The organism is Curtobacterium sp. Leaf154, assembly GCF_001424595.1.
Classification (GTDB): domain Bacteria; phylum Actinomycetota; class Actinomycetes; order Actinomycetales; family Microbacteriaceae; genus Curtobacterium; species Curtobacterium poinsettiae.
The window spans coordinates 171,177-343,155 of the sequence record NZ_LMOS01000005.1 but is presented as its reverse complement, the minus strand read 5'-3'; the positions used below and the strand labels follow the sequence as shown (position 1 = coordinate 343,155).

Below are 171,979 nucleotides of genomic sequence, written 5' to 3'. Positions count from 1 at the left end.
CGATCGGCAAGCGAGACGAACGACGGTGGTTGGCGATCGCACCAGCGAGAGGAGCTAGTGGCCGATACGCTCCGACCATGAGCCTCATGACTTCCTGGGCTGTGTGACGGTGAGCATCCAGTCTTTCGACGTTGAACCGATCGACCATCGCAGATTGGTTCGATGGCTGCTCGGACTGGTGGCCGCCGTCACTGGTGCTCTTGCGATCATCGGGTGGCCGCTCCCGGTGCTCCCGGGAAGATACGTGCGGACCGACGCGTGGGAACGGACGACCGCCCTCATCGAAGCATGGTGGTCCCACGACGGTTGGCGAATGTCTGGGGYGTCATGGTTCTGGGGTGGGGTCGCGATAGGCGCGACAACTTGCGCGATCATGATCCGGGCGGGGACGGAACGACCATGGCGCAGAACATGRCTCCYGACCGTGTTACCGGGCGCTATCATCGCAGCGCTGGGCCCGTTGGTTCAGGTCCTGTTGGGAATCCGGTGGTCGAACTACTCCAATAACCACGACAGCGGGTCCGCGATCATCGTSTACGCAATCGGTTTGGCCGTGGCGGTGGGCCTACCGTTTCTGCGCGCATGGGTTAGGCGCGGCCGCGAGCAGAGCGACAGCGACGGCGCACTTCGACGTTGACACACCGAAATCACAGGCCCTAGGCGAGTNCCGTTTCTGCGCGCATGGGTTAGGCGCGGCCGCGAGCAGAGCGACAGCGACGGCGCACTTCGACGTTGACACACCGAAATCACAGGCCCTAGGCGAGTYGCCTAGGCAAACCGTTGTTGTCGGATGACCGGCGCAAGACCACTCGCCCGTCCACTAGCTCTCGCCGCGGGTACGTCCGCTAGACCATCGCCAACCGGGCAGTCGCTCCCCTGATCAGGGCCACATGGTCGACTCCAGAGGAACCATGCAACCGAACTCCACCAGGGCAGACGCTAACTGTTCTCTTCCCACAGCTCGAGCGGCAGTCCCTCTGGATCGTGCACACGGACGAAGCGCCCGTACTCTGTCTCCCACTCGGCGCGGCGCTCGACCGCGATGCCGTCCGCTTCGAGACGGCGGATCAGTTCGTCGAGTGCCGTCACCCTGATGTTGAGCATGAAGGGCTGGTCGGCGGCGAAGTAGTCGCTGTCAGCAGGGAACGGTGCGAAGACCGTCACACCGGCTGCTTGGCGCCAGAAGGTGTCCGCGCCGGCGTCGATGCCGAGGTGCTTCCGGTACCACGCGGCGCGGGCTTCCGGATCTCGACTCCGGAAGAAGAGCCCGCCGATGCCCGTCGCAGTCATGTGGAGCACGGTATCGGTGTCAAAGCCCGAGCGCCAGAGAACTCACGCCATCGAGCGTCCGATGATCGATCGGCTACCGGGCGGCTGTGTCCTCGCCTGCTCGACTACATCAAGAACTCGGTCGCTGCTTCGACCCCTTCAGTCATCAGGCTCCAGCTCGGCCGAGGGAAGTCCTCCCGCCTCAAGCGCACCCTGACCTCGTCAACGACCTCATCGGCGCGAGTCTGGGCACGCGTGACACCGTTGACCTCGTACCCGAGCTTCGCGGACACCCGAAGGGATGGCTCGTTCCAAGCGGCTGCGCTTGACTCCGCCCACTCAGCTCCCAAATGGTCGAACGAGAACAGCAGCAGCGCCGCCCGCATCTCGGTCCCAAGCCCTCGGCCCTGATGCGCGAGGGCAAGCCATGATCCGCTCTCGACGGTCTTGCGGGCGGCAAAGCGGCGAGCATGCAGTTCCTGAACCCCGACCGGCGTCCCCCGGTGGAACACGGTGAAGCTCACACCCCACGAGTCACGGCTCACCCCGGACCGGAGCTTCCAGTGGTACTGCGCCAGAGAACGAGCCAACGTTGTCGGTTCTGCGTCCGTCCACGGGACACCGAACGGCATCCGAGCGGGATCGTGAACACCTGACACGGCCGAGTCGACGAGCCCAGGAAGATCCTCGTCTCGCAGGGGCCGCAGTTCCAGCCGAGGAGTCATGAGGCGCAGCCCGAACAAGGGCCAAACTTGATCGAGATCCATCGCCCAACGATACGAGCGCGGCTTCGAACGTTACGGGCTCGCGATGTCCCGCTGGCCGATCCCTCCTTGGGGACCGGTTGTGTGGGTAGCGTCGAGACATGCTCGACGGATGGTCTGATACTGCGACTGCTTACGACAGGTCTTTCGCGCGACTCTGCGCAGGGGCCATCGACGGGTTGCTTGGGAACCACGTGAGCGTCGGCGACGGGCCCGCTCTCGACGTCGGAACAGGGACGGGATCCGTCGTGGGCGCCCTCATCCGACGCGGATTCGCGGTCACCGCATGCGACAAGGAACCATCCATGGTGCGGTTCGCTGCAAGACGCTACCCGGCGGTTGACATCGGAACTGCGGCGCTGCCCTCACTGCCCTACGACGACGCCTCGTTCGCGGTCACGACCGCGAACTTCGTCCTCAACCACGTACCAACCCCGCTCACATCGGCTCGTGAGCTCCTTCGAGTCACCCGTCCTGGTGGAACCGTCGCCGCGACGATTTGGCCGTCCGAACCGGTCGGAGCGCTCAACCAGTTCTGGAACATGATCATCAGGGCAGCGGACGTCGCGGTGCCGGCCGGACACCGATTGCCTGCAAAGGACGACTTTCCGAGAAACGTCGGCGGCTTCCGCGAGCTGTTTTGCAACGCCGGCGCAACCACCGTCGACTGCAGCCTGTTCTCGTACACCTTCCGTATCCGTCCCGACGACCTCTGGGCAGCGGTGACGGCAGGGATCGCAACGATCGGTCAGACGTACATGAGCCAGACCGACGAAGGCCGTCAACGGATGCAGGCTGTCTTCACGGACGCAGCGGCGCGGGAGGCCCCTTCCAATGTTCTTTCGTTTGAGAGCACAGCTGTGGTCGCCCACTCCGTCGTCCGGTAGCCGATCGCCGAGCGGACAGCATTATGCCACCGATCGAGGAAGATGCAGAAGACCTCGTCGGTCGTGCAGACGTGCTGCTCGGGCTCCCGTGCTGGTGTTGATTCCCGGCGCGACACTGCCCGATACGGGCTCTCTCCCCTCTAATGTGAACACATGTCAACGAGTTCCGCGCGTAGCCGGGCGATACGGACATCGGCGACGCTCCTGAACGGGCCTGTCGAACTGCTCGACTTCCTCGTCCCGCTGTGGGCAGGCGCAGTGCTCGGACTCGGCGCCCCGGCGATCGGATGGCTTGTAGCGGCCGAGCTTGTGGTGTCGGTACTCGTGCGACCTCTTGCCGGTCATCTGGCCGATACGCGACCGCGGTCTCGAGTTGCCGCGGTCGGAGCCTTCGCCTTCGGCCTGAGTTGCCTGATCTACGCCGGAGCGAACACACCCGCGATCGCTTTCATTGCGGTAGTTGTCGGCGGGGCTGCGGGCCCCTTGTTCTGGATCTCGCTGCGCGCGATCGCCGCCGAGTACCTCGCCGACGATTCCGGATCGTTCGCGGGGCTCATGTCTGCAGAAGCTCTTGGATCATGGGTCTTCTGGGGGCCAGCGATGGTCCTTCTCGGGGCCTTCGGTTACTCGGCAGTCTTCATCGGACTTGCCGTTGCGGCGGTTGCCGCTGGCGCGCGCTTGATGCTCACCCCTCAAGAACCGCTCATCGTGCGAGCTGAGGTGCCCGGCGGGATGGGTGGCCATGCTCGCCGGCTCGCGCCGTTGATGACGCTTGGTGGCTTCGCCACTGCAGCTGAGGCAGGTGTCGGGTTGGCGCTCCTGTTGCAGTTGCAAGGTGCTGGCCTCGAAGTCTGGCAGATCGCCCTGGTCTACCTGCCGGGCGGCATCGCACTCACCATTCTTCCGCGGCTCCTTCACGGCGTAGTCCAGCGATGGGGCCGGAAACCTGCCTATCTCGCCGCTTCTCTCGCGACTGCTGTGAGCACGGCCGCGCTGGCTCTTTCGCCGCCGGTGATCCTCGTAGCCGCACTGTGGATCGTCGTGTCCGCCTCTCTTGCACTCCTGTACCCGCTGCAGAAGACCCTCGTTACGGAGGCGAGCGGTCGTCGAGTAGCGCGCGGGATGAGCCTGCAGGCAAACGCAGACACGATCGGCGCGGCAGTCGGAGTGGTCGTGGTCGGCGCCATCGTCGATGACGGCCGGTGGATCCCCGCGTTCCTTGCCTGTGCCGTCATCATGCTGGGCGGCGCGGCCCTGGTGCCCTGGGTCATCGATCGCACCGGCCAGGAACGCCGAGCGGCGTGACGAGGGCGGACAGCCCTTGACAGCGAGGGTCGGATCAGCGAGTCGTACGTTTGTCCGAGGTCGCGTCGAGGCCACCCCGCTCCCCATCATGGGGTGACGGGCGCAAGAGCCGGCGCGGTCAGGACCACGCCACGAAGCGTTGAGGTCCACACGGCCCAGTTCTGAGCGCTGCGCATCGTCCGATGGGCGATCGGCTACCGGGACGCGATCACGACACAGAGCGAAGCGAGAAGGACGACACAGAGCGAAGCTGCTCACACCGATCGGCAGGCGGCGGGGCCTGCGGACTCGTCTCGATAGCCGATCCCTCTGTGAGACATGGCAGGGGTTTCTGTGGCACGCGCCCCTGGTCAGGAAGGAACCAACGAAGCGTCCTCGGTGAGCAGCTATGCCAGGGTGGAGGGAATCTACGAGCGAAAGGCGACCTCCCATGGCGCAGAAAGTCACCACGCACCTCGTCGACGACCTCACCGGCGACACCATCGAAGACGGCAAGGGCCGCACCGTGTCCTTCTCTTTCGATGGCGGCCACTACGAAATCGATCTGACCGACGACAACACCGACGCGCTCCGCGAAACGTTCTCCGACTACATCGCCGCAGCACGCAAGGTCACCAGCCGCGCTGGCCGCACCAGCGCCGGCAGCGCGCCGAAGCGTGGCAACTCGGAAGAGCTCGCGAAGATCCGCGAATGGGCGAACGCGAACGGCCACGAGGTCTCCTCCCGCGGCCGCATCAGCCAGGCCGTCCGCGACGCCTACAACGCCGCGCACTGACGCCACTCTGCCAGCGGTACAGTCGGCCACCTCGAGGGGTGGCCGGCTGTTCGCGTTCGCCCCGACATGACGTTCACAGGTCGGCACGCCGCACGAATAGTTCACTTTCGTAAAATGTCCTGTTCATACGCGTCCTTCCTGTCGCGCTTACCCTCCGCGCTCAGACCGAGAGATGGTCTCTTGAAGGAAGGTGATCCGGCGACCCTGCAGGCTCAACGGCTACTCCTGAACGTGATCTAAGATTCAGGTTCACCAACTGCCAAATCCCTCCCACTGCCGAGGCGTTGCGGTTCCGCGCCTTGGCTTGTCAAAACCTCCCACCCATGCTTGTGCGAGGAGCGCTGCGGACGTCAGCCTCCCGGGGAGAAGACTATGAACATCACCAAGAGGTCGCGCCGGTTGACTTCGCTCGGGGTAGCACTCGGGCTCGCCGTCGCAATCGCGGTTCCCACAATGGCTTCTGCGTCGACTGGACTCGAAGCCACACCAACGGTGAGCAACGCACCAAACACCGCCCAGTATGACGCCCAGCTCCAGGCGTTGGCCGGCACGCAGACGGAAGCGGAGATCCACCAGGTCGAGTGGTCTGGCGGCCAGGTATACCTGCTGGTCGACGGCGCAACGGGCAAGGTCACAGCGGCGTACAAGCCCAATTCACGAGTACACACCGATGCTTTGTCGTTCTCGTCACCCGGCTGCACTTCAACCAGCCTCTGCATGACAACAACCTCATCGGTGCCTTATGGCTACACCGGCACCGGGTCGCTGTCCGGCCGCTGGGGCCCATTGAAGCGCTTCGCGGCGGGCGACCGCGAGGCATACATCAACTACGGGGGACATCAGTACAGCTTTCCGCCGGACGGCTTCATCGTCTTCGGAAGCCACCCGGTGACCATCACGCGAATTCAACGCCTCTAAGTTCTCTTAGGATGGGCGCGACACCGGCTGCCCGGTCACGCGCCCATCTGTTCTGCTTGGTGAGACCATGACACGCAATGCACCGCCTCAGCTGGGCGAATCACGATGGAGTAGCGGCCAATGATTCGACGCCTACGCAACCTGTCGCTGCGCGCGCGCCTGACGCTCGGGAGCGTAGGGGTCGCCGCGCTGGTCATCGCCGCGCTGGTCATGGTGATGCGCGTTCAGGTGGACAACGTTGTCGCGAACGCAACCCGCACATTGCTTCGCGCGGACGCGAGCCCGTACGTGACGGAAGTGGAACGCTCAGCGGACCCGAGTTTCCGTGCGCCAGGAAACGGGCAGCTTGTCGCCGTCCTCGATCCGAGCGGCAAGCGTGTTCTTTCATCAATCGAACAGCATTCGCTGCTGCGGAAGCTACCCGAGATCGCGCGATTTGACGACGGCTCCTCAACGGCGATCCAGGCTGGCTCGTCGTACCGGGTCGTCGTCGATCATCCGCAAAGCGCCTCGGGGCGTTGGACCGTAATCGCCGCAAGTGACGCCCAGGGAGAGGCGCTCGTCATCGACTCGCTGACCGGCGGCGTCGTCGTCGCCGGCGTGCTGGTTCTGGCCTGTTTCGGCGGCGCGACATGGCTGTTGTCCTGCGCCGCGCTCAGGCCCGTCTCGAGGATGCGTCGCGAAGCAGAACGACTCAGCGCCGGAGAAGCCGACGCCGACCTTCCCGTTGGAGACGCCCGGGACGAACTCCAAGCTCTTGCACGCACCTTGAACGAGTTCTTGAGCAGGACGCGCGACGCTGCCGCACGCGAGCGCCAGATGGTATCCGACGCGAGCCACGAACTCCGCACCCCCCTCGCCATACTCACCACGCAACTGGAACTCGCTTCACTCGACAGGGGCGACGCCGCCGCACTCCAAGTTCACGTCAAGCAAGCGCAGCACAACGTCGCGCGACTCGCGCGACTCGCGAACGACCTCCTTACCCTCTCCCGAGCGGACGAAGCCGAACGCGTGGACTCGACGTCGCGAACGCTCACCAGTTGGGAAGAGCTCAGCGATGAAGTACTGGTAGCAGTAGACCGCCTACGAATGATCGCAGCCGCAAAAAACATCACGATCGAATTCGACATCGATCCGCAAGACGGATCCGACTCGGAAGAAAATGCAACGCAGGAACCCCACGTGTTCCGACTGGATCGCCGCGGAATGAGTCAACTCATCACCAACACTGCCAGCAACGCGATCGACGCACTCCCGGAATCTGGGACGATCACAGTCGCCTGGTCGCTGGAAGACAGCTCCGCCCGGCTGACGGTCACTGATGACGGCCCCGGTGTGCCTCCGGACTTCATCGCCGTGGCGTTCGACCGATTTACCAGGCCGGACAAGGCGCGTACAGCGCGACCGACTGACGGCCAGCCGAAACTCGGAGGATCCGGACTCGGCCTCGCGATCGTCCAAGCCACAGCCCAGCTCGCCGGAGGCACTGCTTCAATGCGTAATCTCGACCCGCGCGGACTGGAAGTCACCGTCGTGATTCCACGGATAAGCCCCGAAAAGCCCAAGATAACCAAACGAGAGCGGCGTTTTGGGCACGCAAACACCGGGAAAGCCGGCTGAAACCGTCGGCCGCACGCCACGCACCGGCGTCCTCCGCATGCCCCCCCCCGGGGGGGGGGCATGCCGGCGCCTCGCCCGTGCTGTGGTTGGAGCGCGAGGGCAGATGGCGCCTATTACGAGATCGACCTCACCGACGACAACGTCGACGCGCTCCGCGAAACGTTCTCCGACTACATCGCCGCCGCACGCAAGGCCAACGGCCGCTCCGTCCGCACTACTGCTGGCAGTGCGCCGAAGCGTGGGAACTCGGAAGAGCTCGCCAAGATCCGCGACTGGGCCAACGCGAACGGCCACGAGGTCTCCTCCCGCGGCCGCATCAGCCAAGCCGTCCGCGACGCGTACGACGCCGCACACTGACACCCCCGCGACACGGCACACGGGCACGTGCCGGCTAGGTAGGCACCTCAGCCGTGCGGTTTCCGCATCGTTCTGCGGGCGGGACGCGCTGACGACAACGCCTCCACGTGCGCTGGCTGACGAGCAGGGGTCGCGCGACCGGTGACGGCGCCCGACCCCTGCTGTGGTTGTTGCCTGTCGTTCAGTCGCAGATCCGGTGGTAAATGTACGCCGTGCAGATCTGCCGCTTCTTGTCGCAGTTCTTCGCGTGGACCGTCTCGGTCCACGTGTGACAGACGACTGGTCCAGCATGTGCCGGAGCTGCAGCAGCGGGCAGAACGACACCCACTCCCGCCAGCGCCACGACCATCCCCATGCCGGCCAGTGCCTGCTTGATCTTGCTCATCGCATGTCCCCCGTTTGTTCGGAGCCGTTCGGCACCTCATCGTAAACGGGCGGCCATGCCCTCGCACGCGCCATTGATGGCGGGTTGTATAGGGGGGGTGACCCGTCCGTCAGGACGCTGGTTCGACGCCGTAGGCTGAAGGGTTCCGGTTAATGGCGTGCAGCAGCCCACGAATCTTCCCGGCCCCGGCTCCGACCTCGATCGCGTACTCCCCGGGCGCATCGATGCGGCGGGCGATCGCCTGGTGATTTGTCATCGTTACACCCTTCGAGACGGTAGCCGATCGGCTATCGGGCACCGAGACCAGCGCTCCTGAGTCCGTCGACGACGCCGTCCACCCCGCAGTCGGCCCTGTCTTGTAACCGACCTGGAGTGAACGGCATCAGGTCCTCGGGAGCGTGGGGCGGCGAGTTCGCTTGACGACGGTCACCTGATCGACAGATCGATCGCGACGACGCCGAGCACGAAGGTCAGGACGATGACCACGAGGCCGATCGCTGGCGTCACTACCCGTCGCCGCACCGTGGGAACACCGGACGCTCCGATGACCCAGGTCGTGATCGTGACGATGAGTGCGACCAGCGGTACGAGGAACTGCGCGGTCTCCCCGACGGCGTACGAACACTGCAACGTCGCGTCGGAAGCGCAGGGCGTGTACTGCTCCAGTTGCGCGGCGACCATCCCCGGCAGCGAGCCGATCGTCGCGAACACCTCGAGGAACACGAGGGAACAGAGCGCGAGCCCCAGTCCCCACGAACCACGCGGACGGCGCTGCCCCTCGTCGTGCACGGATGACCGCTTCATGTGGCCTGACCGTAGCGCAGGGGTGACACGGAGCACGGACTCGTAGGGTCGAGTCGTACCGACCGCACACCCGGGTGGGTCCTTGCCCCACAGCGGACCTGACGACGGGAACAGATCGTCCCTGTTGCCGGTTGCACCACACGGTGTCGCAGCCAGTGACACGAGAGCCCAGGAGGCCACCATGACCACCACCGAGACCGCCATCCTCGCCGGCGGATGCTTCTGGGGAGCGCAGCAGCTCCTCCGTCGTCGTCCCGGCATCGTCAGCACCCGCGTCGGCTACTCCGGCGGCGACGTGCCGAACGCGACGTACCGCAACCACGGCGACCACGCCGAGTCGGTCGAGATCGTCTTCGACCCGTCCCAGATCTCGTACCGGGACCTGCTGGAGTTCTTCTTCCAGATCCACGACCCGTCGACGAAGGACCGCCAGGGCAACGACATCGGTCGCAGCTACCGTTCGGCCGTCTTCTACACGACCGACGAGCAAAAGCAGGTCGCGCTCGACACCATCGCGGACGTCGACGCGTCGGGCATCTGGCCCGGCAAGGTCGTCACCGAGGTCACCGCGGCCGGCCCGTTCTGGGAGGCCGAGGACGAGCACCAGGACTACCTCGAGAAGAACCCGCACGGCTACACCTGCCACTTCGTGCGTCCGGGCTGGAAGCTCCCGCACCGCGATGAGGCGACCGCGGCCGTCTGACCTGACGAACGCGGCGGATCAGCGTGATCCGCCGAGCAGTTCCAACCAGTCCCCGGGACGGCGATCCGCCGACCCGGGGACTGTCTGCATCACGGGGTGACCGGCCGGCCATGGCTCCGCCATGCCTGTGAAGGACCACATGCGGACGGGAGGCACGGGGCGGGCCCGCACCGCGCCTCCAGGCCGTCGTCGGGTCGCGTCCAGGGCGAGGCGTGGGGCGGTCGTGCGGGTGGCCGGGCCAGGATGGCCCTTGGGGCCGACAGCCGATCGGCTCGCAGAGGGAGGACACCGTGGACACAGCGCCGTACTCGCAGCCGTTGCGGGAGTACATCGAACAGCTGCGGACCGAGGGGTACAGCGTCGCGGGCGGCCAGACGGCCGACCCGGACCTGATCGACCCGCACGGCAACCCGGTGCTGACCTGGCAGGACGACTACCCGTACTCGGAACGCCTGCCGCGGGACGAGTACGAGTACCAGAAGTACCTGCTGCAGATCGAGCTGCTGAAGTGCCAGTACTGGCTCGAGGACACCGGGCAGAAGGTCGTCGTGCTGTTCGAGGGGCGTGACGCCGCGGGCAAGGGCGGCACGATCAAGCGGTTCACGGAGCACCTCAACCCCCGGACCTCGCGGGTGGTCGCGCTGAGCAAGCCGACCGAGCGCGAACGCGGTGAGTGGTACTTCCAGCGGTACGTGCAGCACCTGCCGGCCGCCGGTGAGATGGTCCTGTTCGACCGCTCCTGGTACAACCGTGCCGGCGTCGAACGGGTGATGGGGTTCTGCGACGACGACGAGTACGAGTCCTTCATGACCCAGGTGCCGCAGTTCGAGCGGATGCTCGTCGACTCCGGCATCCACCTGACGAAGTTCTGGTTCTCGGTGACCCGGCGCGAGCAGCGGACCCGGTTCGCGATGCGGCAGCTCGACCCGGTGCGGCGGTGGAAGCTGTCCGACATCGACCTGCTGTCGCTCGACCGGTGGGAGGACTACACCGAGGCGAAGATGGCGATGTTCACCCGGACGAGCAAGCGGTACGCGCCGTGGACGATCGTGCGGTCGAACGACAAGAAGCGCGCACGGCTCAACGCGATGCGGTACTTCCTGACGCAGTTCGACTACCCGGACAAGGACGCCGACGTGATCGGCAAGCCGGACCCGCTCATCGTCCGCCGGGGCAAGCGGGACGTCGACATCGAGTGATCCCCCGCGGCGGCTGAACCGCCCGCCGACTCGGAACGTTTACACGCCGCCGCTTCCCGTCACGCACTCGAAACAGACGGGCAACGGCGCCGACACAGGGCCGCAAGACACTTGTCGCACTACCTGTCACCCGACAGGTACTCCGCGAAAGGTCTGCAGTCATGCGTTCTCCGCAAGCACCGCTCCACGCACCGCGCGCCACGTCCGACGTCGACACGCAGGGGCTCGCCCGCCTCGGCTACGAGCAGGAGCTCCACCGCGGGGTCGGCTCGTTCTCCTCCTTCGCGGCGGGCTTCTCCTTCGTCTCGATCCTCACCACGGTCTTCCAGCTGTTCGGCCTCGGCTTCGGGCTGGGCGGTGCTGCGTTCTTCTGGGCGTGGCCGCTCGTCTTCGGCGGCCAGCTGCTCGTGGCGCTGAACTTCGCGCAGCTCGCGGCCCGCTGGCCGATCTCGGGCGCGATCTTCCAGTGGTCGAGCCGTCTGGCCGGAGCCCGGTTCGGTTGGTTCACCGGCTGGACGATGATCATCGGCCAGATCCTCACCGTCGCGGTGGCGGCCATCGCCGTGCAGGCCGTGCTCCCCGCGATCTGGGACGGGTTCCAGATCGTCGGCGGTCCGGGCGCCGACCCGTCCGTCGCGTCGCCGACCGGTGCGGCGAACGCGGTGGTCCTCGGGCTGGTGATGCTCACCGTGACCACGATCGTGAACATCACGAGCGTCCGGCTGATGGCCCGCGTGACGAGCTTCGGCGTGCTCATCGAGATCGTCGGCGTGGTCGTGCTCATCGGCGCCCTGTTCCTGCTGCCGCACCGCAGTGCCTCCGTGGTGTTCACGACCGCCGGCTCGACGAGCACCGAGCCGTACGTGTGGGCGTTCCTGGCGTCCTCGCTGATGGCCGCGTACGTGATGGTCGGCTTCGACTCGGCCGGTGAGCTCGCGGAAGAGACCCACAACCCGCGCCGGACCACCCCGAAGACGATCGTCCGGGCGCTGACGGTCTCCGGCCTCGGCGGCGGGCTGCTCATCATCGGCGCCCTGGTCGCCGCGCCGAGCCTGACCGACGGCAAGCTCGCCTCGCAGGGCCTGGCGTGGGTGATCACCTCGACCCTCGGCGACGTCTTCGGTCGGCTGCTGCTCTGCACCGTCGCCGTCGCGGTCTTCGCCTGCACCCTGGCCGTGCAGACCGCCGGCGCCCGAATGGTCTACTCGATGGCCCGCGAGAAGGCGCTGCCCTTCCACCGCACCCTCGCCCGGGTCTCGCCCCGCACCGGCACCCCGATCGCCGCGTCGATCGTCGTCGGGGTCGGCGCCGGGCTGGCCCTCGCCGTCAACATCGGGCAGTCCGCGATCTTCACCGCCCTGTCGAGCCTGTGCATCGCGATGCTCTACCTGGCCTACCTCGGGGTCACCGGGCCGCTGCTGGTCCAGCGCATCACGCTCCGTCGCACGGGCCTGCCGACCGGGGTGGACGAGGACGGCAAGCCGCTGTTCACCCTCGGCCGCTGGGGCATCCCGCTCAACGCCCTGGCCGTGGCGTTCCAGATCGGCATGGCGATCAACCTCATCTGGCCCCGGCCGGAGATCTACGACCTGACCGGCACGTCGTGGTGGCTGCAGTACAGCGCCCTGCTGTTCATCGGCGGCGTGCTGCTGGTCGGCTGGGCGTGGTCGAGCTGGCGGCACCGCACGCACGGGCCGATCACCCTGGCCGAGGTCCCCACCACCGCGGCGGTGCCCGTCCCCGCCGCCGCGACTGCGGCGAGCCCGACCGCCGCCTCCGTCGAAGCCTGATCCGGAAGGAACCCCATGCGCGACCTCCACCAGACCGACAGCGTGCTCGCCTCCCGGTCCGACGCACGTGCCCAGGCCGGCTCGCAGTCCGAGTACATGCCGTACCTGCCGGCGTCGTCGTCGCCGTTCGCCCCCGCGGGCGTCGACCCCGCGCAGCTCGTGTGGGCGGAGACGGTGGCACCCGGCGGGTACACGCACAAGGTGCTGGCCCGCGGGTCACGGCTGCGGTTCGACGACCCGACGGGTGACGCCTGCGCCAACGTCCTGGTGTGCAACGCGCTCGAACCGTGGGAGCGGCTCAACGTCGCCGACACCCAGAAGATCCCGTGGCAGGCGTACCTGGGCCAGGGGTCGCCGCTGCTGAGCGGGGACGGCCGGGCACTGGCGACCGTGCTCGAGGACACCTCCGGGCACCACGACGCCTTCTGCGGCACCTCGACCGACGCGTGGAACGAACGGAAGTACGGCGACGCCGCACCCGAGGGACGCTCCCCGAGCGGTCGGTCGCTCTTCGCGAAGGCCGCCGCCAAGCACGGGCTCACCAAGCGTGACCTGCCACCGAGCGTCTCGTTCTTCCAGGGCGTGCGGATCGACGGCGAGGGGGCGATGACCTTCACCGGTTCGGCCGGAGCAGGCACCCACGTCACGCTCGTCGCCGAGCTGCCGCTGCTCGTGCTGGTCGCCGACGTCGCGCACCCGATCGACCCGCGACCGGACTACGTCGTCGGACCGCTCCGGGTGCACGCCTGGCGCGGGACCCCGACGACCGCGGCCGACGAACGGTTCACCGCGACACCGGAGCTCACCCGCGCCTACCTGAACTCGATCGACTACGCGGAAGCCCGAGGCCTGTGATGACCGGTACGACGACCCACACCCGCACCTCCACCGTCCCCGTCGGGGCCGTCCACGACCCGGACGTCGCCCTCGACTGGAGCGAGTCCCTGGTGCCCGGCACGGTGGTCCGCGACGACCGGGTCGCCCCGCTCGCACCGTGGTCCGCCGTGGTCCGTGCCGGCCAGGTGCTCACCATCGTCGACGTCGGCGGCAACCAGAGCGCCGACTGCCTGCTCTACGACGCCCACGACCCCGACGAGCGGTACAGCGTGCCGGACACCCTCGCCGCCCAGGGCAACGCGTACGTCCGCACCGGCACCGTCCTGATGTCGAACGAGGGCCGTCCGCTGATGACCGTCGTCGCGAACGAGATCGACCGGCAGGACACCATCGGCGGCGCGTGCTCGAAGGAGTCGAACACCCTGCGGTACGGGCACCACACCCAGTACCAGCACGGCTGCCGCGAGAACTTCCTGGCCGAGGCCGGCCGCCACGGACTCGGTGCCCGCGACATCGTGTCGAACCTCAACTGGTTCATGAACGTGCCGGTCGAGGCCGACGGCGCCCTGGGCATCGTCGACGGCATGAGCGCCCCGGGCAAGCGTGTCGCGATCCGGGCCGAGCGGGACGTGCTCGTCGTCGTCTCGAACTGCCCGCAGATGAACAACCCCTGCAACGACTTCTCCTGCACGCCGCTGCGCATGATCGTGGTCCAGCCGTGACCGCCGCGCCCGACCCCACCGGGACCGCCACCGTGAACCAGACCCCCGCGCTCAGCACCGACACCGTCCTCGTCGCGAACCGCGGTGAGATCGCCCGCCGCATCATCCGCTCCGCCAAGGCACTCGGCATGCGCACCGTCGCCGTCTACTCCGACGCCGACCGCGCGGCACCCCACGTCCGCGAGGCCGACACCGCCGTCCGGCTCGGTCCCGCACCCGCCCGCGACTCGTACCTGCGCATCGACGCCGTGGTGCAGGCGGCGAAGGACACCGGCGCCGGGCTCGTGCACCCCGGCTACGGGTTCCTGTCCGAGAACACCGAGTTCGCCCGCGCCTGCGAGGACGCCGGCATCCGGTTCGTCGGACCGACCGCCGACCAGATCGTCCGGTTCGGCGCGAAGCACACCGCCCGCGAGCTCGCCGCAGCCGCCGGGGTCCCGATGCTCGCCGGCACCGGGCTGCTCGCCAGCGTCGACGACGCCGTGACCGAGGCCGAGCGCATCGGGCTGCCCGTCATGCTCAAGGCCACCGGGGGTGGCGGCGGGATCGGCATGCAGGCCTGCTCGACGCTCGACGAGGTCCGCGAGGCCTACACGAGCGTCGTCCGGCTGGCGACCGCGAACTTCGGGTCGGCCGGCATCTTCCTCGAACGGCTCGTGCGGCCGGCCCGGCACGTCGAGGTCCAGCTCTTCGGCGACGGCGAGGGCCGCGTCGCGGTGATCGGCGACCGCGACTGCTCCCTGCAGCGCCGCAACCAGAAGGTCATCGAGGAGGCCCCGGCACCGGCGCTGCCCGAGCACGTCCGCGCCGAGCTGCACGCGTCCGCCCGCCGCCTGGCCGAGAGCGTCGGGTACCGCAGCGCCGGCACCGTCGAGTTCGTCTACGACCCGGTGCGGGAAGAGGCGTCGTTCCTCGAGGTGAACACCCGCCTGCAGGTCGAGCACCCGGTCACCGAGGAAGTGTTCGGCGTCGACCTCGTCGAGCTCATGCTCCGCCTGGCCCGCGACGGTGCCGCCGGCATCGACCCCGACGTGTTCGACCGCACCTGGACCCCGAACGGCCACGCCGTCGAGGCCCGCGTCTACGCCGAGGACCCCGCGAAGGGCTCGCTGCCCTCCAGCGGCCTCGTCACCCAGGCGGTGTTCCCGAGCGCGACCACCGCATCCGGCGAGCGCACCGGCATCCGCGTCGACGGCTGGGTCGAGACCGGCTCCGAGGTGTCCGCGTTCTACGACCCGATGCTCGCGAAGGTGATCGCGACCGGGGAGACCCGCGACGACGCCCTCGACCTGCTGCGCGACGGGCTCGCGACCACCCGCATCGACGGCATCGTCACGAACGCCGGGCTCCTCCGTGCGCTGACCGACGACCTCGAGCTCCGCACCGCCACGCACTCCACCTCGACGCTCGACGCAACGGAGGACCCGGACCCGCGCATCGACGTCGTCGCGCCGGGCACCATGACGATGATCCAGGACCTGCCCGGCCGGGTCGGGTACTGGCAGGTGGGTGTGCCGCCGAGCGGCCCGTTCGACGCGGCGTCCTTCGCCGAGGCGAACCGCGCGGTGGGCAACCCCGACGGCGCCCCCGCGCTCGAGGTCACCGCCACCGGCCCGACGCTCCGGTTCTCGGCCGCCTCGGTGGTCGCGCTCACGGGTGCACCGGCCCCGGTCACCCTCGACGGCGAACCCGTGGCGCTGTGGGAGCCGGTCGAGGTCGGCGCCGGCCAGACCCTGGCGATCGGCACGGCCCCCGGTCCGGGCCTCCGCACCTACCTGGCGGTCCGCGGCGGCTTCGACGTGCCGACGTACCTCGGGTCGACCGCGACCTTCACGCTCGGTGGCTTCGGTGGCCACGCCGGTCGGGCACTGCTCGCCGGCGACGTCCTGCGCCCGGGCTCCCCGGACTCGGACGCCCCGCACCCGGCGTTCCCGTCCGGTACCCGTCTGGGTCTGGTGGGCGGGCCGACCCCGGCCGACCGTCGCACCGCCCTGACCGACGCGTGGGAGATCGGCGTCACGGAAGGCCCGCACGCGGCCCCGGACTTCTTCACCCGCGCCGACCTCGACGTCTTCTACGCCACCGACTACGCCGTGCACCACAACTCGGCGCGCACCGGCATCCGGCTCATCGGCCCCCGACCCGAGTGGGCGCGGACCGACGGCGGCGAGGCCGGTCTGCACCCGTCGAACATCCACGACACCCCGTACGCGGTCGGTGCGATCGACTTCACCGGGGACACCCCGATCATCCTGGGGCCGGACGGGCCGTCGCTCGGCGGCTTCGTCTGCCCCGCCGTGGTGGCCAGCGGCGACCTGTGGAAGCTGGGCCAGCTCCGACCCGGTGACACGGTCCGGTTCGTCCCCGTCCGCGAAGCCGACGCCGCCGCGCTCGACGCACACCGGGCCTCCAGGACGGTGCCGCGCACCGGGAGCGACGGCAGCACCGGAGGTGACGGCGACGACGGCGTGATCGCCCGCCTGGATGCGACCGACGTGCGGCCGAGCGTCGCGTACCGACGCGACGGCGACGACAACGTGCTCGTCGAGTACGGCGACATGACCCTCGACATCGCGCTGCGGATGCGCGTGCACGCGCTCATGACGAAGCTGCAGGAGCACACGCCGAAGGGGATCCTCGACATCACGCCGGGCATCCGCTCGCTGCAGGTGCACACCGACGCGTCCGTGCTCAAGGCGCGCGACGTGGCGGGGCTGCTCCGCGAGCTCGAGGGCGAGATCCCGCCGACCGACCAGCTCGTCGTGCCGTCGCGCACCGTCAAGCTGCCGCTGTCGTGGGACGACCCGGCCACCCGCCTGGCGATCGAGCGGTACATGAACGGCGTCCGGAACGACGCCCCGTGGACGCCGTGGAACATCGAGTTCATCCGTCGGATCAACGGGCTCGAGAGCGTCGACGACGTCTTCCGCACCGTGTTCGACGCGAGCTACCTGGTGCTCGGACTCGGCGACGTGTACCTCGGCGCCCCGGTCGCGACCCCGCTCGACCCCCGGCACCGCCTGGTCACGACGAAGTACAACCCGGCCCGCACCTGGACCGCCGAGAACTCCGTCGGCATCGGCGGCGCGTACCTGTGCATCTACGGCATGGAGGGTCCTGGCGGCTACCAGTTCGTCGGCCGCACCGTGCAGATCTGGAACCGGTTCCGCCGGGGCGGGCTGTTCCAGGAGAACCCGTGGGCGCTGCGGTTCTTCGACCGGATCGAGTGGTACCCGGTCGGTGCCGACGAGCTGCTCGAGCTGCGGGCCGAGACGGACGCCGGGCGGGGCTCGTTCGAGACCGTCGAGGGCGAGTTCTCGATCGCGTCGTACAACCGGTTCCTCGCCGACAACGCCGGGTCCATCGCCGACTTCCGGGCGCAGCAGGCGCAGGCGTTCGGCGAGGAGAAGGAGCGGTGGAGGGCGTCGGGCGAGTTCGACGTCCGTGACGAGCCGGCCGCCGTGGTGGCCGACGCCGTGACCGTGCCCGAGGGGTCGACCGCCGTGTACGCCCCGTTCACCTCGACCGTGTGGCAGGTGGACGTCCGCCCGGGTGACCGCGTGGACGAGGGGCAGAAGCTGCTGGCCGTGGAGGCGATGAAGATGGAGTCGATGGTGCACGCACCCGTTCCGGGCCACGTGCTCGAGGTGTACATCAAGCCGGGCGACCAGGTCGCGCCGGGCCAGGTCCTCGCCGCGATCGGAGCGGCAGCGTGAGCGGGACCGCCGCCGCGGCCGCCACGACGTCCGCCGCGGCCCGCGTCCGCGACGCCTTCGCCCGCATCGACGCCGTCGCCCACCCCGAGGTCTGGATCACCCTGCGTGACCGCACCGACGTCCTGGCCGAGGCCCTCGCCGTCGACCCGTCCCTGCCCCTGGCGGGCCTGCTGTTCGCCGTGAAGGACAACATCGACGTCGCCGGCCTGCCCACGACCGCCGCCGCCCGCTCCTACGCCCACGACCCCGCCGCCGACGCGACCGCCGTCGCCCGGCTCCGCGCCGCCGGCGCCGTCGTCGTCGGCAAGACGAACCTCGACCAGTTCGCCACCGGCCTGGTCGGCACCCGCTCGCCCTTCGGCGCGGTCCGGAACGCCTGGGACCCGACGCGGATCTCCGGCGGCTCGTCGAGCGGTTCCGCCACGGCGGTCGCCCTGGGCATCGTCGACTTCGCGCTCGGCACCGACACCGCCGGGTCCGGCCGGGTGCCCGCCGCGCTCGGCAACCTGGTCGGGGTGAAGCCGACGAAGGGGCTCGTGCCGAACACCGGGGTCGTCCCCGCCTGCCGCTCGCAGGACTGCGTCACGGTGTTCGCCCGGTCGCTCGACCTGGCGCGGACGGCGGCCGAGCTGATGGCCGGTCCGGACGGCGTCGACCCGCTCGCACGGCCCGACCTGGCCCTCGCCGACCTGCCCGCCGTCCCGCGCATCGCGGTACCGCTGCCGTCGCAGCTCGAGGGGCTCGCACCCGGCTGGGCCGAGGCGTTCGCCGCCGCCGTCGAACGGTTCCGCACGCTCGGACACCAGGTGGTCGAGGTCGACATCGCACCCCTGCTCGACGCCGCGTCGCTGCTCTACGACGGCGCGTTCGTCGCCGAGCGGTACGCGGCCGTCGGCGCCCACATCGAGGCCCACCGCGACGAGGTCGGTGCCGACCTCGACCCGTCCGTCGCCGCGATCGTGCTCGGCGGTGCACGACCGACCGCCGCGGAGCTCTTCGCCGACCAAGAACGACTCGACGCGTTCGGGGCAGCGGGTCGCGCCGCCCTCGAGGGCACGACCGCCCTGCTCACCCCGACGACGACATGGCACCCGACGATCGAGCAGGTCGCGGCCGATCCGATCGGCGCGAACAGCCGGATGGGTCGGTACACGAACTTCGCGAACCTGCTCGACATGGCCTCGCTCGCCGTGCCTGCCGGCTTCGTCGACGGGCTGCCGTTCGGCGTGATGCTCACCGGTCCGGCGTTCAGCGACCGCCGCCTGGCGGCGTTGGCGGCCGCGTTCGCCGCCCCGACCCTCGACCTGCTGGTCGTCGGGGCGCACCTGCGCGATCAGCCGCTGAACGGACAGCTGGTCGCATCCGGCGGATCGTTCGTCCGGGAGGCCCGCACCGCGTCCGACTACCGGCTGTACGCCCTCGACACGGTGCCGCCCAAGCCCGGGCTGGCCCGCGTGGGTCCGGTCGCGTCCGGCGCTGCTGCGCCGGGCTCCGGCATCGTCGGGGAGGTCTGGCGCCTGCCCGCCGCCGGCTTCGGCACCTTCGTCGCGGGCCTGCCGGCACCGATGGCGATCGGCACCGTGGCGCTCGACGACGGCACCGAGGTCACCGGGTTCCTGGTCGAGCCGTTCGCGGTCGAGGGCGCCGAGGACATCACCCACCACGGTGGCTGGCGCGCGTACCGGGAGCAGTCGTGACGGACGCCGGCTGCCAGGATGGGAGCATGACCCCCGACGACCGGCCTGTACGCCCCGGCCGGCCTCGGGCCGTGCCGAACGCCGACTCCGCGATGAGCCCCCGCGACCAGATCCTCGACGCCGCCGCCGCGCTGTTCGTCGAGAACGGCATCAGCGCGACCTCGACCCGGGCGATCGCCGAACGGGTCGGGATCCGGCAGGCCTCGCTGTACTACCACTTCGCCGGCAAGGACGACATGCTCGTCGAGCTGCTCACGACCTCGGTGCGTCCGAGCCTCGAGCTGGTCCGCGGCCTCGAGCAGCTCGTGCCGGAGTCGGCCTCGGCCGCCGGTGCCCTGGCCGCGCTGGTCGTCGCCGACGTGGACACCCTCGCCCGCACGCCGCACAACATCGGCACGCTGTACCTGCTGCCCGAGGTGCAGGGCGAGCGCTACGACGGCTTCCGGGCCGAGCGCGTGGAGCTGCAGGAGGCCTACGGGCGCCTCGGCTCGCGCGCCGCCACCGCAGAGGTCGCATCCGGCGTCTCCCCGTCGCGCCTCGGTGCCGTGCTCATCCAGATCGCCGAGACCGTCATCCAGCTCCGCCGGTCCGGGCCCGTGCAGGACGCCGACCGCGACGCCCTCGTCGCGACCTGCCTGCGCGCCTGCGGCCTCGACGCCGCCGCGGTGGCCGAGGCCCGACGCGACGCCGAGTCCCTGCTGGCCGCCGTCGCGGTCTGACCCCTTCTCCCCCGACCTCCTTCTTCCCCCAGCGAGGAACACCATGACCACGATCACCCCCGCCGCACACCGTCCGCTCGCCGACGCACTGCTCCCCCGCACCGCGGTCGTCAGCACCGCCCTGGTCCTCGGTGGCGCACTGCTGACCGCCGGAGCCGCGCAGGTGTCCGTCCCGATCTGGCCCGTCCCGATCACCGGGCAGACCCTGGCCGTGCTGCTCGTCGGCAGTGCCCTCGGTGCTCGCCGCGGTGCCATGTCGATGCTCGTCTACGCGCTGCTCGGCGTCGTCGGGCTGCCGGTCTTCGCGGACGGTTCGGCCGGGGTCGGCGTGCTCGTCGGTCCCTCGGGCGGGTACATCGTCGGCTTCGTCGCCGCCGCGGCCCTGGTCGGATGGGTCGCCGAGCGCTTCGGCGACCGCCCGCTGCGGAACGGGCTGCTGTCCTTCGCCCTGGGCACCGTCGTCACCTTCGCCGCCGGGATGGCCTGGCTCGCGGTGGCACTCGGCCTCGACCTGCAGCAGACCCTGCAGTACGGGCTGTACCCGTTCGTCCTCGGTGGCGTGGTGAAGACCCTGATCGGTGCCGGCGTGATCTCCCTCGGGTGGACCGCAGCGCTGCGCTCGGCCACCCGCCGGTGAGCACTCCGTCAGGACTCCGCCGCCGACCGTAGGGGTTCCGTCAGGAGCCCTTCCGCGCCGTTCGAGCGCGCGAGAGCGTGTGGTCGTGACACTGACTGCGATCATGCCGACGCTCCGCGCGTCGCTCCCCGATCCGATGGACCCGTCCCTCTGGCCGGCCCACACCGTCGCGACCACCGACGACCTGCTCGTCTCGGCCATCTCGATGGTCCGGCTCGCCGACCTCACCGGCACCCCGACGGTGCACACCGCCGAGCAGTCCCCGCCGCGGTACCGGCCGCGCGGCTGGGTGGCCCGCGACGTGAGCGTCGCCGTGGCGTCGGTCACCCGCGTGCGGCGACCGCGCCCCGGCGTGGTGCTCCTGGAACTGGACGCGGTCCTGCCGACCTGCGCCGTGCTCGATCAGGTGCGCCTGATCGGACGCCGGAGCACCGCTCCCCTCTCCCCGATGTACGTCGTCACCCGCTGTGACGGTCAGGCCGACGGTCCGTTCCACCGCCTCCCGGCTCCGTTGCCCGCCGACGTCCGCGAAGGTGACCTGGTCTGCTTCCCGTGCCTGGCGACCGTCCGGCACCGCGACGTCGTCGAACCGGTCCGGGCGGAACTCGCGCCGGTGCGCGCGGAACTCGCGCCCGCCCGGACCGAACTCGCGCCGGTCGACCGATGACGACCGCGCTGCCGGTCCGCACCCGGCTGCTCGACGGCACCCACCTGTGGGGCCGGTACACGATCCGGCCCGTCGGCCGGACGCTGTGGAGCTCGCGGACCCTGGTCGTGTTCCCGCCCGGCACGAACACCGGCGAGCGCCTGCTGCTGCGCGCCTGGCACGTCTGGCCAGCCGTCGGGGCGCTCGTCGCCCTCGCCGCCCTGGTGCTCGCCGTCTCGGTCCCCGCCGTCGGCACGACCACCGCGCTGCTCGTCTACGGCGGTGGCTTCGCGGTCCTCGCCCGTGCCACCCGCGCGCTCCGCCCACGGGTGCGGTCCGTCACCGTGACGACGTTCCTGGGCGACGGCCGCCGCGAGGTCCACGGCGACGAACGCCTGCTCACCGGCTCCCTCGACGCCCTGTCGATCCTGGAGCAGGCGCTCCAGTCGGACCGCATCAGCGCCGTCGACTTCGAGCTCGTCTGGGCGGACGTGTGGAACGCCCTGGAGTCCCCGGACCCGGACCACCGCGCGCAGCGGTCATCCTGAAGCCGGTTCCCGCGCACCGCGTTTGTATGGGTCCGGGAAGGAGTACGCGATGAAGCACATCCACTACGACGCCACCACGATCCTGGTCGGTGACGACGTCGCCGACGCCGTGATCGAGTACGCCGCGGCCCTCGCCGGAGGCGACCGGGCCGACACCGTCGACGTGCCGGCCGTGGCCGACGACGGCACCATGACCACCACGAAGATCCTGATCGGGCCCGCGAGCGAGATCGTCGTCGCGGACGCGGAAGAGGACGAACTCGAGATGGACAACCGGGAGTTCGTCGGGCGACTGCGCGCCGCCGCGAAGACCTTCGGGCACAGCGAGCCGATCCACGCGAACACGCGGACGGACCTGGCGGACGCGGCGGAGGCTACTGAAGAGTCGTGACGCTTCCGCGCCGGCTCCACGCCCCGCACGGCGCTGCCGATCGCGGGCGACGACGAGCAGGCCAAGGCCCTGGTCGCCGAGCTCGTGCAGCTGCTCGGGTTCGACACCGTGGACGCCGGGACCCTGGCCGAGTCGTGGCGCTTCGAGCCGGAGTCCGGGGCGTACACGGGGATCTACGCGGCGAGTGCCGAGGGGTTCGCGGCGGACTACCGGGCCGATCAGGGAGCGCCGTTGCCCGCGGAGCGGCTGCGGGACGTCCTGGCGGTGTCGCACCGGGCGGATGTGGCGAACCGGCAGTTCTGACGGGCGGTCGCGCTCGCCCCGACACCTGCTCGGGGCGGAGCTGTTCCGGTCCCGCTCAGCCGGCCCAACGCCCGCTCCCCGGGACCCGCGGCGGTCCTCCGAGTCCACGCTGGCGGAGCGCCCAGTTGATCAACGCGTGGTCCAGCATGAACAGGCGGTTGCCCTCGTCCACACCACCCTCCGAGATCCGCCCGACCACCCACTCGACCGGGCTGGAACCGTCGTAGTGCGCGTCAGGCTCGAACATCCGGTGCACCTCCCCGATCTCGGCGAGCACGTTGAGCGCGTACGAGAACGGGTAGGGCCGGTTCGCGCGGCCAGCGGCGTCGCCCTCGAGTCCGGTGAACGCCTGCACCATGCGGGTGAGCATCTCGTCCGTGACGAGGTCGCGACGACCGGTGAAGTCGGCAGTCTGCACCAGGTACGAGTACGCGATCCCGGACAGGAAGTAGTCCGCGCCGGGGTCGATCGTCTGCCAGGACCCGACGAGGTCGGTGACGAAGCCGTCGAGGTCGGGGATGACCTGGTCGAGTCGGCGAGCGCCCTGCGCCGCGAGCAGGAGGTACAACCCCATGTGCGTCCGTTCGGCGGGTTGCAGAGCGTCGAACAACGCGAGCGCCTGCTCGAAGCGGCCCGCCGCGTGCCGATCGTGTCCGGAGACGGCGACCGTGTTGAGCATCGTGAGCAGCGGGTACACCCGCGGGAACGCCGGCGACATCGGGCTGGGGAACGACGGCTCGCTGCCGATCTCGTCCGCTCGGTCGAGGTACGCGAACACCCGCTCGATGTGCGGGTCGATCCGTTCTGCGTGCCCGAGCAGGGTGACCGCGGACAGCAAGACGGAGCCGCCGCGGCCTCGGAAGAACGGCGACGGGACACCTTCGACGAGCTGCAGCGCTTCCTCGATGTGGTCCCGGCTCGGCGAGACGAGCCGTTCGCCGATGCCGAGGTGCCAGAAGGCGAGGAACACCGCGGACGAAGCGGACAGGCGCTCGTAGTCGCCGTGTCTGCCGGCGTTCTCGTCGGCGATCCCGTCGGGCTCGACGTCGTCGATCATGGCCAACACCTCGTCCGCGACGTCGTCGAACCCCGGCCTGGGCCGGACCAGTGCGCGCGGCCCGAGCACCAGACGGGCGAGGCCACACTTGGCTGCTGCCTCGATGGTGATGCACCCGGCCATCAACCGGTAGTACGGGTTGCGTTCGCTCCGACCAGCGGCGAGCGCGCGCTGGAGACCGGCAGCGAGGGTCTGGTCATCGGCTGGGTCGCCCGGATCGGACGCGCGGAGCACCGTGTCAGCGAGGTGGTGGGCGAACGCGGTGTAGCCGGTACCCGCCGGGACTCGCTCCCGGAGCAGCGCGAAGACCCGGCGGATCCTCGCGGCGTCGGCGGGGTCGTAGTGCACGGGGCGCTGGCCGAGCCCGATGCCACGCACGATCCGACTCCACGGCGTTGCGATGGTGCGGCTCTCGACCGGGAGATCGATGATCGCAGTCCGCGGCGTGGACGTCGTCGACGTTTCGGTCATCGGTTGTCTCCGTTCGGGGTCGAGTACGGCAGTGCGGGCATCGGGATGCCGAGGAACTCGGTCCTCGAACCCTCGAGCATCTCGACTGCCCAGTTGAGCCACTTGAGTCCTTCGACGTAGATGGCGATGGGTCGACGCTGACTGAGCGGTGAGTCCACGAGCGTGCCGTCGACCTCGGAAAGGAAGTGGAACGGTGGCATCGCCGTGAAGTGCGTGCCCATCGTGAAGACGAACCGCACCAGCCAGTAGGGGTCGTCCGGCACCACGGGCATGCCGTGCGCGTCCGCCCCGTACACGGCGGCCATGACCGGCGCGAAACGCTTCGCCATCCCGGCGTAGGCGACCTGATACGGGTTGCCGTCGTGGAAGCGGACGTCCACGACCGGGCTGCCGTCGTCGGCAACGTCGACCGCGAGGTCGAACTGCTCGTAGTGCATCTCGTCGTAGTGCCCGATCGAGTTGTGCCACGGCTTGTTGTCGTACATCGGGTCGTCGCGCGTCTCACCCCCGTCGCTGCGGAAGCCGATGGCTCGCGGATCGAGGAACATCACCCCGATCGAGTCCGCGGTGATCGCGGCGAGTGCAGCATCGACCTCCGGCTGCGGAGCACCACGCTCGATGAGTTCCTGCGCGCGACGCAACGGTGTCGTGTCGGCGAGCTTGACGTTCTCCGTGTTGGTGTCGCCCATGACGAGCGCGTGCACACGCGGCTCCAGGACGTCGAGGTACTCGGGGTCGGAGCGGAGCGCGTTCAGCAGCGGGCCGATGTTCCGGAGGCGCTGCCCGTCGACGATCACGTGCTCGGTGTCCAGCAGCGCCGCACCGAACGTGTGCGGGGCCGTGCGCCGACAGAGCGCCAACCGTTCCTCGATCTTCCGGAAGTACTGCTCCTCGAGCGTCCCCCCGGGTGCCGGCGCTCGGTGAACCGAATGGACATCGCGGTGCAGAACGCCGATGACCGCCTCGTACACACGGCTGACGACTTCCACGGGAGGCTTCGTGCGCTCCACCCACCTGCTCACTTCCTCCCCCGGGACGTAGGTCATCTCGTAGATCACCTCGCGGAAGGCGTCCGTGTCCGCGACCACGTGCGCGGGAACAGGGAGCTCGCGTGAGGTGATGTTGCCGACCGTCGGGAAGACCCGTCGGAGCTCCAGCGGGAGTGCCTGGAGGTACTCGGCTTGCTTGCGGGCCTTCGCGAACGGCGGGAGCATCACTCCGGTTCCCGACGGGTCCCAGCTGACCGTGCTGAGCGCATCGCTCAACACCTTCCGGACGCGACGCCCGGGGGCGCCGTCACGCTCGACGAAGACCGTCATCGATTCGCTGCCACCCGCACCGAAGCCGACGACGGTCTCACCAGGTTCGAGGTAGGCGTTCACGGTGCTGCTGAGGATCTTGCGGTGCTGCGCGTACCGGAGGACGTGTTCGTGTTCCAGGGATCGGGTCAGCGCCGAACGTTCCTCGGCCTCGTCGAGGTCGATGTTGACTCCACGGTGCCAGATCTCTCCAGGGGACCGGACGGTGATGACGTCAGCGCGGTGCGGGACCGAACGAACACGGTGGTTCGGCAGCGTCGAACCGAGGGACACGACGAGGCAGACACCGTTCAGCTGGATCCGACGCTCGGGGACGTCGAGTGCCCCTTCTACGAGCACGGCTCGGGTCGCATCGATGAGCTCCCGCCGGGTGGTGAGCGGAACGCCCTCGGGCGAGAGCACCGAGATCGATGCGTCCCCGATCTTGTCGGCGAGTTCCGCCAGGTCGTGACGAACGTCCTCACGATCCGGGTTCCGCGCACCGCGGAGGGACCGAGCGACCAACGGCACCACGTCCTCTGGGTCCACCGCACCCGAAACGGCGAGCGCGACCAACCATCCGCACCTGTCGCTGCCGGCCAGGTGGTGATCGGTCTGCGCCAGGAGCGCTGGGCGGTACGTCCGCACGAGTTCGAACAGCGACGAGCGGTGGGCGACGAGGGCCGTGGCAGCGTTGCGCCAGACAGCGCCGATCGGCTCGGGCTCCGGGCCGGATCCGTCGCCCAGCACCTTGGGTCGTGCGACGGCGCCCACGAGACGCGCGTGGATCTGTTCGGCGAGTGGGTGCGCCCGGACCAGCCGCCGCACCGTTCGGCTGAGGTCTTCCGGCCCCGTGTCGACCTGGTGCTCGAAGTGGAACACGGTCGACTCGACGTGCGACGGCGCGGCGAGGTCCCGCACGGAGACGTTCCCGTCGGCGTCGAGCACCTCGAGCTCGGTTCGAGCGTGCCCGAGCTGCTCTGGGCTTCCCGTGAGGTACTTCTTGACGCGCGCACGGATGACGATCTCGCCGGCTGCCACGTCGACGTGTTCACGGTGGGCATGGGTGGTGCCGAACACCTCGAGGAACCGACGGATGCCGATCAGGTCGTCGCGTTGGGGCCGATCAGCGAGGCTGTCCATGGCCGTTCCGATGACCCGCCGGATCCACCGTTCGTGCAGCCTCGACCCGGCCGCGGTCCGGAAGGCCGTGCGGAGGAGGTCGAACTCCACGGGTCCGGGCGTCGCCCCCGTCGTCAGGAGATCACGGAGCGTTGCGCGAAGCCGTCCGGACAGATCGATCGCGTCGAACAAGCCTGCGTCGTCCGCGGTTCCGGTCCAGGGCGCCGAAGGAGTCTCGGCACCGTTCGCGACGAGCAGTTCGAGGGATTTCCCGCCCGGCCCGAGTTCCAACACCATGTCGGCATCGATGGCGCGGATGCGCGCCACGGTCGCTTCTGAGTTCATCGGGCGATCGGTCATCGCCAGGACGGCGTCGCGCACCTCGGCAGCGGTCTGCAGCAGTGCATCACGGTGGTTGGCCACCAGTGGCACCTGCGGATCCGTGAACACGATGCCCTGCTGAGTCATCCAGCTCGCCAGCGCATCGCGGACCACGTGCATGCGCGACGCGTGTGCCAGGAAGGTCGTCGGCTCCTTGAGTTCGACCGTCTCGATGAAGGGGAATCGTTCGAACATCTGCCGGAACCGTTCCATGTACCCGGTCCGCACGTACGCGTTCATCTGCCGCCACGAGTAGCGCTTGTGGATCTCGACGTCGGTGACGGGCACCGTCGCATCCAGGTGGTCGAGCAGATCGGCCAAGTGCTCGGGTTCGCCGTGCAGGGCGATCACGTGCGCGGGCTCTCGGACCGGACGCTCCCCGGGCGCGAACCGCGGGAGATGCTGCCGAAGGCCTGCGATGAAGGCATCGTCCTGTTCGATCGGCGGTGCGTCCTGTTCCGATGCGAGCAGCATCAGCGGTGTGAAGGCCTCCGAGATGCGGATGCCGTCCCGCACGGACAGGGCACCGGCCGCCACTGCGGCAGTGAGGATGCCGAAGCTCTCACCGGTGTACGCGGTGAACTCGATCTCGACGTGCGCGGCAGCGGCCCGCTCGCGGAGGTGACGCTCGAGACCGAGGCTGTGGGCCAGGAAAGCGGCACCGATGTGGCCCTGGCGCCGCAAGCGGTCGGTCGGCATCGAAACGCCGAAGCGGATGCCGTCAGCGTCACGCGGTTCATGGAGCGCCGCAGCAGCCTCCGAGAGCAGCGCTCGGACGGGAGCGCTCGAGGCCGCGAACTGGTCGGCGCCCCGGAACGCGGATCGGCTGCCGAGCCCCGGGAAGAAGCCGACGAGCCTCGCTGGCGGCGCCGTGAGCGGGACCGGTCGAATCGTGTTGGTACCTGATGCTGGCGGCAACGTGCTCTCGATGGTCATGTGCCTTCTCCCTCTTCGGCGATACGACAGCCCCCGGCTGCCGAGATGAACAAAACCGGCCAACCGGCTTGTTTGTCAAGAAAGGTCGGGAGAGTTCATCGCCGCGTTACGCCGATGAAACAAAGCCACGGTAGATCTCTGTGAACTCGTACAGTTGAAGTAGCGATTGGTGCTCAGATTGACAAAACCGGCCAATTGGCTTGTTTAATGCTGTTGCCACCCATCGGAAGGAAGCATCATGCCCATCGGACTCATCGCACTCGCCCTCGGCGGGTTCGGGATCGGCCTCACCGAGTTCGGCATCGTCGGACTCCTGCCGGAAGTCGCAGCTGACACCGGGGTCACCGAGCCCGTCGCTGGCTACCTCGTCTCCGGCTACGCTCTCGGCGTCGCAGTCGGAGCAATCGCGCTCACGGCGCTCGTCTACCGCCTCGAGCGCCGCAAGGTCTTGATCGGACTGATGGGGCTCTTCATCATCGGGAACCTGCTGTCCGCGATCGCACCCGACTACTCCGTGCTCCTCATCGGGCGGGTCATCGCCGCGCTGTGCCACGGAGCGTTCTTCGGCATCGGCGCCGTCGTCGCCGCGGACATGGTGCCGGCGAACAAGAAGGCCGGCGCGATCTCCCTGATGTTCGCTGGCCTCACGGCAGCGAACGTGCTCGGCGTGCCACTCGGTACGTTCCTCGGGCAGCAGCTCGGATGGCGGTCGACGTTCTGGGCGATCACGATCATCGGCGTCATCGCACTCGTCGGCATCCGCGCACTCGTCCCCATCACGCCGGGTGCGACCGGCTCCAGCCTCCGGACTGAGTTCGCCGTCTACCGACGCCCGCAGGTGTGGGTGTCAGCGGCAGCGAGTGTCTTCGCGTTCGGCGCCGTCATCGGCGCGTTCACCTACATCGCGTTCACCCTGACCGAGGTCACCGGCTTCTCCCAGAGCGCCGTCCCGTGGCTCCTGGTCCTGTTCGGCGTGGGAACCTTCATCGGCAACTTCGTGGGCGGGAAGCTCGCCGACCGGGCGCTCAACCCGTCGCTCATCGCGATCCTGGCCGTACTGACCGTCGTGCTCGTCGTCTTCGCGCTCACCGCGACGAATGCCATCGCGACCGTCGTGCTGCTGCTGCTCCTCGGCACCGTCGGACTGTCCACCGCTCCGGGCCTGCAAGTCCGCATGATGACCTTCGCGGGGGACGCTCCCACGGTCGCTTCCGGGACGAACATCGCCGGGTTCAACATCGGCAACGCGATCGGCGCATGGCTGGGCGGCGCGACCATCGGCGCTGGCCTCGGGTTCACCTCGCCCCTCTGGGCGGGTGCTGGTCTCGCCGTGGTCGGCGTCGCTGTGCTCGCCGTCGGATCGATCCGACGCACCCGGAACGTCCCGACGTCGACCGCCCCGGTCGTCGTCACGCAGTGATGGACCGACTCGATTCCCCCGGCTGACCTCGGCCGGTCGACGCCCGCGCCGTGGGACCCGGCGCGGGCGTCGTGCACTCGCACCCCGCATCCCGTGTCCGGAGCGCCACAGAAGAACGGAACGCCATCATGCCTGTCGGAGAAGCACCACTCCTCACCCACGCACAGCTCGTGCCAGGGCGCCTCGTCCATCGCCGGGCGCTGTCCGACGTCCTCGTCACCGAAGCGCACGCCCTGGGCGATGACACGTTCATCGCAGGAGCCCAGTGGCCCCGCAACCACCGCCTCTTCGGGAGATCTACGGACGTCGACGTCTCCCTCGTCGCGGAGACGGTCCGACAGGTCACGATCTTCCTCGCGCACACCGAGTACGAAGTCCCTGTCGGGGACGCCTTCCTGATGGGGGCCATGCAGGTCGCCACCGTGAACCGGGTGATGAACGAGGTGGGGCCGGATCTCGCCGTCACCATCCGAGCGACGGAACTCCGTCGCTCGGCGCGCGGGCTCGCGTCGTTCGTCGTCGAGGCCGTGATTCGCGACGCCGACGGTGAGGTCGCCCGGGGGAACGCCAGCGCGCGCATCCTCGATCAGCGGACCTACGCCAGGACACGTCGGGGCCGCACCGCACCGCTGGTCGTCAACGGTTCTGGTCCGGGGCGAGACACACTCGACGTGATCGCCCCGACTCCGCGACCCGGAGTCTCGATGCTCGTCGTCAACACCGCGGAGACGGCCTTCTTCGATCATCCGCTCGATCACGTTCCGGGGATGCTCCTCATCGAAGCGGCCCGTCAAGCGATCCGAGCTGACGGGGGTCCGGCGCTGGCCGGCCTCGATGCGGTGTTCGACGCCGTCGTGGAGTTGGACGAGCCGTGCGTGATCGTCGTCGAGCGGCATCGCGATGACTGGCTCGTGCGCTTCGAGCAAAGTGGGGAGATCCGGACGTCGATCATCGGGCGCCGCGCAGCATCGAGGGCAACATCGGAGGCGGCGCTCGTCGAGGTCAGCGCCGGATGAGCGAGAGCACTGCCGAGCACGAGTCCGATCGCTCGGGCACGACGATCCCGGGCAACAGGATCTCCCACATCTCACGAACGCGCTCGAACAGGTCCTGCCGATCGTGCAGGGTGTCGGACACCAACTGCACCCCTGTGTACGCCGGAACGACGAAACGGGCAAGCCGTACGGAATCGATGTCGGGCCGCAGATCGCCCTGCTCCACGGCCAAGGCGATCAGGTTCTCGAACGTCGCCATCCAGTCACGGTACGGCGCGACGTTGGAGAGCGAGCTCGCTGAGCCGTCGGTGGTGAGGCGGATACCAGCGCTGACGACCCCGTCGCTGACCAGTTGGCGGGCAAGACCGGTGCACATGCGGATCATGGCCTCGAAGGCCGAAGACGCCTTCGCGATGGCCACCTCTGCGTCGACTCGCGCGACCCGGTGCTGCTCCACGATGACCGCGTCTGCGATCTCTTCCTTGGAGCGGAAGTGGAAGTACATGGCGCCGCGGGTCACTCCGGCTTCGTCCGCGATCTGGTCGAGCGAAGCGCCCGCGTACCCTCGGCGCTCGAACACCTTGGCTGCACCGCGGACGACAGCGGCCCGCGTCTGCAGCGCCCGCTCCTGCGTCGGCTCGGTCCTGGTGCTCATCTGATGTCGATCGTAGCCGACGGCCGTCGGGAAGCGACCAGACCGACGGGCGCGAAACGGGTTGCCGTCACCGGCAGCACGGGATTCATCGGTCGGCACGTCGTCTCGGCGCTCAGGGCGCGCGGGATCGAGTCGATGGCATTGGATCATGCCACGTTCGATGACGAAGGTCGACGACGACGAGCGTTCGAGGGGGTCGATGCGGTCGTGCACTGCGTCTCGGCGGTTTCCGGCTCATCCGCGGCGATCCGTGCAGCGAACGTCGATGCGACCCGGGTTCTCGTACGGTCCTCACGCGCCGCCGGCGTGGACCGCGTCATCGCCGTGTCGACGGCTGCGGTCACCGGGATCGGACCGCATCGTGGAGCCTCGGGCACTGCTACACCGCACACGTCGTCGCCGGTCAGCCGCGCTCGCGCGAAGGGCGAACAGATCCTTGCCGAGGCCGGCGCGATCATCGTCCGCCCGAACATCGTCTGGGGCGCTGGCGATCGCTGGGCGGTGCCGACGATCGCACGCATCGCCGCAGGGTCGAACGACGAGACCTCGACCTGGCAGGCAGTCGTGTCCGCGGTCGGGGTGCGTGACCTCGCAGAAGGCCTTGTCGGCATCGCGGCGAGCGCCCACGCGACGCCGATCGGGCCCCTGGTCCTGCATGCGGACGCGCCGACGCCGATCCCGGTCAGCGCCATCGTGGAGTGGGTCCGGGAACACGTCCTGACCTCCGCCGAACCGCGCGGACCGCTGCCGCGCCTGAGCGATCACCAGCGCTCGATGCTCGAAGTCGACAACTGGTTCGACGGGTCGGCGTTCTGGCGAGCAGCGGGTGTCCCCGCGCCAGAGCCGTTCCAGCCGCTGCCGACCGACGCGGAGTGGTACCGCGATCACATCCTCACGACGTAGCCGTCGAGGTCGTCTTCCCCGGTCCCGGTGCTGCGACCTCGTGGCCGCCCGCTCTGCGGGCCCCGGCTCGGAAGCCCGAGCTGGCCGCCGAGAGAACCGAGGAGCGCGACGACGAAGCCGACGATCTGCAGCGGCGACAGCGCCTGGCCGAGGACGACCCACCCGAGCAACGCAGCGGTCAACGGACTGAGAACGCCCAACAACGCGATCCGGGCCGACGGCAGCGCCCGTGCGCCTCGGAACCAGACGCTGTAGGCCAGGGCCCCACCGACCAGCGTGAGCCAGGCGTACCCCGCGTACCCGGCGGCGGTCGGCTGCCACGGCCCGCTGTCGACGATCGGGATGAGCGGGGCGATCACCACGCCCCCGACGATGAGTTGCCATGCGGTCGAGGTCAGGGGGCGTGTGCCCTCCGGGGTGCCCCACCGACGAGTGAGCAGGAGCCCCAACGCCATGGACACCGTCCCGAGCGCCGCCGCCCCGAGCCCGAGCACGTCGAACACCGCATCTCCGCTGAGGGAGACGAGCGCGACGCCCACCAGGGCCACGACGCCCCACACCACGTGGGCGATCGCGGGCCGCCCCCACCGCAGCGCCACGGTCAGTGCCACGACGACGAGCGGCTGGAGCGCACCGACGATGGCCGCCAGGCCTCCCGGCAACCGGTCGGCCGCGACGAACAGCAGCGGGAAGAAGCACCCGATGTTGAGCATGCCGAGCACGAACGTCCGGAGGCGCCAGCCCCGCGGTGGGACTCCCGGCCGGATCGCGAGCAGCAGCAGGCCGGCGGGGAGTGCACGCAGGACGCTCGCAGTCATCGGGTGATCAGCGGGCAGGAGCTCCGTGGTGACCACGTAGGTGGATCCCCAGACGATCGGCGCCACGGCCGCGGTGAGCGTGATGCCGGCAGACGCGGACGTGGATCGGGAGCGGTCGGTCATCTGCACACCGCCTTTCCTTCAGGCTGAACTTCTCAACGTTGAGACATTATTGCCCCGATAGGCTCGCGTCAAACAGTTCAGCGTGAAGGAGTGCTCTGATGGAGGATGCCGTCGATCGAGTCCTGGCCCAGTGGGGCCGGGAACGACCAGACCTCGACGTCCGCGCGATGGCCGTCATCGGGCGCATCGGGCGCGCCGAAGCGATCCTCGACCGGAAGGTCGGTGCCGTCCTCGCCGAGCACGACCTGCTCCCGGGCGAGTTCGACCTCCTCGCGACCCTCCGACGTTCGGGATCGCCACATCGGCTGGCCGTCGGACAGATGCTCGCCTCGACGATGGTGACCTCCGGGGCCGTCACGAACCGCTTGAACCGGCTCGTCGCGAAGGGCTTCGTCACGCGGCAGACCGACCCCTCGAACCGACGCAGCGTGCTGGTCACGTTGACCGATCACGGGCTGACGGTGGTGGACGCAGCGTTGGCCCGGCACGTCGAGGACGAACGGGAGCTCCTCGGCACGCTGAGCAGCGACGAGGAGCAGCAGCTGGCCGGGCTCCTCCGGAAGCTGCTGCTCGGCCTCGGCGACGGGGCGGACTGAGCACAGCCCGCCGTGGCCACCGGCCCCGGAGAGTCGCCTGACGCGCTCCGTCTCAGGCGGCGCCGTGGCCCCGGCCGTGGCCGTGCTTCGTCGCGTTGGCGTTGACGAGGTGCAGTTCGTTGCCGTGGCGCTCCAACACGGGCTTGTACCCGGCGGGCAGGCCGGCGACGCGGACCCTGCTGAAGCTCGAGCCCTTCGCGATCCGGTCCGCCGTGATCAGGACCACGTCGTTGGACACGGCCGTGCCCTTGGCGACGTGCACCCGCAGCGTCCCGCCGAACGACGCCGTGCCGTCGACGCGCATGGCTGGACGGGGCCCGGAGACGCTCAGCGACAGTGCAGCGTGCGAGCGCTGCGTCAGGTTGCCGCCGATTCGGATCACCCTGGTGCTGGCATCGGCGAGCGTGCCGGAGACAGTGGCCACCGACCCCTTGCCCAGGGCAGCAGCGGAGTCCGCCGTTAGCGTCCCACCGCGGACGATGGTGCCGCCGGTGTAGCGGTTCGAGCCGGCGAGGGCGAGGCTGCCGGTACCCCGCTTGGTCAGTGACCCGTTCCCGCCGATGTTGTTGCGCCAGGTGTCGGCGGCGTCCAGGCCCTTCTCGGCGGCGTTCATCGACACCGACACCGCGCTGTCGAACGCTCCGTAGCCGGACGCTGCCGAGAAGAGGTCGAGGCGCCCCCACCCTTCCGCGTCGTCCAGCAGGGGGTAGCCCGACGGCAGCGCGGTCGTCCGGAGCACCTCTCGGATCTGGGCGTCGCTGAGGTACGGCAGGCGGGTCCGCAGGAGCGCTTCAGCACCCTTCGGCACCGTGGCCGGGATCGTCTTCGCGCCGGTGCGCGTGAACCCGTACGTCAGACGCCCGCGGTAGTCCTTCTTGTCCGCTGCGTAGTCCGCGTACCGATCGACCGCGCTCGGGCCGGCTGCGGCGAGGACCTTCTCCGCCTGCTGGTGCGCCTGCTGCTCGAGCTGCGTGTTGGCCGGGTCGTTCAGGACGGCCGCTGCCAGCGCAGTCGCCAGGACCCGTCCGCCCATGACGTCGAGCGGCGAGTGCATCCCCGCGACGATCCGACTGTTGCCGATCTCCGAGCCGTTGGTGAGGAGCTCGGTGTACTTCTCCGGGTACGCGTACGCGAAGGCCAGAGATGCCAGGTAGCCGGCGTTGGTGTGTCCGCTGGGGAAGCCGCCGTCCGTGGCGGGCGTCGGGGACTTCTCGGGGACGAGCTGCGGCAGCACCTTGACGTCCTGGCTCTGCCGGTACGGCCGCGGGTACTGGTAGTACTTCTTCGCGTTGCTGGCAGAGGAGTAGTCGCCCCGCAGCGTGTTCACCAGCTGGACGACGTCGCCGAGCTCCGAATCGGTGTCCGCCCACGCGCCCTTCGCGTTGCCCTGGTCGACGTACTGCTTCGTCGTGGCGTCCGCCGGGATCTCGTCGGGGATCGTCGTGCCCGCGTTCGTCGCGGTCCGCACCGCGTCGGACAGGTCACCGAAACCCGCGATGGCCGAGTAGCTCTGGTTCCGTCGGTCGATCAGGTACGCCTCGTGCCCCTGCGCATCCGTCCGGGTCTGCGTGGTCCGCGCTGCCTGCGCGATGTTCGAGTCCAGGATCCGCTGCGCTGCAGCGCTGGTGGCGACCCCGCTGTCCCAGGACGATCCCGGGCGCCACAGGGTGCCGAACTGCGACAGCACCCCGGTCGCGGCGTTCGTCTCCGGCGTCGTGGCGGCAGGGGTGTTCGTCTTGTAGGTGTCTACGAAGTACCCGTAGGCGCCTGGACGCGGCGCGGTCCGCGATGTCGCCGCAGATGCGCCCGCCGGAGCGATCAAGGACACGGCGCACGCCACCGCCAGGACCCCCATCACCGTGCGGGCCCGACGTCTCGGAACAGCGATCAGGAACCGGCGCATGGCGTTCTCTCCACTCGAAGCGTGGTCACACGATTCGGTGACACAGAGCAGAAGCGTGGCGCAGGCGCGTGAACCGGAAGTGGCACCTGCGTGAACCGCTGCCGTACTCGCTGCTGCTGGTCACAACGGAACCACGCCGGGTCCATCGCCGAACAGCAGAAGAGCCTCAGCTCCCCGTCTGACCGGGGATCTGAGGCTCTTCTGGATGGCGGTACCGGTGGGATTTGAACCCATAGGCCGAGCAGCGGAAGTAAGGGCGAAGCGGCGAGATCCCGGTCCTGACGCGGAGGTGGGACGCGGTTGCTCCCACCTTCACCCGCCTCCAAACCGGTGATCCGTTACTGCTCAGTTACCGCAGCGCCGACGGCGAGCCGAGGTCATCGGCGGAGCAATGGGCGCCGTGAAGCTCGATCACGGGCACGATCAGGCTTGCGTCATCTTCCGATACGACCCCGCGCAGTCTGACGTCGCGAAACCCGAAACGCGGATCTCCGACGAGGTCACGACCATCTGCGAGTCGGCCGACGCGAACGGCCACGAACTCTCGGGTCGCGGCAGTCTGAGTCAGGCGGTCCGTGACGCTCACTGATACTTTCCAAACGACGACGGCAGGCGCCCCACTCGAGGTGCTGGCCGTTGCTCTTACCGATGGTCAGCACTTGCGACACCCTGGGGTGCCTCTCCTTACGCGCTCACATCATCGATTCCCGATAGTGCATCCTCGAGAGCTCGCGGACTCGCGATCCCAGCCAGGCGTGCAGAGCGGCCTGGTCGCCGTTCAACTTCGCCCTGGAGTACGACAGTCGTGCCTTGACTCATCCACAGGTGGATCTGTTCCAGCCGCTCGCGCCGGACCACGGCCTCAACGCGTCCATGCCGCGAACTTGTCCCGGATGGAGCCTGGACAGCGATTTCTCCAAAGGGGTCACCAGGACTGTGCTCGATGCGGATGATTGGACCGGTGATGACGCGCACTGCGTCTCTCCTCGACGTCGACAGCAACTGCACTGCGCGAGAGATCAGGTGGCGTGCATCGGCGTCAGCCGGAATACTGATCCGGCTCGGCGGGTCAGCCGGGATGCCCTCAATGGGTGCCCATGCGAATCCGGTCTCGAGCCATCCAACGTCGGGCTCGGACACGGCACGGCTGAGGTTCGCGAACATTTCCTTCGTACCGCCGGCAATGATCACGGGTGCGAGATCTCGCATGCTCGGATCGGTGGCGGGCTGCACAACATGCTTTTCGAACGCTGCCATCGCCTGCGCGAGAGTGCGCGTTACACGACGCTCCGCAGACTCTGAAGGCGCGGACGAGAACACTTCATTATCAAGCTGTGTTTCGGGTTCGGGCTCCGGCGGATTGACTCTGAGCGCCACGGGGAAGGTGAACGATCCTTCCTCGGTGTGGGCGAGCCGAGCTTCCCGAACAATCTCATCGGCGAGCTTGGAGTAGTTGCTACCAATCGACTGGCGTGGACGACGAGCCGCTGTCGCCGCTGCACGCATCATGCCGAAGGCTGAGCTGATCACGGTGGCGCCGGTTTCTAGCGGAACGGTGTGGCGACCATCGATGCGAAACCGCGTGACGTCGAATCGCACCATCTCGAGAGCCCGCTCTAACTGCGCTCGCTGCTCTTCGTGAGCGGCGGCGACGCGCTCAAGTAAATCGGTCCAAAGGAAGGTGCCGAGCCTAACCTCGTGCGGAACGTACATCTCGGCTTGGTACGTGACGTTCTTTGCCGCGTCTGGGTGATCGTGCGCGACGTAGTCCGATGGCAACTGGATGGCACCAAACGCCCAAAGATCCGATCCACGCGGATTGTCCTCGATCTTCGACCATCCGCGGGATCGCAGCAACGCGACGAGGTCTTCGGCGACGTTTGCGCTCACGTCGCACCTCCCCGTCCGTTCTTGTGGAAGTCGTAGACCTCGTCCCGCCAGTCGTAAAGCGTTTCCGCCGTGATTCGATCCGCGCGCGTGAACTTCATCGACGTGGTGTGTACAGCCGGATCGAACCGCTTCCCGAAGGCCACGGTCCGATGCACCGTCGACGATGTCTTGCCATCAATCCAATCACTGACCACCGACGGCACCTTCACGAGCACCACGAAGACCGGCACCAGACTGTCCGTCCACTTGTCGACCCAGCCGGTCTCGAGCTGCAGGCTCGCAACACCCAGACCCACCTTGAACTTGCTCGTGCACTTGATCTGAACTTCGGCGCTCGCCCGCCCGAATTTCAATGTGACGTCGACGGCATCGATGTCCTCATCAGGGGACGTTTCCTGCAGCCCGACGCCCGCGTGGGCTGCGAGCGAGCGCAAATACGCCACACCGTAGCGGCCCTTGCGCCCGTTGTCCGTGAAATGGCTGCCTGCCGGGATCGCAAGACGCGACGACACAGAGGGGCTTTTCGGAGCCCCTGCGCCTGTCCTGATCGCCGCCATCAGGGTCAGCATAGCGAGGAGTTGTCATGCCTTGCTTGACATCGAGTTGCACTCGTACAGGGTGGAACGAGGTCGCGCGGAAGAGATGAGCGGGACGATCGAGGTGAGCGCCGTGATCGGCTCGCAGGAAGTTCGCGCAGGAACGTCCTTCGCCGCTAGGAGCGGGATGGTCGATCAAGCAAGCGGGCGTTTCGGGCGTTGTCCAATGCGACAGCCACGGTGTCCAGGTCGTCTTCAAACAAGTCCGCATACCGGTCAAGCGTCATCGCCGCAGACGAGTGGCCGAGCATGCGTTGCACGGCCTTCACGTTCGCGCCGGCGCTGATCGCCAGAGATGCGGCCGTGTGCCGGAGATCGTGCGGAGTCACGACAGGCATGACCGGCGGCACCTCATCGCCCCGCTCGCGCGCTTCGGCTGCGGCTTCTTGGTCTGCAGCACGGACGCGGCCAACTGCGCCGACAAACCAGCCCTTCCGAGAGTCACCGGGGCGCAGGTGTTCTAGCCCTGCGCCCCAGAGGAGATCATCAGCGGACTTCCTGTCGCACGCAGCCCCGAGCGCGCCGTCAAGGAACGCCGGGTAGACCACTGAGCGCCGTTCGTGTGTCTTCGGAGTTCCGACGATCACTGTTCCGTTGACGTTGACCGCGTTCTCCTCGACTCTGACTCGCCGCGCCGCCCGGTCAACGTGCCGAACGCGGAGCCCGGTCGCCTCGCCCCACCTAAGTCCCGTGTAGGCGAGGAAACGCACGAGGTCGGGGTACTTGGACGCGACGGCGAGACGCTCTACCTGCTCGTGAGTGAGGTAGGCACGCCGGCCCTTCGTCTTGCGAGGAAGCTTGATCTCGCGCGCCGGGTTCGAGGTCAGCCGCTTGTCCTTCACCGCCCCGTCGATGATCGCAGCGAGCACGCCATGAGCACGAGCGACAGTGGTCGCGCTTCGCGTCTCGGCGATCTCGCTGATCCACGCTTGGATCTCGGTGTGCCGGATTGAACCGAGCGCACGACCGCCCCACTTCGGCTCGACGTGTACTCGCCAAGCGGACTCGTCCGAGTGGAAGGTCGATGGCTTGACCCACGCTCGATGGGAGGCGATCCAGTCAGATCCGAGGGCCCCTAGGGTGAGGCGACTGTCGCTGGGGGCGATGTACGATCCATCGAGCTTCGCGGCCTCCAGAGTGGTGAGGTAGTTCTCCGCATCGCGCTTTAGCCTGAACCCGCCCTTCCGAGCGGGCTTGCCATCCGGTCGGCGGTAGCGAGCTTCGAAGCGCGAGCCCTGCTTCGTGTCGTACTTATAGACGCTGCCCATCAGTCCCTTGTCGTTTGTGAAGCTCCGCATCGAGAATCTTGGCGGATTCCGAATGCGCCCGCAAGAACGTGCACGAATGTGTATACTTGAGGCCGCGAATGACGAACGCGGCGAAGCAAGCACCGTTACCGATGTAAGTGACAGTCGGGGAAGTGAGCGCCGCAGGGAGAACGATCTCCCACCGACCGATCACCGTCGGACCACCCTCCTCGGGGATAGAGCTAGCGCGATCCGAGGGTCCTCTAGGACCCTCCATGCCCGTCATCTCTGCAGTTAGCACCCCGCTCCTCGACGCTCTGATCACCCCGGCGACCCTGTCCGAGCGTCTTGGCTTGTCGCAGCGCACTCTGAGCGAGAAGCGCATTACCGGCACCGGACCAGCCTTTATCCGCCTCGGGAAGTCCGTTCGCTATCGCCCCGAGGCGGTGGACGCTTGGCTTCTGTCCCAGGAGTTCGGCAGCACCTCTGAGGAGGGGCGCCGATGAGCTCTGGCGAGACTCCAACGAGTCCTTCCACGATGGGTCGGGGAGGCGGAAAGCGTACTCGCCGCTTCAGGGTCGTCTCGCAGACGCTGGCGCGAGATGCCGTCGCCCACGCGCTCGATCGGCCGAACGTCGAGCGCTACGCGGGCATCGTGCACGATAAGGACCGGGGTGTCCGCAAGCACGTTCACGTCATCTTCGCGCTCAGGGATGCCCGCAGCTACGAGACCGTAGCCAACATGCTGCAGGTCCCAGTCGAGCTTGTCCGACCGGTCGTTGGCCAGCGCGGGGATCCTCATTCCTTCGCGCGCGCTGTCCGCTACCTGACGCACGAGTCTCCGACCGAGCAGGCAAAGGGCAAGCACCTCTACGCCGACAGCGAGGTGTTCGCCTCCCCGAGTTACGACTGGCGAGCCGAAGTCGACGCCCTGCGGGCCCATGAGGGCCACATCCCCCCGCTTCTCGATCGACTCCGAGAGGCGGTGCTGAAAGGCGAACGGAGCGCGCGCAGCGTCTTCGACGAGTACCCGCAGATTTTCGTTCGCCACCTCATGGAGTTCGAGCGACTCGACGAATCAGCCCTGCGGGAGTACGCGACACCCGAGCTGCGCGCCGCTCGTCTGGCAGAACGGAAGCAGCGGGCGCGAGGCATGCTGTGACGGGCGCCATCGAGCCGCGCGATGTCGCGGCGTCGTCGGCAAATGATTGCAGAAATGATTGCAGAAATGATTCGCTGGCTCGCGGAACTGGGCGCCCTGCCCTCGAGGCAGACCGCCGCTCTGCCGAGCGAGTCGCGACTCTCGATTGCGGGTGCGACCCTACGGCGTCCGCCGAGGCCTCTCCGTGCGTCTGGGCCGCCGGGCAACAGCCGCCGGCGGTTGGGGAACTGCACTGGAAGGCGAGCCCGCTCGCGTGGAGTCCCCCGCCCCTCGACCTCGAGACGACGCTCATCGATGGCGTCGACGCTGCGCGCGGGGTGCGCCGCACCGGATGTGTACGCAGAGAAAGCGGCTCCGACACCGTTGCCGCGCGGTCACCTCGCGAGGTGCCAGGGTGCGCTCTCAGCGCTTGCGCTCTCCCGGCGAAGGCTGTGCCTTCGCGTGGCCGTCGAACAGCCGCGAAGCGTGCGACGGCTACGTGCCCGAGGAGCGACCAGCGAGCCGGGTCCGTAGCGCAGCCTCAGGGCTGCTCTCGACGCGCTCTGCGCGTCGGCGTCCCGCAGGGCCCCAAGGACTTTGGCGAGCGGAGCGACGCCAAAGTGTATGGGGCTACACCTTCTTCTGCCGCGAAGGAGACCGCCACCCTCCCGAAGGCGCACTGGGGTGGTGGTCGGAGTCGCGGCAGAAGAAGCCCCTCGGGAGAGTCGCCGAAGGCATCGAGGGGTGCGACGACGAAGTCGGTGCATCCCTCGATCAACGTCGAGGGTGGCGAAGCATGAGCTACACGATGACGTTCGACGCGTCCCACAAGGTGGGGCGCGGAGGGCACGCGCAGCGTTTCTTCCGCCACATTGCGCGAGAGGCTGATCAGCAGGCCGGCTTCCACTTTCCGCAGGCGAACAAGAACATCGTGCCGGAACGGACGCAGAACAACCGCACGCTCATCAACGACGGGGGTGGAGGATTCCGCCAGCTCGTGTCGATCGACGGTAGGCCGCCGTCTCACGAGTTCCACACCTACCTCGGCAGCCGTCTCGCAACCGTCAAGCGCCCGCTCCGAAAGGACGCCGTCCTCGTCCGCGGCCTTATCCTGCAGCTCGACCCGAAGTGGTTCGACGAGTTCAACCCGACGTGGCGCACGCATGGCCCCAACAAGGCGGCCGTCGACTACATGAGTGCCTCGTTCGACTGGGCGATTGACGAGTTCGGGCTGGAGAATGTGCTGGGGTTCTCGCTGCACCTGGACGAGTACAGCCCGCAACTGCAGGTACTCATCACGCCCGTCACGCCTGACGGGCGCCTGTCCCAGAAGGACTACTTCAGGGGCCCGAGCGACCTCCGCCGCCAGCACAAGGGCCTCCGCGAGCACATGGCGGCGGCCGGCTACGACGTGGAGGCGCGTATCACTGAGCGATCACGCGAGCACCTCAGTAGCAGCGAGTTCCAGGCAAAGGCCGACCGGTTGCGCGACGCAGCCGCAGACGCCGAAGCAGAGAAGGCCGCCTACGAGGCGATGCTCGTCGGGCTCAAGAACCGATCGAAGAACCTCGATCAGCGAGAAGCGAGCATCGGCACCCGTGAGACGGAACTCGCCGATGCCCTTCAGCAGGCTCATCTCGTCCGCGACCGTGCTGAAGCGGCCCGCCGCGCCGCTGCAGCGGTCCAGGTGGCCGCACAGCGTGCGCGAGAGGAAGCAGAACAGGAGCGCGAGCAACTGCGCGCCACCAACGAGCGGCTGCTGCACGTACCTCCGGAGTTCGAGACCTGGCTTGACAGGAGAACGAGCAATGGTGAGCCGCTGCGCGTCTTGTACCAGGCAGATATGGCTCGGAGGCGTGCCTCTCGCGCGGAGGTGCAGCGACTGATGGACGGCGACTCCAGGCAGCCGCGCGGCAGGAGTTCAGAGGCCACCTTTGACCAGTAGCCGGTCACGCTCTGGTCATTTGCCGGTCACCAATGAACGTTCCTGAGCAGGTGGGCGGCGAGAGGTCATCTGTTGCCCACTTTTGACCGGATCAAGGCCAGGATTTGGTCAGTTCTTAGTCACTCGACTCTCCACGCATCTGCGATGAAAAGTGAGGCCCAGCTGGCCAGCAAATGGTCCAACGTGACCGTACGCTGGCCATCCCAAGGTCACACTCGCGCTGATCGCACCTCCGCACTCAGAGGTCGCCCGCGCCACCGGACCTGATGTCCGCAGGGGCATTACACCCGGACGCGTTGTGCGGTGGAACTGGCGACGTCGAGACCAGAGGGCGCTGCTGAAGCTGTGGCCGGTGTGGAGCGGTTCCGGCCCATCCGGCGAGCGGACCCCGTGAAGGCGGCCTACACGCGTGAGACCCCTGCGCGTGACCGTAGCCCTGGAACACGACGGCGCCGGAAACAGTCCGCGATACGCCGCGCGCGGCCTCGGCGCCCGACGTCGGCGTTCAGATCTTCGCGAGCGCGCCAGTCGTTGCAGCTGCCGCGTCCCAGTCGATGTTCGCGTCAGGGGCGGGGGCGTGGAACTTCACCCGGCCACGCACCGCGGCCTCGGTCGCCGTGTAGAGCGTGTTGTCGAACCCGGCGATGAGCGCAGCGACAGCGTCCTGCAGCCCCCGGTACGCGTCGACGTCGTGCGCGTCGACGCCGGCAGTGACCTTGCTCGCAGCAGCGGCCGCGGTCTTCCGCGCATCAGCGGTCGCTTCGCCGGCGTGGTCGATCGCCCACGCGTGCAGCGCGGCGAGGAGCATGGCTGCTTGGTCGTGTGCCGGCCCGGAGAGGCTAGCGACCCGGGTGTACCGGTTCGCAGCCATCTCGACGAGACCTTCGGACTCGAGCCGGGCGATCGCTTCCCGCACCGGAGTTCGAGAGACACCGAGCCAGCTCGTGAGCTCCTCATCGTTCAACCGCTCCCCCGCCTCGAGCGTGCCATTCTCGATCGCCTCGAGCATCTGCTCGTAGACAACATCACGGAGAAGACGGCGAGGACCCTGGCTGGTCGGAGACTTCGGAACAGGCATGCCGGTACTGCATCCCGGATATCAGTCCGGCGTGGCTGGGAGCGGGAAACGAATGTCTAGCTGATGAACCCAGTCGCCCACGCGACGATCACACCAACGCTGGCGAACACCGCCACCAGGCCTCCGATGATCGCGGCGAGCTGCTGGTCCTTGTTCATCCCCATGCTCGGAGCATACGAGATCCGACCACTCGAGCTCCCGCTTCTACACGACTGGGGCTTGCGATTTCATGGCCGGTGATGCGATGCCGGCTTCTCCCGACCTGCACACCGTGCCGTCACGAAGAGTGAAGAATGACGCACATGGATGCGGGACTGTGGGGTCAGGTTGTCATCGCCGGCGTTGCTGTGGTCGGGTCGATCCTCGGGTACATGCTCTCGGGGTTCAACGATGCGCGGCGCGACCGTCGCACGACGCTCCGAGAGCGCGCAGCACGTCATGACGAACGGGACGCGGAAGACCGGCGAGAACGGCACGCGTTCCAGCGCGCAACGCTGCTCAAGCTACAAGACGCCATCCAGCTCATGGCAAGACTTACTGGCCGCACGATGCACTTCGATCACATGCAAGCTCGAGACGGCAAGTACACACAGCTACCCCATCAGTACGGCGAGGAGATGCATGCGAATGGAGTCGATGTCATCCGCCTCCGGAACCGGCTCCTTGACGAGGATCTCCGTCGATCGATCGTGTCGTTCGAATCGCAGTGCGACTATGTGTCGACACTTCCGCCGCGGCCCAAGACCAGACGCCCAGAGGAAGCGGATGCTGTTGCTTTCGAGCAGATGCGCACTTTCGGAGACCAGGTCTCCCTCGTGATGGACGCCGTCGGAGAAGCGCTGCGCGCCAACCTCCGCGCCTCACCTACGGCTGAGCCTGACACCGCGTCATAGACGCCAGCGAAACTAGCACTTCGAGCGCACCCTGAAGCTAAGTGGAGAGCTCAATTCCATATGCCGCGGCCGGCCCGATAGTCGATCTGCTGCCGATACGGTGCTGAGATGCTTCCCGCTCCCACCACGCGGCTCCGATTCCGCGAGATGAACCCGGCAGACCTCGACGACATGGCCGACCTGCTCGGAGACCCACAGGTCATGGAGTTCTACACCGAGCCGAAGAACCGTGACGATGCCGCGCGATGGATCGCGTGGAACCAGGACAACTACGCCACGCACGGCTTCGGGCTCTGGATCATCGAGACGCACGCTGGGCAGTTCGTGGGTGACTGCGGACTGACCTGGCAGAACGTCAACGGGGTCCCGATGCTCGAAGTCGGCTACCACGTGCGCGCCGCGCTCCACGGGCAGGGCTACGCGACCGAGGCAGCGGCTGCCTGTCGGGATTTCGCTCGTGCTGAGCTCGACGCGGCCGAACTCGTCGCGATCATCCACCCCGACAACACTGCCTCCGAGAGGGTCGCGCAGAAAATTGGGATGACCCGACGCGCGGATGATCACGGCGGCCCCATCGCCGTCCGTACGGTGCTCGGCATGACGCTGTGAACGTGTCTCGATAGCCGATCGGCTACCGGACACGGGCTTGTCTGGCTCACACCTCCCAGTCCGACCGGTAGATTCTGCCCCGGAGCAGACTCGCGAGCTCAGCGTGCACCGTCATGGTCTTGCTCAGGCGGGCTGCCCGCTCCTCACTGAGCGCGTCTGCTTCCCAGTCCCGCTCCGAGAAGTACGCCGTGTACGGGTTCACCACGCACTTGAAGTCCAACATCAGCGACTGCGCGAGGGCGCCGGTCGCCATGTAACTGTGCGGCAGCCCAGCAGCGCAAACGAAGGTAACGACCTTGTCAAACCAAGCCGCGCGACGTCTGCCGCCGGTCGCGCCTGTGGCCTCGATGAGCGATTTGACGGTGGACGACGGAGCCCAGTTGTAGACCGGGAACGCCAGCACCACCCCATCAGCCTCACGAATGAGATTGTGAAGCGCGCCGAACGCATCACTGTCGAACACCCGGTCATTGTCGAAAGCCGGCAACGCGAACGTTGCGAGATCAACGACATCGGACCGGTGTCCAATCGCGGTGAGGAGGGCTGCCGATTGCTCGGCGAGCCGGCGGCTGGAGCTGACGGGGTCGAGGCTGCATGAAATGACGGGCAGACGCAAGGAGACCATCCGGTCACGGTAGCGAGTGAGTCGTAGCCCGAACTGGCACGATCTCGCCCGCTTGATTGAGCTGAACGGGACGCGAAGCGCGTCTCGATAGCCGCTGGGTGACCAATGCGCACGAGGGCGCACCTCTTCCCCGGCTGAGTCCCCCTAGATACCGTGATCACATGGCGTTGCTCCCCCATCCATCCTCGCCCTGGCGCTGCAAGATCGTCGCGCCGATTCCCCGATAGAGACGGATGAGCTCTGTGCTCACGCGGCGCTGGGCCGTGAACCGGGCAACGCGCCCTTGCTGCTTCAGCTCAGCAAGAGCAGCGGCATACCCGGATGCGGCTGGCGAGGGTTCCGACATCATCGCCCATTCTGCCCGACTAGACGATCGGAAGAAGAAGAAACGCAGCGGTCTACGGGATCAGCTGTGCCAGGGTGGAGATGACCCTCGAGCGAAAGGCGACCTCCCATGGCGCAGAAAGTTACCACGCACCTCGTTGACGACCTCACCGGCGAGACCATCGAAGACGGCAAGGGCCGCACCATCACGTTCGGCTTCGACGGCGCGCATTACGAAATCGACCTCACCGATGACAACGCCGAAGCGCTCCGCGAAGCGTTCTCCGATTACATCGCCGCCGCACGTAAGGTCACCAGCCGCGCTGGCCGCAGCAGTGCCGGCAGCGCGCCGAAGCGCGGGAACTCGGAAGAGCTCGCCAAGATCCGCGAATGGGCAAACGCGAACGGCCACGAGGTCTCCTCCCGCGGCCGCATCAGCCAGACCGTCCGCGACGCGTACGACGCCGCACACTAACGCCCCTCCCCAGCAAAAGCAGCCGGCCACCCTTAAGGGTAGCCGGCTGCTTTCGCTGATGCCGATACGGCACTCTTACGTCAGATCGACAACCAAAGGCACCGACGGAATCAATCCCTCGCGTACCTGACGTTGCTAAGTGGAGGCGTTAATCGAGCAATGTTACCGAGACTGAGGCGCTGATTGACGCCCGCGCATGCTCGCAGCGGAAGCGAGAACGAGCGCAACGGCAGCCACCACGATACCAAGTCCACCAGCAACCAAACAAACGAACACGATTGCCGCAAGCCCAATATTGGCTCCCCCGTCGGTAGGGCCCCAATTCGTGACCCACACGAACACAGCAACTCCAAGGAAACCAAACGCTAGCAAGCTAGTACTTGCTACGTGCAGAATTTTGACGATCTCTCTCATGCCTTGCTTCCCTTCCCCTTATAGAAACTCTTGCCTAGGCGGCGCACTGCCTCGTAGTACAGCTGGGTTACGGCGATGCACGAAGCGCGTGATACGGTCTTCGGCTTGTACGCCTTCTGACAAGCCGCGATGAGGTTAGAACCGAAAGCCAGGTCGCACTGCTTGCGGGGGGTCTTCGATGTCGAGAAATAGCAGCGGTCGTGCGTGTTGCAAGCTGGCGTGAAGTTGGCCTTGAACCAGTGATCCGGTGACAGTGTACAGCCGTTGACGGTGTCCTTGGACGCAGAGAACACCCCTCCGTTCGGATCAGAAGCGGTCGACGAAGCGTCGGTAATGGCATCAGGGTCCGGGTTGACGTCTGCTTCTGAATCGGTGGGTGTTGACGTCGTAGCTTCACCTTCCGCGGCGACACGGAAGCGCCACGTCGGAGTGCTGATTTCAGTGCTTCCAGTCCACGAAGAAGCTGCTCGAATCGCAACGCTCCAGGCGTAATCATGTGCACGAAGCAGTGCCGATGTTTCCGGCGCGAATGACTCATCACTCCAATCACCTGAGCTCACCTCCAGACCAGTGGTGACATCGGTCAGAGTGAACTTGTATTGGCTGTCAGACGGAAAAAGTCCAAGGTCAACAGCGACCGGCGCAAGGACGACTTCCGGGTCTGTCACGGAACCATCGGGCACGGTCGGAGTGATCGACGCTTTAGTCCAGTCACCCAGGCCGAACGCGTACTCGGTGGAGCGGGACTCGCCTGCGTCACTGAACGCCGCAGCCCGAATAGTAACCGCGCCAGAGATCGGGGGGACTGGAACATTGAGGGTGGTGGGCCCAGCTTCGTAGAGCATGGCTTCGCCGATGGGCATTCCGTTGGCAGTCACACCGAGGGACTGGCCCGATTCTGTTGCTGCGGGAGCCGTAATTGTGCAGACAACGGGGTCCTCTGCAGAATGCTGAGCTGTTCCCCACGAACCTGCAGCAGCTCCGTTGTCACAGGTAACAGTCGGGCTCGCGGGGTCCGCGTACCAACCCTGCACATCAATGAGGTAATGCGTGGGGTTGGCGACATTGTTGAGGCTGATCTTGCCGTTGGCACCAAGGGGTACGGTCACGGTGTTGGTGCGAATCTCGTCATTGCGGAAATTGATGGATGTGATGTCCGGCTTCGCGGTTCCGTCCGCCCAGACCGTGGCTCGGCCTTCGCCGCCCCCGTGGTACGCAGTGAGAGTGAGGACGACCGCATTGATGCCGGATCCGACGATCGGAACGCCGGCCCTGCCTGCAATCTGAATGGAGCGGGTCTCGTTCTTCGCGAGGATTGTATTCCCGCTTGCGGTGGAGTTGTACACGCGGCCGATGCCGGGGGTGAAGATCGCACCGGCGGTGCCAGCGGCGGTGAAGTAGCCCTGCAGATCGACTGCGAGATTCGCACTGCCCGATGGGTTTGCGATCGTCATCTTCCCTGACGGGGAGAGCTGCACCTGGGCCTGGATCGACGTGTTCGCCATCGGGGTGTAATGAAGGGAGTTCTTCGGGATGGTGCCACCAGTGGGGTAGGCGGTCAGGTATCCGTCGGAAGTGGTGGTGCTGATGGGTAGCAGGTTAATGACCGCGGCGGACGCGTTTGCGGGCACGCCGTTGGTGCCGGCAACCTGCACGTCGATGCTGCTGCCAGGCTTCAGAATCGCCTTTGGCGCGCCAAGTCCGCTTCGTGTGTCGACGATTCGCTTCCCTGCAACCGGCACGAACCCGCCCGCAGCAGTTCCGTCCTCGTTACTGGTGTAGTAGCCCTGGACGTCAAGGACGAGCCGCGAGGCGGTCTCGGTCGCGACCTGGATCGTGCCGTCGGAGTTCACGGCGACGATCGCCGAGTTCGAGACGTACTCGCCAGCGTTGTCGTTGTAGACCAGCATCATCGTCCGCGACGTGTCCGCGTTCGGCCGACCAAACAGGGTGCCATTGTCAGCCGACCCGCTAACGGTGGCGTTCAGCGAGACCGCCCCGACGGAGCCATCATCCGGGATGCCGGCAAGTCCGGCGATCTTGATCGTCCGGTACTTGCTCGGTTCCATCGGCGTGCTGTAGCCGCCAATGCCGTTCTTCGTGTCCAAAACACGGGCAGTTGCTGGCACGAACACGCCGCCGGTTCCGGTGTCGCTGATCGCCTGCGCCGGTGTGGCGACGAGAAGTGATCCAACAAGTGCAAGCGCGCCGAGTGTGGCAGCAGCAAGGCTGCGGCCTCTCGTGCGCGGAGTGTGCAGCAAAGTGCGCACGAGACCCCCTGGTTAGGATGACAGCACCGTGCTGTCAACCCTCAAAGCTTAGGGGTCAGGGAATCCTAAGTATCAGCCCCCGGATGGGGTACACGGCCGTCATCGTTCTTCCTCTACGGCTCACCTCGTTATCTGGGCCGCATTAGTACGTCCTGCCGCGCACCGCGACCGGCTCGCTCTCACGTCGAAGCGCTCGGTATACCGTTGTCCGGCTGACACCGAGCACATCCCCAATCTGCGCCACCGTCATGTCCTGCTGCTCGTATAGCCGGCGAGCAGTCCGCACCTGATCCGTCGACAGCTTTAGAGGCCGTCCGCCAGTTCGCCCACGAGCCCGCGCGGCCACGAGCCCGGCATGGGTTCGCTCCTTGATGAGATCTCGTTCGAACTCGGCAAGCGCGGCAAAGACATGGAAGACGAGCCGCCCTCCGGAGGAGGTCGTGTCGATCGTCTCCTGCAGCGACCGGAACCCGACACCCCGCTCCCCCAGTGCATGTAGCTGGTCGATCAGATGCCGAATGGATCGACCAAGCCGATCAAGCCGCCACACTACGAGCGTGTCGCCGGGCCGCAACTGATCCAGAAGCTTCGCAAGCTCCGGCCGATGCTCGAGTGAACCGGACATGGTGTCGACCCACACGCGGTAGCAGCCGGCAGCCTTCAACGCGTCGAGTTGCAATGACGCATCCTGGTCGGTCGTCGACACTCGCGCGTACCCAAGAAGCTCACCCATGAGAAGAATGTAGCGGAACTCAACCGACCGCGTTGGAAACGCTACATAGATTCGGGCACTGTGTTTCTCTACAAGACACGCCGAAGTTCGAGGGCGCGAAGAGCACGGGTCACTCGGTGTGCCACAAACGAACCGTTAGTGAGATTCGAGCGTCATCGTCCTACTGGAGCGTCATCGTCCTACTGGTCGACCTGACCGCGCCCCTCGCCCATGGGAACCATGGCCGTAGCCAAGCTCGTTCGCGCCGCGCAGCGAACACGGGCCTTAACGGCATATCGGTGGACGCGCGTTGAGTGTGGTTGCGGCTCCCGAGGTTTCGAGGTAGACAGGTCGGTAGGGGCATCTCGATTATCCAAGGGGGCGGGCGAGACCCGGGCAAGGTAAAGATCAAGCCGGACCGGCGTCGAGAATGAGCCAAATGAGAAAGGCTGATTTTGCTATGCCTTGCGCTCCAAGCCTAGAAGCTGAGGAAATGGGTCTAGTCTTGACGCGGGTCAAGTCGCTCCGCTAGAAAGAGCCGTATGACAAACATGCAGATTTTCTCCACGGACACGGATGATGGCGTTGTTTCGGTGGTTTCGAAGACCGGTACCGGCGAGCACCGACTTATCGAGCAGATTCGCGTTGGAAACGCACCGCGAGGTGGCGTGAAGTTCACGAAGAATGGTCGGGGTTTCGTGTGCAACACAAGCCAGAACACGCTTTCGGAGATCGATGCGGTCGCGCTTCGGGAGGCGCGTCGAATCGAGGTCGGCTTCGGCCCGCGCGGGCTGGCGCTCTACCCTGGTGACCACCACGCACTGGTGAGCAACTCCGGGTCCGACACCCTTTCCATCGTCGACCTGGACCTCAACGTGCAGGTGGCTGAGATCCCGATGGGGCGCGACCCTCGACACATGGCAATCTCGCCCGACGGGCGTTTCGCGTACGTCTGCATCTGGGGCGGCGGATTCGTCAGCAAGCTTGATGTCAGCGGGCTCGCGAATGGGGACATCGCGTCCGTTCGTGAAATCGCGCGAATCGACATTGACAGGACGGCACACCCCTACAGCCTCAACTTCGATCCAGCAGGGAAGCAGGTGTTCGTCGCGAACACGCAGGCCACCTACGGCACCGTCATCGACGTTGAGACGGACACGTCCGACAAGATCGAATTCGGTGAGATCGGCGGACGCGCAGTTGCGTTCACCCCGGACGGTAAGCTTGCGCTGTTCACGCTTGAAGCGGTCAACCGTGTCTACGTCGTGGACGTGGCCACGCACGAGGTGCTTCGCTACATTGCGGTCGGACCCGGCCCGCGAGGCCTGACTGTTGACGCGAAGGACGAGACGATCTACGTCACGAATTTCAAGCGCGGCACGGTCATGGCAACCGGTGGACCCGACTTTGCTGCGAACAGCCTCACCGCCGTTGACCTCAAGTCCGCGCCGCTGACGCGCCAGGAGGGCGAGTTCGCCTACGAAGAGGTGATGGTCGGCTACGGCCCGTGCAGTGTCGTCACCTTCGACCTCGACACGCTTCCCGCAGAGGAGCGGTCGCGCCGCCTCGAGGACGTCCGCGCGTAGCACTAGTCCACCGTCCCGCCGCCCCGGGCTGATCGCCCGGGGCGGCACCACGAGATCAGAAGCGACACCGTTGGTCACCCTTAAGTTCGAACGACTGCACCCCTGGGCTCTGACGCCCGAAAAGCCGAGTCTCGACGTGCGCGCACTGCGAGAGGAGCGCGACCTGTATGCCGAGCATTTCAAGCACAAGCGCATTGCGAGGCTCGAAGCGGACTGTCCTCCCTACCGGATGGGCTTCGAACTCGGGTGGGAGGTGCGATCGCCGGTCTCCATCCGAATGCGGCCCCTCGATGATGCAGACCTCGGGCTCCAAGACGGAGAGGACATCGGCAGTGTCGGACGTCGGTATGGACGCACCGAAGCGTGGGACCGCGACGACGGGTGGGTGACCACGTCCGGCGGGTCATGGATGCAGATGTACGACTATCGGACGGCCAGTGGCTGGGAGGCCATGTTCCTTCCGAACGGCCAGGGAACGATCGAGTGGCACCTCGGCTGGACAGTCGATGTCCCGAAGGGCTATTTCCTCGCGACCCTGCCCATCGGGGCAACGGGCATCGACGTTCCCCTCGGCGTGATCAGCGATCGCGCCAACCAGAGCATGCTTCAGAACGGCTTCAGCCTCGCCTTCGCGCCCACCTCGGACGTTGTCATACGCCGAGGCACGCCGGTGGCGCGGATCGTCCTGCTCCACGCAGATTCCCTCCAAGCGTCGGCAGCCTAGCCATGCGATCCGATCTCCTAGTACGTGCTGTGCGTGCTCCCGGAGTGGCACCTCTACTCGGAGCTGCTGCGATGGCACGAATCGCGGCCGCCGCGACCCCGCTTGCGCTACTTGTGGCCCTCGCACAGCCATACGGGTTCGCGACGGCTGCGATTGTCGATGGTGTCTACACGATTCTCCTGGCGGTGCTCGGACCCTTCCGTGGCCGTCTCGTCGACCGATTCGGGGCGCGGCGCGCGCTCGTGCCGATGGCAGTGATCGCATCCGTGGCTCTGGGGCTCGTCGCCGTTTCGGTCACCGTCGTCCTTCCGTGGCAGCTCACGCTGGTGTTCGTGGTACTCGCCGGAGCGGCGGCACCCCCGATCAGCGCAGCGCTCCGCGTGGAGTGGTCAGAAGTGGTGGGCGGCGACGCCGATTTGACTCGTGTCGCGCACTCACTCGACTCGCTGCTCGAGGAGACTGCGTTCATCGTCGGACCCCTCTTGGCGGGCTTGGGCCTAGCGACGATGGGCGGGGCCGCGTCCTACTCGGTCGCGGCCGGCCTCACCATCGCGTCGACGATCTTGTACTTGTTGCTGTACGCCATCCGCTCTCGTCACGCTGCGCCTATGTCGACCGAGCAGGCTCCATCGACTGACGAGTCGCCGACCAGCGAACCCCGTGGTCCCATTCTTCGCATCTTCGGGGCCCTGTCGTCCGTGTCCGTCCTCCGGATCCTGGCACCGCTTGCCGCAATGGGATTCGTCTTCGGCGGTATCGATGTCTATGCGCCCGCATACGCGACACACCTCGGAGCCGTCGGACTGTCCGGCGTCATCCTCGCGATGGTCAGCGTTGGCGGCGTCATCGGAGGCGTCTGGTATTCGATGGCGGCGTGGGACAAACCGCTCTGGCAAAAGTACATCGCGCTCACGTTCGGCTTTGGAACGCCCATCCTCGGGCTCGTGCTCGCCAGCAACGTTTGGGTAATGTGCGTGCTCCTCGCACTGGCGGGCCTGGCCGTGACGCCCTTGTACATCAACGCCTACCTCCTCGTCGACTCCGACGTGCCACGACCATTACGGCACGAAGCGAACCTCTGGCTCGGTGCGAGCACGGATCTCGCCAACGGCGCATCAGCGATCCTCGTCGGGTTGTTGGTCAGCAGCGCGCTCTGGTTCGAAGCCCGCGCGTCCATCAGCGCGCTAACACTCGTGTGCCTGACGCTCCTCACCCTGCTGTTCGCGAAGAGTGGAAGGACGGTATCCCGAAGTCCCGACCAGCCCGCACCAGTAGCAGGTAGGTCCGATGCCTGAGTCACTCTCGACGGTCGAAGTTCGACGCCTAGCGATCGGAGCCGCCGGGCTCAATGACGCCACACGCTCCTTCGCTGCCGCCATCGCGAGGCTCCGGATCGTACAGCTCGACGCCATCAAGGTCACAGCGCGCGCTCACGAGATGGCGCTGTCTGTCCGAGTCCCCGGAACGACGGCGGACGACGTCGGTAGATGGCTCTGGAGTCAGGCGCTGCCAGTTGCTTTTGAGTACTGGGCGCATGCAGCATCGCTCGTCCCGATCGAGGACTGGCCGCTCTGGTCCTATCGACGAGACACGATCAAAGCCGCCAAGCTCGACTGGGCTCCCGTTCCAAAACTCCGAGCCCGCATCCTCGACCAACTGGAAGCGGAGGGCCCGCAAGGAACCCGCCAGCTTCGCAAGGGCGAGGCTCCTAGCGCCGGCTGGGGATGGGGACCACTCAAACAAGCGGTCGAGCACATGGTGTGGACCGGCGAAATCATCTGCGCCCGACGAGACGGCTGGGAACGGGTCTTCGACCTCCCCACGCGAGTTCTGCCGCAACGTCTCCTAGACCGGAAGCTAGACCCGGGAGAAGGGCGCCGGACGCTCGTCCGAAACGCACTATCCGCGCTCGGTGTAGCGACGACGAAAGACGTGGCTGACTACCTCAGGATGCCGGAGAACGAGGCGGCCTCCACGCTCTCGGAGCTTGCCACCGAGCGATGCGTCGTCGATGGATGGGCGGACGCCGCATGGATCGCGCCCGACGCGTTCGCTTCGGCAGCCCAACCCCTTACGCGCCCTATCGTCTTGAGTCCTTTCGATAATTTGATCTGGCACCGTCCGCGCGTGCAGCGCCTGTTCGGCTTCGCCCAGACCTTCGAGGCGTACAAGCCTGCCGCGGCCCGGAAATACGGCTACTACGCCTGCCCGATCCTGGCCAACGACCAATTGATCGCGCGTGTAGATGCGAAAGTCGAAGAGCGGAATTTGGTCGTCAAGAAGCTTGTAATCGAACCTGGCCGAGAATCCAGACACGCCGACGCGATCGAAGCAGCCATCGCATCGCTCGCCGAGTCCGTAGGAGCTGAAGGAGTCGCTCCTGCCGCTACCGTCGGGCGTCTTGTCGGAAGCCAAACCGAAACGACGCGGTCGACGTGACGGCGTTCGACAGCTATGTCTACGTTCCCTGCTCCATCCTCATGGGCCTACCGCTCCGGTTCGACGCGACCGAGTCCTTCATCGCCTCGCGTGAAGACGAAGCCATGGCGATTGCATCGGGCCTCCTAGTCGCGGGAAGGTCGCCGCTCCTGATGATGCAGAACTCCGGGTTTGCGAACGCCCTCAACACCCTTGGTTCCCTCGTCATCGCCTACGGCCTTCCCCTGCCGATACTCGTCACACTTCGAGGGGGCCCGGACGACCCCAATCCGACGCAGCAGCCCGTCGGTCAGGCGACCCCGAACATCTTCCGAGCGTTCGGACTCAGGGCGCACACGCTGAATCACGGCTCAGTCCTCGCGCAGGCCGAGGCCCTCAGTGCCAAACATCGCGACCAGCAGGCCCCGCTCGTCATGACGTACAGGCCGCCGCATGCTTGAGACAGGCGCGGTGCTCGCTGCCCTTCGAAGCGCTGAACCTCGTGCAGTCCTCGTCACGCAGCTCGGCAACACCTCTGGGCTCCTGGCGCGAATAAGTCCCGATCAACGCAACTTCTACCTCCTCGGAGCAATGGGGAATGTTATCCCCTTCGCACTCGGCATCGCCGCTGGCGTGGCAGCTCCCGTCATCGCCATCGAGGGCGACGGCGGCGCCTTGATGGGGCTGGGCTCCCTCGCCACCGCAGCACGATATGCGCCCGAGAACCTCAAAATCCTCATTCTCGACAACGAGGCGTACGACTCGACGGGCGGCCAGCCATCCGCTACCGCTAGCGGCGTCGATCTAGCCGGCGTTGCAGCTAGCTGCGGATCGATGCCTGTCGCATCGTTCGACGAAGGGCCTGCAGACGCCCTCGTCGAATTCACACTGACATCGGGGTTTCGGGTAGCTGTGGCAAAGACGACGCGATCTCGCTCCCTTTCCCCGTCCCCTTCGCTGGATCCGCACGAGATCGTCGTTCGTGTCAGAGCCTCGATCCAATCGGACGAGTCCGCGACGCACACCCCGAGGCTGCGAAGATGAACCCGTGGGTGGACTGCATCACGTCGAGCTCTGGACCGACGATCAAGAACTGGACGAGCGACGCTGGGATTGGCTTCTCACGACGCTCGGCTGGTCCCACGGAGACGTGTGGGAGCGGGGACGTTCGTGGGCGCTCGGCTCCACTTACCTGGTTCTGACTACCGCGCCCTTGGTGAAGCAAGGACATCACGATCGTCGCCGCGCTGGTTTAAATCACCTGGCCTTCCACGCGGGCACAGATGCGGAGTTGGAACGACTCGTCGTCGAAGCACCCAACAACGGTTGGCAGCTTCTATACGAAGACCGTTACCCCGGGCCCAACGACAACGGCTCGCTCGCTGCCTACCTCTCCACTGAAACTGGATGGAAGGTGGAGATAGTCGTCGGCGAGAGCACGGCAAGGAACGATCGAGACGAGAACGCCGGCCGGCAGCCAGTCGGTGGCAAGAATCATGCAAATTAGCGTGATTAGTCACAACCGAGACCTCTCCCACTCCCCCGCACGAAGACCACCACGAGCCGAACCGACGACCAACGCCCCCACCCGGCGCGTACGGAAACCCCAGCACGGGCGAGCAGGGAGTGGCCTCAGGCGGAGGTCAGGGCGCGCCGTTGCGCCCGGAGGACGAAAAGCTCTGGGCAACCCTGATCCACATCGGTGGGATCTTCTTCGGATTCGTACCAGCTCTCATCGGCTATCTCCTCCTCCGCGAGCGGGGAACCGTCATCAAGGAGAACACACGCGTCGTGCTGAACTTCCAGCTGACGATGGCGATCGGCTACGTCATAGGGGTCATCCTGTCAGTGGTCACCATCGGACTGCTCATCGGACTTGCCGTCTGGGTAGTCACCATCATTTTCTCGATCATGGCCGCCCTCAGCGCGAACCAGGGCGGCAGCTACAAGTACCCGCTCTCGATCGAGTTCGTGAAGCACTAGACATGGGGGCGGCTGCCAGATCACTCTTGATCTCCGATCTGGCAGCCGCCGATTCCCCCTGCCCGTCCCGATAGCCGATCGGCTACCGAGACGGGTCGAGCTCAAAAGTTGGGGTGCCGGACGATGAGCACACCGCCGGTGACAAGTACCGCGACACCCAACCAACCCAGAGTGGTCGCCGCCAGCCAAGTGCCGTCGTGGAGCGGCTCCATGTGCGCGGGGCAGACGGTGGTTGTCGCGTCGCCGTACAGGTGCGGCCGCTGGTAGCAGGGTCCGCCGCTGACTTGCTGCTGGTGGTGTGCGGCAGTGTTCACTCCGACGAGTACGAGGACAACGCCGGCGACGATCAGCAGCACACCAGTCATCGCTCCGTTGCGCCGACGAGTGTCCATCAACTGCCTCTGGGCTCGCTCAACCCTTCGTTTCCGCCGGTGCTGCCACTGGAGGTACTCACCCTGAAGCTCCGCGTCGTCACCGAGCAGCCTGTCTACCCGGCCCTGCCACGGGTCGCCCTCCCGGTACCCAAGACGTCGCCGGCCCGCGGCTGTGGCGAATTCGGAACGGAACGTCTCGTGTGTCATCTCCCCCACCGCTGCAGCGTAGCGGGACACCGCCAGTTGAAGAATCGGCAACCGACAAGGCGCGGCACACGGATTCACGCAGATGCAGAGCGTTCAGCGAAAGTCGTAGTCCTCGTCCATGCCGCTCGAGAGCCAGATGTCCTCCGCATCCGAGGGACTGAGCGCCTCGGACAAAGGCGTGTCATCGCCAACGAGATGATCGTTGCCGATCATGCATCGACACTGTTCAGACGTGTCGTCGTCCTCGTTGACCTTCTGATGTGCCGGTCCCGTGGGCATCGACCTACGTCCCCTCGGTTATGTTGACCACAAATTGAAGACTAGTCAGTTCGAGAGGGTCGCGCGACGAAACTTCTAAGCGGATACCGGCCCCGTGCTCGATCGCTGGGGTCATGTGAGAGTCCGGTAGCCGTTCGGCTGCCGCACGGCCCGGCGCCAGTGTCGATGACCTTGGAAGTCCGCGGACGCTGGTGTCGCAGCTGACCCGCCCGGTGAGGTGCCCGGCTGTGGAGCGCTACGCGAGACTCAGCGAGCATGGTCGACCAGGTCATCAGACACGGCAGCATCCTCAACCGCGCCCCGGACTTCGCTGCAGAGCCGAAGTAGCCCGTCGAGCTGGCGGCCAAGGGCCGAGCAGCGCCGCGTGGCCGCTCCTGGGATCATCGAAAAACCTGCAAGAGCCGAAGCGACCCACGTTCAAGCACGTCAGCCGTAGCGTGAACCCGTGGACGAGATCCAATCTGACAGCTACCCGTTACACCCAGCCTTCGACCCTGAACTCGCAGCGTGGCGCACATCGATTGAGGACCTCCCCTCTGCGGAGTTCACGATCCGGCGCGCGACAGCAGGTTCGTTGGACGCTCGCCGGCTGCAGTACATGCAGGTCGAATGCGAACCGATCATCCCCCAATCAGAGTCCGAAAACGACAAAACGATCGCCGGACAGTTGGTGTTCTTCGCGATGATCGGCGCGACACAGGTCGGGTTTTGCGAGTCGACGACCGGCACCGCGGCATCGGATCCGGTGTTCATCCAGGCCGTGGGGGTCGTGAGAGCCGCACGGGGCCGCGGCATCGGTCTTGCACTGATGCGCACCGTCGCGGAGCAGGCCCCGCACCGCAACATCGCCCTTGCCACACAGAATGACAATCTGGCAGCGCGACGCATGAACGCGCGCTTCGCAGCGTCGATCGGCGCTGAGCTTCGACGAGTGAATCTCGGCACGTTCAAGGACGCGAACCTCGGGATCAGACGAGGCCTCGGCTACCGATCCTGGACGATCGAGCGGCCTCATCCAACTGCCGACAGCACGACAACGCGCATGGAATAGGCGCACGGCCGAGCGACTCTGTCCGCGGCGCACCCGAACCAAACTTCGCCCTGAGTCTGCAAAGACGTGCGCCCGACGAGATATCTGACACAGTAGAGGCAACTCCCAATCGAAAGGTAAATTCCATGGCGCAGAAAGTCACCACTCAACTGGTCGATGACCTCACCGGCGACACCATTGAGGAAGGCAAGGGTCGCACCGTGTCCTTCTCCTTCGACGGCAGCCACTACGAAATCGATCTCACCGACGACAACGCAGACGCGGTCCGCGAAGCGTTCTCCGACTACGTCGCCGCTGCCCGCAAGGTCACGGGCCGATCCGGCCGCGCTACTGCCGGCAGCGCGCCGAAGCGGGGTAACTCGGAAGAGCTCGCGAAGATCCGCGAATGGGCCAGCGCGAACGGCCACGAGGTCTCTTCCCGTGGCCGCATCAGCCAGGCTGTCCGCGATGCGTACGACGCCGCGCACTGAAGCCACTCCCCCACGAAACAGCCGGCCACCCCACGGGGTGGCCGGCTGTTCTCATGTACGCCGATACGGCGCTCTTATGTCAGCCGCACAACTCAGATCCCTTGGCGTGAGACCGCGCACGTGGTCGCAGTAGCTCACTTCAGTTACGCGGCGAGGGAGTATGCCCGATGCACTGAACCCGGCGACACGTAGCGAGGCGCTAGTTCGCGCTGCGAAACCCCGCTGATGACCGAGATCCGCTCTCCCAGACCGAGAAGCGCTTCCAAATGAGGGACCTTCATGCTGTACTTGAGGAACCCGAACGGAGACGCAGATGCCCCGGAAGCCCGCTCAAGAGGCTCGCACCACTATCTACCGCACCACAGCCCTAACAACCTTGGATGAGGCAATTCAGGAGAAATATCGGGACAGTGGTGGTTTCGCAAGCACACCCGTTGCAGTTGGAGGACGCAACTGCCTGTTGGTCACCGGCTCCACACCCCGCAAAACAGCGAGCTGGGGTCCGCTTCTGAGCAATATCAGCGGGGTGGAGGTCGACCTCGACAATACGGTTGCTGGCGCCGTGCTCATCATCCCGACGGAAGATGGGTCCTCCGTCCCGGCTGCCACTGTGAAGTCCAAGACGGTGCGCTTTGAGGAGGAAACCGAAGACTATCAAGAGATAACGGACCAACAACTAACTCCCGGGGAAAACGCCGTCAGCATGATCGACGCATGGGTGCTTACTTATGGTTTAGGGTTCCAGCTCTTGGACCAAGCGCGGGTGGACCCCGGTTTCGGCCAGCGCGTCGCTATTCGTAGCGCGCGTCCAAACGACCTCAACTCCATCTCGAGAGTCACCTTAGACGCTCGCTCGCGCGTCGAAAGATTGTCGGTTCCCGCGGGCGTTCATCTCAGAGGCCTAGGCGGTGGAGATCTCGGTGAGATCGTTACGCGCCTGGTTGCGTCCGCTTCGATTCCTGGCTTGAGCGGACCCGAAGAGGTCAAAGTCCGCGGGGCAGATTCATTGAGTCTCCCTCTCGCGCGAGACCCAAAGCTTCTTGTGGCGGACTTGGATGCTGTCTCCGAAGTTCTGGAGCAAGATCCGGTGAATGCCGACTTGGCCCTCCTGGAGCAACTCGTGCGAGTCAAAGACGAAGAGCTGGTGTCACGTCTCGACGAACTGCTCATTGAGGCAGTCAGGGACGGCGACAGTCCATTGCTCGCTAGCGCTTGGCCTCACGAGCGCGTGGACGACGTCATCTCACCGAATGCCTACAAGATTTTGGGGGATGGTAGAACCGATGTCCAGGACGGAGTACCCGATCTCAACTCCCTTCTGGGTCCCGTTCGGTCTGAAGCCGAGCCTGATCAGCTAAGCAAGCTCGACAGGATGGGCGTGATTCTCTTCCGGGACGAGGCGGGGGAAGATGCCTGCTCGCCAAGAATTCCGCTGCGCAAGTGGCTATCTTTCCAGGTAGACGACACCGGTCGGAGATACTGCCTACACGATGGCCGTTGGTTCCTTATCGAGAAGACGTACGCAGACCATGTGCGCGAGCAGACCGAATCCATTTTTGCCCGCGATCACGGCCTTGCAGTCCTTCCTCCCTGGCCAGCGGGCAAAGCTGAGGATGAATACAATAAGATTCTTGCCGATCACCTTGACGGGATTGTGCTCGACAGGAAACTGTTGCGAAGCGACTTCCATCGCTATGGGATAGAGGCATGTGACGTCCTGCTGAAGGACAATACTTTCGTGCACGTCAAACTGATCGAAAGCTCTGCACCAGCAAGCCACCTCATCGCCCAGGCACTGGTGTCCGTCGAGACACTGACGTATGACCAAGAGGCTCAGGCTGCGTTCCGGGAACGTGTTGACGTTGCGGGCTGGGATGGGGAGATGTACTCAGGGAAGCCCAAGCGGGTGGTCCTAGTGCTGGCACGTGTGGGTAAAAGCATTGATGCGGCGTCTCTTTTCACATTCACTCAAGTGAATCTCTGGCGGCAAGTCAGCCAACTCGGGTCGCAAGGCGTGGAGGTATTTGTCGCATCGGTGGAGAAGGAAAAGGAGTAGCCATACTCCTCACGTGGAGGTACACGTTCGGGCATCCCATCAGCGACGTTGCTATGGGGTATACCCCACCGCCACATCGCATAGAGACTCTGGTCCCGTGGTTCTGGGGTGCCGTGTCCGCGATGTGCGACAGGTGTGCACGGAGGTCTAGAGGTGATGCCGCACATGACGCAGCCGGCTGCCTGCATCCGCACGGCCGCGAGCTCGACCAGGTCGAGGCCCGGGGCGATGACGCGCACGGAAGTACGGTAGGGCAACGATCCCGACGACCACGAAACTGATCTTCCCGATCACGGTTGTGATGCGCATACGCCTGGCCCTATCGGCCGGGCTAACGTCGCCTCGTTCGCCGGTCGTCCGGCGAGATGTCCTCGTCAAGCCTGGCCGTTCTGTTCGGGAAAGAACAGGTCCTCGATCGGCAGTCCGAACACCGACGCGAGACGAAACGCCAAGGGCAGCGAGGGGTCAAACCTGCCTCTCTCGATTGAGATGACCGTCTGCCGCGAGACACCGAGCTCGTCCGCGAGCCGCTGCTGCGACCATTCGAGAGACTTGCGCGTGTCCGCGATGATGTTCCGCACCTCACCCCTTCCGACGAAGGACCTGGTAGCGGAGTGAGAAGCTGAGGAATGACGCGGCGACCACCCCGAGGAGCGCCAGCCGTGCATCGATCACCTCACCTCCGGGGATCAGGGTGAGGACCAGAGCGCTAACGGAGGCGACGAAGATGACGTCGGTCTGCGCGCCCGCGGCAGCACGTGCGTACCAACGCGCTTCGATTGACTCCTCCGACCGTTCGGCCGCTCCCTGCAGCGTCGACCGGTCAACGACCAGGACCCACACGAGCATCACGACCGGCATCGCCAGGCAGACCGCCTACGCTGCGACACCCAGCAACGACACTGGCTCGGCCAGTCCGCTCCACACGCCGGCAACCCCCAGAGCGACGCCCGCCAGCAACCCGCTGGGGATGGCTACTGCCATCGCTGCCAATCGGCCCGACCCGAACTTCACACGCCCCCACTTGGTGCGTTCGGTGCTGTCGCTCATTCCCAACTCCCCTACGTACAGTCCGCTTTACATGTCAAGGAGACTGTACACCGACCGTTCGCGAGCGGATAGCATCCGGGGACTGCTTTGAACCATTCGCATCCCTGACGTCGGTCCAAGCCGACCGCGTCACAGGCCGCCGTGCGGCCAAGTAGCGCAACAGCCTGTTGCAGAATCCGCTCGTCCGGCCAGGCCGTCTGCCACGCCGCAGGCTGACGTCACTCACGACGAAATCAGCCGGCAACACTTCCTCGGCAACGCTTGATGTAGCCAGCACGATCTGCCAGGTTGAGTGCACGTTTCAAAGGAGATACGTATGCAGTACAAAATCGTCCTCGCGCTGAGCGCTTTGACTGTCGTCGGGTTTGCCGCCGTCTCAGGAGTCCAAGCTGCGCCAGCACAAGCGCTGACCACCATCAATCCAGCTTGTCTGTCTGTGCCGAAGACTTCGACAGAGACAGATGGCGTCCCGGGTCCGATCTTCTACAAGCGTCTGCAGTGCCTGGGCAGCATGGCTGGCTACTACGGCTACCACGGACCGATCGATGGGGTGATGGGGCCAAACTCCTGGCGAGGAGTTTCGGAGCAACTCGCCAAGGGCGGCTACTACCAGTCAGGCGACCTGGCAACTTCGGAGAGTCGCGAGGTCGTGAAGGCGTTGCAGCGCTGGGCTGCGGACCATCAGCAGTACGGCGGACTCATCGACGGCAAGTGGGGTCCGAACAGCTACCGCGGAGGGGCCTGGGCCCTGAACCGAGCCTTCTGACGCCGCTGCGCACAGGAGCTGAGGAACACGCCGCAGCAGTGAGCGGAGCCCCGAACAGCAAGGCGCAAGATCGGCCGCTCCGCTCACTGCTGTGGACTGCTCACTGACGCCGGGCGTCGGTAGGTGAGGATGCGACTCCGACAGCTCCGAACCAGTCTTGATCGCCGATACCCATCAAGGACGCCGCCGAAACACGTGGTAGTCGAGGCGGCTAATCAACCGACCGCGCCTCTCGGGATCTTCGAGGGTTCGGTTCTCGTAGGCTGCTGCTGTCGTCGGAGCTCAGCAATCAGCGGCTCCTGCTCCCCTCTGTGTGAAGGATGACCGCGAACATGTCTGCCCTGGTCATCATCCCGACCTACGACGAAGCCGAGAACGTCCGGCCCATCGTCGAACGCACGCTGGCCGCGACGGACGACACGGTGCACGTGCTCGTCGNCCCTGGTCATCATCCCGACCTACGACGAAGCCGAGAACGTCCGGCCCATCGTCGAACGCACGCTGGCCGCGACGGACGACACGGTGCACGTGCTCGTCGTCGACGACAACTCACCCGACGGCACCGGCGACATCGCGGACGYCATCGCGACCGAGACCGACCGTGTGCACGTGCTGCACCGCACCGTCAAGGACGGCCTGGGCGGGGCGTACCTGTCCGGCTTCGCGTGGGGCCTGGAACACGGCTACGCCAAGCTCGTCGAGATGGACGCCGACGGCTCCCACCACCCCGAGTACCTGCCGTGGATGCTCGAGCTCGCGGACTCCAACGACCTGGTGCTCGGCTCCCGCTGGGTCAAGGGCGGCAAGGTCGAGAACTGGCCCTGGTACCGGCTCCTGCTGTCCCGCGGCGGCAACCTGTACACCCGCCTCGCACTCGGCATCGCGGTGCGCGACGCSACCGGCGGCTTCCGGGTGTTCACCTCGAAGGCGTTCGAGCGGATCGACCTCGCCGGCGTCGCGTCGAAGGGGTACTGCTTCCAGGTGGACCTCTGYTGGCGCGCCCTCGAGGCAGGCCTGCGGGTCGTGGAGACCCCGATCACGTTCACCGAGCGGGAGTTCGGTGTCTCGAAGATGAGCGGCAACATCGTCCGCGAGAGCCTNCTCGAGGCAGGCCTGCGGGTCGTGGAGACCCCGATCACGTTCACCGAGCGGGAGTTCGGTGTCTCGAAGATGAGCGGCAACATCGTCCGCGAGAGCCTSGCGCTCGTGACGAAGTGGGGCATCGACCGTCGCATCCGCGAGACCCGCTCCCTGGTCAAGGACCACCGCAAGCTGCCCTCCGTGCGGAAGAACGCGCACGCGGTGGCCGACCACGCGGCCTGAGTCCACGAACACACGAACACACCAACGCACGAACGGCGACGGACCCAGGGGGTTCGTCGCCGTTCGTGTGTGCGGGGCTGCGGCTCGCGCAGCACGCGGACGCGTCCGGGCGGCTAGCGCAGCACGACCACGCCTCGGCCGCGGAACCGGACGACGCCGGCATCGACCTCGGTTGCCCCGAAGCCGTAGAGCTCCTCGCCCACGGCATCGGGCACGGGGACCTCGGCAGCGTCATCGGCGAAGTTCACGACGACGTGCACCGGCGTGACGTCGGGGCCGAGCAGTCCGCGTGTGAGCACGAGCCAGCGATGGTCCTCGCTGAAGCGGACGGCGTTCGCCTCGTACCGGTGGTCGACGAACGCCTGGTCGGTGCGACGCAGGGCGATCAGCACCCGGTACGCGCGCAGGATCGCCGCACCGCGCTCCGAGCTGACGTCGGCCCAGTCGAGCTTCGAGTTCGTGAACGTCGTCGGGTCCTGCGGGTCCGGCACGGCGGACTCGTCCCAGCCGTGCTCGGCGAACTCGGCGATGCGCCCCTCGGCGGTGGCCTTGCCGAGCTCGGGCTCCGGGTGCGAGGTGAAGAACTGCCACGGTGTCGAGGCCGCGAACTCCTCGCCCATGAACAGCATCGGTGTGAACGGCCCGAGGAGCGTCAGGGCTGCGGCGATCACGAGCCCCTCGTCGTCGAGGGTCGCGGCCAGCCGGTCGCCGGCGGCCCGGTTGCCGATCTGGTCGTGGTTCTGGTTCGCGACGACCAGGGCCGTCGCGGGGGAGGTCCCGCGGTCGATCGGTCGGCCGTGCCGCTTGCCGCGGAACGACGACCAGGTGCCGTCGTGGAAGAAGCCGTCCTGGAGTACCTTCGCCAGCGCCGAGAGCGGAGCGAAGTCGGCGTAGTAGCCGTTCGTCTCACCGGTGAGCGCCACGTGCACGGCGTGGTGGAAGTCGTCGGACCACTGTCCGGCGAGGCCGTACCCGGCGGCCTCGCGCGGCCGGAACATCACCGGGTCGTTGAGGTCGGACTCCGCGATGAGCGACAGCGGACGCCCGATGAACGACGAGTAGGCGTCGGTCTCGTCGGCCATCGACGCCAGCACGTGCGGGCGGGTGGTGTCGCGGATCGCGTGCACGGCGTCGAGCCGGAGCCCGTCGACGTGGTGGTCGCGGAACCACATGCGCACGTTGTCGAGGACGTACCGACGGACCTCGGGGTGCTCGACGTTCACCGAGTCGCCCCAGGTGTTGCCGAGCCCGGCGAGCAGGTAGGGGCCGTACAGCGGCAGGTAGTTCCCGCTCGGGCCGAGGTGGTTGTAGACGACGTCCTGGATGACACCGAGCCCCAGCGCGTGCGCCGTGTCGACGAACCGGTCGTAGGCGTCCGGGCCGCCGTACGGCGCGTGCACCGAGAACCAGCCGACCCCGTCGTAGCCCCAGTTCCACTCGCCGTTCACCGCGTTGACGGGGAGCAGTTCGACGAACTCGACCCCGAGCTCGACCAGGTGGTCCAGCTTCTGGGCGGCGGCGTCGAGGGTGCCCTCGGGCGTGTAGGTGCCGATGTGCATCTCGTAGATCACGGCGCCGCGGGCCGGGCGTCCGGTCCACGACTCGTCGGTCCACGCGAACCGAGCGGGGTCGACGACCTCGGACGGGCCGTGCACGCCCTCGGGCTGGTACCGGCTCCGGGGGTCCGGTCGGACCGCGTCGTCGTCGCCGATGCGGAACCCGTACCGGGCACCGACCACCGGCATCACGGAGTCGGTGGACCACCAGTCGTCGGTGCCCTTGGTGAGCGGGTACTCGACGTCGTCGACGACGAGCCGGACCCGTTCCGGCTCGGGCGCCCAGACGGCGTAACGGTCGGGTGCGGTCATGCGTGACCCTCCAAGATGTCGATCTCGGCCTGCGCGTCGGACTCGGTGGCGTCCGTCGTGCCGGCGGCGGGCCGGGAGGCACCGCTCGCGTCGGACACGGCGGTCACCGCGTCGGCGTGGCCGGCTGCACCGACCGCGTCGGCGGGCACGAGCAGCGCGATCGGGTAGGTGGTGAGCAGGTCGGCCAGCGCGATCCCGCGGTCAGCGGGGACGTGTCGGCCGGTGAGCAGGTCGATGCGCTCGACCGGGACGGCGTGCACCAGGGTGTCGCCCCAGCCGCCGACGCGGTCGAGGCCGATCGGCAGGCGCGTTGCGATCGTCACGGCGCCGCCGCGGTCGAACGCGATGACGTGGTCGGCCGCGCTGCCGGTGGCCTCGAGCTCCAGGTACCGGGTGAACAGCTCCGGGTGGTCCCGTCGGATGCGCAGTGCGCGGGTCGTGACCAGGAGCTTCGCGGCTCCGTCGATGCCGATGGCCGGCAGGTCCTCGGGGCCGTCGTCGTCGGGGCCGTCGAGCTCCGCGAGCACGTGACGCCGCTCGGCGTAGTCGACCGGGCGTCGGTTGTCGGGGTCGACCAGCGAGCGGTCCCAGAACTCGGTGCCCTGGTAGACGTCGGGGACGCCGGGGGCGGTGAGCTGGACGAGCTTCTGGGCGAGACCGTTCGACCACCCGGCAGCGTCGATCTGCTCGTCGAGGGCATCGAGCACGGCGACCACGTCCGGGTTGTCGAACGCGGCGTCGACGATCGCGTGCATCTGCTGCTCGAACGCCTCGTCGGGCTCGGTCCACGTGGTGCTGTCCCCGGCTTCGCGGGAGGCCTTCTCGGCGTAGGCGTGCAGACGTTCGCGGCTGGCGGGCCGCGCGCCGACGATCGCCTGCCAGAGCAGGTCGGCGAACACGCGGTCCCGCAGCGGCACGAGCGACTGCAGCCGTTCGAGCGTGGCGGCCCACTCGTCGCCGAGCTCTGCCAGCACGGCGATGCGGGCGCGGGTGTCCTCGCTGCGCTTCGTGTCGTGCGTGGTGAGCGTCGTCATGGTGTGCGGCCAGCTGCCCAGCCGTTCGCGCTGTGCCTGGTGGAAGTCCGCCACGGAGACCGCGAAGACGCTCGGGTCGCCGCCGACCTCGCTCAGGGACGACAGGCGCGAGGTGCGGTAGAACGCGGTGTCCTCGACGCCCTTCGCCATCACCATGCCGCTGGTCTGCTGCAGTCGGAGGGCCGCGGCGTTCGTCGGGTCGACGAGGGCCGGTGCGATCCGGTCGATGACGTCGTCGAGGTCCGGGCGGGCCGCGGCGGCGCGCTCGAGCGCGGTGATCAGGTGGTGGGCGCCCTCGGGCAGGTACGTGCGGTACACGTCGAACGAGGCAACGACCTCGGCGACCGCGTCGACGATCCGCTCGTGCGTAATCGTCTCCGTGACGGCACTCGGTGCGAGCAGACGAGCGAGCCGCTCGACCTCGCTGCCGAGGATGCCGTCCGCGATGCCCCGTCGGGTGTCGTGCGTGAGTCGCTGCCAGTCGGTCGGTTCGGCGCCCGACGCCGCGGTCAGGGACTGTTCGCCCGCCGGGTCGACGAACACGCGGTCGAGCACCCCGAGGGCGTCGTACCCGGTGGTGCCGTCGACCGGCCACGAGCTCGGCAGCTGCTCGCCGGGCTCGAGGATCTTCTCGACGAGGGTGTAGGCCCCGCCGGTCAGCTCCGCCAGGTCCTGTAGGTAGCCCGCCGGGTCGTACAGCCCGTCCGGGTGGTCGATGCGCAGGCCGTCGACGAGCCCGTCGCGGAACCAGCCGCCGATGACCGCGTGCGACGCCGCGAAGACCTCGGGCTCCTCGACGCGGATCGCCGCGAGGGTGTTCACCGCGAAGAACCGGCGGTAGTTCAAGTCGTGGTCGGCACGCTTCCAGTGCACGAACGCGTAGTGCTGGCGTTCGTGGACGGTCTCGACGGTGTCGCCGTCGTGCACCGTGCCCGGCGCCGTGGGGTAGGCGGTCTCGCCGACGCGGAGCACCGGACGCTCGGCGTCGGACGTGTCCAGCGTGATCGCGTCGAGCAGCCGGTCGTCCAGCACGGGGACCCGGAGCTTGCCGTCGCCGGCTTCCCAGTCCACGTCGAACGCCCAGGCCACGGGCGAGCCCTGGCCGAGTTCGAGCAGGGACCACCACCACGGGTTCGACTCGGGGGTCGCGACACCGACGTGGTTCGGCACCACGTCGACGATGACCCCGAGGCCGACGGCGTGCGCGGCCTCGGCCAGCGCCCGCATTGCCTGGTCGCCACCGCGGTCGGTGTCGACGCGGGTGTGGTCGACCACGTCGTAGCCGTGGTTCGACCCGGACTCGGCCTGCAGCACGGGCGACAGGTACAGCCAGTCGGCGCCGAGGTCGTGCACGTAGCCGACCAGGTCCCGCGCGGCGTCGAGGTCGAAGTCGGCGGAGACCTGCAGGCGGTACGTCGACGCGGGCACGCGGTTCGCGGCGCCGGGCGTTCCGGCGGTCATCGGGCGGTTCCGCTCGGTGCGGTGGACCCGGCCGGGTTGACCGGGGTGACGGCGTCCTGCGGTGCTGCCGGTTCGGTGGCACCGTCCTGTTCGGCGTCGACCGGGGTGCTCGTGACCTCGTGGTCGGGCTCGGCGCGGAGCACGATCATCGACCGTGCGGGGACGTCGAGCGGGGTGCCCGCGTCGAGCACCTCGTCACGGGCGCCGGGGTCCGCGGTGTCGATCCGGACGGTCCAGCCGGGGGAGTACTCCTCGGGCGGCAGCGTGAAGGTCACGACGTCGTCGTGGGCGTTGAAGTACGTGATGAAGCCGACGTCGGTGACGCGCTCACCGCGGGCATCGCGGCCGCGGATGCCCTCGCCGTTCAGGTACATGCCGACGCTCTTGCCGAAGCCGGAGTCCCAGTCCTCGGGGTCCATCGCGTCGCCCGAGGGGGTCAGCCACACCACGTCGGGCAGCGGCTCGCCCTCGCCACGACGGACCGGACGGCCGTTGAAGTACCGGGTCCGGCGGAACGTCGGGTGGTCGTGCCGCAGCTTCACCACGTCGGCGGTGAACTGGATGAGGTCTTCGTCCGCGCTGTCCCAGTCGATCCAGCTGAGCTCGGAGTCCTGCGCGTAGACGTTGTTGTTGCCCGACTGCGACCGACCGAGTTCGTCGCCGTGCGCGAGCATCGGCACACCCTGGCTCAGGAGCAGGGTCGCCAGGAAGTTCCGGCGGCGCTGCAGCCGCAGGGCGTTCACGGCCTCGTCGTCGGTCGGGCCCTCGGCGCCGGAGTTCCACGACCGGTTGTGGCTCTCGCCGTCGTTGTTGTCCTCGCCGTTGGCCTCGTTGTGCTTCTCGTTGTAGGCCACCAGGTCGTACAGCGTGAAGCCGTCGTGTGCGGTGATGAAGTTGATGCTCGCCTTGGGCGTGCGACCGTCGTGCTCGTACAGGTCGGCCGAGCCCGAGATCCGGGACGCGAACTCGCCGAGCGTCGACGACTCACCGCGCCAGAAGTCACGGACGGTGTCGCGGTACTTGCCGTTCCACTCGGACCACTGGGGCGGGAAGTTGCCGACCTGGTAGCCACCGGGGCCGACGTCCCACGGCTCGGCGATGAGCTTGACCTGCGACACGATCGGGTCCTGCTGGACCAGTTCGAAGAAGGCCGACAGGCGGTCGACCTCGTAGAACTCACGCGCCAGCGCCGACGCCAGGTCGAAGCGGAACCCGTCGACGTGCATCTCGGTCACCCAGTAGCGGAGCGAGTCGAGGATGAGCTGCAGCGAGTGCGGGTGCCCGACGTTGAGCGAGTTCCCCGTGCCCGTGTAGTCCATGTAGAACTTCTTGTCGTCGTCGACCAGGCGGTAGTAGGCCGCGTTGTCGATGCCGCGGAACGACAGCGTCGGGCCGAGGTGGTTGCCCTCGGCGGTGTGGTTGTAGACGACGTCGAGGACGACCTCGATGCCGGCGCGGTGCAGCTCGCGCACCATCGTCTTGAACTCCTGGACCTGCTGGCCCTGGTCGCCCGACGACGAGTACGCCGAGTGCGGCGCGAAGAAACCGATCGTGTTGTAGCCCCAGTAGTTCGACAGCCCCTTGTCCTGCAGGGTGGAGTCGTTCACGAACTGGTGCACCGGCATGAGCTCGAGCGTGGTGATGCCGAGGCGCTGCAGGTGCTCGATCACCGCAGGGTGGGCGACGCCGGCGTAGGTGCCGCGCTGCTCTTCCGGCACGTCCGGGTGGGTCTCGGTGAGGCCCTTGACGTGTGCTTCGTAGATGACGGTCTCGCCGTACGGCGTGCGTGGCGGACGGTCCCCCTGCCAGTCGAAGAAGGGGTTGATCACGACGCCCTTCATCATGTGCGACGCGGAGTCCTCGTCGTTGGTCGAGTCCGGGTCGCCGAACGTGTACGAGAAGAGCGACTGGTCCCAGTCGATCTCACCGCTGGTCGCCTTGGCGTACGGGTCGAGCAGGAGCTTCGACGGGTTGCAGCGCGCGCCGGAGTCCGGGTCGTACGGGCCGTGCACGCGGAAGCCGTACTCCTGCCCGGGACCGATGTTGGGGAGGTACGCGTGCCAGACGTAGGCGTCCACCTCGAGCAGGCGGACGCATTCTTCGTTGCCGTCGGAATCGAACAGACAGAGTTCGACGCGCTCGGCGACCTCGGAGAACAGCGCGAAGTTCGTGCCGCTCCCGTCGTAGGTCGCCCCGAGCGGGTACGGGTTTCCGGGCCAGGTGTGCAAACGGTCCTCCAGGTGTGGGTGCGGCCAACATATCGGCGGCACTCGTCCGCGTCCGCAGACAAGCCCCAGCTGTGGATGCGTGAGGCGCCCCGCGGCCTGTTGAGGAACGGACGAGTAGCGTCGCGCGCATGGCCAACATCGTCTCGAAGATCGCAGACCAGGTCCGCCCGCTCGGGGTCTCCACGAACTACGGAGAACCCGTCGAGGTCGGCGACCAGACCCTCATCCCCGTGTCCGTCAGCTGGTTCGGCTTCGGTGGCGGCGGGGACGACGAGAACGGTGGCGGCGGTGGCGGCGGCCTGTCGGCCCCCGTCGGCGCCTACGTCCGTCGCCCGGGCAAGGACCTGGTGTTCGAGCCGAACCCGATCTCACTGATCGTCGTGGGCATCCCCTTCGTGTGGGTGGCCGGGCGTGTCCTGCGCAAGCTGGTGCGCGCGCTCAAGAAGTGACCACCTGACGCAACTGGAGGCCCGTGGCGACGCCGCCACGGGCCTCCAGTCCTTCACGCGGTCGCGACCGCGTCTAGACTGCTGGCACACACACGGGAGTCCGGGACCGCCGGGCTGAGAGGGAGCGATCGGCGCTCCGACCGTCGAACCTGATCCGGATCATGCCGGCGCAGGGAGGAGTCAGCAGCATGCCTTCAGGCACGTCAACAACCGTCACCACCGCTCCGCGGCGATCGCTGCGCTGGCGGGTCGTCGACATCGTCGTCGCGAGTGTGCTCGCGGTGGCACTCGGAGTCGTCTTCCGGCTCTGGGAGTTCGGCTACGAACCCATCAGCGCCGTGATGGACCTCGTGCTCCCCGGCACGAAGGCCCTGTTCGGCGGGGTCTGGCTGCTCGCCGGCCCGATCGTCGCGATCGTCGTCCGGAAGCCCGGCGCCGCGCTCTACGGCGAGATGGTGGCCGCGTCGGTCGAGGCGTTGTTCGGCACGCAATGGGGATGGCTCACCCTCGAGGCCGGGCTGGTCCAGGGCCTCGGCGCCGAGATCGTCCTCGCGCTGTTCCTGTACCGCGTCTACCGCCTGCCGGTCGTCGTCCTCGCCGGTGCCGCTGCCGGGCTCGCGCTCGGCATCAACGACACCGTCCTCTGGTACCCGGGACTCGACGTCGCCTTCAAGGTCGTCTACGTGATCTGTGCCGTCGTCTCCGGTGCCGTGATCGCGGGAGCGGGCTCCTGGCTGATCGTGCGGGCACTCGCCCGCACGGGGGTGCTGTCGTCCTTCGCCGCCGGCCGTGAGCACAGCCGTCGCGAACCCCGCGCCCTGGTGTGACCGTGCCCGCTCCGTCCGTGACGCCCACCTCTGCCGGTGGCGATGCCGGTGTCGGCGTCCGCGGGGCGCGCATCGTGTTCCGTGGCTGGGGCTGGCGGTACGCGGAACGAGACGCCTGGGCCGTCCGCGGAGTCGACCTGGTCGTCGAGCCGGGGGAGCGCGTGGCCGTCGTCGGACCGTCCGGGGCCGGCAAGTCGACGCTCCTGCGAGCCGTCGCCGGCGTGCTGCCCGACGAACCCGACGCCACCGACGCCACCGCGGCGTCGGTGCAGGGGACACTCCTGGTCGACGAGTCCGACCCCCGCGCGGTCCGCGGGCGTGTCGGCCTCGTCATGCAGGACCCCGAGGCGCACACCGTGATGTCCCGCGTCGGCGACGACGTGGCCTTCGGCTGCGAGAACGCCGGCGTCCCCCGCGACGAGACCTGGGACCGGGTGCGGTCCGCGCTCGACGTCGTCGGCCTCGACCTGCCGCTCGACCGCTCCACCGCGCAGTTGTCCGGCGGGCAGCGGCAGCGGTTGGCGCTCGCCGGCGTGCTCGCGATGCGGCCCGGTGCGCTCGTGCTCGACGAGCCCTGCGCCAACCTCGACCCCGAGGGTGTGGCGCAGGTGCACGACGCCGTCCGGGCACTGCTCGACGACACCGGGGCGACGCTGCTCGTGGTGGAGCACCGGATCGGCACCTGGCTCGACCTGGTCGACCGGCTCGTGCTGCTCGAACCGGCGGGCGGCGTCGTCGCGGACGGTCCGCCGGCGCAGGTGCTGGCGACCCACGGCGAGGCGCTCACCGCGGCCGGGGTCTGGGTGCCCGGTGCCGAGCCGGAGCGCGGTTCTGCGCGGGGGCAGCGTGCGGCTGGACGAGCGGGCGAAATACCCGGGTCGTCCGGCGGGGTGACTGCGGCATTCCGCCCGCTCGGCGAAGGGGCGCTCGGCGCGGGCGAGGGGGCGCGCGGGGCGGGGACCACGGTGCTGCTCGAGACGCGGGGACTCGGCACGGCACGGGGGAAGCAGCCGGTCGGGAACGGCATCGACCTCGGGCTCCGAGCCGGGCAGGTCCTCGCGGTCACCGGACCGAACGGTGTCGGCAAGTCGACGCTCGGTCTGACCCTCGCGGGCTTGCTCCCACCGGCAGCCGGTGAGCTCCACGCCACGGACCTCCTGGCCGACGGCATCGGCACGACGCCCCACACCTGGACGAGCCGCGAACTCGCGGCCCGGATCGGCACGGTGTTCCAGGATCCGGAGCACCAGTTCGTCGCCCGTTCCGTGCGCGAAGAGGTCGAAGCCGGCCCCCGCGTACTCGGTGCGCCCGATGCCGCCGAACGAGCCTCCGCGCTGCTCGACGAGTTCGGGCTCGCACACCTGGCCGACGCCAACCCGTTCACCCTGTCTGGCGGCGAGCAGCGACGACTCGCGATCGCCTCGGCCATCGCGGCCCGTCCGCCGGTCGTCGTGCTCGACGAACCGACCTCCGGGCAGGACCGTGCCACGTGGCAGGCCGTCGTGGGGCGCCTCGGAGCACTCGCCGATGCCGGCACCGCGGTGGTGGCGGTCACCCACGACCGCGACCTCGTCCGGGCACTCGACGCCGACGAGGTCGTCCTCGGGCCGGACGGCGCGCGATCCGTCGGGCGCGACCAGGGGCCGTCGGACGGGGCCATCCCGGAGACGGGACCGACAGCCGGGAACCGCCCCGGGCCTCCAGACCGGACCGCCGGGACGCACCGGACCGCCGACACGGACCGGACCGCCGCGACCGACGCGTCGGACCCCACGCGACGACCGCTGGCCGCGCGCGCGACCGGCATCCCCGGCGTCCAGCCCGTCGCCTCCCTGATCGGCGTGCTCGCACTCGGTGTCTGCCTGGTGCTGAGCCTCGACGTCGTCTCGGCCGCCGTCGCCCTGGCGCTCGAACTCGCGCTCCTGCCGCTCCTGCGCCTGCCGGTCCGGACACTGCTCTTCCGACTCGCACCGGTGCTGGTCGCGGTGCCGCTGACGGCGGTGAGCATCGCGCTGTACGGCAGACCCTCGGGTCGGGAGTGGTTCGACCTCGGGTTCGCGCACGTCACCGACGGATCGCTGACGCTCGCGCTGGCGACTGCGCTCCGGGTCCTCGCGGTGGGGGTGCCAGCCATCGCGCTCTTCGTGCGGGTCGACCCGACCGACCTGGCGGACGGGCTCGCGCAGGTGCTGCGGCTGCCCGCGCGTTTCGTGCTCGGGGCCCTCGCCGCCGTCCGGATGATGACGCTGCTCGTCGACGACTGGCGACAGCTCGCGATGGCCCGGCGTGCCCGGGGACTGGCGGACTCCGGGAGGCTGCGCCGCGGAGCGACCATGGCGTTCGCGCTGCTCGTGCTCGCGCTGCGCCGGGCGACGACCCTGGCGGTGGCGATGGAGTCACGCGGGTTCGGCGCTCCCGGACGGCGGACCTGGGCGCGGGTCGCGCGGTTCGCCGGGCCGGAGTGGGCGACGGTGGCGGTGCTGGTCGGCATCGGCGTGGTGTCGATCGCCGTCGCGGTGAGCACGGGGACCTGGCGTGCCTGACGCGGAACGTGCCACGGGCACGACGGGCAGAGCCGGCACGACGGGCGGGGCCGGCACGACCGGCGGGACCGGCACGACCGGCGGGACCGGCACGACCGGCACGACCGCGGGGACCGGCACGACCGCGGGGGACCTCGCCCCGGGCCTCGCTGCTGCTGCCGCCGGTGTCGCCGCCGCCACGGGCCACCGTGCCATCGTGCTCATCGATGGCCGGTCCGGCACGGGCAAGACGACCCTCGGCGCGCAGGTCGCGGAACAGCTCGGAGCGCAGCTCGTGCACCTGGACGACCTCTACCCGGGCTGGGACGGCCTGCGAGCGGCTTCGGACGCCCTGGTGACCGACGTGCTCGGAGCGCCGAGCGGCTACCGACGATGGGACTGGGACGCCGACGGACCCGCGGAGTGGACGTCGGTGGACCCCGACCTGCCGATCGTGGTGGAGGGCTGCGGGGCGTTGTCGCGGGTGTCGGCACCGCTGGCGTCGCTGCGTGTGTGGCTCGAGGCCGACGACGCCGTGCGCTGGGACCGGGCGATCGGACGCGACGGCGAGGTCTTCGCACGCGAGTGGGACCGCTGGGCCGCGCAGGAGCAGGCCTTCATCGCCGCCGAGGACCCGGCCGCCCTGGCCGACGTGGTCCTGCGGACGTAGCGCCCTGCGGCGGCCGCGAGTCACGCGTCCTCGGACAGTTCTCGGGCTACGGAAGGCGAGAACTGTCCGTCAAGCCGAGACTCGGCCCGCGCCCGCGCCCCCGCCCGCGCCCGCGTCCGCGCCCGCGCCGCCCGCCCGCCGCGCCGCCGCGCGCGGATCCACCGCGAACACCGCCGCCACGATCGTCAGCACCGCGTACACCCCGAGGTACCCGCACAGGATCCACGGCGAGCCACCGCCCAACTGCACGAACACCGCGGCCAGCAGCGGCGTCAGCCCCACCGAGAAGATCGACCCGATCTGGTAGCCGAGCGACATCCCCGAGTACCGCCGCCCGGTCGGGAACTGCTCCGCGAACCACGCCGCCTGCGGGCCGTAGATGCTGTCGTGGAACACGCACATCCCGATCAGCGCCACGAGCGGCAGCAGCACGAGGGGCCCGGCGTCGAGGAACGCGAAGAACGGCCAGATGAGCACCGCGATGCCCACAGCCGACCAGATCGTGAGCACCCGCCGCCCGACCCGGTCGGACAGCCACCCCCAGAACGGCGTCGACACGAGCGACACCGCCGAGATCACGAGCACGGCCTGCAGCCCCGCGTCCGAGCCCGACGGCCCCCGCACGTTGCCGAGGTAGGTCAGTGCGTACGTCGTCAGGATCGAGTACAGCGCCGGTTGTACGAGTCGCAGGCCCGCCGTCACCAGGATCGACCGCGGGTGCTGCCGGATCGCCTGCCACACCGGGAACCGTTCGACCCCACCCGAGGCACGCAGCTCCTGGAACACCGGGGCGTCCTGCACGCCGAGCCGGATGACGAGCCCGACCGCGACGATCACGGCGGAGAACAGGAACGGCAGCCGCCAGCCCCAGGCCAGGAACGCCTCGGTGCCGAGCAGCGACCGCACGAGCGTGAAGACCCCGGTCGCCAGGAGCATCCCACCGGCCGAGCCCATCTGCGTGAACGCCCCGAACAGCCCGCGGTGCCGTTCGGGCGCGTGCTCGACGGACAGCAGCGCCGAGCCGCCCCACTCGGCTCCGGCAGCGACACCCTGCAGCAGCCGCAGGAACACGAGCGCCACGACGGCGCCGACCCCGATGGTCGCGGCGGACGGGATCACCCCGATCAGCGTGGACGCGATGCCCATCAGCACCAGCGATGCGACGAGCAGCTTCTTCCGCCCGATCCGGTCGCCCAGGTGCCCGGCGACCACCCCGCCGAGCGGCCGCGCCACGAACCCGACGCCGTAGGTCGCGAACGACGCGATCACCCCGACCGCGGGTGTGACGGACGGGAAGAACGTCGGTGCGAACACCAGCGCCGAGGCCGTCGCGTAGAGGTAGAAGTCGTAGTACTCGACGGTCGTCCCGATGAACGACGCGAGCGCGACCCGACGACGGGTCGCGCTGGTCGACGGTGCGGCGGGACGGCCGGGAGGCGCGGTGACGGTGGTCTGGCTCGGCATGCCTCAGGAGCATGGTCGCGTCCACTGCGCCGGGGAACACCACGCGTAACGTGAGGTCACGTCGCTGTCGGCGGGCGGTGCCCGCCGACCACGATGGGTCGCATGAGCGATGCACCGAACCGCCCGCTGCGCTTCGCGGCCTTCGTCATGAACACGACGTCGCACATCCAGCACGGCCTGTGGCGGCACCCCGACGCTCGGCAGGCCGACTTCGACGACGTGACGCTCTGGACCGACCTGGCGAGGACCCTCGAGCGCGGCAAGTTCGACGCGATGTTCTTCGCCGACGTCGTCGGCACCTACGGCCCCGGTCGCGGCGACTACTCGACCAACCTGCGCGAGGGGCTGCAGATCCCCTCGAACGACCCCTCGGTGCTGCTCTCCGCGCTCGCCGTGTCGACCGAGCACCTCGGGTTGGCGTTCACCTCGAGCGTCATCCAGGCGCACCCGTTCGACTTCGCCCGCAAGGTCTCCACGCTCGACCACATCACCCGGGGCCGGACCGGCTGGAACGTCGTCACGAGCGCCCTCGACAGCGCCGCCCGGAACTTCGGCGCCGACCGGCTCGAGGAGCACGACGAGCGCTACGTCTGGGCCGAGGAGTACCTCGAGGTCTGCGCAAAGCTCTGGGAGGGATCCTGGGACGACGGCGCCGTGCTGAAGGACCCCGTCCGCGGCTACGCCGACCCCGACAGGGTGCACCGCATCGACCACCACGGCAAGCGCTACGACGTGCAGGGCCCGCACCTGTCGGCACCGTCACCGCAGCGGACCCCGGTGCTGTTCCAGGCGGGGTCCTCGCCCGCCGGCCGAGCCTTCGCGGCCCGGAACGCCGAGGCCCAGTTCATCCTGACCTCGAACCGTGACGCCACCGAACAGCTCATCCGGGAGACCCGCGACCTGGCCGCGGCCGCCGGCCGGCGGCGCGACGACATCGCGTTCTTCCTCGGCCTGACCTTCGTCACCGGCTCGACCGAGGCCGAGGCGAAGGCCAAGGAAGCGGAGATCGACGAGTACCTGGCCGCCGACGGGTTCCTGGTGCACTCGAACCTCGGCTTCGACGCGGACACCGGCGAGCCCCTCGACCCCGACACCCCGCTGTCCGAGGTCCGCACCCACGCCGGGCAGTCGCACCTGCAGTGGCTCCGCGAGGCCGCCGGGGACCGCGAGCCGACCATCGCCGACCTGGCCCGCCTGTCCGCCAAGCTCCGCGCCCGGGTCGTCGGTACGCCGGAGCAGATCGCCGACGAGCTCGCCGACTGGCAGCGGGTGGGCGTCGACGGCGTGAACGTCATCAACTGGACGCTGCCCGGCTCCTACGAGGAGTTCGTCGACCACATCGCACCGACCCTGCAGGAGCGCGGGTTGATGCAGTCCGAGTACCGCGAGGGCACCCTGCGCGAGAAGCTCTTCGACCACGCGCAGCTACCGGACTCGCACCCGGCCCGGCAGTGGCGCGGGGCGTTCTCCGGTGGCGCGAGCGGCGTCGCGGACGCAGCCCGTGCGGTGGAGGTGCCCGCATGACGGACGCGACGACGACCGACGGGCGCACGCCGGGCCTCCCGGCCGACCGTCTGTCGACCCTGCGCGACCGCTTCGCTCCCGTGTTCGCGATGATCCGCGACGGCGCGGTCGAGCGTGAGCTGGCGTCCGGGAAGCCGGGCGACCGGCCGCTGCCGCACGCCGAGGTCCGGGCGCTCGCCGACGCGGGGTTCGGGCGGTTGCGCGTGCCGGAGGACCGCGGTGGCTTCGGCGTGACGCTGGTGGAACTCGCGCACCTGGTGGCGGACCTGGCGGCGGCGGACTCGAACATCGCGCACCTGTGGCGGGGACACTTCGGGTACACCGAACTGGTGCTGTTGCGGCCGCACTCCGCGTCGCGCGACGAGTGGCTCCAGCGCATCGTCGGCGGCGCGATCATCGGGAACGCGACCTCGGAGCGGACCGGGACGACGCTGGCCGACATCTCGACCACGGTGACGCCGGCTGGTGATCTCCTCCGCCTCGAAGGGCGGAAGTTCTACTCGACCGGCACGCTCTACGCGGACTGGATATACCTGGCGGCGGACCGCGACGGGGAGCGCGTGACGTTCGCCGTGGACGCCTCCGCGCCGGGCGTGAAGAGCATCGACGACTGGGACGGGTTCGGGCAGCGGCTGACAGCGTCCGGCACGACCGTGTTCGACGGGGTGTCGGTCGACCCGTCGGTGGTGTCGGCGTACCGGGACGCTCCGCTGTCGCACATCCAGGCCTTCTACCAGCTGTACCTGCTGGCGGTCCTCGCCGGGATCGGGCAGGCGGTGTCCGACGACGCCGTGGCCTTCGTGCGACCACGGACCCGCACGTACATCCACGCCAACGCGGCCGTGCCGGGCCAGGACCCGCAGGTGCTCGCGGTGCTCGGGCGACTGTCGGCCGGCGCGTTCACCGCCCGGTCGCTCGTCGCCGCCGCCGCCGGGCTGCTCGACGGGGTCGTCGCGACGAACGAACCCGGGGCCGGTGTCGACCGCGTGCTGCTCGACGCGGCCGAGAACGCCGTGTACCAGGCGCAGGTCGAGATCGGGCCGCGGGTGCTGCGGTCGGCGTCCGAGCTGTTCGAGGTCGGCGGGGCGTCGGCGGCCGACCGGACGCGTGCGCTCGACCGGCACTGGCGGAACGCGCGGGTGGTGGCGTCGCACAACCCGGCGGCCTACAAGGAGCGGATGGTGGGGGAGTACGCGTTGCACGGGCGGGGGCCGGTGGGGGCGTGGGAGAAGTACCACGAGGTGGGGCCGACGCGGTTCTGAGGCGCGGGTGCGGGTGCGGTGCGGGTGCGGTGCGCGGGCGCGTCGCTGGCCGCTACGCCCAGCCGAGCTCGTGCAGCCGCTCGTCGTCGATGCCGTAGAAGTGCCCGATCTCGTGCACGAGGGTGGTGTGCACCTCGTCCTTGAGCTCCTCGACGGTGTCGCACTCGGCCAGGTGCTGCTTCCGGAACACCACGATGCGGTCGGGCAGCTCGCCGAAGCCGTACTGCCCGCGCTCGGTGGCTGCGATGCCGTCGTAGACACCGAAGAGCTCTTCGCCGTTCTCCGGTTCGTCCTCGACGACGAACACCACGTTGTCGAGCCCGTCGACCATCTCGTCGGGGAGCAGGTCGAGTTCGTCGGTCACGAGTTGCTCGAAGGCCTCGGCGGACATCTCCATCACGGGGTCGATGGTCGCACACCCGGCAGGATGTCCTCCTTCCGGAGCAGGTCGAGCAGCGCCGGCGCCGATGCCTGTGAAGCCTCCGGTGTGACGTGGACCGGATCGAAGCGGGTGAGGACGTTCCCGATGAGCAGCGGGCAGGTACCGAACGAGCACCAGAGGGGGGTCGTGTCGAGCACCGTGGTCTCGTCGACGTCGTCGAGCAGGGTGGTCAGGGAACGCATCTGGGCGCGGGCTGTCGCATCGCCTTCTCGGCAGTCCTGTGGCCCCCGGGTGCCGGCGACACAGCCGGTCGGCGCGTACCCCGGCGGGGTGGCGGGTACGACGACGACGCGGCCGACGTGCGGTCGGGCGGCCTCGATGATCCCCTTGACGCCGGATTCGTAGGACTCTCGCGTGATCCCTTCGAGGCTCGGGTCTTCCTTGTCCCAGAACCGGTTCGTCACGACCAGGACGTCCGGGGTCGTCCGTTCGAGCTCGGCGAGCACCTCCGCGTTGTGGGCGGCGCAGGTGTCGACGTCCGAGGTGAGCGCCGTCGTGGAGAAGGGGCAGCCGATCTGTGCGCCGTTCCGGACCTGCACATCGGCGTCGGGGTCTTCTGCGAGCGCTCTCCACCCCGGCGCCGAGAACGCACCGGTGGAGTCGCCAGTGAGCATCACGGACGTCCCCGAAGCGGCGCCCCACGTGCACGAGTCCGCGCGCCAATCGGCACCGATCACCGAGCACCCGAGGGTGGGCGCCCAACTCGAGGTCTTCGTCAGGGAGTCTGCGTAGTCAGGGGCGCTGATCGCCTCGGCACTCGGCGTCAGGTCGTCCGGCCACGATCGCGCGCCCAGCCCTGCTGCGATGGCGTCGGCGCGGGCTTGCAGCGCGGGGAACGAGTCGTCGGCGGCGAGGTCGGTGTCGTCCCCGGCGGCGGGCGCGGCAGCGGGAACCGGTGGGAGCGGGCGGAGCCGCTCGGCGGTTCCCGAGACGGTGACGAGGGTGAGCACGGTCAGCGCGGCCAGCGCGCCGACCTGCAGCCGCAGACGGTGTTCCTGGAGCGTGGCGCGGAGGCCGCGGTGCCGGAAGGCGGTCTCCACCGTTGCGTAGCTCGCGATCGACGTCAGCAGTGCGAGGACGACCGCGATGCCGACGGGAAGCGAAGTGAAGAGGGGCAGCAGGACGATGAACGGCCAGTGCCAGAGGTAGAGCGAGTAGCTCACCGTCCCGAGTCCGACGAGGGGACGCCAGCGCAGCGGTGCCGCTGCCCAGGCCGTGCGGGTGGGTGCGGGTCCAGAGCTGGAGCGGGAGCTGGCGCCGGTTCCGGCTTCGGTTCCGGTTCCGGTTCCGGCTCCGGCTCCGGCGACCAGGATGAGCGCGGTGCCGAGCGTCGGGACGAGTGCGAGCGGTGCCGGCATGTCGAAGGTCTCCCGCCCGAGCAGGACGGACGCGGCGATCGCGCCGAGTCCGATGACGACCATGCACTCCGCGACCCACGGGCGGACCGACCGGGCACGGTGCACAGCGATCGCGGCGAGGACACCCACGCCGAGCTCCCATGCACGCGTCGCCGTCGAGAAGTACGCGGAGGCAGGGTCGACCGCAGCAGCGACGAAGGCCCAAGCGAGAGAGCACACCGTGAGGCCGCCGATCACGACGGTTGCACGTGCCGAGCGCCCGACGGTTCGATCGTCTCGGCGTGCGCGACGCCCGAGCAGGAGCAGCAGGAGGACCGGGAGCACCAGGTAGAACTGTTCCTCGACCGCGAGGGACCAGAAGTGCTGGAACGGTGAGGCGGCTGCCGTCGCCGCGAAGTAGTCGGTGCCCGCTGCTGCCAACCGCCAGTTCTGCACGGCGAGCACGGAGGCGACGGCATCGGCGGCGACCGAAGCGAACCTGCTCGTCGGCAGGAGGACCCAGGCCGCAGCCGTGGTCACGAGGATCACGAGGAGGGATGCCGGCGCGAGCCTGCGCACGCGGCGGGCGGCGAAGGCCCGGAGGCGGATCCGTCCGGTCCGCCCGTGTTCACGCAGCAGCCCTGCGGTGATGACGAACCCGGAGATCACGAAGAAGACGTCGACGCCGAGGAACCCACCGCTCGGCCAACGGAACGCATGGTCGAGGACGACCACGGCGACGGCGATCCCACGGAGGCCCTGGATGTCTGGTCGAAAGGATCGGGTCTGCACTGATCTACAATATACAGAAGTACATATTTTACACAAGACCAGAACATGTTCGCGAAACGACGAAGGCCCCGGTCCAACGGACCGGGGCCTTTGTCTGTTCTTCAGTACTGGGGTGAATAACGGGTCTCGAACCCGCGACCTCCTAGACCACAACCAGGCGCTCTACCAACTGAGCTATATCCACCATGTTCGAACCGGCGGACCGGCGCGACCACTCAATAGTAGTACATGCGGGACGGGGTGCGGACCACCCGTGTCGCTACTCGGCCGTGGGCTGCGCCAGCCGCGACTCCCACTTCGCCACGATGTCGGCCTGCACGGCGCGCACGTCGTCGGTGGTCGGGCCGGGCTCGGCGACGAAGCCGGCGCGGCGGTAGTACTCGAGCTCGCGGATCGACTCGAGGATGTCCGCGAGGGCACGGTGCCCACCGTGCTTCTCCGGCGCGTTGAAGTACACGCGCGGGAACCAGCGGCGGCAGAGTTCCTTGATGCTGGACACGTCGACGCTGCGGTAGTGCAGGTGTCCGTCGACGCGCGGCATGTACTTCGACAGGAACGCCCGGTCGGTGCCGATCGTGTTGCCGGCCAGGGGCGCGGAGCCCTCGGCGGGGACGTGCTCGAGGATGTACTCGAGCACCTGGTACTCGGCGTCCGCCAGGCTCACGCCGTTCGGGATCTCCTCGATGAGGCCCGAGGTGACGTGCATGTTCGTCACGAACTCGTTCATGTTGTCGAGCGCCGACTGGTCCGGCTTGATGACGATGTCGAACCCGGGGTGCACGGGCTCGAGGTCGAAGTCGGTGATGACCACGGCCACCTCGACGAGTTCGTCGACCTCGAGGTCGAGGCCGGTCATCTCGCAGTCGATCCAGACGAGGCGGTCATTCGCGGTTGCCATGGGGGGGGGGGGGGGGGGGGGGGGGGGGGGGGGGGGCGGCCGTGCGTGCCCGTGCCCGTGCCCGTGCCCGCGTCGGCGTCGGCCCGTCGGCCCGTTCCGTGGGTCCGATCCGCGAGCGGGCGAAATGCCCGGGTCGCCCTCCGAACGCACCCGGGTATTTCGCCCGCTCGTCCGGGACACGAAGCGCAGGCGGTACACGCGACCGGCTGGAGGGCCCTCACGACCCCGGCAGGCCGCCCCGCGCCTCCAGTCAGCTCGTTCCACCCCGCCTGCCGCGGCGCTCCCGCTCGGACTTGCGTCCCCACCACGAGCGGGCGAAATGCCGGGCCCGCTGGGCGGACGCACCCGGATGTTCCGCCCGCTCGGCCGTGAGGTGAGCCGACAGCACTGCCGGCGACCGCCTGGAGGCCCGTGGCGACCCCGGCGGGCTGCGTCGCGCCTCCAGGCGGTTCGTTCCACCCCGCCTGCCGCGGCGTTCCCGCCGGCCGCTCGAGTCCTCCCCGAGCGGGCGGAATGCCCGGGTCGCCCTGCGGACGAACCCGGGCATTTCACCCGCTCGGGGGAAGGAGAAGGAGGAACGGGTACGCGGGTGCACGGGCGAGCGGGCGCGCAGATGCACGAACGGGCGAAATGCCGGAGTGCCCACGGGGGACACTCGGGCATTTCGCCCGTTCGCGGGAGAAGCGGGGCAGGCGGGAGAATCGGGGCGAGCGGGGAGCGTCCGCGTGGCGGTGGACCCGCCCCGCCCCTAGACCATCTCGCCGGCGGTGATTGCCTCGGCCTCGACGCGCTCGGGCTCGGCACCGTCGTCGACGCGGCGCAGGACCTTGGTGGTGCAGAGGATCACGACGAAGGCGACCGCGACGGACGCACCCGCGAAGACGTACGCCGCCGAGGGGGAGTACTCGTCGGCGAGCAGGGTCGCGACGGGCGGGGCGATGGCGCCGCCGATGAAGCGGACGGCGGAGTAGGCGCTCGAGGCGACCGAGCGGGGGAGGTCGGTGGCCTCCATGACGCACTCGGTCAACACGGTGTTCAGGACACCGAGCACGAGGCCGCCGATGACGACGCAGATGATCAGGCCCACCTGCGACCGGACGACGAGCGCGGCGGCGAACAGGTCGAGTGCGAGCAGGGGCAGCGCGATCTTCAGCACGGTCGTCCTGCGGAGCCGGGCGGTGAGCATCGGGGCGACCCACACCGACGTGATGGCGAGGCCGACACCCCAGCCGAAGAACGTGAACCCGATGCCGAGCGCGCCGAAGCCGAGCGGGAACGGCGTGTACGCCAGCAGGACGAAGAAGCCGATGTTGTAGAACAGCGCGGTCGCGGCGAGTGCGGCGAGCGCGGGACGACCGAGAGCGCGGAACGGTGCGGAGAGCTTGGTGGGTGTGGGCTTCTCGAGACTGCCGGTCTTGAGCAGGGCGACGATGGCGATGAACGCGACGGCCATCAAGGTGGTCACGCCGAAGAACGGGCCGCGCCAGCTCACCGAGCCGAGCAGACCGCCGACGAGAGGGCCGACGGCGATGCCGAGGCCGAGCGCTGCCTCGTACAGGATGATCGCCGAGGCGGTGCCGCCCGACGCTGCCCCGACGATGGTCGCGAGCGCGGTGGAGATGAAGAGCGCGTTGCCGAGGCCCCACCCGGCGCGGAAGTCGATGATGCTCCACACGCTGTTCGACGTCGCGGCGAGGACCGAGAAGACCACGATCAGGGCGAGTCCGATGAGCAGGGTGCGCTTCGCGCCGATGCGGCTCGAGACCCAGCTCGTGAAGAACATCGCGACACCGGTGACGGCGAGGTAGCTCGTGAAGAGCAGCTCGGTCTGCGCCGGGGTCGCCTTCAGGGACGCGGCGATCGCGGGGAGGATCGGGTCGACGAGGCCGATGCCCATGAACGCGACGACGCAGGCGAAGGCGATCGCCCAGACCGCGGACGACTGCTTGAGGATGGAGCCGGACCGGCCGGCGGGTGCGTGGGCGTTCACGCGGGGATCTCCGTTCCGTTGGGGGTTGTCCGGGTGCGCTGGGCGATCAGGTCCGCCGCATGGTGCAGGACGTCCCAGTCGTCGTCGGTCAGGTCGGCGAACAACGGGCCGACCGTGCTGGTGAGGGTGGAACGCCAGGCCGCGAGCCGGTCGCGCCCGGCACCGGTGAGTTCGATGAGCTGCCCGCGGGAGTCGCCGGGGTCGACGCTGCGGCTGACCAGACCGTCGGCGAGCATGCCGGCGACGAGCCGGGTCATCGTGGGCTGCGCCACGCGCGACGCGGTGGCCAGCTCGCCGAGCCGCAGGGGCTCGTCGGTCTCGAGGATGCCGAGTGTGCGCCAGACGGCGGTGGAGGACGTGTTGCCCGTCGACTGGACGGCGCGGCGGATCAGGCGGTTGACGGAGACGAGGAGGGTCTCGATCGTCTGCTCGCGCGGTGTTTCCATAGCGGAACTATATAGTGATGCTATGCATTCCGCAACGGCGGCGACCGGAGCGCAACGGGCGAGGACCGCCGCGCAACGGGCGAGGACCACCGCGCAACCGGCGAGGCCCGCCGCGCAAGCACGGGCTGAACAGACTGCCCCAGCCGCCGCCTGGTAGAAGGGACGCATGAGCGACATCACCATCCACGAAGGCGACGAGTACACCGCGATCTTCCACGGCGGCCCCTTCGACGGCACGACCGACACCCGCACCGCCACGAGCGACGCGCTGGACAACGAGGTCACGGTGTTCGCCGACGTCGAGGGCCTGCAGACGGCCTTCACCTACCGCGCCACCAAGTCCCGCCAGGTGCTCGACCAGATCTCGGTCGAGTTCACCTACGAGCCGAGCGAGTCCGACCCCGTGGACGACCTGCAGGACCGCGGCGACCGCAGCGGTGAGTTCGACCGGGAGTAGAACCCCCACCCGCCGCGTTGCAAGACCACATGCAGCTCGATCTCTGGACGTCCGCCTTCTGTGCGCCGTGCGCCGCCGCCCGCAGGGTGTCGGCCGAGGCCTCGGCGCTCGTCCCCGGGCTCACCGTGACCGAACACGACGTGGCGGCGCACCCCGACGACGCGGAAGACCTCGGTGTCCGGTCCACGCCCACGATCATCGTGCGGCAGGACGACGGCACCGAGGTCTTCCGTTCACCCGGCGTCCCGACCCGGGACCAGCTCCTGCTCGCGGTGGCCAAGGCGCTCTGACCGAGCCGCTGCCGCGGCCGTCCCAGCGACGGCCCCCGACGCGGGCGCAGCGACGCGCCCTCCTGCGCGCTGCGACGTCGGCGCCGACACCACGACGGGCTCCGGCGGATCGATCAGTGCCCGTATGCGCCGCGCCAGGCGCTTCGCGCTCCGGATCGGCGCCCCGATGCCCAGAGCGACCAGCCCGAGCGGGCTTCGATCGGCCCCACCGAGGGCGTTCTTCCGCTCCCACGCACGTCGCAGCGCCCCACCACGGCTCCGCCGAGCCGGTGCCCGGTCCACCAGCGTCCCGGCGTCCCGTCGGGCCATCAGGTCCACCAGTCGGCGCTGCCAGTCGTCCTCGGCGGCCGGGTGGAAGTAGTTGTCCCGCATCCACTCCGGCCGGACGACCCCGAACCGGCCGTCGACCAGGTCGACGGCGTCCCCCTCGAGGCCACTCCCCACGAACACCTCGTTGATCAGGTGCCGCCCGATCCCGAAGTCGGTGAGCGTGAGTGCGGGGACACCCCGGGCCGCAGCCTCGAGGACGGCCGTCGAACTGATCGTCACGAGTGCCACCGCGCGGTCGAGGTGGTCGGCCATCGGGCCGCTCTCCACCACCAGGTTGGCCGGGGCGTCCGCCGGCACCAGGTCCGGGTACGGGTGCTCCTCGCGGTGCGTCTGGTGCTCGCCGGCCGCGGCGCGGGTCTTGATGACGACGCGCCACTCCGGGTGCGCGCGGGCCGTGTCGACGAGCCAGCGCACGACGAGGGCTCGGTCGGCCCGCTCGAGCGGCACACTCGGCTGCGCCGCGAAGACGACGGAGTCGCGGACGGGCGCGCCCGTCGCGCCGGTACCGCCGGTCGCGCCGGCACCCCGGGCGAACGGCAGTGTGGCGAGTGCGAAGTGCGGCTCGACCCCGCCCTCGCGCGCCAGTTCCTCGTACGCGCGCACCTCGCGGTGGCTGTGCAGCACGAACAGGTCGGCCCGGGCGCGGAAGAAGATGCCCTTCCACTTCGCGGGGAACGAGATCCCCGGCAGCCCGGACACCAGCACCGGCCGGTCCGGGATCCGCCGGTGCACCTCGTCGATCACGAGTTCGGCCACGGGCCCGATCAAGGACACCAGGACGGCGTCCGGCGGGTCCTGTCGGAGCTCCTCGACGGCGGCGTCGACGTCCTTCGGTGCGGGCGGTTCGCGGTGCAGGTGGGCGAGTCGTCGGTCCAACCTGCGGAACGCCGAGCGCAGCTGCTTCGGACTGGCCGACCGCGGGGTCGCCACGGTGCGCAGCTCCAGGTCCCAGTCGGCGGGCGCGGTCGCCAGCAGGTGGGCGCCCCACTTCGCGAAGGAGTCTGTGTCGACCAGGCCGACCACGCGTCGGACGCGTGGTGGCGCGTCGGACGGGAGGCGCGCCTCCCGTCCGCCGGTCGACCCACCGCCGTCAGCCGGCACGTCCAGGGCGCGGGTCCCGTCGACCGGGCCGGTCACGTGCGCGGTGCTCACGTGCGCTCCGCTCACGCGCCGACGCGACGCAGCTTCGCGAGCGGTGCCTGCTCGCCGGCGCCCGGATGGGGACTGCATGCGCTCACGCGCCGACGCGACGCAGCTTCGCGAGCGGTGCCTGCTCGCCGGCGCCCGGATGGCGACTGCATGCGCTCACGCGCCGACACGACGCAGCTTCGCGAGCGGTGCCTGCTCGCCGGGGAAGATGCGCTTGACGCCGTCGCCGAGGGCGGTCTCGATGATGCGGATGTCACGGGCGAGCGTCTTCAGACCGTGCGGCTCGAGGGACGCGGCGTGGTCGGAGCCCCACATCGTGCGGTCCAGCGTGATGTGCCGTTCGACGGCCGTGGCACCGAGGGCGACCGCGGCGATGGAGATCTGCAGGCCGGGCTCGTGGCCGGAGTAGCCGACGGGGACGCCCGCGTACCGGTGGGCGAGCGTGTCGATCATGCGGAGGTTCGCCTCCTCGGCCGGCAGCGGGTAGGTCGACGTCGCGTGCATGAGGACGAGGCGGTCGGTGCCGAGGGTCTCGACGGCGGCGTCGATCTGCTCGAGCGTGGACATGCCGGTCGACAGGATGACGGGCTTGCCGGTCGCGGCGACCGCGGCGAGCATCCCGAGGTCCGTCACCGACGCCGACGCGATCTTGTAGGCGACGACGTTGAGGTCCTCGAGGAAGTCCACCGACGGCTCGTCCCACGGCGACGCGAACCAGTCGAGACCGCGGAGGGTCGCGTGGTCACCGATCTCGATGTACTGGTCGCGGTCGAACTCGACGCGGTAGCGGTACTCCAGGTAGGTCATGTCGCCCCACGGGGTGCTGCGCGGGGTGTTCTTCATGTGCTCCGGCGTGGAGATCGCGGGGGTGCGCTTCTGGAACTTGACGGCCTGCAGGCCGGCGTCGGCAGCGACGTCGATGAGCTGCTTCGCGATGTCGACGTCGCCGTTGTGGTTGAGGCCGATCTCGCCGATGAGGTACGCGGGGTGGCCCGCGCCGATCGTGGACGTACCGATGGTGACGGTCATGGTGCTCCGTTCGGTGCGGGGGTGGCCCGCGTCGGGGATGGGTCTCGGGTCGTGGTGGGTGCGGGGGCAGGGGCGCCGACGCGTGCGTGGCCGTGGCCGGGGGCTTCGTTCCGCGCGCCGGCGAGGGCTTCGGCGAGGGCCAGGTCGGCCTCGTCGTCGATGTCGATCGCGCCGGCACCGTCGACGACGGCCAGCTCGACGCGGCCGTGGAACCGGTGCCGGTGCTCGAGGAACCCCGACGTCCGCATCACGTAGAACGCGCCGGTCTCGCGGAACTCCGGCTCACGGTCCTGGCGGCGCGGTCTGGTCGCAGCGTCGTGGTTGACCGCGACCGCGGTGCCGTCCGGCGCGGTCCGCCACAGGAACGCGTGCGACGGTGCGGCCGCGAACACCGCGTCGGCGTGCCCGTCGACCACGCGCGCGACGGCGGCGTCGAGGTCGGCCGGGTCGATGAACGGCGAGGTCGCCTGCAGGAAGACGAGGACCTCGGGCAGTGGCGTGCTGATCGCGTCGAGGACGTGCAGCAGCGCGGACTCGGACGATGCCTCGTCACCGGCGAGCTCGGCCGGACGGCGGACCACGGCGGCACCGGAGGCGACCGCCTCTGCGGCGATCGCGTCGCCGTCGGTCGTGACGACCACCTCGTCGATGCTCGCGGCCAGCCGAGCCGACTCGACCGCACGACCAACCAGCGAACGGCCCCCGACAGTTCGGAGGTTCTTGCCGGGGATCCCCTTCGACCCGGCACGCGCGGGCACGACGGCGAGGACGGAACCGGTGGTGCGCATGCTCCGGACGCTACGAAGCGCGGGTGTCCCGGAGGGGAACGGAGAGCAGACGGCGGCCGACCGTTGGGCAACCGCCGGATCTGGTCACGGCGCTACAATCGACGCTGCTTGCCTCCGTAGCTCAGTGGATAGAGCAGGTGGTTTCTACCCACCGTGCCGCGGGTTCGATTCCTGCCGGGGGCACCGAAGACGAACAGGGCCGCCATCCTGTGCGGATGGCGGCCCTGTTCTCGTCGCTGTGGCGTCGTGGCGGCTGTTACTCGTCGTCGTCCGCGGCGCGGCGCCGGAGTTCGGCGGCGCTGATCGGCTGCGTGTACGGCGCTTCCGATGTCTCGTTCGCGTCGGCCGGTTCGGCGGGGGCCTGGCCCAGACGCGTCGGGACGGACGTGGTGTTCGTCGTTCCGGGGGTCTCGACCCGGGGAGCCGACGCCGGCGGGACGTCGTTCGCCGGTGTGCGGTTGACGTGCGCCTCGGCTGCCGTGGGCGTCGCGACGGCGCGGTCGGCAGAGGACGGGCGGTCGTTCCGCGGTGCGCGGTCGGTGTCGCCGAACGCGCGGGTGGCGCTCGCGCCGCCGAAGGCACGGGTCGCGCTGGCGTCGTCCACGGCCTCGGTGTCGTCCGTGCTGCGAACCGGGGTGGAGCGTGCGGGTGAGGTCGGGGTGCCGAGCGCCGGGCGCACCGGCGGCGCAGCCTCGTCGTCGCCGTAGACACGGGTGGTGTTCTCGCCGAAGGAGCGTGTGGCGTTCGGGTCGGTGCTCCCGCGGTTCTGGTTCGTGCCGGCACCGCGGTTCACCGAGAACGACGGGGTCGTCCCACCGGTGGATCCGGCGGCTGCGGTTCCGGGCGCAGCCGCACCGGCAGTGGGCGAACCAGCAGCGGGTGCGGTGGCTGCCGGGACCGAAGGCGCTGATGCGGGGCGCTGCGCCGGACGCAGCGAGGTCGTCGTCGGGGTGGCGCGCTCGACCGGAGCAACCGGGGCCGGGGCCTGCGCCTGGGTGCGCGGGGCCTCGCCCTGGTCGGCGTTCCAGTCCTGCTGGCGCTTGATCAGGTCGGCGTCGGGGTCCGGAGACTCGAACTTCCAGCGCTCGAGGTCGGCCTTGAAGAGCTTGCGCGCACGGCTCGGACGTGCCTGCCAGTCGAGCAGGCGGTCACGGAACTCGGCGAGGGACTGGTCCGCCTGGAAGCTGAACGTCGACGAGTTCTTCTTGATGTCGGCGATCTCGTGCTGGGCCCAGTTGGCGGCCAGCGGCGCACCCTGCACGGCGAGCAGGCGCAGCCGGATGTCGGCGTCCTCGGCCAGGTGGTCGGAGTAGGCGCGCTCGTCGTGTCCGAGGGATCCCCACGCGGCAGCCTTGCGCGCAGCCGTCAGGATCGCGGCCACGGCCGCGTTCTTCGATTCCCGCTCCTGCAGCGCCACGACCCGCTTGGTCGCGCTGCGCCCGATGAGCGCCGCGATGACACCAGCCACGACGATCGCGACGAAGGGGATCACAGCGCCCGAGAGCACCCGCCACCCCGTGTCGGACGAAGTCCAGTCGGTCAGGTCGTTCCACCAGTCCATGTGCGCACCATACCCACGGGACGATCAGGCGTCGGGGAGGTCGGACGGCGTTCCGCGCATCCCAGCGCAGATGATTCCAATGTGGAACATCATGACCAGCGCAGGGTGTCCACGGCGTCGTCGGCGGACCAGACGCTCGGCAGCTCGACGAACCGGCGCTCGGTCGCGACGTACCGGCGCGCACGGTAGGCGGTGTCGCCGGCGACGTCGATGCGGTCGACGTAGCCGACGATCTCACCGTTGGCCCGGGTCACGCGGCTCAGGTCGTCGCGGACGTCGAGGATGCGGTAGTCGCCCCGGGCGCGGGCCAGCGGGACGGTGCGGATCCGCAGTGCGGGTTCGGTGATGGTCTGCATCGCTGGCCTCCTGGTCGGTGTGGTGCCGACGCTACGGGGGACCACCGACACGCCGAGGGGTGCCGTCCGATCTGGGGAACAGGGTCTCCGCGCACACTGTTGTGGAGGAACGAGTGGGCCGCACGCGTGGCCCGGAGAGAGGGTGTCGTCATGACCACGTTCGTGCTCGCAGGTGGATGTTTCTGGTGTCTCGACGCCGTGTACCGCACGCTCCAGGGTGTGCAGGACGTGGTGTCGGGCTACATCGGCGGACAGGTCGACGACCCGTCCTACGAACTGGTGTGCACCGGGACGACGGGGCACGCCGAGGCGGTCGCGGTGACGTTCGACGAGTCGGTGATCCCAGCCGAGGTGATCCTCGACGTCTTCTTCACGCTGCACGACCCCCGTCAGCTGAACCGGCAGGGCGCCGACGTCGGCACGCAGTACCGCTCGGCGCTGTTCCCGGCCGACGACGCGCAGCGCGAGCTGTTCGAGCGCGCGATCGAGCGGGCGTCGGACATCTGGGACGGCGGGGTCGTCACCACCATCGAGCCGCTCTCGACGTTCTTCACGGCAGAGGAGTACCACCAGGACTTCTTCGCGAAGAACCCCGGGCAGGGTTACTGCCTCGCGGTCGCGCTGCCCAAGGTGAACAAGGTCCGGAAGGCCTACAGTCAGTACATCCTGGCGTCCTGACCCCGGGGCGGCAGGGCCACGAGGAGGTGGTTCGAACATGACGGACAACACGGGAACCTGGGTCGCCATCGGTCCGGCCGGAGCAGTGGGAAGCATCCACCGCGCGGCGGACGGCTTCGAGGTCGAGCTCTACGGGCGCCGACGGGCGGGCGGGCCCTACCCGTCCCTCGAGTCCGCGAAGGGCGCGGTCCACGCCGCGCTCGGACCGTTGGCCGCCCGGCCCGAGTTCCGAGCGCACTGAGCGGGTCCGGACAGGAGGCCCGGGGGACTCGTCCTCCACAGGTCGCCTGATCGGGTCCACACGCCACAGATCCAGCCCGGGGCTGCTGAGGCAGCCCCGGGCTCCGTGACGATCGACCCATGAACGACATCATCACCGTCTGCGGAATCGTCGCCACCGAGCCCCGGCACCTCGTCACCGAGACCGGCATCGCCATCACGAGTCTCCGGCTCGCGTCACCCTCGCGTCGTTGGGACCGGGCCACCTCGGCCTGGGTCAACGGTGCGACCAACTGGTACACCGTCACCGCGTTCCGGTCGCTCGCGTCGAACGTGTTCAAGTCCCTGAAGAAGGGCGACCGGATCGTCGTCGCCGGCCGGGTTCGCATCCGCACGTGGGAACGCGACGGTCGTGGCGGGACCTCGGTCGAGATCGACGCCGACGGCATCGGCCACGACCTGGCGTGGGGGATCAGCAACTGGCTGCGGGTTCCGCGGCAGGTCGGCGACGCCGCATCGGGTCACGGTGGGCTGCGTGGGGTGGACCCCCGCACCGGCGAGGTCCGTGACCCCGCTGTGGGTCACGGCGCCGCGGACGGACCCGACCGCGGGGAGCACACCGCAGAGCCCCACGAACACGCACCGTCGACCGACCCGGGGTCGGACGACGACGCCGATGCGCTGCACGGCGCACCGACCCTCGGGGACGGCACCGAGCCAGCGGGGCCGTCCGAACACGTCCTCGAGCAGGACGCCGCGCCCTGGGACCCTGCGCCGCCCCTCGACGACCACGCCGACCACGCCGACCGCACCGACCACGACGAAGCGGCCTGACCCGGCAGCCGATCGGAGTCGGTGCGCCGGGTCAGGCCGCTTGTTCCGCGTGCGGTTCACCGCCTCGCGTCGGTCACCACTTCTGGGCGATCATCCCGATGCCGGAGACCTGGTCGGTGTCCCAGTTGCCGCCGCGGGGCAGCCCGGTCACACGGCCGTCGATCTTGAAGCTCGCACCCTGCACCCGCGGGCTGTTGGTCTGCGTGGCCTTCAGGCCGTGGAACGAGAAGCCCGTGTTCCACTTGCCGTTCAGCCCGGTGTTCGACTTGCGGTCGCCGACCGTGATGCGGGTGTTCTGCACCGTCGAGTGCACGACGTCACCGTTCAGACGGGCGTTGGCCTCGGCGTTGAAGAACAGCCGTCCGTCCAGGTTGAGCTTCAGGTTGGCGACGGTCTTGTGGTTCACGATCATCGTCGCGACGTCGTTCTTGTACCAGCGCATGCCGATCGGGGTGAGCTTGTTCGTCGCCGGGCCGAGGTAGCCGTACGTGAACTTGCCGTTCTGTACGCGCTCCCAGATGTACCGCGGCTTGCCCTTGCTCACGGTGGAGCCCTTGTCCGACTGGATCCCGAAGGCGTAGGCGTTGTTGTGGGCGTCGTGCACGTTGATGTACGACGAGTAGCCGGTCCCCGAGCCGTTCGCGCTGATGCTCGCGGTGTACAGCAGGTACGGGGCGCCCTTCGGCAGGGCCACGGCGGATGCCGGCGACACCGGTGCGATGAGTCCGACGGTGAGTGCGATCGCTCCGACGAAGGGGAGCGCGAGGCGGCGGAGCCGCGACGGGGTCGTTGTCGTGTGCGTGGTCATGGTCCTCGTCCTGTCCGTGGTCCTGATCCTGGTCCTCGTCGTGGTGGGCGACGGGCCCCAAGTTGCTGGGTGAGGCAAAGCTACGTCGTCCGTGACGCGAACAACAGGCCGGTTCGTACAGGTGCGGGAAGCGGCGATCCGGCGTCGGGCGAGCGCTGCTCCGACGGTGTCACTACACTTGGGGCCGATATGGCTGAGTACATCTACCAGATGGTCCGCGCCCGCAAGGCGGTCGGCGACAAGCTGATCCTCGACGACGTCACGATGTCGTTCCTCCCCGGTGCCAAGATCGGCGTCGTCGGACCGAACGGTGCTGGCAAGTCGACGATCCTGAAGATCATGGCGGGTCTCGACCAGCCGTCCAACGGTGAAGCGAAGCTCACGCCCGGCTTCACGGTCGGCATCCTCATGCAGGAGCCGGAGCTCGACGAGACGAAGACCGTGCTCGAGAACGTGCAGGAAGGCGTGGGCGAGATCCACGGCAAGCTCGCGCGCTTCAACGAGATCTCGGCGCTCATGGCCGAGCCGGACGCCGACTTCGACGCGCTCCTGGCCGAGATGGGCACGCTGCAGGAAGACATCGACGCCGCCGACGCGTGGGACCTCGACTCCCAGCTCGACCAGGCGATGGCCGCGCTGCAGTGCCCCCCGGGGGACGAGCTCGTCACGCACCTGTCCGGTGGTGAGAAGCGCCGCGTCGCGCTCTGCAAGCTCCTGCTCCAGAAGCCCGACCTGCTCCTGCTCGACGAGCCCACCAACCACCTCGACGCCGAGAGCGTGCTCTGGCTCGAGCAGCACCTGCAGCAGTACCACGGTGCCGTCCTCGCCGTGACCCACGACCGGTACTTCCTCGACCACGTCGCCGAGTGGATCGCCGAGGTCGACCGCGGTCGCCTGTACCCGTACGAGGGCAACTACTCGACCTACCTCGAGAAGAAGCGCGCCCGCCTCGAGGTCCAGGGCAAGAAGGACGCCAAGCTCGCGAAGCGCCTGTCCTCGGAACTCGACTGGGTCCGGAGCAACACCAAGGGCCGCCAGGCGAAGTCCAAGGCCCGTCTCGCTCGCTACGAAGAGATGGTCACCGAGGCCGAGCGCACCCGCAAGCTCGACTTCGAGGAGATCGTGATCCCGGTCGGCCCGCGTCTGGGCTCGCAGGTCATCGACGCCGAGCACCTGCGCAAGCAGTTCGGTGAACGCGTCATCATCGGCGACCTGTCGTTCACGCTGCCCCGCAACGGCATCGTCGGCGTCATCGGCCCGAACGGTGTCGGCAAGACCACGCTCTTCAAGACGATCGTCGGCCTCGAACCGCTCGACGGCGGCACGCTGAAGATCGGCGACACGGTCGACATCTCGTACGTCGACCAGAGCCGTGGCGGCATCGACCCGAACAAGAACCTGTGGGAGGTCGTGTCCGACGGACTCGACTACATCCAGGTCGGCAAGACCGAGATCCCGTCCCGCGCCTATGTGTCGCAGTTCGGCTTCAAGGGGCCGGACCAGCAGAAGCGCGCCGGCATCCTGTCCGGTGGTGAGCGCAACCGTCTGAACCTCGCGCTGACGCTCAAGCAGGGCGGCAACCTGCTTCTGCTCGACGAACCGACCAACGACCTGGACGTCGAGACGCTCGGCAGCCTCGAGAACGCCCTGCTCGAGTACCCCGGTTGCGCCGTGGTCATCACGCACGACCGGTGGTTCCTCGACCGCATCGCCACGCACATCCTGGCGTGGGAAGGCCTGAACGAGGACGGCACGCCGAACTGGTACTGGTTCGAAGGCAACTTCGAGGCGTACGAGGAGAACAAGATCGAGCGCCTCGGCGCCGATGCCGCGAAGCCCGGGCGCGCGACGTACCGCAAGCTCACCCGCGACTGACCCGCGTGGCGAGACTGCACGCTCCCATCCGCATGCGGTGGAGCGACATCGACGCCTACGGCCACGTCAACAACTCCGCGATGCTGCGCCTCCTCGAAGAGGCGCGCATCGTGGGGTTCTGGGGTGCCGACCCCGGTGAGGACCCCGACGGCGCCCTGCCCGAGCCGATCATCGACGGTCGGCCCGGTTCGGGCACCATGACGATCATCGCCGGGCAACGCCTCGAGTACCTGGCATCGATCCCGTACCTCCGTCAGCCGCTCGACATCCAGATGTGGATCGGGCGGGTGGGCGGTGCGAGCATCGACGTCTCGTACGAGGTCTGGTCGCCCGTGGGACAGGCCCCCGCGGTCCTGTACACCCGGGCCACGACCGCACTCGTGATGGTCGACGCGGCGACGAACCGTCCGCGTCGGCTGACCGACCCCGAGCGTGCCGCGTGTGAGCGCTACCTCGAAGACCCGGTGCAGTTCAGCCGCCCGTAGGCACCCGCATCATGCCCTCCTGGGCGACGGTGGCCAGCAGCTGACCGTCGCGGGAGAACATCCGCCCCAACGCGAGTCCCCGTCCGCCCTGCGCGCTCGGGGACTCCTGCGTGTACAGGATCCACTCGTCCGCGCGACCGTCGCGGTGCCACCACATCGCGTGGTCGAGGCTGGCGCTCTTCACACCGGGGGTGCCCCAGGCGACGCCGTGCCGCCGCATGATCGGCTCGAGGATGGACATGTCGCTGGCGTAGCCGAGCACCGCACGGTGCAGCGCCGGGTCCTCGGGCAGGTCGCCCTGCACCCGGAACCAGACCGCCTGGTGCGGCACGTGCTCGCCCTGCACGTCGATGAACACCGGACCCTCGACGTGCCGCAGGTCGATGGACCGTGCGGCCCACGCCCGTGCGACGGGGTGGTCGATGGCGGACAGGATCGACGCGGCCGACGGCAGGGACTCCGGGTCCGGGGTGTCCACCGGGTACGGGTCCTGGTGTTCGAGACCGGTGTCCGGCACCTGGAACGACGCGATCATCGAGAAGATCGGGACGCCGCGCTGGTACGCCTGCACGCGGCGGGTCGCGAACGAACGACCGTCGTGGATGCGCTCGACGGCGAAGGTGATCGGCACGTCGACGTCGCCCGGCCGCAGGAAGTACCCGTGCATCGAGTGGACGTCGCGACCGTCGATCGTGGTCTGCGCGGCGACGATGCACTGGGCCAGGACCTGCCCGCCGAACACCCGTCCGCCGGGGGACCAGTGGCTGGCACCGGTCAGGATCGTCTCGCCCGTGCTCGCGCCGGTGTCCTCGAGTCGCAGGGTCCGCAGGAAGTCGGGTTCGCCGTTCACGCTGTGCAGTCTACGAACGGCTGCCCGGCCTCGATGCAGGGTCACCACGCCCAGGCGGTGCGACGTCGACGGCCGGTAGGATCGTGGACGACATGGGCAACTCGTTCACGCTTCCCGACGCCGCCTCACTCGGTGACCTCCGCACGTACCTCGGACGTGCCGCTCGGATCGAGGACGGCTCGGTCCGGCTCATCGCCGACTCGGGCGTCCTGGCCGTGTACACGGCGATCCTCTACCCGCTCGGGTTGCTCGACGAACTGCCGACGGTGCTCGGTCTCCGCACGTTCTCGCTCACCGAGCCCGCCTCGATCGACACCGTGGTGCCGCTGCAGTCGCTGCTCGAGCGTCTCCGCCTGCTGGCAGAGACGCAGGACGCCGAGCACGCCGAGGGCGCGGACCCGACGCGGGCCACCCCGATCGAGGTCGAGCTGCCGCACGAGGTCCACACGGTCACGTGGGCGGCCATCTCGCCGCCCCGCGGTGGCTGGGTCCCGCTGCCGGACGTCTCGCCCGAACTCCTCCGCCGGGCCACCCGTGACGGCATCGCCGAGGTCGCGGACGCCGTGCCGTCCAACTCGGGTGAGGCCATCGTCCGGCGGATCCGTGCCGAGGTCTGGGGCAGACCGGTCCCCGGCGTCGAGCACCTGCCGGCTGGTGCGGGGTTCGCCGGCGAGAGCCTCGGCTTCCTCGGGCACGACCCGGTGCGCCTGTTCGAGACCGGTCCGTGGAGCCGTCTCACGACCTCGCGTGGCCACGTGCTCGTGAAGCGGCGCGCCTGGACCCTGAGCTCGTAACGACGACGACGACGAAGAAGACGGCGAGGACGGTGACCGCCCACGGACCACGCTGGCCGGCCGCCGTGGTTGGCTGGCCGCATGCACGTCTTCCTCACCGGTGCGTCCGGCTACATCGGCTCCTCCGTCCTCCGCTCCCTGGTCGCCCACGGCGACGAGGTCACCGCACTCGTCCGGTCCGACGAGAAGGCCCAGCACGTCCGTGACGCCGGTGGCCGAGCCCTGGTCGGTGACGTCACCGACACCGAGGTCGTCGAACGGCTGCTGCACGAGAGCGACGGCGTGGTCCACACGGCATCGGCCCCGGACGTCGACCCGGACTTCATCCGCACCGCGATCGCTGCACTGGCCGGCACCCCCAAGCCGTTCGTGCACACCGGCGGGATCTTCACCTTCGGCGACTCGACGGACATCTCGGAGCAGTCGCCGATCGACCCGCCGGCGCTGACCGCGTGGCGCGGTCCGAACGAGGCCCTGCTGCGCGCGAGCGACGTCCGGAGCACCATCGTCGCGCCCGGCATCGTGTACGGACGCGGCGCGGGCATCCCGGCGATGTTCGTCGGCGACGGCGAGCAGCCGGTGCGGCTGGTCGGGGACGGCTCCCAGCGGTGGACGACGGTGCACGTGGACGACCTCGGCGAGCTCTACGTCCTCGCGCTGCACCGCGGCGAGCTCGACGGGTACATCGTCGCGGCGACCGGGGACAACCCGACCGTGCGCGAGCTCGCCGAGGCCGGGGCCCACGGTGCACCGGTCGTCGCCGAGAGCGTCGATGCGAGCCGCGAACGGCTCGGGCAGGACTTCGCCGACGCGCTGCTGCTGCACCAGGAGGCGTCCGGCGCGCACGCCCGGTCGGCCCACGGCTGGCGGCCGTCACGGCCGTCGCTGGTCGACGACCTCGCCTCCGGCTCGTACGTCCGCTGACCGCGCTGAGACGCACTGCCCGAAGACGCCGGCGTCCCGCGGGCACGCCGCCGGTTCCGCGAGACGCCGCCGTATTCGGAGGCGCGGAACGCACATGGCGGCGTCGGACGGACACGCCGGCGTCTCGCCAGCACGAGAACGCGGGAACCGCCGGACGGGAGGCCCGTGGCGACGCCGCCACGGGCCTCCCGTCCGGCGCTCGTGACGATCACTGCACGCCGGCGTCCGCGGAAGACGCCGCGGGAGCGTCGAGACGCCGCCGGATCCGGCGGCGTCTCGACGACACGACGGCGTCCGCGCCGGACGCGCGTCAGTCGAAGGTGTTCGTCATCGCGTGGGCAGCGCGGTCGAGGTAGCCCCAGAGCTCGGCTTCGTCCAGGGGAGCGAGCTCGAGCGACTCGACCGCCTCGTGCATGTGGTGGAGCCAGCGCTCCCGCGCCTCGGACGTGATGCGGAACGGGTTGTGGCGCATCCGCAGACGGGGGTGCCCGCGCTGCTCGCTGTACGTGCCCGGCCCGCCCCAGTACTGCTGCAGGAAGGCGGACAGGCGCCAGATCGCGCCCTCGAGGTCGTCGGCCGGGTACATCGGCCAGATGACCTCGTCCTGCTGCACGCCCTCGTAGAAGCGCCGGACGAGCCGGTCGAAGGTGGGGGCACCGCCGATCCGCTCGTACAGCGACCCGGTGGCCGAGGTGCCGTGCTCACCGACGCGCAGGGTGATCGGCTGCGCGGGGACGCCGGGCATGCCGAGCGAACCGCGTGCTCCTGGCCCACCCGGGCCGGTCGGGGGTGTGAGGTCGGTCATCGGGGGTCCTTCCCGCTGTCGGGCTCGTCGTCCGTGCGGATCGGCTGCCCGAGGATGTTGCGCTTGGTGCGCCGCGGCTTCGTGGGCGCAGCCATCGGCTGGGTGCGGACGGTGCGCAGCCCGTTGATCGAGGTGGCGTTCTCCCAGCCCTCGGGCATGATCATCGCCATCGCGGGCAGGGTGATGCCGAGTTCGTCGACGGCGTGCTTCAGTCGGGTGCGGAGCTCCCGGCCGACGACGTCGAGCTCGGAGGCGCGGGTCTTCACGACCAGGCGGAAGACCATCCCGGCGTCGGTGATCGACTGCAGGCCCCAGATCTCCGGCTTCTCGACGATCCGCTGGCGCCAGCGCGGCTCCTGCGACATCGTCACGGCGGCCTTGAGCAGGGCGTCCTGCACGGCGTCGATGTCGGTGTCGTACGGCACGGTGATGTCGACGAGCACCCGTGACCAGCCCTGGGAAAGGTTGCCGACGCGCAGGATCTGCCCGTTCGGGACGAACCAGAGGATGCCGTTCACGTCGCGGATCTGCATGACGCGCAGCCCGACGTTCTCGACGACGCCGGTGGCCTGCCCGGTGTCGACGACGTCACCGACGCCGGCCTGGTCCTCGAGGATCATGAAGATGCCGGACAACAGGTCCTTCACGATGGACTGGGCGCCGACGGCGAGGCCGGCCGCGACGAGGGACGCACCGCCGACGATGCCGACCGCGGCACCCTTCCACAACGCCGTGGCGATGACCACGAGCGCGATCACGACGACGACCACGGTGGCCAGGTTCTCGAGGACACTGCCGAGCGTCCGGGTCCGTTGCACGACACGCGCGGTCTGCACGGGGGAGGCGATGAGGGCCTGGGTGTCGGCCGCCCCCTGACGCTTCTTGACGCCGTTCACGATCCGGTCGACGACCTGCTTGATCATGCGACGGAGGATCAGCCGGAGGACGATCGCCGCGAGGATCGTGATGACGATCGTGATCGGTGCTTGCCAGGCGTCGACGAACTGGAGGAACGCGTTGGACGCCCACTTCGGGACGTCGGTGGTGTCTGCTGCAGCCAGGTTCATATCCGGTCGATGCTAAGCGGCGGGGCCTCGGCGTCCCTGGAGGAACACCAAGACCCCGCCGGATCAGCGCAGGGTTCAGGCGTCCGCGGCCTGGACCCGGAGCGCCCGCTCGGTGCCCGCGAGGCTCTCGGACACGATGCGGCGCAGCGCCGGCGTCTCCGGGTGCTCCGCGAGCCACGCGGCGGCGGCGTCACGGAGCTCGGCCGACGCGAGCGGCGCCGGGTAGAGGCCCGAGACGATGGTGTCCGCCATGTGGTAGCTGCGTTCGGCCCAGATGCGCGTGAGCACCTCGAAGTACTTCGGCACGAGGCCCTCGAGCAGGACCGGGCTGTTCACGTGCTGGAACCCGACCGTGGTCTGCCGCACGATCGCGTTCGGCAGCTCGGACGAGTCGACCAGCGACGAGAACGCCGCCAGCTTGCCCTCGGCCGTCGGGATCGTCGCCCGGGCGCGGGCCGCGGCCTGCTCGCCGGACGCGGTCTTGTCCGCAGCGAGCTCGGCGTCGATCTCGGTGCTGCCCGCGGCGCCCGCGAGCACGAGGCCCTCGAGCAGCTCCCAGCGCAGGTCGGTGTCGATCTCGAGGCCCTGCAGCGTGACCGAACCGTCGCGCAGTCCCTGCAGGGTCGCGACGTGCTCGGGCGTGGACGGGATCTGCGCGAAGAACTTCACGAACTGGAACTGCGCGTCCGAACCGGCTTCGGCCGAGGACGCGAGCTGCCAGAGCGTGTCGCCGACGGTGCGGACCGTGGCCTCGACCGAGCCCGGCGCCACGTAGTTGCGTGCGGTGAGCAGCAGCTGCGAGAGCGTCGTGCGGATGGTGGTCGACTCGGTCTCGGTCGCGATGTTGCCGAGCACCAGGCGGACGTAGTCGCTGGCGGGGGACTCGGCGTCGCGCGTGGCGTCCCACACGGAACCCCAGACGATCGAGCGGGCGAGCGGGTTCGCGATGGACGCGAGGTGCTCGATCGCGGTGCGCCGGGAGTGCTCGTCGAGACGGATCTTGGCGTAGGCCAGGTCGTCGTCGTTCAGGAGCACGAGGTCGCCGCGGTGCACGCCGACGAGCTCGGGCACGTCGGTGCGGGCGCCGTCGACGTCGATCTCGACGCGCTGGACCCGCTCGAGCTTGCCGCCGGCGGATGCCGTGTCCGCGCCGAACGGTGCGGACTCGTCGTTCCGGAACGCGTAGACGCCGATGGCCAGACGGTGCGGACGCAGCGTCGGGTAGTCGGCGGGGGCTTCCTGCAGGACCGTGAACGACGTGATGACGCCGGACTCGTCGGTCTCGATCTCGGGGCGCAGGGTGTTGACGCCCGCGGTCTCGAGCCAGAGCTTCGACCACTCGGTGAGTTCACGGCCGCTCGTCGCCTCGAGCTCGACGAGCAGGTCGCGCAGCTCGGTGTTCGAGTGGTGGTGCTTCTTGAAGTAGGCGGAGACACCGGCGAAGAACGCGTCGATGCCGACCCACGCGACGAGCTGCTTGAGGACCGAGCCGCCCTTCGCGTAGGTGATGCCGTCGAAGTTGACCTGGACGTCTTCGAGGTCGTTGATCGTCGCGACGATCGGGTGCGTCGAGGGGAGCTGGTCCTGGCGGTAGGCCCAGGACTTCTCCATCGCCTGGAACGTGGTCCAGGCTTCGGTCCACTCGGTGGCCTCTGCCGTGGCGATCGTCGACGCCCACTCGGCGAAGGACTCGTTGAGCCACAGGTCGTTCCACCACTTCATGGTGACCAGGTCGCCGAACCACATGTGGGCGAGCTCGTGCAGGATCGTGACGACCCGGCGCTCCTTGATGGCGTCGGTGACCTTCGACCGGAACACGTAGGTCTCGGTGAAGGTGACGGCCCCGGCGTTCTCCATCGCGCCGGCGTTGAACTCCGGCACGAACAGCTGGTCGTACTTGTCGAAGGGGTAGGCGACGTCGAACTTCTCCTCGAAGTACGCGAAGCCCTTCTTCGTGGTCTCGAACACGTACTCGGGGTCGAGGTACGCGGCGAGCGACTTGCGCGCGAACACGCCGAGCGGGATCGTCCGGCCGTCGCGGCTGGTCAGCTCGTCGCGCACGACCTCGTACGGGCCGGCGACGAGCGCGGTGATGTAACTCGAGATGCGCGCGGTGGGCGGGAACGCCCACGTCGCGACGTCGCCGTCGACGTGCGGCTCCGGCGTGGGGGAGTTCGAGACGACCTGCCACCGTGACGGCGCCGTCACGGTGAAGGAGAACTCGGCCTTCAGGTCGGGCTGCTCGAACACCGCGAACATGCGGCGCGAGTCGGGGACCTCGAACTGGGAGTACAGGTACACCTCGTCGTCCACCGGGTCGACGAAGCGGTGCAGGCCTTCACCGGTGTTCGTGTACAGCGCGTCGCTGACGACCACGAGCTCGTTCTGCTCCTGCAGGTCGTCGAGCTGGATGCGGACGCCGTCGTTCACCGCGGCGACGTCGAGCGCCGTGCCGTTCAGCGTGATCGAGTGCACGGTCTTCGTGATGGCGTCGATGAAGGTCGATGCGCCGGCGGTGGCGGTGAAGCGCACCCGCGTGGTGCTGCCGAAGCTCTCTGCACCGCGGGTCAGGTCGAGCTCGACGTCGTACGTCTGCACGGCGACGACGGCCGCGCGCTCCTGGGCTTCGATTCGGGTGAGGTTCTCTCCGGGCACGCAACGCTCCATCTTCGCTGGGGACGCGGACGATCGGTGTCCGCGTACGGGGCCCCGGACGGCGTCGTGCGCCGGCGGGACGATGGGCTCCAGCCTAGCGACGCCGCGTACGCTCGGATCGTGACCGAGACGACTGTGGACAACCCGACCGACCCCACCACCGAGCGCACCGCCGTGGAGTTCTGGTTCGACCCGAACTGCCCCTGGGCCTGGATGACGAGCCGCTGGGTGGGTGAGGTCGCCGAGCACCGCGACCTCGACGTGACGTGGAAGGTGATGAGCCTGTTCGTCCTCAACGAGGACCAGGACGTGCCGGACAGCTACAAGGAGCGCCTGCACGCCGGCCAGGTCTACCCGCGCATCGTCGCGGCGGCGAAGCTCCGGCTCGGCCAGGACGTCGTGAAGCCGCTGTACGACGCCCTCGGCGAGCACATCCACCACCGCCAGGAGTCCGACCCCGAGCAGGTCGTCCCCGCCGTGCTCGCGGAGCTCGGCCTGGACGCCGACCTGCTCGAGTACGCCTGGACCGACGAGGTCGACGCCGCCGTGCGCGCCAGCCACCAGGACGGCATCGACCGTGTCGGGCAGGACGTCGGCACGCCGGTCATCGCCGTCGAGGGCACCGCGTTCTTCGGACCGGTCATCTCCCCGGCCCCCAAGGGCCAGGAGGCGCTCGACCTGTGGGACGGCGTCGTCGCCGTCGCGAAGGTCCCCGCGTTCTTCGAGCTCAAGCGCTCGCGCACCGTCGGCCCGATCTTCGACACCACCGACTGATCCGGCGCTGACCGGCGGGGGACGGGTGGCCGGGAGGCCCGTGGTGCGCCCGCCCCGCCCGTCGCGTCAGATGAGCGGCAGCCGCATGAGCGTCAGGTCGAGCCAGCGGTCGAACTTGCGTCCCACCTCGGGCACGACCGCGACCGTGGCGAAGCCCAGGCGTTCGTGCAGGGCGATCGACCCCGTGTTGGTGCTGCAGATCCCGGCCATCATCACGTGTCGGCCCTCGGCGGTGGCCCGCGCGACCAACTCGGCCATCAACGTCGTCGCGATGCCCCGGCCGCGGGACGCCTCGACCACGTAGACGCTGTGCTCGACGGTCTGCCGGTACCCGTCCGGCTGCCGCCACTGCGAGTACGTCGCGTAGCCAGCCACGACCCCGTCGACCTCGGCCACGACCACCGGGTACCCGCCGCCCTGCCGCTCGGCGAGCCACCCGTCGAAGTACGGACGCGGGTGCGGGACGTCCTGCCAGATGGCGGTGGAGTGCAGCACGGCATCGACGTGCAGGGCGTGCACGACGTCGAGGTCGGCCGGGGTGCAGTCGCGGATCACGACCCCGTTCGTCGCATATGCTGTCGTCATGTCTCACATCGTAGACGACGCGCATGCCGATCCCGCAACCGGCGCCGACGACACCTCGGTCGCCGAGCAGCGGGCGCTCGGCGAACGGCTCCAGCGCCTCCGCACCGAGCGCAGGTGGAGCCTCACCGAGCTCGCCGAGGAGTCCGGCGTCTCCCGGGCGATGATCAACCGCGTCGAGCGCGGGGTCTCCAGCCCCACCGCGACGATCCTCGGTCGCCTGTCCGGCGCCTTCGGCCTGACGATCTCGCAGCTCCTCGACGATGCCCTGGAGCACGAGGTGCCCAGGGCGACGGACCCCGACGAGGCGCGTGGGGTGCAACGCGGCGCGACCGCCGATTCCTGGACCGATCCCGACACCGGGTACCGCCGCCGCCCGGTCTCGAGCGCCGCGTTCCCCGCCGACGTCACCGAGGTGCGCCTCCCGGCCGGCCGCGAAGTGGCCTACCCGGCGTCCGCCTACGCGTTCCTGCGGCACTGCATCTGGGTCGTCGACGGCGTGCTCGAGGTCGTCGTCGGCGGCGAGCCGACGCGGCTGGCGTCGGGGGACCGGATCGAGCTCGGCGACCCCGCCGACGTCGTGTACCGCAACCCGGGCGAGGACCCCACCCGGTACCTCGTCGTGGTGGTCCGCGCACCGTAGTCCGTGGTGGTCCGGGCCCCGGAGCCGCAGGAATAGGATCGGTTCCATGCGCATCCACCTCGGAACGGACCACGCCGGCCTCGAGTTCAACAAGACCCTCGCAACCCACCTGACCGACGCCGGGCACGAGGTGGTGGACCACGGTCCGACCGAGTACGACGCGCTCGACGACTACCCCTCGTTCTGCATCAACGCCGCGCACGCCGTGGTGCAGGACCAGCGCGACGGTGTCCAGGCCCTCGGTGTCGTCTTCGGCGGTTCCGGCAACGGCGAGCAGATCGCCGCGAACAAGGTCGAGGGCATCCGGGCCGCGCTCGTCTGGAACGAGTCGACCGCGCTGCTCGCCCGTCAGCACAACGACGCCAACGTCATCTCCATCGGCGCGCGCCAGCACACCGAGGACGAGGCGATCCGGTTCGTCGACCTGTTCATCGCCGAGCCGTTCTCGGGCGAGGAGCGCCACGCCCGCCGCATCGCCCAGCTCGCCGAGTACGAGACCACCGGGCTGATCGCCGGTCGCCAGATCGACGCGTAGGGCTCGGACCCACGGTCCAGCAACACCGAGCAGCACCGAGTAGACAAGACCAATGCCCGAGGGTCACTCCGTCCACCGCATCGCCAACCAGTTCACCCGGCACTTCGTCGGCAAGCGCTGCGAGGTGTCGAGTCCCCAGGGCCGCTTCGCCGCCGGGGCCGCGCAGCTCGACGGCAAGCGCCTGATCGCCGCCCGGGCGGTCGCGAAGCAGATGTTCCTGGAGTTCGAGGACGACCTGTTCCTCCGCGTCCACCTCGGCCTGTACGGCGCGTGGGACTTCGCGGGCGTGATCTCCACCGCCGAGGCGCTGTCCGACGACGACGACCGCGAAGAGTCGCTCAGCTCGATCGGCGCACCGCGGCTCGCCCGCTACCGGATGGCCGAGCAGGAGAAGGCGGAGGACCCGATCGAGTCGTTCCCGCCGGACCCGGTCGGCCAGGTGCGCGTGCGGATCCTCACCGAGGACACCGTCGCCGACCTGCGCGGCCCGACCGCGTGCGTCGTGGAGACCCCGGCCGAGGTGCAGCGCGCGCTCGACAAGCTCGGCCCCGACCCGATGAACGACGACGGGCCCGAGGCCGAGAAGACCTTCGTCGACAACGTCCGGAAGCGCAACGTCGCGATCGGGCAGCTGCTCATGGACCAGTCCGTGGTGGCCGGCATCGGCAACATCTACCGCGCCGAACTGCTGTTCCGGCAGCGCATCGACCCGTACAAGCCGGGCAAGAAGATCACCGTCAAGCAGGCCAAGGCGCTCTGGGCGGACTGGTCGAAGCTGCTGCACGACGGCGTCCGCGACGGTCTGATGATGACGATGGACGACCTGTCCGAGGCCGACCACAAGAAGGCCCTGCGCTCCCGCAAGGACCGCCACTGGGTCTACCACCGTCAGGGCGAGCCCTGCCGGGTGTGCGGCACCGAGATCCGGATGGCCGACATGGCCGGCCGGAAGCTCTACTGGTGCCCGAAGGACCAGAAGTAGCCCACGGAACACGGACGCACCCGCCCGTCCTCCTGCTCACAGCTCCCGGTACGTGAACCGCCCGGCGACGGCCGTCCCGAGCACCCGCATGCCGCGCAGAGCGGCGGACGACGCCGCCAGCGGGTCGGACTCGACGAACACCAGGTCCGCCACGTCGCCGACGGACACCCCGACCCGCCCGTCGGTCGACCCCTGCCACGCGACGAGCGACGAGAGCCGTTCGGCCGGGTGCCACGGATCGCGGCCGTCGCGGTCCCGCCCGACGGCCGCCGCCATCGAGACCCACGGGTCGAGCGGCGCCACCGGGGCGTCCGACCCGAGCAGCAGGCGCGCTCCGGCCCGTGCGAGCGAGGCGAAGGCGAACGCCCGGTCGGTGTACCCGGCCCAGTGCCGGTCGGCGATGTCCCGGTCGTCCATGGCGTGTTCGGGCTGCACCGACGCGGCGACCCCGAGCCGGGCGAACCGGTCGACGTCGGTGTCGACGAGCAACTGCGCGTGCTCGATCGTGCCGCGGGTCCCGACGGTCTCGAAGACGTCGAGGGCCAGGGCGTTCGCACGGTCGCCGATCGCGTGGATCGCGGGGACGAGTCCGGCGTCGACGGCACGCCGGGTGATCGCGACGAGGTCCTCGAACGGCCAGGCGAGCACGCCGGAGCCGTCGGTCATCGCGGCGGTCCGCGTGCCGAGCGACCCGTCCGTGACCACCTTGAACGGTCCCATCGTGAGCAGCCCACGGGTGCCCTCGACCACGTCGCCGGTGCGCAGCCCCCGGGCGATGGCCTCGTCGAGCTCGGCCGGGTACACCCCGGACGCGACCCGGATCGCGTCGGTGCCGGCGTGGATCCGGCGGCGCCAGCGGTCGAGCCCGAAGCGCATCTCGAGGTCGACCACGCCCGTCACCCCGCGGGCCGCCGCTGCTTCGGCAGCGTCCGCCACGGACGCGTCGAGCGCATCGTCCGGCACCTGCGACAACGCACCGGTCACGTCGAACGCGTCCTGCTCGCGCAGGACCCCGTCCTCGCCCGCCTCGAGCGGGCGGCCGACAGCGGCGGAGAAGTGCGCGAGCGCGAGGGCGTTGCACCACACCGCGTGCAGGTCCGCGCTGATGACGACGGTCGGGAGGCTCGGTGCGGCACGGTCGAGCAGCTCGCGTCGCGCAGGGCGCGGCCACGTCCCGTCGCGGTAGCCGTGTCCGACCAGGACGCGGTCCGTCACGCCCGCCCGCGCGACGGCGGCGAGCAGGTCGGCGGTCGCCTCGGCGGAGTCGCAGCCGGTGACGTCGACACGGCGGCGGACGAGCGCCCACTGGTCGAAGTGCGTGTGGTGGTCGCGCAGGCCCGGACCGAGCCAGGCGCCGCCGGCCTCGACCACGTCGGTGTCGACGCTCGAGGGGTCGAGCGTGCCGGTCGGGGCGATCTCGGTGACGCGACCGTCGACGATGCGGACGTCGGCAGGGGCCCCGGAGGTGCCCACACGCCGGACGGCGCGCAGCAGGATCTCGCTCATCGAGCCTCCCGGTCGTCAGCGCGCGCAGCGTGCGCTCGTGCCATCTCGTCGGCGAGCGCCGGCGACGCGTAGGGGCCGTCGCCCCGCAGGCCGGCGACGATGCGGTCGATCACCTCGGGGGCCTTGTTCTGCGACAGCTTGGCGCGGGCGTCGAACCGGGTGACGCGGATCCGGATGCCGACGGTGCCCTTCGCGATCCGGCGGGCGGCGTCCTCGTCGACCTGCAACGACACGGGCGAGGGCATGACGTGCTCGAAGTGGTCGACGAGTTCGCCGAGCACCCGGAAGTTCTCGTCGTCGGACAGGACCTCGGGGGTGCCCCAGACGTGGGCGGTGACGTGGTTCCAGGTGGGCACGAACTGTTCCGGCGGGTACCAGGCGGGGGAGACGTAGCCGTGCGGGCCCTGGAACACGACGAGGACCTCGTGCTGTCCGAGTTCGTGCGCGACCTCGTCGGGTCGGCCGACGTGGGACACCAGGACGAGGGCGTCCGGGTCGTCGTCGGGGCCGGGGGTCTCGAGCAGCACCGGGTAGTGCGAGGCGACCAGTCCGTCCGCGGTGTGGGACACGATCGTCGCCCACGGGTTCCCGGTGATGAGGCGTCGGACCTCGTCGACGTCGGTCAGCAGGAAGTGCGGTGTGTGGCGCATCCTCCGAGCGTGGCACAACGAGCCGGGTCGCGCGACGGGCGTGGTTTCGCTGGTGTTTCTGCGCGGTAAAACTCTCAGAGCGCATTGAAAGAAGTCTTGTGGTCGGGATTCGAACCGTCCTAGCTTTCCCACCACGACGACCGGGCAGGGATCCGGCCGCACCCGATCGAGGAGAGATCATGCGACGCAGGACGATCGCCGCGCTGGCCGCGGCGGCAACCTTGGCCCTGGTGGCGACCGGCTGCTCGGCGGGCGGCACGGCCGACGACGACGCTCCCTCGAGCCTGGTGTACGCGACCGGCGAGCCCGACCACCTGACCCCGGGCCGGCAGACCGTGGCCTTCGACCAGGTGATGAGCGTCTTCGCACCGCTGACCCAGACCGACGCCGACGGCGACCTGCACGACGTCGCGGCGAAGAGCGTCGAGAGCGACGACGCCATCACGTGGACGATCACGCTGCGGGACGGCTGGACGTTCCAGAACGGCGAGCCCGTCACGCCGGAGAGCTACGTGAAGGCCTGGAACCACGTCGCCTACGGCCCGAACGCATGGGAGAACAGCGGCCAGCTCGCCGGGATCGTCGGGTACTCCGACCTCAACCCAGCGAAGGGCACCCCCAAGACCAAGGAGATGTCGGGGCTCAAGGTCACCGGCAAGGACACCTTCACGGTCACGCTCACCCACGCGGACAGCCAGTTCCCGCTGCAGCTCAGCCAGGCCCAGACCGCGTTCTACCCGATGCCCGAGGCCGCCTACGACGACCTGAAGGCGTACGACGAGAAGCCGATCGGCAACGGCCCGTACGAGATGACGACGGCGTGGAAGGCGGACCAGGAGTTCACCGTCACGGCCTGGAAGGACTACGAGGGCACGAAGCCCGCCGCCGACGAGGTGACCTTCCGCAGCTACTCCGACATGAACACCGCGTACACCGACGTCCTGGCCGGCAACGCCGACGTGCTGTTCCTGCCGACGGACAAGATGACGAGCGCGAAGGCCGACTTCGGCGACCGCCTGCACTCCTTCGACGCCCCCGGCATCGACTACCTCGGGTTCCCGCTGTGGGACGACCGGTACTCCGACCCCGACGTGCGCCGCGCGATCTCGATGTCGATCGACCGTGACCAGGTGAACGACGCCATCTACGGCGGTCTGTACGAACCGGCCACCGCACTGACCCCGCCGTCGATGTCCGGCACCGAGGAGGGCATCTGCGGCGACGCCTGCGAGTTCGACCCGGCGGCGGCGAAGAAGCTCCTCGCCGGTGCCGGCGGGTTCGACGGCACCATGACGCTCGTCTACCCGGGCGGTTCCGGCCTCGACTCCCTGTACGAGGCGTACGCCAACCAGATCCGGCAGAACCTGGGCGTCGACGCCGAGGCGAAGGCCACCACCGACTGGGCGTCGTACTACTCGGAGCTCACGGACAAGAAGGTCGCCGGCCCGCACTTCGGACACTGGGGCGCGCTCTACATCAGCCAGCAGAACACGCTCCGCGCCTTGTTCACCACGGCCGGCGGGTGCTCCCCGTGCACCGGGTACTACCAGTCCGACGACGTCGACTCGCTGCTCGCGAAGGCCGACTCCGCCGGGTCCCAGGACGAGGCGAACGGGTACTACACGAAGACGCAGCAGGCCGTCCTCGAGGACTTCCCGATCGTCCCGACCTTCTTCGACAAGTACTCGTACGTCACGAGCGACAAGATCGCGAAGCTGCCGGCGGTGGCGGGCAGCCCCGTGATCGCGCAGATCGCCGTGAAGTAGGGCGGAGCATGGAGCAGCACACCGTCCTCGACCTGGTCCGCGACGTCCCCGACCACGACGGCTTCCCGCTCGTCGACGACCTGCAGGCCCGGTTCGCCGCGCTCGCCGTGGCGCACCCCGACCGGGTCACGGTCACCCGGATCGGCACGAGCCGCCTCGGCGAACCCCTGCACAGCTACCGCATCGGCACCGGGTCGCACGCGGCCGTCGTGGTCGGCGGGGTGCACCCGAACGAGCCGATCGGTTCGTGGACGGCGCTGCACCTCGCCGAGACGGCCCTCGGTGACGAGCAGGTGCAGGCGCTCGACGTCACCTGGCACATCGTCCCGACGATCGACCCGGACGGCATGCGGCTCAACGAGGCGTGGTTCCACGACCCGCACGACCGGGTGTTCTACTCGCGCCACTTCTACCGGCCGGCCCCGGACAGCCAGGTCGAGTGGACGTTCCCGAACAGCTACAGGTCGGTGTACTTCGACCAGGTGCTGCCCGAGACGCTCGCGTTCATGCGGCTCATCGACGACACCGAGCCGGAGCTGCTCGTGAGCCTGCACAACGGCGAGATGGGCGGCGTCTACTACTACCTGTCCGAGGACCTGCCCGACGTCGTCGACACCCTGCACGCGGTGCCGGCCGCCCTCGGGCTGCCGCTCGACACCGGGGAGCCGGAGTCCCCGTACCTGCGGGAGCTCGCACCGGCGGTGTTCGCGATGGACGGCATCGAGACGGCGTACGCCTACCTCGAGGAGCTCGGTGTCGACCCGGGTGAGCACATCCACGGCGGGTCGAGCGCGGCGTGGGCGATGCGGCACGGGGCCCTCTGCATGGTGGCCGAGCTGCCGTACTGGAGCCACCCCGACGCCGACGACCAGACCGCGACCGACGAGTCGTACGCCGACCTGCTGCGCCGGTGCGCGGACGAGCTCGGCGCCTCGGGTGCGGAACTGCAGGCGTTCCTCGACGAGGCGTCGCCGATGCTCTCGATCCCGTCGCCGTTCGTCGAGGCCTCCCGGGCGTTCGTGCCGATGCTCGCCGGGATGGCGGACACCGACCGCCGCCGCGCCGAACGGGAACCGGCCGACCGGACGGCCACCGTCGCCGAGCGCTTCGGCTGCGAGGACCTGGTCCGCTGCTTCCGCCTGCGCTACGGCGGCATGCTCCTGCGCGCCGTCGAGGCGGAGACGACCGCCGGCACGGCGTCCGCGCCGCTCCGGCGGCTCCGCGACCGCCTGGCCGAGCGGTACGCGCACTGGCAGGCGGACGCGTCGACGGGTGCCGAGCCGATCCCGGTGGGGAAGCTCGTGGGCGTGCAGTACGGGGCGATCCTCGCCTGCGCGAGCCACGTGGCGGACCCGACCCGTGCCTCCCGTCCGGTGTCGGCGGCCGTGTCGGGAGGCGCGTGATGCGTCCGACGCTCGCCGTCGGTCGCCGGCTCGGCGGCCTGGTCATCGTGTTCCTCGGGGTGACCTTCCTGATCTACGCGATGACGTTCGCGCTGCCCGGCGACCCGATCAAGGCGCTCGGCGGCGAGCGCCCCCTCACCGACTCGGTCGTGCGGGCGCTGCGGGCGGAGTACCACCTGGACCAGCCGCTGTGGCTGCAGTACGTGCAGTACCTGGGCGGCCTGTTCCGGGGTGACTTCGGCACCGACTTCAACGGGCAGTCCGTCGGCGAGCAGATGGCCTCGCGCTGGCCGGTGACGATCACGCTGGCGCTCAGCGCGTGGGCGCTCGAGATCGTCCTGGGCATCGGACTCGGCGTGGTCTCGGCGCTCAAGCGCGGCACGGTGCTCGACAAGACGGTGCTCGTCGGCACCATCGTCGTCGGAGCCGTCCCCGTGTTCGTGCTCGGCGTGGCCCTGCAGCTGGTGTTCTCGGTGCGGCTGGACTGGTTCCCGGTCGCGGGCGTCACCGCCGGGTGGCCGACCGCGTACGTCCTGCCGGCGTTCGTGATCGCCCTGTTCGGCCTGGCCGCGGTGTCCCGGCTCACCCGGACGTCGATGATCGAGACGCTCGACGCCGACTACGTGCGGACGGCCCGAGCCAAGGGGCTCGCCCCGGGTCGGATCGTCGGCGTGCACGTCCTGCGGAACTCGCTCATCCCCACCGCCACCTACCTGGCGACCGACCTCGGGTACCTGATGGGCGGCACCGTCATCATCGAGGGCATCTTCAACCTGCCGGGCGTCGGGAACCTGCTGTTCCAGGGCATCCGCTCGCACGAGGGTGCCGTCGTCGTCGGCATCTCGACCGCCCTCATCCTGGTGTTCCTCGTCACGAGCGTGCTCGTCGACCTGCTGCACGCCGCCCTCGACCCGCGCGTCCGGACAGGAGCCTCCCGATGACCACCGAAGCCCTCGGCGCCACCGTCGAACCCCTCGTCGGGGTCCGGCGTCGGCCACTGCTCGCCGCCGCACGGACGCCGGGGTTCTGGGTGCCCGCGTCGGTGCTCGTGGTGGTCCTGCTCATCGCGGCGTTCCCGCAGCTCTTCGCCGGACTGTTCGGCCACGGCGACCCCCGGGTGTGCGACCTCGGCCGGAGCGGGGCGTCAGCGACCGCCGGGCACCCGTTCGGCTTCGACCTGCAGGGCTGCGACGTGTACGCGAACGTCATCTGGGGCACCCGGTCGTCGATCGCCGTCGCGGTGCTCACGACCCTGCTCGCCGGCATGGTCGCGGTCGTCGTCGGGACCGTCGCGGGCATGGTCGGCGGGTGGGTCGACGCGGTCCTCGCCCGGCTCACCGACGTGTTCCTCGGGTTCCCGTTCCTGCTCGGCGCGGTCGTCGTGCTGAACAGCGTGGGGGAGCGGTCGGTGCTCACCGTGTCGCTGGTGCTCGCCCTGTTCGGCTGGCCGACGATGGCCCGGCTCGTGCGGTCGAGCGTCCGCAGCGTCCGGGGTGCCGAGTTCGTGCTCGCTGCCCGGACGATGGGGCTGTCGACGTGGCGGATCACCACCCGGTACGTGCTGCCGTCGTCGATCTCGCCGCTGCTCGTGCTCGCCACCATCACCGTCGGCGGGGTCATCGTGTCCGAGTCGTCGCTGACCTACCTCGGCATCGGGCTGGAGCGTCCGGCGATCTCGTGGGGGCTGCAGCTGTCCGCGGCGACGTCGCAGTTCCTCCGTGCCCCACACATGCTCATCGCCCCGGCGGCGTTCCTCGCCGTGACCGTGCTCGCCGTCATCGCGCTCGGCGACACGCTGCGCGCCGCGCTCGACCCACGTCGGCGCTGACGTGCGTCGCGGCGGACGCCGCAGCGATCGACGCGCCAGACTCGAACCACCGCCCCTCGAAAGGACCACCGTGACCGACACCCTCTCCGCGTACCGGAAGACCCTGCCCTACATCCGTGATTGGGTGTCGTACAAGGTGTGGCAGCTGCGGGTGCCCGGCGTGCAGGTCGCCGTCGGCTTCGGCGGCGAGGTCCTGTTCGACGAGGCCTGGGGCTACGCCGACGTCGAGGCCGGGCGCCGCCTGACCACCACCGACCTGTTCCGCATCGCCTCGCACTCGAAGACCTTCACCGCGACGGCCCTGCTGCAGCTCGCCGAGCGCGGGTCGCTCCGGCTCGACGACACCGTCGGCACGTACGTCCCGGCACTGGTCGACGGTGGCTCCCCGCTCGCCGACGCCACCCTGCGCGAGCTGATGGAGATGGGGGCCGGCGTCATCCGCGACGGACACGACGGCGACTACTGGTCCCTGCTCCGCCCGTTCCCCGACGAGCAGGAACTCCTGGCGCTCGTGCTCGACCGGGGCCAGAAGGTACCGACCGGCTCGTCGTTCAACTACTCGAACCTCGGCTACTCCCTGCTCGGCCTCGTCATCGCCGCGGTGTCCGGGCAGTCGTACAACGACTTCGTGCGCGAGTCGATCACCGAACCCCTGGGCCTGCGGAACACCGGCCCCGACTGGGACCCCGCACGCGCCGACGACTTCGTGGTCGGGTACACCGGGTTCCACACCGCGCGGCACCGGCAGCGCATCGACCACGTCGACACCCGCGCGATGGCCGCCGCCACCGGGTTCCACGGCACCGCGTCCGACCTGGTCCGCTACTTCTCGCAGCACGTGATCGGGCAGGGCACCCTGCTCGACGACCACTCCAAGCGCCTCGCACAGCGGAAGGCCTGGAGCGCCACCGACGACCCCGCGGCCCGCGGCTACGGCGCCGGGTTCATCGTCGACCGGATCGGCGGACGCGAGATCCGCGGCCACTCCGGCGGGTTCCCCGGCCACATCACCCAGTCGATGTTCGACCCGGCGTCCGGGCTCGTCGTGTCCGTGCTGACCAGCGCCGCCGCCGGACCCGCGACGGTCATCGCCACCGCGGTCATCGCCATGCTCGACGCCGCGGCCGACACCGACGCCCCGGGGACCCCGGTGCCCGACGACGTCGACACCACCACGTTCACCGGACGCTTCGCGAACCCGTGGGGCGTCACCGACGTCGCCCGGATCGGTGACCGGCTCGTCGAGGTCGACCCGTCCGGCCCGGAGCCGATGGACACCCCCACCCGGCTCGAGGTCGTCGACGCCGACACCCTGCGGATGACCCACGGCAACCGCTTCGGCTCCGTCGACGAGGACATCACCTACACCCGCGACGACGACGGCACCGTGCGGGCGATCCGTGGCGGTGGCGGCATGTCCCAGGAGCCGTGGTCGATCCCGGACGAACGACCCGAGGTGGCCGCCGGACTGGCCTCGTGACCGACGACCGGGGCACCGACGGCACCGACGGTGTCGGCACCGACGCCGACGACGACCGGCTGCTCGGACCGGAGCGCCAGGCGTTCGTCGAGGAGTTCGCCCTGATGCTCAACGACGGTGCGGGCATGCCCCTCACCGACGCCCGGGTGCTCGGCTACCTGATGATGACCCGCGCACCGCACTCGTCGTCGTCCGACCTGCAGGCAGCGCTCGGTGCCAGCTCGGGGTCGGTGTCGATGGCCACCCGACGGCTCGTCGACTCCGGCTTCGTGAAGCGCCACATCGTCCCCGGCGAGCGCAGCCACTACTTCCGTGCCGAGGCCGACGTCTGGGGCTCCTGGCTCGCCAGCGAACGGAAGTACCTCGACCGGCAGCGCGACATCATCGGCCGCGGGCTCGCCGTCGTCGAGGGGGCCGGCCGCACCGGCACGGGCGACGTGGACGCCGAGGTCCGCGAACGTCTGCTCAACGGCCGCGACTACATGCAGTGGCTGCAGGGCTACCACCGCAAGATGCTCGAGGAGTGGGAGGCCTTCAAGGCCGCCCGCGACGACACCGACCCCCCGGAGACCCCATGAGCGGCACCACCGACGTCCTGACCGTCGAGCACCTCACCGTCACCTTCGACGTCGACGGCGAGGTCGTCCGTGCCGTCGACGACGCCTCGTTCACCGTCGCCCGGGGCGAGGTTGTCGCCGTCGTGGGGGAGTCCGGCTCCGGCAAGAGCATGACGGCGATGACCGCGATGGGCATCGCCCCCGACGGCGCCCGTGCCTCGGGGAGCATCCGGCTCGGCGACCTCGAGGTCATCGGCGCCGACGAGCGCACCCTCCGGTCGGTCCGGGGCCGCAGCGTGTCGATGGTCTTCCAGGACCCGTCCGCGGCCCTGAACCCGGTGTTCACCATCGGGTTCCAGCTCGCCGAGGCGGTCCGACGCACCGACGGCCCGCACGACCGCGCCGCCGTCCGGGAACGCTCGCTCGAGCTGCTCCGCGCCGTGGAGGTCCCCGAACCCGAACGCCGCCTGGGCCAGTACCCGCACGAACTCTCCGGCGGGCAGGCCCAGCGCGTGATGATCGCGATGGCGCTCGCCGCGGGCCCGGACCTGCTCATCGCGGACGAGCCGACGACCGCCCTCGACGTCACCGTGCAGGCCGAGGTGCTCGACGTCCTCCGCGCGCTGCGTGAACGCACCGGCACCGCGATCCTGCTCATCACCCACGACATGGGTGTCGTCGCGGACCTCGCCGACCGCGTGGTCGTGATGCGCCGCGGCCGCGTCGTCGAGACCGGCACCGCCGAGGCGGTCTTCGCCGCACCGTCCGCCGAGTACACGCGGGAACTCCTCGCTGCGGTCCCGCGCATGGGCACCGGGTCCGGTCTGGAGGCCCGGCTCGGCTCCGCCACGGAGCCCCCGGCCGCCGTCCTGGACGTCCGGCACCTCGTGGTCGAGTACGGCGGCGCCCTGCGGGGCCGGTTCCGTGCCGTCGACGACGTGTCGTTCACCGTCGGCCGTGGCGAGATCGTCGGCCTGGTGGGGGAGTCCGGCAGCGGCAAGACCACCATCGGCCGGGCCGCGGTCGGCCTCGCGCCGATCACCTCGGGCTCGGTGGTCATCGAGGGCACCGACGTCGCCGGCGCACGACGAGCCGCCCGACGGCAGATGCGCCAGCACGTCGGCGTGGTGTTCCAGAACCCGCTCCGGTCGCTCAACCCCCGGTACACCGTCGGGCAGACCGTCGCCGAGCCGCTCCGCCAGATCCTCCGGCTGCCGGCGGTGCAGGTCGAGGAACGGGTCGAGCGGCTCCTCGCCGACGTCGGTCTCGACGGCGTGTACGCCGAGCGCTACCCGCACGAACTCTCCGGCGGCCAACGGCAACGCGTCGCGATCGCCCGCGCGGTGGCGCTCGACCCCGCGCTCCTGATCGCCGACGAGCCGACGAGCGCACTCGACGTGTCGGTGCAGGCCCGCGTGCTCGACGTGTTCCGCGAGCTGCAGGAGCGCCTCGGGTTCGCGTGCCTGTTCGTCACCCACGACCTGGCCGTGGTCGACACGCTGTGCGACCGGGTCGTCGTGCTGCACGGGGGCCGGGTCGCCGAACAGGGAACGCGCGACGCCATCCTGCGCTCGCCGCAGGACCCGTACACACGACGGCTCATCCAGGCTGCCCCGGTGCCGGACCCCGGGGAGCAGGCACGACGGCGTTCCGAGCGTCTGGCTGCCCGCGTGGGCTGAGGCGAGCGGGAGTCCGGGTCAGCGCACCTCGGCCGAGGCCCACAGCACGCCGACGCCGCGGCCCACCGGGCGCAGCAGCGGCACGGCGACGAGCACCGCGGCGGCCAGGTACGCGACGGTCTGCAGCAGGCCCGGGACCGCGAAGGCCACGCCGAGGGACTCTTGCGGGAGTGCCGTGAGGAGCACGGTGTTCGACAGCAGCGCGGTGACGAACCACGCCGCGGCCGCCACCGTGACGATCCAGCCGAAGGCCCGCTGCGCACCCGGTTCGCTCCGGACCGTGACGACGCCGAAGGCCACGAGCGCCGCCTGCGCGACGACGAGGAACACGTCGATCAACAGTCCGGGAACCAGCGACACGAGCGCGAACGCGAGCACGGACACCGCGAACGTGAGCGCCCGGCGGTCCCGAGCACGCACCGCGGCGACGAGCACGACGACGCCGGCGATGCCCCCGACGACCGTGGCGCCGAGGAGCAGCCCGCGGGGCAGGTCCCAGGGCGCCAACCAGACCGTCCCGACCAGTCCGGCCGCTCCGAACACCAGCGCCGCCACCACCGCGGCCGCCAACACCACCCGTACCCCCGTGCTGCTCTGCATGCCCGCACCCTATGCCCCGGGGCGGCGCCAGCGGAACACGTTCCCCGCGGTTCGGCGCCCCTGGCGACACGCCCGTCGGGCACCGGGTCGTCGTCCAGACGGCGCGGTCGACTTGACGGCTGTTCGAACACACGTTCGAATACCGTCGTGGGACGGCGTCGCGAGAACCGGTGGCAGCCCCCGGAACACCCGGAGGTCGAGCGTCCGCGCGCCTACTCCCTGTCCGAGGACGCCCGCGGCGACGACGTCTGCCACGCCGTCACCCCGAAGCCGGTCTGGGCGTGGATCCAGTTCCCGACCTTCCACGTTCGGGTGAAGGCCTTCGCGAAGAGCTGGACCCGCGACGCCGTGCTCGTGGAGTGGGCGCAGTTCGGGCAGCAGGCCGAGGCGTGGGTGTGGCGTTCCGCGGTGAAGCACCGCACGCTCCGTGCCGACCGGGACAGCGCGAACCGGAGTCCGCAGAACGCACTGCGTTGACTTCCGCCCACACCCCGAGGATGGTTTAGCGAACACGGGTTCAGCAAGTAACTCACTGATCGAGGCATTCGGTCCGGACCCGTGCTCACGAAGGAGGCACCATGAAGAACGCAGCGGTGCCGTCCTGGGTCGCCCACGTGCTCACCCCGCCCGAGGTCATCAGCGCCTACGTCGAGCGTCGGATCAACGATCCGGCCCTGCTGTCGGGTGAGCAGTCGGAACCCACGTACGCAGACTTCCTGCGCGACGAGTAGACGGACTTCTCAGGAGGCCCGGATCACGCACCGCCGTCGGCGGACGTGATCCGGGCCTCCTCTTCGTTCACCCCACCGGTCCGCCACGTCGGCGACGCGCCGACAGCGTCACGCCGACGCTCGCAGCGGTGACGCACGCCAGGGCGACCGTCTCGAGCACCGACAGCCCCTCGGCCAGCACCACCAGGCCTGCCAGGGCGGCGATCGCCGGGCCGAGGCTCTGCAGCACCCCGAACACCCGTGTCGGCATCCGGCGGAGCGCGAGCATCTCGAGGGCGTACGGCAGCACGCTGGACAGCACGGCGACGGCACCGAAGACGAGCAGGAGCGCCGGTTCGCGCACGACACCGTCGACCGCGGACCGGAGCCCGAACGGCAACGACACGAGCATCGCGACCACCATCGACACGACGAGCCCGTCGACACCGGGGATCGCGGCGCCGACGTGCCGGTTCATCACGATGTAGCCCGCCCAGCACCCGGCCGCGAGGACCGCCCAGACGACCCCGCCCACCTCGGTCACGGCGGTCGGGCCGACGCCGAGCAGCACGACCCCCGCGAGCGCCAGCACCGCCCACAGGGCATCACGCCAGCGCCGGGTGTGCACGAGCGACAGGGCGAGCGGCCCGAGGAACTCGATCGTCACGGCGACACCGATCGGGATGCTCGCGAACGACAGGTAGATGAAGACGTTCATGCCGCCGAGCGCCAAGCCGAGCCCGATCGCACCGAGCCACTGCGCCCGCGTCCAGTGCCGGACGCGGGGACGGACCACCAGGGCGAGGACGACGGCACCGATGACGAGCCGGAGCGTTGCGGCCCCGACCGCACCGACGTCGTCGAAGTGGGTCTTCGCGATCGCGGCGCCGAGCTGGACGGACACCATCGCGGTGAGGGCCAGCAGGGGCGCGGGGACCCGGTTCATCACAGGGCTCGGCTCATCCGAGGTAGGCGAGGACGGCGAGGACACGGCGGTGGTCCTCTCCGGTGTCCTCGAGCGCGAGCTTGCCGAAGATGCTCGACACGTGCTTCTCGACGGCGCCGGTGCCGATCACCAGGGCGCGGGCGATCGCGGCGTTCGTGCGGCCCTCGGCCATCAGCCCGAGCACGTCACGCTCGCGCGGGGTGAGCGCGGCGAGCGGGTCGCGGCGGCGGCTCATCAGCTGCGTGACGACCTCGGGGTCGAGCACGGTGCCCCCGGCGGCGATGCGGCGGACGGCGTCGTCGATCTCCTCGAGCCGGGTGACACGGTCCTTGAGCAGGTAGCCGATGCCGGTCGCGCCGGCGGCCAGGACGTCCTCGGCGTAGGTGGCCTCGACGTACTGGGAGAGCAGGAGCACGCCCGTCCGTGGAGCGATCCGGCGGGTCTCGACGGCGGCGCGGACCCCTTCGTCGGTGAAGGTCGGCGGCATCCGCACGTCCATCACCACGACGTCCGGCGCACCCTCGGGCAGGGTCGCCAGGAAGGCCCGGGCGTCGGAGTACTGCCCGATGACGTCGATGCCGGCCTCGTCGAGCACGCGGGCCAGGCCCTCGCGCAGCAGGACGGCGTCGTCGACGACGACGGCCCGGATGCGTGCTGCATCCGGGCCGTCTGTCATGCCGACCAGCCTAGTGGGAGCGCGGGCGCCCCCGTGGGGTCACGACCGCTGGTTCGCCGCCGTCGGCACGCCGTTCAGGGCTCCGAGGGGGATCCGGGCGGTGGCCTCGGTCGGGCCGCCCTCGGGGCTCGAGACGACCAGGTCGCCGTCGAGGGCCCGCATGCGGCCGATCAGGCCCTCGATCCCGTGGCCCTGCTGCGGTCGTGCGCCACCCCGGCCGTCGTCGGTGACGCTGACCGTCAGGTACCAGAGACCCGAGGCGTCGACGACCAGGCCGAGGTACACCCCGGCGGTGGTGGCGCCGGCGTGCTTCATCGTGTTCGTCAGGAGTTCGCTCACCGTGAAGTACACGTTGCGCTGGATCTCCGTGGCGAGCTCCAGGCCCTCGGGCAGCCGGACGTCCAGGCCCACCGGGATCGGGGTGCGGGCGACCAGTGCCTCGAGCGCCGCGACGAGTCCGCGGTCGAGCAGGATCGGCGGGGCGAAGCCGCGGGACAGTGCGCGCAGTTCGTCGAGGGCGTCCTGGGCGTGCTCGGATGCCTCACCGATGAGCTGCTTGGCCTTCTCGGGGTCCTTCTCGAACGCGCGCTCGGCGGCGGACAGGTCCATGCGGAGTCGCACCAGCCGCTGCTGTGGGCCGTCGTGCAGGTCGCGCTCGATCTGGCGGAGCGCCTGCCCCTCGGCGGTGACGGCACCGGCACGGGAGGCCTGCAGGCCGGCGACGCGCTGCTCGAGCTGCTCGGCCCGGAAGCCACCCAGCAGGCCGAAGTCGACCCAGTAGTGCGCGAGGACGGACCCGCGGGCCCAGAGCGGGAAGAGCACGACCGAAGCGGTCATCGACAGCAGGCCGAGGGCACCGACGCCGGTCACGAACCCGACGCTGTCCGTGAAGTAGCCGACCCGGACGTTGTTCGCGAAGTACAGTCCGCCCACGACGATCGGCCAGGCGAAGCCGACGAGCAGCAGTGCACCGGTCCCGACGGTCGCGACCGCGACGAGCGGGTAGACGACCGCGGCGTGCAGCAGGTAGAGCCAGTAGTGCGGGTTGGCGACTGCCGAGCCGGTGCGGGTCCACCAGTTCTGCTGCCAGCGGGGCGTCCAGTCCACCGGGCGGATCGGGCGTCGGTCGGCCCAGCTCATGCGGAGCTTCTCGAACTGTCCGAGCCACCGCGCCACGAACAGCGCGATGAAGAACATGAGCAGGACGAACGGGTTGAACAGGTCGCGGAAGCCGCCGCCGAAGACCGCCGCCGGGAACGCGAAGTACAGCGTGCAGAGCAGTACGGCGGTGAGTGCCATGTAGCCGAAGTCCCGCGGCAGGCGCCTCCACGCGTCACGGTAGAACTGTCCAGCGGTCATGCCGGACCCACGACCCGAACCGGGGCCGCCGACCGGGCCGGACCCGACGCGCGGGGTGGCGCTCCACGACGCCGGCGGGGACTGCCGGGCACCCTGAGTGTCCCCGGTGTCGTGCTGGTGCTGGTGCTGGTGCTGGCGCGGGTACTGGGGCATCGGCTTGGTGGCTCCAGGGGGCACGGACTCGCCCAGTGGGACGGTCTGGGCCTGGTCGGGCGAAGGCGTGACGTCGTCCAGCGGGACGGTTCGCGCCTGGTCGAGGCGGTCGGTGTCGGTCATGCATCCAGCCTCGCGATCGCGGAGCCGTTCCCCCATCCTGCCCTCTCCCCACCCCGGGTGGGGTTATCCCCCCTCTTCCACAGGTCGCCCGCTCCACGCCCGCGCGTCCTGCCCGTGGATCACGCTCGTCGGATGGGTGATGCGCTCCGAGCACTGATCGACGCCGTCGGGCTCCAGGTCGGGCCGGGCGCCGAGGTCCGCTCCGACGACGAGGCATGGACGCTCGACGTCGAACCGACGGGCACGCACGTCTGGGTGGCGACGCGGTCCCGCTCCGTCTGGATCCGGCGCGGAGACGACATCGCGATCGTCGACGTCGGCACCGCCGCCCTCGTCGAAGGGCATGCGACGATCACGATCAGCACGGGCCCGGAGCGCTCCGGCCCGCCCCGCGTCGCGGAGACGTCCGCGTTCCCGCACGAGGCACTCTTCGCGCTGACCGGTGTCCTCGTCGGAGCCGCAACGCTCGGCCCGCTCGTCGACGAGGTCCTCGCGCTCCCGCCCATCGCGAGCACCGGCCCACCCGGTGCGCCCTCGCCCGACGTCGGCCTCGCGCTCCGCCACGTCGGGCACCTCGACGGCGGCAGGTGGCACGGCGCGCAGCAGCAGGCCCTCGCCCGGCTCGTCGTCACGACGGTGCTCCGCGACAACCCGCCCCCGATGCTCGGCGACAACGGTCTCGCGCGGATCCTCGACCGTCTGTTCGATCCGGCTGGTCCGTCGTCCCTGCAGGCCATCCTCGTCGGTGTCCGGATGTCGGAGCGCACCCTCCAGCGCCGGTGCGTCGCAGCGACGGGATGCTCGCCCGCGCAGCTCGGCCGCTGGTACCGCAGTCTCGCCGTCCGGAGCGCGCTCAGCCGTGGAGACCGCCCGTCCGACGTCGCGACCCGCTTCGGCTTCAGCACGACGTCGTCCATGCGGCGGGCCCTCGAGCGGGTCCGACCCCCGACGAACCGCCGGTGACCGTCGACCGCGGGGGAAGGAGGTTCCGCTCCGCGTCGATGACGGTTCTGGTTCGCGATCCTCGGGTTTCGTGAACCAGAACCGTCACGGCGCGGAGAAGACCACGTCGTCCCGCGTCGGCGCAGTGCGGTGCGTGCGCGCCAGGTGCAGGCAGCCGCGCCGCGCTTCGGAAGCTGCGGCGGGCGCGGCGGCAGCGGGAGCGGGTCAGGTGGGGGCGCGGCGGCGGCGGGAGCGAGTCGTCGGCGCCGACGTCCGGTGCGGGTCAGGCGGGGGCGCGGCCGGTGGACTCGCGGACGCTCAGGGTGAGCGAGGGACCCGGGCGTGAGGGGAGCGGGGTGCTCGCGTCGATCTGCGCGCGCAGCAGGGTCGCCGCACGCTGTCCGAGCTCGACGGTGTCGCGGGTGAGCGAGGTGATCGCGGGGCGGACGAGCCGGATCATCGCCGAGTCGTCGAAGGACACGATCGAGACGTCCCCGGGCACCGCGACGCCCATCTCGCTCGCCACGCCCAGCCCGGCGACGGCGAGCACGTCGTTGTCGTAGACGATCGCGGTCGGTCGGACGCTCCGGGACAGCAGGGTCCGGGTGGCGCTCGCGCCGGCCTCGGCGGAGTAGTCGGTCGGTACGGACACCGTGTCGTCGAGCCCTTCGTCTGCGGCGAAGGCGCGCAGCCGGTCCATGCGCATCGCGGTGTGCTCGAACTCGGGCCGCCCGGCGACGTGGGCGATGCGCCGGTGCCCGAGCGCGTGCAGGTACCGCAGGACGGTGTCGGTGGCGTCCGAGTCGTCGATCCAGACCGTGGGGGCGGCGCCGTCGGGGGAAGGGTGCGAGCCGACGACGACGGTGGGCATGCCGAGGTCGGCGAGCAGGGCGAGCCGGGCATCGTCGCGACGGGGGTCGATCACGATCACGCCGTCGACACGGTGGCCCCGCCACCAGTCCCGGTAGGTCTCGAGTTCCTCCTCGGCGTCGCGCGCGACGAGCAGGTTCATGCCGACGTGCGTGCCGGCGAGCCCGAGTTGGATGCCGGAGATCAGGTCGCCGAAGAACGACTCCGTGCCCAGGGTCCGGGCCGGACGGTTCAGCACGAACCCGATGGAACCGGCCTTCGCGCCGCCGAGCGCCCGGGCAGCGGTGTGCGGTTGCCAATCGAGCTCGCGGGCGATCTCGCGCACGCGGCGACGGGTCTCGTCGGAGACGCCGGGGCGGTCGTTCAACGCGAACGACACCGCGCTGATGGACACACCGGCCCGCGCGGCGATGTCGGCGATCGTCGTTCGACGCTTGGTGGCCACGGGGTTGACTATAGCGCTTTAGTCATCCACAGTGGCTGCCACACACGGGTTTGGTGACTGCTGCTGAACCGGTTCAGTTATGACGAGGGAGTCAGACGCCATGAGGACCACCACACGCATGACGAGGGGCCGCGCCACCGCGCTGCTCGCGACGGCCGCCGCCACGGCGCTCGTCCTGACCGGCTGCTCGAGCGGCGGGAACGCGGCCGACAACGGCGGCGGCGAGATCAGCGGCACCATCACCCTGCAGACCTGGGCACTCACGCCCACCTACACGGGGTACCTCAACGGGGTCATCAAGGACTTCGAGCAGGCTCACCCGGACGCGAAGGTCAAGCTGCAGGACCAGCCGGGCGACGGGTACGCCGACAAGGTGCTCAGCCAGGCCTCGTCGAACAGCCTGCCCGACGTGATCAACCTGCCGCCGGACATCGCCCTGCCGCTCGCGAAGCGCGGGTTCCTGCAGGACGTCGCGAAGGACGACTCGCAGCTCGCCAGCACGTACGTCGCCGGCGCGGTGGACTCGTACGAGTACAAGGGAGTGGACGGCACGTTCGGGTACCCCTGGTACCTCAACACCGACGTGAACTACTGGAACTCGACGATGTTCGCCAAGTGCGGCCTCGACGCGGAGAACCCGCCGAAGACCACCGACGAGCTGTTCACGCAGGCGAAGACCATGCACGACAACTGCCCGACCGACTACCTGATGAGCCGGAAGCCCGGCCTCGGCGACTTCACGCTCGCCGGCGTCAAGGTGCTCAACGCCGACGGCACGAAGTTCACCTTCGCCGATTCGTCGAAGGCCGCCGACCTGATCGACCGCTACAAGGACGCGTACCAGGACGGCTACATGCCCTCCAACGTGCTGAACAGCGACTACCTCGGCAACTCCACCCTGTTCACGCAGGCCAAGGTCGCCTGGACCACCGGTGGTGCCACCTCGCTCGCCGACTTCGAGAAGAACAACCCGTCGCTCAAGGGCAAGGTCACCGTCAGCCCCGCACTCGACACCCCGCCGCTCTACGTGCAGGGCCTGTCGGTCTCGAGCAAGTCGAAGCACCTCGCCACCGCCGAGGCCTTCGCGAAGTTCATGACGAACGCGAAGAACCAGGAGGCGTTCGCCCACAAGGTGAACATCTTCCCGTCCACCACGTCGTCGCAGTCCGACCCGTACTTCTCGAAGGACGACGGCACCGTGAACGGCGAGGCCCGGGTCCTGGCGAACGAGGCCCTGAAGTCGGCGAAGGTCATCAACCCGGTCGAGGCGAACTCCGCGATGACGGACTTCCTCGACCAGCAGATCGCGCTCGCGATGAAGGGGCAGGTGGCACCGAAGCAGGCGCTCGAGACCGCCCAGACCAAGATGAACAGCCTGCTGGCCAACGGCTGATCCGGCCCCGACGAAGGAAGAGGGAGGATCGCCATGCGCGCCAACCGCTGGTACACACCCTGGTTGCTCGTCCTGCCGGCACTGATCTGGCTCGTCGCGTTCAGCCTGTGGCCATCGATCAACACGGTGCGGCTGTCGTTCACGAACGCCAGCCCGCTCGGCGGCGTCAGCCAGTGGGTGGGGGTCAAGAACTTCGAGACCCTGCTCGCCGACCCGCAGGTGTGGGAGGCGCTGCTCAACAGCGTCATCTACATGGCGGTGTGCCTGCCGCTGCTGACGGTCCTCCCGCTCCTCATCGCGGTGCTCGTGCAGCAGAAGCTGCCCGGGATCGCGTTCTTCCGCACCGCGTTCTACACGCCGGTCATCGCGTCCGCGGTGGTCGTCGGGCTCATCTGGACGTGGATCCTCGACGACCGCGGTGTCATCAACGAGATGGCGCAGGCCCTCGGCGTCGTGCAGGGCAGCGTCCCGTTCCTGACCGACCGGTGGCTGCTGCTCCTCAGCGCCATCAGCCTGACGGTGTGGAAGGGGCTCGGCTACTACATGATCATCTTCCTGGCCGCCCTCGGGAACGTCGGCAAGGACCTGCACGAAGCCGCCGCCCTCGACGGCGCCGGCGCGGTCCGACGTTTCTGGTCGGTCACGATGCCCGGGGTCCGCGGCACCATGACGCTCGTCGGGATCCTGGTGTGCGTCTCCGCGCTCCGGGTGTTCAGCGAGCTCTACATCCTCACCAACGGCACCGGCGGACCCGGCGGGCAGGACAACTCGCTCGTCATGCTCATCCAGCAGTACGCCCGCGGCTTCACCGGCAACCTCGGCTACGCGTCCGCACTGAGCCTCCTGCTCTTCGTCGTGACCCTCGTGCCGATGCTCGCCCTCGCCCGGATGAACAGCAAGGCGGACAAGTGACGAACACGACCAGCACGACCGAACCCGTCATCGGCGGCGCGCAGGGCGCCGCCAGCCCGACGCCGGACGTGACCGGCGCGACGGGCGCTGGACGGGCCTCCAGGCGGAACGGACGGGGCGGACGCGTCGGACGCAAGCGGCGCCGCGCGGTCTGGGGCGTCATGTCCACCCGCGAGAAGGTCGTCCGCTACGTCCTGCTCATCGTGGTGCTCTTCATCACGATCGGCCCGTTCCTGTGGCAGCTGTCCACGTCGCTCAAGGGCGCCGGTGAGGACATCTACACGGCGAACCCGTCGTTCATCCCGTCCGAACCGACCATCGAGAACTACCTGAAGGTCGCAGCCGCGATCCCGGTGTGGCGGTACATCGGCAACTCGCTGCTCGTCGCCGCGATCGACGTGCTCGGCAACATCGTGTTCGCGACCCTGGCCGGCTTCGCCCTCGCCCGTCTGCAGTGGCGGCACCGGAAGCTCGTGCTCGGCCTGTTCCTCGGCACCCTGGTGCTGCCCGGCGAAGCGACGATCATCTCGCAGTTCGTCACCGTGAAGGACCTCGGCCTCGCCGACAACCTGGTCGGCGTCGCCCTGCCCGGCATGATCGCGGCGCTCAACGTCCTGCTGATGTTCAACGCGTTCCGGCAGATCCCCGAGGAGATCGACCAGGCCGCGGTGATGGACGGTGCGAACGCCCTGCAGCGGCTGCGCTACATCTCGCTGCCCGCCGTGCAGGGGACGATCGCCGTCATCGCGATCTTCTCGTTCATCGGGGCGTGGGACGACTTCCTGTGGCCGCTCATCGTGCTGCAGTCGCCCGAGAACCTCACCCTGACCGTCGGGTTGCAGTACCTGCAGGGCACGTTCGCCACCGACCAGCGGATGATCGCGGCCGGCACCATGATCGCGTTCATCCCGATCGCCGTGATCTTCGCCGTCCTGCAGCGCTTCTTCTTCAAGGGCGTCGAAGAGGGCGGTGTGAAGGGCTGATGCGGTTCGGGGTCAACTACACGCCCGCGGTCGGCTGGTTCCACTCGTGGCTGGACTTCTCGCCGTCGGACACCGCCAGGGACCTCGAGGCCATCGCGTCGCTCGGCGCCGACCACGTGCGGATCTTCCCGCTCTGGCCGGTCGTCCAGCCCAACCGGACCCTCATCCGGCAGCAGGCCCTCGACGACGTCGCGACGGTCGTCGACCTCGCCGGCTCGTTCGGGCTCGACGTCAACGTGGACGCCCTGCAGGGACACCTGTCGAGCTTCGACTTCGTGCCGTCCTGGCTGGACAGCTGGCACCGCCGCAACATGTTCACCGACCCGGACGTGGTCGCCTCGACCGCCGCGTACGTCCGGGCGCTCGCCGGAGCGGTCGCCGACAAGCCGAACCTGCTCGGCATCACCATCGGCAACGAGGTCAACCAGTTCGCGCACGCGCCGCACCCCGCGCCGCACGCCGTCTCGGCGGAGCAGGGGCACGCGTGGGCGGCGGCGATGGTCGCGGCGGCGCGAGCGGGGCTGGCATCTGGCCTGGAGGCGCGGCTCGGCGCCGCCTCGTCGGTCCCGTCCGCCACCGGGTCGCGCCCTGGGCCGCTGGTCACCGTCGCGCAGTACGACGCGGCCTGGTACGACGACGCCCAGCCCTTCGGCCCCGAGCACGCGGCGGACCACGGCGACGCCACGGTCACGCACTCGTGGGTGTTCAACGGCTCGGCGGCCCTGCACGGCGCCCTCGGGCCCGGGTCGGTGCGGCACGGGGAGTACCTGCTCCAGCTCGCCGCGGCCTGGAACCGCGACGCCGCCCGGCCGAACTGGCTGCAGGAGGTCGGCGCCCCCACCAACGTCGTCGACCCCGCCGACGCCGCCGCGTTCACCGAGCAGACCATCCGGCACGTCCTCGACGCGCAGCACGTGCTCGGGGTGACGTGGTGGTGCTCCCACGACGTCGCGCGGTCCCTCGCCGACTTCCCCGAGCTCGAGTACGACCTCGGGCTGTTCACGAACGACGGACGCCTGAAGCCCGTCGGCGAGGCGTTCGCCGCCCTCGCCCGTGCCGAGCACACCCGCGACGCCCCCGCAGCACCGCCGGCCACCGCACTCGTCCTCGACGACGTGCTGACCGACGGCACCGACCACCACGGCACCCGCGCCGACTGCGCCCCCGGCGGGCGGTTCGCCGCCGCCTGGCTCGCGCTGGCCGAGGCCGCGCCGGACGGCCGCGGCCCCCAGGTCGTCCTGCGCTCCCGACTGTCCGACACGGCACTGCTGGCCGACCGTGGCATCGACCGCTGCGTCGACGTGCCGTCTGACCTCGACACCACCACCGTCCGCGTCGCCCACCCCGCGACCACGCCCTGACCCCGGAAGGCCCCATGCACGACGACATCCCCCTCACCACCGGACGCGCCCGACGGGTGCTCGACGAGCGGATCACCCCCGCGGTGCACGCCACGGCGACGCCGCTCGACGTTGCCTGGCACGAGCTCCCCGGTGAGCCGATCGCCCCCGCCGAGGGACTCGCACTCACGTTCGAGCCCTACGAGGTCGGCACCCCGTGGGGCGCGGCCTGGGGCACGACGTGGTTCCGGCTGACCGGGACCGTGCCGACCGAGTGGGCCGGGCGCCGGGTGGAGGCCGTGATCGACCTCGGCTTCGACAAGAACATGCCCGGGTTCCAGTGCGAGGGGCTCGTGTACCTGGCCGACGGCACCCCCGTGAAGTCGATCAACCCGCGCAACCAGTGGGTCCTGGTCACCGAACGGGCCGAGGGTGGCGAGACCGTCGAACTGTTCGTCGAGGCCGCGTCGAACCCCGTCCTGCTCGACTACCACCCCTTCCTGCCGACGCAGGAGGGCGACGTGCAGACCTCGTCCTCGAAGCGCCTCTACGCCACCCGCCGGATCGAGCTCGCCGTCTTCGAGTCCGAGGTGCACGAACTCGCCCTCGACATCGACGTCCTGCTCGAACTGCAGGCCGAGCTGCCCGCCGGACCCCGACGCATGCGGATCCTGCAGGCCCTCGACGACGCCCTCGACGCGCTCGACCTGCAGCACATCCCGGAGACCGCGTCCGACGCCCGCGCGGCGCTCGCCGACGTGCTCGCCGCTCCCGCCGAGGCCTCGGCGCACACCATCTCCGCCGTCGGGCACGCCCACATCGACTCAGCCTGGCTCTGGCCCGTGCGCGAGACCATCCGCAAGGTCGCCCGCACCACGTCGACCATGACCGAGCTCATCGACCAGACCGACGACTTCCTGTACGGCATGTCGAGTGCGCAGCAGTACGCGTGGATCAAGGAGCACCGCCCCGAGGTCTACGCCCGGGTCAAGGCCGCGGTCGAGGCCGGCCGGTTCCTGCCGATCGGCGGCATGTGGGTCGAGTCCGACACCGTGATGCCGACCGGCGAGAGCATCGTCCGCCAGTTCTCGCAGGGCCAGCGGTTCTTCGAGCGCGAGTTCGGCATCCGGCCCAAGGGCGTCTGGCTGCCGGACAGCTTCGGGTACTCGCCGGCGCTGCCGCAGCTCATGCGCCGCGCGGGCTTCGAGTGGTTCTTCACGCAGAAGATCTCGTGGAACCAGGTGAACAAGTTCCCGCACCACACGTTCCTGTGGGAGGGCATCGACGGGTCGCGGGTGTTCTCGCACTTCCCGTCGATGGACACCTACAACTCGCGGTTGTCCGGCAGCGAGGTCGCCAAGGCTTCCCGCCAGTTCCGTGAGAACCGGCTCGCCACCGGCTCGATCGCCCCGGTGGGCTGGGGCGACGGCGGCGGTGGCACCACCCGCGAGATGACCGGCACCGCCGCACGGTTGGCCGACCTCGAGGGCAGCGCGAAGGTCCGCTGGGAGCATCCCGACACGTTCTTCGACCGGGCGAAGTCCGAGCTGACCGACCCGCCCGTGTGGGTGGGGGAGCTGTACCTCGAGCTGCACCGCGCCACACTGACCAGCCAGCACGGCACGAAGCAGGGCAACCGCCGGTGCGAGCAGCTGCTCATCGAGGCCGAGCTCTGGGCCGCGACCGCCGCCGCCCGCACCGACTTCGCCTACCCGTACGACGAACTCGACGCCCTGTGGCAGCAGGTCCTGCTCCAGCAGTTCCACGACATCCTGCCGGGCACCTCGATCGCATGGGTGCACCGCGAAGCGGTCGAGCGCTACGCCGAGACGGCCGCGGCGCTGACCGCGATCATCGACCGGGCGCTCTCGGCGCTCGCCGGCACCGGGGACGCGGCCGTCGTCGTGAACCCGGCCCCGTTCCTCCAGTCCGGTGCACCCGCGCAGGGTGCCGTCGTGGCGACCGACGTGACGGCGGCGACCGCCGTGTCCCTGACCGAGCAGGACGGCGGGTACGTGCTGGCGAACGAGCTGGTGCGGGTCGTCGTCGACGCGCAGGGGCTCGTGACGAGCGCCGTCGACCTGGCGAGCGGACGCGAGGCGATCGCGGCCGGCCAGGCGGCGAACCTGCTGCAGCTGCACCAGGACTTCCCGAACATGTGGGACGCATGGGACGTCGACCGGTACTACCGCAACCGCGTCGAGGACCTCGTGGCGACCACCGGGCTGACCGCGTCGGTCGACGAGTCCGGGGTCGCACGGGTCGTCGTGTCCCGGGCGTTCGGCGACTCGACGGTGACGCAGGAGATCGTCCTGGCGCCGGGGTCGCGCACCCTGGAGTTCGACCAGGTGACCGACTGGCACGAGACCGAGAAGTTCCTCAAGGTGGCGTTCCCGCTCGACGTCCGCGCCGAGCACACCGTCGCCGAGACGCAGTTCGGTGCGCAGAAGCGGGTGACGCACACGAACACCTCGTGGGAGGCCGCCAAGTTCGAGACCTCGATGCACCGCTACGTGCTCGTGTCCGAACCGGGCTTCGGGGTCGCGCTCGTGAACGACTCGATCCACGGCTTCGACACCACGCGCGACGCCGTCGACGGGCACGTCACCACCACCGTGCGGCTGTCGCTGCTGCGGGCACCCCGGTTCCCGGACCCCGAGACCGACCAGGGCGTGCAGACGCACCGCTACGGCATCGTCATCGGCACCGACCAGCTCGGCGCCACGTCGGCCGGCGTGCGGATGAACGCGGGCGCGCGGACGATCACCGGGGCGCACGGCTTCGACCCGCTGGTGCAGGTCTCCGGCGACGTCGTGCTGTCGAGCGTCAAGCTCGCCGACGACCGGTCCGGTGACCTGGTCGTGCGCGTCTACGAGCCGTCCGGGCAGCGGGGGACCGGGGGCATCGCGGTGTCCGTGGCCGACGGGGCTGCGTTCGGGCCGGCTGCCGAGGTGACGCTGCTCGAAGAGCCGCTGGCCTCGGGCGCGGCGGTCGACGCTTCCTCGTTCGCCGTCGACGCCTACGAGGTCCGCACCTTCCGGTTCCCGCGCACGCGCGCCTGAGACTCCGCCGCCGGGACTTCGGGTGTCCCGGCGGCGGCCCCCGGTCGGCGACCGCCGACCGGTTCGTCACTCGCTGAGGAGTGTCATGAAGCAGTCCACCAAGTTCAGCATCGCGACCGCACTGGTCGCCATGCTCGCGGCGCCACTGGTGCCCGCCGCAGCGTCCGCGGCGCCCTCCTCGTCCGGATCGAGCCACGGGCACGGCCACGGTGCGTCCCACGGCGGCGGCCACGGTCACGGGCACCACGCTGCGCCCACCAAGTCGGGGCCGACGAGCATCGCCTACGTCGAGGTGAACAACGACGAGCTCGCCAACGTCGGCCGGTACACGTTGGAGAACGGCGCGAACGCGTTCGACGTGGCGATCATCTTCGCCGCGAACATCAACTACGAGGACGGCAAGGCGGTCCTGTACAACAACGAGAACGTGCAGCGGACCCTCGACCAGGCCGCCACGCAGGTCCGCCCGCTGCAGGCCAAGGGCATCAAGGTGACGCTGTCGGTGCTCGGCAACCACCAGGGCGCCGGCCTGGCGAACTTCCCGACGAAGGCCGCGGCACGGGACTTCGCGGCGCAGGTCTCGGCGACGGTGAAGAAGTACGGACTCGACGGCGTCGACCTGGACGACGAGTACTCGGACTACGGCGTGAACGGCACCCCGCAGCCGAACCAGCAGTCGATCGGCTGGCTCATCAGCGCCCTGCGTGCGGACATGCCGGGCAAGATCATCTCGTTCTACGACATCGGCCCGTCGTCCGACGCCCTGACGACCGCGAGCCCGTCGATCGGCAAGCAGCTCGACTACGCCTGGAACCCGTACTACGGCACCTACACGGCGCCGACGATCCCGGGCCTGCCGAAGTCGAAGCTGTCCGCCGCCGCGGTCGACATCCAGAACACCCCGCAGGCCACCGCGGTGTCGCTCGCACAGCGCACGAAGGCCGACGGGTACGGCGTCTTCATGACGTACAACCTGCCGGGAGGCGACGAGTCCGCGTACGTCTCCTCCTTCACCAAGGTGCTGTACGGACAGGCCGCGTCGTACCGCTGACGCGTCCGTCCTGACGGCGGCTCGCGCCCCGTGCTCCCCGGCTCCGGCCTGGAGGCGCGGGGCGCGTCCGCCGTCCGGGTCCCGCTGGTCCGGGGGAGGCCCCAGTTCGTCCTCGCCCGTGACGGTTCCGGTTCGCTGACCTCGGGGATCGTGAACCGGAACCGTCATCCACCGAGAACGAACCCCGGCCCGGCGCGCTCGACGCCGCGGCCGTACGATGCTGTTCCCACGATGCCCACCCGCGTGATGATCGGTACCCGACGACGGGTACGTGGCGCGCGCTGGCTTGTGGTCTGGCGGGTTCTGGATGGTGGCGAGATGCACGGTGCGCACGTGTCCACACCGTGCGGAGTTGATCGCTCGGTGTGCCGGAACGACATCACACAGAACGACCCACCGCGCACGGGCCGAACAACACCGCACCGTGCGGCGACGGCAGGAAGGGACGAAGAGAGGGGATGACGGGAATCGAACCCGCGTAGCCAGTTTGGAAGACTGGGGCTCTACCATTGAGCTACATCCCCGCGCCTGCGCACCAGGCGCAGCCCGACCATCGTAGCGGACGAACGAGCACCGACATGCCGACGCGCGTCATCCCGAAGCCGGACGCCGGCGCCGAACGCACGATCCGCTGGTCGCGGGTGGTCTCGTACGTGCTGGTGCTCCTCGCCGCCGCGGTCCTGTCCCTGCGCCCCGACCTGTTCGGCGACCCGCAGTCGCAGCCCGCGCACGCACTGCTGCACGTCTGGCGGATCGTCGTCGGGCTGCTGCTCGCGGTGGCCGCCCTGGGGGTCCAGGTGGTCGTCGGGATCCGGTGGCGGCGGGGTCTCCGACGCGCCGCGGAGGACGACTGGGCAACCCCCGGGAACAGTGCGCCGTCGGACCGCTAGACTCACCGGGGTCGCATGCGCCCCTCGGTGTGTGCGGCTGATCCCTGGCACGAACCAACGGGGCGTAGCTCAGCTTGGTAGAGCGCCCGCTTTGGGAGCGGGAGGTCGCAGGTTCAAATCCTGTCGCCCCGACCAGGTCCTCCGAGCACCACCGACCACACGAACGTCAACCAACAGGAGAACATCCCTTGGCCACCAGCACCGTCGACAAGGTGAGCGACACCCGCGTCAAGCTCACCGTGAACGTGACGCCGGACGATCTCAAGCCGAGCATCGACCACGCCTACAAGCACATCGCCGAGCAGATCAACATCCCCGGCTTCCGCAAGGGCAAGGTCCCGCCCGCGATCGTCGACCAGCGTGTCGGCCGCGGCGAGGTCCTGAACCACGCCGTCGGTGACGCCATCGACAACTTCTACCGCCAGGCGGTCGAAGAGCAGGAGCTGCGCATCCTCGGCCGTGCCGAGGCCGACGTCGCCGAGCTGCCGAACGTCGCGGACTTCACCGGCGACCTCGTCCTCACCTTCGAGGTCGACGTCCGCCCCGAGTTCGACCTGCCGGACTACTCCTCGTACGAGCTCACCGTCGACGCCGTCGAGGTGTCGGACGACGAGATCGAAGAGGAGCTGCAGAACCTGCGCACCCGCTTCGGCACGCTCGTGACGGTGGACCGTCCGGCGAAGACCGGCGACTTCGCGCAGATCGACCTCACCGCCAGCATCGGCGACGACGAGGTCGACTCGGCCACCGGCGTCTCCTACGAGATCGGCTCCGGCGACCTGCTCGAGGGCATCGACGAGGCGCTCGAGTCCCTGACCGCCGGCGAGTCGACGAACTTCGAGTCGAAGCTCGTCGGTGGCGACCGCGAGGGCGAGACCGCCCAGATCGCCGTCACCGTCACCGCCGTCAAGGAGCGCGAGCTCCCCGAGGCCGACGACGAGTTCGCCCAGATCGCCAGCCAGTTCGACACCATCGACGAGCTCAAGGCGGACCTGAAGGAGCAGATCGCGAAGTCCAAGACCTTCGGTCAGGGCGCCGCGGCTCGCGACAAGCTCGTCGAGAAGCTCACCGAGGACGTCAACATCCCGATCTCGGAGCAGCTCATCGCCGACGAGGTGCACCGTCACCTCGAGCAGGAGAACCGCCTCGAGGACGAGGAGCACCGCAAGGAGGTCTCCGAGTCCAGCGAGACCGCCTTCCGCTCGCAGATCCTCCTCGACGCGATCGCCGAGAAGGAAGAGATCCAGGTCTCGCAGGAGGAACTGACCCAGTACCTCATCCAGGCCGCCGCGCAGTACGGCATGGAGCCGGCCGAGTTCATCAAGGTCATCGACCAGAACGGCCAGATCCCCGGCATGGTCGGCGAGGTCGCCCGCTCGAAGGCGGTCGCGACCGTCCTGTCCAAGGTGACCGTCAAGGACACCAACGGCGACGCCGTCGACCTGTCCGCCTTCACGGCGGGCGTCGCGCAGGAGCCGGCAGGGGACGCCGAGTAACGATCTCGACGCCACCAGTACGACAGACGGGAGGCGCGGTGCCAGCTGGCACCGCGCCTCCCGTCCGTATTTCCGCACCACCGCATTGCTGTCGGCGAACAGACGAGAACTGGTGCGTTGCACCCGATAAGTTCGACAACAAGCGACAACTGAACGGGAGCTTTTCCATGGCCGAAGCAACACTGAACCCCAGTGTTTTTGACCGCCTTCTGAGAGACCGGATCGTGTGGCTCGGCTCCGAGGTCCGCGACGACAACTCGAACGAGATCGCAGCCAAGCTGCTGCTGCTCGCCGCCGAGGACCCTGAGAAGGACATCTACCTCTACATCAACTCGCCCGGTGGTTCGATCACCGCCGGCATGGCGATCTACGACACGATGCAGTTCGTCCCGAACGACATCGTCACCGTGGGCATCGGCCTCGCCGCGTCGATGGGACAGTTCCTGCTGTCCTCCGGCACGCCCGGCAAGCGCTACATCACGCCGAACGCGCGCGTGCTGCTCCACCAGCCGTCCGGCGGCTTCGGCGGCACCGCTGCCGACATCCAGACGCAGGCCAAGGTCATCCTCGACATGAAGCAGCGCATGGCGGAGCTCACGGCCGAGCAGACCGGCAAGTCGGTCGAGCAGATCCTCAAGGACAACGACCGCGACAACTGGTTCACGGCCCAGGAGGCGCTCGAGTACGGCTTCGTCGACCACCTCCGCGCCTCGAGCGCCGAGGTCATCGGCGGTGGTGGCACCGTCGGCGACGGCGAGACGCCCACCAGCGCAGCCGAGCCCGACGCCCAGTCCTGATCACCACCGAAGAAAAGGAAACGAGAATGCATCTCCCCATGCTCGGTGGCGCGCAGAACGTCCCGGCTCCGTCCAATCGGTACATCCTGCCGAGCTTCGAAGAGCGCACGGCCTACGGCTACAAGCGCCAGGACCCGTACGCCAAGCTCTTCGAGGACCGCATCGTGTTCCTCGGCGTGCAGGTCGACGACGCGTCGGCTGACGACGTCATGGCCCAGCTGCTCGTGCTCGAGTCGATGGACCCCGACCGCGACATCGTGATGTACATCAACTCGCCCGGTGGCTCGTTCACCGCGATGACGGCGATCTACGACACGATGCAGTACATCCGTCCGCAGATCCAGACGGTCTGCCTCGGCCAGGCTGCCTCGGCCGCGTCGGTGCTGCTCGCCGGTGGCACCCCCGGCAAGCGCCTCGCGCTGCCGAACGCCCGTGTGCTGATCCACCAGCCCGCGACCCAGCAGGGTGGCGGTCAGGCGTCCGACATCGAGATCCAGGCGGCGGAGATCCTCCGCATGCGCACCTGGCTCGAGGAGACGCTGTCGAAGCACTCCAACAAGACGCCGGCGGAGATCAACCACGACATCGAGCGCGACAAGATCATGTCCGCGCAGGAAGCCGTGGAGTACGGCTTGATCGACCAGGTCCTCACCAGCCGCAAGAACCTGCCGGCGCTCGTCAAGTAGCTCCAGCAGGAACGACGAAGGCCCCGCACCGATCGGAGCGGGGCCTTCGTCGTGCGACGGGGCTGGTCGTTGCGTCGTGTCTAGTCGTCGGTGTCGTCGGACTCCGGGGCCGGCTTGCGGCGCAGGAGCAGCAACACCGCGACCACCACGCCGACGAGCACGATGCCACCGGCGCCGATCCAGATCGCGTCGGACGCCGCCGAGTCGCTCGACCCCGATGCCGTACCGGTCGTGGTGTCCGATCCGCCGTCGTCGTCACCCGCGGTGGCGCAGGTCGGGGGTTTCGCCGCGCCCGACGCCGGGGTGAAGCCCGACGGTGCCTTCCACGTGAAGGGGTACTCGTCGGACACGGTGTGGCCGTCGGCGGAGACGATCTGCCACTCGACGGTGTACTTGCCGGAGTCGCCGAGTGCGGCGGCCGTGGTCATCGACGGCCCCTCGACGTCGACGCAGCCGTCCTCGTAGTACCGGCCGTCGGGCCCGACGATGCGGAACGCGAAGCCCGACCCCGATCCGCCGATGTCGAGCAGCTTGTCATTCGTCGTGATGTCGAAGTCCTCGGGCAGCTCGGTGAGCGTGCCGCGGACCTCCGGGTCGGACGAGATCAGGTAGTTGTGCGCGCTGGCGGGACCGGCGAGCCCGAGGACCGCACCACCGGCGATCGCGACGGCCGCGGCGGTCCCGGCCACGAGCCTCCGGGCAGAGGACCGCTGGCGGGACCGACGCGGGCCGCGCTGCGTCACTTGGTGGAGCTCCGACGACGCGTGCCGGCGACGGCGACGACCAGGGCGACGGCGCCGAGCACCAGGCCGCCGAGGCCGAGGAAGCGACCGACCAGGTCGGGGTCGCTCGAGGCGGTCGTGCTGGCAGCCTCGGTCGTCGGGGTCGCGGCGATCGGGTCGCCGTCGTCGTCCGTCGGCTCGGCGGCGGTCAGGGTGATCGAGGGCGCCGGGTGCTCGGGCTCGGCTTCGCCGGCCTGCTGCTCCTGGTTCCACTCGACGCTGCCCTTCTCGCAGGTCTGGATCGCGGGGAACTCGACCAGGTCGCCGGCCTTGCCGTCCGGCAGCGAGAACGAGAGCGCGAAGGTGTCGCGCTCGTCGGCGGGCAGCGGGGTCTTCGCGGTGTACGTGACGCTCGTGACGCGCTCGGCGGCCGTCTCGGCGTGGTCCTCGTCGGAGGCCGAAGCCGAGGCCGACGGGTCGGTGTAGGGCTCGGTCGCCTTCGTGATCTTCCAGTTCGGGTTCACGGTGGGCGTGACCTCGATGACGGACTCCGGCACCTGGAACTCGATCTTCGTGGTGGGGGAGCCGTCGCAGCCGTGCGGGACCGAGAAGGTCGCCGTGGTGTATGAGTTCGCGGCGGTCGACGTGGCCGTCGCGGACACGTGCGCGCTGGCCGCCGTGGCACTGCCGAGGACGATGACGGCTGCGACGCCGAGGGTGACGGCGCCGCCGGCGGCGAGACGCTTCTGCATGGGGTTCCTTCCGGGGTGGTTCTGCACGTGCTGTTCTACAAGTTGTAGAGAAGTCCGGATCACCGTAGCAGGCTCGCACGCCCTGGGCGAACGCGCTGCGCGATTGCGGAGGGGCATCGCGGTCGGTGTCACCGGTTGCGGTTAGGCTCGTGTCCACGACGAGGTGCCCACCAGCAGCGGTGCACCAGCGGTGGTGCGACAGCGCGGCCGGCATGTCCAATCAGGGAGGCACGGGAATGGCACGCATCGGAGAGAGCGGCGATCTCCTCAAGTGCTCGTTCTGCGGCAAGAGCCAGAAGCAGGTCCAGCAGCTCATCGCCGGACCGGGCGTCTACATCTGCGACGAGTGCGTCGAGCTCTGCAACGAGATCATCGAGGAACGTCTGGCCGAAGCCGGCGAGGACACCTCGAGCGGGGACTTCGAACTGCCCAAGCCGCGGGAGATCTTCGACTTCCTGCAGGAGTACGTCATCGGACAGGACCCGGCGAAGCGCGCCCTCGCCGTGGCCGTCTACAACCACTACAAGCGCATCCGCGCGCAGGGACAGATCACCGCCGCCGAAGACCGCGACGACATCGAGATCGCCAAGTCGAACATCCTGCTCATCGGCCCGACCGGCTGTGGCAAGACGTACCTGGCGCAGACCCTGGCCAAGCGCCTCAACGTGCCGTTCGCCGTCGCCGACGCCACCGCCCTGACCGAGGCCGGCTACGTCGGTGAAGACGTCGAGAACATCCTCCTCAAGCTCATCCAGGCCGCCGACTACGACGTGAAGCGTGCCGAGACCGGCATCATCTACATCGACGAGGTCGACAAGATCGCCCGCAAGGCCGAGAACCCGTCGATCACCCGCGACGTCTCCGGCGAAGGCGTGCAGCAGGCGCTGCTCAAGATCCTCGAGGGCACGGTCGCCTCGGTCCCGCCGCAGGGCGGTCGCAAGCACCCGCACCAGGAGTTCATCCAGATCGACACGACGAACGTGCTGTTCATCGTGGCCGGTGCCTTCGCCGGGCTCGAGGACATCGTGTCCTCGCGCGTCGGCAAGCGCGGGATCGGCTTCGGGGCGCCTCTGCACAGTGCGACCGACCACCAGGACCTGTACTCCGAGGTCCTGCCGGAAGACCTGCACAAGTTCGGTCTGATCCCCGAGTTCATCGGTCGTCTGCCCGTCGTCACCACGGTGTCGCAGCTCGACCAGGCGGCGCTCATGCAGATCCTGACCGAGCCGAAGAACGCGCTGGTCAAGCAGTACCAGCGGATGTTCCAGATCGACGGCGTCGAGCTCGAGTTCGACCAGGGCGCGCTCGAGGCCATCGCGGACCTCGCGGTGCTGCGCCAGACGGGTGCTCGCGGGCTCCGCGCGATCCTCGAAGAGGTCCTCGGCCCGGTGATGTTCGACGTCCCGTCCGACGACGACGTCGCCCGCGTGGTCATCACCCGCGAGTCCGTGCTCGAGAACGCCGCCCCGACGATCGTGCCGCGGCCCCGGGCCAAGCGCGTCGAGAAGTCGGCGTAGCGCTCCGTTCGCAACGAAGCCCCGCACCGGATCGGTGCGGGGCTTCGTCGTGGTCTGCCGGTCGGCGCGGCCCCCGGATCGACGTCTGGTTCTTCCCATGACGGCTGCGATGGAAAGCGAGATCGGGCGTACCTGGTCGGAAGTTCCGACCGGGTACGCCCGATTCGTCGCGGTACGCCCGGAAGCGCTCGGTCCCGCAGCGCCCTACTCGAGCCCGCGGCGCCGCAGCAGCGGGCCGACCTCGGCGTCGCGGCCGCGGAAGTCCCGGTAGGCCTCGAGCGGGTCCTTCGCGCCGCCGACCCCGAGCAGCCGTTCCGCGAAGCGTCGACCGGCCGCACGGTCCAACCCGCCGTTGTCGCGGAACCACTCCACCGTGTCGGCGTCGAGCACCTCGGACCAGATGTACCCGTAGTAGCCGGCGTCGTACCCACCCGAGAACGTGTGGGCGAAGTACGTCGAGGAGTACCGCGGTGGCACGGCCTCGACGGCGATGCCGGCGGCTCGCAAGGCGTCCCGCTCGAACGCCTCGACGTCCGTCACCGCGGCCGCCTCGGAAGCCGACAGTCGGTGCCACGCCTGGTCGAGCAGTGCGGCGGCCAGGTACTCGGTCGTGCCGAATCCCTCGTTGAACCCCTCGGACTCGCTGAGCCCCAGGACCAGCTCGGGCGGCAGGGGAGCCCCGGTCTCGTGGTGCTTCGCGTAGTTCGCCAGCACCGACGGCCACGACACCCACATCTCGTTCACCTGGCTCGGGAACTCGACGAAGTCCCGCTCGACGTTGGTGCCGGAGAACCGCGGGTAGGTGGTGCGGGCGATGAGGCCGTGCAGGGCGTGCCCGAACTCGTGGAAGAGCGTCTGCACCTCGTCCTGGATGAGCAGCGTGGGGGAGCCGGCAGCGGGCTTCGCGACGTTGAGGTTGTTCACCACGACGGGCAGGGTGCCGAGGAGCTCGGACTGCTCGACGACCGGGTTCATCCACGCGCCGCCGCGCTTGCCGTCGCGTGTGTACAGGTCGAGCAGGTACAGGCCGACGGGCTCGTCGTCGTCGCCGGTGACCTCGAAGACCCGGACCTCGTCGTTGTAGCCGTGCAGGTCCGGGCGCTCCGTGAAGGTCAGGCCGTACAGGGCGCCGGCGGCGTGGAAGACCCCGTCGTGCAGGACCCGGTCCGCCTCGAAGTACGGGCGGAGTGCGGTGCTGTCCGCGGCGAACTGCTCCCCGCGCAGGATCTCGGTCGCGTACGCCCAGTCCCACGACTCGACGTCGAAGCCGACCGTGCGGGAACGGACGGCCCGTTCGTCGTCGGCGTTCCGGGCGGCGGCACCGACGAGCGAGGACAGCAGGCCGTCGACGGCCTCGGGGGTCTTGGCGGTCTCGTCGGCGGTGACGACGGCGGCGTGGTTCGGGAACCCGAGCAGTTCGGCGCGTTCGGCACGGAGCCGGACGATCCGGAGCAGCACGTCGCGGTTGTCGTACTGGTTGCCCCGACGACCGCGGGCGAGTGAGGCCCGCATGATCCGCTCGCGCAGGGCACGGTTCGCCAGCGACGACAGCCACGGGTGTCCGGTGTACAGCGGCAGCGTGATGAGCCAGCCGTCCAGGCCACGGTCGGCGGCGGCTCCGGCAGCGGCGGACTTCGCGCCGTCGTCGAGCCCCTCGAGCTCGTCCTCGCTCGTCACGTGCACGGCGGAGTCGTTGGTGTCCTCGAGCAGGTTCCGCTCGAAGGTCGTCGTGAGGGTCGAGAGTTCCTGGTTGATCGCGGTCAGACGCTCCTTGCCCGCGTCGTCGAGCCCGGCGCCCGCCAGGGTCATCTCGGCGTGGGTCCGCTCGACCAGGCGGAGCGCCTCGCCCTGCAGGCCCGCGGCGGAAGCGCCGTCGAGCACCTCCTGCACCCGGGCGTACAGGCGTGCGTCGAGCGTGATCGCGTCGCGGTGGGCGGCGAGGAGCGGTGAGATCTCGGCCTCGAGGTCGTGCAGCTCCGGGGTCGAGTCGGCTGACGACAGCGTGAAGAACACGTGGCTGACGCGGGCCAGCAGCTGCCCGGACCGCTCGAGTGCGATCAGGGTGTTCTCGACCGTCGGGGCGTGGGGGTCGGTGGCGATGGCCTCGACCTCGGCGCGCTGCTCGGCCATGCCGGCTTCGAACGCCGGTCGGTAGTGCTCGAGTCGCACGTCGCCGAAGGGCGGCAGGGCGTAGGGGAGGGTGCTCGGGACGTCGAACGGGGTTGCCATGGCAACCACCCTACGGACGTCGCGCCGCGACGGGGCGGACGGGAGGCCCGTGGCGGCGCCGCCACGGGCCTCCCGTCCGCATCGCGGTCGCGTGTCAGCGCATCGCGGCGTCGATCAGGGTCACCGCGGCGCGGCGCGCGTGCGCGGCGGGCACCGTGGTGCCCGCGATGGCGGCGGTGGTCTGCGCGCCCTCGGCGAGCAGCGCGAGCTGGGCGGCGAGTTCCTCGGCGTGCTCGGGGTCGGCGACGACCTCGGTGGTGAGCTGCTGCACGAACCGCTGGAACGAGTCCTTGTGCTCACGCGCGATCTCGGCGACCGCGGGCGAGGTCGCGCCGAGTTCACCGAAGGCGTTGATGAACCCGCAGCCGCGGAAGGTGTCGTCGCCGAACCACGACTCCAGGAAGTCGTAGACCGCGAGCAGCTTGTCGCGCGGGCTGGCGGCGGCCTCGACCGCACCGTGCACGCCCTGCTCCCACATGTCGTGCCGACCGGCGAGCACCGCGGCGATGAGCTGCTCCTTGCCGGGGAACGCCGCGTAGAGCTTCTTCAGCGAGACGCCTGCGCCCGTGCGGATCTCGTCCATCCCCACCGACTGGATCCCGCGCGTGTAGAACAGCTCGTCCGCGACCTCGACGATGTGCGCTCGGACGCCCGGTTCGACGGTGCTGGCGACCATGTGTGTACCCCGTTCCCTGAGTGTTCACCGTTCTCGAGTTGCGGCGGGAACGGGCGTTCTCTACTGTAGTCCACATCGGCAGAGAACGATCGTTCTCTGCGAAGTTCAGGGAAGGAACGACCATGGGTGCCATCACCGTCGGAACCGAGAACAGCGTCGACATCGAGCTCCACTACGAGGACAAGGGCCAGGGGCAGCCGATCGTGCTGATCCACGGGTTCCCCCTCGACGGCAACTCGTGGGAGGGGCAGGTCCCGATGCTCCTCGAGGCCGGCTACCGCGTCATCACGTACGACCGCCGTGGCTTCGGCCGGTCCTCGCAGCCGTCCACCGGCTACGACTACGACACCTTCGCCGACGACCTGCACACCGTCCTCGAGACCCTCGACCTGCGCGACGTGATCCTGGTCGGCTTCTCGATGGGCACCGGCGAGATCGCCCGCTACATCGGCCGACACGGTGAGGACCGGATCGCCAAGGTCGCGTTCCTCGCCTCGCTCGAGCCGTTCCTCGCCATCACCGACGACAACCCCGACGGCGCCGGCCCGATGTCGTTCTTCGAGGGCATCGCCGCCGACGTGGCGAAGGACCGCTACGCGTACTTCACGAACTTCTACCAGGACTTCTTCAACCTGTCGGAGAACCTCGGCACCCGCATCTCCGAGGAGCAGGTGCGCAACGCCTGGAACGTCGCGGCCGGTTCCGGTTCGATCGCGTCCGCGGCAGCACCCCTGACCTGGCCGACCGACTTCCGCCAGGACATCCCGAAGGTCACCGTCCCCGCCCTGATCGTGCACGGCACGTCGGACAACATCCTGCCCATCGACGCCACCGGCCGACGCTTCACGAAGGCCCTGCCCGCTGCGGAGTACGTCGAGATCGAGGGCGCCCCGCACGGCCTGCTCACCACGCACACCGCCGAGGTGAACGAGGTCCTCGCCACCTGGCTCGCCGAGTCCTGATCCCTCGGCGATCACGCGGGCGCTCCCCGGTGGGGGCGCCCGCATCGTGAGCAGAAATGGTCGGGTCCCCGGTGGGGACCCGACCATTCCTGCTCACCAAGCGAACCGCGGGCCGCGCAGCACGCGGCCGCGCTAGTCCTCTTCGCCCGCGTCGTCGGGGTTCGTGACCTGGGCGTGCCCGGCGTCGTCGAGGTGGATCGAGGTGCCGTCGTCGAGCTCGACGATCGGCTTGCCCTCCAGGAACGTCAGGGTCCACCCCCACGTCGCCGTGTCGACGGACTCCGCCGCCAGCTCGTCCTCGACGCCCCGCACGGCGACGACCATCGCCTCGGGCAGTCGCGCAGGCGGCTCCCCACCCACGTTCCAGCGTGTGCCCAACTGCATCCGTGCCTCCTGTCCGGTGGTGGACGGGCCGGGTCGCCGAGGCGACCCGACCCGGATGACCGACGTTACGCCTGCTGCTCCGCGAGCTCGATCTCGGTGACGGCGAGCTCGTCGCCGTCGACGAACGACAGGTTCTCGATGCGGCCGACGGCCGCCAGGTCGACCGCCGCGCGCTCGATGAGCACCCGCGTCTCGGCCGGTGCCGCGACGACGGCACGCGTCACGGGCGTCTTCTGGGACGCCTTCGCTGCCGTCTTCGCACCGCGGATCCCGATGAGCGCCTGTCCGACGGCCGCGAGCAGCCCGGTGGGGGCCGCGTCGGTGGGCAGGTCGGCAGCGGTCGGCCATGAGGCCCGGTGCACGCTGGTGTCGTGGGTCCAGGCCCACACCTCTTCCGTCGCGTACGGCAGGAACGGTGCCAGCAGTCGGAGCAGCACGTCGATGGCGCCGCGCAGCGCCAGCACCGCGCTCGCCTGCGTCTCGTGCGTCGCGTCGGACGCGGTGCCGTAGGCGCGCTCCTTCACGAGCTCGAGGTAGTCGTCGCAGAACGTCCAGAAGAAGCGCTCGGTGATCTCGAGGGCACGGGCGTGGTCGAACCCGTCGAACGCGGCGGTGGCCTGCTCGACGACCGCGCCGAGCTCGGCGAGCATGTCGACGTCGAGGGCCTCGGTGACGCTCGTGGCGCCCTCGGGCAGCGGGAAGCCGTAGACGAACTTCGCCGCGTTGAGCACCTTGATCGCCAGACGACGACCGACCTTGATCTGCTTCGGGTTCTGCGGGTCGAACGCCGCGTCGGTGCCGAGCTTGGACGAGGCCGCCCAGTAGCGGACCGCGTCGGCACCGTGCTGCTCGAGGATGGACAGCGGCGTGACGACGTTGCCCTTCGACTTCGACATCTTCTTGCGGTCGGGGTCGACGATGAAGCCGGAGATGCTGGCGTGCTTCCACGGCACCACGTCGGCCTCGAGCTGGCTGCGGAGCACGGTCGTGAACAGCCACGTCCGGATGATGTCCTGCGCCTGCGGGCGGACGTCGTACGGGTACACCAGGTCGTAGAGCGCCGGGTCGGTCTCCCACTTGCCCGCGAGCTGCGGGGTCAGCGACGAGGTCGCCCAGGTGTCCATGACGTCGAGCTCGCCCTGGAACCCGCCGGCGACGCCGCGCTGGTCCTCGGTGAAGCCGGGGGCGGGCTCGGAAGCCGGATCGACGGGCAGCTGCGCCTCGGTCGGCACGATCGGCTGGTCGAACACCGGGTTGCCGTCGGCGTCGAGCGGGTACCAGACCGGCAGCGGCACGCCGAAGAAGCGCTGGCGCGAGATGAGCCAGTCACCGGACAGGCCGCCGACCCAGTTGTCGTAGCGGACGCGCATGAAGTCCGGGTGGAACGCGATCTCCTCGCCGCGCTGACGGAGCGTGCTCTTCAGCTGCTCGTCGCGCGCACCGTTGACGATGTACCACTGGCGGGTCGACACGATCTCGAGGGGCTTGTCGCCCTTCTCGAAGAACTTCACCGGGTGCTGGATGGTCTTGACGTCGCCGATCAGCTCGCCCGACTCGGTGAGGGCGTCGACGACGACCTTCTTGGCCGAGAACACGGTCTTGCCGGCCATCTCGGCGTAGAGCTCCTGGCCCTTCGCGGACTCGATCCATGCGGGCTCGTCGGAGCGCACGCGGCCGTCGAAGCCGATGATCGCGCGGTTCGGCAGCTGCAGCTCGCGCCACCACACGACGTCGGTGGTGTCACCGAAGGTGCAGACCATCGCGATGCCGGCGCCCTTGTCCTTCTGCGCCAGGTGGTGTGCGAGCACCGGGACCTCGACGTCGAACAGGGGGGAGCGGACCGTGGTGCCGAAGAGGTCCTGGAACCGCTCGTCGTCCGGGTGTGCCACCAGGGCGACGCAGGCCGGCAGGAGCTCCGGGCGGGTGGTCTGGATGACGACGTCGTCCCCACCGTCGGTGCGGTGGAAGGCGATGCCGTGGTACGCGCCGGGCATCTCCTTGTCCTCGAGCTCGGCCTGCGCGACCGCGGTGCGGAACGTGACGTCCCACAGGGTCGGGGCGTCGGCCTGGTAGGCCTCGCCGCGCTCGAGGTTGCGCAGGAAGGCGCGCTGGGCGCTCGCCCGCGAGGTGTCGTCGATGGTGCGGTACGACTGGGTCCAGTCGACCGACAGGCCGAGCGTGCGGAAGAGCTCCTCGAACTGCTGCTCGTCCTGCACGGTCAGGCGCTCGCACAGCTCGATGAAGTTGCGGCGCGACACGGGCAGCTGGTCGGCGGCCTTCGAGGACTTGCCGTCACCGCCCTCGAACGGCGGCGTGAAGTCGGGGTCGTACGGCAGGGTCGGGTCGCAGCGGACGCCGTAGTAGTTCTGCACGCGACGCTCGGTCGGCAGGCCGTTGTCGTCCCAGCCCATCGGGTAGAAGACGTGCTTGCCGCGCATCCGCTCGAACCGGGCCTTGAGGTCGGTGTGCGTGTACGAGAACACGTGCCCGATGTGCAGCGAACCGGAGGCGGTCGGCGGCGGGGTGTCGATCGACCAGACGGCGTCGCGGTGACCGGCGGCGTCGCGGTCGAAGCGGTACGTGCCGTCCTGCTCCCAGACGGGCCCCCAGACCTGCTCCAGTCCGTCGACGCTGGGCTTCTCGGGCATGGGTTTGGTCATGGTGCGCCTTCCGTCCGTGTGTGCGGCACCGAGTCCGTGATGAGGTGCCTGAGTGTTGCGCGCCTGACGCGCGGTGCCCCAATCGTAGCGGCCGCGCACGCGTCCTGAGCCGAGCAGCGGGGCGTCCGCGGCCCGCTGCCGACCGGGACCTACCACACAGACCTGTCGGACACGCCAAGAGCCTGCTAGTCTGTCGGAGTTTGTCCGGCGAACGCAGGGTTCGCAGGAGCTGCAACGTCGCCGTCCGCCGGACGCCCGAAGGAAGCACCGCACCCCGGAGGAACGACTTGGCACCGAACAACGCACCCCAACCGCACGGCGATCGGCCGTTGCGCACGAAGGGCGCCGTGAAGCGCGCTCGTCGCGATCTCACGAAGGACGACGTCACCGTCGTCGAGGAGTCGCTGCTCAAGCGTGCCGTCGCGGCTGCCGCGCTCGGCAACGCCATGGAGTGGTTCGACTTCGGCATCTTCGCGTACCTGACGGTCACCATCTCGCAGGTGTTCCTGCCGCAGGGCGACCCGGCCGCGAACATCGTCGCCACGTTCGGCTTCTTCGCCGCCGCGTTCATCGTGCGCCCGATCGGCGGTGCCGTGTTCGGCCCGATCGGCGACAAGATCGGCCGACAGAAGGTCCTCGCGCTGACGATGATCCTGATGGCCGCCGGCACGCTCATGATCGGCCTGATCCCGTCGTACGACACGATCGGATTCTGGGCTCCCGTCCTGCTGCTCGTCGCCCGCTTCGTGCAGGGCTTCTCGACCGGTGGTGAGTACGGCGGCGCCGCGACCTTCATCGCCGAGTACTCGCCCGACAAGCGCCGCGGGTTCATGGGTTCGTGGCTCGAGTTCGGCACGCTCGCCGGCTACGTGCTCGGCGCCTCGATCGTCACCGGCCTGCAGTTCGGCCTGTCCGAGGACGCCCTGCTCAGCTGGGGCTGGCGCATCCCGTTCATCGTCGCGGGCCCGCTCGGCCTGATCGGTCTCTACCTGCGCCTCAAGCTGGAAGAGACCCCGGCGTTCCAGAAGCAGCAGGAGCAGGCCGCCGAGCGCGAGGGGCAGAAGACCCCGTTCCTCAAGCTCTTCGCCGAGAACTGGCGCTCGCTCATCATCTGCATCGGCCTGGTCCTGGTCTTCAACGTGACCGACTACATGCTGCTCTCGTACATGCCGACCTACCTCGAGCAGAACCTCGGCCAGAACGCCACGTTCGGCCTGATCCTCATCGTCATCGTCATGCTGCTCATGATGGTCGTCATCACCTTCGGCGGTCGCCTGTCCGACAAGTTCGGGCGCCGTCCGGTGCTCGCCGCCGGCTGCATCGGCTTCATCCTGCTGTCCTGGCCGGCCCTGAAACTCGTCCAGACCGGCACCGGCGTCGGCGTGTTCGCCGGCCTGCTGATCCTCGGCGTCGTGCTCGTCACGTTCACCTCGACCATGCCGTCGACGCTGCCCGCGCTGTTCCCGACGATCATCCGCTACGGCGCCCTGGCGATCGCGTTCAACGTGTCGGTGTCGCTCTTCGGTGGGACCACCCCGCTCGCCACCGCCGCGCTCATCAACGCCGCGAAGGACGCCGGGTACGGCTGGGCCGAGGACATCCCCGCGTTCTACCTGATGCTCGCCGCCGTCATCGGCCTGGTCGCGGTGTACTTCACCAAGGAGACCGCCGCGAGCCCGCTGATGGGCTCCGGTCCGACGGTCGGGTCCGAGGACGAGGTCGCCGGCGTGATCGAGGACTACAACGACCCGACGTCGGAGCTCGCGCAGTCCGACTGGGCGAAGGAGTTCTCGACGAGCGAGATCCCGATCATCTCGGCCGAGGCCGCATCGAAGGAGCCCTCCGGCTCCTGAGGACCCAGCCGCCCCGCGGCAACCCGGCCAGGAGGCCCGGCGCACGTTCCGTCTCGGAACGCGCGCCGGGCCTCCTGGCCGTTCCGAGCCGTTGGCGACGTCACGCGCGCAGTGACAGTCCGCGGGCGCGGCACCGTGTGGACCGTCGCTCAGCCCGTGGAGTCGGCCGCGGTCCCCGTGGCTGGATCCGCGGCGGGACCCGCTGCCAGCCGCTCCGCGGCGTGCAGCAGCCGCGCGGTCACCGGGTGGGCGGGGCGCGCGAAGACCTCGGCGGCGGGGCCGTGCTCGACGACCGCGCCGGCATGCACCACGAGCACGTCGTCCGCCATCCGCCGGACCGCCCGCAGGTCGTGCGACACGAACACCATCGCCACCCCGGTCTCGTCGCGGAGCCGTTCGAGCAACCGGAGCACGGCGTGCTGCACCGTGGCGTCGAGGGCGGTCACCGGCTCGTCGAGCACGATCACCTCGGGCTCGGTCGCCAGCGCGCGGGCGATCGCGAGCCGCTGCCGTTGCCCGCCGGACAGGGTGCGGGGGGAGCGGGACCGCAGCACGGGGTCGAGGTCGACCTGTCGCAGTGCCGCGTCGACCCGTTCGCCGAGCACTCCGCGCGCCCGCCGTTCGTCACCGCGTGAGAACGCGTCCGCGAGGACCCGTTCGACGTTCCACCGTTCGTCGAACGTCGCGCCGGGGTCCTGCACGACGGCCGCGAGCCGGTGCCGTCGGGGGCGTCGCTCGTGCTCGGGCAGCGGGACCCAGGGGTCGCCGTCGAGCGTGACCGCGCCGGCGTCGGGCGTCTCGAGTCCCAGGAGCATCCGTGCCAGCGTCGTCTTGCCCGAGCCCGAGGCGCCGATCACCCCGAGCACCCGGCCCCGCTCGAGCCCGAACGACACGTCGTCCACCGCGAGCAGCCCGCCGTACTCCCGCGAGAGCCCCTGCGCCGCGAGCACGTCCCTCGCACCGTGCGAGGATGCGCGCTCGGTGTCGCGGTTGCCGATCGGCGCACGGTACGGAGTCGTGCGGCCGGTGCGAGGTTGGCCGCTCGGTGCATCGTCAGAGGACTGCACGGAGCCATCGACCTCGCACCGCCCGGCAAGATCGGCACCGTGCGGTGGCGCCGGCTCCGCCGCGGCAGCACCGGCAGCACCGGCAGCGCGCACCAGCGCCCGTGTCGCGGGGTGCTGCGGCGCCGTGAAGACCCCGGTGACCGCACCCTGCTCGACGATCCGGCCCTCGTGCACGACGGCGACCCGGTCGGCCCACCCCGCGACGAGCCCCAGGTCGTGCGTGATGACGAGCAGTCCGGCGCCCCGCCTCTGCGCTGCCCGCAACTGCTCCATCACGGTGACGGCGACCCCGGCGTCGAGCGCCGTCGTCGGTTCGTCGGCGACCAGCAGCCCGGGGGACCCGACGGTGGCCGCGGCGATGAGGGCACGCTGTCGCATCCCACCGGACAGTGTCCCGGCGAGCCGGCCGTCGGTCGCGGTGTCCGGGTCGAGGCCCACCGCGGCCAGGGCAGCACGCACGGCGTCCACGCGCTCGGCCGCACGCATCTCGGTGTGCAGGCGGAGGCTGTCGGCGACCTCGCGCCCGACGGGACGCAGCGGGTCCAACGCGCCCAGCGCCTCCTGGCCGACGTAGCCGATGCGGGATCCCCGCAGCCGGCGCCACCGCCGGTCCGTGTACCCGCCGACGTCGACACCGTCGACCGTGAACGTTTCGGCGTGCACGGCGGCGCCGGGCGCGGACAGGCCGAGCACGGCGCGTGCGGTGACGGTCTTGCCCGAGCCGGACGCGCCGACCAGGGCGACGCACTCGCCGGCGTCGACGCGCAGGTCGACACCGTGCACGATCGGGGTCCCGCCGATGGCGACGGTGAGTCCGCGGACGTCGAGGACGGCGCTCACCGCGCGGCCCCGCTCCGTCGGATCGCCCGGCCGAGCACGGTGACGGCCGTCGCGAGCACGACGATCGCGAGTCCGGGGAAGGTGCTCATCCACGGCGCGGTCTGCAGGTAGGTCCGGCCGTCGGCGAGCATCGCGCCCCACTCCGGCGCGGGTGGGGGCGTGCCGACACCGAGGTAGCTCAGCGCCGATGCCCACACGACCGCCTGCCCGACCCCGAGCGTGGCGACGGCGACGACGGGCCAGAGCGCCGTCGGCAGCACGTGCCGGACGACGGTGCGGGCGGGGGAGCGGCCGAGCAGCACGGCGGTCTCGACCACCTGCGAACCGCGGGCCGTCCGGACCAGGCCCCGCACGATCCGGGCGTAGCCGGGAGCGGTCGCGAACCCGACGGCGAGCACAGCCGGCACCGGACCCGGACCGGTCACGGCGATGACGACCAGGGCGACGAGCAGCAGCGGCAGGGCGAACGCGACCTCGGTGACACGGCCGATGACGGCGTCGAGCAGGCGGCCGAGCCGTCCGGCCCCGGCGCCGAGCCCGGCGACGACACCGAGCAGGACGCCCGCTCCGCCGCCGATCAGGGTCGCGGCGACGCCGACGACGAGCGAGGCGCGGGTCCCCGCGACCACCCGTGCCAGGACGTCGCGGCCGGACTCGTCGGTGCCGAACGGGTGTGCGCCGCTCGGGGCGGTCAGTGCCTGGGTCGGGTGCACCGCGAGCGGATCGCCGCCGCCCAGCAGCGCTGGCCAGGCCGCCGCGACGACGGCGACCAGGACGACCACCGCCGCGGCGGTGCCGCCGACGCCGAGCGTCCCCCCACGGACGCGCTCGGTGCCGACGGCGGTCTGGTGGGCGGACGCACCGGTCTGGAGGCCCGGGTCGGCGATCCCGCTCACCGCGCGCCCGCCGGACGGCCGGGCCCACGGCGTCGCGCGGTGCCGGGGCGCGCGGTCGCGTTCCGTGCGGTGCTGCGCGGGTCGACCACACGCTCGACCAGATCGGCGACGGCCAGCACGACCACGTACGCGGCCGCCGAGACCATCGCGATGCCGGCGACGAGGGGCATGTCCCGCTGGGTGACGGCGGTGACCAGCGCGCGGCCGATGCCGGGCAGGGCGAACACGGACTCGACGACCACGGCCCCGGAGACGAGCGATCCGAAGGCCCACGCGGACAGTGCGATCCCGGGCAGGGCGGCGTGCCGGAGCAGATGCCGTCCGAACAGTCCGAGGCGGGTCTCGCCCCGGCCCCGGGCGGCGAGCGCGAAGGCCGAGCGCTGCGCGTCCACCACGCCGTCGCGCACGGTCTCGGCCAGGTACCCGGCGACCGGCACGGCCACGGTCAGCACCGGCAGCACCCAGCCGCGTGCGGTGCCGTCACTGACCGCCGGCACCCACCCAAGGGACGAGGCGAACACCACGATGAGCACGCTGCCGAGCCAGAAGTGCGGCATCACGCTCGCGGTGACGCTGAGGGCGCTGGTGAGCCCGGCGGCGATGCGGCCGCGCTGCGTCGAGGCCCACGCGGCGACGATCGCCAGCACCCAGGCGACGACGAGCCCGGCGACCGCGAGCGTCAGCGTGACGGGCAGCTGCTGGCCGAGGAGCGTCGCGACCGGGGTGCGGAACGCGTAGGAGTCACCGAGCTGCCCGATCGCCAGGCGGCCGAGGAACACCGCGTACTGCACCAGGACCGGCTGGTCGAGGCCGTACTCGTGGCGGACCTGGGTGACGGCCTCGGCCGAGGCCTGCGACCCCGGGCCACCGAGGATCGCGAGCGCCGGGTCACCGGGGATGAGCCGGATCGCGACGAAGACGATCGTCGCGACGGCCCAGAGCACGCCGATGCCCCCGGCGAGCCGCCGGACGGCCCACCAGACCCACCGCATCCGTGTCAGCGGTCGATCCAGGCGGTGCCGAACCAGGGCGTCGAGACCGGGGTGGTCCGGATGCCGTGCACGGCCGAGCGCACCAGGAAGTGGTTCTGCTGGTCGTACAGGGGGAGCACGGTGTCGCTCGCCAGGATCGCCTTCTGCGCCTGCTCGTACAGGTCGGCGCGCTCGTCGGCGTCCGAGGTACGGGCGGCCTGCTCGAGCAGCCGGTCGAGCGCGGGGTCGTCGAGCTGGGCCAGGTTCGCGAAGTAGCCGGACGGTGCCGGTTCGATGCTCGCGCTGTCGTACAGGATCCGCAGGACGTCGGGGCCGACCTTCGTGTACGGGGCGCTCACGACGTCGTACTCGTTCGCGGCCAGGGCGGCGTACCAGCTGGACAGGTCGAGCTCGTCGAGCACGACCTTGAACCCGACGGCCTTCTCGGACGCCTGGATCTGCTGGAACAGGCTGCGCTCGGCCGGCACCGACTGGTTCGTCGAGACGGGGAACGTCACGGTGAGCTGCTGGCCGTCCTTCTCGCGGACGCCGTCCGAGCCGACCTTCCACCCGGCGTCGTCGAGCAGCTGCTTCGCCTTCGACGGCGAGTAGTCGAACCGGCTCTTGTCGGAGTACGCGAGCGGCTCAGCGCTCGAGAGCACCGAGTACGAGCGCTTCGCGGTGCCGAGGAACAGCGACTGCAGGCCCGGGTCGATCTCGGCGCCGGCGATGAAGGCCTGGCGGACTGCCTGGTCGCGGAACACGCCGTGCCCGGAGTTCAGTTCGAGCCGGTTCGAGGCGCCGGGGCGGGGGGCGTCGAGGTCGCGGATCGCGCCCTTCGCCGACGCGGCCTTGAGCTGGTCGGGCTGGGCGTTGTCGATCACGTCGACCTGGCCGGACTGCAGCGCGGCGTAGCGCGAGGTCGAGTCCGGCAGGAACCGCCACGTGATGCCCGACAGGCGCGGCTTCGTCTTGCCCCAGTAGTCGGTGTTCTTCGTCAGGGTGACGCGGTCGCCGTGCTTCCAGCCGGTGACCCGGAACGGGCCGGTGCCGACGGGGGACTCACAGTTCGTCGCCTGCTTCCGTTCGAGCGCCTTCGGGGACTCCATACCGACCCAGGGCTGCGAGAGGGACTCGAGCAGCGCACTGTCCGGCCGGCTCAGCGAGAGCGTCACGGTGTGGTCGTCGGTGGCGGTCGCCTTCGTGATGGACTGCAGCGCCAGGTACCCGGTGCTCGAGGCGGTGGCCGGGTCCTGCACGTGCTCGATGTTCGCCACGACGGCGGCGGCGTCGAACGGGGTGCCGTCGGTGAAGGTGACGTCGTCGCGCAGGGTGAGCGTCAGGGTCTTCCCGTCGTCACCCGTGGTCCACTTCGTCGCGAGTTCCGGCGTCGGCTTGCCGTCCTCGAGCCCGACGAGCTCCTCGATGTACTGCGTCGCCAGGAGCGCCTGCGGGTAGTTGCCGCCGACGTGCGGGTCGAGGCAGGTCGGTTCGGCGTCACCGGAGGCGTAGGTGAGCGTGCCGCCCGCGACCGGGGTGCTGCTCCCGGTGCTCGTGCCCGGTCCGCTGCAGGCAGCCAGGACGAGCAGGACCGCCGAGGCGCCCGCGACGGCGGTGAGGGTTTTCTGTACTGAGTCCAAGATCATGGCTGACCGAGTCTAACGGTTTACTGGGGCCCATGGACGAACCGATCCGCCGCGGTGGCCGCCCCCGACGCTCGAGCGCCGAGGTCCTCGCGGACGCCGCTGCCGAGCTGTTCCTCGAGCAGGGGTACGGGCGCACCACGGTCGACCAGATCGCCGCCCGCGCCGGGGTCAGCCGCGCGACGTTCTTCAACTACTTCCCGGCGAAGGCCGACGTGATGTGGCTCGAACTCGACGCCGCCGTCGCCGGGCTGCCCGGGTACCTCGCAGCGTCCACCGAGTCGAGTGCCGTACGGGCCGTCGAACAGGCGCTCCTCGACGCCGCTCGCGCCCACGACCCCGAGCGGGTGCCGTGGGCGGTCGCGCAGGCCGAGGTCATGGGCATCGGGCCCGAGCTGGTGGCCGGCGTCGCGGTCCGGGTGACGGCGCAGCACGAGGCCGTCGCCGCCTTCGTCGCGGGACGCACGGGGGAGCAGCCGCGAGCGCTCTGGCCGCAGACGGTGTCCGGTGCGATGCTCGGGGCCGCCGCTGCCGCGTTCGGGGTGTGGGTCACCGACGGGGTCGGGCGCCGAGCGCTCGTCGAGTACGTCGCGGCGGCGCTCACACCGGTGGTCGCGGGCCTCGACGCTCGCTGACACGCCGGTGTCTTCCGCCCCCGGACACGCCGTCGTCCTCGTACGACGCCGCCTCGTCGCCGAGACGCCGCCGATTCCGGCGGCGTCTCGAGCACATGGCGGCGTCTTACTGACACACCGGCGTCTTCCTCCCGCGTGTGGGGCGGTGCACGTGGCGGGAAGACGGACTGGAGGCCCGTGGCGGCCCGGCACCGCGCCTCCCGTCCGCCGCGCGGTCGCTCACGGAACACGCCGTCGTCTTTCTACGACGCCGCCTCACCGGCGAGACGCCGCCGAATCCGGCGGCGTCTCGAGCACATGGCGGCGCCTTGCCGACACACCGGCGTCTCGCGACCCGAGCCCTGCCGCCACGCCGCCCCGCGACCCGGCCCGCGCTCACTCCGTGCGCAGGGTCCCCGCGCCACCGGCCGCCACGTCCGACGCGGTGCCGTCCCGAACGACCTCGGGGACAGCGCCGTCGGTCGGCACCAGGGACTCATCGCCCGGGTAGCTCAGGGTGAGGACGGCCTCCTCGATGTACTGGCTGTCCTCGAGTGACTGCTCGACGTCGCGCAACCGCACCGCGACGTGCTCCTCGGTCTCGTTGCCCGTCAGGTCGACGGCCGCGACGAGGTACACCCGCGACGGCCCCACGAACTCCAGGTGCAGGTAGGTGACGCGCTCGACCTGCGACCGGCCCAGCAGCTCGACGAGCACCGCGTTCTCGAGCTCCGGCGACGTGCTCTCGCCGAGCAGGAACCGGCGGTTGCGGTCGATCAGGACGATCGCTACGACACCGAGCAGCACACCGATCGCGATGGAGCCGAGTGCGTCGAAGACCGCCAGCCCGGTGACCTGGTGCAGGAACACCCCGAGGAACGCCACGACCAGGCCGATCAGCGCCGCCGCGTCCTCGGCGAACACCGCACGGAGCGTCGGGTTCGACGACTGCAGCACGTGCCGCAGCACCGGGACCTTCCGCTTCGTCGCGGCACCGTGCGCCTGTCGGTACGCCTGCAGGAAGCTCGTGCCCTCGAGCACGAACGCGAGCCCGAGCACGACGTAGTTGAGCACGACGTCCTCGGCCGGCCCGGTCTCCCCGAACTCCGAGATGCCGTGGTAGATCGAGACGATCGCACCGGCCGTGAACAGGCCGAACGCGGCGAACATCGACCAGATGTACGTCTCGCGTCCGTACCCGAGCGGGTGCGCGGCGTCCCGCTTCTTGCCGCCCCGGCGTTCGGCGACGAGCAGGAACACCTCGTTGCCGGTGTCCGCCCACGAGTGCGCCGCCTCGGCCACCATCGACGCCGAACCCGACACGAGCGAGGCGATCGTCTTCGCGATCGCGACGAGCAGGTTCGCCCCGAACGCGATCAGGACGGTGACGAGTGACTCGGGGCGATCTTCTGCGGGCATCGCTCAAGCATGCTCCCGTCCGGTAAAGTCGTGTTCCACGAGCATCGATCCGGCCATCACCGGGGAGCTTCCGGAAGAACACGGGGCGCACCAGCGCCTCCGTCAGTAGAACCGGGCGGGTTCGGGACCGTCACCATCCCCGACACAGAGTGGTCGCACAGCGGACGTTGGGCGGCAAACGAGGTGGTACCGCGGAGCCTGGCTCCGTCCTCGTGGAGATCGAGCGAACCCACAAGGAGTCCCGGTGCCGTACCCGTTGAACGCCGATGCCGATGGCGTCGTCCCCTCGCCGAGCTTCCCCGCCGTCGAGCGGGGCATCCTCGCCTTCTGGAAGCGCGACGACACGTTCCAGGCGTCCATCGACGCGCGCCAGGGCTGCCCGGAGTGGACCTTCTACGACGGCCCGCCCTTCGCCAACGGCCTGCCGCACTACGGGCACCTGCTGACCGGGTACGCCAAGGACGTCTTCCCGCGCTACCAGACCATGCGCGGCAAGCAGGTGCACCGCCGCTTCGGCTGGGACACCCACGGCCTGCCCGCCGAGCTCGAGGCGATGCGCCAGCTCGGCATCACCGAGAAGCACGAGATCGACGCCATGGGCATCGACGTCTTCAACGCCGCCGCCAAGAAGTCGGTGCTGCAGTACACCGACGAGTGGCAGGAGTACGTCACCCGCCAGGCGCGCTGGGTCGACTTCGAGGACGACTACAAGACCCTCGACGTCACCTTCATGGAGAGCGTGCTCTGGGCGTGGAAGCAGCTCTGGGACAAGGGGCTGGCGTACGAGGGCTTCCGGGTCCTGCCGTACTGCTGGAACGACCAGACGCCGCTGTCCAACCACGAGCTGCGCATGGACGACGACGTCTACAAGATGCGCCAGGACCAGTCCGTCACCGTCTCGTTCCCGCTGCACGGCGACCGCGCTTCCGCGCTCGACCTGACCGGTGTGCGGGCGCTCGCCTGGACGACGACCCCCTGGACCCTCCCGACGAACGCCGCCCTGGCGGTCGGTCCGGAGATCGCGTACGCGGTCGTCCCGGCAGGGCCTGGAGGCGCGGCTGACGGTGCCGACGCCGGTTCCGTCTCCTACCTGCTCGCGTCCGACACCGTGGCCGCGCACGCGAAGGAGCTCGGCTACGCCTCGGGTGACGAGGCGCTCGCCGCCGTCGCGCGCACGCTGACGGGCGCCGAGCTCGACGGCGTCGAGTACGAGCGGCTGTTCGACCACCTGGCCGATGCCGAGGGCTACGAGAACGCGTGGCGCATCCTGGTCGCCGAGTACGTCGAGACCGGTGAGGGCACCGGCATCGTGCACCAGGCCCCGGCCTACGGTGCCGACGACCAGGAGGTCTGCGCCGCCGCCGGCATCCCGGTGGTGCTGTCCCTCGACGAGGGCGGCGTCTTCACGTCGCAGTTCGGCGAGGTCGCCGGCATGCTCTGGTCGGACGCGAACAAGCCGCTGACCAAGGCCGTCCGCGACGCCGGGCGACTGCTCCGCCAGGCATCCTACGAGCACAGCTACCCGCACTGCTGGCGGTGCCGGAAGCCCCTCATCTACAAGGCCGTCTCGTCGTGGTTCGTCCGCGTCACCGAGCTCCGCGACCGCATGGGCCAGCTCAACCAGGACATCAACTGGGTGCCGGACAACGTCAAGGACGGCCAGTTCGGCAAGTGGGTCGGCAACGCCATCGACTGGTCGGTCTCGCGCAACCGCTACTTCGGCACGCCGATCCCGGTGTGGCAGTCCGACGACCCCGAGTACCCGCGCACCGACGTGTACGGCTCGCTCGCCGACATCGAGCGCGACTTCGGTCGCCTGCCGGTGAACGCCGAGGGCGAAGTCGACCTGCACCGCCCGTTCATCGACGACCTGACGCGGCCGAACCCCGACGACCCCACGGGCACCTCGACGATGCGCCGGATCACCGACGTGTTCGACGTGTGGTTCGACTCCGGGTCGATGCCGTACGCCCAGGTGCACTACCCGTTCGAGAACCGTGAGTGGTTCGAGTCGCACAACCCGGCCGACTTCATCGTCGAGTACATCGGGCAGACGCGCGGCTGGTTCTACGTCATGCACGTGCTCTCCACTGCGCTGTTCGACCGACCCGCCTTCCAGAACGTCATCAGCCACGGCATCGTCCTCGGCTCGGACGGCCAGAAGATGTCGAAGTCGCTCCGGAACTACCCGGACGTCTCCGAGGTCTTCGACCGCGACGGCGCCGACGCCATGCGCTGGTTCCTGATGTCCTCGTCGGTGATCCGCGGCGGCAACCTCGTCGTCACCGAAGAGGGGATCCGGCAGGGCGTCCGCGAGTTCATGCTGCCGCTGTGGTCGACGTACTACTTCTTCACCCTGTACGCGAACGCCTCCGGGGAGTCGGGCTACCAGGCCACCCGGAGCACCGCGAGCACCGACGTGCTCGACCGGTACCTGCTCGCGAAGACCCGGGTGCTCGTCACCGACGTCACCGCGCACCTCGATGCGCTCGACACCCCGCTGGCGGCCCAGGCCGTCCGCGACTTCGCCGACGTGCTCACGAACTGGTACGTCCGTCGCTCGCGCGACAAGTTCTGGACCGGGGCCGACGCGGCCGCCGGCGCCGAGACCCGTGCGGCGTTCGACACGCTGTACACCGTCCTCGAGACCCTGACCCGGGTCGCCGCCCCGCTCGCGCCGCTCGTCACCGAGGAGATCTGGAAGGGCCTGACCGGCGGGCGCAGCGTCCACCTGACGGACTTCCCGGACCCCGACGAGTTCCCCGCCGACGACGCCCTGGTCGATGCGATGGACCGCGTGCGCGACGTCGCCTCGAAGGGCCTGGCGCTCCGCAAGGCCACGGGCAAGCGCGTCCGCCTGCCCCTCGCCACGCTGACCCTGGTGGTGCCGGACCCGGCTGCGGTCGAACCGTTCGCCGACATCCTGCGTGACGAGCTCAACGTCAAGCGCGTGGCGCTCGAGGCGCAGGCCGAGGAGTCCCTGGCGCAGTACGGCATCGAGCGGAAGCTCACCGTGAACGCCCGCGTCGCCGGCCCCCGCATCGGCAAGCAGGTGCAGCAGGTCATCCCGGCCGCCAAGAAGGGCGACTGGACCGCCACCGACTCCGGCGTGACCGTCGGCGGCATCGACCTGATCGAGGGCGAGTACTCGCTCGACCTCACCGTCGCCGACACCTCGGTGGCCGTGGCGTTCCTCGACGAGGGTGGCTTCGTGGTGCTCGACACCGTGACCACGCCCGAGCTCGAGGCCGAGGGGCTCGCCCGCGACGTCGTCCGCGCCGTCCAGCAGGCCCGCCGCGACGCCGACCTCGACGTCAGCGACCGCATCGCCCTGACCCTGCGGGTGGACGACACCGCCGACGGCGCGGTCCGCGCGCACCAGGAGCTCATCGCCGGTGAGACCCTGGCGACGAGCGTCGAGATCGTGCCCCTCGGGGCGAGTGACACCACCACCGACGTCGGTGACGGTGCGAAGGTTTCCGTGGAGGTGGCACGCGCATGAGCGACGACGACCAGTACGACGACCACGAGGCGAACGAGGAGTTCGTCGGACACGACGAGTTCGACGGCCGCGACGAAGACGGCATCCGGATCCCGGTCGGCCCGGCCGGTGACGGCCCTGCCGACGCCGTGCCCTACGGGGATGACGACGACGAGGTCCGCCGTGTCGAGGCCGCCCTGTACGCCCGGATCGGTGAACAGGCCCCCGAGCGACGGCTGACCGCGACGCGGCGTGCCGTCGAGCTGCTCGGCGACCCGCACCTGGCGTACCCGGTGATCCACGTGACCGGGACGAACGGCAAGACGTCCACCAGCCGCACCATCGAGAGCATCGTCCGTGCCCACGGTCTGCGCACCGGCCTGACGACGAGCCCGCACCTGGTGTCCATCCGGGAGCGCATCGTGATCGACGGCCAGCCGATCGCAGCGGACCGGTTCACCTCGAACTGGGACGACATCGCCCCGGTGCTCGAGATCACCGACCGGGAGCTCGCCGACAAGGGCGAACTCCCGCTGACCTTCTTCGAGGCGCTCACCGTGCTCGCCCTGGCGTGCTTCGCCGAGGCGCCGGTGGACGTCGCCGTGATCGAGGTCGGCATGGGCGGCGAGTGGGACGCCACCAACGTCGTGCAGAGCCAGGTGTCGGTGTTCACGCCGATCGCCATCGACCACGCGAAGCAGCTCGGCGCCACCGTCGCCGAGATCGCCCGCACGAAGTCGGGCATCGTCAAGCCGTCGTCCGCCGTGGTGTCGAGCCGGCAGGTCCCCGAGGCCCTCGCCGAACTCGAGCGCGCCGCCGAGCTCACCGAGTCCACCCTGGCCGTCGAGGGCACGGGCCCCTTCGCGCCGGTCACTGACCGTCGCGGAGCGGCGGGCAGTCCGAGCTTGCAGGGAGGGTTCCGCGTCGTCGACGTCACCCCGGCCGTGGGCGGACAGCTCATCACCGTGCAGGGCATCGCCGGTCGCTACGACGACCTGTTCCTGCCGCTGTTCGGCCGGCACCAGGCCGAGAACGCCGCCGTGGCGATCGCGGCGGTCGAGTCGTTCCTCGGCCGTGGGGCCCAGGCCCTCGACGAGGACGTCCTGTCCGAGGGCATCGCCGGCACGACCAGCCCCGGTCGACTGCAGCCGATCGCCACGGACCCGACCGTCGTCGTCGACGCCGCGCACAACCCGCACGGTGCGAAGGCCCTGGCCGAGGCACTGCCGGTCGCGTTCCCGTCGGAGCACGTCGTCGGCGTCGTCGGGATCCTCGGCGACAAGGACGCCCGCGGGTTCGTCCGGGCGCTCAAGGACACCGTCGCCACCTTCGTGGTCACGCAGCCGCCGGGGGAGCGTGCGCTCGACGCCGATGCCTTCGCCAAGGTGGTCGTGGACGAGATCGGCGCGGACCGCGTCGTCGTCGAGCCGTCCCTGGCGTCCGCCCTGCAGCAGGCACGCGACCTGGCCGACGAGGCGGACGCCGAGGACGCCCTCGTGCTCGTCGCGGGCTCCATCGTGATGGTGGGCGCGGTCATGGACCTCGTGCACCGCGAAGGCGAGACGAAGTGACGGACGCACCAGGGGCCTCCCGGCCGGGCCGCGCACCGCGCACCCGGAAGCCGCGCCGCGAACGCGGAGCGCAGGAGAGCCTGCTCTCGATCACGCTCGTGCTCGAGGCGATCATGTTCTTCTTCCCCATGCTCGTCGTGTTCGGCAAGGGCACGCTGCCGCCCGCAGCGGCCTTCGGCGGCGGCGTCGGCGCGATCATCGTCCTCGCAGCTGCCTCACGTCTGACGGGCAAGCGGGCCGGTGTATGGTTCGGGTGGCTGCTGCAGGCGGCCATCCTCGCCACCGGGTTCATCGAACCGTTCATGTTCGCGGTCGCCGTGGTGTTCCTGGCGCTGTGGGTCTTCTGCTTCGTCAAGGGCGGTCAGCTGGACCGTCAGAACGCCGCGCGCCGAGCGGCCATGGGCGAGGACTGACCACCACATTCGACCCCGAACACAGGGAGTACTGCGTGTCCGACTTCGAAGAGACCCTCGTCCTCGTCAAGCCCGACGGTGTGGCCCGCCAGCTCACCGGTGAGATCCTCCGCCGGATCGAGGCGAAGGGCTACGAGCTCGTCGACCTGAAGATGCTCACGGCGCCGCGCGACCTGCTCGACGCACACTACGAGGAGCACCAGGGCAAGCCGTTCTTCGAGCCGCTCGTCGAGTTCATGCAGTCTGGTCCGGTCGTCGCCGTGCGCGTCGCCGGCAACGGTGCGATCGCGGGCTTCCGCTCGCTCGCCGGCACCACCGACCCCACGTCGGCTGCGCCCGGCACCATCCGTGGTGACCTGGGCCGTGACTGGGGCCTCAAGGTGCAGCAGAACCTGGTCCACGGTTCGGACAGCCCCGAGTCGGCCGCGCGCGAGCTCGCGCTCTGGTTCGCCTGAGCGGCGGGGACGACATGACGAACAACGACCGACCCACCAAGAACGAGCGGCGTCAGCACGCGCGCGAGGTCGCACGCCAGCGTGCCGACGCCGAGAAGCGCCGCAAGCGCCGCAACAAGTGGTTCCTGCAGGGCGGCATCGGCCTGGGAATCGTGGCGATCGCCGCGATCATCACCATCGTCGTGGTGAACGTGAACAACGCACCGGTGCTGTCCGCCGCCGGGCCGAAGAACATGGCCACCGGCGCCATCCAGTTCACCGGCAAGGACGGCAAGGTCACCCCCGTGACCACGCCGGCCGTGGCCGCGACGGGTTCGGCATCGCCGGCCCCCACGGCGAACAGTGACGGTGCCGTCGCGGTCACCGAGTACGTCGACTGGGCCTGCCCCGTCTGCAAGCAGTTCGAGGGCGCCTACGCCGACCAGATCCTCGACAAGGTGAAATCGGGCGACGCGACGCTGGCGATCCAGCCGGTGTCGATCCTCGACCGCAGCTACCCGGGTTCCCGGTACGCCAGCCGTGCTGCGAACGCCGCCATGTGCGTGGCGAACTACGACCCGGACAAGTTCCTCGACGTGCAGACGCAGTTCTTCGACAACCAGCCGGCCGAGGGCACGAAGGGCCTGACCAACTCCGAGATCGCGAAGCTCATCAAGGCGGGCGGCGCGACGGGTTCGGACCTGTCCCAGTGCCTGTCGACCGAGCGGTTCAAGGGCTGGGTGACGAAGTCGACGCAGGCCGTCACCTCGAACGAGGCACTCGCGGGTCCGCAGGGGTTCGGCACGCCGACGGTCGTGGTCGACGGCAAGCGCCTCGACGACCTGAGCACGGTCATCACCGCGATCGACGCCGCGGCGAAGTAACACCTCGGCACGACGAACGGCCCCCGCTCCCGATGGGAAGCGGGGGCCGTTCCACGTTGCTCCTCGGGCTAGGACGCGCGGTCGTGCCGCCGGACGAACGACGCGAACGCCTCGGGGTCAGCGAGGGACGTCGAGCCGTCCGGGTCGTACTGCTCGCCGTCGACGAGGATCGTGGGCGTGCTCGTGATCCCGTCGAGCGTCGAGTTCGGCACCGGGTCCTGCACCGCCCGGTTCGTGGCGTCGGCGACCCACCCGGCGAAGCGCTGCCCGGTGATGCACGAGGCGACCTCGGGGGCCCTCGCCCCGGCTCCGCGGGCGAGGGACGCCAACTCGTCGTTGGTCAGCCCGCGGGTGTTCTCGGACGGCTGGTGCCCGGAGAGCGACGCGTTGTAGGCCAGGAACGCGTCCGGGTCGTGGTCGGCGACGCAGGCAGCAGCCGCCGCAGAGCGGGTGGAGTACCGCGAGCCGAGCGACAGCCGGTCGAGCAGCCCGAGCGGGTGCAGCTCGAGGGTGGCGGTCCCGTCCTCGACCCACTGCCGGATCTGGGGCATCTGGGCCGTCTCGAACTGGTTGCAGTACGGGCACATGTAGTCCGCGTAGACCACGATGGCGGTCTTCGAGCCGTCCTGGTCGGTCGGTGTCGGCGTCCCGCCGGCGGGGACCGCGCGCGTCTCGACGGGCACGATCCTGCCGTGCACACCGGTCAGCAGGACACCGTCGCTCGCCGCGTTGCGTGGGCCGGGACCCGCGGGCTGCACCGATCCCGCCACCAGGACGACGACCACCGCGACGACCGCGAGCCCACCGATGACGGCTCCGCTGATGCCCAGCGTGCGGAGGCGACGGCGGCGCGACTGCTCCTTCGCCCGTGTCGCCCGCGCGCGTTCCCGTACGGCGTCCCGACGCGCCCTGCTGGTCTCCTGCTCGCTCATCGATCCCGAGCGTAGGGGCAGTCCGGACGGCTCAGAAGACGGTCAGGACCGCCGGGAACATGATGATGATCGTGACGATGATGACCAGGTAGTTGGCCAGCGGGAACGTCCAGCAGAAGGGCAGGAGCGTGCGCCCGACGCGCTGTGCTCCGGCGCCGAAGCGTCCCTGCGCCATGTTCCAGATCGTGAAGACCCAGAACATCGGGATCGTCATCGACCAGACGAGCATGCACCACGGGCACAGGGCGCCGATGACGAAGACGGTCTGCGTGAACAGCCAGGTCACGAACACCCACGCCAGGAACACGCCGGCGTTGAACGCGATCCAGAACCAGCGCGAGCCGTTCCGGAACCCGGCCAGCATCAGCACCGCGACGGCGATCGGGGCGACGAACCCCATGACGCCGAGCAGCGGGTTCGGGAACCCGAACAGGTGGCCCTGCCAGCTGGCCATCACGTCGGAGCAGTTGATGAACGGATTGACGTCACAGCTCAGGACGGCCTTGGGGTTCTCGTACTTCGCGAACTCGTCGAGGACGAGCCGGAACGCTGCGTACAGGCCGACGAGCCCGGTGACGAGCAGGAAGACCGCCATCGCGATCGGACGACGGGGGGCAGGTGCAGACGCGGTCACGCGGTCATCATCGCACGCGGGTTCCGGTGCTTTCCGGGTGTGGCATGCGATAATGCCTGGAGGTCGTGCGGCCAACCGCACACCGAAGAGAGCTTTCCGAGCGACGCCCCACCGGGCAGACCTCGGACGATCAGGTGCGGTGAGAGCGCACTGTGGTCGGGCAGCGTCACTCCGACGACGAGCCGACCCGGGCCGGGTGCCCGGACCGGAACGGGCGCGGACGCAACGAGAAGTTGACGCGGACCGGTCACGAGACAGCGAGCGCGGGGGCGTCGACGCCGCCCGCCACGACACAGAATTCCCGCCACCCGAAAGGGTGCGAGTGGGGCCGAGGAGTGCACCAGTCCATGGTGGAGCAGAACAACGACAACACGACCAACGACGAGAACGCGCCGAAGCGCCGGAGCCGCCTGTTCGGCGGTCGCCGCGCCCGGTCGTCCGGCCAGGAGGCCCGTGGGGTAGCCGATCAGGCACCCCACGCCGACGAGACGCTCGCGCTGACGGGCGGCGCTGACGCCCGTCCCGCGGCCAGCGTCGCGTCGCCCGGCTCGCCGGACTCTCCCGATTCGCCGGACTCGCCCGACTCCCCGGCATCGCCGGCGTCGCCCGTCGAGCCGACCGACACCGGGGCGGTCTCCGTCGCGGTCGAGGCCGTCGCCGACAGCGGTGCCGAGCCGCACGACGTGAGCACGCTGACCGGTGACCTGCCGGTCGTGACGGGCGACCAGTCGGGCACCGTGACCGACGGGGCGGACGCGGACCGCGCCTCCCGTCCGACCGAGGCCGCGCCCACGGCCGAGGCGAGCGACGACGCGGCACCAGCCGACGAGCCGTTCGTGCCGAAGGCCACGAGCACGCTCAGCCTGATCTTCCACGCCCCGGTGCTGCCGGACCTGCCGCAGCGCGCGCCCCGGTTCGAGCGCGACCGCGATCGTGACCGCGACCGCGACGGGGACGACCGCTACGACCGCGAAGACCGCTTCGACCGCGACCGTGACGACCGCGACGACCAGGGCGGTTCCCGCCGTCGCTCGCGTCGCCGTGGCTCGAGCGCCGACCGCGAGGCCCGCGAGCCGCGCGACCACCAGGAGCCGCGCCGTCGCGAGCCGGAGCTCATCACCGAGCCGCAGCGCATCAAGGGTTCGACCCGTCTCGAGGCGAAGAAGCAGCGTCGTCGCGACGGTCGCGACGCCGGACGCCGCCGCCAGGTGGTCAGCGAGGACGAGTTCCTCGCGCGCCGGGAGAGCGTCGACCGCCAGATGATCGTCCGCTCCAGCTCGTCGACGATCGAGATCGGCGTGCTCGAGGACGGCATCCTCGCCGAGCATTACATCACCAAGTCCGAGAACGTGTCGCTCATCGGCAACGTCTACCTCGGCAAGGTGCAGAACGTCCTGCCCTCGATGGAGGCCGCGTTCGTCGACATCGGCCGCGGCCGGAACGCCGTGCTCTACGCCGGCGAGGTCGACTGGAACTCGGTCGACACCAGCCACGGTCGCCGCATCGAGGCAGCCCTCAAGCCGGGCGACAAGGTCCTGGTGCAGGTCACGAAGGACCCGGTCGGCCACAAGGGCGCCCGTCTGACCAGCCAGGTCTCGCTGCCCGGTCGCTACCTGGTCTACGTGCCGAACGGCTCGATGAACGGGATCTCGCGCAAGCTGCCGGACACCGAGCGTGCCCGTCTGAAGAAGATCCTGAAGGAGGTCCTGCCGGAGCACGCGGGCGTCATCGTGCGCACCGCTGCCGAGGGAGCCACCGAGGAGCAGCTCACCCGCGACGTGCAGCGCCTGACCAGCCAGTGGGAGGCCATCCAGAAGAAGGTCGCCGGTGGCCAGGCCCCGGTGATGCTGCACTCGGAGCCCGACCTGCTCATCAAGATCGTCCGCGACGTCTTCAACGAGGACTTCACGAAGCTGATCATCGACGGCGAGGCCGCCGGCGGCACCATCGACGAGTACCTGACGGCCGTCGCCCCGGACCTGAAGGACCGCGTCGTCCGCTACGACGGCCCCGACTCCTTCGAGGAGTTCCGCCTCAACGAGCAGATCGACAAGGCGCTCGACCGCAAGGTCTGGCTGCCCTCCGGTGGTTCGCTCGTCATCGACCGCACCGAGGCGATGACGGTCGTCGACGTCAACACCGGCAAGTTCGTCGGTTCCGGCGGCAACCTCGAAGAGACGGTCACGAAGAACAACCTCGAGGCCGCCGAGGAGATCGTCCGGCAGCTGCGCCTGCGTGACATCGGCGGCATCATCGTCGTCGACTTCATCGACATGGTGCTCGAGGAGAACCGCGACCTCGTGCTCCGCCGTCTGGTCGAGTGCCTGAGCCGCGACCGCACGAAGCACCAGGTCGCCGAGATCACCTCGCTCGGCCTGGTGCAGATGACCCGCAAGAAGATCGGTGTCGGTCTGCGCGAGTCGCTCGACGAGGTCAACGCCAAGATCAACGACAACAACGCCGACCCGGGTCCGAGCAAGGGCCGTCGCAAGGGTCGTGGCGGGAACGGCAACGAGAACGGCCGCTCCGGCAACGGCGGCAACGGCACCGGGAACTCCGGTTCGTCGGGGTCCTCGTCGAACGGTGGGTCGAGCCAGGCGCACCAGATCACCGACGACGTGAAGAACGCGCTGTCCCGGATCGCCGCCTCGACCCTGTCGCACGACGAGCAGGAGGCCGCGGCCGCCGCGACCGAAGCCGAGGCGCCGTCCTCGGCGGACGCATCGACCAGCACGGACAGTGCGGGCGGCGAGCAGCCCACCGGTTCGAAGCGCCGTCGTCGGGGCCGTGGTGGGCGCGGGGGAGACCAGCAGACCGCTGCCGCCCCGGAGACCCCGGAGACCCCGGAGGCCCCCGAGGCCACCGAGGCGCCGGAGGCGCCCGCCGCCGAGCCCGTCGTCGAACCCGAGGCGCGCGCGCCGAAGGCCAGTGCGACGAAGGGCAGCGCCCCGAAGGCCGCCGCGCCGAACGTCACCGAGCCCGAGGTCGCGAGCGCACCGAAGGCGAAGGCCCCGGCCCGTCGTCGCGTGAGCTCGAGTGCCACGGTGACCCCGACCGACAACTCGGTGGCGATCCTGGACATCCCGATCGCCGCAGCGCCCAAGCGCGAGCCCCGCGCGGTCGCCCCGGACGCCGAGTCCCTGCTCGACTCGGTGCTCCAGGCCCTCCCTGAGCCGAAGCAGCCCGGACAGGGGCGCTCGCGTTCCCGCCGGGTCTCGTCGCCGAGCATCAGTGCGCCGGCCACGCCGACGGAGGAGCCGGTCGACGACGCCGACGGCTCCGACGGCGCTGTGATCCTGGGGAGCTGACGTGACGAACCCGGGCGACCCGCAGCAGCAGCGTGGGTACTACGGTGCGGGCTGGTCTCAGCCCGCACCGCCCGGCCCGGGTGGTCAGCAGCCGGGTGGGCAGCAGCCGCGTGGTCCGGTGCCGCCGCAGCAGGGTGGTGTGCCGCGGTACGGCCGCCAGCCCGGTGCGGGTGCGCCGTACGCCCCGCCGCGACCGCCCCGTGCTCCCGCCGACCCGCGGCGGGCCTTCGCGCCCGGTGCCTCGGTGACGAACACGGCCGGGGCGCTCATCGCGGTCGTCGCCCTGGTGCTCGTCGAGTTCGTGTCCGGGCTCTTCGGTCTGCTCGGCACCTCGCTCGTGGTCAGCCCGTTCCAGCACTACGGCGCGGGGACGAGCCTGCTCGGCAGCTTCACGACCAGTGTGTTCGTGGCGCCGTTCCCGTACTACGCCGGGGCGTTCCTGGCCCTGGCCTTCCTGACGCCGATCGACCGCCGCAGCCCGCTGCCGAGGCTCCTGCTCCGCGTCGTGCTCGCCGGCGCCGCGGGCACGGTGGCCCTGATGCTGGTCGGCGTCTTCACCGGGTCCTTCGGCGCGGCCACCGCCGGCGGCTCCAAGCTCGTCATCGACGTGCTCACGCGTCCGCTGCAGAACGGGCTGCCGTTCACCGTGATGCTCCTGGCGACCGCCACGGCCGCCTGGCTCTGGCTCGGTCGCCCGCGCCGCGGCCCTGGCTCGTCGACGACCCCGGGCAGGCCGGGCACCGTCCGACCCGCCGACGCGGTCCCACCGTCGACGATCCAGCAGCAGCCACAGCAGCAGCCGCCCGCACCCTACGGGCAGGGACGCGTCCAGCCCGACCCGCACGGCCAGTACGGCGGGCAGTACGGCGCCGGACCGCGCTCCGACCAGCAGCAGCCCCCGGCGAACCCCTGGGGCGGCCCAGCGCCCCGCTGAGCCCGCTCGCGGGCCTTGTGAGCCGGCTGCGCACCGTGCGAGGTGCGGGCCGGGCAGACCCGCACCGCGCCTCCTGGCGGGCGCTCAGAGGCCGCGCTTGTCCCGCTGCGCCACGCGCAGCCCACTGCGGATCAACCGCAGCACGAGCTCGCGACCGGTGACGGCCGAGGCGCCGGCGGCCACCAGTTCGTCGTACCGCGAGAGCGGGACGTCGTAGTGGTCGTGGTCGAACGCGCGGGGCGGCACGCCGGCCCGCGCAGCGAACGCGTGGAGTTCCGCGTAGGATTCATCACTGACGAGGTGCGACCACAGTGTGTCGTGGGCGGGCCACGTCGGTGGGTCGATCAACACGGTCACCGTGCAATCGTACGGGTGTCGCCGTTTGACCGGACCCAGGGTGATCGAGTATTCTCGGTCCCTGGTGTCAGCGGGCCGTTCTGCCTGCGTCGCCGATCGGGCCCGGCCTTCCGGGAGCCGCTCGTGCAGAAGTGGGCACCCGAGACTTCCCTCAAGCAGAGTTACGTAAGGATTTCCACGTGGTTTACGCAGTAGTGCGCGCCGGCGGCCGTCAGGAGAAGGTCGAGGTCGGCACCATCCTGACCATCGACCGTGCCAAGGCGGACGACAAGGGCAACATCGACCTCGCCCCCGTGCTCCTCGTGGACGGTGACAAGATCACGTCGGCGGCTTCCGAGCTCGCGAACGTGACCGTCACCGCCGAGGTGCTCGACGACCTCCGTGGTCCCAAGGTCATCATCCAGAAGTTCAAGAACAAGACCGGGTACAAGAAGCGCCAGGGTTTCCGCGCTGAGCTGACCCGCGTCAAGATCACCAAGATCGCGTAAGGGAGTCAACTCATGGCACACAAGAAGGGTGCGAGTTCCACTCGCAACGGTCGTGACTCGAACGCACAGCGCCTCGGCGTGAAGCGCTTCGGTGGCGAGGTCGTCAACGCCGGCGAGATCATCGTCCGCCAGCGCGGCACCCACTTCCACCCCGGCGCCAACGTCGGCCGTGGTGGCGACGACACGCTGTTCGCCCTCTCGTCCGGTTCGGTCGAGTTCGGCACCAAGGGTGGCCGCAAGGTCATCAACATCGTCAACGCGTAGTCGTTCGAACGACTGCAGCTGGAGGGGCGGGCCGAGTGCCCGCCCCTCCTTCGCTTTTCCCGCCGACGATCCCGTCGGCACAACGAAACACCTGGAGTGGACCCATGGCGACCTTCGTCGACCGCGTGACCCTGCACCTCAGCGCGGGGCACGGCGGCAACGGCTGCGTGTCGGTCCGCCGTGAGAAGTTCAAGCCCCTGGCCGGGCCCGACGGCGGCAACGGCGGTGACGGCGGCGACATCGTGCTCGTGGCTGACCCGCAGGTGACGACGCTGCTCGGCTACCACCGTTCCCCGCACCGCTCGTCGAAGAACGGCCAGCCCGGCATGGGCGACCACCGCAGCGGTGTCAGCGGCGAGGTCCTCGAGCTCCCGATGCCCGTCGGCACCGTGGTGTACGACGAATCCGGCGAAGTGATCGCCGACCTCACCGAGCCCGGCATGCGCGTCGTCGTGGCCCCCGGTGGGCAGGGTGGCCTCGGCAACGCGGCGCTCTCCACCACCAAGCGCAAGGCCCCCGGCTTCGCGCTGCTCGGCACCGAGGGCTGGGCGGGGGACATCAGCCTCGAGCTGAAGACCATCGCCGACGTCGCCCTCGTCGGGTTCCCGAGCGCCGGCAAGTCCTCGCTGATCGCGGCGGTCTCGGCCGCCAAGCCGAAGATCGCGGACTACCCGTTCACCACCCTCACCCCGAACCTGGGCGTCGTCGAGTCCGGCGACACCCGCTTCACCGTCGCCGACGTCCCCGGTCTGATCGAGGGCGCGTCCGAGGGCAAGGGCCTCGGCCTGGAGTTCCTGCGGCACGTCGAGCGGTGCGAGGCACTGCTCCACGTGATCGACTGCGCCACGCTCGACCCGGGCCGCGACCCGATCAGCGACCTCGACGTCATCCTCGGCGAACTCGAGCGCTACCCGGTCCCCGAGGGCCAGGTGCCGCTGCTCGAGCGCCCGCAGCTCATCGCCCTGAACAAGATCGACGTGCCCGAGGCGCAGGAGCTCGCCGAGTTCGTCACCGCCGAGCTCGAGGGCCGCGGCTACCGCGTCTTCCCGATCTCCACGGCGTCCCGCAAGGGCCTCCGCGAGCTGACGTTCGCCCTGGCGGACGTGGTCGAGCAGGCCCGCGCCACCCGTGCGGCCGAGCCGGTGCCGGAGCGCATCGTCCTGCGCCCCCGCTCGGTCAACGAGAAGCCCTTCACCGTGCGCGCCGAGGGCGGCGAGGAGCACCGCTTCTACCGCGTCCGCGGCGCCAAGCCGGAGCGCTGGGTCCAGCAGACCGACTTCACCAACGAAGAGGCGATCGGCTACCTGGCCGACCGGCTCGCGAAGCTCGGCGTCGAGGACGGTCTGTTCAAGGCCGGAGCCGTCGCCGGGTCGACCGTCGTCATCGGTGGCGACGGCGGCATGGTGTTCGACTGGGAGCCCACGCTCACGTCGACCGCGGAGCTCATCACGAGTGCCCGTGGCACCGACGCCCGCATCGGTGCGACCTCGCGTCCGACCCGCAACGAGCGGCGCGAGGAGTACTTCGAGCGGATGGACGCCAAGGCCGCCGCCCGTGCCGAGCTCGAGCAGGAGCGCGTCTCCGGGCTCTGGGTGGACGACGACGTCGTGACCAGTGACCAGCTCGGCACCGGCGACCAGTTCGACGGCGACCAGGTCGAGACCAGCGACCAGAAGGACTGACCGCGGCATGACCGACACGACCGCCCGCACCGACCTCGGACCCGTCACCCGGCGCGAGGACATCCCGCGTGCGCGGCGGATCGTGGTCAAGGTCGGCTCGTCGTCGGTCAGCGGTGACGCCGCCGGGCAGATCGGCCCGCTGGTGGACGCCCTGGCGGCGGCCTACGGGCGGGGCACCGAGGTGGTGCTCGTGTCGTCCGGTGCGATCGCGACCGGGTTCCCGTTC

At 69.5% G+C, this 171,979-nt stretch carries 157 protein-coding genes, 4 tRNA genes, 2 pseudogenes and 1 riboswitch (1 of these 164 running past the window's edge); of the genes and pseudogenes, 101 read left to right on the top strand and 62 right to left on the bottom strand.

Features of this window, described 5'->3' with window-relative positions:
- Window positions 1–939: 939 nt before the first annotated feature.
- Both ASF75_RS11775 and ASF75_RS11770 read right to left on the bottom strand, forming a co-directional pair.
- Window positions 940–1,290, bottom strand: coding sequence for a VOC family protein (locus ASF75_RS11775; protein ID WP_056071613.1), 351 nt, complete (start codon window positions 1,288–1,290; stop codon window positions 940–942).
- Window positions 1,291–1,394: 104 nt separating this feature from the next.
- Complete coding sequence (locus tag ASF75_RS11770; RefSeq protein WP_056071611.1) at window positions 1,395–2,036, bottom strand: GNAT family N-acetyltransferase; 642 nt, start codon at window positions 2,034–2,036, stop codon at window positions 1,395–1,397.
- Window positions 2,037–2,134: 98 nt separating this feature from the next.
- Here ASF75_RS11770 and ASF75_RS11765 point away from each other — a divergent pair, with 98 nt between their 5' ends.
- The 6 genes from ASF75_RS11765 to ASF75_RS11740 all read left to right on the top strand — a co-directional run bounded on the left by ASF75_RS11765 (window position 2,135) and on the right by ASF75_RS11740 (window position 7,898).
- On the top strand, window positions 2,135–2,920 hold the full coding sequence (locus ASF75_RS11765; protein ID WP_082509704.1) for a class I SAM-dependent methyltransferase: 786 nt from the start codon (window positions 2,135–2,137) through the stop codon (window positions 2,918–2,920).
- Window positions 2,921–3,073: 153 nt separating this feature from the next.
- A complete protein-coding gene (locus tag ASF75_RS11760) occupies window positions 3,074–4,225 on the top strand; it encodes an MFS transporter (protein WP_082509702.1) in 1,152 nt (383 codons plus the stop codon).
- A gap of 430 nt (window positions 4,226–4,655) precedes the next feature.
- Entirely contained in the window at window positions 4,656–5,000 is a 345-nt protein-coding gene (locus ASF75_RS11755; protein ID WP_017887618.1) for a histone-like nucleoid-structuring protein Lsr2, read from the top strand.
- A 372-nt stretch (window positions 5,001–5,372) separates the two neighbouring features.
- Window positions 5,373–5,918 (top strand): hypothetical protein, encoded by a 546-nt coding sequence (locus tag ASF75_RS11750; protein ID WP_140449153.1) that lies wholly within the window; start codon window positions 5,373–5,375, stop codon window positions 5,916–5,918.
- A gap of 120 nt (window positions 5,919–6,038) precedes the next feature.
- Window positions 6,039–7,541, top strand: a complete 1,503-nt coding sequence (locus ASF75_RS11745) for a sensor histidine kinase (protein WP_017887620.1) — start codon at window positions 6,039–6,041, stop codon at window positions 7,539–7,541.
- Window positions 7,542–7,601: 60 nt separating this feature from the next.
- Window positions 7,602–7,898, top strand: coding sequence for a histone-like nucleoid-structuring protein Lsr2 (locus ASF75_RS11740; RefSeq protein ID WP_017887621.1), 297 nt, complete (start codon window positions 7,602–7,604; stop codon window positions 7,896–7,898).
- A 181-nt stretch (window positions 7,899–8,079) separates the two neighbouring features.
- On the opposite strand, the gene ASF75_RS17710 is transcribed toward ASF75_RS11740, so the two are convergent.
- The gene (locus tag ASF75_RS17710) at window positions 8,080–8,283 is read right to left on the bottom strand and encodes a hypothetical protein (protein ID WP_140449152.1); all 204 of its coding nucleotides are present in this window, start codon (window positions 8,281–8,283) and stop codon (window positions 8,080–8,082) included.
- A gap of 426 nt (window positions 8,284–8,709) precedes the next feature.
- Window positions 8,710–9,087, bottom strand: coding sequence for a hypothetical protein (locus ASF75_RS11735; RefSeq protein ID WP_017887622.1), 378 nt, complete (start codon window positions 9,085–9,087; stop codon window positions 8,710–8,712).
- 181 nt (window positions 9,088–9,268) lie between these two features.
- On the opposite strand from ASF75_RS11735, the gene msrA (ASF75_RS11730) reads away from it, so the two are divergent.
- The 13 genes from msrA (ASF75_RS11730) to ASF75_RS11670 all read left to right on the top strand — a co-directional run bounded on the left by msrA (ASF75_RS11730) (window position 9,269) and on the right by ASF75_RS11670 (window position 22,995).
- Window positions 9,269–9,790 (top strand): peptide-methionine (S)-S-oxide reductase MsrA, encoded by a 522-nt coding sequence (gene msrA / locus ASF75_RS11730; RefSeq protein WP_017887623.1) that lies wholly within the window; start codon window positions 9,269–9,271, stop codon window positions 9,788–9,790.
- Between the two features lie 290 nt (window positions 9,791–10,080).
- Window positions 10,081–10,989, top strand: coding sequence for a polyphosphate kinase 2 (gene ppk2, locus ASF75_RS11725; protein WP_017887624.1), 909 nt, complete (start codon window positions 10,081–10,083; stop codon window positions 10,987–10,989).
- 161 nt (window positions 10,990–11,150) lie between these two features.
- Entirely contained in the window at window positions 11,151–12,779 is a 1,629-nt protein-coding gene (locus ASF75_RS11720; protein ID WP_056071605.1) for an APC family permease, read from the top strand.
- A gap of 15 nt (window positions 12,780–12,794) precedes the next feature.
- Entirely contained in the window at window positions 12,795–13,634 is an 840-nt protein-coding gene (locus ASF75_RS11715) for an urea amidolyase associated protein UAAP1 (protein WP_056071602.1), read from the top strand.
- Window positions 13,634–14,338: an urea amidolyase associated protein UAAP2 gene (locus ASF75_RS11710; protein WP_056071598.1), complete on the top strand. Its 705-nt coding sequence runs from the start codon at window positions 13,634–13,636 to the stop codon at window positions 14,336–14,338. Before ASF75_RS11715 ends, ASF75_RS11710 begins: the two co-directional genes overlap by 1 nt.
- Window positions 14,335–18,054 (top strand): urea carboxylase, encoded by a 3,720-nt coding sequence (gene uca / locus ASF75_RS11705; RefSeq protein ID WP_017887628.1) that lies wholly within the window; start codon window positions 14,335–14,337, stop codon window positions 18,052–18,054. Before ASF75_RS11710 ends, uca begins: the two co-directional genes overlap by 4 nt.
- Window positions 18,051–19,751, top strand: a complete 1,701-nt coding sequence (gene atzF, locus ASF75_RS11700; RefSeq protein WP_056071597.1) for an allophanate hydrolase — start codon at window positions 18,051–18,053, stop codon at window positions 19,749–19,751. Before uca ends, atzF begins: the two co-directional genes overlap by 4 nt.
- Before the next feature lie 26 nt (window positions 19,752–19,777).
- Window positions 19,778–20,470 (top strand): TetR/AcrR family transcriptional regulator, encoded by a 693-nt coding sequence (locus ASF75_RS11695; RefSeq protein ID WP_031260015.1) that lies wholly within the window; start codon window positions 19,778–19,780, stop codon window positions 20,468–20,470.
- Between the two features lie 43 nt (window positions 20,471–20,513).
- Window positions 20,514–21,107, top strand: coding sequence for a biotin transporter BioY (locus tag ASF75_RS11690; protein ID WP_056071593.1), 594 nt, complete (start codon window positions 20,514–20,516; stop codon window positions 21,105–21,107).
- A gap of 85 nt (window positions 21,108–21,192) precedes the next feature.
- Entirely contained in the window at window positions 21,193–21,774 is a 582-nt protein-coding gene (locus tag ASF75_RS11685; RefSeq protein ID WP_156463869.1) for a hypothetical protein, read from the top strand.
- On the top strand, window positions 21,771–22,301 hold the full coding sequence (locus ASF75_RS11680; RefSeq protein ID WP_056071588.1) for a DUF6611 family protein: 531 nt from the start codon (window positions 21,771–21,773) through the stop codon (window positions 22,299–22,301). Before ASF75_RS11685 ends, ASF75_RS11680 begins: the two co-directional genes overlap by 4 nt.
- A gap of 49 nt (window positions 22,302–22,350) precedes the next feature.
- The gene (locus ASF75_RS11675) at window positions 22,351–22,692 is read left to right on the top strand and encodes a hypothetical protein (RefSeq protein ID WP_056071586.1); all 342 of its coding nucleotides are present in this window, start codon (window positions 22,351–22,353) and stop codon (window positions 22,690–22,692) included.
- Window positions 22,693–22,776: 84 nt separating this feature from the next.
- The gene (locus ASF75_RS11670) at window positions 22,777–22,995 is read left to right on the top strand and encodes a hypothetical protein (RefSeq protein ID WP_200942693.1); all 219 of its coding nucleotides are present in this window, start codon (window positions 22,777–22,779) and stop codon (window positions 22,993–22,995) included.
- Window positions 22,996–23,050: 55 nt separating this feature from the next.
- Here the strand turns inward: ASF75_RS11670 and ASF75_RS11665 are convergent, their stop codons facing one another.
- Window positions 23,051–24,523 (bottom strand): hypothetical protein, encoded by a 1,473-nt coding sequence (locus ASF75_RS11665; RefSeq protein WP_042536961.1) that lies wholly within the window; start codon window positions 24,521–24,523, stop codon window positions 23,051–23,053.
- Window positions 24,520–27,612, bottom strand: coding sequence for an ACP S-malonyltransferase (locus tag ASF75_RS11660; RefSeq protein ID WP_140449145.1), 3,093 nt, complete (start codon window positions 27,610–27,612; stop codon window positions 24,520–24,522). Before ASF75_RS11660 ends, ASF75_RS11665 begins: the two co-directional genes overlap by 4 nt.
- On the opposite strand from ASF75_RS11660, the gene ASF75_RS17705 reads away from it, so the two are divergent.
- From ASF75_RS17705 to ASF75_RS11650, 3 genes are all read left to right on the top strand, one after another.
- Window positions 27,586–28,230 (top strand): hypothetical protein, encoded by a 645-nt coding sequence (locus tag ASF75_RS17705; RefSeq protein WP_140449144.1) that lies wholly within the window; start codon window positions 27,586–27,588, stop codon window positions 28,228–28,230. The two genes, ASF75_RS11660 and ASF75_RS17705, sit on opposite strands and share 27 nt — an antisense overlap.
- A 268-nt stretch (window positions 28,231–28,498) precedes the next feature.
- Entirely contained in the window at window positions 28,499–29,680 is a 1,182-nt protein-coding gene (locus ASF75_RS11655) for an MFS transporter (protein ID WP_056071581.1), read from the top strand.
- A 128-nt stretch (window positions 29,681–29,808) separates the two neighbouring features.
- Window positions 29,809–30,696, top strand: coding sequence for a ScbA/BarX family gamma-butyrolactone biosynthesis protein (locus tag ASF75_RS11650; RefSeq protein ID WP_056071578.1), 888 nt, complete (start codon window positions 29,809–29,811; stop codon window positions 30,694–30,696).
- On the opposite strand, the gene ASF75_RS11645 is transcribed toward ASF75_RS11650, so the two are convergent.
- Window positions 30,683–31,255 (bottom strand): ScbR family autoregulator-binding transcription factor, encoded by a 573-nt coding sequence (locus tag ASF75_RS11645; RefSeq protein ID WP_235517656.1) that lies wholly within the window; start codon window positions 31,253–31,255, stop codon window positions 30,683–30,685. The two genes, ASF75_RS11650 and ASF75_RS11645, sit on opposite strands and share 14 nt — an antisense overlap.
- On the opposite strand from ASF75_RS11645, the gene ASF75_RS11640 reads away from it, so the two are divergent.
- Window positions 31,169–32,233 carry an NAD-dependent epimerase/dehydratase family protein gene (locus ASF75_RS11640; protein ID WP_235517655.1) on the top strand — a complete coding sequence of 355 codons (1,065 nt, stop codon included), beginning with the start codon at window positions 31,169–31,171 and terminating at the stop codon, window positions 32,231–32,233. The two genes, ASF75_RS11645 and ASF75_RS11640, sit on opposite strands and share 87 nt — an antisense overlap.
- Here ASF75_RS11640 and ASF75_RS11635 read toward each other — a convergent pair.
- Window positions 32,215–33,174: an EamA family transporter gene (locus ASF75_RS11635; RefSeq protein WP_235517652.1), complete on the bottom strand. Its 960-nt coding sequence runs from the start codon at window positions 33,172–33,174 to the stop codon at window positions 32,215–32,217. The two genes, ASF75_RS11640 and ASF75_RS11635, sit on opposite strands and share 19 nt — an antisense overlap.
- A 98-nt stretch (window positions 33,175–33,272) precedes the next feature.
- Between ASF75_RS11635 and ASF75_RS11630 the strand changes: the two genes are divergently transcribed.
- On the top strand, window positions 33,273–33,770 hold the full coding sequence (locus ASF75_RS11630) for a MarR family winged helix-turn-helix transcriptional regulator (RefSeq protein WP_056071569.1): 498 nt from the start codon (window positions 33,273–33,275) through the stop codon (window positions 33,768–33,770).
- A 52-nt stretch (window positions 33,771–33,822) separates the two neighbouring features.
- On the opposite strand, the gene ASF75_RS11625 is transcribed toward ASF75_RS11630, so the two are convergent.
- Complete coding sequence (locus ASF75_RS11625) at window positions 33,823–35,673, bottom strand: acid phosphatase (RefSeq protein ID WP_235517650.1); 1,851 nt, start codon at window positions 35,671–35,673, stop codon at window positions 33,823–33,825.
- A gap of 400 nt (window positions 35,674–36,073) precedes the next feature.
- On the opposite strand from ASF75_RS11625, the gene ASF75_RS11620 reads away from it, so the two are divergent.
- Window positions 36,074–36,262 carry a hypothetical protein gene (locus tag ASF75_RS11620; RefSeq protein WP_156463868.1) on the top strand — a complete coding sequence of 63 codons (189 nt, stop codon included), beginning with the start codon at window positions 36,074–36,076 and terminating at the stop codon, window positions 36,260–36,262.
- Window positions 36,263–36,357: 95 nt separating this feature from the next.
- Here the strand turns inward: ASF75_RS11620 and ASF75_RS17700 are convergent, their stop codons facing one another.
- The 3 genes from ASF75_RS17700 to ASF75_RS11610 all read right to left on the bottom strand — a co-directional run bounded on the left by ASF75_RS17700 (window position 36,358) and on the right by ASF75_RS11610 (window position 39,457).
- Window positions 36,358–37,563, bottom strand: coding sequence for a hypothetical protein (locus ASF75_RS17700; RefSeq protein WP_156463867.1), 1,206 nt, complete (start codon window positions 37,561–37,563; stop codon window positions 36,358–36,360).
- A complete protein-coding gene (locus tag ASF75_RS11615) occupies window positions 37,560–38,120 on the bottom strand; it encodes a DUF4365 domain-containing protein (protein ID WP_162243022.1) in 561 nt (186 codons plus the stop codon). The genes ASF75_RS17700 and ASF75_RS11615 overlap by 4 nt, the downstream gene beginning before the upstream one ends.
- A 155-nt stretch (window positions 38,121–38,275) precedes the next feature.
- Window positions 38,276–39,457 (bottom strand): tyrosine-type recombinase/integrase, encoded by a 1,182-nt coding sequence (locus ASF75_RS11610; protein WP_235517648.1) that lies wholly within the window; start codon window positions 39,455–39,457, stop codon window positions 38,276–38,278.
- A 224-nt stretch (window positions 39,458–39,681) separates the two neighbouring features.
- Between ASF75_RS11610 and ASF75_RS11605 the strand changes: the two genes are divergently transcribed.
- The 3 genes from ASF75_RS11605 to ASF75_RS11595 all read left to right on the top strand — a co-directional run bounded on the left by ASF75_RS11605 (window position 39,682) and on the right by ASF75_RS11595 (window position 42,492).
- Window positions 39,682–39,912: a helix-turn-helix transcriptional regulator gene (locus tag ASF75_RS11605; RefSeq protein ID WP_056071552.1), complete on the top strand. Its 231-nt coding sequence runs from the start codon at window positions 39,682–39,684 to the stop codon at window positions 39,910–39,912.
- A gap of 32 nt (window positions 39,913–39,944) precedes the next feature.
- On the top strand, window positions 39,945–40,568 hold the full coding sequence (locus ASF75_RS11600) for a Rep family protein (protein WP_027467265.1): 624 nt from the start codon (window positions 39,945–39,947) through the stop codon (window positions 40,566–40,568).
- A gap of 775 nt (window positions 40,569–41,343) precedes the next feature.
- The gene (locus ASF75_RS11595; RefSeq protein WP_056071549.1) at window positions 41,344–42,492 is read left to right on the top strand and encodes a plasmid recombination protein; all 1,149 of its coding nucleotides are present in this window, start codon (window positions 41,344–41,346) and stop codon (window positions 42,490–42,492) included.
- Between the two features lie 505 nt (window positions 42,493–42,997).
- On the opposite strand, the gene ASF75_RS11590 is transcribed toward ASF75_RS11595, so the two are convergent.
- Complete coding sequence (locus tag ASF75_RS11590; RefSeq protein ID WP_082509696.1) at window positions 42,998–43,570, bottom strand: GntR family transcriptional regulator; 573 nt, start codon at window positions 43,568–43,570, stop codon at window positions 42,998–43,000.
- 302 nt (window positions 43,571–43,872) lie between these two features.
- Here ASF75_RS11590 and ASF75_RS11585 point away from each other — a divergent pair, with 302 nt between their 5' ends.
- Both ASF75_RS11585 and ASF75_RS11580 read left to right on the top strand, forming a co-directional pair.
- A complete protein-coding gene (locus ASF75_RS11585) occupies window positions 43,873–44,463 on the top strand; it encodes a hypothetical protein (RefSeq protein ID WP_156463866.1) in 591 nt (196 codons plus the stop codon).
- 108 nt (window positions 44,464–44,571) lie between these two features.
- The gene (locus tag ASF75_RS11580) at window positions 44,572–45,072 is read left to right on the top strand and encodes a GNAT family N-acetyltransferase (protein WP_056071540.1); all 501 of its coding nucleotides are present in this window, start codon (window positions 44,572–44,574) and stop codon (window positions 45,070–45,072) included.
- Between the two features lie 46 nt (window positions 45,073–45,118).
- Here the strand turns inward: ASF75_RS11580 and ASF75_RS11575 are convergent, their stop codons facing one another.
- Window positions 45,119–45,697 (bottom strand): NADPH-dependent FMN reductase, encoded by a 579-nt coding sequence (locus ASF75_RS11575; protein WP_056071537.1) that lies wholly within the window; start codon window positions 45,695–45,697, stop codon window positions 45,119–45,121.
- A 454-nt stretch (window positions 45,698–46,151) separates the two neighbouring features.
- On the opposite strand from ASF75_RS11575, the gene ASF75_RS11565 reads away from it, so the two are divergent.
- On the top strand, window positions 46,152–46,496 hold the full coding sequence (locus ASF75_RS11565) for a histone-like nucleoid-structuring protein Lsr2 (RefSeq protein ID WP_056071532.1): 345 nt from the start codon (window positions 46,152–46,154) through the stop codon (window positions 46,494–46,496).
- Window positions 46,497–46,906: 410 nt separating this feature from the next.
- Here the strand turns inward: ASF75_RS11565 and ASF75_RS17400 are convergent, their stop codons facing one another.
- Entirely contained in the window at window positions 46,907–49,180 is a 2,274-nt protein-coding gene (locus ASF75_RS17400; RefSeq protein WP_156463865.1) for a phospholipase A2, read from the bottom strand.
- A 142-nt stretch (window positions 49,181–49,322) separates the two neighbouring features.
- Window positions 49,323–49,913: a recombinase family protein gene (locus tag ASF75_RS11560; protein ID WP_056071529.1), complete on the bottom strand. Its 591-nt coding sequence runs from the start codon at window positions 49,911–49,913 to the stop codon at window positions 49,323–49,325.
- Window positions 49,914–50,434: 521 nt separating this feature from the next.
- On the opposite strand from ASF75_RS11560, the gene ASF75_RS11555 reads away from it, so the two are divergent.
- From ASF75_RS11555 to ASF75_RS11530, 8 genes are all read left to right on the top strand, one after another.
- Window positions 50,435–51,478 (top strand): beta-propeller fold lactonase family protein, encoded by a 1,044-nt coding sequence (locus ASF75_RS11555; protein WP_056071527.1) that lies wholly within the window; start codon window positions 50,435–50,437, stop codon window positions 51,476–51,478.
- A 70-nt stretch (window positions 51,479–51,548) separates the two neighbouring features.
- Complete coding sequence (locus ASF75_RS11550) at window positions 51,549–52,202, top strand: hypothetical protein (RefSeq protein ID WP_235517640.1); 654 nt, start codon at window positions 51,549–51,551, stop codon at window positions 52,200–52,202.
- 71 nt (window positions 52,203–52,273) lie between these two features.
- Entirely contained in the window at window positions 52,274–53,497 is a 1,224-nt protein-coding gene (locus ASF75_RS11545) for an MFS transporter (protein WP_162243021.1), read from the top strand.
- Complete coding sequence (locus tag ASF75_RS17395; protein ID WP_082509689.1) at window positions 53,490–54,641, top strand: winged helix-turn-helix domain-containing protein; 1,152 nt, start codon at window positions 53,490–53,492, stop codon at window positions 54,639–54,641. The genes ASF75_RS11545 and ASF75_RS17395 overlap by 8 nt, the downstream gene beginning before the upstream one ends.
- A complete protein-coding gene (locus ASF75_RS11535) occupies window positions 54,638–55,081 on the top strand; it encodes a hypothetical protein (RefSeq protein WP_056071514.1) in 444 nt (147 codons plus the stop codon). The genes ASF75_RS17395 and ASF75_RS11535 overlap by 4 nt, the downstream gene beginning before the upstream one ends.
- A complete protein-coding gene (locus ASF75_RS17390; protein WP_082509687.1) occupies window positions 55,074–55,664 on the top strand; it encodes a thiamine pyrophosphate-dependent enzyme in 591 nt (196 codons plus the stop codon). The genes ASF75_RS11535 and ASF75_RS17390 overlap by 8 nt, the downstream gene beginning before the upstream one ends.
- 4 nt (window positions 55,665–55,668) lie before the next feature.
- The gene (locus tag ASF75_RS17385) at window positions 55,669–56,127 is read left to right on the top strand and encodes a VOC family protein (protein WP_082509686.1); all 459 of its coding nucleotides are present in this window, start codon (window positions 55,669–55,671) and stop codon (window positions 56,125–56,127) included.
- A 119-nt stretch (window positions 56,128–56,246) separates the two neighbouring features.
- On the top strand, window positions 56,247–56,603 hold the full coding sequence (locus tag ASF75_RS11530; RefSeq protein WP_056071512.1) for a DUF4870 domain-containing protein: 357 nt from the start codon (window positions 56,247–56,249) through the stop codon (window positions 56,601–56,603).
- 101 nt (window positions 56,604–56,704) lie between these two features.
- Here ASF75_RS11530 and ASF75_RS11525 read toward each other — a convergent pair whose 3' ends face one another.
- Window positions 56,705–57,193, bottom strand: coding sequence for a hypothetical protein (locus ASF75_RS11525; RefSeq protein ID WP_056071509.1), 489 nt, complete (start codon window positions 57,191–57,193; stop codon window positions 56,705–56,707).
- Window positions 57,194–57,908: 715 nt separating this feature from the next.
- On the opposite strand from ASF75_RS11525, the gene ASF75_RS11520 reads away from it, so the two are divergent.
- The 3 genes from ASF75_RS11520 (at window position 57,909) to ASF75_RS17380 (ending at window position 61,040) form a co-directional block, all read left to right on the top strand.
- Window positions 57,909–58,514 (top strand): GNAT family N-acetyltransferase, encoded by a 606-nt coding sequence (locus ASF75_RS11520; RefSeq protein ID WP_056071506.1) that lies wholly within the window; start codon window positions 57,909–57,911, stop codon window positions 58,512–58,514.
- A 125-nt stretch (window positions 58,515–58,639) separates the two neighbouring features.
- A complete protein-coding gene (locus ASF75_RS11515; protein WP_056071503.1) occupies window positions 58,640–58,984 on the top strand; it encodes a histone-like nucleoid-structuring protein Lsr2 in 345 nt (114 codons plus the stop codon).
- Between the two features lie 313 nt (window positions 58,985–59,297).
- Window positions 59,298–61,040: a DUF6119 family protein gene (locus ASF75_RS17380; protein WP_082509684.1), complete on the top strand. Its 1,743-nt coding sequence runs from the start codon at window positions 59,298–59,300 to the stop codon at window positions 61,038–61,040.
- 374 nt (window positions 61,041–61,414) lie between these two features.
- On the opposite strand, the gene ASF75_RS11505 is transcribed toward ASF75_RS17380, so the two are convergent.
- Together ASF75_RS11505 and ASF75_RS17895 are read right to left on the bottom strand one after the other, a co-directional pair.
- Window positions 61,415–61,621: a helix-turn-helix transcriptional regulator gene (locus ASF75_RS11505; RefSeq protein WP_031259068.1), complete on the bottom strand. Its 207-nt coding sequence runs from the start codon at window positions 61,619–61,621 to the stop codon at window positions 61,415–61,417.
- 1 nt (window position 61,622) lies between these two features.
- Complete coding sequence (locus ASF75_RS17895; protein ID WP_235517638.1) at window positions 61,623–61,892, bottom strand: hypothetical protein; 270 nt, start codon at window positions 61,890–61,892, stop codon at window positions 61,623–61,625.
- A 514-nt stretch (window positions 61,893–62,406) separates the two neighbouring features.
- Between ASF75_RS17895 and ASF75_RS11495 the strand changes: the two genes are divergently transcribed.
- From ASF75_RS11495 to ASF75_RS18140, 3 genes and pseudogenes are all read left to right on the top strand, one after another.
- Complete coding sequence (locus ASF75_RS11495) at window positions 62,407–62,856, top strand: hypothetical protein (RefSeq protein WP_056071494.1); 450 nt, start codon at window positions 62,407–62,409, stop codon at window positions 62,854–62,856.
- A gap of 441 nt (window positions 62,857–63,297) precedes the next feature.
- Window positions 63,298–63,956 (top strand): annotated as a pseudogene (locus tag ASF75_RS11490) (polyprenol monophosphomannose synthase); the annotation flags it as partial.
- Between the two features lies 1 nt (window position 63,957).
- Window positions 63,958–64,179 (top strand): annotated as a pseudogene (locus ASF75_RS18140) (dolichol-phosphate mannosyltransferase); the annotation flags it as partial.
- A 113-nt stretch (window positions 64,180–64,292) separates the two neighbouring features.
- On the opposite strand, the gene treZ reads toward ASF75_RS18140, so the two are convergent.
- The 3 genes from treZ to glgX are packed head-to-tail and all read right to left on the bottom strand — an operon-like array spanning window position 64,293 to window position 70,770.
- Window positions 64,293–66,047, bottom strand: coding sequence for a malto-oligosyltrehalose trehalohydrolase (gene treZ / locus ASF75_RS11485; protein ID WP_056071488.1), 1,755 nt, complete (start codon window positions 66,045–66,047; stop codon window positions 64,293–64,295).
- Complete coding sequence (gene treY / locus ASF75_RS11480; protein WP_056071486.1) at window positions 66,044–68,542, bottom strand: malto-oligosyltrehalose synthase; 2,499 nt, start codon at window positions 68,540–68,542, stop codon at window positions 66,044–66,046. Before treY ends, treZ begins: the two co-directional genes overlap by 4 nt.
- Window positions 68,539–70,770: a glycogen debranching protein GlgX gene (gene glgX, locus ASF75_RS11475; protein ID WP_042538299.1), complete on the bottom strand. Its 2,232-nt coding sequence runs from the start codon at window positions 70,768–70,770 to the stop codon at window positions 68,539–68,541. The genes treY and glgX overlap by 4 nt, the downstream gene beginning before the upstream one ends.
- A 128-nt stretch (window positions 70,771–70,898) precedes the next feature.
- On the opposite strand from glgX, the gene ASF75_RS11470 reads away from it, so the two are divergent.
- The 4 genes from ASF75_RS11470 to ASF75_RS11455 all read left to right on the top strand — a co-directional run bounded on the left by ASF75_RS11470 (window position 70,899) and on the right by ASF75_RS11455 (window position 75,238).
- Window positions 70,899–71,219, top strand: coding sequence for a hypothetical protein (locus tag ASF75_RS11470; protein WP_027464636.1), 321 nt, complete (start codon window positions 70,899–70,901; stop codon window positions 71,217–71,219).
- A gap of 82 nt (window positions 71,220–71,301) precedes the next feature.
- Window positions 71,302–71,413: riboswitch (TPP riboswitch) on the top strand.
- Window positions 71,408–72,046, top strand: a complete 639-nt coding sequence (locus ASF75_RS11465) for an ECF transporter S component (RefSeq protein ID WP_056071483.1) — start codon at window positions 71,408–71,410, stop codon at window positions 72,044–72,046. Its footprint overlaps the riboswitch before it by 6 nt.
- Before the next feature lie 17 nt (window positions 72,047–72,063).
- Complete coding sequence (locus ASF75_RS11460) at window positions 72,064–74,589, top strand: ATP-binding cassette domain-containing protein (protein WP_235517635.1); 2,526 nt, start codon at window positions 72,064–72,066, stop codon at window positions 74,587–74,589.
- On the top strand, window positions 74,582–75,238 hold the full coding sequence (locus ASF75_RS11455; protein WP_082509683.1) for a hypothetical protein: 657 nt from the start codon (window positions 74,582–74,584) through the stop codon (window positions 75,236–75,238). The genes ASF75_RS11460 and ASF75_RS11455 overlap by 8 nt, the downstream gene beginning before the upstream one ends.
- Before the next feature lie 69 nt (window positions 75,239–75,307).
- On the opposite strand, the gene ASF75_RS11450 is transcribed toward ASF75_RS11455, so the two are convergent.
- Window positions 75,308–76,702 (bottom strand): MFS transporter, encoded by a 1,395-nt coding sequence (locus tag ASF75_RS11450; RefSeq protein WP_017886059.1) that lies wholly within the window; start codon window positions 76,700–76,702, stop codon window positions 75,308–75,310.
- 102 nt (window positions 76,703–76,804) lie between these two features.
- On the opposite strand from ASF75_RS11450, the gene ASF75_RS11445 reads away from it, so the two are divergent.
- Together ASF75_RS11445 and ASF75_RS11440 are read left to right on the top strand one after the other, a co-directional pair.
- On the top strand, window positions 76,805–78,226 hold the full coding sequence (locus ASF75_RS11445) for an LLM class flavin-dependent oxidoreductase (RefSeq protein WP_056071475.1): 1,422 nt from the start codon (window positions 76,805–76,807) through the stop codon (window positions 78,224–78,226).
- On the top strand, window positions 78,223–79,488 hold the full coding sequence (locus tag ASF75_RS11440; RefSeq protein ID WP_056071472.1) for an acyl-CoA dehydrogenase family protein: 1,266 nt from the start codon (window positions 78,223–78,225) through the stop codon (window positions 79,486–79,488). Before ASF75_RS11445 ends, ASF75_RS11440 begins: the two co-directional genes overlap by 4 nt.
- Window positions 79,489–79,540: 52 nt before the next feature.
- On the opposite strand, the gene ASF75_RS11435 is transcribed toward ASF75_RS11440, so the two are convergent.
- The 6 genes from ASF75_RS11435 to ASF75_RS11410 all read right to left on the bottom strand — a co-directional run bounded on the left by ASF75_RS11435 (window position 79,541) and on the right by ASF75_RS11410 (window position 85,393).
- Window positions 79,541–79,885: a metallopeptidase family protein gene (locus tag ASF75_RS11435; protein WP_017886056.1), complete on the bottom strand. Its 345-nt coding sequence runs from the start codon at window positions 79,883–79,885 to the stop codon at window positions 79,541–79,543.
- Window positions 79,885–82,059 carry an acyltransferase family protein gene (locus ASF75_RS17890; protein ID WP_162243020.1) on the bottom strand — a complete coding sequence of 725 codons (2,175 nt, stop codon included), beginning with the start codon at window positions 82,057–82,059 and terminating at the stop codon, window positions 79,885–79,887. The genes ASF75_RS11435 and ASF75_RS17890 overlap by 1 nt, the downstream gene beginning before the upstream one ends.
- Window positions 82,060–82,167: 108 nt before the next feature.
- Window positions 82,168–82,243 (bottom strand) — tRNA-His (locus ASF75_RS11425).
- A 75-nt stretch (window positions 82,244–82,318) separates the two neighbouring features.
- Window positions 82,319–82,957 (bottom strand): oligoribonuclease, encoded by a 639-nt coding sequence (gene orn / locus ASF75_RS11420; protein ID WP_056071664.1) that lies wholly within the window; start codon window positions 82,955–82,957, stop codon window positions 82,319–82,321.
- A gap of 748 nt (window positions 82,958–83,705) precedes the next feature.
- A complete protein-coding gene (locus ASF75_RS11415) occupies window positions 83,706–84,947 on the bottom strand; it encodes an MFS transporter (protein WP_056071466.1) in 1,242 nt (413 codons plus the stop codon).
- Window positions 84,944–85,393, bottom strand: coding sequence for a MarR family winged helix-turn-helix transcriptional regulator (locus ASF75_RS11410; protein ID WP_056071463.1), 450 nt, complete (start codon window positions 85,391–85,393; stop codon window positions 84,944–84,946). Before ASF75_RS11410 ends, ASF75_RS11415 begins: the two co-directional genes overlap by 4 nt.
- 166 nt (window positions 85,394–85,559) lie before the next feature.
- Between ASF75_RS11410 and ASF75_RS11405 the strand changes: the two genes are divergently transcribed.
- Both ASF75_RS11405 and ASF75_RS11400 read left to right on the top strand, forming a co-directional pair.
- Entirely contained in the window at window positions 85,560–85,850 is a 291-nt protein-coding gene (locus ASF75_RS11405; RefSeq protein ID WP_042538564.1) for a hypothetical protein, read from the top strand.
- Window positions 85,851–85,879: 29 nt separating this feature from the next.
- The gene (locus tag ASF75_RS11400) at window positions 85,880–86,140 is read left to right on the top strand and encodes a thioredoxin family protein (protein WP_017886050.1); all 261 of its coding nucleotides are present in this window, start codon (window positions 85,880–85,882) and stop codon (window positions 86,138–86,140) included.
- On the opposite strand, the gene ASF75_RS11395 is transcribed toward ASF75_RS11400, so the two are convergent.
- The 3 genes from ASF75_RS11395 to ASF75_RS11385 form a co-directional block, all read right to left on the bottom strand.
- Complete coding sequence (locus tag ASF75_RS11395) at window positions 86,084–87,622, bottom strand: DUF6716 putative glycosyltransferase (protein ID WP_056071459.1); 1,539 nt, start codon at window positions 87,620–87,622, stop codon at window positions 86,084–86,086. The two genes, ASF75_RS11400 and ASF75_RS11395, sit on opposite strands and share 57 nt — an antisense overlap.
- 153 nt (window positions 87,623–87,775) lie before the next feature.
- A complete protein-coding gene (locus ASF75_RS11390) occupies window positions 87,776–88,648 on the bottom strand; it encodes an N-acetylneuraminate synthase family protein (protein ID WP_017886049.1) in 873 nt (290 codons plus the stop codon).
- The gene (locus tag ASF75_RS11385; RefSeq protein ID WP_056071456.1) at window positions 88,645–89,436 is read right to left on the bottom strand and encodes a cytidylyltransferase domain-containing protein; all 792 of its coding nucleotides are present in this window, start codon (window positions 89,434–89,436) and stop codon (window positions 88,645–88,647) included. Before ASF75_RS11385 ends, ASF75_RS11390 begins: the two co-directional genes overlap by 4 nt.
- Before the next feature lie 110 nt (window positions 89,437–89,546).
- Between ASF75_RS11385 and ASF75_RS11380 the strand changes: the two genes are divergently transcribed.
- A tRNA-Arg gene (locus tag ASF75_RS11380) sits at window positions 89,547–89,619 on the top strand.
- Window positions 89,620–89,692: 73 nt separating this feature from the next.
- Here the strand turns inward: ASF75_RS11380 and ASF75_RS11375 are convergent.
- Both ASF75_RS11375 and ASF75_RS11370 read right to left on the bottom strand, forming a co-directional pair.
- Window positions 89,693–90,997 (bottom strand): hypothetical protein, encoded by a 1,305-nt coding sequence (locus tag ASF75_RS11375; protein ID WP_056071453.1) that lies wholly within the window; start codon window positions 90,995–90,997, stop codon window positions 89,693–89,695.
- An 89-nt stretch (window positions 90,998–91,086) separates the two neighbouring features.
- Window positions 91,087–91,353 carry a hypothetical protein gene (locus ASF75_RS11370; protein WP_017886047.1) on the bottom strand — a complete coding sequence of 89 codons (267 nt, stop codon included), beginning with the start codon at window positions 91,351–91,353 and terminating at the stop codon, window positions 91,087–91,089.
- Window positions 91,354–91,503: 150 nt separating this feature from the next.
- Between ASF75_RS11370 and msrA (ASF75_RS11365) the strand changes: the two genes are divergently transcribed.
- From msrA (ASF75_RS11365) to ASF75_RS11355, 3 genes are all read left to right on the top strand, one after another.
- Complete coding sequence (msrA, locus tag ASF75_RS11365) at window positions 91,504–92,031, top strand: peptide-methionine (S)-S-oxide reductase MsrA (RefSeq protein ID WP_056071450.1); 528 nt, start codon at window positions 91,504–91,506, stop codon at window positions 92,029–92,031.
- Window positions 92,032–92,068: 37 nt separating this feature from the next.
- Window positions 92,069–92,272 (top strand): hypothetical protein, encoded by a 204-nt coding sequence (locus ASF75_RS11360; protein ID WP_017886045.1) that lies wholly within the window; start codon window positions 92,069–92,071, stop codon window positions 92,270–92,272.
- A gap of 119 nt (window positions 92,273–92,391) precedes the next feature.
- Window positions 92,392–93,084, top strand: a complete 693-nt coding sequence (locus ASF75_RS11355) for a single-stranded DNA-binding protein (protein ID WP_052481732.1) — start codon at window positions 92,392–92,394, stop codon at window positions 93,082–93,084.
- 73 nt (window positions 93,085–93,157) lie between these two features.
- Here ASF75_RS11355 and ASF75_RS11350 read toward each other — a convergent pair whose 3' ends face one another.
- Window positions 93,158–93,892: a hypothetical protein gene (locus ASF75_RS11350; protein ID WP_017886043.1), complete on the bottom strand. Its 735-nt coding sequence runs from the start codon at window positions 93,890–93,892 to the stop codon at window positions 93,158–93,160.
- Window positions 93,893–94,081: 189 nt separating this feature from the next.
- Here ASF75_RS11350 and ettA point away from each other — a divergent pair, with 189 nt between their 5' ends.
- Both ettA and ASF75_RS11340 read left to right on the top strand, forming a co-directional pair.
- A complete protein-coding gene (gene ettA, locus ASF75_RS11345) occupies window positions 94,082–95,767 on the top strand; it encodes an energy-dependent translational throttle protein EttA (protein ID WP_017886042.1) in 1,686 nt (561 codons plus the stop codon).
- A gap of 32 nt (window positions 95,768–95,799) precedes the next feature.
- Window positions 95,800–96,252, top strand: coding sequence for an acyl-CoA thioesterase (locus ASF75_RS11340; protein WP_056071447.1), 453 nt, complete (start codon window positions 95,800–95,802; stop codon window positions 96,250–96,252).
- Here the strand turns inward: ASF75_RS11340 and ASF75_RS11335 are convergent.
- Entirely contained in the window at window positions 96,239–97,102 is an 864-nt protein-coding gene (locus ASF75_RS11335; RefSeq protein WP_017886040.1) for an acyl-CoA thioesterase, read from the bottom strand. The genes ASF75_RS11340 and ASF75_RS11335 overlap by 14 nt on opposite strands.
- Before the next feature lie 92 nt (window positions 97,103–97,194).
- Between ASF75_RS11335 and ASF75_RS11330 the strand changes: the two genes are divergently transcribed.
- Entirely contained in the window at window positions 97,195–97,896 is a 702-nt protein-coding gene (locus tag ASF75_RS11330) for a hypothetical protein (RefSeq protein ID WP_031259242.1), read from the top strand.
- A gap of 81 nt (window positions 97,897–97,977) precedes the next feature.
- Window positions 97,978–98,820 carry an NAD(P)H-binding protein gene (locus tag ASF75_RS11325; RefSeq protein WP_031259241.1) on the top strand — a complete coding sequence of 281 codons (843 nt, stop codon included), beginning with the start codon at window positions 97,978–97,980 and terminating at the stop codon, window positions 98,818–98,820.
- Between the two features lie 310 nt (window positions 98,821–99,130).
- Here the strand turns inward: ASF75_RS11325 and ASF75_RS11320 are convergent, their stop codons facing one another.
- From ASF75_RS11320 to pepN, 3 genes are all read right to left on the bottom strand, one after another.
- A complete protein-coding gene (locus ASF75_RS11320; protein ID WP_017886037.1) occupies window positions 99,131–99,625 on the bottom strand; it encodes a globin in 495 nt (164 codons plus the stop codon).
- Window positions 99,622–100,692, bottom strand: a complete 1,071-nt coding sequence (locus ASF75_RS11315; RefSeq protein ID WP_017886036.1) for a mechanosensitive ion channel family protein — start codon at window positions 100,690–100,692, stop codon at window positions 99,622–99,624. The genes ASF75_RS11320 and ASF75_RS11315 overlap by 4 nt, the downstream gene beginning before the upstream one ends.
- A 75-nt stretch (window positions 100,693–100,767) precedes the next feature.
- Window positions 100,768–103,347, bottom strand: a complete 2,580-nt coding sequence (gene pepN / locus ASF75_RS11310; protein ID WP_056071444.1) for an aminopeptidase N — start codon at window positions 103,345–103,347, stop codon at window positions 100,768–100,770.
- A gap of 120 nt (window positions 103,348–103,467) precedes the next feature.
- Here pepN and ASF75_RS11305 point away from each other — a divergent pair, with 120 nt between their 5' ends.
- A complete protein-coding gene (locus ASF75_RS11305; RefSeq protein WP_259496435.1) occupies window positions 103,468–104,121 on the top strand; it encodes a DsbA family protein in 654 nt (217 codons plus the stop codon).
- Window positions 104,122–104,187: 66 nt separating this feature from the next.
- Here ASF75_RS11305 and ASF75_RS11300 read toward each other — a convergent pair whose 3' ends face one another.
- Entirely contained in the window at window positions 104,188–104,706 is a 519-nt protein-coding gene (locus ASF75_RS11300) for a GNAT family N-acetyltransferase (protein ID WP_056071441.1), read from the bottom strand.
- On the opposite strand from ASF75_RS11300, the gene ASF75_RS11295 reads away from it, so the two are divergent.
- From ASF75_RS11295 to ASF75_RS11285, 3 genes are read left to right on the top strand one after another with little or no spacing between them, the layout of a single operon-like run.
- On the top strand, window positions 104,705–105,346 hold the full coding sequence (locus ASF75_RS11295) for a helix-turn-helix domain-containing protein (protein WP_082509679.1): 642 nt from the start codon (window positions 104,705–104,707) through the stop codon (window positions 105,344–105,346). The two genes, ASF75_RS11300 and ASF75_RS11295, sit on opposite strands and share 2 nt — an antisense overlap.
- A 46-nt stretch (window positions 105,347–105,392) precedes the next feature.
- On the top strand, window positions 105,393–105,881 hold the full coding sequence (locus ASF75_RS11290; RefSeq protein ID WP_017886031.1) for a ribose-5-phosphate isomerase: 489 nt from the start codon (window positions 105,393–105,395) through the stop codon (window positions 105,879–105,881).
- A 52-nt stretch (window positions 105,882–105,933) separates the two neighbouring features.
- Entirely contained in the window at window positions 105,934–106,863 is a 930-nt protein-coding gene (locus tag ASF75_RS11285) for an Fpg/Nei family DNA glycosylase (protein WP_017886030.1), read from the top strand.
- 36 nt (window positions 106,864–106,899) lie between these two features.
- Here ASF75_RS11285 and ASF75_RS11280 read toward each other — a convergent pair whose 3' ends face one another.
- Window positions 106,900–108,369, bottom strand: a complete 1,470-nt coding sequence (locus ASF75_RS11280; RefSeq protein WP_056071439.1) for an amidohydrolase — start codon at window positions 108,367–108,369, stop codon at window positions 106,900–106,902.
- Window positions 108,366–109,019, bottom strand: coding sequence for an FMN-binding negative transcriptional regulator (locus tag ASF75_RS11275; protein ID WP_056071435.1), 654 nt, complete (start codon window positions 109,017–109,019; stop codon window positions 108,366–108,368). Before ASF75_RS11275 ends, ASF75_RS11280 begins: the two co-directional genes overlap by 4 nt.
- A gap of 179 nt (window positions 109,020–109,198) precedes the next feature.
- Here ASF75_RS11275 and ASF75_RS11270 point away from each other — a divergent pair, with 179 nt between their 5' ends.
- From ASF75_RS11270 to ASF75_RS11240, 7 genes are all read left to right on the top strand, one after another.
- Complete coding sequence (locus ASF75_RS11270) at window positions 109,199–110,785, top strand: peptide ABC transporter substrate-binding protein (RefSeq protein WP_056071432.1); 1,587 nt, start codon at window positions 109,199–109,201, stop codon at window positions 110,783–110,785.
- Between the two features lie 8 nt (window positions 110,786–110,793).
- Entirely contained in the window at window positions 110,794–112,188 is a 1,395-nt protein-coding gene (locus tag ASF75_RS11265; RefSeq protein WP_056071429.1) for a M14 family zinc carboxypeptidase, read from the top strand.
- Window positions 112,188–113,129, top strand: coding sequence for an ABC transporter permease (locus ASF75_RS11260; RefSeq protein ID WP_056071426.1), 942 nt, complete (start codon window positions 112,188–112,190; stop codon window positions 113,127–113,129). The genes ASF75_RS11265 and ASF75_RS11260 overlap by 1 nt, the downstream gene beginning before the upstream one ends.
- Window positions 113,126–114,016: an ABC transporter permease gene (locus ASF75_RS11255; RefSeq protein ID WP_056071423.1), complete on the top strand. Its 891-nt coding sequence runs from the start codon at window positions 113,126–113,128 to the stop codon at window positions 114,014–114,016. Before ASF75_RS11260 ends, ASF75_RS11255 begins: the two co-directional genes overlap by 4 nt.
- 70 nt (window positions 114,017–114,086) lie before the next feature.
- A complete protein-coding gene (locus tag ASF75_RS11250; protein WP_056071420.1) occupies window positions 114,087–115,496 on the top strand; it encodes a serine hydrolase in 1,410 nt (469 codons plus the stop codon).
- Complete coding sequence (locus tag ASF75_RS11245; protein WP_042538535.1) at window positions 115,493–116,074, top strand: GbsR/MarR family transcriptional regulator; 582 nt, start codon at window positions 115,493–115,495, stop codon at window positions 116,072–116,074. The genes ASF75_RS11250 and ASF75_RS11245 overlap by 4 nt, the downstream gene beginning before the upstream one ends.
- A complete protein-coding gene (locus ASF75_RS11240; RefSeq protein WP_056071417.1) occupies window positions 116,071–117,732 on the top strand; it encodes a dipeptide ABC transporter ATP-binding protein in 1,662 nt (553 codons plus the stop codon). The genes ASF75_RS11245 and ASF75_RS11240 overlap by 4 nt, the downstream gene beginning before the upstream one ends.
- 18 nt (window positions 117,733–117,750) lie before the next feature.
- Here the strand turns inward: ASF75_RS11240 and ASF75_RS11235 are convergent, their stop codons facing one another.
- Window positions 117,751–118,332, bottom strand: coding sequence for a hypothetical protein (locus ASF75_RS11235; RefSeq protein ID WP_156463862.1), 582 nt, complete (start codon window positions 118,330–118,332; stop codon window positions 117,751–117,753).
- 147 nt (window positions 118,333–118,479) lie between these two features.
- Between ASF75_RS11235 and ASF75_RS11230 the strand changes: the two genes are divergently transcribed.
- Together ASF75_RS11230 and ASF75_RS17690 are read left to right on the top strand one after the other, a co-directional pair.
- Complete coding sequence (locus ASF75_RS11230) at window positions 118,480–118,809, top strand: hypothetical protein (protein WP_017886019.1); 330 nt, start codon at window positions 118,480–118,482, stop codon at window positions 118,807–118,809.
- A gap of 101 nt (window positions 118,810–118,910) precedes the next feature.
- Window positions 118,911–119,063 carry a hypothetical protein gene (locus ASF75_RS17690; RefSeq protein WP_017886018.1) on the top strand — a complete coding sequence of 51 codons (153 nt, stop codon included), beginning with the start codon at window positions 118,911–118,913 and terminating at the stop codon, window positions 119,061–119,063.
- A 67-nt stretch (window positions 119,064–119,130) separates the two neighbouring features.
- On the opposite strand, the gene ASF75_RS11225 is transcribed toward ASF75_RS17690, so the two are convergent.
- The 3 genes from ASF75_RS11225 to ASF75_RS11215 are packed head-to-tail and all read right to left on the bottom strand — an operon-like array spanning window position 119,131 to window position 122,299.
- Window positions 119,131–119,988, bottom strand: a complete 858-nt coding sequence (locus ASF75_RS11225) for an EamA family transporter (RefSeq protein ID WP_056071412.1) — start codon at window positions 119,986–119,988, stop codon at window positions 119,131–119,133.
- A 13-nt stretch (window positions 119,989–120,001) separates the two neighbouring features.
- Window positions 120,002–120,664: a response regulator transcription factor gene (locus ASF75_RS11220; RefSeq protein ID WP_027464682.1), complete on the bottom strand. Its 663-nt coding sequence runs from the start codon at window positions 120,662–120,664 to the stop codon at window positions 120,002–120,004.
- Between the two features lie 39 nt (window positions 120,665–120,703).
- The gene (locus ASF75_RS11215; RefSeq protein WP_056071409.1) at window positions 120,704–122,299 is read right to left on the bottom strand and encodes a sensor histidine kinase; all 1,596 of its coding nucleotides are present in this window, start codon (window positions 122,297–122,299) and stop codon (window positions 120,704–120,706) included.
- Window positions 122,300–122,431: 132 nt separating this feature from the next.
- Here ASF75_RS11215 and ASF75_RS11210 point away from each other — a divergent pair, with 132 nt between their 5' ends.
- A complete protein-coding gene (locus ASF75_RS11210; RefSeq protein WP_056071406.1) occupies window positions 122,432–123,262 on the top strand; it encodes a helix-turn-helix domain-containing protein in 831 nt (276 codons plus the stop codon).
- A 262-nt stretch (window positions 123,263–123,524) separates the two neighbouring features.
- On the opposite strand, the gene ASF75_RS11205 is transcribed toward ASF75_RS11210, so the two are convergent.
- Window positions 123,525–124,556, bottom strand: a complete 1,032-nt coding sequence (locus ASF75_RS11205; protein ID WP_082509677.1) for a LacI family DNA-binding transcriptional regulator — start codon at window positions 124,554–124,556, stop codon at window positions 123,525–123,527.
- A 118-nt stretch (window positions 124,557–124,674) separates the two neighbouring features.
- Here ASF75_RS11205 and ASF75_RS11200 point away from each other — a divergent pair, with 118 nt between their 5' ends.
- The 6 genes from ASF75_RS11200 (at window position 124,675) to ASF75_RS11175 (ending at window position 133,297) form a co-directional block, all read left to right on the top strand.
- A complete protein-coding gene (locus ASF75_RS11200) occupies window positions 124,675–125,949 on the top strand; it encodes an ABC transporter substrate-binding protein (RefSeq protein WP_056071400.1) in 1,275 nt (424 codons plus the stop codon).
- 33 nt (window positions 125,950–125,982) lie between these two features.
- Entirely contained in the window at window positions 125,983–126,861 is an 879-nt protein-coding gene (locus ASF75_RS11195) for a carbohydrate ABC transporter permease (RefSeq protein ID WP_017886011.1), read from the top strand.
- On the top strand, window positions 126,858–127,844 hold the full coding sequence (locus tag ASF75_RS11190; RefSeq protein WP_156155315.1) for a carbohydrate ABC transporter permease: 987 nt from the start codon (window positions 126,858–126,860) through the stop codon (window positions 127,842–127,844). The genes ASF75_RS11195 and ASF75_RS11190 overlap by 4 nt, the downstream gene beginning before the upstream one ends.
- Window positions 127,844–129,205: a glycoside hydrolase 5 family protein gene (locus tag ASF75_RS11185; protein ID WP_056071398.1), complete on the top strand. Its 1,362-nt coding sequence runs from the start codon at window positions 127,844–127,846 to the stop codon at window positions 129,203–129,205. Before ASF75_RS11190 ends, ASF75_RS11185 begins: the two co-directional genes overlap by 1 nt.
- A gap of 14 nt (window positions 129,206–129,219) precedes the next feature.
- Window positions 129,220–132,246, top strand: coding sequence for an alpha-mannosidase (locus tag ASF75_RS11180; protein ID WP_056071395.1), 3,027 nt, complete (start codon window positions 129,220–129,222; stop codon window positions 132,244–132,246).
- An 85-nt stretch (window positions 132,247–132,331) separates the two neighbouring features.
- The gene (locus ASF75_RS11175; protein ID WP_056071392.1) at window positions 132,332–133,297 is read left to right on the top strand and encodes an endo-beta-N-acetylglucosaminidase H; all 966 of its coding nucleotides are present in this window, start codon (window positions 132,332–132,334) and stop codon (window positions 133,295–133,297) included.
- A 453-nt stretch (window positions 133,298–133,750) separates the two neighbouring features.
- Here the strand turns inward: ASF75_RS11175 and ASF75_RS11170 are convergent.
- Window positions 133,751–133,821 (bottom strand) — tRNA-Gly (locus ASF75_RS11170).
- A gap of 54 nt (window positions 133,822–133,875) precedes the next feature.
- Between ASF75_RS11170 and ASF75_RS11165 the strand changes: the two genes are divergently transcribed.
- The 5 genes from ASF75_RS11165 to ASF75_RS11145 all read left to right on the top strand — a co-directional run bounded on the left by ASF75_RS11165 (window position 133,876) and on the right by ASF75_RS11145 (window position 137,166).
- Window positions 133,876–134,187 (top strand): hypothetical protein, encoded by a 312-nt coding sequence (locus ASF75_RS11165; protein WP_056071390.1) that lies wholly within the window; start codon window positions 133,876–133,878, stop codon window positions 134,185–134,187.
- A gap of 58 nt (window positions 134,188–134,245) precedes the next feature.
- Window positions 134,246–134,322: transfer RNA gene (locus tag ASF75_RS11160), tRNA-Pro, on the top strand.
- Between the two features lie 53 nt (window positions 134,323–134,375).
- The gene (gene tig, locus ASF75_RS11155) at window positions 134,376–135,683 is read left to right on the top strand and encodes a trigger factor (protein WP_017886005.1); all 1,308 of its coding nucleotides are present in this window, start codon (window positions 134,376–134,378) and stop codon (window positions 135,681–135,683) included.
- Between the two features lie 167 nt (window positions 135,684–135,850).
- Window positions 135,851–136,480, top strand: a complete 630-nt coding sequence (locus ASF75_RS11150; protein ID WP_035807635.1) for an ATP-dependent Clp protease proteolytic subunit — start codon at window positions 135,851–135,853, stop codon at window positions 136,478–136,480.
- Window positions 136,481–136,506: 26 nt separating this feature from the next.
- Complete coding sequence (locus tag ASF75_RS11145) at window positions 136,507–137,166, top strand: ATP-dependent Clp protease proteolytic subunit (RefSeq protein WP_031259232.1); 660 nt, start codon at window positions 136,507–136,509, stop codon at window positions 137,164–137,166.
- A gap of 80 nt (window positions 137,167–137,246) precedes the next feature.
- Here ASF75_RS11145 and ASF75_RS17685 read toward each other — a convergent pair whose 3' ends face one another.
- A complete protein-coding gene (locus ASF75_RS17685) occupies window positions 137,247–137,855 on the bottom strand; it encodes a copper resistance protein CopC (protein ID WP_056071387.1) in 609 nt (202 codons plus the stop codon).
- A 50-nt stretch (window positions 137,856–137,905) separates the two neighbouring features.
- Window positions 137,906–138,640, bottom strand: a complete 735-nt coding sequence (locus tag ASF75_RS11135; RefSeq protein ID WP_017886001.1) for a YcnI family protein — start codon at window positions 138,638–138,640, stop codon at window positions 137,906–137,908.
- Window positions 138,641–138,876: 236 nt separating this feature from the next.
- Between ASF75_RS11135 and clpX the strand changes: the two genes are divergently transcribed.
- A complete protein-coding gene (gene clpX, locus ASF75_RS11130) occupies window positions 138,877–140,157 on the top strand; it encodes an ATP-dependent Clp protease ATP-binding subunit ClpX (protein ID WP_017886000.1) in 1,281 nt (426 codons plus the stop codon).
- A 204-nt stretch (window positions 140,158–140,361) separates the two neighbouring features.
- Here clpX and ASF75_RS11125 read toward each other — a convergent pair whose 3' ends face one another.
- Together ASF75_RS11125 and ASF75_RS11120 are read right to left on the bottom strand one after the other, a co-directional pair.
- A complete protein-coding gene (locus ASF75_RS11125) occupies window positions 140,362–142,386 on the bottom strand; it encodes a M3 family metallopeptidase (RefSeq protein WP_056071385.1) in 2,025 nt (674 codons plus the stop codon).
- A gap of 94 nt (window positions 142,387–142,480) precedes the next feature.
- Window positions 142,481–143,062 carry a TetR/AcrR family transcriptional regulator gene (locus tag ASF75_RS11120; protein ID WP_056071383.1) on the bottom strand — a complete coding sequence of 194 codons (582 nt, stop codon included), beginning with the start codon at window positions 143,060–143,062 and terminating at the stop codon, window positions 142,481–142,483.
- A 122-nt stretch (window positions 143,063–143,184) separates the two neighbouring features.
- On the opposite strand from ASF75_RS11120, the gene ASF75_RS11115 reads away from it, so the two are divergent.
- Window positions 143,185–144,024, top strand: a complete 840-nt coding sequence (locus tag ASF75_RS11115) for an alpha/beta fold hydrolase (RefSeq protein ID WP_056071380.1) — start codon at window positions 143,185–143,187, stop codon at window positions 144,022–144,024.
- 132 nt (window positions 144,025–144,156) lie between these two features.
- Here ASF75_RS11115 and ASF75_RS11110 read toward each other — a convergent pair whose 3' ends face one another.
- Together ASF75_RS11110 and valS are read right to left on the bottom strand one after the other, a co-directional pair.
- The gene (locus ASF75_RS11110; RefSeq protein ID WP_042538506.1) at window positions 144,157–144,408 is read right to left on the bottom strand and encodes a hypothetical protein; all 252 of its coding nucleotides are present in this window, start codon (window positions 144,406–144,408) and stop codon (window positions 144,157–144,159) included.
- A gap of 65 nt (window positions 144,409–144,473) precedes the next feature.
- Window positions 144,474–147,068: a valine--tRNA ligase gene (valS, locus tag ASF75_RS11105; RefSeq protein ID WP_056071378.1), complete on the bottom strand. Its 2,595-nt coding sequence runs from the start codon at window positions 147,066–147,068 to the stop codon at window positions 144,474–144,476.
- Between the two features lie 347 nt (window positions 147,069–147,415).
- Between valS and proP the strand changes: the two genes are divergently transcribed.
- The gene (proP, locus tag ASF75_RS11100) at window positions 147,416–148,921 is read left to right on the top strand and encodes a glycine betaine/L-proline transporter ProP (RefSeq protein ID WP_197068642.1); all 1,506 of its coding nucleotides are present in this window, start codon (window positions 147,416–147,418) and stop codon (window positions 148,919–148,921) included.
- 149 nt (window positions 148,922–149,070) lie between these two features.
- Here the strand turns inward: proP and ASF75_RS11095 are convergent, their stop codons facing one another.
- From ASF75_RS11095 to ASF75_RS11080, 4 genes are read right to left on the bottom strand one after another with little or no spacing between them, the layout of a single operon-like run.
- A complete protein-coding gene (locus tag ASF75_RS11095) occupies window positions 149,071–150,828 on the bottom strand; it encodes an ATP-binding cassette domain-containing protein (RefSeq protein ID WP_056071375.1) in 1,758 nt (585 codons plus the stop codon).
- On the bottom strand, window positions 150,825–151,724 hold the full coding sequence (locus tag ASF75_RS11090) for an ABC transporter permease (protein WP_017885992.1): 900 nt from the start codon (window positions 151,722–151,724) through the stop codon (window positions 150,825–150,827). Before ASF75_RS11090 ends, ASF75_RS11095 begins: the two co-directional genes overlap by 4 nt.
- Window positions 151,721–152,716, bottom strand: coding sequence for an ABC transporter permease (locus tag ASF75_RS11085; protein ID WP_056071372.1), 996 nt, complete (start codon window positions 152,714–152,716; stop codon window positions 151,721–151,723). The genes ASF75_RS11090 and ASF75_RS11085 overlap by 4 nt, the downstream gene beginning before the upstream one ends.
- A gap of 5 nt (window positions 152,717–152,721) precedes the next feature.
- Window positions 152,722–154,341: an ABC transporter substrate-binding protein gene (locus tag ASF75_RS11080; RefSeq protein WP_056071368.1), complete on the bottom strand. Its 1,620-nt coding sequence runs from the start codon at window positions 154,339–154,341 to the stop codon at window positions 152,722–152,724.
- A gap of 32 nt (window positions 154,342–154,373) precedes the next feature.
- Between ASF75_RS11080 and ASF75_RS11075 the strand changes: the two genes are divergently transcribed.
- Window positions 154,374–154,973, top strand: coding sequence for a TetR family transcriptional regulator (locus ASF75_RS11075; RefSeq protein WP_017885989.1), 600 nt, complete (start codon window positions 154,374–154,376; stop codon window positions 154,971–154,973).
- A gap of 375 nt (window positions 154,974–155,348) precedes the next feature.
- On the opposite strand, the gene ASF75_RS11070 is transcribed toward ASF75_RS11075, so the two are convergent.
- On the bottom strand, window positions 155,349–156,371 hold the full coding sequence (locus tag ASF75_RS11070; protein WP_017885988.1) for a cation diffusion facilitator family transporter: 1,023 nt from the start codon (window positions 156,369–156,371) through the stop codon (window positions 155,349–155,351).
- Window positions 156,372–156,615: 244 nt separating this feature from the next.
- Here ASF75_RS11070 and ileS point away from each other — a divergent pair, with 244 nt between their 5' ends.
- From ileS to ASF75_RS11045, 5 genes are read left to right on the top strand one after another with little or no spacing between them, the layout of a single operon-like run.
- Window positions 156,616–159,873 carry an isoleucine--tRNA ligase gene (gene ileS / locus ASF75_RS11065; protein WP_056071365.1) on the top strand — a complete coding sequence of 1,086 codons (3,258 nt, stop codon included), beginning with the start codon at window positions 156,616–156,618 and terminating at the stop codon, window positions 159,871–159,873.
- A complete protein-coding gene (locus ASF75_RS11060; RefSeq protein ID WP_200942691.1) occupies window positions 159,870–161,423 on the top strand; it encodes a bifunctional folylpolyglutamate synthase/dihydrofolate synthase in 1,554 nt (517 codons plus the stop codon). The genes ileS and ASF75_RS11060 overlap by 4 nt, the downstream gene beginning before the upstream one ends.
- Entirely contained in the window at window positions 161,420–161,836 is a 417-nt protein-coding gene (locus ASF75_RS11055; RefSeq protein ID WP_017885985.1) for a DUF4233 domain-containing protein, read from the top strand. Before ASF75_RS11060 ends, ASF75_RS11055 begins: the two co-directional genes overlap by 4 nt.
- 35 nt (window positions 161,837–161,871) lie before the next feature.
- Window positions 161,872–162,291, top strand: a complete 420-nt coding sequence (ndk, locus tag ASF75_RS11050) for a nucleoside-diphosphate kinase (RefSeq protein ID WP_017885984.1) — start codon at window positions 161,872–161,874, stop codon at window positions 162,289–162,291.
- A gap of 14 nt (window positions 162,292–162,305) precedes the next feature.
- A complete protein-coding gene (locus ASF75_RS11045; RefSeq protein ID WP_056071362.1) occupies window positions 162,306–163,154 on the top strand; it encodes a DsbA family protein in 849 nt (282 codons plus the stop codon).
- 68 nt (window positions 163,155–163,222) lie between these two features.
- Here the strand turns inward: ASF75_RS11045 and ASF75_RS11040 are convergent, their stop codons facing one another.
- Together ASF75_RS11040 and ASF75_RS11035 are read right to left on the bottom strand one after the other, a co-directional pair.
- The gene (locus tag ASF75_RS11040; RefSeq protein WP_042538493.1) at window positions 163,223–164,086 is read right to left on the bottom strand and encodes a DsbA family protein; all 864 of its coding nucleotides are present in this window, start codon (window positions 164,084–164,086) and stop codon (window positions 163,223–163,225) included.
- Between the two features lie 31 nt (window positions 164,087–164,117).
- Window positions 164,118–164,720, bottom strand: coding sequence for a vitamin K epoxide reductase family protein (locus tag ASF75_RS11035; protein ID WP_042538492.1), 603 nt, complete (start codon window positions 164,718–164,720; stop codon window positions 164,118–164,120).
- 347 nt (window positions 164,721–165,067) lie between these two features.
- Here ASF75_RS11035 and ASF75_RS11030 point away from each other — a divergent pair, with 347 nt between their 5' ends.
- Both ASF75_RS11030 and ASF75_RS11025 read left to right on the top strand, forming a co-directional pair.
- Complete coding sequence (locus ASF75_RS11030; protein WP_056071359.1) at window positions 165,068–168,028, top strand: Rne/Rng family ribonuclease; 2,961 nt, start codon at window positions 165,068–165,070, stop codon at window positions 168,026–168,028.
- 1 nt (window position 168,029) lies between these two features.
- Complete coding sequence (locus tag ASF75_RS11025) at window positions 168,030–168,962, top strand: hypothetical protein (protein WP_056071356.1); 933 nt, start codon at window positions 168,030–168,032, stop codon at window positions 168,960–168,962.
- A gap of 84 nt (window positions 168,963–169,046) precedes the next feature.
- Here ASF75_RS11025 and ASF75_RS11020 read toward each other — a convergent pair whose 3' ends face one another.
- The gene (locus tag ASF75_RS11020) at window positions 169,047–169,319 is read right to left on the bottom strand and encodes a DUF4031 domain-containing protein (protein ID WP_017885978.1); all 273 of its coding nucleotides are present in this window, start codon (window positions 169,317–169,319) and stop codon (window positions 169,047–169,049) included.
- A 179-nt stretch (window positions 169,320–169,498) separates the two neighbouring features.
- Here ASF75_RS11020 and rplU point away from each other — a divergent pair, with 179 nt between their 5' ends.
- From rplU to proB, 4 genes are all read left to right on the top strand, one after another.
- Window positions 169,499–169,807: a 50S ribosomal protein L21 gene (gene rplU, locus ASF75_RS11015; protein ID WP_027464715.1), complete on the top strand. Its 309-nt coding sequence runs from the start codon at window positions 169,499–169,501 to the stop codon at window positions 169,805–169,807.
- 12 nt (window positions 169,808–169,819) lie between these two features.
- Window positions 169,820–170,071: a 50S ribosomal protein L27 gene (gene rpmA / locus ASF75_RS11010; protein WP_017885976.1), complete on the top strand. Its 252-nt coding sequence runs from the start codon at window positions 169,820–169,822 to the stop codon at window positions 170,069–170,071.
- A gap of 104 nt (window positions 170,072–170,175) precedes the next feature.
- Window positions 170,176–171,753 (top strand): GTPase ObgE, encoded by a 1,578-nt coding sequence (obgE, locus tag ASF75_RS11005; RefSeq protein ID WP_056071353.1) that lies wholly within the window; start codon window positions 170,176–170,178, stop codon window positions 171,751–171,753.
- A gap of 7 nt (window positions 171,754–171,760) precedes the next feature.
- Window positions 171,761–171,979, top strand: the start of a protein-coding gene (gene proB / locus ASF75_RS11000) for a glutamate 5-kinase (protein WP_056071350.1). The gene runs 600 nt beyond the window's last position; only the first 219 of its 819 coding nucleotides appear in the window; its start codon is at window positions 171,761–171,763; its stop codon lies beyond the right edge, outside the window.

Excerpts from the sequence above, each read along its gene's own strand:
- ASF75_RS11775 (WP_056071613.1), bottom strand. The coding sequence starts at position 1,290 with ATGACTGCGACGGGCATCGGCGGGCTCTTCTTCCGGAGTCGAGATCCG.
- ASF75_RS11770 (WP_056071611.1), bottom strand. The coding sequence starts at position 2,036 with ATGGATCTCGATCAAGTTTGGCCCTTGTTCGGGCTGCGCCTCATGACT.
- ASF75_RS11765 (WP_082509704.1), top strand. The coding sequence starts at position 2,135 with ATGCTCGACGGATGGTCTGATACTGCGACTGCTTACGACAGGTCTTTC.
- ASF75_RS11760 (WP_082509702.1), top strand. The coding sequence starts at position 3,074 with ATGTCAACGAGTTCCGCGCGTAGCCGGGCGATACGGACATCGGCGACG.
- ASF75_RS11755 (WP_017887618.1), top strand. The coding sequence starts at position 4,656 with ATGGCGCAGAAAGTCACCACGCACCTCGTCGACGACCTCACCGGCGAC.
- ASF75_RS11750 (WP_140449153.1), top strand. The coding sequence starts at position 5,373 with ATGAACATCACCAAGAGGTCGCGCCGGTTGACTTCGCTCGGGGTAGCA.
- ASF75_RS11745 (WP_017887620.1), top strand. The coding sequence starts at position 6,039 with ATGATTCGACGCCTACGCAACCTGTCGCTGCGCGCGCGCCTGACGCTC.
- ASF75_RS11740 (WP_017887621.1), top strand. The coding sequence starts at position 7,602 with ATGCCGGCGCCTCGCCCGTGCTGTGGTTGGAGCGCGAGGGCAGATGGC.
- ASF75_RS17710 (WP_140449152.1), bottom strand. The coding sequence starts at position 8,283 with ATGAGCAAGATCAAGCAGGCACTGGCCGGCATGGGGATGGTCGTGGCG.
- ASF75_RS11735 (WP_017887622.1), bottom strand. The coding sequence starts at position 9,087 with ATGAAGCGGTCATCCGTGCACGACGAGGGGCAGCGCCGTCCGCGTGGT.
- msrA (WP_017887623.1), top strand. The coding sequence starts at position 9,269 with ATGACCACCACCGAGACCGCCATCCTCGCCGGCGGATGCTTCTGGGGA.
- ASF75_RS11720 (WP_056071605.1), top strand. The coding sequence starts at position 11,151 with ATGCGTTCTCCGCAAGCACCGCTCCACGCACCGCGCGCCACGTCCGAC.
- ASF75_RS11715 (WP_056071602.1), top strand. The coding sequence starts at position 12,795 with ATGCGCGACCTCCACCAGACCGACAGCGTGCTCGCCTCCCGGTCCGAC.
- ASF75_RS11710 (WP_056071598.1), top strand. The coding sequence starts at position 13,634 with ATGACCGGTACGACGACCCACACCCGCACCTCCACCGTCCCCGTCGGG.
- ASF75_RS11695 (WP_031260015.1), top strand. The coding sequence starts at position 19,778 with ATGACCCCCGACGACCGGCCTGTACGCCCCGGCCGGCCTCGGGCCGTG.
- ASF75_RS11690 (WP_056071593.1), top strand. The coding sequence starts at position 20,514 with ATGACCACGATCACCCCCGCCGCACACCGTCCGCTCGCCGACGCACTG.
- ASF75_RS11680 (WP_056071588.1), top strand. The coding sequence starts at position 21,771 with ATGACGACCGCGCTGCCGGTCCGCACCCGGCTGCTCGACGGCACCCAC.
- ASF75_RS11675 (WP_056071586.1), top strand. The coding sequence starts at position 22,351 with ATGAAGCACATCCACTACGACGCCACCACGATCCTGGTCGGTGACGAC.
- ASF75_RS11665 (WP_042536961.1), bottom strand. The coding sequence starts at position 24,523 with ATGACCGAAACGTCGACGACGTCCACGCCGCGGACTGCGATCATCGAT.
- ASF75_RS11655 (WP_056071581.1), top strand. The coding sequence starts at position 28,499 with ATGCCCATCGGACTCATCGCACTCGCCCTCGGCGGGTTCGGGATCGGC.
- ASF75_RS11650 (WP_056071578.1), top strand. The coding sequence starts at position 29,809 with ATGCCTGTCGGAGAAGCACCACTCCTCACCCACGCACAGCTCGTGCCA.
- ASF75_RS11635 (WP_235517652.1), bottom strand. The coding sequence starts at position 33,174 with ATGACCGACCGCTCCCGATCCACGTCCGCGTCTGCCGGCATCACGCTC.
- ASF75_RS11630 (WP_056071569.1), top strand. The coding sequence starts at position 33,273 with ATGGAGGATGCCGTCGATCGAGTCCTGGCCCAGTGGGGCCGGGAACGA.
- ASF75_RS11625 (WP_235517650.1), bottom strand. The coding sequence starts at position 35,673 with ATGCGCCGGTTCCTGATCGCTGTTCCGAGACGTCGGGCCCGCACGGTG.
- ASF75_RS11615 (WP_162243022.1), bottom strand. The coding sequence starts at position 38,120 with ATGGCGGCGATCAGGACAGGCGCAGGGGCTCCGAAAAGCCCCTCTGTG.
- ASF75_RS11610 (WP_235517648.1), bottom strand. The coding sequence starts at position 39,457 with ATGCGGAGCTTCACAAACGACAAGGGACTGATGGGCAGCGTCTATAAG.
- ASF75_RS11605 (WP_056071552.1), top strand. The coding sequence starts at position 39,682 with ATGCCCGTCATCTCTGCAGTTAGCACCCCGCTCCTCGACGCTCTGATC.
- ASF75_RS11600 (WP_027467265.1), top strand. The coding sequence starts at position 39,945 with ATGGGTCGGGGAGGCGGAAAGCGTACTCGCCGCTTCAGGGTCGTCTCG.
- ASF75_RS11595 (WP_056071549.1), top strand. The coding sequence starts at position 41,344 with ATGAGCTACACGATGACGTTCGACGCGTCCCACAAGGTGGGGCGCGGA.
- ASF75_RS11590 (WP_082509696.1), bottom strand. The coding sequence starts at position 43,570 with ATGCCTGTTCCGAAGTCTCCGACCAGCCAGGGTCCTCGCCGTCTTCTC.
- ASF75_RS11585 (WP_156463866.1), top strand. The coding sequence starts at position 43,873 with ATGGATGCGGGACTGTGGGGTCAGGTTGTCATCGCCGGCGTTGCTGTG.
- ASF75_RS11580 (WP_056071540.1), top strand. The coding sequence starts at position 44,572 with ATGCTTCCCGCTCCCACCACGCGGCTCCGATTCCGCGAGATGAACCCG.
- ASF75_RS11575 (WP_056071537.1), bottom strand. The coding sequence starts at position 45,697 with ATGGTCTCCTTGCGTCTGCCCGTCATTTCATGCAGCCTCGACCCCGTC.
- ASF75_RS11565 (WP_056071532.1), top strand. The coding sequence starts at position 46,152 with ATGGCGCAGAAAGTTACCACGCACCTCGTTGACGACCTCACCGGCGAG.
- ASF75_RS11560 (WP_056071529.1), bottom strand. The coding sequence starts at position 49,913 with ATGGGTGAGCTTCTTGGGTACGCGCGAGTGTCGACGACCGACCAGGAT.
- ASF75_RS11555 (WP_056071527.1), top strand. The coding sequence starts at position 50,435 with ATGACAAACATGCAGATTTTCTCCACGGACACGGATGATGGCGTTGTT.
- ASF75_RS11545 (WP_162243021.1), top strand. The coding sequence starts at position 52,274 with ATGGCACGAATCGCGGCCGCCGCGACCCCGCTTGCGCTACTTGTGGCC.
- ASF75_RS17395 (WP_082509689.1), top strand. The coding sequence starts at position 53,490 with ATGCCTGAGTCACTCTCGACGGTCGAAGTTCGACGCCTAGCGATCGGA.
- ASF75_RS17390 (WP_082509687.1), top strand. The coding sequence starts at position 55,074 with ATGCTTGAGACAGGCGCGGTGCTCGCTGCCCTTCGAAGCGCTGAACCT.
- ASF75_RS11515 (WP_056071503.1), top strand. The coding sequence starts at position 58,640 with ATGGCGCAGAAAGTCACCACTCAACTGGTCGATGACCTCACCGGCGAC.
- ASF75_RS17380 (WP_082509684.1), top strand. The coding sequence starts at position 59,298 with ATGCCCCGGAAGCCCGCTCAAGAGGCTCGCACCACTATCTACCGCACC.
- ASF75_RS11495 (WP_056071494.1), top strand. The coding sequence starts at position 62,407 with ATGCAGTACAAAATCGTCCTCGCGCTGAGCGCTTTGACTGTCGTCGGG.
- treZ (WP_056071488.1), bottom strand. The coding sequence starts at position 66,047 with ATGACCGCACCCGACCGTTACGCCGTCTGGGCGCCCGAGCCGGAACGG.
- treY (WP_056071486.1), bottom strand. The coding sequence starts at position 68,542 with ATGACCGCCGGAACGCCCGGCGCCGCGAACCGCGTGCCCGCGTCGACG.
- ASF75_RS11470 (WP_027464636.1), top strand. The coding sequence starts at position 70,899 with ATGGCCAACATCGTCTCGAAGATCGCAGACCAGGTCCGCCCGCTCGGG.
- ASF75_RS11465 (WP_056071483.1), top strand. The coding sequence starts at position 71,408 with ATGCCTTCAGGCACGTCAACAACCGTCACCACCGCTCCGCGGCGATCG.
- ASF75_RS11450 (WP_017886059.1), bottom strand. The coding sequence starts at position 76,702 with ATGCCGAGCCAGACCACCGTCACCGCGCCTCCCGGCCGTCCCGCCGCA.
- ASF75_RS11445 (WP_056071475.1), top strand. The coding sequence starts at position 76,805 with ATGAGCGATGCACCGAACCGCCCGCTGCGCTTCGCGGCCTTCGTCATG.
- ASF75_RS11440 (WP_056071472.1), top strand. The coding sequence starts at position 78,223 with ATGACGGACGCGACGACGACCGACGGGCGCACGCCGGGCCTCCCGGCC.
- ASF75_RS11435 (WP_017886056.1), bottom strand. The coding sequence starts at position 79,885 with ATGGAGATGTCCGCCGAGGCCTTCGAGCAACTCGTGACCGACGAACTC.
- orn (WP_056071664.1), bottom strand. The coding sequence starts at position 82,957 with ATGGCAACCGCGAATGACCGCCTCGTCTGGATCGACTGCGAGATGACC.
- ASF75_RS11410 (WP_056071463.1), bottom strand. The coding sequence starts at position 85,393 with ATGGAAACACCGCGCGAGCAGACGATCGAGACCCTCCTCGTCTCCGTC.
- ASF75_RS11405 (WP_042538564.1), top strand. The coding sequence starts at position 85,560 with ATGAGCGACATCACCATCCACGAAGGCGACGAGTACACCGCGATCTTC.
- ASF75_RS11400 (WP_017886050.1), top strand. The coding sequence starts at position 85,880 with ATGCAGCTCGATCTCTGGACGTCCGCCTTCTGTGCGCCGTGCGCCGCC.
- ASF75_RS11390 (WP_017886049.1), bottom strand. The coding sequence starts at position 88,648 with ATGACCGTCACCATCGGTACGTCCACGATCGGCGCGGGCCACCCCGCG.
- ASF75_RS11385 (WP_056071456.1), bottom strand. The coding sequence starts at position 89,436 with ATGCGCACCACCGGTTCCGTCCTCGCCGTCGTGCCCGCGCGTGCCGGG.
- ASF75_RS11375 (WP_056071453.1), bottom strand. The coding sequence starts at position 90,997 with ATGGACTGGTGGAACGACCTGACCGACTGGACTTCGTCCGACACGGGG.
- ASF75_RS11370 (WP_017886047.1), bottom strand. The coding sequence starts at position 91,353 with ATGCAGACCATCACCGAACCCGCACTGCGGATCCGCACCGTCCCGCTG.
- msrA (WP_056071450.1), top strand. The coding sequence starts at position 91,504 with ATGACCACGTTCGTGCTCGCAGGTGGATGTTTCTGGTGTCTCGACGCC.
- ASF75_RS11360 (WP_017886045.1), top strand. The coding sequence starts at position 92,069 with ATGACGGACAACACGGGAACCTGGGTCGCCATCGGTCCGGCCGGAGCA.
- ASF75_RS11355 (WP_052481732.1), top strand. The coding sequence starts at position 92,392 with ATGAACGACATCATCACCGTCTGCGGAATCGTCGCCACCGAGCCCCGG.
- ASF75_RS11350 (WP_017886043.1), bottom strand. The coding sequence starts at position 93,892 with ATGACCACGCACACGACAACGACCCCGTCGCGGCTCCGCCGCCTCGCG.
- ettA (WP_017886042.1), top strand. The coding sequence starts at position 94,082 with ATGGCTGAGTACATCTACCAGATGGTCCGCGCCCGCAAGGCGGTCGGC.
- ASF75_RS11340 (WP_056071447.1), top strand. The coding sequence starts at position 95,800 with ATGCGGTGGAGCGACATCGACGCCTACGGCCACGTCAACAACTCCGCG.
- ASF75_RS11330 (WP_031259242.1), top strand. The coding sequence starts at position 97,195 with ATGGGCAACTCGTTCACGCTTCCCGACGCCGCCTCACTCGGTGACCTC.
- ASF75_RS11325 (WP_031259241.1), top strand. The coding sequence starts at position 97,978 with ATGCACGTCTTCCTCACCGGTGCGTCCGGCTACATCGGCTCCTCCGTC.
- ASF75_RS11320 (WP_017886037.1), bottom strand. The coding sequence starts at position 99,625 with ATGACCGACCTCACACCCCCGACCGGCCCGGGTGGGCCAGGAGCACGC.
- ASF75_RS11315 (WP_017886036.1), bottom strand. The coding sequence starts at position 100,692 with ATGAACCTGGCTGCAGCAGACACCACCGACGTCCCGAAGTGGGCGTCC.
- ASF75_RS11295 (WP_082509679.1), top strand. The coding sequence starts at position 104,705 with ATGTCTCACATCGTAGACGACGCGCATGCCGATCCCGCAACCGGCGCC.
- ASF75_RS11300 (WP_056071441.1), bottom strand. The coding sequence starts at position 104,706 with ATGACGACAGCATATGCGACGAACGGGGTCGTGATCCGCGACTGCACC.
- ASF75_RS11290 (WP_017886031.1), top strand. The coding sequence starts at position 105,393 with ATGCGCATCCACCTCGGAACGGACCACGCCGGCCTCGAGTTCAACAAG.
- ASF75_RS11285 (WP_017886030.1), top strand. The coding sequence starts at position 105,934 with ATGCCCGAGGGTCACTCCGTCCACCGCATCGCCAACCAGTTCACCCGG.
- ASF75_RS11280 (WP_056071439.1), bottom strand. The coding sequence starts at position 108,369 with ATGAGCGAGATCCTGCTGCGCGCCGTCCGGCGTGTGGGCACCTCCGGG.
- ASF75_RS11275 (WP_056071435.1), bottom strand. The coding sequence starts at position 109,019 with ATGCGCCACACACCGCACTTCCTGCTGACCGACGTCGACGAGGTCCGA.
- ASF75_RS11270 (WP_056071432.1), top strand. The coding sequence starts at position 109,199 with ATGCGACGCAGGACGATCGCCGCGCTGGCCGCGGCGGCAACCTTGGCC.
- ASF75_RS11265 (WP_056071429.1), top strand. The coding sequence starts at position 110,794 with ATGGAGCAGCACACCGTCCTCGACCTGGTCCGCGACGTCCCCGACCAC.
- ASF75_RS11260 (WP_056071426.1), top strand. The coding sequence starts at position 112,188 with ATGCGTCCGACGCTCGCCGTCGGTCGCCGGCTCGGCGGCCTGGTCATC.
- ASF75_RS11255 (WP_056071423.1), top strand. The coding sequence starts at position 113,126 with ATGACCACCGAAGCCCTCGGCGCCACCGTCGAACCCCTCGTCGGGGTC.
- ASF75_RS11240 (WP_056071417.1), top strand. The coding sequence starts at position 116,071 with ATGAGCGGCACCACCGACGTCCTGACCGTCGAGCACCTCACCGTCACC.
- ASF75_RS11235 (WP_156463862.1), bottom strand. The coding sequence starts at position 118,332 with ATGCAGAGCAGCACGGGGGTACGGGTGGTGTTGGCGGCCGCGGTGGTG.
- ASF75_RS17690 (WP_017886018.1), top strand. The coding sequence starts at position 118,911 with ATGAAGAACGCAGCGGTGCCGTCCTGGGTCGCCCACGTGCTCACCCCG.
- ASF75_RS11225 (WP_056071412.1), bottom strand. The coding sequence starts at position 119,988 with ATGAACCGGGTCCCCGCGCCCCTGCTGGCCCTCACCGCGATGGTGTCC.
- ASF75_RS11220 (WP_027464682.1), bottom strand. The coding sequence starts at position 120,664 with ATGACAGACGGCCCGGATGCAGCACGCATCCGGGCCGTCGTCGTCGAC.
- ASF75_RS11215 (WP_056071409.1), bottom strand. The coding sequence starts at position 122,299 with ATGACCGACACCGACCGCCTCGACCAGGCGCGAACCGTCCCGCTGGAC.
- ASF75_RS11210 (WP_056071406.1), top strand. The coding sequence starts at position 122,432 with ATGGGTGATGCGCTCCGAGCACTGATCGACGCCGTCGGGCTCCAGGTC.
- ASF75_RS11200 (WP_056071400.1), top strand. The coding sequence starts at position 124,675 with ATGACGAGGGGCCGCGCCACCGCGCTGCTCGCGACGGCCGCCGCCACG.
- ASF75_RS11195 (WP_017886011.1), top strand. The coding sequence starts at position 125,983 with ATGCGCGCCAACCGCTGGTACACACCCTGGTTGCTCGTCCTGCCGGCA.
- ASF75_RS11185 (WP_056071398.1), top strand. The coding sequence starts at position 127,844 with ATGCGGTTCGGGGTCAACTACACGCCCGCGGTCGGCTGGTTCCACTCG.
- ASF75_RS11180 (WP_056071395.1), top strand. The coding sequence starts at position 129,220 with ATGCACGACGACATCCCCCTCACCACCGGACGCGCCCGACGGGTGCTC.
- ASF75_RS11175 (WP_056071392.1), top strand. The coding sequence starts at position 132,332 with ATGAAGCAGTCCACCAAGTTCAGCATCGCGACCGCACTGGTCGCCATG.
- ASF75_RS11165 (WP_056071390.1), top strand. The coding sequence starts at position 133,876 with ATGCCGACGCGCGTCATCCCGAAGCCGGACGCCGGCGCCGAACGCACG.
- ASF75_RS11150 (WP_035807635.1), top strand. The coding sequence starts at position 135,851 with ATGGCCGAAGCAACACTGAACCCCAGTGTTTTTGACCGCCTTCTGAGA.
- ASF75_RS11145 (WP_031259232.1), top strand. The coding sequence starts at position 136,507 with ATGCATCTCCCCATGCTCGGTGGCGCGCAGAACGTCCCGGCTCCGTCC.
- ASF75_RS11135 (WP_017886001.1), bottom strand. The coding sequence starts at position 138,640 with ATGCAGAAGCGTCTCGCCGCCGGCGGCGCCGTCACCCTCGGCGTCGCA.
- clpX (WP_017886000.1), top strand. The coding sequence starts at position 138,877 with ATGGCACGCATCGGAGAGAGCGGCGATCTCCTCAAGTGCTCGTTCTGC.
- ASF75_RS11125 (WP_056071385.1), bottom strand. The coding sequence starts at position 142,386 with ATGGCAACCCCGTTCGACGTCCCGAGCACCCTCCCCTACGCCCTGCCG.
- ASF75_RS11120 (WP_056071383.1), bottom strand. The coding sequence starts at position 143,062 with ATGGTCGCCAGCACCGTCGAACCGGGCGTCCGAGCGCACATCGTCGAG.
- ASF75_RS11115 (WP_056071380.1), top strand. The coding sequence starts at position 143,185 with ATGGGTGCCATCACCGTCGGAACCGAGAACAGCGTCGACATCGAGCTC.
- ASF75_RS11110 (WP_042538506.1), bottom strand. The coding sequence starts at position 144,408 with ATGCAGTTGGGCACACGCTGGAACGTGGGTGGGGAGCCGCCTGCGCGA.
- valS (WP_056071378.1), bottom strand. The coding sequence starts at position 147,068 with ATGACCAAACCCATGCCCGAGAAGCCCAGCGTCGACGGACTGGAGCAG.
- ASF75_RS11085 (WP_056071372.1), bottom strand. The coding sequence starts at position 152,716 with ATGCGGTGGGTCTGGTGGGCCGTCCGGCGGCTCGCCGGGGGCATCGGC.
- ASF75_RS11080 (WP_056071368.1), bottom strand. The coding sequence starts at position 154,341 with ATGATCTTGGACTCAGTACAGAAAACCCTCACCGCCGTCGCGGGCGCC.
- ASF75_RS11075 (WP_017885989.1), top strand. The coding sequence starts at position 154,374 with ATGGACGAACCGATCCGCCGCGGTGGCCGCCCCCGACGCTCGAGCGCC.
- ASF75_RS11070 (WP_017885988.1), bottom strand. The coding sequence starts at position 156,371 with ATGCCCGCAGAAGATCGCCCCGAGTCACTCGTCACCGTCCTGATCGCG.
- ASF75_RS11060 (WP_200942691.1), top strand. The coding sequence starts at position 159,870 with ATGAGCGACGACGACCAGTACGACGACCACGAGGCGAACGAGGAGTTC.
- ASF75_RS11045 (WP_056071362.1), top strand. The coding sequence starts at position 162,306 with ATGACGAACAACGACCGACCCACCAAGAACGAGCGGCGTCAGCACGCG.
- ASF75_RS11040 (WP_042538493.1), bottom strand. The coding sequence starts at position 164,086 with ATGAGCGAGCAGGAGACCAGCAGGGCGCGTCGGGACGCCGTACGGGAA.
- ASF75_RS11030 (WP_056071359.1), top strand. The coding sequence starts at position 165,068 with ATGGTGGAGCAGAACAACGACAACACGACCAACGACGAGAACGCGCCG.
- rpmA (WP_017885976.1), top strand. The coding sequence starts at position 169,820 with ATGGCACACAAGAAGGGTGCGAGTTCCACTCGCAACGGTCGTGACTCG.
- obgE (WP_056071353.1), top strand. The coding sequence starts at position 170,176 with ATGGCGACCTTCGTCGACCGCGTGACCCTGCACCTCAGCGCGGGGCAC.